This is a genomic window from Micromonospora alfalfae (assembly GCF_022230925.1).
Classification (GTDB): Bacteria; Actinomycetota; Actinomycetes; order Mycobacteriales; family Micromonosporaceae; genus Micromonospora; species Micromonospora alfalfae.
Genome location: NZ_JAKKFH010000027.1, coordinates 1 through 164,999, shown reverse-complemented (window position 1 = coordinate 164,999; position 164,999 = coordinate 1). Strand labels below are relative to the sequence as shown.

At 72.4% G+C, this 164,999-nt stretch carries 146 protein-coding genes, 4 pseudogenes and 1 riboswitch; of the genes and pseudogenes, 73 read left to right on the top strand and 77 right to left on the bottom strand.

Annotated elements, in window-relative coordinates; genetic code table 11:
- Positions 1–347: pseudogene (locus MED01_RS23480) on the top strand (hypothetical protein); the annotation flags it as partial.
- A gap of 229 nt (positions 348–576) precedes the next feature.
- Complete coding sequence (locus MED01_RS23475) at positions 577–918, top strand: RNA polymerase-binding protein RbpA (RefSeq protein ID WP_091398247.1); 342 nt, start codon at positions 577–579, stop codon at positions 916–918.
- A 72-nt stretch (positions 919–990) separates the two neighbouring features.
- Here the strand turns inward: MED01_RS23475 and MED01_RS23470 are convergent, their stop codons facing one another.
- From MED01_RS23470 to kdd, 9 genes are all read right to left on the bottom strand, one after another.
- Entirely contained in the window at positions 991–1,518 is a 528-nt protein-coding gene (locus tag MED01_RS23470; RefSeq protein WP_238670721.1) for an FxsA family protein, read from the bottom strand.
- A 92-nt stretch (positions 1,519–1,610) separates the two neighbouring features.
- The gene (locus MED01_RS23465) at positions 1,611–2,420 is read right to left on the bottom strand and encodes a polyprenol monophosphomannose synthase (RefSeq protein WP_238670720.1); all 810 of its coding nucleotides are present in this window, start codon (positions 2,418–2,420) and stop codon (positions 1,611–1,613) included.
- 34 nt (positions 2,421–2,454) lie between these two features.
- Complete coding sequence (gene lnt, locus MED01_RS23460) at positions 2,455–4,158, bottom strand: apolipoprotein N-acyltransferase (RefSeq protein ID WP_372493706.1); 1,704 nt, start codon at positions 4,156–4,158, stop codon at positions 2,455–2,457.
- Positions 4,159–4,637: 479 nt separating this feature from the next.
- Positions 4,638–5,975 (bottom strand): glutamate mutase L, encoded by a 1,338-nt coding sequence (locus tag MED01_RS23455; RefSeq protein ID WP_238670719.1) that lies wholly within the window; start codon positions 5,973–5,975, stop codon positions 4,638–4,640.
- Positions 5,976–6,015: 40 nt separating this feature from the next.
- A complete protein-coding gene (gene kal / locus MED01_RS23450; RefSeq protein WP_238670718.1) occupies positions 6,016–6,423 on the bottom strand; it encodes a 3-aminobutyryl-CoA ammonia lyase in 408 nt (135 codons plus the stop codon).
- On the bottom strand, positions 6,420–7,175 hold the full coding sequence (kamE, locus tag MED01_RS23445; protein WP_308193543.1) for a lysine 5,6-aminomutase subunit beta: 756 nt from the start codon (positions 7,173–7,175) through the stop codon (positions 6,420–6,422). The genes kal and kamE overlap by 4 nt, the downstream gene beginning before the upstream one ends.
- Entirely contained in the window at positions 7,172–8,731 is a 1,560-nt protein-coding gene (kamD, locus tag MED01_RS23440; RefSeq protein WP_238670717.1) for a lysine 5,6-aminomutase subunit alpha, read from the bottom strand. Before kamD ends, kamE begins: the two co-directional genes overlap by 4 nt.
- Positions 8,728–10,293, bottom strand: coding sequence for an amidohydrolase (locus MED01_RS23435; protein WP_238670716.1), 1,566 nt, complete (start codon positions 10,291–10,293; stop codon positions 8,728–8,730). The genes kamD and MED01_RS23435 overlap by 4 nt, the downstream gene beginning before the upstream one ends.
- A gap of 4 nt (positions 10,294–10,297) precedes the next feature.
- Positions 10,298–11,359, bottom strand: a complete 1,062-nt coding sequence (gene kdd / locus MED01_RS23430; RefSeq protein WP_504899716.1) for an L-erythro-3,5-diaminohexanoate dehydrogenase — start codon at positions 11,357–11,359, stop codon at positions 10,298–10,300.
- A 141-nt stretch (positions 11,360–11,500) separates the two neighbouring features.
- Here kdd and MED01_RS23425 point away from each other — a divergent pair, with 141 nt between their 5' ends.
- A complete protein-coding gene (locus MED01_RS23425) occupies positions 11,501–12,907 on the top strand; it encodes a KamA family radical SAM protein (RefSeq protein WP_238670715.1) in 1,407 nt (468 codons plus the stop codon).
- A 58-nt stretch (positions 12,908–12,965) separates the two neighbouring features.
- Here MED01_RS23425 and MED01_RS23420 read toward each other — a convergent pair whose 3' ends face one another.
- The 3 genes from MED01_RS23420 to MED01_RS23410 are packed head-to-tail and all read right to left on the bottom strand — an operon-like array spanning position 12,966 to position 15,183.
- On the bottom strand, positions 12,966–14,024 hold the full coding sequence (locus MED01_RS23420) for a hypothetical protein (RefSeq protein WP_238670714.1): 1,059 nt from the start codon (positions 14,022–14,024) through the stop codon (positions 12,966–12,968).
- The gene (locus tag MED01_RS23415; protein ID WP_238670713.1) at positions 14,024–14,587 is read right to left on the bottom strand and encodes an RNA polymerase sigma factor; all 564 of its coding nucleotides are present in this window, start codon (positions 14,585–14,587) and stop codon (positions 14,024–14,026) included. The genes MED01_RS23420 and MED01_RS23415 overlap by 1 nt, the downstream gene beginning before the upstream one ends.
- 47 nt (positions 14,588–14,634) lie before the next feature.
- Complete coding sequence (locus MED01_RS23410) at positions 14,635–15,183, bottom strand: TetR/AcrR family transcriptional regulator (protein WP_238670712.1); 549 nt, start codon at positions 15,181–15,183, stop codon at positions 14,635–14,637.
- 113 nt (positions 15,184–15,296) lie between these two features.
- Between MED01_RS23410 and MED01_RS23405 the strand changes: the two genes are divergently transcribed.
- Complete coding sequence (locus MED01_RS23405; RefSeq protein WP_238670711.1) at positions 15,297–16,241, top strand: NADP-dependent oxidoreductase; 945 nt, start codon at positions 15,297–15,299, stop codon at positions 16,239–16,241.
- Between the two features lie 3 nt (positions 16,242–16,244).
- Here the strand turns inward: MED01_RS23405 and MED01_RS23400 are convergent, their stop codons facing one another.
- Entirely contained in the window at positions 16,245–17,099 is an 855-nt protein-coding gene (locus MED01_RS23400) for a polysaccharide deacetylase family protein (protein WP_238670710.1), read from the bottom strand.
- A gap of 269 nt (positions 17,100–17,368) precedes the next feature.
- Entirely contained in the window at positions 17,369–17,563 is a 195-nt protein-coding gene (locus MED01_RS23395; protein WP_238670709.1) for a CsbD family protein, read from the bottom strand.
- Positions 17,564–17,720: 157 nt separating this feature from the next.
- Between MED01_RS23395 and MED01_RS23390 the strand changes: the two genes are divergently transcribed.
- Positions 17,721–18,332 carry a histidine phosphatase family protein gene (locus tag MED01_RS23390; protein WP_238670708.1) on the top strand — a complete coding sequence of 204 codons (612 nt, stop codon included), beginning with the start codon at positions 17,721–17,723 and terminating at the stop codon, positions 18,330–18,332.
- Here MED01_RS23390 and MED01_RS23385 read toward each other — a convergent pair.
- The 3 genes from MED01_RS23385 to MED01_RS23375 form a co-directional block, all read right to left on the bottom strand.
- Positions 18,262–18,768, bottom strand: a complete 507-nt coding sequence (locus MED01_RS23385) for an Lrp/AsnC family transcriptional regulator (RefSeq protein ID WP_238670707.1) — start codon at positions 18,766–18,768, stop codon at positions 18,262–18,264. The two genes, MED01_RS23390 and MED01_RS23385, sit on opposite strands and share 71 nt — an antisense overlap.
- A gap of 107 nt (positions 18,769–18,875) precedes the next feature.
- On the bottom strand, positions 18,876–20,018 hold the full coding sequence (locus MED01_RS23380; RefSeq protein ID WP_112588011.1) for an acyl-CoA dehydrogenase family protein: 1,143 nt from the start codon (positions 20,016–20,018) through the stop codon (positions 18,876–18,878).
- On the bottom strand, positions 20,015–21,130 hold the full coding sequence (locus MED01_RS23375) for a M24 family metallopeptidase (protein ID WP_238670706.1): 1,116 nt from the start codon (positions 21,128–21,130) through the stop codon (positions 20,015–20,017). Before MED01_RS23375 ends, MED01_RS23380 begins: the two co-directional genes overlap by 4 nt.
- Positions 21,131–21,332: 202 nt before the next feature.
- Between MED01_RS23375 and MED01_RS23370 the strand changes: the two genes are divergently transcribed.
- Positions 21,333–22,700 carry a glycosyl hydrolase family 18 protein gene (locus tag MED01_RS23370; protein WP_238670705.1) on the top strand — a complete coding sequence of 456 codons (1,368 nt, stop codon included), beginning with the start codon at positions 21,333–21,335 and terminating at the stop codon, positions 22,698–22,700.
- 65 nt (positions 22,701–22,765) lie between these two features.
- Here the strand turns inward: MED01_RS23370 and MED01_RS23365 are convergent, their stop codons facing one another.
- Positions 22,766–23,653 (bottom strand): winged helix-turn-helix transcriptional regulator, encoded by an 888-nt coding sequence (locus MED01_RS23365; protein WP_238670704.1) that lies wholly within the window; start codon positions 23,651–23,653, stop codon positions 22,766–22,768.
- Positions 23,654–23,955: 302 nt separating this feature from the next.
- Between MED01_RS23365 and MED01_RS23360 the strand changes: the two genes are divergently transcribed.
- From MED01_RS23360 to MED01_RS23350, 3 genes are all read left to right on the top strand, one after another.
- Entirely contained in the window at positions 23,956–24,183 is a 228-nt protein-coding gene (locus MED01_RS23360) for a hypothetical protein (RefSeq protein ID WP_238670703.1), read from the top strand.
- Between the two features lie 60 nt (positions 24,184–24,243).
- The gene (locus tag MED01_RS23355; protein ID WP_238670702.1) at positions 24,244–25,200 is read left to right on the top strand and encodes a 5'-3' exonuclease; all 957 of its coding nucleotides are present in this window, start codon (positions 24,244–24,246) and stop codon (positions 25,198–25,200) included.
- Positions 25,201–25,377: 177 nt separating this feature from the next.
- The gene (locus MED01_RS23350; protein ID WP_238670701.1) at positions 25,378–26,535 is read left to right on the top strand and encodes a low temperature requirement protein A; all 1,158 of its coding nucleotides are present in this window, start codon (positions 25,378–25,380) and stop codon (positions 26,533–26,535) included.
- A 13-nt stretch (positions 26,536–26,548) separates the two neighbouring features.
- Here the strand turns inward: MED01_RS23350 and MED01_RS23345 are convergent, their stop codons facing one another.
- Entirely contained in the window at positions 26,549–27,259 is a 711-nt protein-coding gene (locus MED01_RS23345; protein ID WP_238670700.1) for a maleate cis-trans isomerase family protein, read from the bottom strand.
- A gap of 44 nt (positions 27,260–27,303) precedes the next feature.
- Positions 27,304–28,131 carry a hypothetical protein gene (locus MED01_RS23340; protein ID WP_238670699.1) on the bottom strand — a complete coding sequence of 276 codons (828 nt, stop codon included), beginning with the start codon at positions 28,129–28,131 and terminating at the stop codon, positions 27,304–27,306.
- Between the two features lie 252 nt (positions 28,132–28,383).
- Between MED01_RS23340 and MED01_RS23335 the strand changes: the two genes are divergently transcribed.
- Entirely contained in the window at positions 28,384–28,590 is a 207-nt protein-coding gene (locus tag MED01_RS23335; protein WP_030327576.1) for a hypothetical protein, read from the top strand.
- A 78-nt stretch (positions 28,591–28,668) separates the two neighbouring features.
- Here the strand turns inward: MED01_RS23335 and MED01_RS23330 are convergent, their stop codons facing one another.
- The gene (locus tag MED01_RS23330) at positions 28,669–29,031 is read right to left on the bottom strand and encodes a winged helix-turn-helix transcriptional regulator (RefSeq protein ID WP_238670698.1); all 363 of its coding nucleotides are present in this window, start codon (positions 29,029–29,031) and stop codon (positions 28,669–28,671) included.
- A 95-nt stretch (positions 29,032–29,126) separates the two neighbouring features.
- Between MED01_RS23330 and MED01_RS23325 the strand changes: the two genes are divergently transcribed.
- Both MED01_RS23325 and MED01_RS23320 read left to right on the top strand, forming a co-directional pair.
- The gene (locus MED01_RS23325) at positions 29,127–30,008 is read left to right on the top strand and encodes an NAD(P)-dependent oxidoreductase (RefSeq protein WP_238670697.1); all 882 of its coding nucleotides are present in this window, start codon (positions 29,127–29,129) and stop codon (positions 30,006–30,008) included.
- A 161-nt stretch (positions 30,009–30,169) separates the two neighbouring features.
- Complete coding sequence (locus MED01_RS23320) at positions 30,170–31,129, top strand: TIGR03557 family F420-dependent LLM class oxidoreductase (protein ID WP_238670696.1); 960 nt, start codon at positions 30,170–30,172, stop codon at positions 31,127–31,129.
- Positions 31,130–31,306: 177 nt separating this feature from the next.
- On the opposite strand, the gene MED01_RS23315 is transcribed toward MED01_RS23320, so the two are convergent.
- The 5 genes from MED01_RS23315 to MED01_RS23295 all read right to left on the bottom strand — a co-directional run bounded on the left by MED01_RS23315 (position 31,307) and on the right by MED01_RS23295 (position 39,757).
- Positions 31,307–32,809 carry a right-handed parallel beta-helix repeat-containing protein gene (locus MED01_RS23315; protein ID WP_238670695.1) on the bottom strand — a complete coding sequence of 501 codons (1,503 nt, stop codon included), beginning with the start codon at positions 32,807–32,809 and terminating at the stop codon, positions 31,307–31,309.
- Between the two features lie 174 nt (positions 32,810–32,983).
- The gene (locus tag MED01_RS23310; RefSeq protein WP_238670694.1) at positions 32,984–35,080 is read right to left on the bottom strand and encodes an APC family permease; all 2,097 of its coding nucleotides are present in this window, start codon (positions 35,078–35,080) and stop codon (positions 32,984–32,986) included.
- An 87-nt stretch (positions 35,081–35,167) separates the two neighbouring features.
- Positions 35,168–35,527 (bottom strand): hypothetical protein, encoded by a 360-nt coding sequence (locus MED01_RS23305; RefSeq protein ID WP_238670693.1) that lies wholly within the window; start codon positions 35,525–35,527, stop codon positions 35,168–35,170.
- Positions 35,528–35,943: 416 nt separating this feature from the next.
- Positions 35,944–36,714, bottom strand: coding sequence for a DUF5995 family protein (locus tag MED01_RS23300; RefSeq protein ID WP_238670692.1), 771 nt, complete (start codon positions 36,712–36,714; stop codon positions 35,944–35,946).
- Positions 36,715–36,859: 145 nt separating this feature from the next.
- A complete protein-coding gene (locus MED01_RS23295; RefSeq protein ID WP_238670691.1) occupies positions 36,860–39,757 on the bottom strand; it encodes a helix-turn-helix transcriptional regulator in 2,898 nt (965 codons plus the stop codon).
- A gap of 194 nt (positions 39,758–39,951) precedes the next feature.
- Here MED01_RS23295 and MED01_RS23290 point away from each other — a divergent pair, with 194 nt between their 5' ends.
- Entirely contained in the window at positions 39,952–42,195 is a 2,244-nt protein-coding gene (locus tag MED01_RS23290) for an adenylate/guanylate cyclase domain-containing protein (protein WP_238670690.1), read from the top strand.
- A 29-nt stretch (positions 42,196–42,224) separates the two neighbouring features.
- On the opposite strand, the gene MED01_RS23285 is transcribed toward MED01_RS23290, so the two are convergent.
- Together MED01_RS23285 and MED01_RS23280 are read right to left on the bottom strand one after the other, a co-directional pair.
- Positions 42,225–42,770 (bottom strand): YciI family protein, encoded by a 546-nt coding sequence (locus MED01_RS23285; RefSeq protein WP_238670689.1) that lies wholly within the window; start codon positions 42,768–42,770, stop codon positions 42,225–42,227.
- Between the two features lie 56 nt (positions 42,771–42,826).
- Positions 42,827–43,645 (bottom strand): class I SAM-dependent methyltransferase, encoded by an 819-nt coding sequence (locus MED01_RS23280; RefSeq protein ID WP_238670688.1) that lies wholly within the window; start codon positions 43,643–43,645, stop codon positions 42,827–42,829.
- A gap of 171 nt (positions 43,646–43,816) precedes the next feature.
- On the opposite strand from MED01_RS23280, the gene MED01_RS23275 reads away from it, so the two are divergent.
- Together MED01_RS23275 and MED01_RS23270 are read left to right on the top strand one after the other, a co-directional pair.
- A complete protein-coding gene (locus MED01_RS23275) occupies positions 43,817–47,101 on the top strand; it encodes an ATP-binding protein (RefSeq protein ID WP_238670687.1) in 3,285 nt (1,094 codons plus the stop codon).
- Positions 47,102–47,215: 114 nt separating this feature from the next.
- Positions 47,216–47,884 (top strand): hemerythrin domain-containing protein, encoded by a 669-nt coding sequence (locus tag MED01_RS23270; RefSeq protein ID WP_238670686.1) that lies wholly within the window; start codon positions 47,216–47,218, stop codon positions 47,882–47,884.
- Between the two features lie 206 nt (positions 47,885–48,090).
- On the opposite strand, the gene MED01_RS23265 is transcribed toward MED01_RS23270, so the two are convergent.
- The 6 genes from MED01_RS23265 to MED01_RS23240 all read right to left on the bottom strand — a co-directional run bounded on the left by MED01_RS23265 (position 48,091) and on the right by MED01_RS23240 (position 54,288).
- Positions 48,091–48,657 carry a dienelactone hydrolase family protein gene (locus tag MED01_RS23265; protein ID WP_238670685.1) on the bottom strand — a complete coding sequence of 189 codons (567 nt, stop codon included), beginning with the start codon at positions 48,655–48,657 and terminating at the stop codon, positions 48,091–48,093.
- Positions 48,658–48,823: 166 nt separating this feature from the next.
- Positions 48,824–49,393 (bottom strand): kinase, encoded by a 570-nt coding sequence (locus MED01_RS23260; RefSeq protein ID WP_238670684.1) that lies wholly within the window; start codon positions 49,391–49,393, stop codon positions 48,824–48,826.
- Positions 49,394–49,408: 15 nt separating this feature from the next.
- Complete coding sequence (locus tag MED01_RS23255; protein WP_238670683.1) at positions 49,409–50,071, bottom strand: pentapeptide repeat-containing protein; 663 nt, start codon at positions 50,069–50,071, stop codon at positions 49,409–49,411.
- A 1,249-nt stretch (positions 50,072–51,320) separates the two neighbouring features.
- Positions 51,321–52,427 carry a nucleotide disphospho-sugar-binding domain-containing protein gene (locus tag MED01_RS23250; RefSeq protein ID WP_238670682.1) on the bottom strand — a complete coding sequence of 369 codons (1,107 nt, stop codon included), beginning with the start codon at positions 52,425–52,427 and terminating at the stop codon, positions 51,321–51,323.
- Between the two features lie 10 nt (positions 52,428–52,437).
- Positions 52,438–53,760: a phenylacetate--CoA ligase PaaK gene (gene paaK / locus MED01_RS23245; protein WP_238670681.1), complete on the bottom strand. Its 1,323-nt coding sequence runs from the start codon at positions 53,758–53,760 to the stop codon at positions 52,438–52,440.
- Positions 53,761–53,838: 78 nt separating this feature from the next.
- Entirely contained in the window at positions 53,839–54,288 is a 450-nt protein-coding gene (locus MED01_RS23240) for a MarR family winged helix-turn-helix transcriptional regulator (protein ID WP_238670680.1), read from the bottom strand.
- Between the two features lie 135 nt (positions 54,289–54,423).
- On the opposite strand from MED01_RS23240, the gene MED01_RS23235 reads away from it, so the two are divergent.
- The 7 genes from MED01_RS23235 to MED01_RS23205 all read left to right on the top strand — a co-directional run bounded on the left by MED01_RS23235 (position 54,424) and on the right by MED01_RS23205 (position 60,878).
- Entirely contained in the window at positions 54,424–55,644 is a 1,221-nt protein-coding gene (locus MED01_RS23235) for an MFS transporter (protein WP_238670679.1), read from the top strand.
- Between the two features lie 142 nt (positions 55,645–55,786).
- Positions 55,787–56,545 carry a class I SAM-dependent methyltransferase gene (locus MED01_RS23230; RefSeq protein ID WP_238670678.1) on the top strand — a complete coding sequence of 253 codons (759 nt, stop codon included), beginning with the start codon at positions 55,787–55,789 and terminating at the stop codon, positions 56,543–56,545.
- Between the two features lie 32 nt (positions 56,546–56,577).
- Complete coding sequence (locus MED01_RS23225) at positions 56,578–57,051, top strand: fluoride efflux transporter FluC (RefSeq protein ID WP_238670677.1); 474 nt, start codon at positions 56,578–56,580, stop codon at positions 57,049–57,051.
- Positions 57,048–57,410, top strand: a complete 363-nt coding sequence (gene crcB, locus MED01_RS23220) for a fluoride efflux transporter CrcB (protein WP_238670676.1) — start codon at positions 57,048–57,050, stop codon at positions 57,408–57,410. The genes MED01_RS23225 and crcB overlap by 4 nt, the downstream gene beginning before the upstream one ends.
- A 116-nt stretch (positions 57,411–57,526) precedes the next feature.
- Positions 57,527–58,051 carry a PadR family transcriptional regulator gene (locus tag MED01_RS23215; RefSeq protein ID WP_238670675.1) on the top strand — a complete coding sequence of 175 codons (525 nt, stop codon included), beginning with the start codon at positions 57,527–57,529 and terminating at the stop codon, positions 58,049–58,051.
- On the top strand, positions 58,048–58,728 hold the full coding sequence (locus MED01_RS23210; protein WP_238670674.1) for an ABC transporter ATP-binding protein: 681 nt from the start codon (positions 58,048–58,050) through the stop codon (positions 58,726–58,728). The genes MED01_RS23215 and MED01_RS23210 overlap by 4 nt, the downstream gene beginning before the upstream one ends.
- Positions 58,725–60,878, top strand: a complete 2,154-nt coding sequence (locus tag MED01_RS23205) for an FtsX-like permease family protein (RefSeq protein ID WP_238670673.1) — start codon at positions 58,725–58,727, stop codon at positions 60,876–60,878. The genes MED01_RS23210 and MED01_RS23205 overlap by 4 nt, the downstream gene beginning before the upstream one ends.
- A 3-nt stretch (positions 60,879–60,881) precedes the next feature.
- Here the strand turns inward: MED01_RS23205 and cobA are convergent, their stop codons facing one another.
- The 13 genes from cobA to MED01_RS23140 all read right to left on the bottom strand — a co-directional run bounded on the left by cobA (position 60,882) and on the right by MED01_RS23140 (position 78,337).
- Entirely contained in the window at positions 60,882–62,546 is a 1,665-nt protein-coding gene (cobA, locus tag MED01_RS23200) for a uroporphyrinogen-III C-methyltransferase (protein ID WP_238670672.1), read from the bottom strand.
- A complete protein-coding gene (locus MED01_RS23195; protein ID WP_238670671.1) occupies positions 62,543–63,139 on the bottom strand; it encodes a precorrin-8X methylmutase in 597 nt (198 codons plus the stop codon). Before MED01_RS23195 ends, cobA begins: the two co-directional genes overlap by 4 nt.
- Positions 63,136–63,333, bottom strand: coding sequence for a DUF362 domain-containing protein (locus MED01_RS23190; RefSeq protein ID WP_238670670.1), 198 nt, complete (start codon positions 63,331–63,333; stop codon positions 63,136–63,138). The genes MED01_RS23195 and MED01_RS23190 overlap by 4 nt, the downstream gene beginning before the upstream one ends.
- Positions 63,321–65,048, bottom strand: a complete 1,728-nt coding sequence (gene cobJ, locus MED01_RS23185; RefSeq protein WP_238670669.1) for a precorrin-3B C(17)-methyltransferase — start codon at positions 65,046–65,048, stop codon at positions 63,321–63,323. The genes MED01_RS23190 and cobJ overlap by 13 nt, the downstream gene beginning before the upstream one ends.
- Positions 65,045–66,346, bottom strand: coding sequence for a precorrin-6y C5,15-methyltransferase (decarboxylating) subunit CbiE (gene cbiE / locus MED01_RS23180; protein WP_308193542.1), 1,302 nt, complete (start codon positions 66,344–66,346; stop codon positions 65,045–65,047). The genes cobJ and cbiE overlap by 4 nt, the downstream gene beginning before the upstream one ends.
- Positions 66,343–67,494, bottom strand: coding sequence for a cobalt-precorrin-5B (C(1))-methyltransferase (locus MED01_RS23175; RefSeq protein WP_238670668.1), 1,152 nt, complete (start codon positions 67,492–67,494; stop codon positions 66,343–66,345). Before MED01_RS23175 ends, cbiE begins: the two co-directional genes overlap by 4 nt.
- Positions 67,491–68,336 carry a precorrin-4 C(11)-methyltransferase gene (gene cobM / locus MED01_RS23170; RefSeq protein ID WP_238670667.1) on the bottom strand — a complete coding sequence of 282 codons (846 nt, stop codon included), beginning with the start codon at positions 68,334–68,336 and terminating at the stop codon, positions 67,491–67,493. The genes MED01_RS23175 and cobM overlap by 4 nt, the downstream gene beginning before the upstream one ends.
- Entirely contained in the window at positions 68,333–69,112 is a 780-nt protein-coding gene (gene cobI, locus MED01_RS23165; protein WP_238670666.1) for a precorrin-2 C(20)-methyltransferase, read from the bottom strand. Before cobI ends, cobM begins: the two co-directional genes overlap by 4 nt.
- Entirely contained in the window at positions 69,109–70,470 is a 1,362-nt protein-coding gene (locus MED01_RS23160) for a cobyrinic acid a,c-diamide synthase CobB (RefSeq protein WP_238670665.1), read from the bottom strand. Before MED01_RS23160 ends, cobI begins: the two co-directional genes overlap by 4 nt.
- Positions 70,467–71,078 (bottom strand): cob(I)yrinic acid a,c-diamide adenosyltransferase, encoded by a 612-nt coding sequence (gene cobO, locus MED01_RS23155; RefSeq protein WP_238670664.1) that lies wholly within the window; start codon positions 71,076–71,078, stop codon positions 70,467–70,469. The genes MED01_RS23160 and cobO overlap by 4 nt, the downstream gene beginning before the upstream one ends.
- Before the next feature lie 72 nt (positions 71,079–71,150).
- Complete coding sequence (locus tag MED01_RS23150) at positions 71,151–73,436, bottom strand: VWA domain-containing protein (RefSeq protein WP_372493704.1); 2,286 nt, start codon at positions 73,434–73,436, stop codon at positions 71,151–71,153.
- A 56-nt stretch (positions 73,437–73,492) separates the two neighbouring features.
- Complete coding sequence (cobN, locus tag MED01_RS23145) at positions 73,493–77,161, bottom strand: cobaltochelatase subunit CobN (protein ID WP_238670663.1); 3,669 nt, start codon at positions 77,159–77,161, stop codon at positions 73,493–73,495.
- Positions 77,162–77,418: 257 nt separating this feature from the next.
- A riboswitch (cobalamin riboswitch) is annotated at positions 77,419–77,595 on the bottom strand.
- 406 nt (positions 77,596–78,001) lie between these two features.
- A complete protein-coding gene (locus tag MED01_RS23140; protein WP_238670662.1) occupies positions 78,002–78,337 on the bottom strand; it encodes a hypothetical protein in 336 nt (111 codons plus the stop codon).
- A 255-nt stretch (positions 78,338–78,592) separates the two neighbouring features.
- Here MED01_RS23140 and MED01_RS23135 point away from each other — a divergent pair, with 255 nt between their 5' ends.
- Together MED01_RS23135 and MED01_RS23130 are read left to right on the top strand one after the other, a co-directional pair.
- Positions 78,593–79,048 carry an RNA polymerase sigma factor gene (locus tag MED01_RS23135; protein ID WP_238670661.1) on the top strand — a complete coding sequence of 152 codons (456 nt, stop codon included), beginning with the start codon at positions 78,593–78,595 and terminating at the stop codon, positions 79,046–79,048.
- The gene (locus MED01_RS23130) at positions 79,041–79,772 is read left to right on the top strand and encodes a DUF4367 domain-containing protein (RefSeq protein WP_238670660.1); all 732 of its coding nucleotides are present in this window, start codon (positions 79,041–79,043) and stop codon (positions 79,770–79,772) included. The genes MED01_RS23135 and MED01_RS23130 overlap by 8 nt, the downstream gene beginning before the upstream one ends.
- On the opposite strand, the gene MED01_RS23125 is transcribed toward MED01_RS23130, so the two are convergent.
- Positions 79,769–80,545 carry a maleylpyruvate isomerase family mycothiol-dependent enzyme gene (locus MED01_RS23125; protein WP_238670659.1) on the bottom strand — a complete coding sequence of 259 codons (777 nt, stop codon included), beginning with the start codon at positions 80,543–80,545 and terminating at the stop codon, positions 79,769–79,771. The genes MED01_RS23130 and MED01_RS23125 overlap by 4 nt on opposite strands.
- Before the next feature lie 115 nt (positions 80,546–80,660).
- A pseudogene (locus MED01_RS23120) lies at positions 80,661–80,768 on the bottom strand (VOC family protein); the annotation flags it as partial.
- Positions 80,769–80,922: 154 nt separating this feature from the next.
- On the opposite strand from MED01_RS23120, the gene MED01_RS23115 reads away from it, so the two are divergent.
- The 5 genes from MED01_RS23115 to ileS all read left to right on the top strand — a co-directional run bounded on the left by MED01_RS23115 (position 80,923) and on the right by ileS (position 87,583).
- Complete coding sequence (locus MED01_RS23115) at positions 80,923–81,408, top strand: hypothetical protein (protein WP_238670658.1); 486 nt, start codon at positions 80,923–80,925, stop codon at positions 81,406–81,408.
- 91 nt (positions 81,409–81,499) lie between these two features.
- Positions 81,500–82,570, top strand: a complete 1,071-nt coding sequence (locus tag MED01_RS23110; RefSeq protein ID WP_238670657.1) for an ArsR/SmtB family transcription factor — start codon at positions 81,500–81,502, stop codon at positions 82,568–82,570.
- A gap of 61 nt (positions 82,571–82,631) precedes the next feature.
- On the top strand, positions 82,632–83,474 hold the full coding sequence (locus tag MED01_RS23105) for a metallophosphoesterase (RefSeq protein WP_238670656.1): 843 nt from the start codon (positions 82,632–82,634) through the stop codon (positions 83,472–83,474).
- A gap of 20 nt (positions 83,475–83,494) precedes the next feature.
- Positions 83,495–84,157 carry a hypothetical protein gene (locus MED01_RS23100; RefSeq protein WP_238670655.1) on the top strand — a complete coding sequence of 221 codons (663 nt, stop codon included), beginning with the start codon at positions 83,495–83,497 and terminating at the stop codon, positions 84,155–84,157.
- Positions 84,158–84,436: 279 nt separating this feature from the next.
- Complete coding sequence (gene ileS / locus MED01_RS23095) at positions 84,437–87,583, top strand: isoleucine--tRNA ligase (RefSeq protein ID WP_238670654.1); 3,147 nt, start codon at positions 84,437–84,439, stop codon at positions 87,581–87,583.
- 259 nt (positions 87,584–87,842) lie between these two features.
- Here the strand turns inward: ileS and MED01_RS23090 are convergent, their stop codons facing one another.
- On the bottom strand, positions 87,843–89,105 hold the full coding sequence (locus MED01_RS23090; RefSeq protein ID WP_238670653.1) for an MFS transporter: 1,263 nt from the start codon (positions 89,103–89,105) through the stop codon (positions 87,843–87,845).
- Positions 89,106–89,265: 160 nt separating this feature from the next.
- Between MED01_RS23090 and MED01_RS23085 the strand changes: the two genes are divergently transcribed.
- Positions 89,266–90,258: a LacI family DNA-binding transcriptional regulator gene (locus tag MED01_RS23085; protein WP_238670652.1), complete on the top strand. Its 993-nt coding sequence runs from the start codon at positions 89,266–89,268 to the stop codon at positions 90,256–90,258.
- A 78-nt stretch (positions 90,259–90,336) separates the two neighbouring features.
- Positions 90,337–91,038: an alpha/beta hydrolase gene (locus MED01_RS23080; RefSeq protein ID WP_238670651.1), complete on the top strand. Its 702-nt coding sequence runs from the start codon at positions 90,337–90,339 to the stop codon at positions 91,036–91,038.
- Between the two features lie 162 nt (positions 91,039–91,200).
- Here MED01_RS23080 and MED01_RS23075 read toward each other — a convergent pair whose 3' ends face one another.
- Together MED01_RS23075 and MED01_RS23070 are read right to left on the bottom strand one after the other, a co-directional pair.
- Positions 91,201–92,325, bottom strand: coding sequence for an FUSC family protein (locus MED01_RS23075; protein WP_238670650.1), 1,125 nt, complete (start codon positions 92,323–92,325; stop codon positions 91,201–91,203).
- Between the two features lie 410 nt (positions 92,326–92,735).
- Positions 92,736–93,365, bottom strand: a complete 630-nt coding sequence (locus MED01_RS23070) for a TetR/AcrR family transcriptional regulator (RefSeq protein WP_238670649.1) — start codon at positions 93,363–93,365, stop codon at positions 92,736–92,738.
- Between the two features lie 67 nt (positions 93,366–93,432).
- Between MED01_RS23070 and MED01_RS23065 the strand changes: the two genes are divergently transcribed.
- The gene (locus tag MED01_RS23065; RefSeq protein WP_238670648.1) at positions 93,433–94,596 is read left to right on the top strand and encodes an FAD-dependent oxidoreductase; all 1,164 of its coding nucleotides are present in this window, start codon (positions 93,433–93,435) and stop codon (positions 94,594–94,596) included.
- On the opposite strand, the gene MED01_RS23060 is transcribed toward MED01_RS23065, so the two are convergent.
- A complete protein-coding gene (locus MED01_RS23060) occupies positions 94,566–95,030 on the bottom strand; it encodes an NUDIX domain-containing protein (protein ID WP_238670647.1) in 465 nt (154 codons plus the stop codon). The genes MED01_RS23065 and MED01_RS23060 overlap by 31 nt on opposite strands.
- Before the next feature lie 170 nt (positions 95,031–95,200).
- Between MED01_RS23060 and MED01_RS23055 the strand changes: the two genes are divergently transcribed.
- The 17 genes from MED01_RS23055 (at position 95,201) to MED01_RS22975 (ending at position 111,785) form a co-directional block, all read left to right on the top strand.
- Positions 95,201–95,983, top strand: coding sequence for an LppM family (lipo)protein (locus tag MED01_RS23055; RefSeq protein WP_238670646.1), 783 nt, complete (start codon positions 95,201–95,203; stop codon positions 95,981–95,983).
- Positions 95,984–96,126: 143 nt separating this feature from the next.
- Positions 96,127–96,471 carry a hypothetical protein gene (locus MED01_RS23050; RefSeq protein WP_196923244.1) on the top strand — a complete coding sequence of 115 codons (345 nt, stop codon included), beginning with the start codon at positions 96,127–96,129 and terminating at the stop codon, positions 96,469–96,471.
- Between the two features lie 11 nt (positions 96,472–96,482).
- Positions 96,483–97,091, top strand: coding sequence for a glycine zipper family protein (locus MED01_RS23045; protein WP_238670645.1), 609 nt, complete (start codon positions 96,483–96,485; stop codon positions 97,089–97,091).
- Positions 97,088–97,786 carry a carboxypeptidase-like regulatory domain-containing protein gene (locus MED01_RS23040; RefSeq protein WP_238670644.1) on the top strand — a complete coding sequence of 233 codons (699 nt, stop codon included), beginning with the start codon at positions 97,088–97,090 and terminating at the stop codon, positions 97,784–97,786. The genes MED01_RS23045 and MED01_RS23040 overlap by 4 nt, the downstream gene beginning before the upstream one ends.
- Before the next feature lie 23 nt (positions 97,787–97,809).
- Positions 97,810–99,060 (top strand): phage tail sheath subtilisin-like domain-containing protein, encoded by a 1,251-nt coding sequence (locus tag MED01_RS23035; RefSeq protein ID WP_238670643.1) that lies wholly within the window; start codon positions 97,810–97,812, stop codon positions 99,058–99,060.
- A gap of 1 nt (position 99,061) precedes the next feature.
- A complete protein-coding gene (locus MED01_RS23030) occupies positions 99,062–99,544 on the top strand; it encodes a phage tail protein (RefSeq protein ID WP_030327509.1) in 483 nt (160 codons plus the stop codon).
- Positions 99,519–100,928, top strand: coding sequence for a hypothetical protein (locus tag MED01_RS23025; protein ID WP_238670642.1), 1,410 nt, complete (start codon positions 99,519–99,521; stop codon positions 100,926–100,928). Before MED01_RS23030 ends, MED01_RS23025 begins: the two co-directional genes overlap by 26 nt.
- Entirely contained in the window at positions 100,928–101,800 is an 873-nt protein-coding gene (locus MED01_RS23020) for a CIS tube protein (protein ID WP_238670641.1), read from the top strand. The genes MED01_RS23025 and MED01_RS23020 overlap by 1 nt, the downstream gene beginning before the upstream one ends.
- Positions 101,797–103,389 (top strand): contractile injection system protein, VgrG/Pvc8 family, encoded by a 1,593-nt coding sequence (locus MED01_RS23015; RefSeq protein ID WP_238670640.1) that lies wholly within the window; start codon positions 101,797–101,799, stop codon positions 103,387–103,389. Before MED01_RS23020 ends, MED01_RS23015 begins: the two co-directional genes overlap by 4 nt.
- Positions 103,389–103,727 carry a hypothetical protein gene (locus MED01_RS23010; protein ID WP_238670639.1) on the top strand — a complete coding sequence of 113 codons (339 nt, stop codon included), beginning with the start codon at positions 103,389–103,391 and terminating at the stop codon, positions 103,725–103,727. The genes MED01_RS23015 and MED01_RS23010 overlap by 1 nt, the downstream gene beginning before the upstream one ends.
- On the top strand, positions 103,724–104,158 hold the full coding sequence (locus MED01_RS23005; protein WP_030489705.1) for a GPW/gp25 family protein: 435 nt from the start codon (positions 103,724–103,726) through the stop codon (positions 104,156–104,158). The genes MED01_RS23010 and MED01_RS23005 overlap by 4 nt, the downstream gene beginning before the upstream one ends.
- Positions 104,155–106,827, top strand: a complete 2,673-nt coding sequence (locus tag MED01_RS23000) for a putative baseplate assembly protein (protein WP_238670638.1) — start codon at positions 104,155–104,157, stop codon at positions 106,825–106,827. The genes MED01_RS23005 and MED01_RS23000 overlap by 4 nt, the downstream gene beginning before the upstream one ends.
- On the top strand, positions 106,808–107,323 hold the full coding sequence (locus MED01_RS22995) for a phage tail protein (protein WP_238670637.1): 516 nt from the start codon (positions 106,808–106,810) through the stop codon (positions 107,321–107,323). Before MED01_RS23000 ends, MED01_RS22995 begins: the two co-directional genes overlap by 20 nt.
- Positions 107,320–108,249, top strand: a complete 930-nt coding sequence (locus tag MED01_RS22990) for a carbohydrate-binding protein (RefSeq protein WP_238670636.1) — start codon at positions 107,320–107,322, stop codon at positions 108,247–108,249. The genes MED01_RS22995 and MED01_RS22990 overlap by 4 nt, the downstream gene beginning before the upstream one ends.
- The gene (locus MED01_RS22985; RefSeq protein ID WP_238670635.1) at positions 108,246–108,707 is read left to right on the top strand and encodes a hypothetical protein; all 462 of its coding nucleotides are present in this window, start codon (positions 108,246–108,248) and stop codon (positions 108,705–108,707) included. The genes MED01_RS22990 and MED01_RS22985 overlap by 4 nt, the downstream gene beginning before the upstream one ends.
- A 30-nt stretch (positions 108,708–108,737) precedes the next feature.
- Positions 108,738–109,514, top strand: a complete 777-nt coding sequence (locus MED01_RS22980) for a hypothetical protein (RefSeq protein ID WP_238670634.1) — start codon at positions 108,738–108,740, stop codon at positions 109,512–109,514.
- A gap of 48 nt (positions 109,515–109,562) precedes the next feature.
- Positions 109,563–111,785, top strand: a complete 2,223-nt coding sequence (locus MED01_RS22975; RefSeq protein ID WP_238670633.1) for a hypothetical protein — start codon at positions 109,563–109,565, stop codon at positions 111,783–111,785.
- A 19-nt stretch (positions 111,786–111,804) separates the two neighbouring features.
- Here MED01_RS22975 and MED01_RS22970 read toward each other — a convergent pair whose 3' ends face one another.
- Genes MED01_RS22970 through MED01_RS22945 form a run of 6 tightly spaced genes read right to left on the bottom strand, consistent with a single transcriptional unit; the run spans position 111,805 to position 117,738 of the window.
- The gene (locus MED01_RS22970; RefSeq protein ID WP_238670632.1) at positions 111,805–112,650 is read right to left on the bottom strand and encodes a DUF6807 domain-containing protein; all 846 of its coding nucleotides are present in this window, start codon (positions 112,648–112,650) and stop codon (positions 111,805–111,807) included.
- Complete coding sequence (locus tag MED01_RS22965) at positions 112,647–113,321, bottom strand: hypothetical protein (RefSeq protein WP_238670631.1); 675 nt, start codon at positions 113,319–113,321, stop codon at positions 112,647–112,649. Before MED01_RS22965 ends, MED01_RS22970 begins: the two co-directional genes overlap by 4 nt.
- A 4-nt stretch (positions 113,322–113,325) precedes the next feature.
- On the bottom strand, positions 113,326–114,225 hold the full coding sequence (locus tag MED01_RS22960; protein WP_238670724.1) for a carbohydrate ABC transporter permease: 900 nt from the start codon (positions 114,223–114,225) through the stop codon (positions 113,326–113,328).
- A complete protein-coding gene (locus MED01_RS22955; protein ID WP_238670630.1) occupies positions 114,225–115,208 on the bottom strand; it encodes a carbohydrate ABC transporter permease in 984 nt (327 codons plus the stop codon). The genes MED01_RS22960 and MED01_RS22955 overlap by 1 nt, the downstream gene beginning before the upstream one ends.
- Positions 115,209–115,238: 30 nt before the next feature.
- Positions 115,239–116,588 (bottom strand): ABC transporter substrate-binding protein, encoded by a 1,350-nt coding sequence (locus tag MED01_RS22950; RefSeq protein ID WP_238670629.1) that lies wholly within the window; start codon positions 116,586–116,588, stop codon positions 115,239–115,241.
- Between the two features lie 19 nt (positions 116,589–116,607).
- The gene (locus MED01_RS22945; RefSeq protein ID WP_238670628.1) at positions 116,608–117,738 is read right to left on the bottom strand and encodes a LacI family DNA-binding transcriptional regulator; all 1,131 of its coding nucleotides are present in this window, start codon (positions 117,736–117,738) and stop codon (positions 116,608–116,610) included.
- 236 nt (positions 117,739–117,974) lie between these two features.
- Here MED01_RS22945 and MED01_RS22940 point away from each other — a divergent pair, with 236 nt between their 5' ends.
- From MED01_RS22940 to MED01_RS22905, 8 genes are all read left to right on the top strand, one after another.
- Entirely contained in the window at positions 117,975–119,303 is a 1,329-nt protein-coding gene (locus tag MED01_RS22940) for a Gfo/Idh/MocA family protein (protein WP_238670627.1), read from the top strand.
- Between the two features lie 25 nt (positions 119,304–119,328).
- On the top strand, positions 119,329–120,762 hold the full coding sequence (uxaC, locus tag MED01_RS22935) for a glucuronate isomerase (protein ID WP_238670626.1): 1,434 nt from the start codon (positions 119,329–119,331) through the stop codon (positions 120,760–120,762).
- Positions 120,759–122,063: an enolase C-terminal domain-like protein gene (locus MED01_RS22930; RefSeq protein WP_238670625.1), complete on the top strand. Its 1,305-nt coding sequence runs from the start codon at positions 120,759–120,761 to the stop codon at positions 122,061–122,063. Before uxaC ends, MED01_RS22930 begins: the two co-directional genes overlap by 4 nt.
- Positions 122,054–123,547: a mannitol dehydrogenase family protein gene (locus MED01_RS22925; RefSeq protein ID WP_238670624.1), complete on the top strand. Its 1,494-nt coding sequence runs from the start codon at positions 122,054–122,056 to the stop codon at positions 123,545–123,547. Before MED01_RS22930 ends, MED01_RS22925 begins: the two co-directional genes overlap by 10 nt.
- A complete protein-coding gene (locus MED01_RS22920) occupies positions 123,537–124,751 on the top strand; it encodes a Gfo/Idh/MocA family protein (RefSeq protein WP_238670623.1) in 1,215 nt (404 codons plus the stop codon). Before MED01_RS22925 ends, MED01_RS22920 begins: the two co-directional genes overlap by 11 nt.
- A gap of 53 nt (positions 124,752–124,804) precedes the next feature.
- Positions 124,805–126,160, top strand: a complete 1,356-nt coding sequence (locus MED01_RS22915) for a pectate lyase family protein (RefSeq protein ID WP_238670622.1) — start codon at positions 124,805–124,807, stop codon at positions 126,158–126,160.
- 82 nt (positions 126,161–126,242) lie between these two features.
- The gene (locus MED01_RS22910) at positions 126,243–126,968 is read left to right on the top strand and encodes an HD domain-containing protein (RefSeq protein ID WP_238670621.1); all 726 of its coding nucleotides are present in this window, start codon (positions 126,243–126,245) and stop codon (positions 126,966–126,968) included.
- 149 nt (positions 126,969–127,117) lie between these two features.
- Positions 127,118–128,611: an FAD-binding oxidoreductase gene (locus tag MED01_RS22905; RefSeq protein ID WP_238670620.1), complete on the top strand. Its 1,494-nt coding sequence runs from the start codon at positions 127,118–127,120 to the stop codon at positions 128,609–128,611.
- 118 nt (positions 128,612–128,729) lie between these two features.
- On the opposite strand, the gene MED01_RS22900 is transcribed toward MED01_RS22905, so the two are convergent.
- Positions 128,730–129,095: a barstar family protein gene (locus tag MED01_RS22900; RefSeq protein WP_238670619.1), complete on the bottom strand. Its 366-nt coding sequence runs from the start codon at positions 129,093–129,095 to the stop codon at positions 128,730–128,732.
- A 109-nt stretch (positions 129,096–129,204) separates the two neighbouring features.
- A complete protein-coding gene (locus tag MED01_RS22895) occupies positions 129,205–129,654 on the bottom strand; it encodes a ribonuclease domain-containing protein (protein ID WP_238670618.1) in 450 nt (149 codons plus the stop codon).
- Positions 129,655–129,939: 285 nt separating this feature from the next.
- Here MED01_RS22895 and MED01_RS22890 point away from each other — a divergent pair, with 285 nt between their 5' ends.
- The gene (locus MED01_RS22890) at positions 129,940–130,776 is read left to right on the top strand and encodes a hypothetical protein (RefSeq protein WP_238670617.1); all 837 of its coding nucleotides are present in this window, start codon (positions 129,940–129,942) and stop codon (positions 130,774–130,776) included.
- A gap of 102 nt (positions 130,777–130,878) precedes the next feature.
- On the opposite strand, the gene MED01_RS22885 is transcribed toward MED01_RS22890, so the two are convergent.
- From MED01_RS22885 to MED01_RS22850, 8 genes and pseudogenes are all read right to left on the bottom strand, one after another.
- Positions 130,879–131,271: a DUF559 domain-containing protein gene (locus MED01_RS22885; protein ID WP_238670616.1), complete on the bottom strand. Its 393-nt coding sequence runs from the start codon at positions 131,269–131,271 to the stop codon at positions 130,879–130,881.
- Positions 131,272–132,078: 807 nt separating this feature from the next.
- Positions 132,079–132,162: pseudogene (locus tag MED01_RS22880) on the bottom strand (GntR family transcriptional regulator); the annotation flags it as partial.
- A gap of 282 nt (positions 132,163–132,444) precedes the next feature.
- A complete protein-coding gene (locus MED01_RS22875; RefSeq protein ID WP_238670615.1) occupies positions 132,445–132,969 on the bottom strand; it encodes a carboxymuconolactone decarboxylase family protein in 525 nt (174 codons plus the stop codon).
- Positions 132,970–133,200: 231 nt separating this feature from the next.
- On the bottom strand, positions 133,201–133,539 hold the full coding sequence (locus MED01_RS22870) for a hypothetical protein (protein ID WP_238670614.1): 339 nt from the start codon (positions 133,537–133,539) through the stop codon (positions 133,201–133,203).
- A 52-nt stretch (positions 133,540–133,591) separates the two neighbouring features.
- Positions 133,592–135,025, bottom strand: a complete 1,434-nt coding sequence (locus tag MED01_RS22865) for an AbeC-like domain-containing protein (protein ID WP_238670613.1) — start codon at positions 135,023–135,025, stop codon at positions 133,592–133,594.
- A gap of 114 nt (positions 135,026–135,139) precedes the next feature.
- Complete coding sequence (locus MED01_RS22860; protein ID WP_238670612.1) at positions 135,140–135,772, bottom strand: restriction endonuclease; 633 nt, start codon at positions 135,770–135,772, stop codon at positions 135,140–135,142.
- 398 nt (positions 135,773–136,170) lie between these two features.
- Positions 136,171–137,796, bottom strand: a complete 1,626-nt coding sequence (locus MED01_RS22855) for an ABC transporter permease (protein WP_238670611.1) — start codon at positions 137,794–137,796, stop codon at positions 136,171–136,173.
- A 128-nt stretch (positions 137,797–137,924) separates the two neighbouring features.
- A pseudogene (locus tag MED01_RS22850) lies at positions 137,925–138,836 on the bottom strand (ABC transporter ATP-binding protein); the annotation flags it as partial.
- Positions 138,837–138,945: 109 nt separating this feature from the next.
- Between MED01_RS22850 and MED01_RS22845 the strand changes: the two are divergent.
- Positions 138,946–139,839: a TetR family transcriptional regulator gene (locus tag MED01_RS22845; RefSeq protein ID WP_238670610.1), complete on the top strand. Its 894-nt coding sequence runs from the start codon at positions 138,946–138,948 to the stop codon at positions 139,837–139,839.
- A 44-nt stretch (positions 139,840–139,883) separates the two neighbouring features.
- On the opposite strand, the gene MED01_RS22840 is transcribed toward MED01_RS22845, so the two are convergent.
- Entirely contained in the window at positions 139,884–141,662 is a 1,779-nt protein-coding gene (locus MED01_RS22840) for an ABC transporter ATP-binding protein (RefSeq protein WP_238670609.1), read from the bottom strand.
- Positions 141,663–141,759: 97 nt separating this feature from the next.
- Between MED01_RS22840 and MED01_RS22835 the strand changes: the two genes are divergently transcribed.
- Together MED01_RS22835 and MED01_RS22830 are read left to right on the top strand one after the other, a co-directional pair.
- Positions 141,760–142,191: a MarR family winged helix-turn-helix transcriptional regulator gene (locus MED01_RS22835; RefSeq protein ID WP_238670608.1), complete on the top strand. Its 432-nt coding sequence runs from the start codon at positions 141,760–141,762 to the stop codon at positions 142,189–142,191.
- A 146-nt stretch (positions 142,192–142,337) separates the two neighbouring features.
- Positions 142,338–144,122: an N-acetylglutaminylglutamine amidotransferase gene (locus MED01_RS22830; RefSeq protein ID WP_238670607.1), complete on the top strand. Its 1,785-nt coding sequence runs from the start codon at positions 142,338–142,340 to the stop codon at positions 144,120–144,122.
- A 22-nt stretch (positions 144,123–144,144) separates the two neighbouring features.
- Here MED01_RS22830 and MED01_RS22825 read toward each other — a convergent pair whose 3' ends face one another.
- From MED01_RS22825 to MED01_RS22810, 4 genes are all read right to left on the bottom strand, one after another.
- Complete coding sequence (locus MED01_RS22825) at positions 144,145–145,278, bottom strand: carboxylate-amine ligase (RefSeq protein WP_238670606.1); 1,134 nt, start codon at positions 145,276–145,278, stop codon at positions 144,145–144,147.
- 67 nt (positions 145,279–145,345) lie between these two features.
- On the bottom strand, positions 145,346–146,554 hold the full coding sequence (locus MED01_RS22820) for an RNA polymerase sigma factor (RefSeq protein WP_238670605.1): 1,209 nt from the start codon (positions 146,552–146,554) through the stop codon (positions 145,346–145,348).
- A gap of 2 nt (positions 146,555–146,556) precedes the next feature.
- The gene (locus tag MED01_RS22815) at positions 146,557–146,913 is read right to left on the bottom strand and encodes a YciI family protein (protein ID WP_238670604.1); all 357 of its coding nucleotides are present in this window, start codon (positions 146,911–146,913) and stop codon (positions 146,557–146,559) included.
- Between the two features lie 245 nt (positions 146,914–147,158).
- Positions 147,159–147,602: a hypothetical protein gene (locus tag MED01_RS22810; protein WP_238670603.1), complete on the bottom strand. Its 444-nt coding sequence runs from the start codon at positions 147,600–147,602 to the stop codon at positions 147,159–147,161.
- A gap of 115 nt (positions 147,603–147,717) precedes the next feature.
- Here MED01_RS22810 and MED01_RS22805 point away from each other — a divergent pair, with 115 nt between their 5' ends.
- Positions 147,718–149,040 carry a flavin monoamine oxidase family protein gene (locus tag MED01_RS22805; protein WP_238670602.1) on the top strand — a complete coding sequence of 441 codons (1,323 nt, stop codon included), beginning with the start codon at positions 147,718–147,720 and terminating at the stop codon, positions 149,038–149,040.
- Positions 149,041–149,147: 107 nt separating this feature from the next.
- On the opposite strand, the gene MED01_RS22800 is transcribed toward MED01_RS22805, so the two are convergent.
- Together MED01_RS22800 and MED01_RS22795 are read right to left on the bottom strand one after the other, a co-directional pair.
- Entirely contained in the window at positions 149,148–151,784 is a 2,637-nt protein-coding gene (locus MED01_RS22800; RefSeq protein ID WP_238670601.1) for a discoidin domain-containing protein, read from the bottom strand.
- 230 nt (positions 151,785–152,014) lie between these two features.
- Positions 152,015–153,214, bottom strand: coding sequence for an ROK family transcriptional regulator (locus MED01_RS22795; RefSeq protein WP_238670600.1), 1,200 nt, complete (start codon positions 153,212–153,214; stop codon positions 152,015–152,017).
- A gap of 235 nt (positions 153,215–153,449) precedes the next feature.
- On the opposite strand from MED01_RS22795, the gene MED01_RS22790 reads away from it, so the two are divergent.
- From MED01_RS22790 to MED01_RS22770, 5 genes are all read left to right on the top strand, one after another.
- Positions 153,450–154,748, top strand: coding sequence for an ABC transporter substrate-binding protein (locus tag MED01_RS22790; RefSeq protein WP_238670599.1), 1,299 nt, complete (start codon positions 153,450–153,452; stop codon positions 154,746–154,748).
- A gap of 70 nt (positions 154,749–154,818) precedes the next feature.
- A complete protein-coding gene (locus tag MED01_RS22785; RefSeq protein WP_238670598.1) occupies positions 154,819–155,811 on the top strand; it encodes a carbohydrate ABC transporter permease in 993 nt (330 codons plus the stop codon).
- The gene (locus MED01_RS22780; RefSeq protein WP_238670597.1) at positions 155,804–156,643 is read left to right on the top strand and encodes a carbohydrate ABC transporter permease; all 840 of its coding nucleotides are present in this window, start codon (positions 155,804–155,806) and stop codon (positions 156,641–156,643) included. Before MED01_RS22785 ends, MED01_RS22780 begins: the two co-directional genes overlap by 8 nt.
- Before the next feature lie 29 nt (positions 156,644–156,672).
- Entirely contained in the window at positions 156,673–158,049 is a 1,377-nt protein-coding gene (locus MED01_RS22775; protein ID WP_238670596.1) for a GH1 family beta-glucosidase, read from the top strand.
- Between the two features lie 107 nt (positions 158,050–158,156).
- On the top strand, positions 158,157–158,825 hold the full coding sequence (locus MED01_RS22770; RefSeq protein ID WP_238670595.1) for a TMEM175 family protein: 669 nt from the start codon (positions 158,157–158,159) through the stop codon (positions 158,823–158,825).
- On the opposite strand, the gene MED01_RS22765 is transcribed toward MED01_RS22770, so the two are convergent.
- Positions 158,770–159,384 carry a nucleotidyltransferase family protein gene (locus MED01_RS22765; RefSeq protein WP_238670594.1) on the bottom strand — a complete coding sequence of 205 codons (615 nt, stop codon included), beginning with the start codon at positions 159,382–159,384 and terminating at the stop codon, positions 158,770–158,772. The genes MED01_RS22770 and MED01_RS22765 overlap by 56 nt on opposite strands.
- A gap of 126 nt (positions 159,385–159,510) precedes the next feature.
- Here MED01_RS22765 and MED01_RS22760 point away from each other — a divergent pair, with 126 nt between their 5' ends.
- The 6 genes from MED01_RS22760 (at position 159,511) to MED01_RS22735 (ending at position 164,782) form a co-directional block, all read left to right on the top strand.
- Complete coding sequence (locus MED01_RS22760) at positions 159,511–160,008, top strand: 2Fe-2S iron-sulfur cluster-binding protein (RefSeq protein WP_238670723.1); 498 nt, start codon at positions 159,511–159,513, stop codon at positions 160,006–160,008.
- Complete coding sequence (locus MED01_RS36165; protein ID WP_308193539.1) at positions 160,005–160,988, top strand: FAD binding domain-containing protein; 984 nt, start codon at positions 160,005–160,007, stop codon at positions 160,986–160,988. Before MED01_RS22760 ends, MED01_RS36165 begins: the two co-directional genes overlap by 4 nt.
- Positions 160,985–163,075 carry a xanthine dehydrogenase family protein molybdopterin-binding subunit gene (locus MED01_RS22750; RefSeq protein WP_238670593.1) on the top strand — a complete coding sequence of 697 codons (2,091 nt, stop codon included), beginning with the start codon at positions 160,985–160,987 and terminating at the stop codon, positions 163,073–163,075. Before MED01_RS36165 ends, MED01_RS22750 begins: the two co-directional genes overlap by 4 nt.
- 28 nt (positions 163,076–163,103) lie before the next feature.
- The gene (locus MED01_RS22745; protein WP_091398629.1) at positions 163,104–163,469 is read left to right on the top strand and encodes an ArsR/SmtB family transcription factor; all 366 of its coding nucleotides are present in this window, start codon (positions 163,104–163,106) and stop codon (positions 163,467–163,469) included.
- Positions 163,469–164,110, top strand: coding sequence for an SRPBCC family protein (locus tag MED01_RS22740; protein WP_238670592.1), 642 nt, complete (start codon positions 163,469–163,471; stop codon positions 164,108–164,110). The genes MED01_RS22745 and MED01_RS22740 overlap by 1 nt, the downstream gene beginning before the upstream one ends.
- 156 nt (positions 164,111–164,266) lie before the next feature.
- The gene (locus MED01_RS22735; protein ID WP_238670591.1) at positions 164,267–164,782 is read left to right on the top strand and encodes an NUDIX domain-containing protein; all 516 of its coding nucleotides are present in this window, start codon (positions 164,267–164,269) and stop codon (positions 164,780–164,782) included.
- Positions 164,783–164,999 lie beyond the last annotated feature (217 nt).

Genomic DNA, 164,999 nt, shown 5'->3' with positions numbered 1-164,999 from the left:
CCGCCCGGGCGCGCGAGCAGGCCGACCGGGCCCGCGACCGCGCCGAGGTCGCCGCCCGGCAGGCCGACGACGCCCGGCAGGAGGCTGCGGAGTTGGCCGCGCGGCTGCGCGCGGAGGTGGCGGCCCTGGCCGCCCAGCGCGACACGCTCACCGCCGAGCTGACTGTGGCCCGGCAGGCCGCGGCGACCGCCGAGGGTCACCGCACCGCACTGACGGTACGGCTCGACGCCGCCGAGACCGACCGGGACCTGGCCCAGCGGCGGGTGGCGCAGCTCGGCGACCAGGTCAGTGACCTGGCGTTGGCGCTGGCACGCCTCGGCGCCGCCACTCCCGGCGACGCCACCTGATCATCGTGGCGCAACCTTCGGTAGGCTCAGGCGGTTAACCTCCCCGGTGGCAGCGGACACACCGTTGTCCCGACCCGCCCGGGGATCACCTCACCGGGTGAGCGTCCCGGCCGGCTACCCTTGGTCCCGGCCCACCCGTGGACGCCTCACGCCCTCGGGCGGGAATGGCTCGACGGGGACGCACCGTTACACCCAGAAGACCAGCACCACGAACGAGGGGAAGTCGATCATGGGCGAGCGTATGCTGCGCGGAAGCCGCCTTGGCGCGGTGAGCTACGAATCCGACCGCAACACGGAGCTCGCGCCGCGTCAGACCCGCGAGTACCTCTGCGCCAAGGGCCACCAGTTCGAGGTGCCGTTCGCCGTCGACGCCGAGGTCCCGACGACCTGGGAATGCAAGTTCGACGGCAGCGTCGCCCGACTCGTCGACGGCAACGAGCCGGAGCAGAAGAAGGCCAAGCCACCGCGTACCCACTGGGACATGCTTCTGGAGCGGCGTTCCATCGCCGAGCTGGAGGACATCCTGGAGGAGCGCCTGCAGGAGGTTCGGACCCGCCGCGGCCGCGCCTGAGCCGCACGACGCACGATGACGGCGCCCCCGGGGAAAACCCCGGGGGCGCCGTCATGTCTGTCTGGCCTGGTGTCAGTGCCGGCCGGGTTCGACGATCTCGCCCTCGATGGCCCGACCGCCGTCGACCACCACCGGCTGCTCCGGCTGCTCCGGCTGCGGGGCGGGTTGCGGCGCACCTTGGCGCACCCGCACCGTGCGGGGCCCGAACAGGTCACCGGCGACCATCGACGACACCCGCCGCTCAGTGGCGCGGCGCACCGCGGCGCGGGCCAGTCGACGCACCGGCGGCACCAGCAGCAGCAACCCGACCAGCCCGCTGACCAGTCCGGGCGCCGCCAGCAACAGCGTGCCGGCCAGCCCGACGAGCCCGTCGGTCACCTGACCACCCGGGGGTTGCCCGGCCGCCGCCGCGGCACGGAAACCACGCCAGGCGCGCATCCCCTCGCGGCGCAGCAGCACCAACCCCAGCAGGGACGCGGCGAACACCAGCAACACCGCCGCGCCGAATCCCAGCGCCCGTCCCACGCCGACGAACACCGCCAGCTCCAGCACCACCGCCAGCAACAGGGCCAACGGTACGAACCTCAGTCCTCGGCGCATCTCACCTCATCGCCATTCCTGCGGACACCACGGACGTGTTCCGCTCATCCAGCATGACACGGCCGCGCTCACGGCCACCGTGCCTGACCCGCTCACGGCCACCGCGCCTGGCCGGTGGCGGTGCCGTGCAGGCCCCGGCGTACCGCCTGGCGGCGGTCGCGCACCCCCCAGGCGGTGATCCGCCACAGCGCCTCGGCCACGATCTTCGGGCTCATCTTGCTGTCGCCGCGCTCCCGCTCGGCGAAGGTGATCGGCACCTCCACGATCCGCACCCCGGCCCGGTGCGCCAGCCGCGACAACTCCACCTGGAACGAGTAGCCCTGGGAGGTCACCGACTCCAGGTCGATGGCGTCCAACGCGCTGATCCGGTACACCCGGTAACCGCCGGTGGCGTCCGAGACGGGCATGCCCAACGCCAGGCGCGCGTACAGGTTGCCGCCGCGCGACAGCAACAGCCGCCGCAGCGGCCAGTTGAGCACCCGGGCGCCGCTGGTCCACCGGGAGCCGATCACCACGTCGGCGTCGCGGGCGGCATCCAGCAGCGCCGGCAGGTCCTCCGGGGCGTGGGAGCCGTCCGCGTCCATCTCCACGACCGCCTGGTAGCCACGCTCGCGCGCCCACCCGAACCCGGCCAGGTACGCCGCGCCGAGGCCCTGCTTGCCCTGACGGTGCAGCACCTGCACGTGCGCGTCGCCGTCGGCGAGGGCGTCGGCGATCGCGCCGGTGCCGTCGGGGCTGTTGTCGTCGGCGATGAGGATCTGCACCGCCGGGGCGGCCCGCCGGACCCGGCCCACGATCACGGCGATGTTGTCGGCCTCGTTGTAGGTGGGGATCACCACCAGCACCCGGCCCACCCCGGGCACCTCGTCCGCGCGTCGGATCGTATCGGTCGCCTGGATCACGGTTCCTCCGCTCCCGCCGGCGTACCGGCTGTTGCTATCCGGGCCTGACCCGCTGCCGCCGGCGCAGCACCGCCGCGCCGACCAGGGCCGCCGCGGCGAGCGCGGCGAGCGCCACCTCCGGCCACCAGCCGAGGCGGGTGGCGAGGGTGCGTCCGTCGTCGAGCCGCAACTGCCGCACCACGACCTCCCGGGTGTTGAACCCGGTGGCATCGCTTACCCGCCCGTCGGGTGCGACGAACCCGGACACTCCGACCGTGGAGGCCATCAACGCCGGCCGGCCGTGCTCCACCGCCCGCAACCGCACCATGGCCATCTGCTGGCGGGCCTCCGCCACGTCGAAGGTGGCGTTGTTGGTCTGCACCACCAGCAGTTGCGCGCCGCCGGTGACGGTGTCGCGGACCACCTCGTCGTAGGCGACCTCGAAGCAGATCACGTCACCGAGCACGGTGGTGCCGGCGCGTACCACGCCCGGGGTGCTTCCCGGCACGAAGTCGTTGCGGATCAGGTCGACCTTCTTGCTGACCAACCGGGCCACGTCGCGCAGCGGCACGTACTCGGCGAACGGCACCGGGTGGCGTTTCGTGTACAGCTGGTCGAGGTCCGCGCCGGTGCCGGGGTGCCACAGGATGCCCGCGTTGCGGACCTGCCCGGCGTCGGGGCCTAGCAGCACCGCGCCGACCAGGATCGGCGCGCCGATGGTGTCGGCGGCCTGGGAGATACGCGCACCGGCGGTGGGGTTGCGCAGCGGGTCGATGTCGCTGGAGTTCTCCGGCCACACCACCAGGTCGGGTCGCCGCTGCTGCCCGGCGGCAACCCGACCGGCCAGTTCGATGGTGGCGTCGACGTGGTTGTTGAGCACCGCCTGCCGTTGGGCGTTGAAGTCCAGGCCCAGCCGCGGCACGTTGCCCTGCACGATCGCCACGGTGACGGTGTCGCCGGACCCGGCGGTGGCGACCGGCACCAGCAGACCCCCGACGGTCAGCGCGACCGCCACGACGGCCGGTACGACCACCGGCGTCCACCGCCGCGCCCCAGCACCCCCCGCGCGTGCAGGGCCGTCCAGCGGGCCGTCAGCGCCCGGCGCGGCCTCGCCCGGCGCTGTGGTGGGCTCGGGTGCGTGGCGCTGGGCGGTGACCCAGCCCCGCCAGGCGGCGGTGACCAGCAACCCGCCGATGAGGGCCACGACGAAGGTGACCAACGGGGCGCCGCCCAGCGCGGCCAGCCGCAGCAGCGGTGAGCTGTCCTGGCTGAACGCCAACCTGCCCCACGGGAACCCGCCGAACGGGGTGCGGTCGCGCAGCGCCTCCTGCCCGACCCAGAGCAACCCGGTCAGCGCCGGCCACGCCCAACGGGCGCGGTCGACCAGCGGCGACACCCAGGCGGTGGCAGCGCCCAGCAAGGCCAGGTAACCGGCCTGCAGCAGCGACAGCAGCACCCACGGCAGATAGCCGGTGTGCAGGTTCGTCCAGGCCAGCAGCGGGGCGAAGAACGCCACCCCGGTCAGGAAACCCAGGCCGGCGCCGGCGCGCAACCGCCGCCGGTGCGCGGCGGCGGCCAGCAACGCCACCCCGACCGGCGCGAGCGGCCACACCCCGTACGGGGGGAACGCCACCAGCAGGGCCAGCCCGGCGGCCACGGCCAGGGGCACGGCGACCCGCAGCGGCAGCGGCCGACCGGGAACGACCGGCCGGGGCAGCGCCGCCGGGGCGTGCGTCTCGTCCCGGTCCAGGGTCGTCACCGCTTCACCTCGATCACGGGGCGAAGGTTACCTGGCTGGCGGGTGCACCGGCCGCGTCGGGCCGTCGGGCACGAACCGCCCGGCAGACATGAAATCGGGGCGCGGCTCGCGCCGCGCCCCGATGCTCCCAGGCCCTTCCCGGCCGGTGTGGCGAGGATGGGGCACGACGACCTTCGGACCGACCGGACGTGGACTGGCTGCCCCCGCCGGGCCGTTGTCTACTGGCCGTGCACCTCACCCTGCCCGTACACCGGTAACCGCGGCCGGTTCGCGCCGCCCCGCCGACCCCCGCCCGCTGGACCTGGCCGCCGCGACGATGACGCTCAAACATGTCGCTCGGCCAGCGGACGAAGGGACGAAGCGAACAACAGCCGCTTCCCGTGGTAGGACTCAAAGACGGTACGTGCCGACCCCCGTCGGTTGTCAACCCGCAGCCGGCCTGTCGTGTGTTGCGACACGGCGTGTCGGGTCGGCGAGTCTCAATGCGTACGCAGATGCTGACGCAGCAGCGCCTGCGCGGCCGCCCTGTGCTCCTCGGCGAGCAGCCCTCCGGCGGCCAACACGTAGTCGGCGTCGACCACCGCCACGGCGGCGCGCGGCAACGCCCACCCACCGGCGTGGTCGGCCAGGACCGCCGTCAGCACCTGCCCGGACACGTCCGCCGTCGAGTGCCGCAGCACCCCACCGGAGCCCACCAGCATCCGCACGTCGCGCAGGTCCCGCCCGGCCCGCTCACCGGTGGCGGCGCCCCGGGCATGCCGGCGCAGCGCCACAGTCGCGGCGAGGGTGGCGATGCGCCGGTCCACGTCCCACTCGACGTCGTCGACAGCCAGGAACGCCGGGGCGGCCGCCCGGCGCGCCGCAGCGGCACCCAGGTCGTCGGCCTCACCGGCGGCGAGCAGACGCTCCTCCACCGCGGCCCGCACCACCCCGGGGGCGCTCCACCGCATGCCCAGGTCGCCCTCCACGGTGCGGGCCCGCCACAGGCTGCCGGCGACCTCCCGGCCCGGCCCGGTGGCCCGCTCGTCGGGCGTGAGCACCGAGTACACGTCGGTGGTGGCCCCACCCACGTCGACCACTGCCAGGTCCCCGCCGAGGGTGTCGGCGAGCACCTCCACACCGGTGAGCACCGCGTCGGGGGTGGCAGCCCGCACCAACCCCGCGAACCGGGCCCCCCTCGACAGCCGTTTACCACCGATGACGTGGCGCAGGAACACCGCCCGGATCGCCGCCCGCGCCGACGCCGGGGCGAGCACCCCGATACGCGGCAGGACGTTGTCGGCGTCGGTGACCGGCACCCCGGCGTCGCGCAGCAGCCCGGTCACCTGCTCGCGCACGTCGGCGTTGCCCGCGTACACCACAGGCCGGCGCCACCGGGCCCGGGCCAGGCGGGTGGCGTTGTGGGTGACCGTGTCGGCGTCGCCGCCGTCGGTGCCGCCCACGAGCAGCACCACGTCCGGGCGGGCCGCCCGCAACGCCGTCAAATCGGCGGCGCCCAGCCGGCCGGCCGCGACGTGCACCACGTGCGCGCCGGCGGACAACCCGACCCGCCGGCCGGCCTGCGCGGTGACCAGCGGCTCGTAGCCGATCACGGCCAGCCGCAGCCCACCACCGGCCGACGAGCACACGTACCAGGGCACGTCGCGCACGCCGAGCCCGGCGGTGGCCGCCGCGACGGCGGCGTCGAGGCCGTGCAGCACGTCGGTGCCCACAGTGGTGGGCGCCGACGCCGCGCCGGCCAGGACACCGCCGGCCAGGTCCACCACCGCCACCTTCGTGTACGTGGAACCGACGTCGGCGCAGACCGCCAGGGTCACGAGTTTCCCTGTTCGCGACTGCGGGGCTCGCAACCCCGGCTCACTCCTCGCGACTCACGCTGGCGGCGGGGACGACCACGGTGCCGGTCGCGGTGACCGCCACGATCGGCGGGTCCAGGACCTCCGCGGCGGACGCGGAGCGGTCCGGGCGGCCCCGGCACACCACCGCGCAGCTCAACTCCAGGGTGCGGCTGCGGGTGCCCACCCGTGACACCTGGGCGGTGACCTCGACCACGTCCCCGGCGTGGATGGGCGCGTGGAAGCGCACGTCGGCATACCCGGCGAACAGTCCCTCGTCGCCGTCGGTGCGGATGCACACCTCCGTGGCGACGTCGCCGAACAACCCCAGCGCGTACGCCCCGTCGACCAGGTTGCCCGCGTAGTGGGCGTGCGAGTACGGCACATACCGCCGGTGCGTCACCGTCAACCCGAGCCGTTCGTCGGTCATGCCATCGCCTTCCGTTGCGTGATCAGGGCGTGCACGAGGTAGCTGGCCACCTCGCCGGGCGTGGTGCCCCGACCGAAGATCCGGTCCACGCCCAACTCGTCGGTCATCGACTCGTCGAAGCGGGGGCCACCGACGATCAGCAGCGGTCGCCGCCCCGCCGGCATCGCCTCCCGGAACGCGGCCGACATCTCCCGGGTGTTGTGCAGGTGCGCGTCGCGTTGGGTGACCACCTGCGACACGAGCACCGCGTCGGCCTTCTCCGCCCGGGCGGTCTCCACCAGCTCCGGCACGCTGACCTGCGCGCCCATGTTGGTGACCTTCAACTCCCGGTAGTACTCCAGGCCCTTCTCCCCCGCGATGCCCTTGACGTTGAGGATCGCGTCGATGCCCACCGTGTGCGCGTCGGTGCCGATGCACGCCCCGACCACTGACAGCTTGCGCCGCAACCGCTGCTTGATCACCGTGTTGACGTCCTTCGCCGACAGCAACGCGAAGTCCCGTTCCACCACCTGCACGGCGTTGAGGTCGACCAGGTGGTTGACCCGCCCGTAGACGACGAAGAACGTGAACCCGTCGCCCATCGGCTTGGCGTGCACCACCATCGCCGGGTCGATGCCCATCTTGTTGGCCAACTGCACCGCAGCGCCCTCGGCGCGCTTGTCGTGGGTCACCGGCAGGGTGAACGACACCTGCACCATGCCGTCACCGGTGGTGTCCCCGTACGGGCGCACGATCTGCTTCTCCCCGCTCACGCGGCGGCCTCCAGGATGTCGGTGGCCGGGTTGCAGTAGTCGGCCTCGTGCGCGGCGACCCCGTCGAGGCCCTTGCCCCGGTCCGCGGGCCGCTTCATGATCCCGAAGGTGCCCTCGGCGATCGCCGTGAGCAGCGTCTGCTCCCCGATGCGGTCCAGCAGGTCCAGTGCCTCACCGAGGACCTGGTTGGCGCGGCGGCGGATGAACCCGCCCGGCGCCGGCACGAAGTCCTCGTGCAGCCCACCGGCCGCGCCGAGGACGTAACGCACGTTCTGCAGGGCGATGTCCCGGTCGGACAACCACGGCGTCACCACCGCCTCGGTCATCATCCCCACCAGCAGGATGCCCTGACCGGTCAGCGCGCCGGCCAGGTTGAAGAACCCGTCGAGCAGGTTGCCCCGGAACACGTCACCGGTCATGTGCTTCGTCGGCGGCATCCACTTCAACGGCGCGTCGGGGAACAACTCCCGGGCCAGCAACGCGTGCGCCAACTCCAACCGGAACGACTCCGGCACCTCCGGGTTGATCTCGAACGCGTGCCCCAACCCCAACTGCCAGTCCGCCAACCCCGCCTCGTGCGCGAAGAACTCGTTGAGCAGCTGCGACACCGTCACCGTGTGCGCCTCGTCGACAGCGTCGGCGGTGGTCAGGTAGTTGTCCTCACCGGTGTTGATGATGATCCCGGCGCGGGCGTGCACCTGCCGGGAGAACCGCTGGTCGACGAACGTGCGCACCGGGTTGATGTCGCGGAACAGAATCCCGTACATCGAGTCGTTCAACATCATGTCGAGGCGTTCTAGCCCGGCCAGGGTCGCCATCTCCGGCATGCACAGCCCGGAGGCGTAGTTGGTCAACCGCACGTAGCGGCCCACCTCCTTCGACGACTCGTCCAACGCCGCGCGCGTCAGCCGGAAGTTCTCCTGGGTGGCGTACGTGCCGGCGAAGCCCTCCCGGGTCGCGCCCTCGGGCACGTAGTCCAGCAGCGACTGCCCGGTGGAACGGATCACCGCGATCACGTCCGCGCCGGCGCGCGCCGCCGCCTGCGCCTGCGGAATGTCCTCATAGATGTCGCCGGTGGCGACGATCAGGTAGATCCACGGCCGCTGCTTCGGGTCACCGTGGCGCTTGATGAGCCGGTCCCGCTCGGCGCGCCGCCGGTCGATGCGCCGAATACCCGCGCCGACGGCCCTGCGCGCCGCCGACCGGGCCGCCGTCGCGGCCCGCCCGGTGGGCTGGGTGAACCGCACCGACCCGGCCGCGGCCTTCTGCGCCAGCAACGTCACGTCGGTGCTGCCCTCACGGACCAGGGCGTCGAACACCGGCACCGCCACCCCGTGACCCAACCCCACGTCCGCGGCGACCGCGTCGACGAGCCGGTTCACCCACGGAATACCGTCCGGGTCGGCGCCGGTCACCCCGGCCAACCGCAGGACCGCCCGCTCCACCGACACCGTGGTGTGGCTGCGCGCCAGGTCCACTACCGGCTGCCCGGCCCGACGCGCCAACTCCCGCGCCCGCGCCACCAGCACCGGATCAAGATCAAGCTTCCCGGTCATGATGACCCTTCCTCATAGATGACCTCACCGCGCAGCACCAGGCGCCGACACACCGGCAGCGGCGTCGGGTCGTCCGCACCCCGCGCCTCCGGGTCCTCGGCCTGCAACACCGGCAGACCCCGCTCCACCCCCGCCGGCGTCGACCACACAGCGAACGTCGCCGGCGCACCCAACGCGAGGACCCCCTCGACGTCCAGGTGCACCGCCCGCCACCCGCCCCGGGTGTGCGCCGCGAACGCCGAACGCACACCCATCCGCTGCGCCGGGTTGTGGTGCGCCACTGCCGCCCGCACCGACCCCCACGGGTCCAGCGGCGTCACCGGCGAATCCGACCCGAACGCCAACGCCACCCCCACCGAGTGCATCGCACCCATCGGGTTCGACTCCAACGACCGGTCCAACCCCAACCGCGTCTCGTACATCCGGCCCGCGCCACCCCACAACCTGTCGAACGCCGGCTGCATGCTCGCCACCACCCCGTACTCCACGAACCGCGCGATCAACGTCTTGCTCATGATCTCCGCATGTTCGATGCGGTGCCGGGCCGCACGCAGCCGCTCCACCCCCAGCGTCCGCGCCGCCGCCGCGAACCCGTCCAGGACGGTGCCGATCGCCGCGTCACCGATGGCGTGGAACCCGCCCTGCATGCCGTGCGCCGCGCAGTCCAACAGGTGATCACGCACCTGCTCGACCGACAGGTACCCGTGCCCACAGCCGTCGCCGTCGCCGTACGGCTGCGACACGTGCGCCGTGCGCGAACCCAACGCCCCGTCGGCGAACAGATCCCCACCGGCGCCGACCGCGCCCAACTCCCGGGCCCGCGCCGCGCCACCCAACTCACCCCAGTACCCGTACACCTCCGGCAACCCCGCGCCGGAGATGCCCAGCAGACCGGTGAAGTCCTCCTCGTCGGAAATCTCCGGACCACCACACTCGTGCACCGCCGCGATCCCCAACGACGCCGCGTGGCCCAGAGCCACCCGCTGCGCCGCGACCCGCTGCGCCCGACTCACCGACGCCTGCGCGGCCGCCCGCACCACGTGGTGCGCGTCGCGCCGCAACCAGCCCGACGCGTCGTACCCGGCCGCCTGCGCCGCCTGCGGGCACGCCGCCAGCAACGCCGACGACACCAACGCCGAGTGGATCGACGCCTGCGACAGGTACACCCGCCGACCACCGGCGGCCCGGTCCAGCGCCGCGGCGTCCGGCAACGTCGGATCCGACCAACCCGACTCGTCCCAGCCGTGCCCGAGCACCACCGCGTCCGCCGGCAGAGCCGCCGCGAACCCCGCCACCGCGTCGAGCAACTGCCCCGCCGAACGCACACCGGACAACGCCAACCCGGACAACGCCAACCCGGTGTCGGTGGTGTGCACGTGCGCGTCGACGAACGCCGGCGTCACCAACGCCCCACCCAGGTCAACCACCCGGTCGGCCGGCGGCGCGTCACCGTCGGTCCCCAACCAGGCAATCCGCCCACCGGACACCAGCAGCGCGGTAGCGCTCGGCTCGGCGGGGCAGTGCAGCACGCCGCCGCGATACAACGTCGAGGGGTTCGTCATGACCTCAGTCTGCCGCGACCCGCGCCGCGAACAGCTGACGCACCCCCGGCTCGGCCCGCAGCAGCCCCAGCGCCAACTCCGCGTGCCCCGGCACGTACCCGTTGCCCACCAGCATCGTCACGTCCGCGGCCAACCCCTCCGCGCCCAACGCCGCGGCGGAGAAGCTCGTCGCCATCGAGAAGAAAATCACCGTGCCGCCGTCCGCGGTGGCCAGCACCGCCCCGTGCTCACAGCCCGGCACGTCCACGCAGACCACCGTCACGTCCGCCGGCACCCCCAGCGCGGTGGTCACCGCCGTGGACAACCCCACCGGGTCGCGCGCATCGGCCAACGCCACCACCGACGCCAGACCGGCGGCCACCAGCGCGTCACGCTCCGCCGACACCGGCACCACCCCGACGGTACGCGCGGCGCCCGCCCGTCGCGCCGCCGCCAGAGACAACGACCCGCTCTTACCGGCCCCACCGATCACCGCGACCCGCACCGGCGTCGGATCACCGCTACGCCGACGCTCCTCCACGTAGCGCGACACCACCCGGGCGGTCAGCGCGGGCGCCCCGCACACGTCCAGCACCGCGAGGGACAACTGCGGATCCTCGTCGTCGGGCAGCACCGCGGCGATGGAGCGCGCGAACAGGATCGCCCACCCGTCACAGGGCACCTGCTCGCTGCGCCCGTCCCAGCGGGCCAACCCGTCGGTGATCACCAGGGGCGTCAACGTCAACGACACCAGGGTGGCGACCCGCTCCCCCGCCCTGAGCCCCAGCGGGGACCGCCGACCGGCCTCCTCGACAGTGCCGATCAACATCCCGCCCGACCCGGTCACCGGGTTCTGCATCTTCCCCCGGGTCGCGATGATCTCCAGCACCTCGGCACGGACCGCGTCACCGTCCCCGCCGTGCTTCTCCGACAACTGCCGGAAGCTCGCCGCGTCCAGGTTGAGCCGCTGCACCCGGATCCGCACCTCGTTCGGCGCGATCGCCGCAGACGTGTCCAGGCGCCAGGCCGCCTGCGGCAGCACCCCCGCCGGTTGCACGACGCGGTGCAGTCCCACCGGTGACGTCACGCCAACCTCCCCCTGTCAGCCGCCCGAAGCCCCGACCAAGGCTCGCGTAACGGGAAAACTTACGGCAGACTAGTTTCTATACCGAATATTTTCCAGTAGCCTTCGGGCTTCGCTGATCAGCCGCAACACCGAGGAGGGGCCGTGACCCAGACCCAACCGGTTGAGAGCATCCCTCAACCCCGTCACGCCCCGGTCGCCGTACCGACCGCCGGGCAGCCCTACGAGTACCACCGACGCCCCCTGGTCGAACCCGACTGGACCCGCTTCCCCGGCTGGCGCCACGTCACCCGCGACCAGTGGGAATCAGCCCAGTGGCAGCGCGTCAACTGCGTCAAGAACATCAAGCAGCTCCGCGCCGTCTTCGGTGACCTGATCGACGAAACCTTCTACGCCGACCTCGAAGCCGACCAGTTGGCCCTGGCCACCATGTCCATGCTGGTGCCACCACAAATGATCAACACGATGGTGCCGTTCGCGACCCTCACCACCGAGGCGCTGCTCGCCGACCCCATCCGCCGCTACATGATCCCGGTCGCCTCCGACCGACGCACCGACTGGCCATCACACCCCTACGCCAGCCGCGACAGCCTCCACGAGCACGACATGTGGGTCGCCGAAGGGCTCACCCACCGCTACCCCACCAAGGTCCTCGCCGAACTGCTCTCCACCTGCCCCCAGTACTGCGGGCACTGCACCCGGATGGACCTCGTCGGCAACTCCACCCCCGCCGTCGACAAACTCAAACTCACCCTCAAGCCCGTCGACCGCTACGACGCCCACATCGCCTACCTCAAGGCCCACCCCGGCGTCCGCGACGTTGTCGTCTCCGGCGGCGACGTGGCAAACGTCCCCTGGCGCAACCTCGAGTCGTACCTCATGCGCCTGCTGGAACTGGAGACGGTCCGCGACATCCGGCTCGCCACCAAGGCCCTCATGGGCCTCCCCCAGCACTGGCTGCAACCCGACGTCGTCGAGGGCCTGGAACGCGTCGCCCGCACCGCCGCCCGCCGCGGCGTCAACCTCGCCATCCACACCCACGTCAACCACGCCCAGTCGCTCACCCCACTGGTCGCCAAAGCCACCCAGACCGCCCTCGACGTCGGCGTCCGCGACGTCCGCAACCAGGGCGTCCTCATGCGCGGCGTCAACGCCACCACCCCGGAACTGCTCGACCTCTGCTTCGCCCTCCAAGGCGAAGCCGGGATCCTGCCGTACTACTTCTACATGTGCGACATGATCCCCAACGCCGAACACTGGCGGGTCCCGGTCTGGCACGCCCAGCAACTCCAACACGACATCATGGGCTACCTCCCCGGCTACGCCACCCCCCGCATCGTCTGCGACGTCCCCTTCGTCGGCAAGCGCTGGGTGCACATGCTCACCGACTACGACCGTGAGCACGGCATCTCGTACTGGACGAAGAACTACCGCACCTCCATCGAATCCGCCGACCTGGAGGCGCTCAACAAGCGCTACGCCTACTACGACCCGATCGACACCCTGCCCGCCAACGGCCAGCAGTGGTGGAACGACCACCCCGACGACTGACCCACCGACAACGACACCCCCGGGGAGACCACTCCCGGGGGTGTCGCGCACTCCGTGGTCAGGCGCAGCCCAGACCCTGCGAATAGCTGGCCCGCAACGTCCCGGCCGCGATTTCGTCGGCGTACTCCCAGAACACCTCTGGCCAGTCGCCGGCCTTGTTCATGTCCCGCAGCACCCGCCACCCGTGACTGCTCCGCAACGCGTCGGCGGCCCGCCGCACCCCGGCCTCGTCCCCGCTCGCCCTCGCCCGCTGCCACTCCGCGATCCACCCGCAGCCGACCCGGGACGTCACACCCACACCAAAATGGTACGAGTCACTCACGCCGATGTCCTCCAGCGCCGCGACGTCGAACCCGGGCGGCAGCGGCACGTCGGCGAGCACCTTCGCCGCCCGCTCCCCCACCGGCATGACCATCTCCGCCGGAAGAACGGCCAACCAGGTCCGCGCGTCCACCCGGACGATGTCCGCGAGAACCCGAGCGAATTCCTTACGCGACCAGTCCCCGGAGGTCCTCATCTCCACGAACACGTCCTCGCGGGGACGCGTCAGCACCGCAAAATCACTGCCGGAATACTCGAACAGGTCACCCGGCCAGCCATCGACCCGCACCGACTTCGGCCGATTCACCTGGAGTCGATCGGCATAACGACCCGCATAACCGGACGCCGGATACCAGTTCATCTCCAACTCTTGCCCACCCCGGCGAAAACGGATCATGCCCAGCTCCTCGGTGAACCCCGACAGATCAGTCACCTTCCAGCCAGACCGATCGATCAGCAGCCGCGGGTTCCGCTCCGCCGCCGCCAGCGCCAACGGCGAAAAGACGACCCCCTCGGCCGGGGTGACAATCGGAGAAACCCCACCGCCCTCGGCCTGCCCCCGCAACACCATGGAGGCCGGCACGACGCTCATGAGCACCGCTGCCGCCGTCACCACGCCTGCGAAGCGACGCACCCGCAAGCGCCGCCGCGCAATACCGGCACCGCCCTCGACCCCCGACTCGGACACGATCTCCTCCAAAAGGGTTCGCTTCACCCCTGCGAGGTCCCCGACGCCACCGAGCCCACCCGGGTCGGCATCCCGAACCAGCCGGTCAACACGCTCATCGCCGCTCATCAGTCCTCCGTACGGGTAGGCGCGGTCAACACATCCAGCACATGTCCGGGAGGCCCCGGGTCGTCACCGACCAACCCCCGCAACCTCGCCCGCGCCCGCGACAACCGGGACCGAACCACGGCGTAACCCACCCCCAGCACCGCAGCCACCTCATGCGGCCGCAGACCCTCCCACACGGTCAGCATCAGCACCTCCCGGTCCACCTCCGCCAGGCCCGCCAACGCCGCCCGAACGGCAAGCCGCTCCGGCACCTCACTCCCCGGATCGGCCACCGAAACGACGAGCTGCTGGCGCAACCGCTCACCGAGGCGCTGCCGCCGAACACCACCACGGTGCTGGTTGGCCAACACCCGCCGGGCCACCCCGTACAGCCACAGCCGAGCCTCACCGCCGTCCGGAATGTCCTGCCGGCGACGCCACGCCACCAGGAAGGTCTCCGCGACGACGTCGGCCGCATCCTCCGGATGCGCGACCCGACGCAACGCGTACGCCAACAACGACTCGAATTCCTCGGCGTAGACCCGCCGGAAGCGGCCCTCGCCCTGCTCTGTCCCTGAGCTCACATCCAGTCCATGTCCGGTGCGACCACAACCGTGACAGCCCACACCGGTCAGGCGCGGATACCGGCGAGCACCAGATCGGCGACCCTACCGATCACCCGGGCGTTCGTCGCTGCCGGCAACCGCCGAAGCGACGCGATGGCCAACAGGCCGGCCCGCACGTCGTCCGCGCCGACGCCGTCGCGCAGCACACCCGCCGCCCGGGCCCGCACCACCAGCACGTTCAACGCCTGCGCGTGCTCCCGCCGCTCCCGCTGAAACGCCGCACTCACCTCACCTGGCCCCAACAACGCCTCGTTGAGCGCCCGATCATGGATCTGCCGCTCGGCGAACTCGCGCACCACGCCGGACAACGCCCGCCACGGGTCCGGGTCGTCGAGCGCGCGGCGCACCTGCACACCGCAGTCGTCCACCCGCTCGGCCAGGACCGTCGCCACCAACTCCGTACGCGTCGGAAAATGCCGGTACAGGGTCGCCACGCCCACCCCCGCCCGTCGCGCCACCTCCCGCATGGGCACCTCAAGCCCCGCCGACGCGAACGCCTCCCGTGCCGCCGCCACCACCCGATCACGGTTGAGCCGGGCATCGGCACGCTGCATCTGAGACATCTCCGACCGGCCTTCCTCTCACTTGACCCCACAGCGGAACGCCTGCTCCGTTTCCGGCCTACGGTACGACCATCACCCCGTCTTCCCAGGCAGAGGAGCCCCAGATGTTCGCCGTGCAGTACGACCGGTTCGGCGGCCCCGAGGTACTGCACCTCGAGACCACTCACGCGCCACGGCCCCGGGCCGGCCAGATCCGCATCCGCGTCCAGGCCGCCGGCGTCTCCCCCGTCGACGTCGGCCTCCGCTCCGGCCGCACCCCGATGAGCGCCCAACTGTCGCTGCCACACATCCCCGGCGTCGACGCGGCCGGCATCGTCGACGAGATCGGCGACGACGTCGACGGGGTCACCCTCGGCGACCATGTCTTCGGCCTCGTCGAGCTGGCCAGACTCGGCGGCGCGAGCGCACAGTTCGCTGTACTACAGCTCTGGGCGCACAAGCCCAGCACCATGCCGTGGGCCCAGGCGGGCGCGGCAGGCACCAGCATCGAGACCGCCACCCGGGCCCTCGACCTGCTGGACCTACGGCCCGGCATGACGCTCCTCGTCGACGGCGCCGCCGGTGGCGTCGGCAGCACCGCCGTCCAACTCGCCACCGCTCGCGGCGTTCACGTCATCGGCACCGCCCGCGCCGACAACCACGACTTCCTCCGCCAACTCGGGACGACACCGGTCACCTACGGCCCCGACCTCACAGGCCGCCTCGACGCCCTCGGCGTGACCCGGATCGACCGCGCCCTCGACATCGCCGGCGCCGGGTCCCTGCCCGAACTGCTCCACCTCACCGGCGACCCGACAGCGGTGCTCACCCTGGCCGACTTCACCGCCCCCACCCACGGCGTCCGACTGTCCATGGGGCAACTGGCCGGCGAACCCGACGGCCGCCACGGCCTGCCCGCCGCAGCCGAACTGTTCACTGAGGGCCGGTTCAGGGTGCCCATCGAAGCCACCTTCCCGCTTGAGAAGGCGGCCGACGCGCACCAGACGGCCGAGCACGGATCCCGCCGCGGAAAGATCGTCCTGACCGTCGACGACGTGCAGCAGGGCTGAGCCTCAGCCCTCGGCCAGCACCTCGGACAACGGCGCGGGCACCAGCCCTCGCTCCCGCAACCCGGCCAGGATGTGTGGCAACGCCTCATCCGTCATCGCTGCGTTCGCCTCGGTCACATGCATGATCACCACCGACCCGGGGCGAACGTGGTCCAACACCGCCCGCACCAACGGCTTCCACGCCGTCGCGAACGGATCGCCGCTGACCACGTCCCCGTCGACCACGGTCACGCCCAACGGCGCCAACGCGTCCAACGCCGCCGCGTCATGGCACAACCCGGGAAACCGGAAGTACCGGGTCTGCCGACCCCCGTACGGCGCGATCACCTCGAACGTCTTCGCCACATCGCCGGCCAGCTCGTCGACCGGCAGCCGGGGCAGGTCGTAACAGTCGGCGGTGAACGCCGCGTGCCCGTAGGTGTGGTTGGCCAACTCGAAGCGCGGATTGCCGGCGATCCGCCGGGTCACGTCCGGATACCGCTTGACCCACTTGCCGGTCAGGAAGAACGTCGCCGGCACCTGCTCCCGCTCCAGCAGGTCGAGGATGCGCAGGTTCGCGTACGACTTCACCCGGCCGGCCCGCAGGCTGGCCAACATCCCGTCGGTCATGTCCGCGTCGAAGGTCAGCGCGACAGTGGCCCCGGTACGCGGGCCGTGATCCACCACCGGCGCCCTGGCCCCGATCGGCGTCGCGCCCGGCACCGTCGCAACCACCGGCGGCGACGAGACGGTGCTCGGCGGCACCGCCGGAGAGACGCCCGTCGACGGCACCTCCGACGAGGCGTCGCCCGACGGCACACCGGCCGGGGTCGACGAGGCCGACGACCCGACGAAGACCGGCCGGTCCGGCGGTGGCACCCGAGACGCCGTACACGCGGCACCGCCGACAACGGCCACCGCCGCGATTACGCCACACCACAGGGGACGGAGCCGAGCGAGATTCACGCCGCCGATCATCCCAAACGCGAGCCACCCTCATTGCCCCGTGCCGACCCTGCCTCCGGTCATGGAAGCCCCAGAGGCCGCGCCAAACCCGCAAGATCGCGACAGGAAGGCCCTGGGCCCGGGGTCGCAGCACGACGGTCCCCGGGCGACGGCGCGCCCGGGGACCCCGTGGACCGCTCGGGTCACTTCGTGAAGGAGTCCTTCACGTTGCGACCAGCGTCCTTGACGTTCTGACCGGCCTGCTTGGCGCGCGCGTCGCTCTGCTGGCTGGCGCCCTCGCCACGCATCCGCTCGTTGTCGGTCATGTCGCCGACGCGCTCTCTCGCGGCGCCGGCCAGTTGCTCAGCCTTGTTCTTTGCCTTCTCGGTGAAGCTCATCGCGCCTCCTCGGTCTGGCGGTTGTCCCGGCTCGCTTGCCCGGTCTGCGGGTGCCGAAACCGGCGGTGCCGGTCGGCACACCCGCTAGAGCATCCTAGGAAGATAGGTAGTGGGAGGGTCGCCTGTCGGCACCGCCCCACGATGGTTAACTGACCGCATGGGAGAGCTCCTGCTGATCCGGCACGGCGAGACCACCTGGAGCGCCAGCCTGCGGCACACCTCGTACACCGACCTGGAGCTGACCCCCGACGGCGAGCGACAGGCCCGCACCCTGGCCGCGTTCCTGGCCGGCCGGCGCTTCGTCACAGTGCTGACCAGCCCCCGCTCCCGGGCGCTGCGCACCGCGCAACTGGCCGGGCTCACCGTCGACGCCGTCGACGAGGACCTCAGCGAGTGGAACTACGGCGAGTACGAGGGCCGCACCACAGTCGACATCCACGACGACGACCCGCACTGGAACATCTGGACCGACGGCTGCCCCGGCGGGGAGTCCCCCGCGCAGGTGGGCGAACGGCTCGACCGGGTGCTGGCCCGCGTCACCCCGCTGCTCGACCGTGGCACAGTAGCCCTGGTCGGGCACGCGCACAGCCTGCGGGTGCTCGGTGCCCGCTGGATCGGCCTGCCCCCGTCCGCCGGTGGGCGGTTACGGCTGGAGACCGCCACGGTCAGCGCGCTCGGTCACGAACACGGCCGGCAGGTCATCCTGCGGTGGAACCAGCCGGCTCCTCCGGCGCCCGGGACCGCGACCGACCCGGTGCCGCAGAGCTGATCTTCGGCGGCCGGTTCTCGTACGGCGTGGACAACACCACTGTCGTCCGGGTCGTGACGTTCGCCGAGGTGCGGATCTCCTGGAGCACCCGCTCCAGGTCGGTGGGGCTGGCCACCCGCACCAGCAGCAGGTAGAAGTCCTCCCCCGCCACCGAATAGCAGGAGTCGATCTCCGGCAGGTGGGCCAGCCGCTCCGGGGCGTCGTCCGGCTGCGACGGATCGAACGGCCGGATCGCCACGAACGCGGTCAGCGGCAACTCCAGCGCCTCGAACGACACCCGGGCGGCGTACCCCTTGATCACCCCGCGCTGCTCCAGCCGACGGACCCGCTGGTGCACGGCGGACACCGACAGCCCCACCCGCTCGGCCAGATCGGTGTACGACAGACGGCCGTCGGCGGTCAGCGCGGCGACGATAGCGCGGTCGATCTCCTCCACGGCGTGCAACCTACCGGGAAAACCGTCGCTCGGCGACGAGGTACCCGAGTGGCGGGCCGCGGTGTGCCGTGCCGCACCCACCGCAGCCCCACCACCACGTAGCGTCGTCAGCCCTTGGCCAGGGCCCGGGAGATCACCATCCGCTGGATCTGGTTGGTGCCCTCCACGATCTGCAACACCTTCGCCTCCCGCATGTACCGCTCCACCGGGTGGTCGGCCACGTAACCCGCGCCGCCGAGCACCTGCACCGCGTCGGTGGTCACCCGCATCGCCATGTCGGTGGCGAAGAGCTTCGCCTTGGCCGCCTCGATCGAATACGGGCGGCCGGCGTCGCGCAGCCGGGCCGCCGCCAGGGTCAGCGCGCGGGCGGCGGAGATCTGGGTGGCCGCGTCGGCGAGGAGGAACCCCAGCCCCTGGAAGTCGATGATGGAGCGCCCGAACTGCTGCCGCTCCCTGGCGTAGGAGACCGCGTAGTCCAGGGCGGCCTGGGCCAGCCCGACCGCGCACGCCGCGATGCCCAGCCGGCCGGAGTCCAGCGCGGACATCGCGATGGTGAAGCCCATCCCCTCGCCGCCGATCAACCGGTCGGCCGGCACCCGCGCCTCGTCGAAGGCGATCTGCGCCACCGGGGAGGCGCGCAGTCCCATCGTCCGCTCGGCCGCCTGCGGGGTGATGCCGGCCGTGCCTGCGTCGGCGAGCAGGCAGGAGATCCCCTTCGGACCCGGGCCGCCGGTGCGGCAGAAGACGTTGTAGAAGTCGGCGGTGCGGGCGTGGGTGATCCAGGCCTTGGTGCCGGAGACCAGGTACGCGTCGCCGTCGCGATCCGCCCGGGTGGTCAGCGCCGCCGCGTCCGAGCCCCCCTGCGGCTCGGAGAGGCAGTACGCGCCCAGCAACTCGCCACCGAGCATGTCCGGCAGGAGCTTGCGCTGCTCGTCGCTGCCGAACGCCGCCACCGGGTAGCAGGACAGGGTGTGCACGCTGACCGCCTCGGCGACAGCGAGCCACCGGCTGGCCAGGATCTCCAGCACCTGCAGGTACACCTCGTACGGCTGCGCCGCGCCGCCGTACTCCTCGGGGTAGGGCAGGCCGAGCAGGCCGGCGCGGCCCAGCGTGCGCAGCACCTCGCGGGGGAACTCGGCGCGTTCCTCGAAGGCCGCGGCCTTCGGCGCGAGCTCGCCGTCGGCGAGCTCGGTGGCGAGACCCAGCAGGTCGTGGGCCTCGTCGGTGGGGAGGATCCGGTCGACAGTCATAGCGCGATGAGCTCCGTGGGGGTGGTGTTGAGCCGTTGCACGCCGTCCGTTGTGCAGACGACGATGTCCTCGATGCGGGCGCCGTGCCGGCCCGCCAGGTAGATGCCCGGTTCGATGGAGAACGCCATGCCGGCCTCAAGGGGTCGGTCGTTGCCGGCCACCAGGTACGGCTCCTCGTGCCCGTCCAGGCCGATGCCGTGGCCGGTGCGGTGCAGGAACGCGGGACCGTAGCCCGCGGCGGCGATCGGCGCTCGGGCCGCGGCGTCGGCCGCCGCGGCGGTGATCCCTGGCCGCACCGCCTCGACGGCGGCGCGTTGCGCGTCGCGCAGCACCGCGTAGTAGTCCAGGAAGTCGGCCGGCGCCGACCCGCCCGCCAGGTAGGTGCGGGTGCAGTCCGAGCGGTAGCCCGACGCCATCGTGCCGCCGATGTCGACCACCACCGGCTCACCGACGCCGATCGGCCGGTCGGAGGTGCCGTGGTGCGGGCTGGCTCCGTTGGGCCCGGCCGCCACGATGACGAAGTCGACGGTGACGTGCCCGGCGGCGCGGATCGCCGCGGCGATGTCGGTGGCGACCTCGGCCTCGGTGCGACCGGGGCGCAGCCACTCGCCCATCCGCAGGTGTACCTCGTCGATCGCCGCGCCGGCCTCGGTGAGCGCCGCGACCTCCGCCGGGGACTTGCGGATCCGCAACTCGCGCAGCACCTCCCCGGCGAGCCGTTGGGCGGCGTCGGGGAGCGCCGCGCGCAGGCCGAGGACCTGCTCGGCCCACATCCGGTCGGCGAGCCCGACCGCCGCGACCGGGCCGTCGAGGGCGGCGACAACCAGGGGGTACGGGTCGCTGCCGTCGGCGTGGTCGACGATGCGTACTCCGGTGGCCGGCGCCGGGGACGCCTCCGCGGCCGGGCGTTCGAGCCGGGGCACGACGAGGGTCGGCTCACCCTCGGCGGGCAGCACCAGGCAGGTCAGCCGTTCCCCCGCGTGGGCGTCGTACCCGGTCAGATACCGCAGGTCGGAGCCGGGCGTGAGCAGGAGGGCGTCCAGCCCGGCGGCGGCTGTCGCGCGCTGCGCGGCGATCAACCGATCCGGCGGATACAGCTCGTCGATTCCCACCCCGTCAGCTTAACGGTCGTTTGGGCAAACCCCATATCGACACCGATCGTCGGAAATCCATCGACGTTGATTGACTCGGACAGTTAACACTCTTTAAGATTTGGCTGCCTCGAGGCCCACCCGTCCCTGCGTCCCCGCACCCCCCCGCCCGCGACAACCCTGCGCGGGCGGGTGTCGTCCCCCGCCCACGGGAAGGCCCCCGATGTCCTCACCACTGCGCCGCGCCCTCGCCGCCGGCCTACTCGCGCTGGCCACGGCCGGCGCCACCCTCACCGTCATTCCCACCGCCGCGCAGGCCGTGGTGCTGCCGAACAACTTCAAGAGCGTCGGCTACATGCCCTCCTGGGCCGGCAACATCAACACCATCCAGTACAACAAGCTCACCCACATCAACTACGCCTTCGTCCTGCCCAACAGCAACGGCACCCTGCAAGGGGTGGACGGGGCTCGACTCTCCTCGCTGGTGTCGCAGGGGCACGCCAACAACGTCAAGGTCTCCATCGCCGTCGGCGGCTGGAACGACGGCAACGACTCGGCCTTCGAGACGCTCGCCGCCAACGCCACCAGTCGCACCAACTTCGTCAACAACCTGATCAGTTTCGTCAACCAGTACAACCTCGACGGTGTCGACATGGACTGGGAGTACCCCGACCCGGGCGCCTCGGCCAACAACTACACGGCGCTCATGACGCAGCTCAGCAGCGCCCTGCACAGTCGCGGCAAGCTGCTCACCGCCGCAGTGGTCAGCGAGGGCTACTCCGTCGACGGCGTGCAGCCGGCAGTGTTCAACCAGGTCGACTGGCTCAACATCATGGCCTACGACGGCGGCAGCCCGCACGCCAACTACGACTGGTCGATCAACAGCATCAACCTGTGGAAGGCCCGCGGCCTGCCGGCCAGCAAGGCCGTCCTCGGCATCCCGTTCTACAGCCGCCCCGTCTACTACAACTACTCGTACCTGGTCGGACTCGACCCGGCGAACGCCAACCGGGACTGCGCCACCATCGGCGGCAGCCAGCAGTGCTGGAACGGCATCCCGACAGTCAAGCGTAAGACGCAGTGGGCGCTGGCCAACGCCGGCGGCGTGATGAACTGGGAGCTGTCGCAGGACACCAGCGGCTCGACCTCACTGCTCAGCGCCATGTACGACACCATCATGGGCGGCACCACCCCGCCGCCGACCGGCCGCACCGGCCGGATCACGGGCATCGCCGGCAAGTGCGTCGACGTGGCCTCGGCGAGCAGCGCCAACGGCGCCGCCATCCAGCTCTGGGGCTGCAACGGCACCAACGCGCAGACCTGGACCGTGGCCAGCGACAGCACGCTGCGGGCCCTCGGCAAGTGCGCCGACATCACCAGTGGCTCCACCGCCAACGGGGCGAAGGTCCAACTCTGGGACTGCAACGGCAGCGGCGCGCAGGTCTGGCAGGCGCAGTCCAACGGCACGCTGCGCAACCCGCAGTCGAACAAGTGCCTCGACGCCAGCGACAACAGCTCCGCCGACGGCACCCGGTTGCAGATCTGGGACTGCTTCGCCGGCGCCAACCAGCGCTGGACGCTCCCGGCCTGACGCCGCGCCCACAGGGTCCCCGGCCCAGCTGGCTCGTAGGGCCCCCGGTCGTCGACGCGAAGGCGTCAGCCGGGGGCTCGCGCGTGCTCACCGACCGCTGTGAGCATCTCCTGCACCGAGCCGGCCGGGTCGGTCACCGGGAACTGCACGGCCCGCACCACCGCCGTCGGGTCGACCAGCAGGGTCAGCCGCTTGAACCGGGTCATCCCACTCGCGCGGAACACCGGCAGCAGCAGCCCCGCCCCCAGCCGACCGTCCTCGTCCGACAGCAGCGGGAACGGCAGTTCGGCGTACGCGGCGAAGTCGGCGAGCTGGTCGGGCCGCTGGGTGCTGACGCCGTACACCCGGACACCTGCTGCCACGAAGTCCGGATGACGCTTGGCGTACGTGGTCGACTCCAGGGTGCACCCCCGGGCGCCGGGAATCTCCGCCCAGCCGGGCGGATAGCCCTGCGTCCCCGGCGCGTACGCCCCGGGGAACAGGTAGAGGACCGTCCACGCATCCGTCGCGGCCACCGCCACCGATTGCCCGTCGGCGGCGGGCAGGACGACCTCGGGCAACCGTCGGCCGACCAGGTCGTGCGCGCGGCGCGCCTCGGCCGAGCCGGCGTCGGCCGTCGCTGTCACGTCACCGTCGCCCATCAGGTGCCTCGTTCCCCAGTCCTGCAGCGCGATCAGCACCGGCAACAGCCCCTCGCCCCTCGTGGTGAGCAGATAGTCGTACCGCGGTGGGTGTCGCGAGTACGGTCTGCGCTCCAGCACACCGTGCTCAACCAGGGCGGTGAGGCGCTCGGTCAGCGCCCGACGGCTGACGCCCAGCTCGCGTTGGAGCGCGTCGAAGCGGGTCGTCCCGCCGGCGACGTCACGCACGATGAGGAAGGTCCACCAGTCCCCCAGTACGCCGAGCGCCTGCGCGATGCCGCAGTCCGCATCGGCAAGATCCTCTCGCCGCACCGGCTACCTCCGTTGGTTCCGTCCGACTATAGTCGGTTCCAGATTGGAATGCACTGGCCCGGCGAACGGGGGTCGGCGACCTGCACGTCGACGAACGGGCCGGGGTGTTCCGGCGCTGGTGGACCGTCGGCACGACCGGCATGGGTCGGGTCGGCGGTCGACGCGGTGACGCTGACCGCGCTCCACGCAGTCCACGGCGCGCGGCGACCAGCCCGCACCGTCGTTTTCCGGCAAGGCGCGTCCCCGCGGCCCTAGCCTGGGATCGGGTCGCCCGCGCGGGCGACCTGACCGGGAGGACCGACGTGGCAGGCAACGAGGCGAATCGGGTGGCGACACGCCGTCGCCGCCAACTGTGGGCCGGGGTGCTCGCCCTCGTCGGCCTGGTCCTGCTGATCATCGGCGTCACCGTCGCCGACGGCATCGCGGCCTGGGTCGAGGTGGTGGTGGCGATCCTGCTGCTGGTGACCAGCTACATCGTGCAGCACCTGGCCCGGCGGGAGACCGTCTACCAGCCCGACGAGCGACGCTGACAGCACCGGCGCGGCCGGGCGTACGCCAGATCGTCGGACGGTTGTGCCAGGCTGTCCGGCGTGGCACACCGACCCCCGATCCTGTTGATCGACGCAGCCAGCCTCTACTTCCGGGCCTACTTCGGCATCCCGGAGTCCGCCGCCAAGGCCGAGGACGGCACCCCGGTCAACGCGGTGCGCGGCTTCCTCGACATGCTCGCCACCCTGATCCGGGTGCGGGGCGCCGACCGGATGATCTGCGCACTGGACTACGACTGGCGCCCGGCCTGGCGGGTCGACCTGCTGCCGTCATACAAGGCGCACCGGGTCGCCCCGCAGGGCGGCGAGATCGTTCCGGACACCCTCTCCCCGCAGGTGCCGATGATCCTGGAGGTGCTGACCGCGGTGGGCATCACCGCCGTCGGCGCGACCGGCTACGAGGCGGACGACGTGCTCGGCACCCTCTCGGTGACCCAGCCCGGCCCGGTCGAGGTGGTCTCCGGCGACCGCGACCTGTTCCAACTCGTCGACGACGCCCGACCGGTCCGACTGCTCTACGTCGGGCGCGGCGTCGCCAAGCTCGACGACTGCGACGACGCCGCCGTGCGGGCCCGCTACGGCGTGCCCGCCGACCGGTACGCCGACTTCGCCGCGCTGCGCGGCGACCCTAGTGACGGGTTGCCCGGGGTGGCAGGCGTCGGCGACAAGACCGCCGCCCGGCTGATCGAGCGGTACGGCAGCATCGCCGGCATCCTGGCCGCGCTCGACGACTCCGACTCGTCCTTCGCGCCGGGCCTGCGCGCCAAGCTGGTCGCGGCCCGCGACTACCTGGGCGTCGCGCCGACTGTGGTCCGGGTCGCCCTGGACGTGCCCCTGCCGGAGCTGCCCACCGCGCTGCCGAGCGCGCCGGCCGACCCGGACCGGCTGCTCGAGCTGGCCCAACGATGGAACCTGGCCGGCTCGGCCCGCCGCCTGGTCGACGCCCTCGCCGCCCCCCGTGGTGGCGAGAAGCCGTCGACATCCCCGCAAGCGGGGTAACCACCCGACACAACCCGGTCGGGGGACGAGCGGGCGAACGCGGGCTCCCGCGCTCCCCCGCTCGTTACCGTCCGTACAGGTGGACCGGACAGGTCCGTCGAGTCGAGCGGTTCGCAGGAGTGACCCGTGCACCTCGCCGCGCCGGAGCCCGGATCGCCACGAGCCAGCCGCCCCCCGGTGCGCGACCCGGAGGCCTCACGCCGGGTCACCCTCCTCGAACTCTTCTTCGACCTGGTGTACGTGGTCGCGCTCGCGCTCATCTCGCGAGCAATGGTCGACCAGCTCGACTGGCACCGAGCCGCCGAAGCACTGATCATGCTGGCCGCCGTCTGGTGGACCTGGGCGATCACCACGCTGGTCACCGACCTGTACGACCCGGAACGCACCGAGATCAAGCTGTTGATCAGCGCCGTGATGTTCGGCGCGCTGCTGATGACCACGGCGATCCCGGAGGCGTTCAACGCCCGGGGGGTCGTCTTCGCCGGAGCGTACGTGGCGATCCACCTGGGGCGCGGACTGTTCCTGATGCCGGCGGTACGCCGCCAACCGCAGACCCAGCGTCGGGCGGCCCGCATCTTCCTCTGGTTCGTCGTCTCGGCGATCCCGTGGCTCATCGGCGCCTTCGTCAGCGGGGACGCCCGGATCGCGTGCTGGGCCATCGCGCTCGCCATCGACTACCTCGGCTTCCGGCTCGCGTACCCGGTGCCGGGGCTCGGGGTGGTGCCCGAGAAGCAGCGCAACGTCACTGCGGAGCATCTCTCCGAGCGCTACCAGCAGTTCTTCATCATCGCGCTCGGCGACGCCATCCTGACGATCGGCACCATGTTCAGCATGGAGCACACCGAGGCCGAGAACATCGGAGCGTTCGCGGTGGCGTTCCTGACCACCCTGCTGCTCTGGCGGATCTACGTGCACAAGTCCGGCGAGCTGCTGCCGACCGCCATCAAGGCGGCCCAGTCACCCAGCAAGTTCCTGTTCAGCGCCCCGTACACCCATCTGTTGATGATCGCCGGCGTGGTCACCACCGCGTCCGGCTTCCACCTGGTGCTGCACGAGCCGACCGGGCGGACCCCACCCGCCTGGCTGGCGGTGATCCTCGGCGGACCGGCGCTCTTCCTGGCCGGCCGGGCCTCCTTCGAGTACGAGGTGTTCAGCCGGGTGTCGTGGTCCCGGCCCGGCGGGATCCTGGCGCTGCTGACCATCGCGCCCGGCCTGCTGTACCTGCCGCCGGGGTTCGCCTCCCTCGGTGGGCTGCTGGTGCTGGCCGGCGTGGCCTACGCGGACTTCCGGCGTAGCCACGGCAAGGCGCCAGAGGCCCCGTCACCACCGCACTGAGCCAACCCGCCATTCACAGCGGAACCGAGCCGGCCAACAGCCGGCCCGCGTCGGGCACGTACGGCTCGACACCCAGACCGGTGAGCAGTTGGTGCACCGTCGCCGTCGCCGCGGTGAGCACCGGGCGGCCGAGACGGGCCTCCACCTGCGGCACGGCCGCCAACGACGGCAGCTGCACGCAGGCGGAGAGGACCACCGCGTCCACGTCGGTCACGTCCAGACGAGCGGCCAGCTCGACCAGACTCGCCGCAGGGATGCGCCCGACCGCGACGTTGTCCGGCTCGCAGAGGCTCACCGCGTCGGTCACCTGTACGCCGTACGCGGCGAGGTAGGCGGCAACCGTCGCGGTCAACGGCGGAAGGTACGGCGCGATCAGTGCCACCCGGCGGGCACCCAGCGCCCGCAGCCCGGCGACCAGCGCGCCGGCACTGGTCACCACCGGCATGTCGTGCCCGGCGCGACCGGCGGCGCGGCCCAACCGCCGCTCGGCCCGCTCGTGCGCGCCGGCGCCCTCGCACATCACCGCCACCAGACAGGCGTACGCGAGCACGTCGCAGCGGGCGTCGGCCAACTCCGCGGCACACCGCAGGGCGGAGCGGTTCATCCGGGCCAACTCGTCGGCGCTCACCTGACGCAGCCGTACCCGGCTGGAGTGGGTGGTGAACCGGACCGTCGGATCGACGACCTCGCGTCGGCGCAGCATCGCCGGGATCTCGGTTTCCATTGTGGTGTTGGAACTGGGTACCACCAGGCCGATGCGATAGCCGCTCACACCAGTGCCCCGGCGTACTCCCGGACCTGCAACCGGTCCCGGGCGCCTCCGGCCAGGCGCACCTGCAGACCGAGTGGCGCGGCTGCGCGGCGAACGTCGTCCAGGTGCAGCGATCCGTGCCGGTCCACCGTGAGCACCGGCGGTTCTTCGAGGTCGCCCTCCGGCGCGTGGAACGAGAGCAGGGTGACCGAGGTGGTGAGATAGCCCGGGTACGCGGCGCGGGCCGCGGCCTCGTCCCGGTGGACCAGCACCACCAGATCGTCGAGGTGGGCGAAGTCGGCCGCGAGAGCGCCCGCCTTCCAGTGCGCCGGCTCCTCCGCCGCGCCCGTGAGATGCCGGGAGCGGTTCGCCGAGGTGATGTAGAGATGATCCGTTCCGGTCTCGGCGAGCGCCCGCTCGAAGAAGGCGTTGGACGGGCAGGTCAGCCCCGGTGCGATCACCTGGGTGGTCCGCATCCCCTGGTCGATCTGGGTGAGGTGCTCGGGGAGCCGGTCCGCCGCCGGCCCGCGGAAGCCGAACGGCCCGGCCCCGTAGAGGGCGTCCATCAGCGCCCGCACCCGACCGACCGGCAACCGCGGTGAGATCCGTGTCCAGTCGAACATCCCGGGGATCCGGCCGATCGCTGTGGTGATGCTGCCGACCTGGTGCACCGGTCGGCCCTTGGCCAGGTTGACCCGGCGTACGGCGGCCGCGTCGGGACGCGTCACGATGACGTAGAAGTTGGCGAACGCCGCCGCGACGATCGCGCCGCCAGCAAGCGCGCGGGCCGCGACCGCGACGTCCTCGGGGCGGTCGATGTACAGGGGCGGTGTCGGGGCGTCCATGAGTCCTCCTCGGCGGGGCCGTGAGGCAGTTCTACGTCCACTCACCCGGATGACGGCGAGGTCGGTCGCCGATCCGATAGCCGACAGGCGCTACCCGGTGCGGGCGGCGGATGCCCGGGCGGTACACAACGGCGGACGGCATCGGCCGGATGGGGGATCCGGCGGGGGTCCTGGCACGCAACCGTTAGCGGCGCGACGCGATTGGGTACAACGGCTGCACCTCAGATCCACCACATACCTCAGGAGGCAGCGATGCGCGGCACCTCGATTCTCGGAGTCATCGTCGTGATCTGGTTGGTGATCGGCGCCATCGCCGCTGGCCAGCGCGGTTACTACAGCGGCGACGACACCAACTGCGCCGAGGCCGGCACGATCCTGGTCACCATCGTGGCCGGGCCGTTGAACTACATCGGCGCCAACCCGAAGGTCGACTGCAAGCTGCCCGAGCCTTCCAAGTAGACGACAGACGTGGACCGGCCCGTGCCCCCCAAGGAGGAGGCACGGGCCGTTGCCGTTCGGCGAGGTCACGCAGGAGCACTACGCCGGCTCGTCCCGCGACCGTGGGCCGGTCGACCGGTCGCGCCCCCAGGCGGCCAGTGGCTCGAGGGCGTCGTTGAGGCGAATGCCGTCCTCGGTCAACGAATACTCGACGCGGGGCGGCACCTCGTCGTACGAGACGCGGCGCACGACGCCGTCCGCTTCCATCTCCCGTAGGTGAGAGGCCAGCACCTTCTCGGTGATCCCCGGAAGCAGTCGACGCAGCTCGCCGAAGCGACGCAGGGGGTGCTCGCGAAGCGCCCAGAGGATCAGCACCTTCCACCTGCCTCCGATCACCTCCATCGCGGTGTCGATACCGCAGGCGTGTCCGTCTGCGGTGCCCGGCCGGTTCAACGTCGCCATACCCACCCCTCCGACGTGCTCGCTCACCTTGGGGTAACCACGCACTCCGAAGTGCGTGCTTGATCATCTGGGGGCCGATGACCAGCCTAATCGGCATGGAACCGAACACTGTGGAGAAGCCCTCCGTCACGATGCTGGGACTCGGCGCGATGGGTACCGCGCTGACCCGCGCCTGGCTTGCCGCCGGCTACCCCCTCACCGTCTGGAACCGCACGCCGGCCCGCGCCGCAGCGCTCGCGCCCGACGGGGCAAGGGTCGCCGGCAACGCCGCTCAGGCGGTCGCGGCGAGCACCCTGGTCGTCGTCTGCCTGTTGGACGACAGTGCTGTCGACGAGGTGCTGGCCGGTGTGGATCTGGCCGGCCGAGATCTGGTCAACCTGACCACCAGCACCCCTGCCCAGGCCCGCGCCCGCGCGGCGTGGGCCCGCAGCCGCGGCGCGCTGTACCTGGACGGTGGAATCATGGCTGTCCCGCCGATGATCGGTGTCCCGGACGCCGGCGGCTACGTCTTCTACAGCGGCTCGCGGGCGCTCTACGAACGGCACCGGGAGACGCTGGGCGTCCCGGTCGACACCACCTACGTCGGCGAGGACGCGGGCTTCGCGGCACTGCACGACGTGGCTCTCCTCAGCGCCATGTACGGGATGTTCGCCGGGGTCGCGCACGCCTTCGCCCTGATCCGTCGGGAGGACATCGAGCCGGCGGCACTTGCCCCACTGCTCGCCGACTGGCTCGTCGCGATGGTCCCGGCGGTTCACCAGACCGCCGACCAACTGCGCAGCGGGGACTACACAAAGGGGGTCGTCTCCCCTCTCGCCATGCAGGTGGCCGGCACACCCACCTTTCTGAGCACCGCCGAGCAGCAGGGTGTCAGCCCCGAACTGCTCCTCCCCTACTTCGACCTGATGCGCCGCCGCCTGGCGGAGGGCGGAGGCGAGGAGGACCTGACGGGCGTCATCGATCTGCTGGTGCGGTGATGGTGTCCGGTGGTTGGAGGTGGCTTACGTGCTTGATGTAGCCCACCGCACACCGCCTAAGGCATCCTAGGAGGCTGGTTTGCGGTTCGACGGCGTTTGTCAGCGCCGGGGACGGGAACGGCCGATGCTTCCAGTCAGCGAACGGGATCGGGAGTGTGGGCATGCAGATCGGCTACAAGCTGGCCTCGGAGGGGTACGGCCCGCAGGAGATCATCCGGCAGGCCGTACTGGCCGAGCGGGCCGGCTTCGACTTCGTCGAGATGAGCGACCACTTCCACCCGTGGCTGGACGCTCAGGGGCACTCGTCCTTCACCTGGAGCGCGCTCGGCGCCATCGCGGCCAAGACCAGCACCCTGCGCCTCGCCACCGGGGTCACCTGCCCGACCGTCCGCTACCACCCGGCGATCATCGCCCAGGCAGCGGCGACCATGGCGCTGATCTCCGACGGCCGGTTCACCCTCGGGGTGGGTGCCGGAGAACGGCTCAACGAGCACGTGGTCGGGCAGGGTTTCCCCAGCGTGCGGGGGCGACACGAGCGACTACGTGAGGCGCTGGAAATCATCCGGCTGCTCTGGCAGGGCGGCTACCAGTCGTACGAGGGACGGCACCTGCAACTGGAGGACGCCCGGGTCTTCGATCTGCCGGACACCCTGCCGGTGATCGCGGTGGCGGCCAGCGGTGAGGCGTCGGCGCGGCTCGCCGCCGAGCTGGGCGACGGCCTGTTCGCCACCGAACCGGACGCGTCGATCATCGAGCACTACCGCCGCGCCAAGGGCGCGGGCCCGCGCTACGCCGAGGTGCCACTGGCCTGGGCCACCGACGAGCAACAGGCGGTGCAGGCCGTGTTGCAGACGAGCCGATGGATGGTCACCGGCTGGAAGGTGATGAGCGAGCTGCCGAACCCGGTCAACTTCGACGCCGCCAGCGCGTACGTCGAGGAGAAGCACATCCGGCAGCTCTTCGCCATCGGCCCGGACCCGGAACCGCACGTCGCCAAGGTCCGGTCGTACGTCGAGGCCGGCTTCGACCACATCGTCCTGCAGAACGCCGGCCCCGACCCGGACGGCTTCCTCGACTTCTTCGCCGGTGACCTCGCCGGCCGTCTGCGGGCGGTGGGTTGACGCCGTGCTGAGGAGCGGGTCGGCGGCAGCACCGAACCCTGCGTCGGTGGTCACGGGGATCGGCGGTCGGCGAGGGGCCGTGGGCGTCACCTGACGACGCACCGCCCGTCCGGATGATCGTCCGGACGGGCGGTGCGCTCAGGATGAACGCGCTCGGGATGGTGCGCGGGTCGACGCTCAGCGGAAGCAGTGCGCGATCGGCACCTGGCTGCCCTCGCAGTTGGTCGGCTCGTTCTCGACCACCACGCTCTCATCGTCGATCTTGATTTGGGCGTGCATGCCGAAGATGCCGCCGGGCTTCACAGTCGACGCGTTGTGGGTGACCTTGCTGGTGTAGATCGCCACCGAGCCCGCGTTGGCGTAGATGCCGCCGCCCTGGGACGCGGCGCCGACAGCCTCGTTACGGGTCACGTCGCTGCCGCGGACCAGCAGGTTCGCCTTCTCGGCGTAGATGCCGGCCCCGAGGCCGTGGGTGGTGTTGCCGTCGATCACGCTGTCGTCGATCGGCGTCAGGCCCTTCACTGTCGAGATGCCGCCGCCGTTGACTGTGGACGTGTTGCCGCGGATCGTCATCGTGCGCAGCACCAGCACCGCGTCGGAGTTGGCGGCGCCGCCGCCGATCTGCGCGGTGTTGTTCAGCAGCTCGGTGTCGGAGACCTTCGTCCGGGCCGAGAAGCTGGCCAGCCCACCACCCTGGGTGGCGCTGTTTCGGGTGAAGGAGACGCTCTCCACGTCGGCGGCACCGCGGTAGTTGCCGAGCCCGCCGCCGTAGGCGTTGGCGCTGTTGTGGTGGAACTCCGAGCGCTTCAGCGTCAGCACGCCGCCGTTGAGCAGGCCCCCGCCCTTGCCCGCGGCGCCGGCGGCGCTGTTGCCCACGAACGTAGAGTCGGTGACCAGCATGTTGCCGTCGTTGAAGATGCCGCCGCCGCCACCCTCGGGCGACAGCGAGGTGCTCTGGGTGACGGTGACCCGTTCCACCACGGCGGTGGCGCCGTGCACCACATGCACGCTGCCGCCCTCGATGGCCGAGCGGCCGTTGTGCAGTTCCATGTCGCGCAGGGTCAGCTCGCCGCCGTCGCGGACGGTGAAGAAGCGGAACGCGGCGGCCTGGGGTGCCCGGGCGATGGTGGCGCCGGCACCGTCGATCGTGATGGCCTGGTAGATCACCGGCAGCCCGGCGGTGTCGTCGGCCGGGTTGTGCGGCGGTGCGTCGGCGTCCCCGGGGGTCTCCGCGGCGTCGGCGGCCTCCCGGGCGTCCCGGATCCCGCCGTCGTACTGGTCGGTCTCGTGGAACGCCTCGGTGAGGGTGTACCGGCACTTGGGAGCGAGGCGGAGCTCGCCGCCGCCCGCGGCGTTGGCAGTGACCAGCGCCGCCACCAGCTTCGCGGCGTCGCACGGCACCGACACCACACCCCGCTTTCCGGTGCCCGGGGTGGTCGGGCGGGCCCGCTCCGCGTCGTCCGGGCCGGGCTGCGGACCCTGCCGGTCACCGTCGCGGCGGTCGTCATCGGCTGCCGGGGTCAGCCGGGCGAGACCGGGGAGGGTGAGGGCACGGTCGGCGGCGGCGGCCGCTCCGGCCGCTCCCACGACCAGGCTCCCCGCCAGCAAGCCGCTGGCTAAGAACCATCGGGACCGCCGTCTGGGTCGGGTCGCGCGGTCTCCCTCTCGGTACGTGGACATCAACGGTGCCTACCTTCCTGCGTACGTGACGTGACCGCGCGCCGATTCGGGCGCGGGGGGCTCGACGTGTTCGCCGGCTACCAAACGTCACGATAGGTCCGCAATACGGACAGGAAGGCGTGAACGTGAATAGTCCCCTCTTTCATCTTCAAAACTGTCAAAGCGGCATCGATGTCACCCGCCGACGTGGATGCCGGGCCGCCGCAACGGGTCCCGTTCGGTCCGGCGGATGATCTCCCGCACCACCGGCGGGGTGTCCCCCCGACCCAGGATGAGGTAGCGCGCCAGGTGCGCGATCGGGCTGCCCTCGGACCACTCGAAGTGCGCGTGCGGCCGAACCCCGGTGGCGTCCCGCAGGGCCAGCAGGATCGCGGCGATCGCGTTCGGCGCGGCCGGGCTGTTGGCCCGCAGCACCCGGAAGCCGCCCACCTCGATCCCGTGCACGCGCAGCACCTGACTGAACTCCGACGGATCGACCACGTCGATCTCCAGGAACAGCACGTCCGCGGCCCCGGGCACCGGATTCATCCCGCGCTGCGCCCGCTCCTTGATCGTGTACTCCTTCACCGACCCCTTCTGCCGCTTGTTCGCGATCAGGTGCAGCTGCCCGTCGTGCGCCAGCGACTCGGTGATGAACCGACGGGCCGCCTCGTCGAACTCGATCCGCTCGGCGCGCAGCTCGGTGGTCCGGGTGACCCGGGAGACCAACGAGACCACGATGATGCCGAGGATGAACAGCGCGGAGATCGTGATGCCGTCCGGCTGTTCGATGACGTTCTCCAGCAGCGCGTACAGCAGCACCAGGGTCAGCACCGTGAAGCCGATCGCGGAGCCGCGCCGGTGATGACGGGCCGCGGAGATCGTCACCGCCACCGCCCCGGAGACCATCATGGCCAGGATCCCGGTGGCGTACGCCCCGGCCTGGGCGTTGACGTCGGCGCGGAAGGCGATCGTGATGGCGACGCTGACGACGGTGTAGACGATCACCACCGGGCGCACCGCCCGCGCCCACTCCGGCGCCATGCCGTACGACGGCAGGTAGCGCGGCACGATGTTGATCAACCCGGCCATCGCCGAGGCGCCGGCGAACCAGAGGATGAGCACGCTGCTCACGTCGTAGACGCTGCCGAACACCTCCCCCAGGTAGGTGTGCGCCAGGAACGCCAGCGCCCGCCCGTTCGCGCCGCCACCCGGCCGGAACTCCTCCGCCGGAATGAGCGCCGTGGTCACGAAGGTCGTCGAGATCAGGTACACCGACATGATCAACGCGGCGGTGGTGAGCAGCCGACGTGTGTTGCGGATCCGGGCGGCGAGCCGGGCCTGCTTGTCCGGGCCGTCGGCCGCCACCAGGGGCATCATGCTGACCCCGGTCTCGAAACCGGACAACCCCAGCACCAGCAGCGGGAACGCCAACACGGCGGTGAGCAGCACGTGGCCCGGTCCGCCACCGGTCGAGGTCACCGCGGCCGTCCAGTTCGAAACGATGCCCGGGTCCCCGACGATCCGGGCCACCGCGACCACGACGATCACCGCGTTGAGCACCAGGAAGACCGCTACCAGCGGGATGGCCACCACCACCGCCTCGCGGAACCCGAGCAGGAACACCCCGCCGAGGATGAGCAGCAGCACCACAGTCACCACGACGGGTACCAGGGACCCGTGCAGGACGTCCGGCAGGTACGGGTTCTCCAGCAGGTGCACTGTGGCGTCGGCCGAGGAGAGGGTGATCGTGATGATCCAGGAGGTGGCCACGAAGCCGAGCAGCACGAGGACGAAGATCTTGCCCCGCCAGAACGGCAGCAACCGCTCCAACATCGCCACCGAACCCTGACCGTGCGGGCTCTCGTGGGCCACCCGCCGGTACATCGGCAGCATCCCGAACAGGGTGAGCACGACGATCAACAGGGTCGCCAGCGGGGAGAGCGCCCCGGCCGCCACCGCCGCGATGCCCGGCAGGTACGACAGCGTGGAGAAGTAGTCCACGCCGGTCAGGCACATCACCTGCCACCAGGCGTGCCGACGGTTCTGTCCCTCGGTCGCCTCCGGGCCGGGCGGCTGCACCTGGTGCTGAAAGAGCCAGCGGCGCAGCGGGCTGGCCGGCGGCCCCGAGCGGGTCGGCGTGGGCACGCGTTCGGGCACCACGACGCCCTGCCGGCCGCCCCGGTGCGGGCGGGCCGGATCACGGGCCGCCCGCAGCGCCGGGTCCGGGCCGCTCGGTGCGTGGCGGCGCCCGCTCCAGCGCCGTGGTTTCGCCGGGTGCTCGTCAGCCATCGCCAGTCCCACCCTCACAGGTCCTGATCTGACGGTAGGCGGTGCGCCGACGCCCGGTCTGCGGAACCGGGCACCTGTTCGGCCTGCTCAGGACAGGTCCGCGACGGCGAGCAGACGGGCCAGCGCGGGTGGGTCGGCGACCGTCACGGTGGCCGCCGGGTGCCGGGGTCGCCCTCCGGGCAGCAGCGCCGGCACCGGTACGCCGAAGCGCAGGCAGATCCCGCCGGCAGTGCTGCTGCCGAAGGTCGCACCGCCGTCGGCCAGCGACAGGTGCGGGCCGATTGCCCGCCACCAGCGGTACGGCCCGCTCAACTCGACGGCGGTGACGTTGTCCCGGTCGGTCCGCAGCCGCCACGGCCCGTACCGGATCATCAGGTCCCGTTCGGTCACGGCGACCCAGGCCGTCGCCGGGCGGACCCCGAGCAGCGCCAGTACCGGACGGAACACCGGATCGAAGCGGAACGGAAATCGGGCCGCGACGCCGGTCATCGGGCGCCGGGCCGAGCGGTGGGTCGCGACACCGGGCCGCCCGGCCGCAGGGGGCCGGGCCGCGCGGGCCGGGGGCGGGCGGCGGGCCGACGCCGGGCCAGGACGGTCATGGCGCGGGCGTACCCGATCCGAGCCCGCCGACACCCCCGGATCCGCACGCCGTCGACGTGACCTCGTTCGGCGCTCCCCCACCGCCGGCCGGCACCCCCCGGGCCGGCCGACGGTGGCAGACGGTCGACACCCCCCGGGGCCGACCGGCTGTCCCCTGCGTGACCGACCCGGCCTCGGGCGGCCACACGGGGTGGAACTGGTGGGACGCGCCCCCGCGCTCCGCCGCCCCCCACGGGGCGGAGCGCGGGGGCCCCCCGTCCCGGCTACTGCAGGAACGCCCCGAGGGGCGAGAGCAGCAACCGGCCGAGCGCCGCGGCGTTGTCGTCCAACCGCGTGCGCTCACACTCGCGGGCGTCCGGATCGTGCCGGCACCGCCAGATCTTCTGCGCGTTACGCCAGGCGACATCGCGGGTGTACTCGACCAGTTCCCCCTGGTACCAGTCGTCGATGTCGCCATTGAGCATGTCGATGAGCAGCTGCCACCGCTCCAGGTAGCCCCGGCGCAGCCCGGGGATCTTGTCCGCGAAGATGTTGTTGATCTCGAGGTAGTCGTGGTGCTGGTCGCTGCCGTCGACCGGCTCCGACTCCAGGTGATCGAACGTGGTCACTAGGGCGAACGGCAGGTCGAAGTTGATGTGCGCGTTCACCCCGGCCGCCGCCGACGGCAGCGGGCGGGCATCCGGCCCCCGCATCCGCTCGAAGAGGCACGACCACGCCTTCGGGGTGCCGGGGCTGGAGTCGGTCCACAGCCGCATCGCGTCGAAGTACCGGGCGGCGAACTCGACGTCGAGCCGGGAGAGGAAGGCCGGGTCGATGAAGCGGTCGTCGTACAGCCCGTCCAGCACACTGCTGGTGATGGTCAGGTAGAGCTTGTTGAAGTCAGCGAGCGGGCAACTGGCTTCCAACGGTGGCAGCCGGACCAGCATGTCCTGGAGCTTGGTCAGATGATCGACCACGGCCGGCACGTCCGCGGGATGATCGGCGAGCAGGTCGACGATGTCCCGGTGCACGGGCCCCCAGACCGGTTCGATCATTTCTCCTCCATTGTGGTCGGCGGCATCCCCCGTGCCGTCGTCGACGCGGCCCAGCCTCTCAGCCGACACCGGGCCACCGGATCAGTAAAACGACGTATCCCGGCGCGCACACGCGCCGGGATACGTACGTCAGTGGTCGGGTCGGTCAGCCCCGTTGGTTGCGCAACTGGATCGCGCTGGCCTGCACACGGGTACGAACCTGGAGCTTGTCGAAGATGTGCGACACGTGCACCCCGATGGTCCGCTCGCTGATGAACAGCCGCTGCCCGATCTCCCTGTTGGTCAACCCCTCGGCGACCAGGGCGAGCACTTCCCGCTCCCGGGCGGTGAGCGCCGCCAACTCGTCGTCGGATGCCTCGACCGGAACGCTGCGTGCACCGGTGGTGCTGTCGCGCTCGTCCAGCGACACCCGGGCCCGCCCGGCCAGCTCGCGGATCTCCGAGGTCAACGGCACCGCGCCCAACCCCTGCGCCACCCGGTACGCCTCCCGCAGGAGCTTGCCGGCGGTGGCCACCCGGCTGCGCCGAGCCAGCAGCGCCTCGGCCTGCCGCAGCCGCGAGTAGGCCGCCGGATAGGGGTGATTGCGTCGATCCCATTCGGCCGCCGACGCGGCCCACAGCTCCGGATCGCTGCCGTCGAGGCGGCTCACCTCGGCGGCGCACAGCGCCAGGAAGCCCTCCACCACCGAGCGCACCGGCCGGGCGGCACCGGCGCTCTTGCGGGCCACCCGCTCGGCCACGTCCCGCAGCCGGCGCACCGCCGTCGGGTCCACCTCCACAGTGCGGCTGGCGTGCGCCTCGGCCTCGGCGCGCAGGCCGTGCCAGACCAGCGCCGAGAGGATCATGACGTCGTCGGAACGGCTCTCGGTGAGGCCGCGCTGCACCGCCTGCCGTGCCACGTCGTGCCGGCCCTCCCACATGGCCAGCCCGGAGCGCAGGGTGAGCAGCGGAATGACGTGTCGCGCCCCGCCGCCGGCGAGCAGGGTGGCCACCGCGTCGAGGTCCCGACCGGCGGCCTCGATGTCGCCGTAGCCCACCGACAGCCGGCACCGGGCCAACAGCAGCTCCACGGCGTCCGCACCGGACGGTCGGTGCCGCAGGGCGGCGGCCACCACCTTCTCCGCCTCGGCCCACTGGCCCACCCGGAACAGCCCGTTGATGGCGATGGCCAGCAGCCGGGTGCCCCAGGTGCGACCAAGCCCCAGCTCGGCCACCCGTTCGGCACCCCGTCGGGCCACCACCACGCCCTCTTCGAGGACGTTCAGCGGCCCGGTCAGCAGCTCCGCCAGGTGCAGGTACGCGCAGGCCACGTCCTCGGGCTGACCGGCACGCTCCGCGGTGTCGAGGGCGTCGCGCATGACCGCCAGACCAGCGTCCGGGTCTTCCAGACAGGCGTCGCTGAAACCCAACGCCGAACTGGCCAGCACCACCTCGGTGGCCGAGCCGGCCACGTTCTCGGCCAACGCCAACGCCTCGCGGGCCCGCTCACCGGCGTCGGCGTAGCGACCCAGGTGCAGCAGCAGCTCGGCCAGGCGGGCGGCGGCGCTGGCCCGGTCCCGAGGGGAGCAGTCCTCCGCCTTCAGCGCCCGCTGGTATTCCTCCTCGGCGAGCGCGGAGCGACCGGCGGCGGCGAGGTAACGGGCCCGGCGGATGTGCAGCGCACAGCTGGGCTCGCCTCCCCGCAGCGTGGCCAGCTCCTCCAGCAGGGCCAACGCCCGGGCGTGCTCCCCACAGTGGTGGGCCGCCTCGGCGGCGTTCTCCAGCAGCTCGACCCGGTCCACAGTCAGCGGGCCCGGCTCGGCGGCCAACTGCAACGCCGCCGACCAGTGCCGGTGCGCCTCGGCGTAACCGTGCAGCCGCTCGGCCTCCTGGGCGGCGGCCACCGCCGCCGGCAGGGCCCGCGCCGGCTCGCCGGCCAGCCGCCAGTGGTGCGCCAGCCGGGCCTGGTGCAGCTCACCCGGCGCGGTGGTCAGCGCCTCGGCGTAGCGGCGGTGCAGCCCGGAGCGCTCGGCCGGCAGCAGCTCGTGCGCCAGCACCTCGGCCACGAGGCGGTGCCGCAGCCGGTAGCCCTCGTCGGCGCCGACCAGCAGCCGGTGCGCCACAGCGGCCCGGGCCGCGGCGATCAGCTCGTCCTCCGGCATCCGCAGCACCTCGGCCAGCAGCCAGTGCTGCACCGGCTCGACCCCGGCGGCCACCGCGTGCACCACGGCGTGCGCGTGCTGGGGCAGCGCGTCGACCCGGTCGAGGAAGATCTCCCGCAGCGTCTCGGACAGGCCGTCGCGGCCGTCGCGCAGATCCCGGGCCAGCTCCTCGATGACGAACGGGTTGCCACCGCTGCGCTGCCACACCTGCTCGGCCGCGTCGGCGGTCAACGTCCGGCCGACCACCGCGGCGGCGAGCGTCTCGGTGTCGGCCCGGCCCAGCGGCGCCAGGTCGAGCACCCGCACCGTGCGGAGCCGCCGCAGCTCGGTGAGCACCCGGCGCAGTGGGTGCGCGCCCTGCAACGACTCGGCGCGCACCGCCGCCAGCACCGACAACTGAAGATCACCCAGGCCGGCGAGCAGGTAGAGCAGGAGCTGCCGGGTGCTGCGGTCGACCCACTGGAGGTCATCGAGGATCAGCACCAGCGGGCGACCCTCGGCGATCAGATGCAGACCACGGGAGACCCGCTCCAGCAACGCGCCGGCGCCGTCCGGTCCGGCGGTCTCGTCGGCGAACATCTGCAACAGCCCTCGCACCGCCGAGGAGGTGCGAGCGGGCGAGGTGGACACCTCGCTGTCGAACCGGCGCAGCGCCTGCAACAGCGGATGCAGTGGGGAGGCGTCGCCGATGTCCAGGCAGCTGCCGGTGAGCACCACGGCGCCCCGATCCCGTAGGCGCTCGCCGATCTCGCCCAACAGCCGGGTCTTTCCCACACCGCTCTCGCCGGTCAGGAAGACCGCCGCGGTCTGCCCGTGCGCGGCGTCACCGAGCAACGCGGACCGAACCGTCTGCACCAGCTCGGCCCGGCCCACGAGCGGTGCGGTGTCCACATCGCTGGCCATGCCACGCAGCCTAATCACAGGGCCCCACACCGTTCTACGGCCGCCCACCGCTTGTGGTACTCCTCGCGTCGACTTTGCGACTAAAGGTTGCAGGTGGCCGACATACGTCGTTCGGCAGATCCCCCGTCGGCCCACTAGTGCCAATCTCCGGAGGTGATCAGGCAACCGCGGGGAGAAAGGCCGGTGCGACACCCATGACCACCAGCATCAACGTCGACACGCAACGGACCGTCACCCCGCTCTGGCCGGTACCGCAGGAGAGGCGCGTCGTCACCGTCCTCTTCGCGGACATCGTCGGCTCGACGGCCCTGGTGGACCGGCTCGACCCCGAGGACGTCCGAGCGTTGCAGCGGGCCTACTTCGACACCGTCGCCGGTGTGCTGCACCGCTGGCACGGGGTGGTGGAGAAGTACATCGGCGACGCCGTGATGGCGCTCTTCGGCGCTCGGCACTCCGACGGCTTCGACGCGTACCGGGCGGTGCGCGCCGGGCTCGAGATCCAGGCCGCGCTGGACCGACGGCCCATGGTCGGCGGCATCAGGCTGCGCGTCCGGGTCGGTGTCGCCACCGGCGAGGTAGTGGTCGACCTGGGCGATGTCGTCACCGGCGGGCACGGCGTGGCCAGCGGCGCGGTGATCACCTCCGCAGCCCGCCTGCAGGAGTACGCCGCGCCCGGTGCCGTCGCGCTCTGCGCGGCCACCGCCCGCGCCACCGCCGGCCTGATCACCCAACGTCAGCTGACGCCGGTGCCGGTCGACGGCCGGGTGCCGCCGGTGCCGGTCTGGCACGCCGTCGGGCCGGTACGCCCCGGCGCTGACCGGCACGACGGCCCGTTGATCGGTCGGCGCCGCGAACTGGCCACCATCCGCGACCAGTTGGGCGCGGCCATCCGAAACCGGACGCCCCGCTGGATCTCACTGGTCGGCCCCACCGGCAGTGGCCGCAGCCGACTGCTGCACGAGCTGACCCGTGGGCTGACCACTGTGGATGGGTTGCCGGTCCGCTGGTGCGTGGCGACCTGTCAGCCGTACCCCGATCAGGTGTTGGCGCCGGTCGCGCACCTGCTCCGCAGCCTCGCCGGGATCCGGCACAGCGACGGCCCGGCGGCGGCCCACGACCGCCTCGTCGCCGCCCTGACGCCGCTGTTCCCGCCGACCCGGGTGGCCGCCGCCGTCCCGGCGCTCGAGCGGATGCTGACCACCCCGGACGGTTCGGCCGCCGCCCTCGCCGGCGCGGCGATCTGCCGCGAGGTCCTGCTGCGGCTGGCCGCCCACCGGCCGCTGATCGTGGCCGTCGACGACCTGGACCGGGCCGCGCCCGTGGTGAGCCGCTTCCTGCACACGCTGTTCGGCGCGGCGACGGAGCGCGGGCTGCCGCTGGCCCTGCTCACCGTGCACCAGCCGCAGTGGGCCGACAGCCGGCCCGGTCCGGCCCGCCAGCTGACGATCGGACCGCTGGCCACAGTGCAGTCGGGACGGCTGCTGCGCCACCTGCTCACCCGGGCCGGGCAGCCGGTGGCCCTGGTCGACCGGCTGCTGCCGCTGGTGGGAGGCCGTCCCGGGCACGCGGCGGCGTACGTCACGTCGCTGGTGGACGGTGCCGATCCTGGGGCGCTCCCGCTGCCCGAGGCGGTACGCCGGGCCGTCGGCGCGGAGCTGGACCACCTCGACGGTGAGCGGCGGGCGGTGCTGATGGCCGCCGGCACCCTCGGTGGTCTGATCTCCGGGGCGGCCGTGGACCGGGCACTCGGCTGGACGCCCGGCCGGTCCGCACCCGCGCTCCGCGGTCTGGTCGCCGCAGGGCTGCTGCTCCCCCACCACGTCGACGGGTACGCGTTCGCCGCTCCCGCGCTGCGCCAGGTCGCCGCCGAGCGGTTGCCCCGCGCCCTGCGGGCTGTCTTCCAACGCCGGGCTGCCGGCGTGTCGCACCTCGACAGCGTGCGACGCAACGACGACCCACGCGGTGGTGCGGTCAACGGCTCGGCGGCGAGGAGCGCGGAGATCGTGCGCCTCGACACCGTCGGCGCTCGGACCGGCCGCCTCGACGCGGTCTTCGCGGCGCTGGCCTCGGCAGGGCCGGGCGGTGTCACCGGCCCGACTGCGCTGGGGCGAGCCAACCCCACCCCGACGATGGCCACCCGTCCCGCCGCGCCGGGTCCCGGTGCCGACCGCACGGCGGGCCCCCGCCGGCTCCGAGCCGTCGCCTCGGCTGGTGACGTACCGCCGACGCCGGCTCCAGCGGTGTCCGGAACTCGGGGCGGTGCGGGCGGTAGCTCGTCCCGGGACGTCGGACGGCCCGCCGCGCCGGTCCGCCCGACGCCGGCGAGTTCGGCTGGGCACCTGACACTCGCCGACGCCGGCACTCCGCCGGGCGTGGTGCGGGCACTACCCCGCCCGCCGTTGATCCGCCCACTGGACGGCCTGCCCGCCTCCGCCTGACAGTGGGTATCGGGGCGGTTCAGGGCAGGTCAGGACGGTCGCCCGCCGAACTGCCAGTTGTGCACCTCGATGTCGGCGTACCGGTCCACGGTCAGGATGGCGCGCGCCGCGTCCGGATTCGACGCTCGCAGCAGCGCGGCGGTGCCGAGCCAGGTGACGCCGTCGTCGGCCAGCAGGGGTCCGTAGGCGATCAGCTCGTCCGGGTCAGGCGGTACGGCCAGGTCGGTGGCCTGCCCGGCGCCGAGGCCGAGCACCAGGTACCGGTTGCCGCCGGTCCGGCCGCCGGGGAAGTCCCACATGGTGCGGCCCAGCGTGTTGTGCCACCGGCGCAGCAGCACGTCCCGGTACACGCCGGCCTGGTAGTTCGGTTCCTCGAACGCGAATGCCCGCGCGGCGGCCGGGTCGGGCACGTCGACGATGTGCACGCTGCCGGTGGGCGTGTCGCCGACGAAGGTCGGGCCACGGGCGATCATCTCCGCCGCGTAGCGGTCCATGTAAGACCAGTGCTCCTCCAGCAGCTCGTCGCGCAACGCCGCCGAGCCGGGCCGGTCACTGTGGTAACAGAGAAACTCCACGCCGCATTCTCGCCGGGTGCCCCTCGTCGCAGGCGGGCCGGGTGCCGCGCCGGCCGCTACGGTACGGACGCCGAGGCCAGCAGTGCCGCGGTCGGCAGCGCGAGCAGGCCGTCGGGGCCACGGTAGCGGGCGGTCACCTCGTCGAACGCGGCACGAATGCGGCCGATCATGGCCGCCGGCTGGGTCTCCAGCACCAGACCTGGCTTGCTGATGCCGTTGGCGGGGCCACGCCACCAGGCCTCCGGGTCGGTGCGGTGCGCCCAGGTGAGCGTCTCGCAGCGCACGCCGACGAGGCCGGCCCCGTCGAGCAGGCCGGCCACCCCGTCGGGGGTACGGGGGAAGTCCCGGTCGGCGTCCACCGTCGGGGCGGCGGCGCGCCGTTCGACCGCGGCGGCGTCGAAGACCTCAGCCCAGAGGCTCTGCGCCTCGGGCGGGGGGTGCGGCCACACGGTGACAGCGACCCGACCCGCCGACCGGACGACCCGTCGCAGCTCGGTGATCGCGGCCGGCGGATCGCCCACGTGGTTGATCACGAAGTTCGCCACGGCCGCGTCGAACGACCGGGAGGCGAACGGGAGGTGGGGCAGAGCCGCGACCCGGACCTCGTCGGCTGACGGAACGCGGTCGCGCGCCAACTCGACCATGCTGGGCTCGGCGTCGACGGCGACGACGCTGGCGTGGAGCGCGCATGCCAGCCTCGCCACCGTGCCGGAGCCGGTGCCCGCGTCGAGCACCCGCGTGCCCGCCCCCACGTTGGCGGCGTCCAACAACGCTGGCGCGGGGTACGCGCAGAGCGCGGCGAGACTGCTGTCGTACGCCCCCGCGCGCCCGGCCCAGCGCGACCGTTCATATTCGTCGAAGGCCGTCGTGGTCATCGTCAGGCCCCCGTCGAGGATCTTGATGGTGGCGCCACGATATCGAACAAGGCGCATCCTGCGGTGCCCCGCGCGGTGGTGGCCCCCCGCCCGCGCCCGCCGTGAGCTGGCTGCCCGGTGTCCAGCGGGAGCCGATGGGCCGCTCGCGAGCGCGACTAGGATTGGTTCGTCATGCTGCTACGGGTGCTCGGGTCGCTTGAGGTTGAGGTCGACACAGGCGGGCCGGTCGACCTCGGCGGCCCCCGTCAACGCGCCGTGCTCGCGCTCCTGCTCGCGGCCCGCGGCGAGGTCGTCTCCGTCGGGCAGATGATCGAGGATCTGTGGCGGGGTGACCCGCCGCCCCGGGCGATCGCCTCGCTGCAGGCGTACGTCTCGCACCTGCGCCGCCTGTTGGAGCCGACCCGCGAGCGCCGGGCGCCGGCCCGGGTCCTGGTCACCGCGCCACCTGGCTACGCGCTGCGGCTGCCCGCCGACGCCGTCGACGCCGGTCGGTTCGAGACGCTGCTCGCCGAGGCGCGTGCGGTCGGCCCCGCCGACCCGGGCCGGGCACGTCGGTTGCTCAGCGGCGGGCTCGAGCTGTGGCGCGGTCGGGCGTACGCCGAGTTCGCCGGTGAGCCGTGGGCGCAGCCGGAGGTGCTGCGGTTGGAGGAGCTGCGGCTCGGCGCCCGGGAGCTGCTGCTCGACGTGACGGTGCGCTGCGGCGACGCGGCCGAGGCGGTGCCGGAGGCGGAGCTGTTGACCCGGCAGGCGCCGTTGCGGGAGGAGAGCTGGCGGCTGCTGGCGCTGGCGTTGTGGCGTACCGGTCGGCAGGGCGACGCGCTGGCCGCGCTGCGCCGGGCCCGGGCGACCCTGGCGGACCAGCTCGGACTGGACCCCGGTCCGGCGCTGGTCGAGCTGGAGTCCGCGATCCTGGGCCAGCGACTCGACCTGCTGCCACCGGTGCCGGCAACAGCGGTACGCGGCCAGCGGCAGGTGTCGGAGGAGGTCTTCGTCGGCCGGGAGGCAGAGCTGCGGGCGCTGCGGCAGGCAGCCGCCGAGGCGGTGGCGGGCGGGCCGCGCGTCGCTCTGCTCAGCGGTGAGGCCGGGGCCGGCAAGACGAGCCTGCTCACCCGGTTTCGGGACGAGCTGACCACGGACGGCTGGCTGGTCGCCGTCGGCCGCTGCCCCGAGGTCGACGGCGCCCCGCCGGCCTGGGCCTGGGTCGAGGCACTAAGGCAACTCGCCGAGCAGACATCCCCGGGTGACCTCGCACCGGCGCTCGCCCCGCTGCTCGGTGGGGGCGACGGCGAGTCCGGCGGCGACGTCACCGCCGGCCGGTTCCGGCTGCACCGCGCCGTCGGCGCCTGGTTGGACGCCGCCGCGGCCCGCAGACCGGTCACGGTGATCCTCGACGACCTGCACGCCGCCGACGCCGAGACGTTGCTGCTGTTGCAGAGCGTCACCGAGATGACCACCGGCAGCGTCCTGTTCGTCGCGGCGCTGCGGCCCGCCGACAACACCGAGCGGCTCGCCGACACGATGGCCGTCCTGGCCCGCCGGTCACCCCACCGGGTCCCGCTGAGCGGTCTGAGCACGTCAGAGGTCGAACGGCTGCTCCGCGCGCTGGCCCGGAGCACCGTCGACCCGGACACGGTCAGCGCGTTGGCCGAGCGCACCGGCGGCAACCCGTTCTACGTCCGGGAGTCGGCGCGGCTGCTCGCCGCCGAGGGCACGCTCGTGGCCACCTCCGACGTGCCCGAGGGCGTACGCGACGTGCTGCACCGACGACTCTCCCGCCTCCCGTCGACTGTCGTCTGGGTGCTGCGTCTCGCCTCGGCCGTGGGGCGGGAGGCCGAGGTGTCGACACTCGTCGACGCCGCCGGCACCGACGAGGGCACCGTCCTACGGGCACTGGAAGCCGGGTTGGCCGCCGGGCTGCTCACCGAACCGGCGCCCGGGCGGGTGCGGTTCGTACACGGCCTGGTCTGCGACACCATCTACACCGACCTGCCGCAGCTGCGCCGCACCCGCCTGCACGCGCGGATCGCCGCCGCCACCCGCCGGCTGCGACCCGACGACTACCCCGCCCTGGCCCACCAGTACGCCCGCGCCGCGTCGGCCGACACCGCGCCGCTCGCCGTCGACTACGCCGTCCGGGCCGCCGAACTGGCCGAGCGGCGGTACGCGTACGACGCCGCGATCGAGCTGCTCGGCAATGCTGTCGAGGCAGCCGCCACTGTCGCCGGGGACCGCGACGCGCTCCGGGTCGACCTGCTCGGGCGGCTGCTGCGCGCCCAGGCGCGGGCCGGCGCGGTGGCGGCCGCCCGGCAGACCCGGGCTCGGGCGATCGACGTCGCTGCGGCGTCCGGCCGCGACGACCTGCTGGTAGCGGCGTTCACCGCGTGGACCGTCCCCACCCCGTGGTTGACCCACGAGTACGGCGTGGTGGACCACCGGGTCGTCGAGCTGGTCACCAGGCTGCTGCGCGTCGACGACCTGGACCCGGTCGCCCGGTGCCGGCTGCTGGAGGCGCTGGCCACGGAGTTGGACGGCGAGTCCGACCCGCGCGGCGTGGCGGCCGGACGGGAGGCGCTGGCCCTCTCGCAGCGGTTGGGCGACCCCGAGCTGCGCGCCCTGGGGCTTGCCGCGCGGCTGCGCACCATGAGCTACGAGCGGGAGGCGCCGGAGCGTCGGACCTTCGCCCTGGAGCTGCGTGACCTCGCCGACGCGCACGGGCTGGTGACCTATCGTTCGGTCGCCGAGCAGGCGCTGGGCCACTGCGCCGCCGCGCTGAACGAGCCGGACGAACTGCGCCTCAGCGTCGCCCGGCAGGGGTGGCTGGCCGAGACGTACCAGCTGAACGAGGCGCAGACGATCAACCTGTGCTCGCTGGGTGCCCTCGCGCACATCGCCGGCGACTTCGCCGCCGCGCGGCGGCACTACGACCAGGTCGCCGTGCAGATGCGGCGGCAGGGTTCGCTGCACGCCGCTGCCTTCCACTACTTCTCCACCGGCACCCTGCTGATCAGCCAGGGACGGTTCGGTGAGCACCTGGGGGCGACCCGGCGGATACGGGGGTCGTTGGGCCCGATCGTTGACGACCTGCTGGCGCTGGCCCTGATCGGCAGCGGACGCCTGGACGAGGCGCGGGCCATGCCGATCGGACGGCACACCTACCGCCCGGACTACTTCGAATCGGCGCTGCTCAGCGTACGCGGAATGGTCGTCGTGGCGCTGGGTCGACGGGACCTGGCCCCACCCGTGATCGACGCGCTGCTCCCGGTACGCGACCAACTGGCCGGTTTCTCCACCACCGCGGCAGTGGTGCGGCCGGTCGCGCTGACGCTCGGGGAGCTGTTCCGGCTGGTGGGCCGCACCGAGGAGGCGACCCGGCACTTCACCCTCGCCGCTCGGGTCGCCCGCCGGTGGGAGTCGCCGCACTGGCTGGCCGAGGCGACCGCGGCGATGGTCCGCTGACCGTCACTGTTGGCGGATTCCAAGCCGGTTCCAAGTGGCACCGAGCATGATCAACACATCTGTGCCAGTTGATCCCTCGGAAAGGTCACCGTGAACCAGAACCACCGCGAAGCCATGGCCGACGTACGCGACATGTACATGGCGCACGCGGCGCTCCGTCGCGAATTCAGCCTGCTGCCGCAGCTCGTCCGCGACGTCAACCCGGGCGACGCCACGCGCGCGGAGGTCGTCGGCGCCCACGCCGACATGCTCTGCCACATCCTGCACCTGCACCACGAGGGCGAGGACCTGTTGCTCTGGCCCCGGCTGCTGGAGCGCGGCGGCGCGGAGGCCGCGGCGATCGTGCCCACCATGGAGGCGCAGCACCACGCCATCGAGGACGCCCACGCGGCGGTGGTCGCCCTCCTCCCCCAGTGGCGCCGCACCGCGCGCGGCGGTGAGCAGCTCGCGGACGCCCTGGAGCAGCTACGCGCCGCGCTGATCGAGCACATGGCCCTGGAGGAGAGCGAGATCCTGCCGCTGGCGCAACGGCACGTCACCGCCCGGGAGTGGATGCAACTCGGCGAGCACGGCATGAGCAAGTCCCCGAAGAAGCAGCTCCCGCTGGCCTTCGGCCTGGCCATGTACGAGGGCGACCCGGAGGTGGTCAAGGCGGTGCTGGCGCACGCTCCGCTGCCGGCCCGGCTGCTCATGCCGATCATCGCACCCCGGCTGTTCGCCAGCCACGCCAAGCGGGTGCACGGCACCGCCACGCCCCCGCGCATCGGCGCCAGCGCCCGCTGAGCAAGGTCCGCGAGTCCCCCGACCCGTTACGACGCCAGGACGATCATCGTCGGTCACCTTCGTCGGGGCGGATGTCGCATCAAGCGGTATACCTCAGAGGCATGCTTATACCTCTGAGGTATACCGCTCCTCGGCAGATCGACATGGCGGACCAGCCGAGCGCACGGTGGAGGCCACCAGGTAACTGTCCGCCGCTGGCCGGGCGCTCAGCGGGCGGCCAGGAAGGCCAGCACGCGCGGCCAGGCCGCCGCGGTGGCGTCCGGGGAGTACTCGGCCACGTCCGGGTCGGTGAACAGGTGCCCCACGCCGGGATAGCGGAAGACTGTCAGGTCGGCGCCGGCATCGGTCATGGCCTGCTGCCACTCGTCGACCTCGTCCGGGGCGTCGTACGGATCGGGGTCGGCGAGGTGCAGCTGCACCGGCAACCCGGGTCGGACCGCGTCCGGGGCTCCGCCGGTGCCGTGCAGCAGGAGCAGACCGGCGGCATCGGGGCGTTCGGCCAGCAGCGCCCCGGCCACACCGGCGCCCATCGAGAACCCGGCGAGGACCGTCTCCGGTGGTAGGTCACGCAGCGCGGCCCGGGCCCGGTCCAGCACCACCTCGTGGCCGATCTTGTCGAGCAGCGCGAAGCCGTCCTCGACGGTGTCGGTGGCCGGGACGCCGTACAGGTCGGGGGTGCTGACCTGGTGCCCGGCGGCGCGCAACCGGTCGGCGGCGGCGCGCACGGCGGGCCGCAGCCCGTACACGGAGTGGAACAGCACGACGTGTCGCATCCGGTCATCCTGCCGCAGCCGACCGGCCGTCCGGTGTGGCCACGCGGAGCGGGAGCATGATCATGGTCGAGTCATCGGGTCTAACCGGGTTGCGTGAGTCCGTCTGTTCGCGGCTATGGCCGATTCAGTCGAGTCAGCGTCCCAGTCAGTAGGCGGCTGAGCTGCTCTACGGGGACGCAACGCTCGGAAGCAGGTCGTCATCGCGTCCGGTCTGGGGTAGCCCAGCGACGGCGGCGATGGTCTTGACGGCCTCGTTCAGTCCGGTGGTCTCGGGTAGGACGAGTTCGTCGGGCCAGTCCAGGACGTCATGGGCGGCGTACCAGCCGCTCATGTGCTCGGCGGTGAACTCACTGACCTGCGGTCGAGTGAGGTGCCGACGCAGGGTCTCGGCCAGGGACACGTCGAGATAACAGAACAGCGACCGGCCGCGGTGGTCGTCCCGCAGGGAGATCAGCATGCTGCGGTAGCGGCTGCTGTGCATGATGCCCTCCAGCACGACGTGGTAGCCGTGGTCGAGGGCGAACCGAACGGTCTGCCCGATCAACGCGGGTGCCGCACCGCCGGGCTTGTCCCGTTCGCGCAGCAGGATGCGGCGCAGGTAGTCCTGCTCGACCAGGGCGCAGCCCCGGCCGTGCCGGCGTCGTAGCTCGCGGGCGATGCTGCTCTTGCCGGAGCCGGAGTTGCCCCGGATGCAGACGAGGATCGTGTCCGGGCTGCCAGTGGGTTCAGCGAGCACGATGCCTCCTCGGCTTCAGTCGTTTCGCACTGTGAGGCCGAGGGCGGCGACGGTCAGCTGGGTGAGGTCAGGAAGTTGGTCTTCGCCGAGGGTGACGCCGCGCAGGTTGTCCAGCGGCGTCTTGAGGCCCTTCAGCCGGTTGCCCCGGAGGTCGGTGCCGTCGAGGTGGCAGGAGTCCAGTTCCAGTCCGGCGAGGTCACATGACCGCAGCGCGATGCGCGGTAGTCGGCAGGAGGACCACGCGCCGTTGGTGAGAGTGCAGTCGGTGAAGGCGACCGAGCCGGCGGCGGTGACGCGTTGGAAGGTGGCGTAGTCGAAGCAGCAGCCGTCGAACAGGACGTCCTTGAGGCGTACGTCGGTGAGTCTGGTGCCGGTGAACCGGGAGCCGGTGATGGCGCAGCGTTCGATGGTGATGCCGGTCAGGGTCGCGCCGGAGAAGTCGGTGCGGGTGATCTCGCAGCCGTCGAGGCTGCCGGCCTCCCAGGTGCTCTCGCTCAGGTCCACACCGGTGATCAGACTGCTGCGGATGCGGGCGTCCTCAAGGTGGGCACCGAGCCAGCCGGCGCCCTCGACGAAGGCCTCGGTGAGGCCGCCGGCCAGGTCCGTCGTGGTGTCGAGGTCGTCCGGTTCGAGGTCCGGCAGCAGGACCTTCACGTCGCCGATCGTGGTGGTGCGCATGTGTCCTCAACCTGTGCGAGCGCGAGGTGGGCACGCACCCCGGGTCGACTGTCGACCGTACCCTTGTTATCCCAGCTGGGGTGGTTGTCGAACGTCGCCGCGTCGATCGACGCTACCGACCGCTCCGAGCGCCCACCCGCCAGGGCCTTGATCGTTGGTGCGCCGCCGGGGACTCGAACCCCGAACCCACGGAGTGGGAGATCAAAATGCTCACTCCGCCGACCTGGGCGCATGGGTCGCTAGCAGCGGAAACGCCTCTCGACATCTCACATCACTCCCCCGCTGTCGGTCGGCCTCTTGCGGACTAGGTGGGGACTGCCCGGGTCAGGCGGCCCGGAGCGCCAGTTTGGAAGGACGAAGATCATGGCCGACAAGGACCTGGTGGGCCAGATCAATGCGCGAAGTGCTTGACCGTTCGTGCCCCCTGGTGACGGGCGGGGGTACCGGCTACTGGCACGTTGATGGCACGGCGCATCGGATGAATCCCGCCTTCCGGTACGGTGACGCTTCACGTCGCGCCCTTACCGTCGTAGGCCTCGCCGTTCAGGGGGTAACGCGCATGCGAAGGACTAGCCGCATGGTGTGGTGGCCGCTCAGCATCTGCCTGATGGTGACGCCGGCTGCCTGTACGTCCCCAAAAGGGTCCAGCCAGGGTGAGGCCCGATCACCGGCACCAACTGCATCTCTGAGGGCTGACCCCAGCGCATCCCCGTCAACCGACGGGAGCGCTAGGCAGGAGTCATGCACTGTATCGGGCTTTCCGCTACAGGAACCGCCGACAGATTATCGGCTCGTGGGAGAGGACGTCGCGGTACCTGACCGGACGGTGCTTCAAGCAGAGGAATCGGGGGAAGCGGATCCGGCAGCCCGGCTGTTCGCCAAATGGGGGTTGGTCGTACGCGGCGGCGCAGTGGTTGATCTTCGGGTGGCACCTGGCTGGGAGGACAGGGCACGTCTCGGATGGGGCTCTTCAGTGGTGCCAGCCGTGAGCGCCCATGTGCGTGCCTGCGCACCTGTCGATGACCAACCTCAGTGGCTGGCCTTTGTCGGCGGCACGTGGGTTGCGCGGGCAACCTGCCTACCGCTGACAATCCGGTCGCGGGGGCAGACGGCACAAGTGCAGCTGGGTATCGGTGTCCCATGCAACGGGACTGACACGCCGAGTTCCTAGTACTCCAACTGTGGACTATCGGGGAAAGTACTGATGGCCGCCCCTAATCGCACGTAAATCGCACGGCGGGCCTCAGAGTCAGACCAGTGCCGCCAGCCGCACGACGAGGTCGGTCGGTGGCGGCATCTCGGCGATCTCGCGGCTGACTTGCGCGGCAGCGGTCCGCAGGCGCTCGTCGGTGAGCAACTGGGTCAGTGCCCGCGCGGTGATGTCCCGGGGACGCAGCGCCAGGCCGGCGCCCCGACGGGCCACCAGCTCGGCGTTGTGCCGCCGGTCCCCGGGACCCGTGGTGGCCAGCTGGGGCCGGCCCGCGGCGAGAGCGCCGAGGGCGCTGCCCGCGCCACCGTGGTGCACCAGCGCCGCGCTCGCCGGTAACGCCTCGTCGAGCGGAATCCAGCCGACCACCCGCACGTTGCCGGGCAACGAGCGGGCCGAGCGCTCGTCGGGGCGGACCAGCACGATCTCGGCGTCCACCTCGGCTGCGGCGGCCACCACGGCGGGCATCGGCCCCCGATCGCCGGGGCCGGTGAGGGTGCTGCGGGTGACCAGGATCCGCTGGCGCTCACCCGGCTCGCGCAACCAGGCCGGCAGTTCCCCGCCGCCGACGTAGGACGTGTAGCGCATCGGCCAGCCGCCCTGCGTGGCAACGCTGGGTGGGGCAACGGCGAGGGCGGCGGCCGGCGCGGGCAGCTCGGTGAGGCCGTGCCGGCGCAGCGCCGCGCCGAGTCGGGCGACGGTGGCCCGGACCAGGTCCCGGCCGTCGAAGAGGGCGTTCTCCTGGCGTACGGCCGGCACGTCGAGCCGCGCGGCGGCCACCGCACCGGCGACCGCGAACGGCTCGTGCAGCACCAGATCCGGCCGCCACCGGGTGGCCAGCGCGACCACCGGGTCGACGAGCTGGTCGTTGAGCGCGCCGAACAGCAGGCCGGCGCCCCGGGTGCCGGCGGTGCCGGCCATCTCCGCCCGCGCGATCAGCGGGTGACGGGGAAGGATCCGCAGCGCGATCCGGCGGAAGTCGAAGCCCGGCGCGATGTCGTGCACCGGCAGGCCCGCCTCGGCGGCGGCCAGAGCTCCGCCGCCGGTGGCCACCAGCACGTCGTGGCCGGCGTCGCGGAGGGCGACCGCCAGCGGCACCAGCGGGAAGACGTGCCCGACGAGCGGGGCGGAGACCACCAGCACGCGCATGGGTTGGATCCTATGTCGACGGCGACAGCGAGGCAGGCCGCTGGTCGACGATGCGGCGCATTTTGCCCATCGACCGTTCCACGGCGTCGGGGGCGAGGACGTCGACCGCCACGCTCACGCCGATGGTGTTCTTCACCAGCTGAACCAGCGCATCGCCGGCCCGCTCGGCGGCGTCCACGTCGACGTCGGCTCGCCGTTCCACCCGCACCGTGAGGGTGTCCAGCCGGCCGTGTCGATCGAGGACGCACTGGAAGTGCGGCGAGAGCTGCGGGGTGCGCAGGATCAACTCCTCGATCTGGGTGGGGAAGATGTTCACCCCACGCAGGATCATCATGTCGTCGGTGCGGCCGGTGATCTTTTCGATCCGGCGCATCGGTCGGGCGGTGCCGGGCAGCAGACGGGTCAGGTCGCGGGTGCGGTAGCGCACGACCGGCATCGCCTCCTTGGTCAGGGAGGTCAACACCAGCTCACCCCGCTCGCCGTCGGGCAGCACCGCCCCGGTGACCGGGTCGATGATCTCCGGGTAGAAGTGGTCCTCCCAGAGGTGCAGGCCGTCCTTGGTCTCGACGCACTCGGTCGCCACGCCGGGGCCCATCACCTCGGAGAGCCCGTAGATGTCGACGGCGTGGATGTCCAGCTGCTGCTCGATCTCGCGGCGCATGTCCTCGGTCCACGGCTCGGCGCCGAAGATGCCCACCCGCAGTGAGGTGGCACGCGGGTCGATGCCCTGGCGGCGCATCTCGTCGACGATGGCCAGCAGGTAGCTGGGCGTGACCATGATGACCTCGGGCTCGAAGTCGCGGATCAGCATGACCTGACGTTCGGTCATGCCCCCGGAGACCGGGATGACAGTGCAGCCCAGCTCCTCGGCACCGTAGTGCGCGCCCAGGCCGCCGGTGAAGAGCCCGTAGCCGTACGCGACGTGCACCCGGTCGCCGGGGCGGCCGCCGGAGGCGCGGATCGAGCGGGCCATCAGCCGCGCCCAGGTGCGCAGGTCGTCGCGGGTGTAGCCGACCACTGTCGGCCGGCCGGTGGTGCCGGAGGAGGCGTGCAGGCGGGCGACCCGCTCCCGGGGTACGGCGAACATGCCGAACGGGTAGTTCTCCCGCAGCTCCGCCTTGCCGGTGAACGGGAAGCGCGCCAGGTCGTCGAGATCCCGGCAGTCGTCCGGGTGCACGCCGGCGGCCTTGAACGCCCGCCGGTAGTGCGGCACGTTGTCGTACGCGTGCCGCAACGACCAGCGCAGTCGGTCGCGTTGCAGGGCGCGCAGCTCGTCGATGCCGGCGCGCTCGATCGGCTCCAGCTCCTCGGGACGAGGGGTGCGGTCCTGCATCGGCTGCCTCCTTGGCGCGGCGGTCCCGGTGGGGCTGCGGGTACCGTACGCCCGCTGTCGCCGGGGCCGGTGGGGCGGTCAGCCGGTGACCGGCAGCCGGTGCAGGGCGTCGACGAGCGGGGCCAGCTCGGGGGTGGCCTCCGCCTGGGCGAGCGCGTCGGTGAGCACCCGGTCGTGGGTCGGTCGGGTCTGGGCGAGCAGCTCGGAGCCGGCCGGGGTCAGCTCGGTGTAGATGCCGCGCCGGTCGTCGGCGCAGAGGATGCGGGTGAGCAGCCCTCGCTGCTCCAGGCGGGTGACCAGCCGGGTGGTGGCGCTGCCGGAGAGCGCGGCGGCGCGGGCGAGCTGGCTCATCCGCATGTGCCAGCCGTCCTGGCGGGACAGCGCGTCGAGCACCGTGTATTCCACGACGGAGAGGCCGTGGCCGGCCTGCAGGGCCCGCTCCAGGGACGTCTCGATCAGCCCGTGCAGGGCGGCGAGGGTGCGCCAACCCTGGGCGCGGATCTCGACCGCGTCGTCGGCGATGCCCATGGCGGCCTCCTCGGTGTGATCTGAACGGACCCCAGGCTACCACGCTTGCGCCGATATAAAGCGCGTGCAAGTATTTCGTTGCGGGCGCGTGTAGTTGCAAGCGCCGCACAAATACCCTCTCCCGATGGGAAGACCATGTCCGTACGCCCCAAGTCCCTGCCGCCCGGCCTGATCGCGCTGGCCATCGGCGCCTTCGGCATCGGGCTCACCGAGTTCGTGATCATGGGGCTGCTGCCCGAGGTGGCGGCCGACTTCGCGGTCACCGAGCCGGTGGCCGGCTGGTTGATCTCCGGCTACGCCCTCAGCGTGGCGGTCGGCGGGGTCGCCCTCACCGCGGCCGTCACCCGCCTGCGGCGCAAACCGGTGCTGCTCGGCCTGATGGTGCTCTTCATCATCGGCAACCTGCTCTCCGCCGTCGCCGGCGACTACGCAGTGATGATGGCCGGTCGGATCGTCGCCGCGCTCTGCCACGGCGCGTTCTTCGGCATCGGCGCCGTGGTCGCCGCCGGCCTGGTCGCACCGGCCCGACGGGCGGGCGCCATCGCCATGATGTTCGCCGGCCTGACCATCGCCAACGTGCTCGGCGTGCCGTTCGGCACCTTCCTCGGGCAGCACTTCGGCTGGCGGTCGACGTTCTGGGCGATCACCGCCATCGGGGTGGTCGCCCTGATCGGGCTGGCCCTGCTGATCCCGGCGGGCACCACCGCCACCGCCGACCGCCCGGCCGGCGGGCTGCGCGGCGAGTTGCGCGCCTTCACCCACCCGCAGGTCTGGCTGTCCCTGGTGATCACCGTCCTGGGCTTCGGTGGGATGTTCGGCGCATTCACCTACATCGCCTACACGCTGACCGAGGTCAGCGGCTTCGCCACCAGCACCGTGCCGTGGCTGCTCGTCCTCTTCGGCGTGGGCCTCTTCGCGGGCAACCTGCTCGGCGGCCGGGCGGCGGACAGGTCACTGTCGCGCACGCTGGTCACCGTCCTGGCGGTGCTCACCGTGGTGCTCGTCGGCTTCGCGCTGACCGCCACGAATCCGGTGCTGACCATCGTCGCGCTGGTGCTGATGGGTGGGTTCGGCTTCGCCACGGTGCCGCCGCTGCAAATGCGGATCATGCGGTACGCCCACCAGGCGCCGACCCTGGCGTCCGGGGCGAACATCGCCGCGTTCAACCTCGGCAACGCGTTGGGCGCGTGGATCGGCGGGGTGACCATCGCCGCCGGACTCGGCTACACCTCGCCGATCTGGGCCGGGGCCGCACTCACCCTCATCGGCCTGGGCGTGCTCCTCGGCGCGCTGCGGCTGGCCCGCCGCGACGAGCCGGCCCGGGCCGACGCGCGCCTTGTGGACGCCCCGGTCTGACGTCGTCGAAAGGAGGACGCCGGGCCGGGCGGGTGCCCGACCCGGCGTCGCCCTGATCATCGCTCTGCCATCATCTCGCAATTGCAAAAGATGTGCAACAAGGTCTGGACAACCTTGTCGTGCCGTAACTAGCCTGACCTCTATGAGTCCTTACATTGTGGATCCTTGGGCCTGGCAGGAGAGCTGGGACCGTCAACAGGAGGCCTACCTCCCGGACCGGGAACACCGGTTCACCGCCATGCTCGACACCGTCGACGCTGTCCTCGACGGCCGGCCGCCGCGCGTGCTCGACCTGGCCGGCGGCACCGGCACCATCTCGCTGCGGACCCTCGCTCGCTTCCCCGCCGCCGAGACGACACTGGTCGACCTCGACCCGGCGCTGCTCGCCATCGCCGCCGCCTCGCTGGCCGACCGGGCCACCATCATCACGGCCGACCTCGGCACCCCCGAGTGGCGCTCCACGCTCCCCTACCAGGAGTACGACGCCGTGCTCACCGCCACCGCCCTGCACTGGCTGCCGGCCGACCGGCTCGGGCAGCTCTACGCCGAGCTGCGTGACGTGCTGCGACCGGGCGGGGTCTTCGTCAACGCCGATCACATGCCCGACGACACAGTGCCGGAGCTGACCAAGCGGCTGATGGACCGGGCACGGGACCGGCGCAACGCCCGGTACGCCGCCGGCTCGATGCTGTCCTGGTCGGACTGGTGGGAGCGGGCCGGCGCCGACCCGGCGCTCGCCCCGCTGGTCGCCCAGCGACACGCCATCTACCCGACCGGACACAGCCCCGATTGGACCCCGCCGGTCTCCTGGCACCTGGCCGCGCTCACCGCGGCGGGCTTCAGCGAGGTCGGCACGGTCTGGCGAGGCGGCCCGGACGCCGCCGTCGCGGCTGTGCGCTGACGCCGCCGTCGCCGGCACTACGCTGAGGAGCCGTGCCAGAGCCGTTCGAGCCGCGTACCGACCCCGACGTCGACCTGCGCGTCCCCGCCGACCGCCGCGAGCTGACCGCGCGTCCCGCGACGATCCTCGCCGCGATCGCGGCCGGCGGGGTGCTCGGCGCGCTGGCCCGGGCCGGCCTGCAACACGCCGTTCCGCACCCACCGAGCGGCTTCGGTTGGGCCACCTTCATCGTCAACACGTCCGGCTGCCTGCTGATCGGCGCGCTGATGGCGGTCCTCGGGCACCTCGGCGGCGGGCACCCGCTGGCCCGCCCGTTCCTCGGGGTCGGGGTGCTCGGCGGGTTCACCACCTTCTCCACGTACGCGGTCGACGTCCAGCAGGCGGTCGTCGCGGGCGCACCGGGCATCGCGCTGGCGTACCTCGCCGCGACGGTGCTCGGTGCGCTCGTCGCGGTCGGGCTGGGCGACGCGGTCACCGCCGGGCTGCTGCGCCGGGTGACCCGATGACCGTGCTGCTCATCGCACTGGGCGCGGCCGTCGGCGCGCCGTTGCGCTACCTCACCGACCGGGCCGTGCAGTCCCGGCACGGCTCGGCGTTCCCGTGGGGGACGCTGCTGGTCAACGTGGCCGGGTCGCTGCTGCTCGGCTTCCTGGTCGGGTGGCCGGCCGGTCCGGCGGTCAGCGCATTGCTCGGTACCGGGTTCTGCGGCGCGCTGACCACCTACTCCACCTTCAGCTACGAGACGCTGCGGCTGACCACTGGTGGTCATCGGCTGCTTGCGCTGGCCAACGTGCTCGGCAGCGTTGCCGCCGGGCTCGCTGCGGCCACCGTCGGCTACGCGGTGGCCCGCGCCCTGACCGGCTGACCGCACACCAGCGGCGCCGCGCCCGACTCCATCCCCAGCAGCGCCTGGACCAGGCGTTCCCCACGAACACACCGAGGGTATATACGCGAGGTATACCCTCGGTGTAGTCTGCTGGCATGAGCGTGCCACTGACCCTTCTCGGACTCCTCGAACGCGAGCCCAGCCACGGCTACGACCTGAAGCGTGACTACGACTCCTTCTTCGGCCGGGGCAAGCCACTGCCCTTCGGCCAGGTCTACTCCACCCTCAGCCGACTGGCCCGCGACGGCAAGGTGGTGATCAGCGACGTCGCCCCCGGCTCCGGCCCCGACCGCAAGCGCTACATCATCACCGACGTCGGCGCGACCGAGGTCGAGCAGTGGCTGACCCAACCGGTCGACCCGGAACCGCACCTGCAGACGGTGCTCTTCGCCAAGGTCGTGCTCGCGCTGATGCTGGACCGCCCGGCCGCCGAATACCTCGACACCCAGCGCAGCGCCCACCTGCACCGGATGCGTGAGCTGACCGAGATCAAGCGCGCCGGCAGCCTTGTCGACGCGCTGCTCGCCGACCACGGCCTCTACCACCTGGAGGCGGACCTCCGGTGGATCGAGATGACCGGCGCCCGACTGGACGCCCTGCGGAAAGAGGTGCGGCGGTGAGCGTCGTGATCGAAGCGCGTGACGTGGAGTTCTCCTTCGGCCAGACCCCCGCCCTGCGCGGCGCCAGCCTCGCCGTGGACGCGGGCGAGATCGTCGCCGTCATGGGCCCCAGCGGCTCAGGCAAGTCCACCCTGCTGCACTGCCTGGCCGGCATCCTGGTGCCCGACTCCGGCGAGATCCTCTTCGACGGGACCAAGGTGCACGCCATGGCCGAGACCGAACGCAGCAGCCTGCGCCGGGACCGGTTCGGTTTCGTGTTCCAGTTCGGTCAACTCGTCCCCGAGCTGACCGCTGTGGAGAACGTCGCGCTGCCGCTGCTGCTCAGCGGCGTACACCGCAAACAGGCACTACCCAGGGCGCAAGCCTGGTTCATGCGCCTCGGGCTGGACGGCCTGGAGCAGCGGCGCTCGGGTGAGCTCTCCGGCGGGCAGGCGCAACGCGTCGCCCTGGCCCGCGGCCTGGTCGCCGAGCCGCAGGTGCTCTTCGCCGACGAGCCGACCGGCGCGCTCGACTCGCTCACCGGCGAGCAGGTGATGGATCTGCTGGTCGGCGCCGCCCGCGAGCAGGGCACCACTGTCATCCTGGTCACCCACGAGCCGAGGATCGCGGCGTACGCCGACCGCGAGGTCATGGTCCGCGACGGGCGCGTGAACGCGCCGGACCGGATCGCCTCGTGATCCGCTTCGGGCTGCGCCTCGCCGTGGCCGGTGGGCGCGAGGCGCTCACCCGCCTGATCGTCATAGCCGCCGCCGTCGCCATCGGCAGCGGGCTGCTGCTCACCACCCTGGCCGGGGTCAACGCCGTCAACGCCCAGCTCACCCGGTACGCGTCGATGTATCCCAACGCCTCGGCCGGCGACGCCGACTCGCTGTGGTGGTCGACCCGTCAGGACTACTTCCGCGGCAAGCAGATCATCCGCATCGACGTCGCCGCGACCGGCCCGACGTCACCGACCCCGGTCGGCGTCCCCACCGTCCCCGGCTCCGGGGAGTTCTACGCCTCCCCCGCGTTCCGCGATCTGCTGGCCGCCCACCCGGCCGCCGAACTGGGCGACCGCTACCCTGGGCGTAGCCTCGGCACGGTGGGTCCGGCCGCGCTGACCTCGCCGGACACCCTGCTCATCATCGTGGGCGGCACCCCCGATCAGGTCGCCGCTCTGCCCGCTGCCAAGCAGGTCACCAGCGTCGGCGACACCCCCGCCCTCCCCGAGACCACTGTGGACCTCATCCTGGGCGTGATTGCCGGTGGGCTGCTGTTCCCGGTGCTGATCTTCATCGGCACCGCCACCCGGCTCAGCGCCGCCCGCCGGGAGCAACGCTTCGCCGCGATGCGCCTGGTCGGCGCGACCCCCCGGCAGATCTCGATGGTCGCCGCGGTGGAGGCAGCCGCCGCGGCCGTTGCCGGCACCGCCGTCGGCTTCGGCCTGTTCTACGCCTTCCGCGACCCGCTAGCGGGCATCCCGTTCACCGGCATGCCGTTCTTCCCCAGTGACATGTCCCTGGGCGTGCTGAACATCCTGCTGGTGGCGCTCGGCGTCCCGGCCGGCGCGGCGCTGGCCGCCGAGATCTCGCTGCGCCGGGTCCGGATCTCGCCGCTGGGCGTCACCCGGCGGGTCACCCCCCGGGCGCCGCGCGCGTACCGGCTGATCCCGATGGTGCTCGGCGTCGCCGTGCTGTTCTTCGCCATCGGCTTCCGGCCCGAGACGTCCGACGGCCAAGCGGCGGTGTTCCTGCCCGGCCTGCTGCTCATCATGGCCGGCCTGATCGTCGCCGGCCCGTGGCTGACGATGGTCGGCGCCCGGGTGATGGCCCGGTACGCCAACCGCCCCGCCACGCTCATCGCCGCGCGACGCCTCGCCGACAACCCGAAGGCCGGCTTCCGGGCGATCAGCGGCATCATGCTCGCGCTCTTCGTCACGAGCGTGTCCGTCGGCGTGATCACCACGATCATCGCCAACCGTGGCCCGGCGCCCACCGGTTCGACCGACGCGGGCACTGTGACCACGGTCTTCGACGAGCAGACGGCGTCGGTGCCCGACACGCTCTTCGCCGCGCTGCGGGCGATCCCCGGAGTGCGCTCTGCGACCGCCATCCGCGAGAACCCGGTGGTGACCGAATCCGGCGAGGGCGGGGTGATCGCGTGCACCGACCTTCCGAGCGCGTACGGCCGGTGCGCCGACGGCGCGAGCGTCATCGAGGTGCCGTTCGGCCTCAGCCGCTGGCGGGAGTCGGCGTCGCCCGCGACGGTCTGGCCCGCCGCGTCGCTCACCATCGACGAACTCCAACGGCTACCCGTCGGGGCGATGGTCGTCGGCACCGACGGCTCCGCCGCCGCCGTCGAGCGCACCCGTACCGTGCTGGAGGTCGCCTTCCCCACCTTCTGGGTGGGGCCGAACGTGCCGGGTGACTTCGAGTCGGACTTCGCGAACACGCTGCGCGGCTGGGAGCAACTGGCCAACGTCATCATCATCGCCAGCCTCGCGCTCGGCGGGTGCAGCCTCGCGGTCAGCGTCATCGGCGGCCTCACCGAACGTCGACGCCCGTTCAGCCTGCTGCGGCTCAGCGGCGCTCCGGTGCGGGTGCTGCGTCGGGTGGTGGCGTTGGAGAGCGCCGTACCGATGCTCGCCGTCGCCGCCGTCGCCATCGGGATGGGTCTGCTCGCCGCGCACCTGTTCCTGCGGGCGCAGATGCACTACACCCTCGTCGCGCCGCAGCCGGGCTACTACGTGATCGTCGTCGTCGGGTTGGCAGCCTGCCTCGGCGTCATCGCCTCCACCCTGCCGCTGCTGGAACGCGTCACCGGGCCGGAGACCGCCCGCAGCGAGTAGTCGTCATCTCGTCGGCCCGGTGGTGCTGAGAGCGACCACCGGGCCGAGGACGAAGACGGCAGGCGGGCCGACGCCCTCCCGGGCGGCGACTGCGCCGATCTCGTCCAGCCGCGCGGGCAGGGACCGCTGATCGGGCAGCCCAGCGTCCTGCACGGCCAGCACCGGCGTCTCCGGAGCGCGACCGTGCTCGATCAGCACAGCCGCGATCTTGGCGATGGTGTCGACGGCCATCAACAGCACGACAGTGCCCCGGGTGCGAGCCAGCGCCGCCCAGTCGACAAGCGAGTCCGGGTGCCCGGGCGGCAGATGCCCGGACACGACAGTGACGTCGTGCGCCACGCCCCGGTGCGTCACCGGCACGCCGGCGAGGGCCGGTGCGGCGAGCGCGCTGCTCACCCCGGGCACCACGGTCACCGGCACACCGGCCGCCGCGCAGGCCTGCACCTCCTCGTGGCCGCGCCCGAAGACGTACGGGTCACCACCCTTGAGCCGGACCACCCGACGACCGGCGCGGGCGTGCGACACCAGGGCCTCGTTGATCGTCTCCTGGGCCATCGACGGGCCACGGGGCACCTTCGCGGCGTCGACCACCAGCACGTCGGGGCGCAGCCCGGCGAGCAGCCCCTGCGGGGCGAGTCGGTCGACCACAACGACGTCCGCCGCGTCGAGCAGCGCCTTGCCGCGTACCGTGATCAGGTCGTCGGGCCCCGGCCCGCCACCGACCACGGCGACCGAGCCGTGGTCGTGCCCGTGGTCGTGGTGGTGGTGCCCGTGGTGGTGGTGATGGCCGACCGGGTCGTCGGGGTGGTCGTGCGGGCGTTGCGGACGACCCACCTTGTCCGCGAAGCCGGGCATCAGCACCCGGTACGCGCAGGTGTCGCAGTTCATCCGGATGTCCCCGCCCAGCGCCTCGGCGTACCGCTCCGAGACGAGGTCGGCAAGGGCGTCACAGTCACCGATCACCTCGGCGACCCGGACGTCCAGGTCGGGGTGGGCGGCGGCGAACTCCGCCGACTGGGCGACGATCCGGTCCGGTAGCACCCCGGCGAACAGGAAGTACGGCGCCACCACGATCCGCCGCGCGCCGAGGCGGCGCAGCCGCTCCAGCACGGCCGGCACCGACGGCTGCGCCAGGGAGATGAACCCCGGTTCCACGCCCGCGTAGCCGCGTCCCTCCCAGAGCAGCCGGGCGACCTTGGCGACCTCGGCGTTGGCGTCCGGGTCGGTGGACCCCCGCCCGATCAACGCCACCCACGTGTCGGCCCGGTCGGCGCCCGCCAGCTCCGTATCGGCCCGGTCGGCACCGGCCAGCGCCGCGTCGACGCGCTCTTCGAGGGCGGTGTGCAGCAGCGGGTGGGGGCCGAGCGGACGGCCGTAGCGGTAGCTCAGCCCGGGATGGCGCTGCTGCTCCCGGGCCATCGCGGCGGGGATGTCGCCCTTGCCGTGACCGGCGCCGGTGAGCACCAGCGGCAGCGCCACCAGCGCCCGGTGCCCCCGGGCGACGAGAGCGCCGACCGCGTCGGTCAGCGGTGGGCGGGACAGCTCGATGAAGCCGCCCTCGACGTCGCCGATGTCACCGCGACCGCGGACCCGCTCGACGAGAGCGGCGAACTGTTCGACCCCGGCCGCGCTGCGCGTACCGTGCCCGACGATGACCAACCCGGTCATGACTTCTCCTCGACGTAGAGCAGGGCGTTGAGGGCGGCTGCGGCGACCGCCGAGCCGCCCTTCTCCCCCACGTTGGACACGGCGGGCAGGCCACTGGCCCGCAGCGCCGCCTTCGACTCGGCGGCGCCCACGAAGCCGACCGGCAGGCCGACCACGAGCGCCGGTGCGGCGTCCAGGGCGAGCAGTTCGACAAGCGCGGTGGGCGCGCAGCCGACCACCCAGACCGCTGCGGGCCCGACCCGCTCCAGTGCGATCCGCACGGCCGCCGCCGAGCGGGTGATCCCGGCCGAGCGGCCCAGCGCGGCGGCGGCCGGCTCGGCGACCGGGCAGACCAGTTCCAGGCCGGCCCGGGTGATGCCGGCCGCGACCATCGCCACGTCGGTGACCACTGGCGCCCCGGCGCGCAGCGCCGTCAGCCCCGCCTCCAGGGCGGCCTCGTCGCAGACCAGTTCGTCGACGTACGCGAGGTCGGCGCTGGCGTGCACCACCCGCTCGGTCACCGCGCGGGTCAGCGGCGGCAGGTGCGACAGGTCGACGCGCTCGCGCAGGATGCGGTACGACTCGGCCTCGATGGGGTGCACGACCCGGCTCATCGGGCTCCTTCACAGGGGTCGGGCTCGACGACGCGGATAGCGTCGACCGGGCAGATCTCCAGGCACTCCAGGCAGCCGGTGCACCGGTCGGATCGGACCGTCAGGCCACCGGCGACCGGTCGGATCGCGTGGGTGGGGCAGGTGAGCAGGCAGGCGCCGCAGCCCTGGCAGGCGTCGATCGTCACGAACGCCACCGGTACCCCCGGGGTGTGACCATCCGGCCGGCGACCAGCCGCGTGTCGCTGCTGCCGACGACCACGACGCTGTACATGTCGACGATGGCCGGGTCGAGTGTGGCCACTGTGGCGAGGTGCACCCGTTCGCCGGGGCGGCTGGCGTTGCGCACCACGCCCACCGGGGTTTCCGGTGACCGGTGCGCGGCGAGGATGCCGAGCGCCTTGCCGAGCTGCCAGTCGCGGGCCCGGCTGCGCGGGTTGTAGAAGAGCGTCACGAAGTCGCCCTCGGCGGCGGCGGTCACCCGCCGCTCGATGACGTCCCACGGGGTGTGCAGATCGGACAGGCTCACGTAGGCGTGGTCGTGGCCGAGCGGCGCGCCGAGCAGCGCCCCGGCGGCGAGGGCGGCGGTGACGCCGGGCACGCCGACCACGTCGATCCGCTCGTCGGCGTATTCCAGGGCGGGGCTAGCCATTGCGTACACCCCGGCGTCGCCGGAGCCGATCAGCGCGACCGCCCGGCCGGCGGCGGCCTCGGCGACGGCGGCACGGGCCCGCGCCTCCTCTGCGCCCAACCCGCTGGAGAGCACCCGGGTGCCGGGGCGGAGCACGTCGCGGACCTGCTCCAGGTACTGGTCGAGGCCGACCACCACGGCGGCGCGACGTAGCTCGGCCACCGCGCGGGGGGTGCGCAGGTCGGCGGCGCCCGGCCCGAGGCCGACGACGGCCAGCCGGCCGCGTGGGGCGTGCCGGGCCACCGCGACGGTGGCCATCGCCGTCGCGGTCTTGCCCACCAGCAGCGTCGCGTCGTCGGCCCGGCCGTCCGGGCCGAGCAGGGCCGCGGCCTCCGCCACGCTCGGTGTGCCGACAGCGGCCCGGACCACCTCGCTGGGGTGCGGCACGTCGACCGCCGCCAGCCGCGTCGCCGGCCAGGTCACCAGGGGTACGCCGAGCGCGTCGACGGTGCTGCGGATGCCCGCCTCGTCGGCTTTGATGTCGGCGGTGGCCAGGCAGCGCAGGCTCGCCGGGTCGAGGCCGGCCTCGGCCAGCACCCGGTGCAGCAGCTCCGCCACCTCGGCGGCGGGTACGCCCCGACTCGCGCCAACGCCGACGACCAGCGACGGCGGCCGCAGCACTGCGGTTCGCTCGTCGGGTGACACGACCCGGTCGGTGACCAGCAGCCGGTACCCGTCGTCGGTCGGGTGTTCGTCGGCGGCGCGCACGTTCGGGGGTAGAGCGGGCAGTGGCCAGTCGGCGTCGGCGATCAGCTGGACCGGCTCGCCGTCCAGGATGGCCCGCGACACGGCGGCTACCGCGCCCTGGACGGGCCAGCCGAGGGTGTCCAGCCCCGGCAGGTCGACAGCGTCGGTGGCGGTGGTGATCACCGGTCGGGCGTCCAGCAGGGCGGCGACCTGCTCGGCGAGGGCGTTGCCCCCGCCGGCGTGTCCGCCGAGCAGTGCCACTGCGTGCCGGGCCGCCTCGTCGACGACCACCACCGCAGGGTCGGTGCGCTTGTCGTCGAGCAGCGGCGCGACGATCCGCACCACCGCCCCGGTGGCCAGGAACGCGATGACGGCGTCGCATTCGGCCCAGGCGGTTCGCAGCGCGTCGGCGACGCTCTGCCCTTGGACCAGCCGGGCGTGTGGCCAGGCGGCGGTCACTGTGTCGGCGTGTCGGCGGCCGGCGGCGGTGGCCGCCACCAGGCCGATCCGGGCGGGTGGGTTCTGGTCGGTCACTGGCGCTCCCCGGTGAGGACGACCACCGGGTTGGTGGCCGCGAGGCGGATCGACCCGCCGGGCAGGTCGGCGAGGCGGGCGGCGGAGAGCTGGCTGCCCTCGACCGTGTAGCCGGCGGCGCGCAGCAGACCCACTGCCGGTGCGACCCGGTCCAGTGCGGCGAGGGTGAGCACCACCCGCTCGGGTTGGCGGGCCACCACGGCGGTGAGGACGTCGACACCGCCACCGCCGACGAAGACCGCGTCGGGCTCGGGGAGGTCGGTCAGCGCCGCCGGGGCACGTCCGGTGACCAGCCGGACGTGCACTGCGTGCGCGGCGGCGTTGGCGCTGATGGTGGCACCGGCGTCGGTGTCCTGCTCGACGGCGAGCACGGCCGCGCCGAGCAGCGCGCACTCGATGCCGACCGAGCCGCTGCCCGCCCCGATGTCCCAGATCAGCCGGCCGAGTCGGGGGCGCAGCCGGGCGACGACGAGGGCGCGCACCTCCGACTTTGTGATCATGGAGTCGCGGTGGGCGTACCGGTCCTCCGGCAGCGCCCAGCCACCGGTCGGCGCGGCGGCGGGCTGGTTGTCGGCGCGCATCCCGCCGCCCGCGCCCCGCTCGGATGGGGTGTCGGCGGGCGTGGTGGGCGGGGCGTCGGCGGGCGCGGACCCGTCGGGTGCGCTGTCGGCGAGGCTGAGCAGGACGTGCGGGTCGGCCCACGTCTCGACGGCGGCCTGCTCGGGGCTCACCGCGCGGATCCGTTCGGCGGCGGTGCCCAGGTGCTCGGCGACCAGCAGGCGGCGGGACCAGCCGATCAGGGCGGCGCCCAGTTCGGCCGCACCGGCGCCGGGAGCGGTGAGCACCGCGACCAGTGGCAGCGCCCGGCAGGCGTTCACTGCGGCTCGGGGGTCGCGCCCGTGGGCGCTGACCACTGCGGCACCGTCCCAGGGCAGCCCGGCGCGGGCGAACGCGGCGGCCACACTGGACACCGCCGGTACCACCCGCAGCGGCAGCCCGGCCGCGCGCAGCCGCCGGACGATGCCGAACAGGCCGGGGTCGCCGCTGGCCAGCACCACTGCCGGCACCCCGGCGTCGACGGCCTCGGCGAGGCGGCGCAGGGCGGGGGCGAGCGGCCCGAGGGTGACGGTGTCCGCCCCGACCGGTACGGGCACCACGGCCAGGTGCCGGGCGGCCCCGACCAGCAGCCCGGCGGTGGCCAGCGCCGGGGCGAGCGCGGGGTGCGGCGGTGCGCCCGCCGCGTCCAGGCCGACCACTGTCACGGCGGTCATCGGGGGTTCCGGCGTCATCAGCGTCATCGGGGCCACCGGCCGGACGAGGCGACGACGTGCGCTCCGGCGAAGTCGACCATCGCCACGTCCACTGTCACAGTTGGTCCGGCGAAGCGCCGCAGCACCTGGCGGACCCGCTGGCAGAGCAGGTCGCCGGCAGGGGCGAGCAGCCCGGCGGCCTCCCACAGCTCGTACGCGTGCCGCCCGGTGTTCGCCTCGGTCACGGCGGCGACGAGCGACGGGTCGCCGCCGGCCTCGGCGGTCACCGCGCCGAGCAGGGACAGGTCCACCTTCGAGCGGGTGTAGTGGGTCATCAGGATGCCGGCGGCGAGTTTGGCGAGCTTGCCGGCCATGCCGACGAAGACCACCCCGGTCATGGCGTCACCCACGGCGGCGGTCACCGCGGCCCCGGTGAAGTCGCCGACCTCGACGAAGCAGACCTCGGGCAGGTCGGGCAGGAGCGCGCGGGCGGCCCGCTCGGTACGCCCGCCGGTGCAGAGCACCACCGTCGGTTCGCCCTGGGCGGCCATCACGTGCACGGCCTGGACGACGCTGGCGCGCCACGACGCGGTGGAGAACGGGCGGACGATCCCGGTGGTGCCGAGGATCGAGATGCCGCCGAGGATGCCGAGCCGACGGTTGGTGGTCTTGCGGGCCATGATCTCGCCCCGGGGCACGCTGATCACCACCCGGACTCCGACCTCGCTGAGGTCGACCACCTCGGCCACCGCCTCGCCGATCATCCGGCGGGGGGTGTCGTTGATCGCCGGACCGCCGACCGCCAGCCCGAGGCCGGGCTTGGTGACAGTGCCGACGCCGGCGCCACCGGCCAGCCGCAGGCCGGGCACGTCGGTCCAGTCCACGGTGGCGGTCAGCTCGGCGCCGTGGGTGACGTCAGGGTCGTCCCCGGCGTCCTTGACCACCACCGCCTCGGCCCGGACCGGTGGGGTGCCGGTCACCTCGCAGCGCTCCACCGGGAAACGCACCCGGCGTCCGGCGGGCAGGCCGATCTCCACCTCCTGCTGGCTGGTGCCGGTGACCAGCGCGGTGAGGGCGGCCTTGGCCGCCGCCGTCGCGCACGCGCCGGTGGTCCAGCCGGTGCGCAGTGCTGTGGGCCGGACCTTCGCGGTACGCGGCAGGTCCGGCTCGCGCAGCGGCGGCTCGGCGTACGTCATGGTGTCTGCCCCGGTGTGGCTGTCCCCCCGGTGCGGGCGCCGGCCTGGCGGCGCAGCTCGGCGCGGGCGGCCGGCTCGGCCCGCCGGAAGGTGTGGAAGTGCCCCGGGTGGTAGAGGTGCGAGCGGGTGCCCTCGGCGGCGAGGGCCGGCCCGACCAGGAAGAGGGTGTGCTTCCACAGCTTGTGCTGCTTGACAGTCGCCTCCAGGGTGCCGACCGTGCAGCGCACCACGAGTTCGTCGGGCCAGGTCGCCTGGTAGGCCACCACGGCCGGGGTGTCCTCCGGGTAGCCGCCGGCCAGCAGTTCGGCTTGCACCTGCCCGGAGCGGGCGGCGGAGAGGAACAGCGCCATGGTGGTGCCGTGCCGGGCGAAGTCGCGGACCCGCTCGCCGGGCGGCATCGGGGTCTTGCCGCCTTCGAGGCGGGTGAGGATGACCGACTGGGCCACCTCGGGCACTGTCAGCTCCCGTCCGACGATCGCCGCGACGGCGGTGAACGACGACACCCCGGGCACGATCTCGACGGCCAGGCCGAGCGCCCGGCACACGTCCAGCTGCTCCTGTACCGCGCCCCACAGCGCCGGGTCGCCGGAGTGGATCCGGGCCACTGTCAGCCCCTGTTCGGCGGCGCGCTGGTAGAGCGGCAGCACCCCCTCGATGGGCAGCTGCGACGAGTCGACGATCTCCGCGCCGGGGCGGGCGTGGTCGAGCACGTCGGCGTGCACCAGGCTGGCCGCCCAGATCACGATGTCCGCCTCGGCGATGACCCGGGCGGCCCGCAGGGTCAGCAGGTCCGCCGCCCCCGGGCCGGCTCCGACGAACCACACAGTGCCGTCGCTGGTCACAGCTTTCCTCCTCGGTGCTCGCGGCGGGCCGGAACCAGCAGCGTCGACAGGTACGGCAGGTCGTGCTCGGTGTCGTCGACCGGTCCGACGTGTTCACCGGGCAGCCCCAGGCTGCGTCCGAGCACGGCGTCGGCGAGGCGGCCCTGCCGGCGCAGCTCGGCGAGCAGTTCCGGGTGCCGCCGCCAGCCCTTGTAGGCGACGACGGTGCCCGGCCCGGCGAGGGCGTCGGCGAAGAGCCCCAGGCCCGCGGTGGCCGGCAGCAGAGTGAGCGGTTCACGTCCCTCACAGAGCGGGGTGCCGCTGCGGGCCGCCAGCTCCTGCATGGCGGTGACGCCGGGCACTGTCGCCACCCGCACCGCCGGGCGCAGCGCGCGGACGCTCTGGGCCAGGTAACCGAAGGTGGAGTAGACGTTGGGGTCGCCGATGGTGGCGAACGCGAGGGACAGTGCGCCCGCGTCGATCGCCTCGACCACCACCCGGGCGGCGTCATCCCAGGCCGCCGTCCGGCGCGCGGTGACCCCGCCCCGGTCGTCCAGCGCGAACGGCAGCCGGCGCAGCCGGTCCGCCGCGACGTGGGAGCGCACTGTCGCCTCGGCCCGCCCGGCGTCCGCGCCGGGCGGCGTCGGACCGGCGGTCGCGAAGGGCGCGACCCGGTCGGCCATCACGGGTACGAAGACCAGGTCGGCCTCGCGCAGCAGCCGCACCGCCTTGACGGTGAGCAGTTCCGGGTCGCCGGGGCCGACGCCGACCCCGGTGAGCGTGACGTCGGCGCTCATCGACACGCCTCGACGAGCCGGCGGGCCGCGTCCGGGTGGCCCGCCCAGTGGGTGTGCAGGTAGGACGCGTGCACCCGACCGGCGACGAAGCCGTGCCGGGTGTCGTTCCAGCGCCACGCCGGCGCGTCGCCGTGCCCCGGGTCGGTGGTGGTGCGGTGGAACTCGTGACCGCGTACCGGCTCGCCAGCGCGCGCCACCGGGGAGTCGGTGACGGCCACCGCCTCCCGGTAGCCGAGGGTGAGCCGGTCGGTCATCCGGGCGGTCAGGTCCAGTCGACCGCACATCGGTACGCCGTCCAGGGACCGCCCGAGGTAGAGCAGCCCGGCGCACTCGGCCACCATCGGCCCGTCGAAGTCGGCCAGCTCGGCGCGGAGCGCGGTGTTGTCGGCCAGCGTCCGGGCGTACGCCTCGGGGAAGCCGCCGCCGATCACCACCGCCCGGGTGCCGGTGGGCAGCGCCGGGTCACGCAGCGGATCGACTGTGATGACCTCCGCGCCGGCCGCGGTGAGCAGTTCGGCGGTCTCCGCGTACGAGAAGGTGAAGGCCGGACCACCGGCGAGGGCGATCCGGGGCCGCTCGACGCCGGCCGGACCACCGACGGCGGCGACCGGGTCCCACGCCGGGGTGGTCAGCGGCGGGGCGGTCCGGGCCAGGTCGAGCACGGCGTCGAGGTCCACTGTGGCCTCGACCAGTTCGGCGAGCGCGGTGACGATCGCCACTGATTCGGGTGCCCGCTCGGCGACCGGCACCAGTCCGAGGTGCCGGGCCGGCGCGGCCACCTCGGCGGCGCGGGTCACCGCCCCGAGCACCGGTACGTCCACCTCGGCGAGGGCGTCGCGCAGCAGCGACTCGTGCCGGGGTGAGCCGACCCGGTTGAGGATCACCCCGCCGATCCGTACCGCCCTGTCGAACGCGGCCATGCCGAGGGTGAGCGCGGCGGCCGAGCGGCCCTGCGCCGTGGTGTCCAGCACCAGCAGCACGGGCGCCTCGATCAGCCGGGCGACGTGTGCGGTGGAGGCGTAGTCGCGGCGGCCCACGGCACCGTCGTGCAGGCCCATGACGCCCTCGACCACGGCGATGTCGGCGGGCGTGGGGACGCTCGCGCCGTGTCGCAGCAGGGGCGCGATCCGGTCGGCCCCGACCAGGAACGGGTCGAGGTTGCGCCCGGGTCGTCCGGCGGCGAGGGCGTGGTAGCCGGGGTCGATGTAGTCCGGCCCGACCTTGTGCGGGCTGACCGTCAGGCCCCGTCGGCGCAGCGCGGCGAGCAGCCCGGTGGCCACAGTGGTCTTGCCGTGGCCGCTGGCCGGGGCGGCGACCACCAGCCGGGGCAGCGACAACGGTTCGGTGGGGGCGGTCACCACTCGATGCCCTTCTGGCCCTTCTGGCCGGCGTCCATCGGGTGCTTGACCTTGGTCAGCTCGGCGACCAGGTCGGCGGCGGCGACCAGGCGCGGGTCGGCGTCCCGACCGGTGATCACGACGTGTTGGAAGCCGGGGCGGTCGGCCAGGGTGGCGACCACCTCGTCGACGTCCACCCAGCCCCACTTCATCGGGTAGGTGAACTCGTCCAGCACGTACAGCCCGTATCGCTCGGCGGCCAGGTCACGCTGGATCTGCCGCCACCCTTCCAGGGCGTCGGCGGCGTGGTCGGCGTCGCTGCCGCGCTGGATCCAGGACCAGCCCTCGCCCATCTTGTGCCAGGCCACCGGCGCGCCCTGGCCGGTGCGCTCGTGCACCTCGCCGAGCGCCCGGAAGGCGTTCTCCTCCCCCACCCGCCACTTGGCGCTCTTGACGAACTGGAACACCCCGACCGGCAACCCGGCGGTCCAGGCCCGCAACGCCAGCCCGAAGGCCGCCGTCGACTTCCCCTTCATCTGTCCGGTATGGACGATCAGCAGTGGCCGGTGCCGCCGCTGCCGGGTCGTCAACCCGTCAACAGGCACCGAACTCGGCTGTCCCTGCGGCATCAGCCCGTCCCCCGTCCCGCGGGCACTCCCGCGATCTTGCAGTTTCGGTTGGTCATATGCGCACTTCGCCTGCTATGCCGCGACCGGAAGTGCGAGATCGCGGGGATGGGTGAGGGCTTCCAGGGGGGTTCGCGGGGCCGTCAGCTGGGTGGCCAGGCGGGCGGCCAGGTGCAGGCGGACCGGGCCGGATTCGCAGTCGACGACCACACAGGATGCGCCTGTCGCCGCCAGGACCTTCGCGGCTGCTGCCGCCCGGTCCAACGGACGGGTGCCGGCGGTGGCCCGGCCATCGGTGACGATGAGGACCAGCGGGCGGCGCTTCGGGTCGCGCAGACGCTCCACCCGCAACAGGTCCGCGGCGGCGAGCAACCCCTCGGCCAGCGGCGTACGCCCTCCGGTGGGCAGCTCGGCCAGCCGGGTCGAGGCGGCCAGCACCGACGAGGTCGCCGGCAGCAGGGTCCGGGCGCCGCCACCCCGAAACGCGATCACCGCGACCTTGTCGCGCCGCTGGTACGCGTCGGTGAGCAGGGCGAGCACCGCGTCCTTCACCGTGGTCATCCGCTGCCGGGCGCCCATCGAGCCGCTCGCGTCCACCACGAAGAGCACAAGGTTGCCCTCGCGCCCCTCACGAACCGCCTCCCGCAGGTCATCACGGCGCAGTCGCAGCGGACCGGTGAGCCGGCCCCGGGCCGCCTGGTGCGGCGCGGCGGCGCGGATCGTGGCCGGCAGGTGCAGCGCGCCGACCCGACCCGCCGGCACCCGGGCGCCGGTGGTGCGGCCCCGACCGGTGCGGGCCCGTGACCGCCGGCCCGGCACCCCGTCACCCAGGCCGGGCGCGGTGAGCACCCGCGCCTTCAGCCCACCCCGGGGTACGGCCACCGGCTCGGACTCCGCGCCGCGGGTCGGGTCGCCGTCACCGGCCGCCGACTGCCGGCCGTCAGGCGTGCGCGCGTGCCGACCGTCGCCGCTCCGGTCGCCGGCCGGGCTCTGCGGCCAACCGTCGCCCCGGTCGCCCGTCTGACGCTGCGGCCAACCGTCGGCACCGTCCGGTCCGTCGCCGCGCGCGTCCGGGCCAGCGCCGTCACGCGCCGAGGACTGCCCAGCCGTCTCGGATTCACCGAGGTCGCCGACGTCGCCGTGCTGCGGCCCGCCGCCACTCGGGCCGTCGCCGTCTGGTCCACCCCCGTTCGGGCCGCCGCCACCGCCCGGCCCACCGCCCTGTGGGCCACCGCCACCAGCCGGGCCGCTGCCGTCGGGGCCGGCGTCGTCCGGGTCGTCGGGGTGCGCGTCCTGGGCGCGCTGCAGCGCCTCGTCGAGGCGCTTCTCGTCCAGCCCCGGGGTGTCGAACGGGTCGCGGCGACGACGGTGCGGCAGCGCCAGCCGGGCGGCCACCCGGACGTCGTCGATGGTGACCCGGTCCCGGCCGTGCCAGGCGGCGTGCGCCAGAGCGGTACGGGCGGTGACGATGTCGGCCCGCATCCCGTCCACGTCGAACGCCGCACACACCTCGGCGATCTGCCGCAACGCGGCGTCCGGCAGTCGCACCCCGGGAAGTCGGCGACGGGCGGCGGCCACCTGGCCGGCGATCTCCGCGTCGGCATCGGCCCAGCGGGCCGCAAAGCCCACCGGGTCCGCGTCGGCGGCCAGCCGCCGACGGACCACCTCGACCCGGACCTCCGGATCCCGGCTGGCACCCACCTCCACGGTGAGCCCGAACCGGTCAAGCAGCTGCGGGCGCAGCTCCCCCTCCTCCGGATTCATCGTGCCGACCAGCAGGAACCGGGCCGCGTGGCTGACCGACACGCCCTCCCGCTCGACGTGGCTGCGGCCCATCGCCGCCGCGTCGAGCAGCAGGTCGACGAGGTGGTCGTGCAACAGGTTGACCTCGTCGACGTAGAGCACACCCCGGTGCGCGGCGGCGAGCAGGCCCGGCTCGAAGGCGCGTACCCCCTCGCCGATCGCCTTCTCCAGGTCCAGCGCCCCGACCACCCGGTCCTCGGCGGCGCCCACCGGCAGTTCAACGAGACGGGCCGGGCGGATCTCGGCGGCGGTGTCGGTCGGATGCGGGCCGTCCGGGCAGGCCGGGTCCGGCTCGGCCGGATCACAGCCGAAACGGCAGCCCGCCACCCGCCGCACCGGGGGCAGCAACGCGGCGAGAGCCCGCACAGCGGTGGACTTGGCGGTCCCCTTCTCACCCCGCACCAGCACCCCGCCGATCGCCGGAGAGACCGCGTTGAGCAGCAACGCCAGTCGCATGTCGGCCATGCCGAGCACCGCACTGAACGGGTAGATCGTCACTGCGTCCTCTTTCGTTCGCGACTGCGGGGCTCGCACAACCGGCTCACTCCTCGCGCTCACAGCGCCCTCTTTCGTTCGCGACTGCGGGGCTCGCACAACCGGCTCACTCCTCGCGCTCACACCCGGTCCTCCAGGTCGCCCTCACTGGCCAGGTACGTGTCGCGCAACCGGTCGAGGGTGGCCGGCTCCGGCTTGGCCCACAGCCCCCGGTCGGCGGCCTCCAACAGCCGCTCGGTGATGCCGCGCAACGCCCACGGGTTGGACTTCTCCAGGAACTCCCGGGTGGTCGCGTCGAAGAGGTACGCGGCGGCCAGATGCTCGTACATCCAGTCGTCGACCACACCCGCTGTGGCGTCGTAGCCGAACAGGTAGTCCACTGTGGCCGCCAGCTCGAACGCGCCCTTGTAGCCGTGCCGGCGCATCGCGGCGATCCACTTCGGGTTGACCACCCGGGCCCGGAACACCCGCCGGGTCTCCTCGCCCAGCGTGCGGGTGCGCACGTCGTGCGGCATCGCCGAGTCACCCACGTACGCCTGCGGTGACGTGCCGGTGAGGTGGCGGACCATCGCCACCATCCCGCCGTGGTACTGGAAGTAGTCGTCGGAGTCGACGATGTCGTGCTCGCGGGTGTCCTGGTTCTTCACCGCCACCGCGATCCGGGCGAACGAGCGTTCCATGTCGGCACGCGCCTCCCGCCCGTCCAGGCCCCGGCCGTACGCGTAGCCGCCCCACACCGCGTACACCTCGGCCAGGTCGGCGTCGCTGCGCCAGGTCCGGGCGTCGATCAGGGGCAGCAGCCCCGCGCCGTACGCGCCAGGCTTGGAGCCGAAGATCCGGGCGGTGGCCCGCCGCTCGTCGCCGTGTTCGGCGAGGTCTGCGGCGACGTGCGCCCGCAGGTAGTTCTCCTCGTCCGGCTCGTTGAGGGCGGCGACCCGCCGGACGGCGTCGTCGAGCAGCGCCACCACGTGTGGGAACGCGTCGCGGAAGAACCCGGAGATGCGCACAGTGACGTCGACGCGCGGGCGGCCCAGCTCGGCGGTCGGCACCACCTCGATGCCGGTCACCCGCCGGGACCTGTCGTCCCAGACCGGCCGGCAGCCCAGCAACGCGAGGACCTCGGCGATGTCGTCGCCCTGGGTCCGCATCGCGCTGGTACCCCACACTGTCAACCCCACCGAGCGGGGGTACGCCCCGGTGTCAGCCAGGTGCCGGGCCAGCAGCGAGTCGGCGAGGGCCACCCCGACGTCCCAGGCGTTGCGGCTGGGGATGGCCTTCGGGTCGACGGAGTAGAAGTTGCGGCCGGTGGGCAGCACGTTCACCAGGCCCCGGGTGGGTGAACCGGACGGGCCGGGCGGCACGAACCTGCCGTCCAGCGCGCCGAGGGTGTTGGTCAGCTCGTCGGTGGTCCGACCCAGTCGGGGCACCAGCTCGGTGGCGGCGAAGTGCAGCACCGCGGCGACGTCCGGGATCGACTGACCGGTCACCTCGGTCACCACCGCGTCAACAGTGTCCACTGCCCAGTCCAGGGTCTCCATGCCGATGACCAGCCGCCGGGCCAGCACCTCGATGAGGTCGATCGCGTCGGCGGCGGTGCCGGCCGGCCCGTCCACCACGTCGGTCAGCGCCGCAGGCAGCGCCAGTCGCTGTCCCGGCGACGCGAGCAGCTCCTGCTCGTCGAGGGAGTACGCGACGGCGAGGGCCTGTCGCAGGCCGGGCAGGGCCCGGGCGCCACCCCAGATCTGTGGGGCGCGCAGCACCGCCAGGACCAGGTTGACCCGTGGTTCGCCGGTGGGCGCGTCGGCGAGGATGTGCAGCCCGTCGCGGATCTGCACGTCCTTGACCTCGCACAGGTACCCGTCGAGGTGGAGCACGAAGTCGTCGAAGTCGTCGGCGTCGGGCATCGCCTCGGCGTGCAGGTCGTGGTGCAGCTCGGCGGCGCGTACCAGGTCCCAGATCTGGGCCCGCACGGTGGGCACCTTCGCCGGGTCGAGGGCCTGCACTGTCGCGTACTCGTCGAGCAGTTGTTCCAGTTTGGCGAGGTCGCCGTAGGTCTCGGCGCGGGCCATCGGCGGGACCAGGTGGTCGACGACCACGGCGTGTGCCCGCCGCTTGGCCTGGGTGCCCTCGCCGGGGTCGTTGACGATGAACGGGTACACCAGCGGCAGGTCACCGAGGACCGCGTCGGGGGCGCAGTCCGCGGCCAGGCCGAGGCCCTTGCCGGGCAGCCATTCCAGGGTGCCGTGCTTGCCCAGGTGCACCACGGCGTCCGCGCCGAAGCCGCCGTCCGCTACCGGCGCGGTCAACCAGCGGTACGCGGCCAGGTAGTGGTGGCTGGGCGGCAGGTCCGGGTCGTGGTAGATGGCGATCGGGTTCTCCCCGAAGCCCCGAGGCGGCTGGATCAACAGCACCACGTTGCCGAAGCGCAGCCCGGCGAGCACGATGTCGCCGCCCTCGGTGTACAGCTCGCCCGGCGGCTCACCCCAGTGCTCCCGCATCCGCTCGCGCAGCTCGGCCGGTACCTCGTCGAACCAACGCCGGTACGTCGTCCCCGGTATCCGGGCCTCGGCGGCGGCCAACTGCTCCGGGGTGAGCCACTCCACGTCGTGACCACCGGCGGCGATCAGGGCGTGGATCAGCGCGTCGCCGTCGTCGGGCGGCGGCGCGTCACCCAGGTCGTAGCCGGCCTCGGCCAGCGCGGCGAACAGCCGGACCGCCGAGGCCGGGGTGTCCAGCCCGACAGCGTTGCCGACCCGGGAGTGCTTGGTGGGGTACGAGCTGAGCACCACGGCGACCCGCTTGTCGGCGTGCGGCACGTACCGCAGCCGGGCGTGGCGCACCGCGATCCCGGCGACCCGGGCGGCCCGCTCGGGGTCGGCGGCGTATACCGAGAGCCCGTCGGCGTCGATCTGCTTGAACGAGAACGGCACTGTGACGATCCGACCGTCGAACTCGGGGATGGCGACCTGCATGGCGGCGTCCAGCGGGGACAGGCCGGCGTCGCTGTCGGCCCACTGCGCGCGGGTGCTGGTGAGGCAGAGCGCCTGGATGACCGGCACGTCCAGGGCCGCCAGGGCGCCGACGTCCCAGGCGTCCTCGTCGCCGCCACCGGAGGCATCCGCGGCGACCGCACCGCCGGCCGCGAGCACCGTGACCAGCAGCGCGTCACAGCGGGCGAAGAGCCCGAGTGGGCCGGCGCCCGCGGTCAGTCCGCGCAGCGAGCCGCAGAAGATCGGCAGCGGGTTGCCGCCGGCCTGGTGGACCGCGTCGGCGAGCACGTCGACGAAACCGGTGTTGCCGGCCAGGGCGTGTGCCCGGTAGAAGACGATCCCCACTGTGGGCCGGTCCGGGTCGGTGGGGTGGTCGCCGTGCACGCCGTACGCCGGGGTGGGCGCTGGTGCGGCGAACCCCTCGCCGGTGAGCAGCACCGTGTCGGAGAGGAACCGGGCCAACTGCCCGAGGTTGTCCGGACCGCCCTCCACCAGGTACGCCAGCGACTGGGTGACGACCCCGGACGGCACTGTGGAGATGGCCATCAGCTCCGCGTCGGGCAGCGCCTCACCGCCGAGCACGACCGTCGGCACGCCGGTGGCGAGCACCGCGGCGAGGCCGTCCGGCCACGCCTGCCGACCGCCGAGCAGCCGTACGACGACGAGGGCGACCCCGTCGAGCAGGGCGGGCACCTCGTCGGCGGCGACTCTGGCGGGGTTGGCCAGCCGGTAGTCGGCACCGCTGGCGCGGGCGGCCAGCAGGTCGGTGTCGGCGGTGGACAGCAGCAGGATGCGCACGGCAGGCTCCGGAAAGTGACGCCCTGGGCCCTCAGGGGGGCGACCGGGCGATGCGGGTGGGTTCGGCGTCAGCCGGTACGACGGCCCGGGCGAACGGCGCACCGACGCGTGCGTCGGGGCCGGTCAGCGGCGGGCGATCAGCTCAGCGGTGCCGGTGGCCGATGTCCCTGGAGCGCGCTGCCTGGAGCGCAATACGACGATGATCGTCGATGAATAAGACGCTATGCGTCATCGGGTCCTCCTCGGGTGTCCACGCCCTGGGGTACGTCCCGACGGCCGAAGTATCCTGGCTTCCGGATCGACGCTCTCCCCCGGCCTTCCAACCGCAGACGCACGGCCGTGACTCACGAGGGGGGATCGCTCCCCGGTGACAGTGGCGGGACCGCGTCGGAATCGCACCGACTTCCTTCACTGCCGTCAGGCCGCGAATGCTGCCACACCCTCGCGCCGCCGGTCAACGCCGGTCCCGCCCTACCAGACGGACGGAACCCATCGGGCTTCAGCGATTGGTGCGAGCGCGAATCGGCATGCCGCAATGCCCCCGCTCAATGCCCGACGTCCTTTGCTCTGCTTACCTATAGGCACCAGTGACGCTCCGTTCCTGGTGCGCATAGGTAAGCAGAGCAAAGGACGTCCGAACGAACTCTGGCCTGCGCCGATCATCCGGCAGCGCGGCGTCGGCCGACACCATCACCTGGGATCGGCGAACGCCCCACCAGTGTCCGCGATCAATCCCGGGGAGGGCATCAGGCCCTGTCACCTCACCCGAATTCCGGCGGGTGCAGGCCCGCGCCACCGCTTCGCGCGCACCCGCGCCGGCCCAGCCGCGCTGACCTGGCCTCAGCGGGCGTGGCGTTCCGGGTGGGCCCGGCTCCAGGTCCGCATCCGTTCCGGGTAGCCGGTGCGCGCCGCCTCGTACAGCGGCACCGCGTGCTTGCGGGCGATGGTCCCAGCCGCGCGGGGCGTTCCGGTACGACGGCGGATCCACTCGCCGTCGTGGGCGATCGCCATCACCGTGGTGTCCGTCGCGGTCGTCTCCGGTTCCAGGTAGAACTCCACCCCGCGCCGGGTGGCGACGAACGCCTCCAGCGCCGCGAGGTCGTCGCGGGTCGCCTCCCGATCCAGCTTCGTCGGGGTCACCTCGGCGCCCCGTGACCGGCGGTTGAACCAGCTCATGCCCGGCCCCTCTCCTCGACGTCCCTCCAGTGCAGCACCGGTTCCTGGCAATACGCTGCACGCCGGATGGGAGAGAGCTGACCTGCGTCGGGATATCCGGGTGGAACCCACGGCGGGTGGGCGGTGTCATGAGTGTGATCCGAAACGGAGGCTCCCCTGGACGACGAGGCGCTCGTCACCCGCGCTCGGGCGGGTGACCTGGAGGCGTACAACCTCCTGGTCGCCCGGCACACCGCGTCCGCGTACCGGACGGCGGTGCTGCTCGGCGCGGGCTCGGACTCCGAGGACGTCATCCAGGAGGCGTTTGTGAAGGCGTACCGGAAGCTGTCCCGTTACCGGGGTGACGCGTCCTTCCGGTCGTGGTTGCTCGCGATCGTCACGAACGAGACCCGCAACCTGCACCGCTCCCGTGGTCGGCGCGACGGGCTCGTGCTGCGGGCGGCGGCAGCGGACCCGACGTCCGAGGTCGCCGAGGACGACGCGGTCGGCGCGGTCCTCGCCGGTGAGCGCCGGGCGTCGCTCGTGCAGGCACTGCGACAACTGCCGGTACGGGACCGCGAGGTGATCGTCTGCCGCTTCTTCCTCGATCTCACCGAGGAGGAGACGGTGTCGGCTCTGGGCTGGCCCCGGGGCACTGTGAAGTCGCGCACGTCCCGGGCGCTGGCGAAGCTTCGCGGCCTGCTCGACCGTGAGGAGGTCCGGCATGGGTGACCTCGAACGGGAACTGCGCGACCTGTCCGCCTGGCTGGACACCCCCGATCCGCCCGACGTGAGCGCCCGCGTCCGCGTACGACTCGGCACGCCCGCGCCCGCGCCCGCGCCCCGGCGGCGACGGTGGCGGTCGCTCGCCGCGGTCGCGCTCGTCGCCCTGCTGGTGGCGCTGTTGCCGCCGACGCGGGCCGCGATCGCCGACGTCGTCACGGGGCTGCTGCGCTTCGCCGGGGTCAGCATCGCCACCTCACCCACCCCGACGCCTCCCGGCGGCACCGCCTCGCCGTTGCCCGGGCAGCGGGCCGTCGCCCTGGACGAGGCCCAACGGTCGGTGCGGTTTCCGATCCGCCTGCCGGCGATGCTGGGCACGCCCGAGCAGGTGCTGATAGCCGACCCGGACGCCACGGGGCGGTACCGGGTGGCGACGCTGCTCTACGACGGGGGCGCGCTACGCGTCGACGCGTTCGACGGTCGCCTCGACCTGGCCTTCCACAAGGAGGTCATCCCGCCGGGCGCGAACTGGGTCCAGGTCAACGGCGACTTCGCCGTCTGGGTCGACGGCCCGCACATCCTGTCCTACGTGGACCGGGCGGGCGGAATCCGCCGGGAGACCGCCCGGCTTGCCGGCTCGACCCTGATCTGGCAGGACAACGACGTCAGCTACCGGCTTGAGGGCACCCTCACCAAGGCCGAGGCGATCGAGATCGCGCGCTCATTGGGCTAGTACGCGTTCGGGTCCCAGTCTGCGAGCTGCTCCATCGGCTGGATGTCGCCGGTCGTCTCCAGGTCGTCGAGTGGGACTCGCTCGTAGAAGTAGAGGACCATGTCGCTCGCTGCGCCTCGCATCGCCATGTCGCCTGGCTGCGCGTCGGCGGCGAGGTCGTCGCAGCGGACGCCGTCGGCGTTGAGGGTCAGGCGCCAGGAGCGGCCCTCGGTCGTGTGCAGGTCGATGGTCGCCGGCTTGAACGGCCAGGGGACGGTCGTCGCCGCGACCGTCGTCAGGAACTCGTCGACTCCCTCGACCGCGACGTCCGTCGGCAGCGGCTGTGCGACCCCCTGAGTGAGCTGGGCGTCGTAGGTGTGGACGGCCAACTCCTGGATCTGGTGGCGGGCCACGGCTCCGCTGGTCTCCGGGGCCTGCGAGCGGCCCCACCAGGTCCAGCAGCCGCGGTCCGGGCCGGCCGCGCGCATCGCGTCGAGCATGAGCCCGGTCGACTCGGCGAGCCAGGCGTCCAGGGCTTCGCGGTCGCGGGGCGCAGTCGGGGCGCCCTTCGGGTCCGTCCTCGCCGGGGGCTCAGCGCCCGGGCCCGCCGCGACGATGGCGGCCTGGCGGCGGCGGCCGTCGCCGAGGTGCTGCGCGAGTTCGCGCAGCGTCCAGTCCGGACAGGTCGGGACCTGGACGTCAAGGTCGGGGGCGGACGCGATCGCGGCCCGGAACGCGGCCGAGCGGTCTTCGATCAGCCGCAGGACCTCGGGGAAATCCAAAATGTGCTGCACCTCGGTTGTGTAGCACTGCGCACCGGCCACCGGATAGCGAATTAGTCGGACAAACGCGTCGACAGTCGGCGCCGGCCCGAGGTGGCAGCGGTGTTTCCTGGCCGGTCAGGCCGGTCTACGAGTCGTCTCGGCCCTGCCAGGTCGTCACACAGGCCTCGTTGCCCTCGACGTCGGCGAGAACCCAGAAGGCGGGAGCGTGGGACGCGGATACGAGTCGTCCACCGGTCCACCTGGGCATCCTCACAGGCGCCCGTGATGACTTACGCACGCTCCCGGTCAGAGCACCAGGAACCCGGCGGGCCCGGGCGGTGTCGGATAGGTGCGACGAGTGCTCGACGCGTACCGGAAGGGGCGAGATGGTTTCCTGGGGCAGGTTGATGCTGGCATCCTCGGTGGTCCTGCTGGCGGGGTGTACGACCACGGCCGGCGGAGCGGCGCCGACGGCGGGTGCGGCCACCACGGCGAGCACCGCGACCGCCTGCGCGGCGCGGGTCGAGACGGGGTCGCTGCCGGACTGGGCGGACGCCGGGTTCAGCGGGGACGCGCGGGTTCCGCACGTCTTCGGCGCGAAGGGTGACATCGTGGCGGTGCTGTTCGCCCATCCGCTGCGGCAGGTCCGGACGGACGGGTCGAACAACAAGATCCTCTGGGTGGCTCGCGCCGCCACGACCTCGCCCGATTCGACCGCACCGGCAACCCTGGTGATCACCGCGAGGCTGGACGGCACCGACACACGGGTGATCCGGGAGGTCGCCGGCGGGCCAGGGCCGTCGATCATCGACCTGCCGGAGGCCGGTTGCTGGCGGCTCGACCTGCGCTGGTCCGGGCACACCGACACGATGGACCTGGTCTACGCCCCCTGAGCTACCCGTTATCCGCCACCACCTCGAACGATGCGGGAACGCGACGTCCTGGCCCGTCCCCACTACCACCGCCGCCGCCTAGGGTGTGGTCGTGCCGATCACCTTTCCACTTCCCGCCGATCGGGCCGCGGCGGTGACGTTCGCGGTGTCCCCGATCGTGGAGTTGGCCTGGGCGTGGCATGTGCTGGTCGGCACCGAGCATCACCCGGAGCGGGCGGAGTGGGCGGAGCGAGTGCTCGGGGAGTTGCCAGACGACCTGGCCGCAGAGTTGAGCGCCTGGTCGTTCGCGGTACGAGCGGTCCGCGCGACAGTGTTCGCGGATCCGACGCTGCCGCCCGCCCTCGACTGGGTCCAGGCGGTGACGGCACTCCGGAGGATGCCTGCCGCGCAGTTTGCCGCCGCGATGCTTCGGCCGCTGCTGCGGGTGGGCGGTCGGTCCGCCGACGTGGCCGACCAGCGCGTGGGTGCCGAATTGGTGGCGCTGTCGCGGGCGCGGGGAGCGGGGGCGACGCGGGCGGTGCGACTGCTCCTGGACAAGCCCGCCGCCGCGCAGGCCGCAGTGGTCGACATTCTGGAGGGCTGCTGGTCGGCCTTCTTCGCGGCTGAGTGGCACCGGATCGAGCCCGCGCTGGATGGTGAGGTGCGGGCGCGAGCACGCATGGGTGCGCGCGGCGGCCTCCGCGCCGCATTGTCTGGTCTGTCGCCTGCGGTGGCCATCGGTGAGGACGGCCGCGTCACCATCGACAAGGTGCAGAGCAAGTCGTTGGCGGTGTCCGAACGTGGGCTGGTGCTGGTCCCCACCGTCTTCGGCACTCCACACGTGTACGTCGCCGACGAGACGGGCCGCCCGGTGGTGGTGCATTACCCGTTCCCGCCGCCGGAGCGTGCTGCCGACCGGCGACTGACCCTGCGGCGGCTCGATGTGCTCGCTCATCCGGCGCGTCTGGAGGTGTGCCGCGCGATCGCGGTGGAGCCCAGGTCAGCGCGGGAGATCGCCCGGCTCTGGCGCCTCGACGAGACCACAGTGACCAAGCACCTGTCCGCTCTGCGCGTCGCTGGACTGGTTCGGGCGGAGCGGGCTGGGCACTTTGTCCGGTACTCGCTGGAGGCGTCCGCCATCCAGACGATTGGTGCCGACCTGCTCGACGTGCTCCGCCGCTGACTCCCTGCCGAAGACTTGCAGGCATTGGCGGCCGGCCAGCGGCACTCCCTACCGTGGCGGCATGGTGACGCTCGACGAGAGGACGTGGCGGTCGACCGCCGACCGCCACGTGCCGACGCCGCTGTACGTGGCGGCGGACATCCACGGTCACCGCTCCGAGTTCTGGGAGTCACTTCGCGAGGCCGGGCTCGTCGACCACACGGGGCACTGGTCCGGGGGTGGCGCGCTGCTGTGGCTGCTCGGCGACTACGTCGATCGCGGCCCGGACGGTATCGGCGTCATCAACGACATCCAGCGGCTCGCCGTCTCCGCGCGAGCGGCGGGCGGCCACGTCGGGGCGTTGTTGGGTAACCACGAGGCGCAGTTGCTCGCCGCGCACCGGTTCGGCACCATGCCCGTCGCCGGTTGGGACCAACCCGGCGGGTTCCGCGGTGGCTGGGCCCGGTTCGGCGGACGGGAGAAGGACCTGCACCAGCTGACGCCACAGCACGTCGAGTGGATGACGCGGCTGCCTGCGGTAGCGGTCGTCGACGGGTTCCTGCTCGTGCACTCCGACACCGCCCGGTACCTGGAGCTTGGATCCAGTGTGGCCGCCGTGAACGCGGCAGTCACCACGGCTCTCGGCTCCAGCGACCCGGCGGCGTGGCTGGACTTCTGTGGCCGGATGAGCGATCGGGGCGCCTTTCGTGCGGCGGTGCGGGCGCACCCCGACGATCCGGTGTCGCTGATGCTGCGCACGCTCGGAGGCAGCGTGCTCGTCCACGGCCACAGCACCCTCACCAAGCACTTCGGCGTGGCGCCGCAGGATGTCACAGTCGCGCTGCGGTACGCCGACGACAGAGTCATCGCCATCGACGGTGGCGTCCACGAGGGCGGCCGGATCCTGCTCACCCGACTCCGCTGACCCTGGCTAAGCTGCCCGACGTGCTGGAGGACGTGCGGACGGCGGCCCGCAACAACGCCGAATGGTGCGACATCGTCTGCGGCAGCCAGGGGTTGGCCGGCCGTACCGACGCCGACGCCTGGTCGGTTCCCCACCGTTCGCCGCAGTGGTACCCGGACGCCGTCACAGTGCGACCGGGCGTCGACGCCGAGACCCTGCTGGCCCGGATCGACGCGGGGCCCGGTGCGTCGGTGAAGGACAGCTTCGCCGACCTCGACCTGTCCGGGTACGGATTCCGGGTGCTCTTCGACGCGCAGTGGATCTACCGGCCACCGTCGGCACCACCTGCCGACAACCCGCTGGCCCCGGTCACCACACCCGACGAGTTGACGGCCTGGGCGGCGGCCCACGGCGGTGGGGAGCTGTTCCGCCCCGCGCTCCTGGCCGACCCCCGGGTTCGGATTCTCGCCCGCCACGGCGACAGCGGTGTGCTCACCGGTGGAGCGGTGCTCAGCGGCGACGGTCCGTACGGCGTCTCCAACCTGTTCACCCGCACCGACACCTCCCGGGACATCTGGCGCGCGGTGTGCGCCACAGTGCCCAACGCGCCGCTGGTCGGCTACGAAACCACAGCGGACCTTCCTCCGGCGCTCTCCGCTGGCTTCACCACCACCGGCCCTCTCCGCGTCTGGCTGCACACCTAGCGCTCCGGCCACCGACGCCGCGCACGGGCAGCTATGCTGGGCGGCATCGGCACCGATCCGGCCATCACCGGGGAGCCTCCGGAAGAACGGGCAGCCTCGCCGCCCCAGTAGAACCGGACGTCGCGGCACGTCACGTCGCGAAATTGAGCGGCGCCTGCACCATCGAGGCGCAAGCGGGGTGGTACCGCGGGGTCCTGGCCATACGCCCGGCACTTCGTCCCCGTGTGGGCATCGAGCTGATGCCCTCGCGAGCGGACGTGAAGTGTAGGGAGAACGTCGGTGCCGGACGGTCCGTCGAAGTCGCCATTCGTGCCACTTCCCACCAAGATCGACCTTGGTGGGCTGGACCGCGCGGTCATCGAGTGGTGGCAGGCCAACAACGTGTTCAACCGGAGTCTGGAGCAGACGGCCGACGGTCCGCCGTGGGTGTTCTACGAGGGGCCGCCGACCGCCAACGGCACGCCTGGCACCCACCACATCGAGGCGAGGGTCTTCAAGGACCTCTTCCCCCGGTACCGGACGATGCGGGGCTTCTCGGTGCCGCGCCGCGCCGGGTGGGACTGCCACGGTCTGCCCGTTGAGCTCGCTGTGGAGAAGGAACTGGGGCTCAGCGGCAAGCCCGACATCGAGCGGATGGGCGTCGCGGAGTTCAACGCCCTGTGCCGCACCTCCGTGTTGCGGCACGTGGACGAGTTCGTCCAGCTCAGCGAGCGTATGGGTTACTGGATCGACCTGGAGCATCCGTACCAGACAATGTCCCCTGAGTACGTGGACAGCGTCTGGTGGTCACTGAAGCAGATCCACGACGGCGGGCGACTGGTGGAGGACTTCCGGGTCGCGCCGTACTGCACCCGCGACGGAACGACCCTGTCCGACCACGAGGTGGCGCAGGGGTACGAGACCGTCACCGACCCGTCCGTGTACGTGCGGTTCCCGTTGCGCGGGGAGGTAGCCGGACACGGCGGCGTCGACCTGCTGATCTGGACCACCACCCCGTGGACCCTGGTGTCCAACACCGCCGTCGCCGTGCATCCCGCCGTGACGTACGACCTCGCCCGCACCGGGCAGGGCACGTTCGTCGTCGCCGAACCGCTGACCCGGCGGGTCCTCGGCGACGAGGCGGAGATCCTGGCGACCCTGCCGGGGTCGGCCCTGGAAGGTTTGCGGTACGAGCGGCCGTTCGACCTGGTGGACATCCCGGACGCACACCGGGTGGTCCTCGCGGAGTACGTCACGACCGAGGACGGCACCGGGCTGGTGCACCAGGCGCCGGCGTTCGGCGCGGACGACCTCGCCGTCTGCCGCGCGTACGGGTTGCCGCTGGTGAACCCGGTCGCCCCGAACGGGCGCTTCAACGACGACATCGACCTGGTCGGCGGGGTGTTCTTCAAGGACGCCGACGCGTTGCTCATCGACCGTCTCCGGACGTCCGGTCGGCTGTTCCGGCATGAGCCGTTCGAGCACCCGTACCCGCACTGCTGGCGGTGCCACACCCCGCTGATGTACTACGCGCAGCCGTCCTGGTACATCCGGACGACCGAGGTCCGCGACGAGCTGACCCGGGAGAACGAGAACACCAACTGGTTCCCGGAGCACATCAAACACGGCCGCTACGGCGACTGGCTGAAGAACAACATCGACTGGGCGGTGTCCCGCTCCCGGTACTGGGGCACCCCGCTGCCGTTGTGGCGATGCCCGGACAACCACGTGACAGCTGTCGGTTCCCGTACGGAGCTCGGGAAGCTCGCCGGCGCAGACCTGTCCGAGCTGGACCCGCACCGCCCGTACGTCGACGAGATCACCTTCAACTGCCCGGACTGCGGCCAGGTCGCCACCCGGGTCCCCGAGGTGATCGACGCCTGGTACGACTCCGGGGCGATGCCGTTCGCGTCGTTGGGCTACCCCCACGTGCCGGGTAGCAAGGAGATCTTCGAGCGCACCTACCCGGCCCAGTACATCTGCGAGGCGATCGATCAGACGCGGGGGTGGTTCTACACGCTGATGGCGGTCGGCACGCTGGTCTTCGACAGGTCCCCGTACGAGAACGTCGTCTGCCTCGGGCACATCCTGGCCGAGGACGGCCGCAAGATGAGCAAACACCTGGGCAACATCCTGCTGCCCATCCCGTTGATGGACACGCACGGGGCCGACGCGGTGCGCTGGTTCATGGCCTGCTCCGGCTCACCGTGGTCGCCGCGCCGGATCGGGCCCGGCCCGCTCGACGAGATCGTCCGCAAGGTGTTGATGACCTACTGGAACACCGCGGCGTTCTTCTCCCTCTACGCGGCGAACTCGACGTGGGCGCCGCATCTGGCGCAGCCGGTGGCCCAGCGACCGGTGTTGGACCGGTGGATCGTCGGCGAGGTCCACGCCCTCGCGGCCGCCGTTGACGAACGGATGCAGAACTACGACACGGCGCGCGCCGGCCGACTGCTCGCCGACTTCATCGACGACCTGTCGAACTGGTACGTACGGCGGTCGCGGCAGCGTTTCTGGGAGGGCGACCCCAATGCCCTCACCACCCTGTACGAGTGCCTCGACATCCTCACGCGGCTACTGGCGCCGTTCATACCCTTCGTCACCGAGGAGGTGTGGCAGCAAATCGTCCGGCGCGGTGCCGAGTCAGCTCCGGAGTCGGTGCACCTGGCGGCCTGGCCCACACCCGACACCACACTGATCAGCACTGAGTTGTCGGCCCAGGTGGCCACGGCGCGGGCGTTGGCCGAGGCGGGCCGGTCCGCGCGTAAGGCGAGCGGTCTGCGGATCCGGCAGCCGTTGAGCCGGGCGCTCGTGGGGCTACCGGCCGGCACCGTTCTCCCGCAGGCGTTGCTTGACGACATCGGCGACGAGTTGAACGTCAAGGTCCTCCAGCCACTCGATGCCCAGAGCGGGGTCATCGACGTGCAGGTCAAGGCGAACTTCCGGACCCTGGGCCGCCGGTTCGGCAACCGCACCCAGCACGTCGCGAAGGCCATTGCCGCCGTGGCCCCCCGGGACCTGGTCGACGGCGTCCGGACCAACGGGACGTACCCGCTGTCTGTCGACGGCGCGCAGGTCGAGGTGGGCCTGGACGACATCCTGATCACTGAGGTGCCGCGTACCGGTTGGGTGGTGGAGTCCCAGCGCGGCGCGACCATCGCGTTGGACACCGAGATCACCCCCGAGCTGGCCGCCGAGGGCATCGCCCGCGACGTCGTCCGCATCATCCAACAGGCCCGCCGCGACGCCGACTTCGAGGTCGCCGACCGGATCACGGTGTCGATCGCCGCGTCCCCGGAGGTGGCGGCGGCGATCACCGCGCATCAGAAGCTCATCGCGCACGAGACCCTCGCGCTCAAGCTGACCGTGCTGGACGCGTTGTCGGAGGGTTTCTCCGGCACCGTGGGCGAAGGCTACGAGATCGTCGTACACGTGGTGCGGGCCTGAGCGGTGGCCGGGCGGGCGGTCAACCGAGCTGGGTCAGGTCCTCCGGGTACGGGGCGAGCGCCGCGCGGATCAACTCGGTGGCGTAGCGGGCCGGCCCGGTGCCGACGCGCAGGGCGCCGCCGGGCGAGACGTAGAACCCAGGGTCCAGCTACCCGCCGCGCCGGCGGTGATCTCGTCGGTTGGCATCGGGCGACCGTAACCAGCACGGGCGCGCGGCGCAGTCGGCCACGCACCCGATACCGCCCGGCAGCGAAGTGGGTCAGTTCTTGACCACCGACGGAGCAGTCTCGGCGGGGTGCGGCGGGCGCAGCACCGGCACCAGCAGCAGGGTCGGCAGCAGCAGCAGCGGCACCGCCAGCAGCGCGCGCAGGATGCCGACCTCGTCGCCGATCAGCCCCAGCAACGGCGGGCCACCGAGGAACGCGGTGTAGCCGATCACCGCGACCACGCTCACCCGTACCGCCGCGTGCGCCTCGTCGTCGGCCGCCGCGCTCATCCCGACCGGGAAACCCAGCGACGCGCCGAGGCCCCACAGTGCGACGCCGATGACGGCCACCGGCCCGGAGCCCGCCAGCACGGCCAGGCCGGCGCCGACAACGGCGAGGCCGATGGTGCCGCTGAGCACGGGCACCCGACCCCACCGGTCCAGCGCGATGGTGCCGAGGGTGCGTCCGACGGTCATGCCCACCACGAAGACGGCGAAGACCGCCGCGCCGGCAGCCTCGCTGAGGTCCCGTCCGTCGATGAACGCGACGGCCAGCCAGTCGTTGGCGGCACCCTCGGTGAACGCTGCCACCAGCACGAACAGCCCGATCAGCAGGGTGCGCGGCTCTCGCCAGGCGGCGAGTTGCGCCCGGCGACGGGCGGCGGGGGTGGCGTCCGCCGGGTCACCAGTGTGGTCGCTGCCCACCGGCAGGAACGTCCGGGCGGCGAGCGCGGTGCCGGTCAACACGACCACCGCCACAGCGACGAGATGCGCGCCGACCGACACGTCGAAGCGGGCCGCCCCGGCGCCAAGCGCCGCCCCGGCCACCGAACCGAGGCTCCACCCGGCGTGGAAACGGGGCATGATCGTCCGGCCCAGCCGCCGTTCCACAGCCGCGCCCTCGACGTTCATCGCCACGTCGCAGGCGCCGGAGCCGTAGCCGAGGGCAACCAACCCCAGGGCGACGAGGGCGAACGACCCGGTCATCGTGGCGCCCAGCCCCGCCACGGTCAGGCCGACCGCTACCAGCACGGTGGCCATCGTCACGGTGCGGGCCGCGCCGAATCGCTGGGCGAGCAGGCCGGAGGTGGGCATGGCGAGCAGTGCGCCGACGCTCATCGCCAGCAGCAGCAGCCCGAGTCGGCCGGCGGAAAGGTCCAACGCCTCACGGACCGCCGGGACGCGGGAGAACCAACTGCCGACGGCCAGCCCGTTGAGGGTGAAGGTGGCGGCGACACCGTTGCGGGCGAGCCGCACCGTCCGCAGGTTCGGCGAGGCGGTGTGCGGGGCCAGGGGTCGACTGGTGGGGGCGCTCACGAGGGCGGTTCCTCTTTCTCGGGGTGATCTCCTGGCACGATCGCACACCTGAGAGCGCTACCACCACAACCGGGGACCGCCCCTTACCGCTGCTGGTCGGGCCGGGGCATGATGTGCGCAGGCGTTGGTCCGACCGGACGGGCCGCCGCGGGAGGCGATGATGACGACAGCGGCACAGCAGCGACCGGCCACTCTTGAGGACGTGGCCCGGGTCGCCGGGGTGTCCCGGTCCACGGCGTCGCGGGTGATCGCCGGCACGGGGTTCGCGTCGCCGGCCGCCCGGAAACAGGTCACGGCAGCCGTCGACCAGCTCGGCTACGTGCCCAACCCGGCGGCCCGGGCGTTGGTCCGCGGCGGCGGCGTCCGCCTGGTGGTGGCCGTTCTGGGGACCAGCGACGCGGTGCTGGACGACCCGTACGTGCACCAGGTGGTCGGCTCGGCCGCCCGGGTGTGCACGCCCGCCGGTGTCGGGGTGGCACTGCACTGGCTGCCGTTCGGCGACCCCCGCAGCCTCCACCAACTCGACGGGGATCGCAGCGTGTGCGGGGTGATCCTGGTCAACACCACCGAGGAGTTGCTGGCGGCGGTGCCCCGGTCGTTGCACGGTCGGGTGGTCTCGATCGGCGTCGGCTCGGCGACAGTGCCGTCGTTCGACGTCGACAACGCCGCCGGCTCCGAAGCGGTGCTGCGCCATCTGTACGCCTCGGGTCGCCGCCGGATCGCCATGGTGACCGGCCCCCGGTGGCTGCCCTGCGCGCAACGCCCGGTGCAGACGTACCGCCGGCTGATGGCCGAGGCGGGCCTACCGGAGCGGATACTGCCCGGGGACTTCCGGGCGGCGCGCGGCCGGACGGCGGCCGGCGAGGCGCTGCAGCGCTGGCCGGACATCGACGCGGTCTACGCGATCAGCGACGACACCGCGCTCGGGGTGATCGCGGGCCTACGGGACGCCGGTGTGCGGGTGCCCGGCGACGTCGCGGTGGCCGGGTTCGACGACATCCCGTTGGCCGGGATGACCGCCCCGGCGCTGACCACGGCGAGTCACCCGGTGGGGCGGATCGCCGTCGCCGCGGCCACCGCGCTGCTCGACGGACGCCCGGCAGCACCGGCGACCCTCTTCCCGTCGGCCCTGGTGGCGCGGGCCAGCGCCTGAGTCGACGCTCGGCGGTTAACCCCGTACGGGCCGGGTAACCGCGTCGGACCTTTCGTCCAGCGTGAGGAGCGCCGACCCGTGTCCGACTCCGCGCCGTCGCACTGGGACCCGGCGCCGAGCCCCCGGGACGGCCGGTTGACCGCCCGCCGCCACCCGCCGGTGGCGCAGGGCCGCACCGGGCTGGTGCCGATGACCGGCCCCGACGGTGACCGGCTGGCCCTGGGGTACGCCCCGGAGCCGACGACCGACGCTTCGGCGTATCGGTTGGTGCTGCTCCTGCACGGCGCGGGCGGTTCCGCGCGACAGGGGCTGGACCTGCTGTTGCCGGTCGCGGACGCGCAGCACCTGCTGCTTGTCGCCCCGGACTCGTCGGCGGCCAGTTGGGACTTGATCGCCGGCGGTTTCGGGGCGGACGTGGGGCGCATCGACGGGCTGTTGGCGACCGTCTTCGACACCTACCCGGTGGCCGACGTGACGGTCGGCGGCTTCTCCGACGGCGCCTCGTACGCGCTGTCGCTGGGCTTGGCGAACGGGGATCTGGTCGACGCGGTGCTGGCCTTCTCCCCCGGCTTCGCCGCCCCACCGGTCACCCACGGCCGGCCACGGATCTTCATCTCGCACGGGGTCGACGACCGGGTGCTGCCCATCGACGTGTGCAGCCGCCGTCTCGTCCCCCACCTGCACGACCTCGGCTACGACGTGACCTACGAGGAGTTCCCCGGCGGCCATGACGTTCCCGCCCCGATCCGCGATTCCGCCCTCGCCTGGCTCACCACGTAACCCACCACCCCGCCCCGCCCCGCCCCGCCCCGCCCCGCCCCGCCCCGGTCGATCATGGAGTTGTGGTGGGCGATTGACGACGGAAAGTGGCTTACGGGAGGCACCACAAGTCCTTGATCGACCCGGGCGGGGCGGGGGAACCGCCGCTGATCGGTACGAACGTCAGACCGGGGGGAGGCCGAGGGCGTCGTCGACGCGGGCGAGGACTGCGGCGTCGTCCTCCGGGTTGACGCCCCGCAGCAGGTCGATGGCCGTGGCCCGAACCTGACCGATGATCATCGCCAGGGGGAGGGTCTGCGTGGGGCCGAAGAGCTGCCCGGCGGCGTGCACAGCGGCCAACGCCGACTCGTCGGCCCGGCTGGCGTGCCGGTCGGCGGTCTCCTCCTGCCCGTTCAGGTCCGCGGCGAGGGCGGCACCGGCCTGACGGACCGCCTCGGCCAGCGACCGCAGGGCGGCGCCCAGCTCGGGCGGGGCCGGGGTGTGCAGCCGGCTGAGGGTCACGCCCGCACGGGCCAGCACCCGGACATTGCGGACCGCGTAGTCGATCTGCCGGATCGACTCGTCCACCGAGCGCAGCCGACCGATGTGCCGACGTCGACGGACGTTGAGCCGCAGCGCCTCACCGGCGGCCAGCACCCCGTCGCGCAGCCCGTCCACCCGGGCGTCCATCCCCCGGGCCTGCCGCAGCGCGGCGACCGCCGCCGGCTCGTCGCGGTCGTCCAGCGCGTCGGCGATCCCGCCGAGCAGCCCGGCCAACTCGTCGAAGGTCCGCCGCACCTCGGCGACCAGCGGCGCCAGCGGATGCCGGGCGTCGACCAGCAGGCTGGCCGCGAGGGCGACCACGCCGCCGACCAGCGCGTCGACGAAGCGGAACGGCACCAACGAGCCGTCCGGTGGTGCGACCACCACCAGGTAGAGCGCCGAGACGGCCGCCTGCACCAGCGTCACGCCGGTGGCGCCGAAGGCCACCGCGAGGAGGACGGTGAGCAGGATGACTGTGAACACCGTCCAGGTGCTGCCCGGGCCGAGCGCCTGCACCACCAGGTCGGCGACGAGCACCCCGGCGGCTACCCCGAGGATGACCTCGACGGCCCGGCGGATGCGCTGCCCCCGGGCCTGGCCGAGGACGATCAGCGCGGCGGCCGGCGCGAAGAAGGGCTGCGGGTGCCCGAGCAACCGGGTGGCCAGCAGCCAGGCCACGGTCGCCGCGACGGTCGCCTCCAGCACCGGCCGCCAGCCCTGCCGCAACCGCCCGCCGGCCGTCCGCAGGCCGCTGAACCGCGTCATCGCCCACCCTCTCCCGCCCACGCCGGCCGGCCGGTCCGCCGCGCCGCCGGAAGCGCGACACCACGCCGCTGGCTCACCGCAGCAGGCCGCCCGTTCCCCCTTTGGAGCTGATGCCGTAAACGCATCAGGTTCGATGTCGTAAACGATTCAGCTCCAAAGGGCCGGCCCATGGCACCATGCCGGCGGCCGGCGGCGTCCCGAGGCGATCGTCTCCCATCACGCGTCGGACCTGATCACCGGGCTGCTTGCTACCTGCCCGGGTGCCAGCGCGTCGCTACCCGCCCGGGTGCCAGGGCGTTGCTGCCCACCCGGGTGCCAGGGCGTTGCTGCCCACCCGGGTGCCAGCGGGCCGACGGGTCCGCACGATGCCGGGCCGGGCGACCTGATCGACGACGGGCGCGCCGTCCGGGTCAGGTTCCGGTGAGGGCGCGCAGCAGCGTACGGACGGCGGAGCTCAGGTCGGCCCGGCTGGCCGCGGTGCCGGGCGGTGGGGCGGTGAGCGCGCCCGCGCCGGCCAGCCGGTCGAAGAGCAGCCCGTCCACGAACGCCACGAACTGGTCGCCCTGCCGCTCGGGGTCGGTGGCCCCGGCCCGGGTCAGCAGGTCCCGGGCCTGCACCCGCAGGCCGGTGCCGTGTTGCAGGATGCCGCGCAGCTCGGGCCGGTGCACCGCTTCCAAGAGGCAGGCGTAGCGGGCGAGGCTCCGGCTGCGCCCGGTGCTCAACCAGCGGTCGAGCACCTCGGCGACGCCGGCGGCGAGCGCGTCGAGGTCGCCGCTGTCGAGCCGGGGGGCAGGGGTCGGGGGTGGCGGGCCGGTCGGCAGGTCGTACGCGGCCAGGTCGACCCGGTCCCGTTCGGCGAGCCGTCCGACGACCGCCTCGATCAGCGCCTGCCGGGTCCGCAGGTACGCGGAGGTGGTGCCCGGCGGCATTCCGGCGCGGCCGTCGACCGCGCGGTGGGTCAGGGCGCGCATGCCACCGTCGGCGATCAGTTCGATGGCCGCGTCGGTAAGTGTCGCGATCCGGTTCGCCCGCGCCGTCATGGCTCTCCTCCCTTCCGGTGGTCCGCAGGTAGTATCGCTCTTCTACAGATGTAGAAGGAGGATCGGCATGGACGACTCACACGCGGTGGTGGTGGGCGCCGGCATCGGCGGGTTGAGCGCGGCACTCGCCCTGCACCGGCACGGGTGGCGGGTCACAGTGCTGGAGCGCGCCCCCGAAATGCGCGAGGTCGGTGCCGGCCTGAGCCTGATGGCCAACGCCGTACGCGGGGTGGACGCCCTCGGTCTCGGCCCGGCCCTGCGCCGGGGTGGACACGGTGAGGCACCCGGCGGAATGCGCGACCGGCACGGGCGGTGGCTGTCCCGGGTGGACGCCTCGGAGATGATCAGGCAGCTGGGCACCACGGCGCTCGGCGTGCACCGGGCCACGCTGCACCGCACCCTGCGCGAGGCCCTGCCGGCGTCGGCCCTGCACACCAATGCCACGGTGGAGCACGTCGAGTCCGGCCCGGACCGCGCCGAGGTGCGCTACCAGAGGCCGGACGGTCCCCACACCCTCACCGCCGATCTGGTGGTCGGCGCCGACGGCCTGCGCAGCCGGGTCCGCGCCCAACTCTGGCCGCAACACCCCGGCCCGGTGTACGCCGGATCGACGACCTGGCGAGCGGCCATCGCGTTTCCCGATCCGATCCCGGCCGCCATCACCTGGGGGCCGGGAGCCGAGTTCGGCATGGTGCCGATCGGCGACGGCCAGCTCTACTGGTACGGCGCGCTGAACGCCCCGCCCGGCGGCCACGCCCCCGACGAACTGGCAGCCGTGCGGGAGCACTTCGGCGACTGGCATGCCCCCATCCCGGCGCTTCTCGCCGCGACCCCGCCCGAAGCCGTCCTACGCAACGACATCCACTACCTGGCCGAGCCCCTGCCCTCGTACGTGCGGGGGCGGGTGGCGTTGCTCGGCGACGCCGCCCACCCGATGACGCCCAACCTCGGGCAGGGCGCCGGGCAGGCGATCGAGGACGCGGTGGTGCTCGGCGCGGTCTGCGCCAGCGGCGCCGAGGGAGTGCCGGCCGCCCTGGCCGCATACGACGAGCAGCGTCGACCACGCAGTCAGTCCGTCGCCCGTGCCTCCTACGTTGCCGGGCGGTTCGGACAGCAGCTGCAGAACCCGATTGCCTTCGCGATGCGGACCGTCGCGTTGCGGCTCATCCCGAGCCGGCTGGCCCTGCGCAGCATGGCTCGCTACGCGGACTGGCGACCACCGGCGGGCTGAGCCGGCCCGGCGATCCGGCCGGTGGCCAGGGCGGTGTACTCGGCTGAGGCGAGGATCTCGGTCAACACCTCCACTGTGCCCGGAGTCCACTGACGACCGTCGAGCACCTCGGCACCGGGGACGAAGAGCATCGCCGCACCCTCGCCGAGCACCACGTCCTCCTGCCGGGCGCTGGTGCTGCCGAGGAAGTAGTGCTTCACCCGGGCCAGCTCGGGCAGCGACTGCACGGCGACCGGGCGCAGTGGCCCGTCGGCCCGCAGGCCGGTCTCCTCCCACAACTCCCGCTCGGCGGTCTGCTCCGGTGTCTCCCCCGGCTCGCCGTGGCCGCCGGGCAGCCCCCACACGTTCGGGTGGTGCGTCGCGTTGCCGTCGCGCAGTTGCAGCAGCAGCTGCCCGTCGGGATCTACCAACAGGACGCACGCGACAATTCTCATCCGACCAGACTACGGCCGGCGAGAAACCGTCGCGGCCCCAAAGCTCCAGAATAGTCATTCGGGTCGCCGCCGGGGCTAATCAAAGGCGACAGTGCGCCGGTACAATCGGCGACTTCGTTGTGACCGATCGCTGACTGCTGATGGTGAAAGCGATCACACACACTGACCCCATGAACAGGAGAGTCAACCGCGGCAGGGCACTCCGCGTCGCGGTGTGCCTCCTTCTTCTCGCCGCGCTGAGCGGCTGCATGCAACTCAACATGGGGTTGACAGTCAACGCCGACGACACTGTCGACGGGCAGCTCCTGCTGACGGCCCAGAAGTCCGTGCTGAGTGGTCGTAACAAGAACCTCCCGGTCGCCTTCGCGGAGCTGCGGCAGAACATCCCCGCCCTACCGGCGGGCGAGGAAACCCTTTACCAGGACGACACTTTCTACGGGTCCCAGATCAGTTACCGCAAGGCGCCGCTGGCCGGGTTCGACACCGAGAGCGTGAAACTGGTCAGGGACGGGGATCTGTACCGCTTCACGCTGCCGCTCGATCCCAAGAAGTACGGCGGAAAGGTTGCGGAGCAGAATCCGCAAAATCAACAGGCGTTCCTCAAGCTGATGTCGTTCGAGATCTCGGTGACATTTCCCGGCCGGGTGATCGACAGCAATGGCACCGTCAACGGCCGTTCGGTCAGTTGGAAGGTCGACCCCAACCAGGAGAAGCCAGCCGAACTGCGGGCCGTGGCCGAGGCGCCAGCGCGACCGTCCTCCTCACCGGTTGCCGCTGGCGAGGAGGACGACAGCGGGTTCCCCTGGCTGCTGGTCGTCGGCGGTGTCCTCCTGCTGCTGCTGCTCGCCGCGGTGGGCGTACTCCTGGTTCGCCGCCGTCACCCCGCGGCGCCGGCTGCGCCCGGTCCGACCCCGCCGCCGGGCCCGCCCGCCGGCGCCCCGGGGCCCGGCTGATCCATCTGGTGGCCGGCTCAGCCGGCCACGCCCGGCCCCGGCCGCCCCCGAAACGACGGCGACCGGCCCCGGTGCTCCCCGCAGGGACACCGGACCTCACCACCACCACATCCCGGTCGCACCATCGCAGAAGGGGGATCGTCATGAACGATCTCTTCACCTGGGCAGCCCTGGGGACCATCGCCGGCGCGAGCGCCGCCACCCTGCTGGCCACCAACGTCATCGGCGGGCTGATCGGCCCGAGCGGCGACAAGCTCCGCAAGTGGATCGCCATCGCCATCGCGCTGCTGCTGTCCTACCTGACAGCGGCGTTCGCCGACGACGCCGGCGGCGAGAAGTGGGTCATCGCGTTCTTCAACGCGCTTGTCATCTTCTCCGCCGCGCTCGGCGTCAACCAGTTCCCGCCCGGCAACCGGCAGGCGACCCAACCGTCGCCGACCCAGGTCGCGCAGGGCCGTGAACCCCGAGTCTTCCGTTCCTGGGTCTGAGGGGTGCCGTCATGGTCTTCGGAATTCTCAGCGCAGCCATCCAGGTCGGCTTCGCCGCCCTGCTCGGCTTCCTCGCCGGTGGCTCGATCGGGCTGCTGATCGGCGCCGTCGTGGGCCTCGTGGTCGGCGCGGTCTTCGGCTGGTCGGTGGCCTCCGCCGGGGTGTACGCCTCGGACGCCCGCGGCATCTTCCTCTTCGTCGTCGACCACACCTGGAGTCTGCTCAACACTGTCGTCGGCGCCATCTACCTGACCGTGCACCTGATCTTCGGGCACTCACTGGACCGGCCCACGTCGCTGGGCAGCGGACGGGTCAGCGTGGTGGAGGGGGTCTCACCCCGCTACGCCACCACCATCGGCACCGTCTGCGCCGGCTCCAGCTCCGGCATCCAGCGGCATGAGGACGTGCACATCTTCCAGGGTCGCCTGCTCGGTCCGCTCTACATCCCCCTGGTGCTGGCCAACTACGTCCTGTTCACCATCGCGCCGGTGTGGCTGCTCTACCACGACCACACCAACGCGCCGATCAACCGCTTCACCCGGTACTTCGAGATCGGCGTCTACCCGCACGTGTGGAACGAAGCCATCGCGTACCGGATCCAGGGGACGCCGCCGCGATGACCACCCACGGGCGCGGACCGATCGAGACCGCCACCGCCGCGCTGGTCGCCTGGGTGACCAGCGCGGCGGGGGAACCGGTCCCGATCGGCCCGCCCCGCCCGTGCGACGACGCCGACGGGCTCACCCTCTGGCCGATGGAGCTGCGCACCGCCCGGCAGACCCGCTCCAGCGGCGCGGTCCGCGAACCGTACCGGTTCACTGTCCGCCACCTGCTGTGCGTCACCAGTCCGGCCGGGTTGCCCCGGCTGGACCGGGTACTCACCGCCGCGACCAGCGACGGCAGTTACCCGGTCGTGCTGGAGGCGGGCGATCCGGCACTGTGGACGGCATTCGGTACGGCGCCCCGACCGGCGCTGCTGATCGACGTGGCGGCGCAGGTGGAGCACCCGACTCCGGCCGCGCCACCGGTGCTGCAACCGCTGCGGTTGCGGCAACTCGACGTGCGCAGCCTCAGTGGGCGGGTGGTCGGCCCCCAGGAGCAGCCACTGGCCGCGATGCGGATCGAGCTACCCGCCACCGGGTCCGCCACCCGCACCGACACCGAGGGCCGGTTCCTGATCGTCGGAGTCCCGCACGACCCCGAGCACCCGGGCCCGGTCCGGCTGCGGCTGACCGGACGCGGGCTCGTCCTCACCGCAGACGTCGACCCCGCCGAGGACGACATCGTCATCGTCTGCGCGCCACCGACCCACTGACACCCACAGGCACAGGAGGACCGATGCCCAGTTACTTCTCCCCCGGCATCTATGTCGAGGAGGTCCCCAGCGGCGCCCGACCGATCGGGCCGGCGAGCACCAGCATCGCCGCCTTCGTCGGCGTCGCTCCGGACCGCTCCGCCCACCTGGGCAAGGCGGTGCCGGTCAACAACTGGACGGAGTTCCTGCGGCTCTTCGCCACCGGCGAGAGGGTGGAGAGCACCCCGCTGGCCCGGGCGGTCTTCGGCTTCCTGGACAACGGGGGCGCCCGCTGCTGGGTGGTGAACGTCGGCGAGGGTGGCGCGATCACCGGCACCGGGCAACGCCGTGGCGGCCTGCAACTGCTGGAGGCCGTCGACGAGATCTCCATCATCGCCGCGCCCGGGTTCCACGACGTGGTGTCCCACGAGGCGCTGCTCAGCATGGCCGAACGCACCCGCACCATGGTGGCGATCTGCGACCCGGCGCCGGACATCGACGACATCTCCGCGTTGACCCGGGTGGCCACGCCGTCCTCCGGCAAACCCCCGAAGCCCGCCGAGGGTACGGGCGGCGGTCCCGGCGGCGGCACGGCCCAGCCGGGCGGCTCCGGCGGCCACGAGGGGGCCGCCTACCGGCCGCGACAGTCCGAGTTCGGCGCGTTCTACTACCCCTGGCTACGGGTGCGCGACCCGATCAGCGGCGAGTTGGAACTCACCCCGCCGAGCGGGCACCTGGCCGGCATCTGGGCCCGCACCGACGCCCTGCGCGGGGTGCACAAGGCACCGGCCAACGAACCGGTGCGCGGCGCCGTCGACCTGGGTTACCTGGTCACCCGACCGGAACACGACGTGCTCAACCCCAAGGGCGTCAACGTGATCCGCTACTTCGCCGGCGAGGGCATCCGCGTCTGGGGCGCCCGTACGCTCGCCGCTGAGGCCAGCGAGTGGCGCTACCTCAACGTCCGACGCCTCAGCATCGCCATCGAACAGGCCATCGCCAACGGCACCCGGTGGATGGTGTTCGAGCCCAACGACTTCACCCTCTGGCGTTCGATCCGGCGCGACATCGGGGCGTTCCTCACCCGGGTGTGGCGCGACGGCGCGTTGCTGGGGCGCAGCCCGGAGGAGGCGTTCTTCGTCAAGTGCGACGAGGAGACCAACCCGCCGGACGTCCGCGACGCGGGCATGGTGATCGCCCACATCGGCATCGCGGTCGTCAAGCCCGCCGAATTCGTGGTGTTCAAGCTGAGCCAGTGGGCCGGCGGCACCGAGACCGAGACGATCGGAGGCTGACATGCCCACCACCGCCACCCCGCAACCCGGGGCCCCTGTCGACCCGTACCGGGCGTACAACTTCCGACTGCTCATCAACGGCGTCACCAACGGCCACTTCACCGAGATGACCGGGTTGGAGGTGAACATCCCCGGGCAGCCGTACCGGGAGCACGGCCTGGGTCGGATGCGGATGGTGCCCGGCCAGGCCGAGTACGAGCCGGTGACGCTGCACTTCGGCCTCACCGCCTCCCGTGAGTTGTGGGACTGGGTGAACGCCACCGCCCAGGGCACTCTCAACCGGCGCAACGTGTCAGTGGTGCTGCTCGACTCGGTCGGGACGGCCGAGGTGCTGCGCTGGAACCTGATCGACGCCTGGCCGACCCGGTGGCGCGGGGCACACCTCAACACCCTCAGCCACGAGATCGCCATCGCCTCGCTGACCCTGCGCTACGAGGGCCTGGAGCTGGAGACCGGCGGTGCCACCGCGCCGACGCCCGCGTAGCTGGCTGGCCGGCCGGCTGCGCTCGGCGGCCGGGGCGGTGCAGCGCCTCGCCGTGCGGGTCGAGCCCGCCGGCCACCTTCCGCCGCCGTCGCAGACGCCAGTGGTGGCCCCCCGCCGTTTCGGGGAGCCTCCGCGGCACTGGCTGGACCTTGTCGCGGCCCACGCGCCAGGCCTGCTGCACGACCTGGACCTCGACCCGTCCCCGACCGGCAACGCCGAGGCCGGGGTCCGCAACGGCGGGCAGGGCGAGCCGGCCGCTCGGGTCGACGCCGACGGCGCGGACCCGGTCGCGAACGCCAGGTTCGGCAGGCCCGACAGGCTCGGCGACGCGGGAGACGTGGGCGGTCGGGGTGCGAGCGGGGACAAGGGGTCGACCAGGTCGCGGGCCGAGGGCCGAACCGGCGGGGCGGGCCACCCGTCGCGAGCCGGTGACCAGCCCGACGGTACGGGCACCGGTGCTGCCTGCCCATCCGGCGACGGGACGCCCCCGACCAGCTCGGACCTGACCATCATGCCGGCGGGGTCCACCTGGCCGGACCCGTCGACCCCGCCAGCCGGTTCGACAGGGCCGGCGGGACCGGGCGCGGCGGCGCCTCCGGTACGGCGGGCGGCCCGGGTCGACACCACGGCCCTCAACACCATGGCCCTCGACAGCACGGCCCTCGACGCGAGCGGGCTGCCCCGGGCGGATGGGCCCCGACAGCCGGTCCGTTCCATGGTCTTCGGGCCGTCCAGTTCGCCGGGCAGTCGCCCGCGCCGGGCGGAGGGCGAAGCCACCCGAACCACCTCCCACCCGCACCCTGACGCACAGTGGCCCGGCGAGGTCGCCCACCGGCGTTCCGCCGACTCGTCCACCGCACTACCCGCCGCCGATCGACTCTCGGCTGGTCACGACGGGTTCCGGGGCGACCCGGCGGACGGCCAGGCGCGGCTGAGAGGGGATGCGGGCGGGCACCCGCCTGGTGGTGCGCCGAGCACGGCGCGCACGTCGCGGGCGGACGCGGTGGCTGGGCACCGTTTCGTGAACGGGCCGACCCGGGGCGGGGTCGACGCATCCTGGGCGGGTGCGACGGTGACGAGCGGCGGGAACCCGTCATCATCCGCGCGCGGCGAACTGGATCGCCTCGGGGACGGTGGACCCTGGCTGGCCCTGCCCGGCGAACCGGCACCACCCGGGCCCGTGGCCCCGCTGCGCGACGCACTGACGGGAGCGGCCGCCGGCGGACGAGCGTCGGGCGTCGACGGGCCGTCGCCCAGCGCGGCGACGCGGAGTGTCGACCCATGGCCGGCACTGCCCGACGACACCGCACTGTGGTCGGTCGCCGGAGCGTCGGTGGACAACGCCCAGCTGACCCGACTGGACCGGGAACAGGCGGGTGACTGATGGAACGCGTCGCATTCCTCATCGACTCCTCGGGCGTTCGGGTGGACTGCCTGCTCAACCCGGAGACCGTGCAGGTGACCCGGCTCGCCGGCGTACGCCAACGGGGTGCCGGCGGCGGGCAGCTCACCGGGTCCGGTCTGGCCGACGACCCGCTGGTCTTCACCGGCGGTGGCCGTACCGAGCTGGTGTTGGACCTGCTCTTCGACGTCGACTTCGTGGAGGCGCAACTGCGTCCGGCCGACGTCCGGGTGCTCACGCGTCCGCTGTGGATGCTGGCGGAGAATTCCACCGCCGAGCATGGTTGGCTGCGACCGCCGTTGGTCCGGTTGGTCTGGGGCAAGACCTGGAACGTGCCGGGTGTGATCGTCGCGGTGGCGGAACGGTTCGACGCGTTCACCGGCACCGGGTCGCCGCGGCGGTCCTGGTTGCGGCTGAAGCTGGTCCGCGCCGCGGAGACGGCCGATCAGGCCGAGGCCGGCTTCGCCGAGGAGCTGGCCGCGGCGAGCACCCCGACCGCCGCGCCGGGCAGCGCGGTGATCGCCGCCGGTGACGGCGCGGCCGAGCCGGGTCGCTCCGGTGTGCGTTTCGACCTGCTGGCAAACGACGCGCTGGGCTCGCCGCTGCGCTGGCGGCTGCTTGCCGAACACAACCGGATCACCGATCCCCTCGCCGTGCCGGCCGGCACCACCCTCGCCGTCCCACCGACCGCCGGCACCGCTTCGGTGACCGGGTTGGCGCGGTCGGTGGCGGGTGCTGTGGGCGCGGGAGCGTCGTACCTGGGCGCTTCGGTCGCCGGAGCGCCGTGGGACGGGGCCACCGGCCCGACCGGCGCGGTTCCGAGCGGGTCCGGCAGTCCCGGGGGTACGCCGTGACCAGCGTCGCGCCCCGAGCGTTGATCGTCCTGCTCGACGGCGTCGAGCTGGTCGGCGCGGCTCGTCAGCGGGTCCGCTCAGTGCGGGTGGCGGCCCGGCTCAACCAGCCCACCCAGGCCGAGTTGGTGCTCGCCACCACCGCCGGGACCGGCGCGTTCGACCCGGTGGTACGTCCCGGCACAGCGCTCGACGTACGGCTCGCCGACCACGCGGACGCCCTGTTCAGCGGCGAGGTCACCTGCGTGGAGGTGGAGTTCGCCGCCGACGGGGCGGCGGTGCTGCGGCTGCGGGCGTACGACCCGCTGCACCGGCTGCGCAAGCGGCAGGGGTTACGGGTCTTCACCGCGGTGACCGCCGTCGAGCTGGCCCGGGAACTGTGCGGCGCGGTGGGGCTGGCGGTGACCGCCGAGGTCGACGGCCCTCGGTTGGAGCGGCTGCTCCAACACCGGCACAGCGACCTGGAGCTGCTGCGCGAGGTGGCCGGCCGGGCCGGGCTGCACCTGGCCGCCGACGGTGACGGCGTCCGGCTGGTCACCCTCGCCGGCTACGGGGAGCCTGTCGCGTTGACGCTCGGCGCGGAGGTGCACACCCTGCGACTGTCCACGAACACCGACCAGGCCAGCGGTGCCAGTGCGGCACTGGGCTGGCACCCGCAGCGGGCCGAGGTGATCAGCCAGCAGGTCGACGAGGCGCGCTGCGGCCGACCCGCCGACGACCGCCCGGACCCGGCCGACGTGGGTGCCGGCGGCGTTCGCACCGCCGTGGACCAGCCCGGCCGCAGTGACGACGAGTTGGCGGCGCTGGCCCAGGCCCGGTTGGACACCCGTGCGGCGGCGCTGGCCACGGCCGAGGGGGTGGCCGAGGGCGATCCGGCGCTACGGCCGGGCCGGCGCGTCGACCTCGGCGGGGTGCCCGACCCGGTCGCCGGGACGTACGTGCTGACCGAGGTGGTGCACACGGTGGACGGCAACGGGCACCTGACCCGTTTCTCCACTGCGCCGCCGGCCACCCCGACGACCCCGGGCGGCGGGGCGGTGGTCACCCTCGGCAGCGTCACCGACGTCGCCGACCCGGACGGGCTGGGCCGGGTCCGGTTGACCCTGCCGGCGTACGGGGACCTCGACGCCGGCTGGCTCGCCGTGCTCTGCCCAGGCGCCGGGCCGGGCAAGGGTCTGGTGGCGCTGCCCGATCCGGGCGACACCGTGCTGGTGGTGCTGCCCGGCGGCGAGCCGGCCTCGGGCATCGTGCTCGGTTCGCTGTTCGGCGCCGTCGAGCCGTACGACGCGGGCATCGACGACGGAAGGGCCCGCCGCTGGACGATGCGCACCGCCGGCGGACAGTCGATCGTCGTCGACGACGTGCGGCGCAGCCTGCGGCTGGGCACCGAGGGCGGCAGCTTCCTGGAGCTGACCCCCGACCTGGCCACCCTGCACGCGGCGTCCGACCTGGTGATCTCCGCACCCGGCCAGGCCATTGTGGTGCGCGCCCGCAGCGTGGACTTCCTGCACGCCGACCCGACCGAGGACCCGACCACCGCGGCCGAGCAGGCCCGTTCGCTCGCCCGCGCCCACCACGAAGGAGGCGGCTGATGCGCTGGATCCACAGTGACTCCGTGATCACCTGCGATCACGACGGCCGGGTCGAGAACCGACCCTCGCGGCAGTGGGTGACCGTGACCGGTGTGCCAGTGCTCGTGGACGACGACCCGGAGGGACGCGCCATCGTCGCCTGCCCGAACTACGGACCGACCATCAAGCCGTGTACGACGACGCTGACCGTCCGGGTCGGCTACAGCGACTGGATCCGCGTCGACGGGCACCGGGTGGTGCTGTCGCACCTGGAGGGGTTCACCAACGGCACACCGCCGGGGTTGGTCAAGCACACGGTGCGCGACCCCCGCCAACAGTTCCTGGGGGCGGACCGATGAGGGCGTTCCGCTTCGTCGGCGCCGGCTTCGACGCCGGCCGCACCGGCGGGTTGGCGCTCACCGCGGCCGGCGGCCTGGCGATGACCGAGGGCGACGAGAGCGTACGGCAGGCGCTGTTCCTGCTCCTGTCGACCACGCCGGGCGAGCGGCTGATGCGACCCGGGTACGGCTCCCGGCTGCACCGGTTGGTCTTCGCGCCCAACGACGACACCACGGCCGGCCTGGCCATTCACTACGTCCGGCAGGCCATCGCCCGGTGGGAGCCCCGGGTCGAGGTGATCGACGTGGACGCCGGGCCGGACCCGGACGACGCGTGGCGGTTGGTGATCCGGTTGGACTACCGGGTGCGGGCCAGCCTGACCCCCGGGCAACTGGTCTTCTCAGTGGATCTGCTCCCGGTCGACGAGCCCGCTCAGGGAGGAGCATCATGACGCTGCCCGTGCCGCACCTGGACGATCGCGGCTTCCTCGACCTGGTCACCGAGGCCCGGGAACGGATCCGGCAGTCCTGCCCGGCGTGGACCGACCTGTCGGCGCACGACCCCGGCATGGCACTGGTGGAGACGTTCGCGCACCTCACCGAGGTGATGATCTACCGGTTGAACCAGTTGCCGGAGAAGGCGTACGTCTCGTTTCTTAACCTGCTCGGGGTCACCCGGCACGCGCCGACAGCGGCCTGGGCGGACGTCCGGTTCACCCGTACCGGCACCGACCGCGGTGCGGTCCGGATCCCGGCCGGGCTGCGGGTCGCCGCGGCCCGGGGCGCGGACCCTCGGCCTGTCGTGTTCGTCACCACCGAGCCGACGCTGCTGCCTGCCGACGAGGCGTCGGTGACGGTGCGGATGCACCACTGCGAGCCGGTCGAGGCGGAGTTGCTCGGGGTCGGCACCGGCCAGCCGGGGCAGGTTCTGCGCGCGACGCGCGCGCCGCTGACACGCACCGCCGAGGCGCTGGACCTGCTGCTCGGGGTGGAGGTGCCGGCCGGCACTGTCGAGCTGGGTGCGGCGGCCCGCGAGCACGACTCCCGCACGTTCGAGATCTGGCAGCCGGTGGACAGCTTCGCCGGGCTCGGTCCGCAGGCCAAGGCGTACCTTGTCGATCGCTGCTCCGGCACTGTCATCTTCGCCCCGGCCCTCGACCTGCGACCCCCGGCCGGGGCGACCCCGCACGGCGGGGCCACTGCCGACGCGGCAGCACCGGCGAGCACCGTAGCGCCGGTGACCGTCGCGGCGGTGCCGCCGGCCGGACGGCAGATCCGGCTCTGGTACCGCGCCGGTGGCGGACCCACCGGCAACGTGGTGGCGGGCACGCTGACCAGCCTGCGCGACCCGCTACCGGGGGTACGCGTGGACAACCCCGCCCCGGCGGCCGGGGGCCGGGAGATGGAGGCGCTGGAGTCGGTGCTGCTACGCGGCCCGTACGAGTTCTTCGCCCAGCAACGGGCGGTCACCGCCCGCGACTTCGAGATCCTCGCGACCAGCTCCGGCGCGGTGGCGCGGGCGCGGGCGTTCACCCGCGCGGCGGTGTACAGCTTCGCCCAGCCGGGCGAGGTCGAGGTGGTGCTGGTGCCGTACGTGCCGGAGGCGGCCCGACCGGGCGGTCGGCTGCCGGTGGCGTTGCTGCGCGAGCACGAGGTACCCGAGGCGCGCCATCGGGTCGAGGCGGACCTGGAGGAACGCCGGATGGTCGGCATCCGCTCCCGGGCCACCTGGGCGAGGTTCAAGGCGGTGTCCGTGCGGGCCCGGGTGGTGGTCCGCCGCGAGGAGGACGTGGACGCGGTCCGTCGCCGCATCCACGACCGGCTGCACCAGACGTTGAGCCCGCTGCCCACCGCGCTCAACCCGACCGGTTGGCCGTTCGGCGAGCCACTGCGAGCCTCCAACGTGTACCGGCTGCTGGAGCACGCCGAGCCGGGGGTGCGCTACGTCGAGTCAGTGCGGTTCGTGGTCGACGAGGCCCCCGACGCCGACGTCCGCGCCCTCGCCGTGGACCAGTACCAGCCGCGCACCTGGTACGCCGGGCGCGGCCCGGTGCTGTTCCGCTCCAGCAACGGCGGCTCGGGTTGGGAGCCGGCCGGTCGGTTCGACGGCGAGACGGTGCTGCGGGTCGCGCCCGCGCCCGCGCCGGTACGGCCGGGCATCGTCGCGCGTCCCGGTTCGGTGGCGGTGGTGACGCTGCGCGCCTCGGGCGGCTCCCGGGTGCACCTGAGCACCGACCTGGGCGAGACGTGGTCGTTGCTCACCGACCTGGACTCGCGGATCTCCGACGTGGCCTGGTTGGACCGCGACGGCGCCGGCGCGCTGCTGGTGGCCACCGACACCGGCCTGTACGAGGTGTCGCTGCTGCCCGGGGCGGTGCCGTTGCAGATCCTGGTCGACCCCACCGACGCCGACCGGGGCTTCTACGCGGTCCGCACGTTCGTCTCCGAGCGGGGCGCGCCGGGAGTGGCGGTGGCGGCGCAGGCCAGCTTCGGGGTGTACCTGTCGACAGGCGGCGGCCGGCCCGGCAGCTTCGGTCACGTCGGTCTGGCCAACGTGGACAACCGGGTCCTCGCCGTGCAGTACGACGGCCCGGCCACCCTGCTGTGGAGCGGCGCCGGCGAACCGGACCCGAAGAAGCCCGGCCAGGGCTGCCACCGCACCCGGCTGTTCGAGTCCGACGTGAAGTGGCAGTCGATGCAGGCCGGGTGGATCGGCGGCACCTGCCGCGACCTCGCGTTCACCGGTCAGCAGGCGGTGGCGGCCACGCAGAGCGGCGGGGTGCTGCGGCTGGACACCCTGGCCGCCCAGCCGCAGTGGCAGGCGGTATCTGTCAACTGCGGGTTGCCGTTGCGGGACCGGACCCGGTTCGTGCCGGTCGACGCCATCGCGGTGAGCGGCTCGACGGCCGGGGGCGCCGCGGCTGGCGGCACCGGCCCGACGGAGCGGCTGATCCTGGCCGGCGGCGAACGCGGCGTACACCGCAGCGCCGACGCCGTCACCTGGACGCCCAGCGCCAACCAGGCCACCGCCGACGTGGTGACCGTCCCCGACACCTGGCTGCTCTGCTCCGGCGAGCACGACATCGAGGTGGTGCGCCAGGATGCGACGCTCGGCGATTGAGCGGCTGCTGCCCGCCGCCTACCAGCGGGCCTGCGTGCCGGGCAGCGTGCTCTGGGCGCTGCTGGACGTGATGGAGGGGCTGCACGCCCCGGACGAGGCGATCCTCGCCGAGGTGGACGCGCTGTTCGACCCGTACCGTGCGCCGGACGGACTGGTGGTGCGGCTCACCCGTTGGGTGGCGATGGACCACGTGGTGACCTCGCCCCGGCCGGACACCCCGCTGCCGCTGCCGGTGGGTCGGCTGCGCGACCTGGTGGCCAACGCCGCCCTGCTGGCCCGCTGGCGCGGCACCCCGTACGGAATGCGACGAGCCCTGGAACTGGCCACCGGGGCGTCGGGCTTCGTCATCGACGAGCCCGCCGAGCGGGCCTTCCACGTCGTGGTGCGGGTGCCGGTCGCCGCCGCCGGTCAGCTCGCCGTGATCACCCGCATCGTCGAGGCGGAGAAACCCGCGTCGGCCACCGTCGAGATCGTCCTGGAAGAGGAGTCGTCATGACCACCGAGTGGGCGGTCGTCGCCGCCGCCGAGCAGTTCACGGTCGACCCGCGCAACAGCGGCGAGCTGACCTTCACCGTGTCCAACCCGGGCAACGCGCCGGACACCGTGGTGTTCGACGTGGCACCCGGTGACGGCTCCCAGCGGGCGTGGTTCACCGTCGCCGAACCCCAACGGGTGGTACCCGGCCAGGGCTCGGTGTCGTTCCTGGTCAAGCTCGCCGTGCCGGCCGGCACCCCGCCCCGGCGCTACGACATGACCGGGTTCGCGTACTCGGCGAACACCGCGCCGGAGGAGAGTTCCCGCTCCAGCGGCCGGGTCACCTACGAGGTGCGGGCGGTAGCGCCGCCGCGGCGTACCCCGTGGTTGTGGATCGCCGCGGCGGCGGCGTTGGTGCTGGTGGTGGTCGCCGTGGGGGTGGTGTTGCTGACCCGCGGCGGCGAGCCGACCCCCGGCGAGCCGCGGGTGGTCACCGTCGAGGCGGAGAGCCTGGTGCCGGGCGCGGTGGTGGACTCCCCGGCGAAGAACGGGGCGAAGGTGGAGGCGCAGCCCAACTGCTGCGGGGTGACCTGGTCCGGCGACAGGCAGTTGTTCTTCCAGGGGTTGGCCATCGGCGACAAGGTCACCGTGACGGTGCAGATCCCGGCCGACGGCACCTGGCGTTTCGCCGCGGTACGCACCACCTCCCTCGACTACGCCAACACCGTCTTCGTCATCGACGGCACCCAGGTCGGCGGGACGTTCCTCGGCTTCACGCCAACGGTGCGCAAGACGGAATTCCTGGACGTCGGCGCGGTCCGGCTCGCCAAGGGCCCCCACCAGGTCACGCTGCTGGTGGTCGGCAAGACGCAGGGCACGAACCGCTACTTCGCGGGCGTCGACGAGATCCGGTTCACCGAGATCGTGGCGAAGGCAGTGGCCCGATGAGTGGACGGCAGAAGGCGGTGCTGGGGCTGCTCGCCGTCCTGCTGGTGGCGCTGTTCGTGGTCGCGGTCGGCGCGGGCCGCGACGACCGGGGTGATCCGGGGGCCCGCCACGGGTTCGTCGACCGGTTGGGCGCGCTGGGCGGCGAGCGTTCCGCTGTGGATCCGGCGAGGGTCAGCGCCGACTGCGCCGACGAGGCGGGCCGGCTGGAGTTCTCCGGCAACTGTGTGGTGCGGGTCGCGGACCCCGGCGGGTTGCGCACCCTGGTGCTGCGCAGCGCGGCCCGGTTCACCGTCGTCGCCCCGGCGCCCGGCGACGCCGACCTCACCATCCGCGACGAGGTCGAGCCGGCGGCGGACGGCACCGGCGCGGTGGCGAAGATCGCCGTCGACCAGGCCACCGAGGTGGGCCTGGTCTGCCCCGGCCTGGGCGGCTGCACTGTCGTCGTGGCCACGTCCTGACCCGACAGGGACCGAGAGGAAGGTGCCGCCGTGGGTGACCTGCGCAAGCCGTTCCTGCTGATGGCCATGCTCGCCATCGTCCTGGCGATCGGGGTGGAGCTCGGTGCCGGGCTCCTGCTCGGCGGCGCCGACGCCGGCGCGGCCCTCACCGACAGCGCCGGCGCGCTGGACGTGGAGATCGACGACGTGTCCGGGGTCAGCGAACCGTCCGGCCGGGGCACCGGCTACCTGGCGTTGATCGACGCGGTGGCGGTCTGGAGCACCGGGCTGTTCTGCCTGGGCCTGCTGCTGCCCGAGCGCGTCCAGGGTCGAGTCCAGGGCGTCGCCAGCCTGATCTTCTCGATCATCCTGATCATCGTCGGGCTGATCGCGCTGGTTGTCGCGTTCGTGGAGCTGTCCATCATGGTGTCGCTGTTCCTGGCCGTCCCGTTCGGCACCCTGGCGTACCTGGCGCTGTGGGGTTTCTTCCCGGTCGGCGAGGCGGCGGTGCTGCTCGGGCTGGTGCTGCTGCTCAAGCTGGTGTGGGCCGGGATGCTGGTGCTGGCGCAGCCGCGTTTCCTGCAGAACAAGGGCCTCGTCCTGCTGATCCTCACCACCCTGCTGTGCACTGTGGTGCTGGAGTTCCTGCACAACCTGGTGCCGGTGATCCTGGTCAGCATCGTCGACGACGTGGCGGCACTGGTCTTCGCGATCATCGCGATCATCTGGGGGCTGGTGCTGTTGATCGGCTCCATCCCGGCGATCGTCAAGGCCGTCCGGGTCACCGCGGCCCTACCAGCCCGCACCACCACCCCCTCGCCCCGTTGATTTGCCGTATCAGCAGCGGCCCGGTGGATTGTCTGTGACCCTGACGGCGTGGACAGGACGCCGGGGCGCGACGCCGTGGAGCTGCGCGTACACGGCATTTCCGGGGTCACCGCCGAACGGATCCTCGACCACCCGATCGTGGTCCGGGTCGCCGGAGACGCGCACGCCGGCTTCTTCCGGCCCCGGCCGGGCAGTGGCACCGCCGGCGGGGCCACCGGCGGAGTCGCCGTCGAGGCGTACCGCTGGGGTTCGTTGACCGCCGGCGCGGCGGTCCGGACGGCATCGATGTTGCTGCTGCTGCCCTTCATGCTGAGCAACCTGGCGATCTGGCTCCGCCCGCCGGGGCACGACCGGTGGGGGCTGCTCGGCGCGCTGTGCCGGTTGCTCGCCGGCACCCTGACGGCCACGTTCGTGCTGGCGTCCGTGGGCGTCACGCTGGACCTGGTCGGCTGGCAGTGTGTGCCGTACCCCGGGTGCCGGGCCAGCCGCCCCTACCTGGCCTGGCTGCACGCCCTCCCGACCGGGCCCCGACTGGCCCTGCTGTCGATCGTTCCGCTGCTGGCGCTGCGGGTCGTCTGGGCCATCGGCACCAGGTCGGCGCGGGCCTTCGAGGGGTTCGGCCCGTCGTCGGCGCAACGCCTGGCCGGTGAACGGACCGAGAGCCTGACCGACCCCGGCTTCTGGCAGGACGAACAGACCACCGGTTGGCTGCGCCAGCTCCACGTGGTGCTGGGCGTCGGGACGCTGAACGTCGCCCTGCTCGCCGGCATCGCACCGGGTGGGGTGGGCGCGCCCGGTCACGGCGTGCTGTTCGGGATCGCCGTCGGGCTGCTCGTGGTCGAGGTGGTCCTGCTCGCCCTTCCCGTGCCGGCCAGCCCGGCAAGGGCGCGACGGCTCCTGCGCCCCCTCTGGGCGGCCACCGCTGTGGTGACCGTGTGCTGCCTCGGCACTGCCACGCTCGCGGACCCGGCACCGGCCGGTCTGGGCAAGCTGCCCGGGTACGAGGGCGCCGCCGCCGGGGTGGTCGCCACGCAGGGCGTCCTGCTGGTCGTGCTCACCATCGTCACGTACACCCGACAGCGTGCCGCCCGCGACGACGAGCGCCCCTTCCTGCGCGGGCTCGGCACCCCGATCGCGGCGGCGGCGGCCGTGAGCGTCGGCGCGGCCTTCACCGCGACCCTGGTGTACCGCGTCGCGGACGCCCTCGACCACGGCGACATCCCCGATCCGATCCGACCCAACCCGCCGGTGGTCGGCCCGCTGGAACCGCCGGTGGCCTACTGGTGGGCGGCCCTCGCCGGGCTCGCCGCGCTGCTGATCGGCGCGGCGGTGACCTCGGCGACCCTCCTGCTGAGCCGCCGGCGGCGACGGAGACTGGCGGCGCGGATCATCGAACGGGACTACCCCGACGTGCCGGCGCAGGACCGGCGCCGGCTGAGCCTGGTCCGGGAGACCATCGCCCGGTCGCGGATCACCGAGGAGCTCGGCCCGGTGCTGATCGCGTTCCTGGTGATCGCGTCGATCGGGCTGGCCACCGTCGCCTTCGACGTGATCGGGATCGGTCCCACCCAGCTCGCGGCCCGCCTCGGCGGGCACGGGGGCGCGTTCGCCGTGCTCGCCGCGTACGTCACCGACGCCGGAGTCTGGGTGATCAGCCTGTTGGTGATCTGCCTCATGATCCTCGGTTTCCGGGCGTACCGGTCCGCCCAGACCCGGCGGGTGGTGGCGGTGCTGTGGGACCTCGGCACGTTCTGGCCCCGAACCGTCCATCCGTTCGCGCCGCCCTGCTACGCCGCCCGCGCTGTCCCGGAGCTGGCGAAACGGGTCACCGGGCTCACCGCGCGGGGACCGGTGGTCATCTCCGGGCACAGCCACGGCTCGGTGCTCGCCGCCGCCACCATCCTGCAACTACCGCCGTCCGTGCTGGCCCGGGTGTCGCTGTTGACCTACGGCTCACCGCTGCAACGCACCTACGCGCGGCTCTACCCGGCGTACCTCGGGCCGCGGACGCTCCGCGACCTGGGCGGGCGGATCGGGTGGCGGTGGCGCAACCTGTGGCGTGACACCGACCCGATCGGTGGGCCGATCTTTCCTCCGGGCCCGGACGGAGCACCGCCCGGCGTCGACGTCGACATTCGACTGCGTGACCCCCGCAGCCTGACCATCGACCCGGCGGACACCGTGCCGCCGCCGATCGAAGGGCACTGGCCCTACCACACCCAGGCCGCGTACCAGGTGGCCGTCCGCGAGCTGACCGACCGCTCGCGCTGACCGGGACCGCTGGGCACTGTCACCGCACTGCCGCGACCAGGGCCGCCACGCCGTCCCGGTCGAGGGTCCCGTCGGCCACCCACACCTGGTACCGGCCGTGCCGGCTCCCACCGGCCGGCACCACCGCCGGACTGTCGAACGCGAACGCCACACAGACCCCCGGATACATTCCGGTCCGCACGAACCACCGGTCGGCGCGGCCGAGGCCCGCGAAGACCAGTGTGTACGCCCCGGCACCCGACCGGACGCCGGTCAGCGCGAGCCACGGCGCCGCGCCGCCGTTGACCGTCTCCTCGCCGGCCGCGTCGGCGGTGAACACCGCCGGTTCGCCGTCGGCGGCGGCCCGCCAGAAGAACCCGCCGTACCCGGCCCCGCCCGGGCGGCCGTTGGTGGCCGGGCTGCCCAGCCGGATCTCCCGGTCGTCGGGGGCGACGAGGACGGACTCCAGGTCGAGCCGCCAGGCGTCCGGCGCGACCACCGACGCGGTGAGCCACCTCCGCTCGGTCAGCAGCACCCTGTCAGCCCGGTCACGCCACTGGAGATCATGCGCGTACCGGCCCGGGGACCGTTCGACCTCACCGGTGTGCGCGATGACGCCGTGGTCGTCCCGCCAGGTGTAACCGACGTCGCGGACGTAGGTGCGCCCGCCCCAGAGGTTGCTGCCGTCGACGTCCTGCACCGCGAGGGACGCGCCGAGGTGCCACACGTGGTCGGCGGGGAGCGCGTCGGTGACCACGGTTCCGCCGAGCGTGCGTACCGGGTGCAGATACGGTCGGGGCCCGTGCCGCGCGTCCACCGCCGGGTCGAGCACGTACTCGGCCACCTCCGTGGCCCCGACCGTCAGCCGCACCGGCTCCCCGCTCACGGCAGCTCCCGACGACCGGCGACGGCGACCGGGACCGGCCGGCGGGCGTCGGGGGCGGCTGGTCTCTGCCGGCCTCCGGCGACGGAGACCGGCCGGCGGGCGGCGACTGCGTGCAGGGCGGCCACCGTGTAGCCGGCGAGGATCGGCACCGCGACAGGGGTGACCAGGACGGTGAGCAGCCCGGCCAGCGCGACGACGCCGGTGAGCGCCGTCCAGCGGGTGGGCGCGTCGAGGCAGGCGCGGGCGGCGCAGCGGGCCGAGGCCCGCCACCGCCCGCCCCCGTTGCCGCCCACCTCGACGACGACGAGCCCGCCGTACCCGGCCAGGCCGGCCGCGATCAGCGCCGTCACCAGCAGCGCCGTCGGGCCGCCCGGCACCCGGCCGGTGGCCAGCGCCGCCAGGTCGGCGGCGAGCAGCGCCGCGCCGACCAGCGCGAGCAGGCTGACCGGCACACCGGGCAGCACCGCGCGGCCGAACCGGCGCACTGTCGTGCGCGCCGACGGCCAGCTGCCGGTACGCGTCCAGTCGTGCACCGCCGCGCTGGCGGTGCCCGCCGCCGCGGCGGCGGTGAGCAGGGGCACCGCCGCGAGGGTCAACAGGATGCCCAGCAGCGCCAGGTCGGCGGCGTCGCGGGCGACGTCGCGCCAGTCCCGCCGCCCGCCGGTGTCCACGGGTTCAGCCCTTGATGCCACTGGTGTTGATCCCCTCGACGAGCATCCGCTGGAACGCGACGAAGAACAGGAAGACCGGCAGCAGCGACAGCACCGACATGGCGAACATCGGGCCGACAGCGCTCTGGCTGGTCGAGTCGATGAACAGGGTCAGCGCGACCGGGACCGTGTAATCCTCCAGTTGGGACAGGAAGACAAGCTGGCGGAAGAAGTCGTTCCAGGTCCAGATGAACGAGAAGATCGCCGTGGTGACCAGCGCCGGGCGGCTCAGCGGCAGGATGATGTGCCGGAAGATGCCGAACGGGCCGGCGCCGTCGATGCGGGCCGCCTCGTCCAGCTCCCGGGGGACGCCGCGCATGAACTGCACCATGAGGAAGACGAAGAACGCCTCGGTGGCCAGGAACTGCGGGATGAGCAGCGGCAGGTAGGGCCAGTCGCCGCCGACCAGCCCGAGCGTGCGGAACAGGATGTACTGCGGAACGATCAGTACGTGCTGGGGCAGCAGCAGTGTGCCGATCATGACGGCGAACCACATGCCGCGCAGCCGGAACCGCAGCCGGGCGAAGGCGTACGCGGCCAGCAGGCAGGAGAGCCCGTTACCGACGACGGTGAGCAGGCTGACCATGGCGCTGTTGAGGAAGAACCGGCCGAAGCTGACGTCGAAGTTGGACCACCCGGCGGTGTAGTTGCCCGGGGTGAACCGCTCGGGCAGCAGCCCGACGTTGTTGACGATCTCCTCCTGGGACTTCAGCGAGGTGCCCACCATCCAGATCAGCGGGTAGAGCACCACTGCGACGATCGCCACCAGGATCAGCAGCCGCAGCACGGGCCGTCCGCCGGGCCGTCGGCGCGCATTCGGCGGCGCTGCGGTCGGCGCTGTGGTCGTCGGGGTCACCGTCACCATCACCGGTCCTCCCCGTCGGAGTAGTGCACCCAGAACCGTCCGGTGCTGAAGAAGATCGCGGTGATGACCGCGATGGCGAGCAGGAACACCCAGGCCATCGCCGAGGCGTAGCCCATGTTGAGGTCGGTGAAGCCGGTGATGTAGAGGTTCAGCGTGTACATCAGGGTGGAGTCGACAGGGCCGCCGGTGCCGTTGCTGAGCACGAACGCGGCGGTGAAGCCCTGGAAGCCGTTGATGGTCTCCAGCACCAGGTTGAAGAAGATGACCGGGGAGAGCATCGGCAGGGTGACGTTGCGGAACTGGCGGAACCGGTTGGCACCGTCGACGGACGCCGCCTCGTACAGCTCGGTGGGCACCTGCTTGAGCCCGGCCAGGAAGATCACCATCGGTGCGCCGAACTGCCAGATGGCCAGCACCATCAGTGTTTCGAGGGCCCAGTCGGGGTCGTTCACCCACGGTTTGCCGGTGATGCCGAAGAGGCTCAGCAGCGAGTTGAACGCGCCGTCGCGGTTGAACATGTTGACCCAGACGATGGCCAGCGCGACGCTGCCACCGAGCAGGGACGGCAGGTAGAACAGCCCGCGGAACAGCCCGACGCCGCGCCAGGCGCGGTTGAGCAGCAGCGCCACGCCGAGCGCCGCGGCCAGCTTCAGCGGTACGGCGATCAGCGCGAAGGTCACTGTGACCCGCACCGCGTGCCAGTACGACGGGTCGGCGGTGAACATCCGTTCGTAGTTGGCCAGCCCCACCCACTCCACCTCGGAGAAGGGGGTGAGGATGTCGTAGTTGGTGAAGCTCAGGTAGAGCGACAGCAGCATGGGAATTGCCGTGACACCCATCAGGCCGATGAGCCACGGCGACAGGAAGACGTACCCCGCCAGACCTTCGCTGTGCCGGAAGCGTCCGGGCCCACGCCTCTCAGCGTGGGCCCGGTCGGATCCGGGGCCGCGTCGGGTCGGGTCGGGTGCCGTGGTCAACGCCACGAACAGCTCCTCTCCTCGCCTCGCGGGCGGTCAGGCGATGGCGGACTTGCACGCCTCGACGAACTGGGCGGCGGCCTCGGCGGGGGTGGCCCGGCCGTACTGCGCGTTCTCGGCCGCCTTGATCAGCTCGGACTTCACCTTGCTGTGGCCCTTGATCGGCACCTGCGGCGACTCGCCGAACTTCTGGGTCAGCTCCGCCTCGACGGCGATGGACTGCTTCATGGCCGGGTCGGTGGTGTCGTCGCTGACCACCCGGCGCAGATCCAGGTTGGACGGCAGGCCACGGTCGGTGCCGAGCAGCTTGACCGCTTCCATGTCGTTGTTGAGGAAGTTGATCACGTCGACGGCGATGTCCTTGTTCTTGCTGCCCTTGAACACCGACCAGTACATCGAGGCGCGGGCCCACTGCGCGCTCGGGTCACCGGGGTAGGCGATCACGCCCAGCTCGTCCTTGGTGTTCTTCTTCAGGTCGGGCATCTGGTTGGCCCAGACCCAGGAGGTCGCCGACTTACCGGTGACCACCAGTTGCTTGGTGACGTCGCTGGAGTTGCCCTCGTGGATGACGTCGGCGCTCGGGGTGGCCTTGCGGTCCCGGGCGCCCTTCCACAGGTCGAACCACGTGGTCACGTCCTCGGCGGTGAAGCCCAGCTCCTTGCCCTTGTAGAGGTCCTTGCCCTGTTGGCGCAGCCAGACCCAGAGCGCCTTGTAGTCGGCGCTCGGGTCCTGGGTGCCGGGCACCTTGGTCTTGGCGGTGACCTGCTCGGCCCAGGCGATGTGCTGCTCCCAGGTCATCCCGGTGGTCGGCTCGGGCAGGTTGTGCTTGGTCAGCAGCGTCTTGTTGTAGACCAGACCCTGGGTGTTCTCCCCGGCGGCCAGGCCGGCGAGCTTGCCGTCGACGACGCCGTACTGCCAGAGGCTCTTGGGGAACTTGGAGGTGTCCAGCTTCCCGGACTCCTGATACGAGGTCAGGTCGAGCGTGGTGTTGCGGGCCGCGTACTCGGCGAGGTAGTTGTCGTCGATCTGGAACAGGTCCGGCGGGTTGCCGCCGGCGGTGAGCGTTGCCAGCTTGTCGAAGTAGCCCTGGTTGGCCTGCCAGGTCTTCTCGAATGTCACGTTCGGGTGCTTCTTGGTGTAGAGCGCGAGGGCGTCCTCGGTCAGCTTGGCCCGGGCGTCGCCACCCCACCAGAAGATGGAGAGCTTGACCGGCGCGTTCGGGTCGGCGGCGCCGCCGCCGTCGTCTCCGCAGGCGGCGGCGCCGAACATCAGCGGTGCGGCGACCGTCACGGCGAGCAGGCCACGCAGCAGGCGCCGCCGAGGCAGCGGGGTACGGTGGGCGCGCCCGACGGGCGCGTCAGTGGTGGGGGGCGTTGCGGGGTGCATGTGCGCTCACTCCTCGGCATTAGGAGGCGACGGCGTCACCGGTGGCCGCAGTCGGGATGCCCGGGTCCGCAGGGCAATGCGGGCCCGGGCCACGTGGTGCGGCCAGGGGACGTGCCGGTCGGGCGTACGGGCCCGGGCCGGTCGAGTCGCGGATGACCAGGTCGGTCTGGAGCATTACCTGTGCTGTGGTACGACGGACGCCGAGCGCCGTGCCGGCACCGGACCCCCGCGCGGCGCGCGGTGACTCGATGTCCTGTTGCAGCAGCATGTCGACGGCCGTCCGGCCGGCGGCCCCGGTGGGTGTGGCCACCGTCGTCAGTTTGGGGCGGGTCAGCCGGCTCAGGGTGATGTCGTCGACCCCGACGACGCTCACCTCCTGCGGCACCCGGACCCCGAGCGCGTCCAGCCCTTCGATCAGGCCGATCGCCATCAGGTCGTTGTAGGCGAGCACTGCCGACACACCACTGCGTCGCACCTGCTCGGCGACGGCGGAGCCGCCGACCTCGGTGGGCGCGTTGGGGCCGAGCATGGTCAGCTCCGCGCCGCCGGCTCGGGCGGCCGCGGCGGCGGCACGGCGCATCTCCCGGTTGGTCCACGAGCTGCGCGGGCCACCGAGCAGCGCGATGCTGCGGTGTCCCAGGCCGACCAGGTGCTCGATCGCTGAACGGGCGCCCTGCCCGACGTCCATCAGTACGCAGGGCAGGCCGGTCACCTGGCGGTTCACCACGACCAGCGGCACCTCGCGGCTGAGTTGCTCGATCAGGCTGTTGCTCATCCGAGGGCTGCACAGCAGCACCCCGTCCACCTGCTTCGCGAGGGCGTGGACCAGTTCTTCCTCGGCGGTCGGGTCCTCGTTGGTGTCGGCCACGAAGACGTGGTAGTCGCGGTGCCGGGCCTGACTCTCCGCCGCCTTGATCAGCGGCGGAAAGAACGGGTTCGCGATGTCCGCGATGATCAGCCCGATGTTGTGTGTCCGCCCGGTGATCAGGGCCCGGGCGGCGCGGTTGGGCCGATAGCCCAGATCCTCCGCGCAGGCCAGCACCCGGACCCGGGTCTCCGGGTTGACCAGGTGTGGAGCGGAGAAGGTGCGGGACACGGTGGAGATGTGCACACCGGACGCCCGGGCGACGTCCCGGATGGTGACTGGCACGGCGACCCCTTCGTCCGATGTGGTGGCGGTCACGCAGGTGTGGCCCATTAATGCAAACGGTTGCGCCAGTGTCAACGGTCAATGGTTACGGCTTCGTTGCACCCACACTCCCCCTAGTGACTTGCTGCCCCTCAAACGCTGACAAATGACGCCGATCCCGCTGTCGTCGTTGACGCGAACGGATCGATCGTGATTACTTCATTGCAAACCTTTGCAGCATCACGGGAGGCGACCGCATGTCACCGAGAGCCGCCGGACGGGCCCGGTACGCCGTCGTGGGCACCGGCGCGCGGGCCGAGATGTTCGTCCGGGCGCTGGTGCTCGACCACGCCGACACCACCGAGCTGGTCGCCTTCACCGACGTCAACCAGGCCCGCATGGACGCGCACAACCGCTGGCTGGGCGAGCTGGGTCACCGCCCGGTGCCCACGTACCCGGCCGGTGACTTCGCGGTCATGTTGGACTCCGAGCGCGTCGACGTCGTCCTGGTCACCAGCGTGGACGTCACCCACGACGAGTACGTGGTGGCAGCGCTGCGTGCCGGCCGGGACGTCGTCACCGAGAAACCGATGACAGTGGACGTGGCCCGCTGCCGGCGCATCCTGAACGCGGTGACCGAGACCGGCGGCCGGGTGACTGTCGCCTTCAACTACCGCTACAACCCGCTGCACGAACAGGTTCGCCGGCTGCTCGCCGAGGGCGCGGTCGGCGAGATCGGCTCGGTGCACTTCGAGTGGCTGCTCGACGTCCGCCACGGCGCCGACTACTTCCGCCGCTGGCACCGCGACAAGGCCACCTCCGGCGGGTTGATGGTGCACAAGGCCAGCCACCACTTCGACCTGGTCAACTGGTGGCTGGCCGCCACACCCGTCGAGGTGTACGCGGCCGGCCGACTCTTCTTCTACGGCGCTGACGGTCGCCGGCACGGCTACGCCCGCGACTACGACCGGGCGCACGGCTCCCCCGCCGCCGTCGACGACCCGTTCGCGCTGCGGCTGGACGCGCACCCCCGGCTGCGCGAGCTGTACCTCGACGCCGAGGCCGAGGACGGCTACCAACGCGACCGCAACGTCTTCGCGCCCGGGGTGAGCATCGAGGACGACATGGCGGTGCTGGCCCGCTACTCCACCGGCGCCACCATGACCTACCACCTCACCGCGTACGCGCCCTGGGAGGGCTACCGGGTGATGGTCAACGGCAGCCGGGGCCGACTGGAGCTGGACGTGGCCGAGAACGACTACGTCGACAGGGGCACCTCCGGCGCGGTCAAGGGCGCCGCCCTGCACGGCGTCGAGGCGCCGGCCGAGGGCGGTGGTGCGACGCTTACCCTGCGCCCGTTCTGGGCCCCGCCCCGGCAGATCCCGGTGGAGGGTCGCAGTCGGCACGGGCACGGCGGCGCGGACGCCCGGATGACAGGGGTTCTCCTCGGCGGTCAACCCGACCCGTTGGGCCGCGCCGCGACCGCCGACGACGGCGCGTTGGCCCTGCTCACCGGTCTGGCCGCCAACCGGTCCTTCGAGACCGGCCAACCCGTCCGCGTCGCCGACCTGCTCACCCCCCGCTGACACAGGAGACGAGGAGCCCCACTCCGTGCCCACGTTCGACCACACCGACCTGCTCCTGCCGCCCGAGCCGGGCCAGCGCGCGCTGGCCCGGGAGCTGTACGCCCTGGCGGCGGAGCAACCCATCATCTCGCCGCACGGGCACGTCGACCCGGCCCTGCTCGCCGAGGACCGCCCCTTCCCGGACCCGGCGCAGTTGCTCATCGTGCCCGACCACTACCTGACCCGGATGCTGCTCAGTCAGGGCGTGCCCCCGGCGGATCTGGGGGTGCCCACCCGCGACGGCAGCCCGGTGGAGACCGACGGCCGGGTGATCTGGCGACGCTTCGCCGCGCACTGGCACCTGTTCCGGGGCACCCCGTCGCGACTCTGGCTGGAACAGACCTTCCGCACCGTGTTCGGGGTGCACACCCCACTGCGTCCCAGCACCGCCGACGCCCTCTACGACGAGATCGCGGCCCGGCTCGCCGAGCCGGACTTCCGGCCCCGGGCGCTGTTCGAGCGGTTCAACATCGAGGTCCTCGCGACCACCGAGTCACCGCTGGACGACCTCGCGCAGCACGCCAAGCTCGCCGCCGACGGGTGGGGTGGGCCGGGCGGCCGGGTGGTCACCACGTTCCGCCCGGACGACGTGGTGGACATGGAGTTCGAGGGCTGGTCGACAAACGTGGACCGTCTCGGCGATCGGGCCGGCGAGGACACCGGCACGTACGCCGGCTACCTGGCCGCGCTGCGGGCCCGACGCGCCGCGTTCATCGCCGCCGGGGCCACCTCCTCCGACCACGGTCACCCCACCGCGCGCACCCTGGACCTGACCCCGGCCGAGGCCGAGCGGCTCTACGACCGGGGCCGGCGCGGCGAGGCCGACGCCGCCGACGCGGAGGCGTTCCGGGCGCACATGCTGGTGGAGTTCGCCAGGATGTCGCTCGACGACGGCCTGGTCATGCAACTGCACCCCGGCGCGGTGCGCAACCACAACCGGTGGTTGCACGCCCGGCACGGCCGCGACGTCGGCGGCGACATCCCACAGGCCACCGAGTACGTGCACGCGCTCGCCCCGCTGCTGGAGCGCTACGGCAACGACCCCCGGCTGCGACTGGTGCTCTACACCCTCGACGAGGACACCTTCACCCGCGAGTTGGCGCCCCTCGCGGGCGGGTACGCCGCGCTGCTGCTCGGCGCGCCCTGGTGGTTCCTGGACTCCCCGGAGGTGCTGCGCCGGTTCCGGGAGACGGTGACCGAGAGCGCCGGCTTCTACAACACCACCGGGTTCGTCGACGACACCCGGGCGTTCTGTTCCATCCCGGTACGCCACGACGTGGCCCGCCGGGTGGACGCCGGCTTCCTGGCCCGGCTCGTCGCCGAGCACCGGCTGCCGATGGACGAGGCCGCCGAGACCATCGTCGACCTGGCGTACCGGCTGCCCAAGCGGGTCTTCAACTTCGGAGGACACCAGCAATGACAGTCACCATCACCTCCGTCGAGGTGCACGACGTGCGGTTCCCCACCGCCGCCCGGGGCGACGGCTCCGACGCGATCAACCGGGGTGACTACTCGGCGACGTACGTGGAGCTGGGCACCGACGCCGGCCCGACCGGCGCCGGGTTCACCTTCACCAACGGCCGGGGCAACGAGATCACCTGCGCGGCGGTGCGTGCCCTTGCCCACCACGTCCAGGGGCGCACCATCGAGGAGATCACGGCCGAGCCGGTGGCGTTCTGGCGCTCGCTCAGCGCCGACGTGCAGCTGCGCTGGCTGGGCCCGGAGAAGGGCGTCATCCACATGGCGACCGGCGCGCTGGTCAACGCGGTATGGGACCTGCGGGCAACACTGGCCGGCAAGCCGATGTGGCGCTTCCTCGCCGAGCTGCCCACCGACGACCTCGTGGCCAGCATCGACTTCAAGCACATCACCGACGCGCTCACGCCGGACGAGGCAGCCGCCATCCTCGACAAGGGACGTGACGGGCTGACCGACCGGTTGACGGCCCTCGAACGTGACGGTTTCCCGTCGTACACCACCTCGGTCGGGTGGCTCGGCTACCCGGACGACAAGGTGCGGGCGCTGACCCGGCAGGCGTACGCCGACGGCTGGCGGGCGATGAAGATGAAGGTCGGCGGTCCGCTCGCCGACGATCTGCGGCGGGCCCGGATCATCCGGGAGGAGATCGGCCCGGGCGCGCTGTTGATGATGGACGCCAACCAGGTCTGGGACGTCGACGAGGCGATCACCGCGATGGCGGCGCTGGCCGAGGTGGACCCGTACTGGATCGAGGAGCCCACCCACGCCGACGACATCCTCGGGCACGCCCGGATCGCCCGCGCGGTGACCGAGTTGACCGCCGGCCGCTGCCGGGTGGCCACCGGGGAGGTGGCCGCCAACCGGGTGATCTTCAAACAGTTGCTCCAGGCCGAGGCGATCGGGGTGATGCAGGTCGACGCCTGCCGGGTCGGCGGCGTCAACGAGGTGCTGGCCGAGCTGCTGCTGGCGGCGAAGTTCGGCGTGCCGGTGTGCCCGCACGCCGGTGGCGTGGGCCTCTGCGAGTACGTCCAGCACCTGGCGATCTTCGATTACCTGCGGGTGGGCACCGGCCTGGACGGCCGGATGATCGAGTACGTCGACCATCTGCACGAACACTTCGTCGATCCGGTGCGGACCCGCGGTGGCCGTTATCTGCTGCCCGAGCGGCCCGGTTACAGCGCCACCATGAAGCCCGCGTCGATCGCCGAGTTCCGCTTCCCGGACGGTCCGGCATGGCGGTGACCGTCGGGGCCTCCCGGCTCGGCCTGGGCATGCTGCGCCGCCTGCCCGCCGAGGCCCGCCCGCTGATCCGGCCGGGCACCGTGCCGACCGGCGTCGTACACCTGGGGTTGGGCGCGTTCCACCGGGCCCACCAGGCCGTGTTCACCGAGGCTGCGGTCGGCGCGGCCGGGGGCGACTGGGGCATCGTGGCCGTCGCGCCGCGCAGCACCGCAGTGGTCGAGGCGATCGCCGCGCAGGACAACCTGTTCAGCGTCAGCGCCCTCTCCGCGGCCGGCAGCTCCACCCGGGTGGTGGGCGCCCTGAGCGGCGTCCGGCACGCGCCCAGCGACCCGGACGCCGTGGTGGCGTTGCTCGCCGACCCGGCGGTCCGCGTGGTGACACTGACCGTCACCGAGAAGGCGTACCAACTCGACCCGGTGACCGGCCGACTGTCCCCGGACTCGGCGCTCGCCGCGGACCTGGCCGGCGGCGGAGCGCCGACCACGGTGCCGGGGCTGCTGCTGCGCGGGCTGGCCGCCCGGGCCGCCGCGGACGCCGGGCCGGTGGCGCTGGTGAGCTGCGACAACCTGCCGGCCAACGGTCGGCGACTGCGCGGCATGCTCGACCAGGCGGTCGGCCGAGCCGCCGGGGTGCCCGCCTGGCTCGTCGAGTGGGTGGCCGGCAACGTCACCTGCCCGGGCACCATGGTGGACCGGATCGTGCCGGCCAGCACCCCGGAGACGATCGAGGCGGCCCGGCGTGCGCTGGGAGTGACCGACCTGGCCGCGGTGGCTGCCGAGCCGTACGCGCAGTGGGTGATCGAGGACGATTTCCCCGGCGGCCGGCCCGGCTGGGAGTTCGCCGGGGCGGTGCTCACCGAGGACGCCGGTCCGTGGGAGCGGTTGAAGCTGCGGGCCCTCAACGGGGTGCACTCCGCCATCGCGTACCTCGGAGCGTTGGCCGGTCGGGAGACGATCGCCGACGCGCTGGAGATCCCGCACCTGCGTGACGTGTTGCGCCGGCTGGTCGCCGAGGACGTGGCGGCCAGCTTCACCCCGCCGGACGGGGTGCGGGTCATCGACTACGGCGAGCAGGCCCTCGCCCGGTTCGGTAACCCGGCGATCCACCACCGCACCCTCCAGGTGGCGATCGACGGCTCCCAGAAGCTGCCGCAGCGCGTCCTGCACACCATCGCCGACCTGCGCGCGGCCGGGCGTTCCGCGCGCTGGGGCGCGCTGGTCGTGGCGTCCTGGTTGCGCTTCGCGCTGGGGTACGCCGACGACGGTCGGCCGTTGCCGCTGCAGGACCCACTGGCCGGGCCGATCCGGGCCGCGCTGGACGCCGGGGCGCAGAGCCCGGCGGGCGCTGTCGACGCGGTCTTCGCGCTGCGCGACGTCATCCCGCTGGAGGTGGCCGAGGACGACGAGGTCCGCGCCGACGTGATCGCCTGGCTGACCGCGTTGGAGCGGCACGGCGTCGAGGCCACCCTGGCCGGTGCCCGGTGACCGGGTCCACCCGGACCGGCCGGCGGTGAGCGGGGCGACCCCGCCGCCCCGGGTGGCGGTGATCGGGGCGAACGGGCACGGTCGCTGGCACCGGCGGGTGATCGCGCCCCTGCACGCCGCCGGTCGACTGCGGTTGGTCGGCCTGGTCGACGTCCGGCCGGTGGAGGACGACCCGGAAGCCCCGGTGTCGCCCGGGGTGGCGGTGTTCACCGACCACCGGTCGATGCTCGCCGCCACCCGGCCGGAGGTGGTGGTGATCTGCACGCCGCCGCACACCCACCTGGCGATCGCCCGCGACGCCCTGGCCACCGGCGCGGACCTGCTGCTGGAGAAGCCCCCGGTGCTGTCGTTGGCCGAGCACGAGGAGCTGACCTGGGCCCTCACCGCCGCCGGTCGGGTGGCCCAGGTGGGCTTCCAGGCGCTCGGCTCGGCGGCCCTCACCGCGCTGACCGACGCGCTCGCCGCCGGCCGGTTGGGCACTGTCACCGGCATCTCCGCCATCGCCGCGTGGCTTCGGCCGGACGCCTACTACGCCCGCTCTCCCTGGGCCGGTCGACGGAGTGTGGACGGCCGACCCGTGCTGGACGGCGCGCTCGTCAACCCGCTCGCGCACGCGGTGATGCAGTGCCTGGCGATCGCCGAGGCGCTCGCCGGGGCGACGCCGTGGCCGGTCGCGATCGAGGTGGAACGCTACCGGGTCCGGCCGATCGAGGTGGAGGACACCGCCGTGCTGCGGGTGCGGTTCCGCGCCGGGCCGCCGGTGCTGGTGGCGGTGACCCTGGCCGCCGAGGAGTTCGTGGCGGGCGAGGTGGTGGTGACCGGTACGACGGGGCAGGCGGTGCTGGAGTACCCGACCGACCGGTTGCGCCTGCCCGGGGATGTGGTGACCCGCCGGGTGCCGGGGCGGCTGGGGCTGCTGGAGAACCTGCTCGCCCACCGGGCCGACCCGTCGGGCGTTCCACTGATCGCACCGCTGGCCCGTACCGCGCCGTTCACCGCGCTGCTGGACGCTCTGCGGCCCGCGCCGGAGCCCCGGCTGCTCGACGGCGGGCTGGTGACCACCAGCGGCGAGGGCGGGGAGCGGGTCCGCCACCTGCGGGGCGTCGTCGACGTGTTGCGCCGGGCGGCCGAGCGGGGGGCGCTGCCGAGCGAACTGGGGGTGCCGTGGGCGTCGGGCGCGTACCGCGCCGAGCTGACCGGATAGCGGTCAGACACCACCTGGGACCGACCTCCACCACCAACGAATGGAGTGAGTCGATGCGCAGAATCCTCGGCGGCGCCACAGTGGTCGCCCTACTCCTCGGCGCCGCCCCGGCCGCCGCCGCCACCCGTCCGGACGTCCCGTCCGCCGACCGGCTCTCCTGGTTGGCCGACCACCTGGGGCGGCAGACGCTGCCCGAGCGCGACGGTTGGGCGGCCGACGGCCCCGGCACCACCGGCGGCTCGGCGGCCACCCCCGAGCGGACCCGGGTGGTCCACAACCGGGCGGAACTGGTCGCCGCGCTGGGCGGCGACAACGCCGGCAACGCCGCCGACGCCACCCCGAAGCTCATCTACGTCGACGGCGCCATCGACGGCTTCGAAGGACCCGGCGGCACGCCGCTGAGCTGCGCCGACCTGGCCGACCCGGCCTACCGGTTGGACGCCTACCTGGCCGCGTACGACCCGGCGGTGTGGGGGCGGGTGCCGCCGAGCGGGCCGCTGGAGGAGGCTCGGGTGCGCTCGGTGACCAACCAGACCCGGCAGACCCAGATCAATGTCGGGCCGAACACCACTGTCATCGGTCTGCGCGGCGCTCGACTGAGCGGCCTCACCCTCATGATCGACCGGGCGTCGAACGTCATCGTCCGCAACCTGACCCTCGTCGACGCCCGGGACTGCTTCCCGGCCTGGTCGCCGACCGACGGCGAGGCAGGCAACTGGAACAGCCAGTACGACCAGATCTCGGTACGCCGCAGCGAGAACGTCTGGGTCGACCACAACACCTTCACCGACGGCGACAACCCGGACAGCGCTCAGCCGGTGTACTTCGGTCGGCCGTACCAGGTGCACGACGGGTCGCTGGACGTCACACACACCGCCAGCCTGGTGACCGCGTCGTGGAACCGGTTCACGGGCCGGGACAAGCTGCTGTTGATCGGCTCGTCCAACACGGTCGGCCCGGACGTTGGCCGGCTGCGGGTCACCCTGCACCACAACCTCTTCGACGGCGTCCTGCAACGGCTGCCCCGGGTACGTTTCGGTCAGGTCGACGTCTACAACAACCACTACCGACTCGGTGGGGACGCCTTCCAGTACGCGCTCGGCGTCGGCGTCCAGTCGGCGATCTACGCGCAGAACAACTTCTTCACAGTGGACGCGGCGGTCGACCCGGCGGACCTGCTCTACGACTGGGGCGGCACCGCGTTGACCGAGCGGGGCTCCTGGGTCCGCCGGGGCGGCGGCACGGCCCGACCGGTCGACCTGCTGGCGGCGTACAACGCGACGCATGACCCCGACCTGGCCGCGGACGCGGGCTGGACGCCCACCCTGCGCCGCGACCCCGTGCTGCCGGCGCCGCTGGTACCCCTCCTGGTGGGCCCGCTCGCCGGGGCCGACCGGTTGCCGATCTGACGGCTCGGCGCGCCCGCAACTCGCGGTCGGGTGGGCGACGTACGGGCTCATCGATCTGGTGATGATCGGCTATAAGTGACGCATGGACTTCCCGCCGCACCTGGGCAGCATGCCGATGCACGCGATCACCGAGATCCACGGCGAACCGGGCCTGCTGGAGCGTTTCCGGTTGGAGGTCCAGCAGTTCGACGACGCCGCCCGGGCGCGGTTGACCGCCGCGCTCGACCTCGCCGCCGAACTGCACCGCGACGATCGACGCGTCCGCGAGCCGTACCTGAACCACCTGCTGCGGGTGGCGATCAGGCTGATGCACCACTACCAGGTGCGGGACGTGGACGTGATCGTCGCCGGTCTGCTGCACGACGCGGTGGAGGACCATCCGGTCGAGCTGGCCGACGGCGACGCGGGCACCGATCCGACCGGGGCCGCGCTGGCCGCGCTCGCCGCGCGGTTCGGGCCACGGGTGGCCACCCTGGTCGCCGCTGTCACCAATCCGGTGTACGACCCCGAGCGGGACCGCAACGCGCAGTACCGGGAGCACCTGGCGGTCAGTCTGGACCGGGAGCCCTGGGCCCGGGTGATCAAGGTGTCGGACTTCACCGACAACGGGGTGGGCGTGATCCACACGGTCGGGCCGAAGGTGATCTCGTCGGCCCGGAAGTACCGACCGCTGGTGCCGCTGTTCCGGGACCTGATCGGCCGGCCGGACACCCCGTTGTCGCCAGCGGTGAAGCGGCACATCTTCGGCCAACTGGACCTTGCCGAGGAGCGGTTCAGCGCCATCCTGGACCAGCCCGCCCCGAACTGACGTCCCCGGATCACCCGACCGGGTTCCGTGACAAGTTCTCGGATCTGCCAGGAAGCCTCGGGCCTTACGGTTAGTTTCGCGCCAGATGAGAGGAAATGCCCCTCTCAGTTCACTTTTCGGGCGTGTCACCAATCGAGAGGATTCGGACCATGCGCGACCTTTCCCGTCGTGATCTGCTCAGGGCGACGGCCGTCGGCGCCGGGGCGGTCGCCATCCCGAGCGTGATCGCCGGCAGCTCGGCCATCGCGGCCGACGGTCCCGGGTGGCCCTCCGACACGAGGTTCCCGCGGGCAGAGCTGACCGGCCGGATCGTCCGCCCGCAGAGCCCCAACTACGCGGAGGCCAGCCTCGGCTGGGACGAACTGTTCGTGCACTATCCGCTGGTCATCGTCTTCGCTCAGGAAACCCAGGACGTGGTCAACGCGCTCACCTGGGCGCGGCAGCACGACGTCGCGCTGCGCGTACGCAGTGGCCGGCACAACCTGGAAGGCTGGTCGAACGTCGACAACGGAATCGTGATCGACGTCAGCGAGCTGAAGGACGTCCACATCGACACCGCCGCCCGCACGGCGAAGGTCGGCGCGGGGCTCAACCAGTCGGAGGCGGTGACCGCCCTCGGCGAGCACGACCTCGCGGCGACGACCGGAACGGAGGGGACAGTGGGCCTCTCCGGGGCCACCCTCGGCGGCGGCTTCGGCTTCCTCACCCGCTACCTCGGAATGGCCTGCGACAACCTGATCGGCGCGGAGATCGTCGTGGCGGCGGGCGCCGACGGCGCCAAGGTGCTCGAGGTGGACCCGTGGAACCACTCGGACCTGCTCTGGGCGCTGCGCGGCGCGGGCAACGGAAACTTCGGGATCGTCACCTCCCTGACCTACCAGGTCGCTCCGCTCACCAGCGTCGCCTACCTGCAGGTGACCTGGCCCGGTCTCGGCGACCTGCACGAGGTCTTCGACGCCTGGCAGCGCGTCGCACCCTTCACCGACCCGCGCCTCGGCAGTCAGGTCGAGGTCCACCCGGATGAGATCCTGCTGTTCGCGGTGCTCGCGGAGGGATCCGAGGCGGAGGCCAGGAGGCTGCTGGCGCCGATCCTGTCAATCGGCAACCCCACTGTCACAGTGCAGATCGGCGGCTGGGGCGACGTCTACGCCGGCTTCCAGATCCCGAACGAGGACGAGCCCGCGAAGTGGAAGTTCTTCTCCCAGTTCACCCGCGAGCCGTTCCCGGAGAAGGCGGTCAGCATCGTCCGTGAGTTCATGGAGAAGGCGCCCTCGCCCGACAGCAACTTCTTCACCCAGGCCTTCGGCCGCGGGGCGCAACGGCAGGAGCCATTCGGTGGCGCCGCCTTCCCGCACCGCGACGCACTCTTCTACTCCGAGCCAGGCGTCGGCTGGGGCAAACGCGGCGAGCCCGACAGCGACGATGCCATCACGCCGATCGCCCAGACCTGGATCGCCGAGTTCAGCCAGGCGCTGCGGCCCTACGTGGACGGCGCCTACGTCAACGTGCCGAACATCGGCATGGCCGAGTGGGAGAAGGCCTACTGGGGGCACAACTTCCCCCGGCTGCGCAAGATCAAGGCGAAGTACGACCCGCACAACGTCTTCCAGTACGAGCAGAGCATCCCGCCCGCGACGCACTGACCCCGATGCCCGGCGGTGCGGGTGGCACCCGCCCGCACCGCCGGGCCACCACCCCTCGTGCCCCGAGGGGGGCAGCGCGACGCCGGCTGACGTCCAGGCCGATCGTGTCCAGGCCCGGTCAGGAGGGCACAGCCTCGTTGAGGATGACGCGCAGCGGGTGCGGGCCGCTGGTGGCGAGGTCGCCCAGCACAGCGAGCAGCAGACCGTACTGGTCGGGCGGCTCGTCGACGAGCAGTTGACCGGCATCGGTGACCAGCAGGGTGAGCGGCCCGGCGGCGAGCCGGTCCCGGAGCACGTCGGAGAGGGCGTCCCAGGTCTCCCCCAGGTACGCCGGCAGAGCCAGTACGGCGGCGAGCGCCGCGAACAGGCCAGCCCTGGTCCGGGTCGCCGCACCGGCCAGCACCACCGCGCCGGGCACGTCGAGGCCACCGTCGTGGCAGACGATCAGCCAGTCGGGCGCCCGACCCGCGTGCTCCTCGACCATCACGTTCCTCCTGAGCTGACCAGAGCGACATCCGACCGGTGCTACAACTGACCGGAACTACCAACCGCAGCGGGCCGACCGGCCGAGGCCGGCCGACCCCCCACACCGGTCAGAGGCGGTAGAAGTCGGTGTAGTGGTTGGGCGAGAACCAGGTGACCCCGGTGCTGCGGTTCACCACGATCCGGTACGCGTCCCGGGCGGCGCCCTGGGTGCGCGGGTAGACGTCGTACTCGTAGTAGGTGGCGTTTGTGGGCAGTTGACCCTCGTAGTTGTAGAACTGGCCGCCGGCGAAGTTGGACTTCCCGCCGCTCCAGGAGTACCAGCCTCGGCTGGTCGGGAACCCCTTGGCGGACCAACCCGAACGAGCGGTGCGGGCGTCCGCGCAGCGGCTCATGGTGCAGGAGCTGTAGACCGCCGCCGAGGCCGGGTCGGTCAACCGAGGGGAAACCACGGACGGGCCGACCAGCGCGGCGGCGACCATGGCCAGGAGCAGGACGAGGGTGGTGGTACGCCGGCGGATCGCGCCGAGCGTGGCCAGCGGGGACACGAGGGTGGACACAGGCTGCCTCCAGACCATTCGATCCATCGATCCGCGTGATTGTCGGACCGGACCCAGTCTCACCGCTGCCGGTCGACGACAACACCCCTTGGCAACCCAACTGCTCCACAATGCTCGGTAAACCCCGAATGATCATCTGTCTCGGCGAATCGGCCGCCCCGCCGTCGACGGCGCGCATGGCCTGGTTCGTACCGATATGCGGTCCGCTCGGTGACGGCGTGGCGACAGGCATATCGGTCACCGGTTGTTAGCGTGAAACGCGGATCCGTGACCGGGGAGGGTGCCATGACGGACGCCCCCGACGGGAGGCCGAGGCCAGCGGACCAGTGGCGACACCGGGGCGTACGAGGGTTGACCGTCGCCCGCGACGCCAGCGTGCGCGGCTGGCGGTGGTGGGCGCGAAACTGGGATCGGCTGGTCGCCGCGCTCCAGGACGAGGCGCCCGTCGGCTCCGCTGCCGCGCCGTCACCGTCCGGTCCACTCGTCGAACAACGCGACGCACCCCGGCTGATCGCGGTCCCCGCACGCGGGTACGTGTACTCGTTCTACATCCGCGCCACGTTCGCCTGGTCGTCGTCGGCGAGCCTGCGGTCCGAGGTGCTGAGCTGGTACGTGCAGTACTTCCAAGCCAACGCCATCCAACGGCTGACCCGGCTCGCCGCCGACGCGGCCCGGGACCTGCCGCCGCACCGGGCCGGAGACCTGGAGGTGGCGTTGCAGCGGGCGCTGGCAGAGGACCCCCTGTGGCACTACCAGCGGGGCGACATCACGCTCACCTGCCGACCCGACGCCTCCGTGCGACTCGACGAACGGATCATGCCGGCGCTCCAGCCGCACGTCGACCGCCTGGTCAAGCTGGAGTACCAGTTCGACGAGCAGATCCGAAAGGCCCGATACGCCGAGGAGTTGAGCCGCCAATGGGCGACGATCCTGGAGGATCACGCCGACGACGACGACCTGGCCGACGCCCGCGAACACCTGCTCACCGCGCAAAGCGAAGCCGCGCGCTGGATCGCCGAACTCCTCCACCGCCACGCCAACCCCTCACCAGAGTCGGCACCGACGCCCAGGATCCCCCCACAACAGACCCACCCCACCCGTACACCGCCAGCCCCCGACTAGCCCTCCCCGCCCTTCCCCCACTCCCACTCCCACTCCCCCATGATCAAGTGATGAAAAGTAGGTGTGGGGGGCCTGTGGGAGCTATTTCTCATCACTTGATCATCAGGCTGGGCGGTTGGCGAGAATAGCGAGGGTCTCCTGGCGGACCTGGACCGGGGCCGCGGTGAGGCGGCGGTGGCTGAAGCGGACGACGAGGATGCCGACGGTGGCGAGCAGGGCGTCGCGGCGGAGGTCGATCTCGCGTTCGGCCGGGTCGCCGTGGCTGGTCGCGCCGTCCAACTCGATGTTGACCCGTTCCACCGCGGCGAACATGTCGAGGTAGATCGTCCGGGCACCGACCCGTACCCGCGCCTGCCGGATGAACGTCGGCATACCCGGTCCGGTGAAGACGTGGTCGTGGCCCCAGATCTCCAACGGGCTGCGGCACCCGGCGGCGAGCCGGTCCAGCAGACCGCTCAGTGCTCCACGGGTCGGGCATTCTCGCCACCTCGGCAAGGGCGGCGGCCAGGCGCCGCGGCGTGGTCATCCGATCGTTGACCGCACGGATGAGCAAGCTCGATCGGTCGATCGGCGGCAGCAGCGGCCAACAGTCCACCAGGGTCCGGTCGAGCCGGGTGACCGGCAGTCCTGCCCGTGTCACCACCTGCGGCGGCGCGACCGCGAAGTCGGACCGGTGGGTTACGACCAGATGCGCCCGATCACGCAGGCCTGATCCTCGCGGCAGGTCGAGATACACCGGCTCGCCCGGTGGCTGGCGGCGTAGGCCCCACACCTCGAGCGCGGTCAGGCGGCTCAGCGCCCCACGCTCGTCGACGTACGCCAGCGCAGCGCGTCGGGCGACGTCCCGCTCGACCCGGGCCAGCATCGGCAGGTCGGCGTTGGGACTGCGGATCAGCGCGGCGTCGCCGTAGACCCCGGGCAGCAGTCGGATCAGCAGGTCCGCCCGCCGGGCGGTCTGGATCGTCCACGCCGGGGCCACCCGCAGCATGTCCCGTCGAGTGACCAGCCCATCGCCACGGACGAGGAGGGATTGAATCCGCGCATCCACCGGCTCACCCTGGCGTGAAGCCCCGCCCTTGCGCGGGCTGCTGTGGACAGCGGAGGCACCTGTGGACAGCCGTTCGGGTGGCGGTCAATCGTGGTAGGCGCCCGTCAAGGCCCTTGGCGCAACCTCCGGTTTCTCCACCAGAGCAGCCTCAAACCAGTCGAACAATCGCCGCCCAGGCGAGGGATACACCACCCCGCCCGGTACCGGCCTGCCTGCGGCGAGGTCCGGCTCGTTCACGTTCGCCGGCTCGCTACCTACGGCTCCCGCATCCAGGTCTTCGGGTCTGTCACGAAGACGCCCTTGCCCTGCTGCCGCCGGATCACCCGCAGCGCCTCCAGGCCGTTGCGCGATATCTCGTCCCAGGGGTCCACCATGATCGCATCGGCGAGGATGTTCATCCGGCCGTTGTCGAACTCCACCGCCGCCCGGTCGCCGACCTCGAAGTCACGTTCAAGCCTGCCCTCGGTCCTGGGGCGCGGGTCCGTGGCCCACAGGTGCTCAGCGATGCCAAGACGGGCAAGGTCGAGGGGTCCGTCGCGTAGGGGCGCCGCGAGAGACGAGAGCTCCCTCCGCGCGCCCCGCTGGCACTCGGACAGCCGGTCGGTGCGTGTTCGGTGAATCTAACCGCCGAAACGCAGCGCCTGCCGCAGATCCGCGTCCAGGCTCTCCTGGTACTGCGGATCGGGCTCAGCCCCCGCCGCGCTGAGGACGGTGCTGAAGAAGCATCTGGCGCCAACGGCGAGGATGACGCGGAAGACATCCGTGTCATCGAGGCCGTGAGCACGCAGGCCCGCGACGTCGGCCTCGGTGACGGAGTTCGCATCGGCCGCGACCTTGCCGGCGAAGTTGACGACTGCGACCTCCTGCGCGGAGAGACCGGCGCTGCCGTGGTCCGACGCGATGGCGGCGACAGTCGGCGCGTCGAAGAACTTGTCGCGCAGGACCTTTCCATGTGCCAGACCACAGTAGGAGGATTTCAGGGCCCGGGCCGCGGCGAGGGTCACCAACTCATAGCGGCGCAACTCCATCCCGTCCTTCACCGCACCGTTGAGCTGCTGCCATGCCAGATACGCCGCCGGATTGTGGGCGAACAACCTGGTGTAGTTGGGCAGGTAGCCCATCGCCTTCGTGTCGGTATCGAACATCCGCTCAGTGTCCGCGGACCGCTCTGCCTGCCGTAGGAAACTCATCCGACTCCCCCCTGTTTGGACCCGGACGGTACGCCGTTGGGGTTGCGAACGCTGTCGGGAAACCGGCCGTGCGCGAAGGGCCCAACGGTCGTCAGGTGTCGGGCCGCCTTCTCACTCTCGACCCGCCACCTCCGGAGACTGCGCCGCCCACCCACGCTGAGGCCGCCAGGGCAACGTTCACATCCGCTACAGGCTGTTGACGGCCTGGGAGACGCGTAGCACGGCGTCGGCGACGGCGGTCACCGTTCCGGCACCTGCCAGCAGGGCCGGTAGCAGGCTGCGGATGCCCTCCACGTTGGGGCGTGGCTCGGCGGCGTATGCCGCAGCCGTGCTCGCCAACTGGGTCAGCCGTTCGGCCTCGCGAACCTCCGTCCGGTGCTTCGCGATCTCGTCGACCAGGGCAGCGACGAGCCCGGACAGGTCCGAGCCTCGACTGAAATCGTTGCTCCGGTTGTGCACCTGCGCGTGGTCACCGAAGACGTTCGCCTCACCGTTGATGTCGCCGCTGAAGTTGAACTGACTCACTGACTCGTCCTTCCGGGTCACCCGCTGGCCGGGCCTGCGGGACATCAATCGATCAGTCCGTCTGGTCGTCGCGATCGACATTCGTCACGCGTCCGTGGCTTCCGAAGATGTTGCCCCGACCGGACACCTCTCCGATGTTGGTGATGTTGTTGATGATCCGCTGCTTTCCGGCGGCTATCTCGGACGTGTCGATGCCCTTGTCCGTCAGGAACGCCACCAGACAGTCGATCACTCCTCGCTGCATCCGCAACAGACAGTCGCGCACATCGGCGACTTCGAAATAGCTCTCGATGCTCGTGCTGGCCGCGAGTTCCCGGGCGCTGAAGGGCGCCCCGTAGTCGTAGCGTCGCCCCTCCTGGAGCGCCTCGTAGTGATGCTGCGTCCGTTCCTCGTGCGCCTCGGCCAGGTCGATGCCCCGGTCCGAGCGCAGGAACAGTTGGGCAAGGTAGGTGCGCCACGCCGCGAGGGCGAGGGCCGAGGTGGTCGAGCGCCCGTGAAGCGGGCTCAGATCCTCCCCGAACAGGCCGTAGAAGCCGGTGGCGGGCGCGGTGTCGCGACGGACGGGCGGCAGCACGAAGGCGGCGAACTCGCAGGACAGAATGCCCTGGTCGAGGGTGTAGCGGGCGAAGAGGGTGACGACGATCTGGCCACCGACGAGGCTCTTCGCCAGACACACGTACGTCCTGGCCTGGTCCCCCGGCGCATCGCTGCCCAGATCAACCCAGGACGTTTCCAGTCGGGACGGCGGGCGTACCTCGTCGGGGTGGAACAACCCCTCACAGTCCGGCAGCACGTCCCCCCGCACGTAGATCCGCTTGGTGACCTCGATGTCGCTGAGCCCGAGCCGTGACCGGGCGAGCCGGATCAGATCGTCGTGCAGGTCGCGGATGGAGAAGGTCGCGGATGGCCGCGTACCGTCTCGGTTCTTTTCTCGGCCGCGACTGACCTCGATGGGTGGCAGGGCCCAGCGGCCGATCTCGGTGCCGCTGCCGACGAACGGGTTGCCCGCGGCAACCTCGAAGACGATCATGTTGGCGTCCTGCAGGGCGGTGAGCTCGTCCTCCAACTCGGACTCGACCTCTGACGCTTGGGCGGCCAGCACCTTCTCCTCCGCCATCGTGTCGATCGCCGCCGCGCGGGTCTCCTGGAGGCTGAGGAAGGTGGTGCGCCACCCGACTCCGCACGCCACCGCGATGAGCGGCAGCGTGAGCATCGCCGTCACCGGCCCGTCCCGCCAGAGAAGGAGGATGCCCAGCCCGACCAGACCGAGTAACGCATAACGCGTCATCGCGACCGCGTCGTACAGCTTCCGCCAATGGGTGTCGGCCGCTTGGGCGTGGCGCACCAGCGCGACCGCGTCCACCCCGAAAGAGGGACACCATGCCTTCGGGTTGTCGAGGCTGTACAGCAGCAACACCTGCGCCGCCAACGGCGGACGCAGATGCATGGCGCAGCACATCTGCCGGCTGGCCAGGTCCTTCGGCACCGAGGGCAGCGTCGACCCTCCGCCGCTACGGCCGCTCAGTGGGTCGGCAACGTCTTTCGCACTGACACTTCTGGGAATGGACGGTGCCATGTCGAGACAGTAATTCCCGCACTGTCAATTCGCTGTCCTCGATCTTTCAGTGCCGGACCGCAGCGGGGATATTCCCGTCCAGGCCCACATCTGCAACGCGTGCCGGTCGATGAGGTCGATGTTGAGCTGTCGGGCCATCTGGATGCCGTCGCCGGCGGTGAAGAAACTGTTCGTCACGAGCAGGCAGATCTCGCCGCCGTGGATCACCCGGCAGGTGCCGGCGAACTTCTGGATCGCGGCGCTGCCCACCCGGTTGGTGACGCTCTGCCGCTTGCACTGCACCACGACCCGTCGGCCGTCGGGGGCTGTCGCTGTGACGTCGGCTCCCCGGTCACCGGAGCTGCCGCACACCCTCACGTCACGGAACCCGGAGGCGACCAGAAGCCGGGCGAACCACTGCTCGAACTCGGGGCCGCTCATCGTGTCGGTCACCGCTATCACCCGGTCCCGTTGGGCCTGGTAGGCCCGCTCGCGGGCCCGCTGCCTCGACACCACGACAACCACCGCGACCGCCGTCGCGACGACGACGCTCACCAGCAGCGCGGTCCAGTATGGATGGCGGCGCACGACGTCGACGACCGCACGCAGGAGCACGAAGGCGACGACGGCACCCAGCGCGAGCAGCCAGCCGTTGGCCGACCCGCCGCCACCGGCCATGCGGCGGACCGTCGACCTGCGCCGAACACTGCCGGTGCGCCGCCGTCGGTAGTGGGCCCGAACTCGCGCGCCGCCCTTCCTGGTGTGTGACCTGACGTACGGCACGAGGCACCTCTCCGGTCAAGGAAGCCCCAGTGTGGCGGCTGTGTGCGACACAGCCGCTGTCGCTGCACCGCCGACGGCGTCGGCTCGCTCGGTGGTGGGATGAGCGCCAGCAGGCTCGGCCCGCCCGCGGCAGACCCTCGTCAGGTCCCCGTACCAGTTCGCCGTTACAGCCCCCCTGTGCACAACGCCCCTCCACGGCCCAGTTGTGCTAGTTCAGATGATCGGTGGCAGTTCAGCAGGGCCGGCGTCGGCGTGTGGGGTCGCTCAGCTGCCAACGATCAAGAGACGCCCGCTCAGGACGGGACGTCGCGGTGGCGGAAGGCGGCCACGCCGACGGCGAGCAGGGCCGCGGCCACCGCCGCCAGCACCAGCAGGGGAAGCGCCGCCGGGTCGACAGCGGGCACGGCCGGCACATGGGTGTACGGCGAGACGTTGAGCGCGGCCTGCGGCAGCTCCAGCACCGCGCCGAGCTGCCCGAGGAGCAGGAAGACAAGCAGCGCCGTCCAGGACAGCACCACCGACCAGCGGGGCAGCAGCCCGAAGATCGCGGTCACCACCCCGGCGATCACCAGCAGGGCGGGCAGCCGCAGCAGCGCGGCACCGCCCAGCTCGACGGCCTGGCCGAGCGGGTCTCCGGTGACGATGCCGTACCCGAGGCCGGTGGTCACGCCGGCGAGGAGCAGCAGGACGATCGCGCCAAGTGTCGCGGCGAGCACCTGGGTGCCGAGCCAGCGGGTGCGGCTGACCGCCGTGGCGAGGGCAGCCTCCAGCACCCCGTCGGCTTCGTCGCCGCGGACGCGCAGCAGGGCCTGCACGACGTACGCGCCGATGGTCAGCGCGAAGAGGCCGAGCATCGCGGTCAGGTACGCGTTGATCAGGTCGTCTCCGCCGCCCATCGCGTTGATCGCCTCGGCGGCGGCCGGGTTCGCGTCGATCATGTCGTTGAACTCGTCGGCGGCGACGCCCATGGGGAGGCCGAGCGCGGCCACCCCGACCGCCCAGCCGAGTAGCGTGCCGCGCTGTGTCCGCCAGGCCAACCCGGCGGGGCTGAGCAGCCGTGGCGCACCGCTCGCTGGCCCGCGTCGGGGCGCGATCAGCCCGGCGCCGAGGTCGCGGCGCTCGGCGAGGGCGTACGCCAGTGCCACCCCGGCGAGCAGCAGCGCGACGGGCAGCGCGAGGACCCACCAGCGTTCACCGTCGAAGGCTCGTACCTGGTTGCCCCAGCCGAGTGGGGAGATCCATGAGGGCCAGGCGCTGCGCACCCGGGTGCCGTCGGCGCTCTGCTCGCCGAGGACGTCTCCGGCGGCGCGCAGCACGAAGGAGAGCCCGACGGTGGCGGCGGCGAGCGCGTTGGCGCCCCGGGCGGTGACGGACAGTTGGGCGGTGACGGCGGCGATCGCGGTGAAGGCGACCCCGACGCCGCCGATCGCGGCGGCTGCCGCGAGGGAACCGGCCAGCGACAGGCCGGCGCCGACCAGCGCGAGCGCGAGCAGCGCGGCGGCCAGGGCGTTCGCGGCGACGATGACGAGCAGCGCGGCGGTGAGTGGCGCGTACCGGCCGACCACGTTCGCGCCGAGCAGTTCCGCCCGGCCGGTCTCCTCGTTCTGGCGGGTGTGCCGGGTCACCGCGAAGGTGCTCAGCAGCGCGACGATCAGGGCCAGCGTCACGTACGTCTCGGCGACCACCACGGCACCGAGGTCGGTGCCGTGGATGGGGCCGTTGAAGGCGCGGGCGACCAGACTGGACGCCGAGGTGGTGGCGTAGCCAAGCCGGGCCTCCTGGTCCGGGTAGATGCCGGCGACGCTGCCGGCGAGGGCGTAGCCGAGCAGGGGCGTGCCGATGATCCAGATGGCGAGGCGGATCCGGTCGCGGCGCAGGACGAGCCGGGCCAGCCGGGTCGTGCCGGTGAGGGCGCTCACCGGACGCCGCCCCGTGGGGCGTCAGCTGGAGCATCGGCGTCCGAGACCTCGGCGGCGGAAGCGCCCGAGCCACCGGCGGCGGAAGCGCCGGTGGCAGCAGCGTTGGCGGAAGCGCCAGTGGCAGCGGCGGCGGCGGAAGCGCCGGTGGCTGCGGCGGCGGGGTCGTCGCCGTAGTGGCGGAGGAAGAGCTGTTCCAGGGTGGGCGGTGTGCTGGTCAGCGCGCGGACGCCGAAGCGGATGAGCTGGCCGAGCAGCGCGTCGAGGTGGGTGGGCTCGACCTCCAGGTGGGTGCGGCCGTCGACCTCGTGCACGTCGTGCACGCCGGGCAGCGCGTCCAGGCCGGTGACCGGGCGGGCGGTCTCGACGGTCACCGCAGTGCGGGTGAGGTGGCGCAGCTCGGTGAGGGTGCCGGATTCGACGGTGCGGCCCTCGCGGATGATGCTGACCCGGTCGCAGAGCGCCTCGACCTCGGCGAGCACGTGGCTGGAGAGCAGCACTGTGGCGCCGGCCTGCTTGACCCGCCGGACCTCGTCCTGGAACACCGCCTCCATGAGGGGGTCGAGGCCGGAGGTCGGCTCGTCGAGCACGTACAGCTCCACGTTGGAGGCGAAGGCGGCGACGATGGCGACCTTCTGCCTGTTGCCCTTGGAGTACGTGCGGCAGCGGCGGGTCGGGTCGAGGTCGAAGCGGTGCAGCAGTTCGTCGCGGCGCTGCCGGTCCAGGCCGCCGCGCAGCTTACCGAGCAGGTCGATGGCTTCCCCGCCGGTGAGGTTGGGCCAGAGGTTGACGTCGCCGGGCACGTACGCCAGTCGACGGTGCAGACGGACCGCGTCGCGCCACGGATCGGCGCCGAGCACCTGGGCGTCACCGGAGTCGCGACGGAGCAGCCCGAGCAGGATCCGGATGGTGGTGGACTTTCCGGAGCCGTTGGGCCCGAGGAAACCGTGCACCTCCCCCTGCTCGACCCGCAGATCCAGCCCGTCGAGTGCCCGGATGGCGCCGAACGTCTTGACCAGGTTGCCGATCGAGATGACGGGCATCGCCCCTCCTGCCGTTGGCTGCGTCGACCGATCTCACTGTACTGACCAACGGTCAGCCGAATCAACGGTGATCGTGCCCACCGGTCAGGACGTCGCTAGGCTGGCCGGCATGACGGCCGATCCCGCGGACGACACCCGCACCCGGATCCTGCGCGCCGCGCTCGACCTGTTCGCCGAACACGGCTACCAGCGCACCTCGCTGCGCCAGATCGGCGAGCGGCTGCGGCTGACCAAGACCGCGGTCCTGTACCACTTCCCGGCCAAGGAACACCTGCTCGCCGCCCTGGTGGAGCCGTTGGTGGCGGACCTGGAGGCGCTGCTCGACTCGGCCCAGACCCAGCCCACCGACCAGGCCCGGTGGACGGTGCTGGAGGGCTGGGTGGACATCATGCTCGCCCATCGCCGGCCACTCGGCATGCTCTTCCACGACATCGCGCTGGTCGGCCGGGGCGACACGTACCACCGCCTGATAGTGATCGCGATGCGGGCCAACGACCTCATCGCCGGACCGGACGCCGGGCGTCGGGAGCGGGTCCGGGCGGTGCAGGCGGTCGCGGCGTGCAGTGATCCGATCGTCTTCTTCACCGACGTGTCCGACGAGGTGCTGCGCGCCGACATGCTCGACGGCGTACGCCGGCTGCTGGCCCCGCTGCCCGCGGACGCCGAAGCCCCGCTGCCCGCGGACGCGGCGGCCGGGCCGTACGCGGACGCCGCGGCCTGGCGGCACGCGACCACGACGGTCCCGGCGTCGGCGCGCGAAACCCCGGCGCCCGGGACCGCGCGGGACGCCGCCCCACGAAACACGAGTGCGGCGACGACTCCGGGCGCGGCCGGTGCGGTGGCGCACCGGCGTCGGCGGCCGGGACGACCTCCCGCGCTGGGGCGGGAGCAGGTCGAGGCGGCCCGGCGGATGCACGCGGCGGGCACCCATTCGGTGGACGCCATCGCCGCCGCGCTGGGGGTCTCCCGGGCCACCGTCTACCGGCACCTGACCGCGCCATAACGAGACAGTTATAAGACTGTTTCGAGACGGTTGTGATTCGGCGTTCAGGCGGCGAGGGTGGCGTAGCGGCCGTTGCGGTCCAGCAGGCTGTCGTGGGTGCCGGCCTCGACGATGCGACCGTGGTCGAGCACCGCGATCTGGTCGGCGTCGCGGACTGTGGAGAGCCGGTGCGCGATGGTGATCGTGGTGCGCCCCTGGGCGAGCACGTCGAAGGCCCGCTGCACGGCCCGTTCGGTCTCGGTGTCCAGCGCGCTGGTGGCCTCGTCGAGGACCAGGATGCGCGGGTCGCGCAGTAGCGTGCGGGCGATCGCGAGGCGCTGCTTCTCGCCGCCGGAGAACCGGTGGCCGCGTGAGCCGACCACTGTGTCGTACCCGTCGGGCAGGCCCGCGATCAGGTCGTGGATCTGGGCGGCGCGGGCGGCGTCCTCGATCTCGGTGTCGGTGGCCGCCGGCCGGGCGTAGCGCAGGTTTTCCCGGACGGTGGTGTGCAGCAGGTACGTCTCCTGGCTGACCACGCCGACGATCGCGGCCAGGTCGGCCAGGCGCAGGTCGCGCAGGTCGACGCCGTCGACGGTGATCCGGCCGGCGGTGGGGTCGTGCAGCCGGCTGACCAGCCCGGCGAGGGTGCTCTTGCCGGAGCCGGTCTCGCCGACCAGGGCGAGGCTGGTGCCGGCGGGCACGTCGAGGGTGATTCCGGCGAGGGCGGCGGTGTCGCTGCCCGGGTAGCCGAAGGTGACGTCCTCCAGGCGCAGGTGGCCGCGGACCCGGGCCGGGTCGAGGCGGACCGGCTCGGCGGGGTCGGCCACGTCGACCGGCAGGTCCAGGTATTCGAAGATCCGGGCGAAGAGCGCCAGCGAGGCGGTGAGCGAGACACCCACGTTGAGCAGGCCCATCAGCGGTCGGAACAGGCCACCCTGCAGGGCGGTGAAGGCGACCAGGGTGCCGATGCTCAGCGTGCCGGCGGTGCCGGGCAGCCCGGCGGCGAGGTAGATGACCGCCGGTACGGCGGCGAAGATGATGCTCATCGAGGCCATCCGCCAGCGGCCGGCCAGCTCACTGCGTAGCTCCAGGTCGACCAGGCGGGCCGAGGAGGCGGTGAAGCGGTCGATCAGCGCGGGGCCGGTGCCGAGGGTCTTGGCCAGTTGTACGCCACTGATCGAGAGCCCCTCCTCCACAGTGACGTTGAGGTCGGCGAGTTCGCGTTGCCGTTGGGCGGTGATCTCGCGGCGCATCCGGGCGACCCGACGGGTCAGCCAGATGGCCGGCGGCAGCACCACGAGCGAGACCAGGGAGAGCTGCCAGGAGAGCGCGACCATGGCAACAGCTGTGGCGACCACTGTGGTGAGGTTGGCGGCGACGGCGGTGGCGGTGGAGGTGACCACCGACTGCATGCCGCCGATGTCGTTGGTGATCCGGGACTGCACCTCGCCGGTGCGGGTGCGGGTGAAGAAGCCGAGCGACTGGCGTTGGAGGTGGCTGAAGACGTCGGTGCGCAGCCGGTGCATGACCCGCTGGCCGACCTGGGTGGAGATCCAGGTCTGCACGACGCCCAGGGCGGAGGTCACCGCCGCGACGGCGACCATGCCGAGGACCAGCCAGACCAGCAGTGTCACGTCGCCCTGCGGCAGGGCCCGGTCGATCACGGCACGCAGCAGGAACGGGGTGGCCATCGCGATGATCGAGGAGACCACGATGATCGCGGTGACGGCGGCCAGCGCGGGCCGGTGGGGGGTGAACAGGCGGCCGATGCGGCGCAGGGACACCTGGCGGGCCTGCGTCTTCTCTTCGGCGCTGAGGGTGCGGTGGCCGCGGTCGCGGCCCATCGGGGTGGGTTCCAAGGGGGCACTACCCTTCGTCGGCAATATTGCTGAGGTTACCTCATCATGAGGGAGCAACCACATATCCTGCTACCGTATTCCGGTGATCGAGCACACCGTCGACAGCGCCGACGACGAGAGCCTGGCGGAGACGTTCTGGGCGGTGGCGTCCCGTCTGCGTCGGCAGACCCGGGACTCACTGGCGCCCTGGGACGTCACCCCCAGCCAGTCCCGGGCCCTCGGTGTGCTGGCCCGGCACGGCGAGGTACGCCCCGGCACCCTCGCCGAGCACCTGCGCATCGCACCCCGTTCGGCGACCGAGGTCGTCGACGACCTCCAGACTCGGGGGCTGGTCGAACGCCGACCCGACCCGGCCGATCGTCGGGCGACCCTTGTCGCGCTCACCGAGGAGGGCGACCGGGTCAGCACCGCCATCCGGGCCGCGCGCCGGGCCGAGGCCGACCGCTTCTTCGGTCACCTCAACGACACCGACCGCGCCGAACTGGCCCGCATCCTGCGCACCCTGCTCGACTGAGCCGGACGCGCAGGATCACCTGCGCGTTTGCCCGCCCGATGCTCGGGTAGCCAGCGGCCCCGTTCCCACCGCGGGCCCCGCCACCACCAGTCGGGGAGACCTGACAGGAGGGCCATGTCTGCCCTGAACCAGCACCGCCTCGCCTGATGTGCGGGATCAGCGGGGAGGCGCGATTCGACGGCCGCTCGCCCGACGCGGCGGCGGTCACCCGGATGACCGAGGCGATGCGTTCACGCGGGCCGGACGACGAGGGCCTGTTCGCCGACGGCTGGGTGACCCTGGGGCACCGCCGGCTGACGATCATCGACCTGTCCGACGCGGGCGGGCAGCCGATGGTCCGCGACGACCTGGGCCTGGCGCTGGTCTTCAACGGCTGCATCTACAACTACCCGGAGCTGCGCGAGGAGTTGCGCCGCGCCGGGTACGCCTTCCACTCCACCAGCGACACCGAGGTGATCCTGGTGGCGTACGCGCACTGGGGTGAGCGTTTCGTCGACCACCTGGTCGGCATGTTCGCGATCGGGTTGGTCGACCGGGTCCGGCGGCGGCTGATCCTGGCCCGCGACCGGCTCGGCATCAAACCGCTCTATCTCGCCGAGACGCCGGGGCGGCTGCGGTTCGCCTCCACCCTGCCCGCGCTGCTGGCGGCCGGCGACGTCGACACCGGCATCGATCCGGTGGCGTTGCACCACTACCTGTCCTGGCACTCCATCGTGCCCGCGCCGCGCACCGTGCTGCGCGGCGTGCGCAAGCTGCCGCCGGCCACCCTGCGGGTGATCGAGGCGGACGGGCGCAGCCGCGAGGAGGTCTACTGGCGGCCCGACTACGTGCGCGAGCCGGCCGACGCGGGGATGGACGCCGCCGACTGGCGGGCCGCGATCGGCGACGCGCTGCGCGCGGCGGTACGCCGACGGCTGGTCGCCGACGTGCCGGTGGGGGTGCTGCTCTCCGGCGGACTGGACTCCAGCCTCATCGTGGCGCTGCTCGCCGAGGCAGGTCAGCAGCACCTGCGGACGTTCAGCATCGGCTTCGACAGCCGCGACGGCGAGTCCGGCGACGAGTTCCATTTCTCGGATCTGGTGGCCCGGGCGTACGACACCGACCACCACAGGATCCGACTGGCCGACGACGACCTGGTGCCCGCCGTCCGACGGGCCGTGCTGGCGATGACCGAGCCGATGGGCAGCCACGACGTGGTCGCCTTCCACCTGCTCTCCGAGCAGGTGGCGCAACACGTGAAGGTGGCCCAGTCGGGGCAGGGTGCCGACGAGGTGTTCGCCGGCTACGGCTACCACCAGCCACTGGTCGAGGCGCCCCGGCACGGCGCGGCCGAGACGTTCGCGGCCGCGTTCTTCGACCGCGGCCACGACGAGCTGCGCCGCATCGTCGGCCCGGCGTACGCGCTTGAGCACGACGCCAGCCGGGACCTGCTCACCGGGCACCTCGCCGCGCCCGGGGCGCAGACCGCGCTGGACGCCGTGCTGCGCCTGGACACCCACCTGATGCTCCCCGACGACCCGGTCAAGCGGGTGGACAGCATGAGCATGGCGTGGGGTCTGGAGGTGCGTACGCCCTTCCTCGACCAGGACCTGGTCACCCTGGCCGCGCACTGCCCGCCGGAGCACAAGGTCAGTCAGGGTGGCAAGGGCGTCCTGAAGGAGGTCGCCCGTGAGGTGCTGCCCGCCGAGGTGATCGACAGGCCCAAGGGCTACTTCCCGGTGCCGGCGTTGCGCAACGTGGACGGCCCGGTGCGCGAGCTGGTTGCCGAGGCGTTGCAGGCGCCGGCCGCGCGCGAGCGGGGGCTGTTCCGCCCGGAGTACGTGGCACATCTGCTGGCCGAGCCGGACCGGGCGGAGGCCGCGGCCGGCAGCAACAAGCTGTGGCAACTCGGCCTGCTGGAGCTGTGGCTACAGACCCACGACATCCGCTGACCCCGGTGGGCAGTGGCGGCGGTCAGCCGGCGGCGGTGCGGGCCACCAGGTCGTCGAGGACCGCGTGCAGGTCCCCGGCGCGCTCCAGCACCCGCCGCTGCCGGGTGGCGCCGGTGCCGTCGCGACGCAGCCGGGCGAGCTGCGCCAACACGTACCCGAGGTCGCCGTGGCGCAGCAGCGCCGGGGCGATCACCGCCATCAGCTCGTCGACGAGCGCCCAGGCGGGGCGGGTGCCGCCGGCACGCAGGTCGATCAGCTCGCCGTCGAGACCGTCGTGGGCGGCCCGCCAGTGCGCCGCGGCGACCAGGCAGTCCCGGACGTTCGGGGCGTTCACCCCGGCGCGCACGTCGTCGGCGAGGGTTGCCACGAGGGATCGGACCAGCGCGGCGACAAGCACCGCGTCGTCCACCTCCGTGCAGACGTCACCGACCCGCACCTCAACGGTCGGGTAGGTCGACGACGGCCGGGCGTACCAGTAGACCATCGCCGCGTCGAGCATGATGCCGGCGGCGATCAGCTCGTCGACGGTGCTGTCGTAGTCGGCGACGGAGTCGAAGTGCGGCGTCGGACCGATACTGGGCCAGCGTTCCAACTGCATCGAGCGCCAACTGGCGTGCCCGGTGTCGTACCCGTCGTGCAGCGGCGAGTTGGTGGTGATCGCCTGCACCACCGGCAGCCACACCCTCAGGTGGTTGCAGACCTGCACTGCCAGTTCCCGGTCGGGCAGCCCGACGTGCACGTGGCAGCCGCACACCGCCGGGTCGTGCGCCACCGGCCCGTACCGGCGCGACATGGCGTGGTAGCGCGGTTCGTCGGGGACCGTCCGGTGCGGTTCGGCCACCGGGGTGGCGCCGACCGCCACCAGTCGGGCGCCGGCCGCCGTGGCGGCCTCGACGGCGGAGCGACGCAGCGCCACCAGGTGCGCGCGCAGCTCGGTGAGGTCGGCGCAGACCGGGGTGACCATCTCCACCATGCTGTGCCGGAACTCCTGGCGGCTCTGCTCCCGGGCGGGGCCGCGCAACGCGCCGCGTACCTGGTCGGCGACCGGCAGGTTCCGGCCGCTGTCCGGGTCGAGCAGCAGGAACTCCTCCTCCACACCGAGTGTGAGGATGGACAGGTCGGGCGCGGTGTCGACGGCGGTCTGTCGGTACGCCATGGCCCCTCCCCATCCTCTGCTGCGGCGGTGCCTCGGGTTCCCGGCCGCCCCTGCGGCAAACGCGCCCTCAGGGCGTCGCCAGGGCCGTCGCGCGTGCGGTGAGAAAGGCCCGTTCGGCCGCGTTGTCCGTCAGGGCGACGGCCGTCCGGTACGCCTCGACGGCTTCCCCGCCCCGACCGAGCCGGGCCAGCAGGTCGGCGCGGACCACGTGGTAGACGTGGAAGCCGACCAGGGCGAGGCGGTCCACCTCGGTCAGCGCCGCCGCCGCACCGGCCACCTCGGCGAGCGCGACGGCCCGGTTCAGCGCCACCACCGGGCTGGGGGCGACCACGCTCAGCTGGTCGTACAGCTGAAGGATCTGGGCCCAGTCGGTGTCGGCGGCGCTCCTCGCGACGCTGTGCACGGCGGCGATCGCGGCCTGGATCTGGTACGGGCCGGGCCGGTCGCGGCGCAGGCAGCGGCGGACCAGCGCCTGGCCCTCGGCGATCAGGGTGCTGTCCCACCGGTGCCGGTCCTGCTCGGCCAGCGGCACCAGGTCGCCGACGGTGGTGGTCCGCGCCGCCCGGCGGGCTTCGGTCAGGAGCATCAGGGCGAGCAGGCCGAGCGCTTCGGCCTCGTCCGGCATCAGCTCCACCAGCAGTCTGGTCAACCGGATCGCCTCGGCGCACAGCTCGGCGCGGACCAGGTGCGGGCCGGCGCTCGCCGTGTACCCCTCGTTGAAGATCAGGTAGAGCACCCTGAGGACGCCGTGCAGCCGGTCGGGCAGGTCGGCGTCGCAGGGCACCCGGTACGGGATCCTCGCGTTGCGGATCTTCGACTTGGCGCGGACCAGCCGCTGCGCCATCGTCGGCTCCGGCACCAGGAAGGCTCGGGCGATCTCGGCGGTGCTCAAACCACCGAGCAGCCGCAGGGTGAGGGCGACCCGGGCGCTCGGGGCGAGCGCCGGATGGCAGCAGGTGAAGATCAGACGTAACCGGTCGTCGCGCACCGGCCCCTCCTGCTCAGGTGGGTCGGCGGCGTAGAGCAGGGCCGCCTGGGCGTGCCGGTCGGCCCGCGACGCCTCCCGCCGCAGCCGGTCGACGGCCCGGTTGCGGGCGGTGGTGATGATCCAACCGGCGGGGCTGGGCGGCGGGCCGCTGCACGGCCAGCGCCGCACCGCGATGACGAAGGCCTCCTGGACGGCCTCCTCGGCGAGGTCGATGTCGCCGAGGAGGCGGACCAGGACGGCGACCGCGCGGCCGTACTCCGCGCGGAACACCGCCTCCACGTCGGGCACTGTCAGTCGCCGGCCCGGCCGTGGAAGGGGCGTACCTCGATCGGCAGGGTGGTGGCCAGCGCGTAGCGGCGACCCCAGCGCAGGGCGGCGTCCAGGTCCGGCACGTCGATGATGGTGATGCCGCCGAGGTATTCCTTGCCCTCCACGAACGGTCCGTCGGTGATGAGCACCTCGCCGTCGCGGGGCCGCAGCACTGTGGCGGTCTCCGGGCCGTGCAGGCCCTGCCCGAAGACCCAGGACCCGGTGGACGCCAACTCGTCGCGCAGCTCGCCGAGCTGACGCATCACGTCGGCCAGGAACTCTGGCTCCGGCGGCAGCTCACCCTGCGGCTGGTGGATGCTGAGCAGGTAGAGCGTCATGGTTCCTCCTCACGGACGGCCGGCCCGTCACCGACCTCTCATCCTCCACACGATCGGCCGCCGCCCGAATCGACAGACCGGCAGAAATTTCTCGGCGTGCGACCCGACCCCGGTGTTGGCGTGCCCTTTGCTCTGCACCCACGGAGGCGACGGTGGCCAGGCCCGGGTGGTGCGACGAGAAGGACGCTGGACGAGGACGTGCTCGCCTTCCGGCGCGACGACCGGGAATTCGCGCGGTCGGTCGATCACCGGGCGCTTAGGCACCGGACCCGGGTGATCAGCGCGTCCGGCCCACCGGCGCCTCCGCGCACATCCACCACCATCAGCTCGACCTTGGCCCCTTCGGAGAGCGGAGCCAGGCAGACGGGTGTTCCTTCGTGGTGGGTCTGACCGACGTAGTCGACCCACTCCACCGGGCCCAGTTGATAGCCATGGCCGCCGTCGTCGGCCTTGTTCGCCGACGGTTGCCGCCCATCGGGCCGGACCACGAACGCGTTGGCGTCGGCGTTGACCGCTACGACGGTGCCCGTGACCGCGTGCGGTACCCCCCAGCGGGGCGTCAACAGGGAGTAACAGGCGAGGGCCCCGAGTGCGGCACCGGTCAAGCCGGCGACGGCGACCGGTAACCACGGTCGTGCCGGCAGGCGCGAGGCGGACGGACGCGGATCCGGATGAAGGGTCGTCGCCACATCGAGGACTGTATCCCGTGTCTGGTTTTGTGACGGTACCCGTGGGGTCGGACAGCGTGGCATCTGAGACGGAGCCGGTAGCCATGCCTACGACGGTTGTGGGTAGACCCGGGGTGTGACCGACGGCTTGCGGGTTGTCGTGGTCGGCGCCGGCTTCTCCGGGCTCGCCGCCGCGCTGGCGCTCAGCCGTGCCGGCGCCCAGGTGCGATTGCTTGAGGCCCGCGACCGGGTGGGCGGTCGGGTGCTGACCCGATGGCTGCCCGAGCTCACGCAACTCGACCTGGGGGCCCAGTGGATCGGTCCGACCCAGGACCGGATGTACGCGCTGGTCGCCGAGCACGGGTTGGCCACCTTCGCCTCGGCGTCGGTCGGCGCGCCCACACTGCTCTGGGCCGGTGCGCCCCGGGCCGAGCCGCCGGCACAGGTGGGCCGGGTGCTCGGCCTGCTCGACGAGTACGCCGCACGACTGGACCCGGCCGCACCCTGGGCGACGCCGGAGGCCGCACTGTGGGACCGGACGACCCTCGGTGGGTGGCTCGCCGCCACGGCCCGGGACGACGTCACCGCCGACTACCTGGGGCGGGTGCTCGCCGGCGGGCTGCTGGCCACCGGCGTGGACGAGCTGTCCCTGTTGCACCTGCTGTTCTACCTGCGCAGCGCCGGCGGGACCGGGCCGTTGCTGGGGATGGCCGGCGGCGCGCAGCAGGACCGGATCGTGGGCGGGCCGGCGGCGCTGGCCGAACGGATGGCCACCGCCCTGCCGCCGGGCGCGCTGACGCTGGCCGCGCCGGTGCGGGGCATCGAACAGACAGTCGACGGGGCGACGGCGTGGACCGACACCGGGCGCGTCGACGGCGACGCGGTGGTGGTCGCGCTGGCACCGACGCTGGCCGGCCGGATCCGGTACGAGCCGCCGCTGCCCCCGCTGCGAGACGGGCTCACCCAGCGCATGCCGATGGGTTCGGCGCTGAAGGTGCACGCCGTCTACCCGGAACCGTTCTGGCGTGCCGACGGGCGCTCCGGCGTGGCCACCACCAGCACAGGTCCGCTCACCGAGACGGTCGACAACTCCACCCCGACCTCACCGATCGGGGTGCTGACCGGGTTCAGTTACTCCACTGACGCCGCCACGCTGCGCGGCATGTCCCCCGCGCGGCGTCGCCAATGCCTGCTGGAAGCGTTCGCCAGTGTGGTCGGGCCACGAGCCGGGGACCCGGTGGATCTCATCGAGTACGACTGGTCGGCCGACGAGTGGACCCGGGGCTGCTTCTCCGGTGCGCTCACCCCGGGCACGTGGCGGACGTACGGTCCGCACCTGCGGACGCCGGTGGGGCGGGTGTACTGGGCGGGCACCGAGACGGCCACCCGCTGGAGTGGCTACCTGGAGGGCGCGGTGCGCGCCGGTGAACGGGCGGCGGCCGAGGTGCTGGCCGGCTGAGCGGCACGACCGCAGCCGGCCCGGTCTCGGCGGGACCGGGCCGGCCACGGCCCTGGGTGCCACCCGGCCGACCGGTCACAGAGGACCGGCCGGCGCGGGCGCCCCGGTCAGGGGTAGGTGGTCAGGTACACCTGCTGGTTGGCCGCGTTCGCGGTGCCACCGGCGTTGTTGATCACCCGGTTGATGGTGCCGACACCGCCGAGCGAGACGGTCACCATGTTCGTGAAGCGCACGTTCGGGTTGGTGGGCACCTCGAAGGACCGTTCCTCTACCACCGCTGGGTTGACGTTGAAGTAGCTGTAGCTGCCCAGCCCGAACGCCTGGTGACTGGTCACCGAATCGGCGACCTTGTACGCGGCGTAGCCCCGGGTCGACCCGTTCATCCAGGCCGCCTGGTTCGGCACGTCGTAGGGCAGTTCGTTCTGGTATAAGTACGTCCGCCCGCCGTTGCCGTTCCAGATGGTCTGGTACTTCTGGTAGTGCTCGACGAAGAGGCCGTACATGGTGACGTTGTCGCCGTTGACGGTGAGCCCGGTGTCGGCGGTGTTCAGCGTCCACCCGGTCGGTACGCCGCTGGCGGCGTGGTCGGCCCGCCACAGCCACATGTGGTCACCGATCACGTTGTCGCTGTTGACGGTCAGCGTGTTGGTGGCCCTGCCGACGTGCGGCCCGCCGATGCGGAAGAACACGTCGTGCAGCGAGGTCGGGTTGCTGGCGTGGCTCGCGGACGAGCCGGACGGCCCGACCTCCATCAGCACCGGCGAGTTCGTCGTGCCGGCCTCGAACATGAGGCCGGCCACCTTCACGCCGTCCACATCGGCCACCCGCATGCCCACCGCGCCGTTGTCGGCCTGAATGGTGGCCAGGCCGAGACCGAGGATCACCGTGTCGGCCCGGTTGACCTGGATCGGCTCGGTGACGTGGTGCACGCCCGGGGTGAAGAGCAGGTGCCGTCCCTGGGCGAGGGCCGCGTTGATGGTGGCGGCGCTGGTGCCCGGCTGGACCACGTAGAACTGCGACAGCGAGATGGACGAGCCGGCCGGGGTCTTGTTGTACCAGCTGGTTCCGGTGGAGTTGGTGCGCAGCGCCGGCACGAAGACCCGGTACTCACCGGTGCCGTCGACGTACAGGAACGGCTTCTCCCGTACCTGTGGGGTCTGCCCGATGACTGTGTGCGACGGGTTGGGGAAGCTCGGCGCGGGAGCGCCGTTGACGCCCTGGAAGACCATGTTCCACACCGAGCCGGTCCAGCCGTTGCCGAACTCGCTGTTGCGGGAGTACCACTGCTGCTGCGAGCCGGAGACGACAAGGCCGTCGATACGGGTGTCGGCCAGCAGGCCACCGCTGGACCAGCCGTCGCCACCATTCCAGAGCTGGATCTGGTTCTGCGCGCCGCGCAGGTGCATCCGCCGGTACGGTGCCGCCTGGGACACCGCCCAGCGCTCCACGGTCTGCCCGGCGGGCAGGGTCACCGACAGGTTCTCGGCGGCCCGCCAGAAGTTCTGGGTGGCGTTGCCGCCGAACCAGAACGCCTCGGCACGCACGTGGCCGTTGAGGTTGACGTCGTCGGGGCTCATGCCGAGGCCGGCGACCTGGGTGAAGAAGCCGAGGTTGACGTCGGCGGTGTAGGTGCCGGGCTTGAACAGCACCGCGTAGCGCTGCGGGCCGAACTGGTTGGTTTCCTGCTGGGTGAAGAGGGTGTTCAGTCGACCCTGGATGGTCGACGTCGGTGTGCTCGGGTCGAAGACGAACGTGTTCGGCCCGAGGTTGGGGTTGCGTGGGTCGGTCGTGTCGACCGGGGGTTCACTGGTGCCGCCGCCGGTGGTGTTCACCGCCAGCTCCCAGAGCGAGTAGCCGTAGGCGGTGCCCCGGGCGGTGCCGTACATCCGCAGGTAGCGCCCGCTGCCGGTGACGGTGAGGGACTGCGTGCCACCGGTGCCGGTGGTGGTGGAGTAGATCGTCGTCCAGGTGGCACCGTCGGCCGAGGTCTGGAGTTGGAAGGCCCGGGCGTACGCGGCCTCCCAGGTGAGCACCACCCGGCAGATGGTGCGGGTGCTGCCCAGGTCGACGCGCAGCCACTGCGGGTCGCTGGCGGCGCTGGCCCAGCGGGTGCCCGTGTTGCCGTCGACTGCCGCGGATGCCGCGAGGCCGGCGTCCTGGCTGGACGACGCTGTCGCCGGGCTGCCCTGAGCGACGTTGGTGCTGCCGCAGGTCGGCGTGCTGCCGCCGGTCTCGCCGTACACCTGGAACTCCCAGAGCGAGTAGCCGTAGCCGGTGCCCCGGGCGGTGCCGTTCATCCGGACGTAGCGGCCGACGCCGGTGACTGTGAGGTTCTGGGTGCCGCCGGTGCCGGTGGTGGTCGAGTAGATCGTCGTCCAGGTGGCACCGTCGTCGGAGGTCTGGAGCTGGAAGGCCCGGCCGTAGGCGCCCTCCCAGAGCAGGTTCACCTGGCTGATGGTGGCCCGGGCGCCCAGGTCGACCTGGAGCCACTGCGGGTCGCTGAACGCGCTGGCCCAGCGGGTGCCGGTGTTGCCGTCGACGGCTGCGGAGGCCGGGGTGCCGGCGTTCTCGGTGGACGAGGCGGTGGCGGGGCGGCCCTGGGACAGCAGGGTGGGCGCGGCCTGTGCGGGCGCTGTGGCGCCGGTCGGGGTGAGCGCCGCGACCAGGGCCACGGTGAGCCCGACCAGCAGGTGCCGGACGGCGCGTCGAGGACGCGGGCGTACGGATGTTGCACGAGATGTCATGACATCGCCTGTCGATAGGGGGCTACGAGGGGGTGCCGCGTGGATGGGATCGGCTCGCCCCGTGGCGCCGTGGGTGGTGCCGCCGATGCGGCGTCGCGGGTCGGAGAGCGCTCTCGTAGGAGTGTTGCGGCGAGATTGCGACGGCGTCAAGACATCGATCTATAACTTCGTTATTTATCCCGAGGATTCTTTTTGGGTAATTTGGCGACGGCGCTGCCGTCGTCCCCCGCTCAGCGGCGGACGCCACCCTCGGTGAGGAAGCGGGCGATCGGGAGGGTTGCCGCGCCCAACGCCACCGCGTCCACCCCGAGCCGGCACAGCTCGATCGACGCCTGCTCGTACGGCTGGCGCAGCGCCTGCCGACCGGCGGCCTCCCGCACGGCCGGCAGCAGGTCGCCGAGGGCCATCGCCGCCCAGCCGCCGAGCACCACGCGCTCCGGGTTGAACAGGTTGATCAGGTTGGCCACCCCGGCGCCGAGGTAGCCGGCGGTGTCCGCCAGCACCCGTCGCGCGGTAGCCGAGGTCTCGGCGGCGGCGACCAGCGCGGCGATCTGGGACTCCTCGTCCTCGCCCGGCACCGGTCGACCCCGGCGCGCCTCCCGGTAGCGGTCGATGATCGCCTCCGCCCCCACGTACGCCTCCAGGCAACCGCGCGCGCCGCACCGGCAGACCCGGCCGCCGTACACCAGCGTGGTGTGCCCCCACTCCCCCGCGCTGCTGGACGCGCCCCGGTAGGTGGCGCCGTTGGTCACCACCGACGCGCCCACCCCGGAGCCGACGAGCGCGAAGACGGCGTGCCGGGCACCCCGGCCGGCGCCGAACCACATCTCGGCCTGGCCCAGGGTCTTCGCGCCGTTGTCGATGTGCAGTGGCAGGTCGGTGCCGGCGCCGATCAGGCGCTCCATCGGCACCCGGTCCCAGCCGAGGGCCTGGGCGTGCACGACGGCCTCGGTGCCCTGCTCGACCACGCCGGAGACGCCGATGCCGACGCCGAGCACGTCACCGGGGGCCACCCCGGCCTGGCCGGTGACCGCGTCGATGCCGGCCAGCACGCGCCCGGCCACCAGGTCGGGCTCGGTGCGGGCCGGGTCGAGCGGGTACTCGACGCTGGCCAGCAGGGTCATCGCGAAGTCGAACAGCTCCACCCGGACCCGGGTCTCGCCGACGTCCACGCCGACCACGAAGGCGAAGCGGGGCGCCATCCGCAGCAGCATGCTGGGCCGGCCGCCGTCGGACTCGGCGGCGCCGGCCTCGACGACCAGCCCTTCGTCGATCATGTCGGCCACCACGTTGCTGACCGCGGGTTGGCTCAGCCCGGTGCTGCGCACCAGGTCCTGGCGGGTGAGCGGGCCGTCCAGGAAGAGCTTGGTCAGCAGGGCGGACCGGTTGCGCAACCGCACGCTGCGGTTGGTGGCACGCGCCAGCTCCACTCGTCACCTCGTTCCCGTCGGCCGTTCGAGGCGACTGTAACCGCCTCGTGCTTGACGACCCACCTGCCAGCAACTTTAATGACGACATAAATTAAGCCGTGATGTAACTCCCGGGAAACGCCGACGGACCCCGACGGCGCACCCCCGAACCCTGTCCGCAGCCGGCCCCCGTCGCCCGACCCCTATCGGTGACGAAGGTCGGCGGACCCCCACCACGCACCGGAAGGGCTGACCCGTGTCGAGACGACACCTCGGGATATTCACCGCCGCCGTACTGGCGGCCGCCTCGCTGACCGCCTGCGGAGGCTCCGGCGACGACTCCGCCTCGTCGCCCAAGACGCTCACCTACTGGGCCAGCAACCAGGGCGCCAGCCTGGAGGCCGACAAGACCACCCTCCAGCCGGAGTTGGACAAGTTCGAGAAGCAGACCGGGATCAAGGTCACCGTGGAGGTGGTCCCCTGGTCGGATCTGCTCAACCGCCTGCTGGCCGCCGCCGCCTCCGGCAAGGGCCCGGACGTTGTCAACATCGGCAACACCTGGTCGGCGTCGTTGCAGGCCACCGGCGCGCTGGTCGAGTTCGACGACGCCGCCCTGCAGGCCGTCGGCGGCAAGGACCGGATCGTGCCCGCCGCGCTCGCCGCCGCCGGCGCCCCCGGCAAGCCGCCGGCCGCCGTGCCGCTCTACAGCATGGCGTACAGCCTGTACTACAACAAGAAGTCGTTCGCCGACGCCGGCATCACCGCACCGCCGACCACCTGGGAGCAGCTCGCCGAGTACGGCAAGAAGCTGAGCACCGGCGGCAAGTGGGGCCTGGCGATCGAGGGGGCCAACCCGTCGGAGAACGCCCACCACGCCTTCACCTTCAGTCAGCAGTACGGCGGCGAGTGGTTCGACTCGGCCGGCAAGCCGACCTTCGACACCCCGCAGAACGTCTCGGCGATCAAGCGGTACATCGACTTCATGGCCGCCGACAAGATCACCAACCCGAGCAACGCGGAGTACGCGCAGAACCAGTCGGTCTCCGACTTCGCCAACGGCAAGGCCGCCATGCTGCTCTGGCAGTCCGCCGGGTCGAACCTGAAGACGCAGAACATGCCCGCCGACGCGTACGGGGTGGCCCCGGTGCCGTTCCTGGCCAGCCCGCCGGCCGGCGGCAAGAAGGTCAACAGCATGGTCGCCGGGATCAACATGGCGGTCTTCAAGCACACCAAGAACAAGGACGGCGCGCTGAGCTTCGTGAAGTTCATGACCAGCGACGAGGAGCAGACGATCCTCAACAAGACGTACGGCTCGCTGCCGGCGGTGAAGACCGCCGCCTCCGACCCCGCGTTCAGCGCCACGGAGCAGAAGACCATCCAGGAAACCCTCGTCACCACCGCGGCCCCGCTGCCGCAGGTGCCCGATGAGAGCACCTTCGAGACCCTGGTCGGCACCGCGATGAAGGAGTTGTTCGCCGACGCGGCCAGCGGCAAGCCGGTCACCGAGGAGTCGGTGAAGGCCAAGTTGACCGACGCGCAGCAGAAGATGCGCTGACCCAGGCGTCACCGGTGGCCGTGGTCGGGCGCTGAGCCCGGCCACGGCCACCGCCTCCGAGAGGACCCCGATGGCAACCAGCACCACCGCGCCGGACGCCGACCGGCGCGAACCCCGGGCCGGGTCGCCGGCCCGGGGGCCGGCCCGCCGGCCCCGCGGCCCCCGCCGCTCGCTCCTGCCGTACCTGCTGCTCGCACCGGCCGTCGTGCTGGAACTCGCCATCCACGTCATCCCCATGGTGGTCGGGGTCTGGATGAGCCTGCTGGAGCTGACCCAGTTCCACATTCGCGACTGGTCCACCGCGCCCTTCATCGGGCTGGAGAACTACCGGGCGACGCTCGACCTGAACAGCGCCGCCGGCAAGGAACTGCTGCACTCGTTCTGGGTCACCCTGGCCTACAGCCTGCTCTCGGTCGGCTTCGCCTGGCTGCTCGGCATCTCGGCTGCTGTCGTCCTGCAACGGCCGTTCCGTGGACGGGCGATCCTGCGGGCGCTGTTCCTCACCCCGTACGCGCTGCCGGTCTACGCGGCCGTGATCACCTGGAGCTTCCTGCTGCAACGCGACACCGGCCTGGTCAACCACGTGCTCGTGGACCAGCTCGGGCTGATGAACGAACGGCCGTTCTGGTTGATCGGCGACAACAGCTTCTGGTCGCTGCTGGTGGTGTCGGTCTGGCGTAACTGGCCGTTCGCGTTCCTGTGCCTGATGGCCGGGTTGCAGAACGTGCCCGGTGAGCTGTACGAGGCCGCCGCTATCGACGGCGCCGGGTTCTGGCGCCGGCTGCGCTCGGTCACCCTGCCGATGCTGCGGCCGGTCAACCTGGTGCTGCTGCTGGTGCTGTTCCTGTGGACGTTCAACGACTTCAACACCCCGTTCGTGCTGTTCGGCGGTTCCGCGCCGGAGCAGGCCGACCTGATCTCCATCCACATCTACCGCAGCTCCTTCAAGACCTGGGACTTCGGCTCCGGGTCGGCCATGTCGGTGGCGCTGCTGCTGTTCCTGCTTGTCGTCTCGGCCGTGTACCTGCTGATCACCAACCGTCGGAGGGATGACCATGCGTGAGACAGCCGGTGAGCGCTGGGGTCGGCGCATCGTGCTGACCCTGCTCGCCCTCTTCGTCGTCATCCCGCTCTACGTCATGGTCACCTCGGCGGCGAAGCCGTTGCAGGACGTGCAGAACGGCTTCACCTGGTGGCCCAGCCGGCCCACCCTGCAACCGTTCGTCGACATGTGGAGCACCGTGCCGCTGGCCCGGTACCTGGTGAACAGCCTGGTGGTGTCGAGCATCGCGGCGGTCTGCTCGGTGGCGGTGGCCATCTTCGCCGCGTTCGCGGTGAGCCGGTACCGGTTCCGCGGTCGGGGTGTCTTCACGGTGACGGTGCTGTCCACGCAGATGTTCCCCGGCATCCTGTTCCTGCTGCCGCTGTTCCTCATCTACGTCAACCTGGGCAACGCCACCGGCATCGAGCTGTACGCCAGCCGCACCGGCCTGGTCATCACGTACCTGACCTTCTCGCTGCCGTTCTCGATCTGGATGCTTGTCGGCTACTTCGACTCGATCCCCCGGGGTCTGGACGAGGCGGCGCAGGTCGACGGCGCAGGTCCGCTGCGCACCCTGTTCCAGGTCATCCTGCCGGCCGCCGTGCCCGGCGTCGTCGCGGTCACCGTGTACGCGTTCATGACGGCGTGGGGTGAGGTGCTCTTCGCGTCGGTGATGACCGACGAGGGCAGCCGCACCCTGGCCGTCGGCCTCCAGGGCTACTCCACCCAGTTCAACGTCTACTGGAACCAGATCATGGCCGCCTCGCTGGTGGTCAGCATCCCGGTCGTCGTCGGGTTCCTGGCCCTGCAGCGCTACTTCGTCGCCGGCCTCACCGCCGGCGCTGTCAAGTGAGTCATCCAACCCCAGAGGAGAACCGACCCGTGCCCGACCTGTCCAAGCTGCCACCCGACTTCCTCTGGGGTGTCGCCACGGCGGCGTACCAGATCGAGGGGGCCGTCGACGTCGACGGCCGGTCGCCGTCCATCTGGGACACCTTCTCGGCGACTCCCGGCAAGGTCGACAACGGCGACACCGGCGCGGTGGCGTGCGACCACTACCACCGGTGGCCGGAGGACCTGGCGCTGCTGCGCCGCCTCGGCGTGGACGCGTACCGTTTCTCGGTGGCCTGGCCCCGGGTCATGCCCGACGGCGTCGGGCGGGTCAACGCCGCCGGGCTGGACTTCTACGATCGGCTCGTCGACACGTTGCTCGCCGACGGGATCCGGCCGTTCGTCACGCTCTACCACTGGGACCTGCCGCAGGTGCTGCAGGACCGGGGCGGTTGGCCGGAGCGCGCCACCGCCGAGGCGTTCGCCGACTACGCGGCGGTGGTCGCCGGCCGGCTCGGTGACCGGGTCGCCGACTGGTGCACAGTCAACGAGCCGCTCTGCGTGTCCTGGATCGGGCACCTGGAGGGGAACATGGCCCCCGGCGAGCGGGACCTGACCCGCGCTGTGCACACCTCGCACCACGTGCTGCTCGGGCACGGCCTGGCCACCCAGGCGATCCGCGCCAACGCCGCCCGGCCGGCCTCGGTGGGGCTGGTGCTCAACCTCAGCCCGATCGAGGCGGCGACCGACCGACCCGAGGACGTCACGGCGGCCCGGCGCGCCGACGGGCACGTCAACAGGTGGTGGCTGGACCCGATCCACGGGCGCGGCTACCCCGCCGACATGATCGCCACCTACGGGGTCGAGCCGCCGGTACGCGGGGACGACCTGGCGACGATCGCCACGCCGACGGACTTCCTCGGGGTGAACTACTACTTCCGGCAGTTGGTGGTCGACGACCCGACCGGCGCGGCGCCGTACGCCCGGCAGGTGCCGGTGCCCGGGTCGGTGGAGACCGCGATGGGCTGGGAGATGTACCCGGCGGGCCTGGAGCGGCTGCTCGTCGACGTGCACGAGGAGTACCGGCCGGGCCGGATCATCGTCACCGAGAGCGGCTCGGCGTGGCCGGACGAGGTCACCGCCGACGGCACTGTGGAGGACAAGGAACGCACCGACCACCTGGAGCAGCACCTGGCCGCGTGCGCCTCGGCGGTGGCCCGAGGGGTCCCCCTGGACGGCTACTTCGTCTGGTCGCTGCTGGACAACTTCGAGTGGGCGTACGGCTACGACAAGCGCTTCGGGTTGGTGCACGTCGACTACGCCACCCAGCGTCGGACGGTGAAGGCGAGCGGTCTGCGCTACGCCGAGGTGATCCGCGCCCACCAGCGGCTCGCCGGTACGACCGGCACCGCGACGCCGGTGGCCTGACCGGCGGGCAGCGCGACGGCCGCCCGGGGGTGACCCTGGGCGGCCGTTCGTGTCCCGGTCGGGCGAAACCGCCACCGGCCGCCGCGCCGAGTGGCTAGCCTGCGGCAATGTCCGCAGCGCCCGACGAGATCGAGCAGCCCGAGCCCACCGGGCGGGTCTCCGGCACCGAGCGGATGGCGGCGTTCAGCGACGGCGTCTTCGCCATCGTCATCACGCTGCTCGTCATCGACCTGCGGGTGCCCGAGTACCACGAGGGTGAGCTGCTGACCGATCTGCTCGACGAGGGCCCCTCGTACCTCGCCTTCGTGGTGTCCTTCGTCTACATCGGGGTGCTCTGGCTCAACCACCGTGCGCTGCTGCGCCTGATCCGCCGGACCACCCTCGCGCTGAGCTGGATCAACCTCGGCGTGCTCTTCGGCGCGGTGATCATTCCCTTCCCCACCGCGGTGCTGGCCTCCGCGTTCACCCGGGGCGACATCGACGACCAGCGCGCGGCGGTCGCCCTGTACGCGCTCTCCGCGGCGTTGATGTCGGCGCCCTGGCTGGTGTTCTTCGGCTACCTGCACCGACACCCGGCGCTGCTGGAGCGTCGGGTCAGCCCCGGGTACGTGCGGGCGCAGCGGCTGCGACCGGTCACCGGCCTCGTCCTGTACGGGCTCAGCGGTCTGCTCGGCTGGTTCGTCAACCCGCTGCTGGGCCTGATCGGTGTGATCGTCATGATCAGCTATCACGCGGTGACCAGCGAGGGGCTGCCTCGGTGGCTGACGCGTCGGTGACCGCGCGCAGATCGGCCGGGGTGTCCACGTCGACGGGTGTGCCGACGTCGTCGCAGGGCACCTCGACCACCAGGTCCGGCCGCTCACGCAGCAGGTCACGGGCACCCCGGTCGCCCACGGCGTACCGGTTCAGCAGCGGCCAGGTCTGTCGACCCAGCAGGATCGGGTGCCCGGGCCGACCGGCGTAGGTGGCGACCACGACGACCGCCGCACCGGTGTACGCCGCGCGCACCCGGCGCACCGCTACCGGGCTGAGCAGCGGCTGGTCGACAAGGACCACGACGGCGGCCGGCACGTCGACGGGCAGTGAGGCCAGGCCACGCAGCAGCGACGAGCCCAGCCCGTCCGACCAGCGATCGTGCCGGACAGACACCGCGCCGGGCAGGTCGGGCACCTCGTCGGCGCCCGCGCCGAGTACCACGTGCACCGGTGCGCAGCCGCCGTCGGCGAGCAGCCGGATCGCGCGCCGCACCAGCGGCTCGCCGTCCAGCTCGACCAGCGCCTTCGGCCGGCCGTAGCGCCGCCCGGCGCCGGCGGCGAGCAGCAGTCCGGCAGTCACCGTCGTCACCTCCCGTGCGAGGGGCTTTGCGTTATTCGCCCTGAGATATACCGACAAAGCTAGTCTGGGCCGGTGCAGGGCGGACCGGAGAACACGACGACGATCGACGAGCGCCACTCGTCCCGGGTGACGTTCGAGGTCAACGGCGCGTCCCGCGAGGTGACCCTGGACAACCGCACCACAGTGCTCGACGCGCTGCGCGAGCACCTCGACCTGACCGGGGCGAAGAAGGGCTGCGACCACGGCCAGTGCGGCTCCTGCACGGTGCTGCTCGACGGCCGCCGGGTGAAGAGCTGCCTGATCTTCGCGGTCACCGTCGACGGCCGGTCGGTGGTGACAGTCGAGGGGCTGGCCGGGCCGGACGAGCTGTCCCCGTTGCAGGCTGCCTTCATCGCACACGACGCGTTCCAGTGCGGCTACTGCACCCCCGGGCAGCTCTGCTCCGCCCGCGGCATGCTCGACGAGGTCTCCCAAGGTTGGCCCAGCGCGGTCACCGACGACCTGAACACGTCAGCCGAGCTGACCGACGCGGAGATCCGCGAGCGGATGGCCGGCAACCTGTGCCGCTGCGCCGCGTACCCACACATCGTCGCGGCCGTACGTGAGACGGCGGCGTCCTCGTGAAGGCGTTCCGCTACCACCGGCCCGCCAACGTGGCCGAGGCGGTCGCCGTGCTGGCGGCCGAACCACAGGCCGCCTACCTGGGCGGCGGCACCAACCTGGTGGACCTCATGAAGCTCGGGGTGCAACGCCCCGACGTGCTGGTGGACGTGACCCGGCTTCCACTCGACACCGTCGAGGAGCTGCCCGACGGTGGTCTGCGGATCGGCGCGACAGTCCGCAACAGCGACCTCGCTGCCCACCCGGTGGTACGCCGCGCCTACCCGGTGCTGGCCCGCGCCCTGCTCGCCGCCGCCTCCGGACAGCTGCGCAACATGGCCACCACCGGCGGCAACCTGTTGCAGCGCACCCGCTGCGTCTACTTCCAGGACACCGGCAAGGCGTGCAACAAACGAGAGCCGGGCAGCGGTTGCGCCGCTCTGCACGGCCAGAACCGCGACCTGGCGGTGCTGGACTGGTCCGAGCAGTGCGTCGCCACCCACCCATCCGACCTGGCCGTCGCGCTGGCCGCCCTCGACACCGTGGTGGAGGTGCACGAGGCCGACGGCCCCCGTGACATCCCGATCGCCGAGTTCTATCGCTCCCCCGGCACCCACCCGGAACGGGAGACCACAGTGGCCCGGGGCGCGCTGATCACCGCCGTCCGGCTGCCGCCCCTACCGGCCGCGCGCCGCTCGACGTACCTCAAGGTGCGCGACCGCGCCTCGTTCGCCTTCGCCGCCGGCTCGGTGGCCGCGGTGCTGGACCTCGACGGGGACGTGGTTCGCGACGTGCGGCTGGCGTACGGGGCGGTGGCACACCGACCGTGGCGGGCGTACCGGGCCGAGGAGGCGCTGCGCGGTCGTCCGTTCAGCCCCGAGTTGGCGGCACGGGCGGCCGACGCGGAGCTGGCCGAGGCGCGCCCGCTGCGGCACAACGGCTTCAAGCTGCCACTGACCCGGGCCATCACCGTGCGCGCGCTCACCGAACTGGCGTCGTCATGAGCGCCGGGGCGGTCGGACGGGCGTACCCCCGGTTGGAGGGCCCGGCGAAGGTCACCGGCACGGCTCGGTACGCGGTGGAGTACCCGGTGGACGGGGTCAGCTACGGCTGGGCGGTGCCGTCGGCGGTGGTGCGGGGCCGGATCACCCGCGTCGACACGGCGCAGGCGCTGGCGTCGCCCGGTGTGCTGGCGGTGCTGCACCACGGCAACGCGCCACGGCTGACACCCGGCCCGCAGACGGAGCTGTGGCTGCTGCAGGAGCCCGCGGTGCACTACCGGGGGCAGTACGTCGCCGTCGTGGTGGCCACCAGCCTGGAGGCGGCCCGCGAGGGCGCCCGACTGGTCCACATCGACTACGACACCGGCCCGCACAGCACAGTGCTCACCGACGACCACCCCGGCCTGTACAAGCCGGACCACGTCAACCCCAGCTATCCGACGGACACCGCCGAGGGCGACTTCGACGCCGGGTACGCGGCCGCCCCGGTGCGGGTGGACGCCACGTACCGCACTCCGGCGTACCACAACAACCCGATGGAGCCGCACGCCACGACGGCGCAGTGGCGCGACGGACGGCTGCTGGTGCACGACTCCAATCAGGGCGCCTCGTCGGTGCAGGCCACGTTGGCCGAGCTGTTCGCGCTGCCTGCGGAGTCGGTCCGGGTCGTCGCGCAGCACGTCGGCGGCGGCTTCGGCAGCAAGGGGTATGCCAAGGCCGCCGTGGTGTTGGCCGCCCTCGCCGCCCGACACGTGGACCGCCCGGTGAAGTTGGCGCTGACCCGCCAGCAACTGTTCGGGCCGATCGGTTACCGCACCCCCACCATCCAGCGGGTCCGCCTCGCCGCCGACACCGACGGTCGGCTCACCGCCATCTGCCACGACGCGATCAGCCAGACCTCGACCATCCAGGAGTTCGCCGAGCAGACCGCCGTCTACACCCGCAGCATGTACGCCGCGCCGCACCGCCGCACCACGCACCGGCTGGTCCGCCTCGACGTGCCCACGCCGTTCTGGATGCGCGCCCCGGGCGAGTGCCCCGGCGCGTACGCCCTGGAGTCGGCGATGGACGAGTTGGCCGTCGCCGCCGGCATCGACCCGGTGGAGTTGCGCATCCGCAACGACACTGATGTCGACCCCGACCAGGGGCGGGCGTTCACCAGCCGCAACCTGGTGGCGTGCCTGCGCGAGGGCGCACAACGGTTCGGTTGGGCCGGCCGTGATCCGTCGCCCCGGTCCCGGCGCGACGGGCGTTGGCTGATCGGCACGGGGGTGGCCGGGTCGAGCTACCCGGCCCGGTCCCGGCCGTCCTCGGCGACGGCCACCGCCCGGCCCGACGGCAGCTTCCTGGTCCAGGTCAACGCCACCGACATCGGCACCGGCGCGCGGACGGCGATGTGGCAGGTGGCCGCCGACGCGCTCGGGGTGCCACCGGAGCGGGTGGAGATCCGCATCGGCGACAGCGCCCTGCCGACCGCGCCGGTGGCCGGGGGCTCGATGGGGACCTCCAGTTGGAGTTGGGCGGTGATCCGGGCCGCTCAGGCGCTGCGCGAGAAGCTGCGCGACGGCGGGCCACCGACCGGCGAGGTGACCGCCGAGGCGGACACCACCGAGGAGGTGGGCGGACAGCCGGCGCTGCCCCGCTACGCGTACGGGGCGCAGTTCGTCGAGGTGCGGGTCGACGCGGACACCGGCGAGGTACGGCTGAACCGGATGCTCGGGGTGTTCGCGGCGGGGCGGGTGGTGAACCCGACGACGGCGCGCAGCCAGCTCATCGGCGGCATGACGATGGGGCTGTCGATGGCGCTGCACGAGGAGGGCCTTCTCGACGAGCGGTACGGCGACTGGGTCAACCACGACCTGGCCACCTATCACATCACCGGCTGCGCGGACGTGGAGTCCATCGAGGCGTACTGGTTGGACGAGCGCGACGACGAGCTGAACCCGGCCGGGGTGAAGGGCATCGGCGAGATCGGCATCGTCGGCGCCGCGGCGGCGGTGGCCAACGCGGTGCACCACGCGACCGGCGTACGGGTCCGGGAGCTGCCGATCCGACTGGACAAGCTCATCGGACTATCAGACTTGGCTTAAATAAGCCGTCAGTGATACAACTGTCGTCGTGCACGCCTTCGACGTGCTGGGCGATCCGGTCCGGCGCCGCATCCTGGAACTGCTCGCCGGTGGCGAGCAGACCGCCGGCGCGGTCAGCGCGGTCATCCGCGAGGAGTTCGGCATCTCCCAGCCCGCCGTGTCCCAGCACCTCAAGGTGTTGCGCGACAACGGCTTCGCCACAGTGCGGCCGGAGGGCACCCGGCGGCTCTACGCGGTCGACCCACGCCCACTGCGCGAGGTCGACGGCTGGCTGGAGCACTTCCGCCGGTTCTGGACCCCACCCCTGGCGGCACTCGCCACCGAGCTGGCCCGGGGCCGACGCGAACGTCGGCTGCGCGGCCCGGCCGACCCACCCGACGAGAGGAACACCTGATGTTCGACGCCACCGAGCAGATCAACGCCGTCCAGCGGCAGGTCGGCAGCCGCACCCTGGAAGCCGGTGAGGCGCGGGTCACCACCATCAGCCAGACCTACCAGGCGACGGCCGAGGACCTGTGGGACGCCTGCACCAGCGCCGAGCGCATCCCGCGCTGGTTCCTGCCGATCTCCGGCGACCTGCGGCTGGGCGGCACCTACCAACTTCAGGGCAACGCCCACGGCACCGTCGAGAGCTGCGAGCCGCCGCACCGCTTCACCGCCACCTGGGAAATGGGCGGCGAGGTGAGCTGGATCGAGGTGCGGGTCACCCCGGTCGGCGACGAGCGGGCCCGCCTCGACCTGGACCACATCGCGCACGTCGACCAGGACCGGTGGGCCCAGTTCGGGCCGGGCGCGGTCGGTGTCGGCTGGGACCTCGGGCTGCTCGGCCTCGCCTCACACCTGGCCGGCGACGGCAGCGGGATCACCCCGGAACAGGGCGCCGAATGGACCGCCTCCGCCGAGGGACGACGGGCCATGGAGCTGAGCAGCCAACTGTGGTGCGAAGCGAGCATCGCCGCCGGCACCGACGCCGACGAGGCGAAGGCCGCCGCCGAACGCACCACCGCCTTCTACACGGGCGACCCGGCAGCCTGAGCGCCGGGACGAAGCGGCGGCGCGGCAGGCTCAGCGCGGGACGAAGCAGCGGCGCGGCAGGCTGGGCGGGGGACGAAGCGGCGGCGCGGCAGGCTCAGCGCGGGACGAAGCGACGGCGCGGCGGGCTGGGCGGGGATCGGAGTAACGTGCTGCGGCATGACCGGCACGCCGTACTCGCACTGTTCCTACTGCGGCGCCGCCTACCCGCCGGCCGCCGGATGGCCGCGAGTCTGCGCGGTCTGCGGCGAGACCGTCTGGCGCAACCCGCTGCCGGTGGCGGTCGCGGTGCTGCCGGTCCGCACGGCCGAGGGTCTGGGTGTGGTGGTGGTCCGCCGCGACATCGAACCGGCCCGCGGCCTGCTCGCGCTGCCGGGCGGCTTCATCGAGTACGGCGAGGAGTGGTCCGACGCACTCGTGCGGGAGCTGCGGGAGGAGACCGGCCTGATCGCGGCGGCCGAGGACGCCCGCCTGTTCGCGGTGCACGGCGCACCGGCGGGCGGCACGATGATGGTCTTCGGGGTGCTGCCCGAGCGGGCGGCCGAGGACCTGCCACCGTCGGCCCCGACCGAGGAGGCGACCGAGTGGTTGGTGCTCACCGACCCGGTCGAGCTGGCGTTCGACACCCACACGCGCGTCCTCGCCGACTTCCTCACCTCAGCGCGGCCCGCCTGACCCACCGCCTCGCCTGACCGACCGGCCTCCGCGCGCCTCACCGCCTCGCCCGACTCGCCCGACCCCGCGCCCCAACGGCCCCAACGGCCCCAACGCGCGCAAGATCGCGCTCGATCCTTGTTGTAGTGGCATCAACGACCGCCGAGGCCACTACATCCAGGATCGAGCACGATCTTGCGGGGTGGGGCGGGGTGGGGCGGGGCGGCGCGGCGCGGCG

Bases quoted from the DNA above. Each gene is read 5' to 3' on its own strand.
- MED01_RS23475 (WP_091398247.1), top strand. From the start codon at position 577: ATGGGCGAGCGTATGCTGCGCGGAAGCCGCCTTGGCGCGGTGAGCTAC.
- MED01_RS23470 (WP_238670721.1), bottom strand. From the start codon at position 1,518: ATGCGCCGAGGACTGAGGTTCGTACCGTTGGCCCTGTTGCTGGCGGTG.
- kal (WP_238670718.1), bottom strand. From the start codon at position 6,423: ATGACCGACGAACGGCTCGGGTTGACGGTGACGCACCGGCGGTATGTG.
- kamD (WP_238670717.1), bottom strand. From the start codon at position 8,731: ATGACCGGGAAGCTTGATCTTGATCCGGTGCTGGTGGCGCGGGCGCGG.
- MED01_RS23435 (WP_238670716.1), bottom strand. From the start codon at position 10,293: ATGACGAACCCCTCGACGTTGTATCGCGGCGGCGTGCTGCACTGCCCC.
- MED01_RS23420 (WP_238670714.1), bottom strand. From the start codon at position 14,024: ATGAGCGGCGATGAGCGTGTTGACCGGCTGGTTCGGGATGCCGACCCG.
- MED01_RS23410 (WP_238670712.1), bottom strand. From the start codon at position 15,183: ATGCAGCGTGCCGATGCCCGGCTCAACCGTGATCGGGTGGTGGCGGCG.
- MED01_RS23405 (WP_238670711.1), top strand. From the start codon at position 15,297: ATGTTCGCCGTGCAGTACGACCGGTTCGGCGGCCCCGAGGTACTGCAC.
- MED01_RS23395 (WP_238670709.1), bottom strand. From the start codon at position 17,563: ATGAGCTTCACCGAGAAGGCAAAGAACAAGGCTGAGCAACTGGCCGGC.
- MED01_RS23390 (WP_238670708.1), top strand. From the start codon at position 17,721: ATGGGAGAGCTCCTGCTGATCCGGCACGGCGAGACCACCTGGAGCGCC.
- MED01_RS23380 (WP_112588011.1), bottom strand. From the start codon at position 20,018: ATGACTGTCGACCGGATCCTCCCCACCGACGAGGCCCACGACCTGCTG.
- MED01_RS23370 (WP_238670705.1), top strand. From the start codon at position 21,333: ATGTCCTCACCACTGCGCCGCGCCCTCGCCGCCGGCCTACTCGCGCTG.
- MED01_RS23345 (WP_238670700.1), bottom strand. From the start codon at position 27,259: ATGGAAACCGAGATCCCGGCGATGCTGCGCCGACGCGAGGTCGTCGAT.
- MED01_RS23340 (WP_238670699.1), bottom strand. From the start codon at position 28,131: ATGGACGCCCCGACACCGCCCCTGTACATCGACCGCCCCGAGGACGTC.
- MED01_RS23335 (WP_030327576.1), top strand. From the start codon at position 28,384: ATGCGCGGCACCTCGATTCTCGGAGTCATCGTCGTGATCTGGTTGGTG.
- MED01_RS23330 (WP_238670698.1), bottom strand. From the start codon at position 29,031: ATGGCGACGTTGAACCGGCCGGGCACCGCAGACGGACACGCCTGCGGT.
- MED01_RS23325 (WP_238670697.1), top strand. From the start codon at position 29,127: ATGGAACCGAACACTGTGGAGAAGCCCTCCGTCACGATGCTGGGACTC.
- MED01_RS23320 (WP_238670696.1), top strand. From the start codon at position 30,170: ATGCAGATCGGCTACAAGCTGGCCTCGGAGGGGTACGGCCCGCAGGAG.
- MED01_RS23315 (WP_238670695.1), bottom strand. From the start codon at position 32,809: ATGTCCACGTACCGAGAGGGAGACCGCGCGACCCGACCCAGACGGCGG.
- MED01_RS23310 (WP_238670694.1), bottom strand. From the start codon at position 35,080: ATGGCTGACGAGCACCCGGCGAAACCACGGCGCTGGAGCGGGCGCCGC.
- MED01_RS23300 (WP_238670692.1), bottom strand. From the start codon at position 36,714: ATGATCGAACCGGTCTGGGGGCCCGTGCACCGGGACATCGTCGACCTG.
- MED01_RS23295 (WP_238670691.1), bottom strand. From the start codon at position 39,757: ATGGCCAGCGATGTGGACACCGCACCGCTCGTGGGCCGGGCCGAGCTG.
- MED01_RS23290 (WP_238670690.1), top strand. From the start codon at position 39,952: ATGACCACCAGCATCAACGTCGACACGCAACGGACCGTCACCCCGCTC.
- MED01_RS23280 (WP_238670688.1), bottom strand. From the start codon at position 43,645: ATGACCACGACGGCCTTCGACGAATATGAACGGTCGCGCTGGGCCGGG.
- MED01_RS23275 (WP_238670687.1), top strand. From the start codon at position 43,817: ATGCTGCTACGGGTGCTCGGGTCGCTTGAGGTTGAGGTCGACACAGGC.
- MED01_RS23270 (WP_238670686.1), top strand. From the start codon at position 47,216: ATGGCCGACGTACGCGACATGTACATGGCGCACGCGGCGCTCCGTCGC.
- MED01_RS23265 (WP_238670685.1), bottom strand. From the start codon at position 48,657: ATGCGACACGTCGTGCTGTTCCACTCCGTGTACGGGCTGCGGCCCGCC.
- MED01_RS23255 (WP_238670683.1), bottom strand. From the start codon at position 50,071: ATGCGCACCACCACGATCGGCGACGTGAAGGTCCTGCTGCCGGACCTC.
- MED01_RS23250 (WP_238670682.1), bottom strand. From the start codon at position 52,427: ATGCGCGTGCTGGTGGTCTCCGCCCCGCTCGTCGGGCACGTCTTCCCG.
- paaK (WP_238670681.1), bottom strand. From the start codon at position 53,760: ATGCAGGACCGCACCCCTCGTCCCGAGGAGCTGGAGCCGATCGAGCGC.
- MED01_RS23240 (WP_238670680.1), bottom strand. From the start codon at position 54,288: ATGGGCATCGCCGACGACGCGGTCGAGATCCGCGCCCAGGGTTGGCGC.
- MED01_RS23235 (WP_238670679.1), top strand. From the start codon at position 54,424: ATGTCCGTACGCCCCAAGTCCCTGCCGCCCGGCCTGATCGCGCTGGCC.
- MED01_RS23230 (WP_238670678.1), top strand. From the start codon at position 55,787: ATGAGTCCTTACATTGTGGATCCTTGGGCCTGGCAGGAGAGCTGGGAC.
- crcB (WP_238670676.1), top strand. From the start codon at position 57,048: ATGACCGTGCTGCTCATCGCACTGGGCGCGGCCGTCGGCGCGCCGTTG.
- MED01_RS23215 (WP_238670675.1), top strand. From the start codon at position 57,527: ATGAGCGTGCCACTGACCCTTCTCGGACTCCTCGAACGCGAGCCCAGC.
- cobA (WP_238670672.1), bottom strand. From the start codon at position 62,546: ATGACCGGGTTGGTCATCGTCGGGCACGGTACGCGCAGCGCGGCCGGG.
- MED01_RS23195 (WP_238670671.1), bottom strand. From the start codon at position 63,139: ATGAGCCGGGTCGTGCACCCCATCGAGGCCGAGTCGTACCGCATCCTG.
- cbiE (WP_308193542.1), bottom strand. From the start codon at position 66,346: ATGACGCTGATGACGCCGGAACCCCCGATGACCGCCGTGACAGTGGTC.
- MED01_RS23175 (WP_238670668.1), bottom strand. From the start codon at position 67,494: ATGACGTACGCCGAGCCGCCGCTGCGCGAGCCGGACCTGCCGCGTACC.
- cobI (WP_238670666.1), bottom strand. From the start codon at position 69,112: ATGAGCGCCGACGTCACGCTCACCGGGGTCGGCGTCGGCCCCGGCGAC.
- cobO (WP_238670664.1), bottom strand. From the start codon at position 71,078: ATGCCGCAGGGACAGCCGAGTTCGGTGCCTGTTGACGGGTTGACGACC.
- MED01_RS23140 (WP_238670662.1), bottom strand. From the start codon at position 78,337: ATGAGCTGGTTCAACCGCCGGTCACGGGGCGCCGAGGTGACCCCGACG.
- MED01_RS23130 (WP_238670660.1), top strand. From the start codon at position 79,041: ATGGGTGACCTCGAACGGGAACTGCGCGACCTGTCCGCCTGGCTGGAC.
- MED01_RS23115 (WP_238670658.1), top strand. From the start codon at position 80,923: ATGCTGGCATCCTCGGTGGTCCTGCTGGCGGGGTGTACGACCACGGCC.
- MED01_RS23105 (WP_238670656.1), top strand. From the start codon at position 82,632: ATGGTGACGCTCGACGAGAGGACGTGGCGGTCGACCGCCGACCGCCAC.
- MED01_RS23085 (WP_238670652.1), top strand. From the start codon at position 89,266: ATGACGACAGCGGCACAGCAGCGACCGGCCACTCTTGAGGACGTGGCC.
- MED01_RS23075 (WP_238670650.1), bottom strand. From the start codon at position 92,325: ATGACGCGGTTCAGCGGCCTGCGGACGGCCGGCGGGCGGTTGCGGCAG.
- MED01_RS23070 (WP_238670649.1), bottom strand. From the start codon at position 93,365: ATGACGGCGCGGGCGAACCGGATCGCGACACTTACCGACGCGGCCATC.
- MED01_RS23065 (WP_238670648.1), top strand. From the start codon at position 93,433: ATGGACGACTCACACGCGGTGGTGGTGGGCGCCGGCATCGGCGGGTTG.
- MED01_RS23060 (WP_238670647.1), bottom strand. From the start codon at position 95,030: ATGAGAATTGTCGCGTGCGTCCTGTTGGTAGATCCCGACGGGCAGCTG.
- MED01_RS23055 (WP_238670646.1), top strand. From the start codon at position 95,201: ATGAACAGGAGAGTCAACCGCGGCAGGGCACTCCGCGTCGCGGTGTGC.
- MED01_RS23050 (WP_196923244.1), top strand. From the start codon at position 96,127: ATGAACGATCTCTTCACCTGGGCAGCCCTGGGGACCATCGCCGGCGCG.
- MED01_RS23045 (WP_238670645.1), top strand. From the start codon at position 96,483: ATGGTCTTCGGAATTCTCAGCGCAGCCATCCAGGTCGGCTTCGCCGCC.
- MED01_RS23040 (WP_238670644.1), top strand. From the start codon at position 97,088: ATGACCACCCACGGGCGCGGACCGATCGAGACCGCCACCGCCGCGCTG.
- MED01_RS23035 (WP_238670643.1), top strand. From the start codon at position 97,810: ATGCCCAGTTACTTCTCCCCCGGCATCTATGTCGAGGAGGTCCCCAGC.
- MED01_RS23030 (WP_030327509.1), top strand. From the start codon at position 99,062: ATGCCCACCACCGCCACCCCGCAACCCGGGGCCCCTGTCGACCCGTAC.
- MED01_RS23020 (WP_238670641.1), top strand. From the start codon at position 100,928: ATGGAACGCGTCGCATTCCTCATCGACTCCTCGGGCGTTCGGGTGGAC.
- MED01_RS23010 (WP_238670639.1), top strand. From the start codon at position 103,389: ATGCGCTGGATCCACAGTGACTCCGTGATCACCTGCGATCACGACGGC.
- MED01_RS23005 (WP_030489705.1), top strand. From the start codon at position 103,724: ATGAGGGCGTTCCGCTTCGTCGGCGCCGGCTTCGACGCCGGCCGCACC.
- MED01_RS23000 (WP_238670638.1), top strand. From the start codon at position 104,155: ATGACGCTGCCCGTGCCGCACCTGGACGATCGCGGCTTCCTCGACCTG.
- MED01_RS22995 (WP_238670637.1), top strand. From the start codon at position 106,808: ATGCGACGCTCGGCGATTGAGCGGCTGCTGCCCGCCGCCTACCAGCGG.
- MED01_RS22990 (WP_238670636.1), top strand. From the start codon at position 107,320: ATGACCACCGAGTGGGCGGTCGTCGCCGCCGCCGAGCAGTTCACGGTC.
- MED01_RS22985 (WP_238670635.1), top strand. From the start codon at position 108,246: ATGAGTGGACGGCAGAAGGCGGTGCTGGGGCTGCTCGCCGTCCTGCTG.
- MED01_RS22960 (WP_238670724.1), bottom strand. From the start codon at position 114,225: ATGGTGACGGTGACCCCGACGACCACAGCGCCGACCGCAGCGCCGCCG.
- MED01_RS22950 (WP_238670629.1), bottom strand. From the start codon at position 116,588: ATGCACCCCGCAACGCCCCCCACCACTGACGCGCCCGTCGGGCGCGCC.
- MED01_RS22940 (WP_238670627.1), top strand. From the start codon at position 117,975: ATGTCACCGAGAGCCGCCGGACGGGCCCGGTACGCCGTCGTGGGCACC.
- MED01_RS22930 (WP_238670625.1), top strand. From the start codon at position 120,759: ATGACAGTCACCATCACCTCCGTCGAGGTGCACGACGTGCGGTTCCCC.
- MED01_RS22925 (WP_238670624.1), top strand. From the start codon at position 122,054: ATGGCGGTGACCGTCGGGGCCTCCCGGCTCGGCCTGGGCATGCTGCGC.
- MED01_RS22915 (WP_238670622.1), top strand. From the start codon at position 124,805: ATGCGCAGAATCCTCGGCGGCGCCACAGTGGTCGCCCTACTCCTCGGC.
- MED01_RS22910 (WP_238670621.1), top strand. From the start codon at position 126,243: ATGGACTTCCCGCCGCACCTGGGCAGCATGCCGATGCACGCGATCACC.
- MED01_RS22905 (WP_238670620.1), top strand. From the start codon at position 127,118: ATGCGCGACCTTTCCCGTCGTGATCTGCTCAGGGCGACGGCCGTCGGC.
- MED01_RS22900 (WP_238670619.1), bottom strand. From the start codon at position 129,095: ATGGTCGAGGAGCACGCGGGTCGGGCGCCCGACTGGCTGATCGTCTGC.
- MED01_RS22890 (WP_238670617.1), top strand. From the start codon at position 129,940: ATGACGGACGCCCCCGACGGGAGGCCGAGGCCAGCGGACCAGTGGCGA.
- MED01_RS22875 (WP_238670615.1), bottom strand. From the start codon at position 132,969: ATGTTCGATACCGACACGAAGGCGATGGGCTACCTGCCCAACTACACC.
- MED01_RS22860 (WP_238670612.1), bottom strand. From the start codon at position 135,772: ATGGCCGGTGGCGGCGGGTCGGCCAACGGCTGGCTGCTCGCGCTGGGT.
- MED01_RS22845 (WP_238670610.1), top strand. From the start codon at position 138,946: ATGACGGCCGATCCCGCGGACGACACCCGCACCCGGATCCTGCGCGCC.
- MED01_RS22840 (WP_238670609.1), bottom strand. From the start codon at position 141,662: ATGGGCCGCGACCGCGGCCACCGCACCCTCAGCGCCGAAGAGAAGACG.
- MED01_RS22830 (WP_238670607.1), top strand. From the start codon at position 142,338: ATGTGCGGGATCAGCGGGGAGGCGCGATTCGACGGCCGCTCGCCCGAC.
- MED01_RS22825 (WP_238670606.1), bottom strand. From the start codon at position 145,278: ATGGCGTACCGACAGACCGCCGTCGACACCGCGCCCGACCTGTCCATC.
- MED01_RS22815 (WP_238670604.1), bottom strand. From the start codon at position 146,913: ATGACGCTCTACCTGCTCAGCATCCACCAGCCGCAGGGTGAGCTGCCG.
- MED01_RS22800 (WP_238670601.1), bottom strand. From the start codon at position 151,784: ATGACATCTCGTGCAACATCCGTACGCCCGCGTCCTCGACGCGCCGTC.
- MED01_RS22785 (WP_238670598.1), top strand. From the start codon at position 154,819: ATGGCAACCAGCACCACCGCGCCGGACGCCGACCGGCGCGAACCCCGG.
- MED01_RS22780 (WP_238670597.1), top strand. From the start codon at position 155,804: ATGCGTGAGACAGCCGGTGAGCGCTGGGGTCGGCGCATCGTGCTGACC.
- MED01_RS22770 (WP_238670595.1), top strand. From the start codon at position 158,157: ATGTCCGCAGCGCCCGACGAGATCGAGCAGCCCGAGCCCACCGGGCGG.
- MED01_RS22750 (WP_238670593.1), top strand. From the start codon at position 160,985: ATGAGCGCCGGGGCGGTCGGACGGGCGTACCCCCGGTTGGAGGGCCCG.
- MED01_RS22740 (WP_238670592.1), top strand. From the start codon at position 163,469: ATGTTCGACGCCACCGAGCAGATCAACGCCGTCCAGCGGCAGGTCGGC.
- MED01_RS22735 (WP_238670591.1), top strand. From the start codon at position 164,267: ATGACCGGCACGCCGTACTCGCACTGTTCCTACTGCGGCGCCGCCTAC.